The sequence below is a fragment of the Methylobacterium sp. GXF4 genome, from assembly GCF_000272495.1.
Taxonomy (GTDB): Bacteria; Pseudomonadota; Alphaproteobacteria; order Rhizobiales; family Beijerinckiaceae; genus Methylobacterium; species Methylobacterium brachiatum.
This window is the reverse complement of the sequence record NZ_AKFK01000079.1, coordinates 1-194,590: the sequence shown is the minus strand read 5'-3', so window position 1 is coordinate 194,590 and position 194,590 is coordinate 1. Positions and strand designations below refer to the sequence as shown.

The 194,590-nt window shown below is 69.9% G+C and carries 197 protein-coding genes and 2 tRNA genes; 102 read left to right on the top strand and 97 right to left on the bottom strand.

The window, feature by feature from the left end; translation table 11 throughout:
* Positions 1-444: 444 nt before the first annotated feature.
* The 4 genes from clpS (at position 445) to WYO_RS22770 (ending at position 5,132) form a co-directional block, all read left to right on the top strand.
* On the top strand, positions 445-846 hold the full coding sequence (clpS, locus tag WYO_RS22785) for an ATP-dependent Clp protease adapter ClpS (RefSeq protein ID WP_007566913.1): 402 nt from the start codon (positions 445-447) through the stop codon (positions 844-846).
* A 37-nt stretch (positions 847-883) separates the two neighbouring features.
* On the top strand, positions 884-3,379 hold the full coding sequence (gene clpA, locus WYO_RS22780; protein ID WP_007566911.1) for an ATP-dependent Clp protease ATP-binding subunit ClpA: 2,496 nt from the start codon (positions 884-886) through the stop codon (positions 3,377-3,379).
* A gap of 91 nt (positions 3,380-3,470) precedes the next feature.
* Positions 3,471-3,755, top strand: coding sequence for a hypothetical protein (locus WYO_RS22775; RefSeq protein ID WP_007566909.1), 285 nt, complete (start codon positions 3,471-3,473; stop codon positions 3,753-3,755).
* A gap of 78 nt (positions 3,756-3,833) precedes the next feature.
* Positions 3,834-5,132: an NAD(P)/FAD-dependent oxidoreductase gene (locus WYO_RS22770; RefSeq protein WP_007566907.1), complete on the top strand. Its 1,299-nt coding sequence runs from the start codon at positions 3,834-3,836 to the stop codon at positions 5,130-5,132.
* Here WYO_RS22770 and WYO_RS22765 read toward each other — a convergent pair.
* Genes WYO_RS22765 through egtB form a run of 3 tightly spaced genes read right to left on the bottom strand, consistent with a single transcriptional unit; the run spans position 5,129 to position 8,448 of the window.
* Positions 5,129-6,145: an adenylate/guanylate cyclase domain-containing protein gene (locus WYO_RS22765; protein ID WP_007566905.1), complete on the bottom strand. Its 1,017-nt coding sequence runs from the start codon at positions 6,143-6,145 to the stop codon at positions 5,129-5,131. The genes WYO_RS22770 and WYO_RS22765 overlap by 4 nt on opposite strands.
* Before the next feature lie 41 nt (positions 6,146-6,186).
* On the bottom strand, positions 6,187-7,161 hold the full coding sequence (gene egtD, locus WYO_RS22760) for an L-histidine N(alpha)-methyltransferase (protein WP_007566903.1): 975 nt from the start codon (positions 7,159-7,161) through the stop codon (positions 6,187-6,189).
* A gap of 18 nt (positions 7,162-7,179) precedes the next feature.
* A complete protein-coding gene (gene egtB / locus WYO_RS22755) occupies positions 7,180-8,448 on the bottom strand; it encodes an ergothioneine biosynthesis protein EgtB (RefSeq protein WP_007566902.1) in 1,269 nt (422 codons plus the stop codon).
* Positions 8,449-8,709: 261 nt separating this feature from the next.
* Between egtB and murI the strand changes: the two genes are divergently transcribed.
* From murI to WYO_RS22740, 3 genes are all read left to right on the top strand, one after another.
* A complete protein-coding gene (gene murI, locus WYO_RS22750; protein WP_039903747.1) occupies positions 8,710-9,585 on the top strand; it encodes a glutamate racemase in 876 nt (291 codons plus the stop codon).
* A gap of 136 nt (positions 9,586-9,721) precedes the next feature.
* On the top strand, positions 9,722-10,438 hold the full coding sequence (locus WYO_RS22745) for a cache domain-containing protein (RefSeq protein WP_007566897.1): 717 nt from the start codon (positions 9,722-9,724) through the stop codon (positions 10,436-10,438).
* Between the two features lie 24 nt (positions 10,439-10,462).
* Positions 10,463-10,684 carry a hypothetical protein gene (locus tag WYO_RS22740; protein ID WP_007566895.1) on the top strand — a complete coding sequence of 74 codons (222 nt, stop codon included), beginning with the start codon at positions 10,463-10,465 and terminating at the stop codon, positions 10,682-10,684.
* A gap of 28 nt (positions 10,685-10,712) precedes the next feature.
* Here the strand turns inward: WYO_RS22740 and WYO_RS31720 are convergent, their stop codons facing one another.
* A complete protein-coding gene (locus WYO_RS31720; protein ID WP_007566894.1) occupies positions 10,713-10,880 on the bottom strand; it encodes a hypothetical protein in 168 nt (55 codons plus the stop codon).
* 363 nt (positions 10,881-11,243) lie between these two features.
* Here WYO_RS31720 and WYO_RS22735 point away from each other — a divergent pair, with 363 nt between their 5' ends.
* Together WYO_RS22735 and WYO_RS22730 are read left to right on the top strand one after the other, a co-directional pair.
* Positions 11,244-11,456: a hypothetical protein gene (locus WYO_RS22735; RefSeq protein ID WP_007566892.1), complete on the top strand. Its 213-nt coding sequence runs from the start codon at positions 11,244-11,246 to the stop codon at positions 11,454-11,456.
* Positions 11,457-11,590: 134 nt separating this feature from the next.
* The gene (locus WYO_RS22730; protein WP_007566890.1) at positions 11,591-11,860 is read left to right on the top strand and encodes a hypothetical protein; all 270 of its coding nucleotides are present in this window, start codon (positions 11,591-11,593) and stop codon (positions 11,858-11,860) included.
* A gap of 52 nt (positions 11,861-11,912) precedes the next feature.
* On the opposite strand, the gene mqo is transcribed toward WYO_RS22730, so the two are convergent.
* The 4 genes from mqo to leuC all read right to left on the bottom strand — a co-directional run bounded on the left by mqo (position 11,913) and on the right by leuC (position 16,504).
* Positions 11,913-13,643, bottom strand: coding sequence for a malate dehydrogenase (quinone) (mqo, locus tag WYO_RS22725; RefSeq protein ID WP_007566889.1), 1,731 nt, complete (start codon positions 13,641-13,643; stop codon positions 11,913-11,915).
* A 499-nt stretch (positions 13,644-14,142) separates the two neighbouring features.
* The gene (locus tag WYO_RS22720; RefSeq protein ID WP_007566887.1) at positions 14,143-14,664 is read right to left on the bottom strand and encodes a lipocalin-like domain-containing protein; all 522 of its coding nucleotides are present in this window, start codon (positions 14,662-14,664) and stop codon (positions 14,143-14,145) included.
* A 261-nt stretch (positions 14,665-14,925) separates the two neighbouring features.
* A tRNA-Leu gene (locus WYO_RS22715) sits at positions 14,926-15,010 on the bottom strand.
* A gap of 81 nt (positions 15,011-15,091) precedes the next feature.
* Positions 15,092-16,504 (bottom strand): 3-isopropylmalate dehydratase large subunit, encoded by a 1,413-nt coding sequence (leuC, locus tag WYO_RS22710; RefSeq protein WP_007566885.1) that lies wholly within the window; start codon positions 16,502-16,504, stop codon positions 15,092-15,094.
* 243 nt (positions 16,505-16,747) lie between these two features.
* On the opposite strand from leuC, the gene WYO_RS22705 reads away from it, so the two are divergent.
* Together WYO_RS22705 and WYO_RS22700 are read left to right on the top strand one after the other, a co-directional pair.
* The gene (locus tag WYO_RS22705; protein WP_007566883.1) at positions 16,748-17,713 is read left to right on the top strand and encodes a 2-hydroxyacid dehydrogenase; all 966 of its coding nucleotides are present in this window, start codon (positions 16,748-16,750) and stop codon (positions 17,711-17,713) included.
* On the top strand, positions 17,710-18,609 hold the full coding sequence (locus tag WYO_RS22700) for an AprI/Inh family metalloprotease inhibitor (protein ID WP_007566881.1): 900 nt from the start codon (positions 17,710-17,712) through the stop codon (positions 18,607-18,609). The genes WYO_RS22705 and WYO_RS22700 overlap by 4 nt, the downstream gene beginning before the upstream one ends.
* A 1-nt stretch (position 18,610) precedes the next feature.
* Here the strand turns inward: WYO_RS22700 and WYO_RS22695 are convergent, their stop codons facing one another.
* The 4 genes from WYO_RS22695 to WYO_RS22680 form a co-directional block, all read right to left on the bottom strand.
* On the bottom strand, positions 18,611-19,219 hold the full coding sequence (locus WYO_RS22695) for a cytochrome b (protein WP_007566879.1): 609 nt from the start codon (positions 19,217-19,219) through the stop codon (positions 18,611-18,613).
* Between the two features lie 146 nt (positions 19,220-19,365).
* Entirely contained in the window at positions 19,366-19,920 is a 555-nt protein-coding gene (locus WYO_RS22690; protein ID WP_039903788.1) for an NAD(P)H-dependent oxidoreductase, read from the bottom strand.
* A gap of 293 nt (positions 19,921-20,213) precedes the next feature.
* The gene (locus WYO_RS22685; RefSeq protein ID WP_007566875.1) at positions 20,214-20,873 is read right to left on the bottom strand and encodes a 50S ribosomal protein L11 methyltransferase; all 660 of its coding nucleotides are present in this window, start codon (positions 20,871-20,873) and stop codon (positions 20,214-20,216) included.
* Between the two features lie 2 nt (positions 20,874-20,875).
* Positions 20,876-22,039 carry a glycosyltransferase family 4 protein gene (locus WYO_RS22680; protein WP_007566874.1) on the bottom strand — a complete coding sequence of 388 codons (1,164 nt, stop codon included), beginning with the start codon at positions 22,037-22,039 and terminating at the stop codon, positions 20,876-20,878.
* A gap of 134 nt (positions 22,040-22,173) precedes the next feature.
* On the opposite strand from WYO_RS22680, the gene WYO_RS22675 reads away from it, so the two are divergent.
* Positions 22,174-23,439, top strand: a complete 1,266-nt coding sequence (locus WYO_RS22675) for a DNA topoisomerase IB (RefSeq protein ID WP_007566872.1) — start codon at positions 22,174-22,176, stop codon at positions 23,437-23,439.
* A gap of 36 nt (positions 23,440-23,475) precedes the next feature.
* Here WYO_RS22675 and WYO_RS22670 read toward each other — a convergent pair whose 3' ends face one another.
* Positions 23,476-24,150 (bottom strand): response regulator transcription factor, encoded by a 675-nt coding sequence (locus WYO_RS22670; RefSeq protein WP_007566870.1) that lies wholly within the window; start codon positions 24,148-24,150, stop codon positions 23,476-23,478.
* Between the two features lie 214 nt (positions 24,151-24,364).
* The gene (locus WYO_RS22665) at positions 24,365-25,261 is read right to left on the bottom strand and encodes a diguanylate cyclase (RefSeq protein ID WP_007566868.1); all 897 of its coding nucleotides are present in this window, start codon (positions 25,259-25,261) and stop codon (positions 24,365-24,367) included.
* A gap of 77 nt (positions 25,262-25,338) precedes the next feature.
* Between WYO_RS22665 and WYO_RS22660 the strand changes: the two genes are divergently transcribed.
* Positions 25,339-25,692 (top strand): hypothetical protein, encoded by a 354-nt coding sequence (locus tag WYO_RS22660; protein ID WP_007566866.1) that lies wholly within the window; start codon positions 25,339-25,341, stop codon positions 25,690-25,692.
* Here WYO_RS22660 and WYO_RS22655 read toward each other — a convergent pair.
* On the bottom strand, positions 25,667-26,044 hold the full coding sequence (locus WYO_RS22655; protein WP_007566864.1) for a hypothetical protein: 378 nt from the start codon (positions 26,042-26,044) through the stop codon (positions 25,667-25,669). The genes WYO_RS22660 and WYO_RS22655 overlap by 26 nt on opposite strands.
* Before the next feature lie 118 nt (positions 26,045-26,162).
* Entirely contained in the window at positions 26,163-26,402 is a 240-nt protein-coding gene (locus WYO_RS22650) for a hypothetical protein (RefSeq protein ID WP_007566863.1), read from the bottom strand.
* A 259-nt stretch (positions 26,403-26,661) separates the two neighbouring features.
* Here WYO_RS22650 and ruvB point away from each other — a divergent pair, with 259 nt between their 5' ends.
* From ruvB to ybgC, 3 genes are all read left to right on the top strand, one after another.
* Positions 26,662-27,711: a Holliday junction branch migration DNA helicase RuvB gene (gene ruvB / locus WYO_RS22645; protein ID WP_007566861.1), complete on the top strand. Its 1,050-nt coding sequence runs from the start codon at positions 26,662-26,664 to the stop codon at positions 27,709-27,711.
* Between the two features lie 368 nt (positions 27,712-28,079).
* Positions 28,080-28,805 carry a DUF4142 domain-containing protein gene (locus tag WYO_RS22640; RefSeq protein WP_007566860.1) on the top strand — a complete coding sequence of 242 codons (726 nt, stop codon included), beginning with the start codon at positions 28,080-28,082 and terminating at the stop codon, positions 28,803-28,805.
* 141 nt (positions 28,806-28,946) lie between these two features.
* Entirely contained in the window at positions 28,947-29,375 is a 429-nt protein-coding gene (gene ybgC, locus WYO_RS22635; protein ID WP_007566858.1) for a tol-pal system-associated acyl-CoA thioesterase, read from the top strand.
* On the opposite strand, the gene WYO_RS22630 is transcribed toward ybgC, so the two are convergent.
* Positions 29,372-30,160, bottom strand: coding sequence for an aldolase/citrate lyase family protein (locus tag WYO_RS22630; protein ID WP_007566856.1), 789 nt, complete (start codon positions 30,158-30,160; stop codon positions 29,372-29,374). The genes ybgC and WYO_RS22630 overlap by 4 nt on opposite strands.
* 316 nt (positions 30,161-30,476) lie before the next feature.
* Between WYO_RS22630 and tolQ the strand changes: the two genes are divergently transcribed.
* The 4 genes from tolQ (at position 30,477) to tolB (ending at position 34,389) form a co-directional block, all read left to right on the top strand.
* Complete coding sequence (gene tolQ / locus WYO_RS22625; protein WP_007566854.1) at positions 30,477-31,193, top strand: protein TolQ; 717 nt, start codon at positions 30,477-30,479, stop codon at positions 31,191-31,193.
* Between the two features lie 25 nt (positions 31,194-31,218).
* Positions 31,219-31,665 (top strand): ExbD/TolR family protein, encoded by a 447-nt coding sequence (locus WYO_RS22620; RefSeq protein ID WP_007566852.1) that lies wholly within the window; start codon positions 31,219-31,221, stop codon positions 31,663-31,665.
* 10 nt (positions 31,666-31,675) lie between these two features.
* On the top strand, positions 31,676-32,977 hold the full coding sequence (tolA, locus tag WYO_RS22615) for a cell envelope integrity protein TolA (protein ID WP_007566850.1): 1,302 nt from the start codon (positions 31,676-31,678) through the stop codon (positions 32,975-32,977).
* A 65-nt stretch (positions 32,978-33,042) separates the two neighbouring features.
* Complete coding sequence (gene tolB / locus WYO_RS22610; protein WP_007566848.1) at positions 33,043-34,389, top strand: Tol-Pal system beta propeller repeat protein TolB; 1,347 nt, start codon at positions 33,043-33,045, stop codon at positions 34,387-34,389.
* A gap of 24 nt (positions 34,390-34,413) precedes the next feature.
* On the opposite strand, the gene WYO_RS22605 is transcribed toward tolB, so the two are convergent.
* From WYO_RS22605 to secA, 7 genes are all read right to left on the bottom strand, one after another.
* Positions 34,414-35,469 (bottom strand): nucleotidyltransferase domain-containing protein, encoded by a 1,056-nt coding sequence (locus tag WYO_RS22605; protein WP_007566847.1) that lies wholly within the window; start codon positions 35,467-35,469, stop codon positions 34,414-34,416.
* A 190-nt stretch (positions 35,470-35,659) separates the two neighbouring features.
* Positions 35,660-36,892, bottom strand: coding sequence for an MFS transporter (locus tag WYO_RS22600; RefSeq protein ID WP_007566845.1), 1,233 nt, complete (start codon positions 36,890-36,892; stop codon positions 35,660-35,662).
* 87 nt (positions 36,893-36,979) lie between these two features.
* Positions 36,980-39,532, bottom strand: a complete 2,553-nt coding sequence (locus tag WYO_RS22595) for a PAS domain-containing sensor histidine kinase (protein ID WP_007566843.1) — start codon at positions 39,530-39,532, stop codon at positions 36,980-36,982.
* A 391-nt stretch (positions 39,533-39,923) separates the two neighbouring features.
* Entirely contained in the window at positions 39,924-41,324 is a 1,401-nt protein-coding gene (gene ahcY / locus WYO_RS22590) for an adenosylhomocysteinase (protein ID WP_007566841.1), read from the bottom strand.
* Positions 41,325-41,461: 137 nt separating this feature from the next.
* Positions 41,462-43,408: a KUP/HAK/KT family potassium transporter gene (locus WYO_RS22585; protein WP_007566839.1), complete on the bottom strand. Its 1,947-nt coding sequence runs from the start codon at positions 43,406-43,408 to the stop codon at positions 41,462-41,464.
* Positions 43,409-43,657: 249 nt separating this feature from the next.
* Complete coding sequence (gene bioD / locus WYO_RS22580; protein ID WP_007566837.1) at positions 43,658-44,329, bottom strand: dethiobiotin synthase; 672 nt, start codon at positions 44,327-44,329, stop codon at positions 43,658-43,660.
* Between the two features lie 13 nt (positions 44,330-44,342).
* Positions 44,343-47,237 (bottom strand): preprotein translocase subunit SecA, encoded by a 2,895-nt coding sequence (gene secA, locus WYO_RS22575; RefSeq protein ID WP_007566835.1) that lies wholly within the window; start codon positions 47,235-47,237, stop codon positions 44,343-44,345.
* A 248-nt stretch (positions 47,238-47,485) separates the two neighbouring features.
* On the opposite strand from secA, the gene WYO_RS22570 reads away from it, so the two are divergent.
* Positions 47,486-48,397: a peptidylprolyl isomerase gene (locus WYO_RS22570; protein ID WP_007566832.1), complete on the top strand. Its 912-nt coding sequence runs from the start codon at positions 47,486-47,488 to the stop codon at positions 48,395-48,397.
* Positions 48,398-48,473: 76 nt separating this feature from the next.
* Here the strand turns inward: WYO_RS22570 and WYO_RS22565 are convergent, their stop codons facing one another.
* The 4 genes from WYO_RS22565 to hemH form a co-directional block, all read right to left on the bottom strand.
* Complete coding sequence (locus WYO_RS22565; protein WP_007566830.1) at positions 48,474-48,770, bottom strand: type II toxin-antitoxin system RelE/ParE family toxin; 297 nt, start codon at positions 48,768-48,770, stop codon at positions 48,474-48,476.
* The gene (locus tag WYO_RS22560) at positions 48,767-49,024 is read right to left on the bottom strand and encodes a type II toxin-antitoxin system ParD family antitoxin (protein ID WP_007566829.1); all 258 of its coding nucleotides are present in this window, start codon (positions 49,022-49,024) and stop codon (positions 48,767-48,769) included. The genes WYO_RS22565 and WYO_RS22560 overlap by 4 nt, the downstream gene beginning before the upstream one ends.
* A 108-nt stretch (positions 49,025-49,132) precedes the next feature.
* A complete protein-coding gene (locus WYO_RS31715; RefSeq protein ID WP_007566827.1) occupies positions 49,133-49,291 on the bottom strand; it encodes a hypothetical protein in 159 nt (52 codons plus the stop codon).
* A gap of 94 nt (positions 49,292-49,385) precedes the next feature.
* The gene (gene hemH, locus WYO_RS22555) at positions 49,386-50,468 is read right to left on the bottom strand and encodes a ferrochelatase (protein WP_007566825.1); all 1,083 of its coding nucleotides are present in this window, start codon (positions 50,466-50,468) and stop codon (positions 49,386-49,388) included.
* Positions 50,469-50,718: 250 nt separating this feature from the next.
* Here hemH and WYO_RS22550 point away from each other — a divergent pair, with 250 nt between their 5' ends.
* Positions 50,719-51,408: a uracil-DNA glycosylase gene (locus WYO_RS22550; protein ID WP_007566822.1), complete on the top strand. Its 690-nt coding sequence runs from the start codon at positions 50,719-50,721 to the stop codon at positions 51,406-51,408.
* Between the two features lie 4 nt (positions 51,409-51,412).
* Here the strand turns inward: WYO_RS22550 and WYO_RS22545 are convergent, their stop codons facing one another.
* On the bottom strand, positions 51,413-51,823 hold the full coding sequence (locus WYO_RS22545) for a hypothetical protein (protein WP_007566820.1): 411 nt from the start codon (positions 51,821-51,823) through the stop codon (positions 51,413-51,415).
* A 273-nt stretch (positions 51,824-52,096) separates the two neighbouring features.
* On the opposite strand from WYO_RS22545, the gene WYO_RS22540 reads away from it, so the two are divergent.
* The 6 genes from WYO_RS22540 to WYO_RS22515 all read left to right on the top strand — a co-directional run bounded on the left by WYO_RS22540 (position 52,097) and on the right by WYO_RS22515 (position 56,345).
* A complete protein-coding gene (locus WYO_RS22540; RefSeq protein WP_007566818.1) occupies positions 52,097-52,558 on the top strand; it encodes a hypothetical protein in 462 nt (153 codons plus the stop codon).
* A gap of 82 nt (positions 52,559-52,640) precedes the next feature.
* Positions 52,641-52,877 (top strand): hypothetical protein, encoded by a 237-nt coding sequence (locus tag WYO_RS22535; RefSeq protein ID WP_007566816.1) that lies wholly within the window; start codon positions 52,641-52,643, stop codon positions 52,875-52,877.
* Positions 52,874-53,539: an AAA family ATPase gene (locus tag WYO_RS22530; RefSeq protein ID WP_007566814.1), complete on the top strand. Its 666-nt coding sequence runs from the start codon at positions 52,874-52,876 to the stop codon at positions 53,537-53,539. The genes WYO_RS22535 and WYO_RS22530 overlap by 4 nt, the downstream gene beginning before the upstream one ends.
* Positions 53,540-53,600: 61 nt before the next feature.
* Entirely contained in the window at positions 53,601-54,407 is an 807-nt protein-coding gene (locus WYO_RS22525) for an enoyl-CoA hydratase (protein ID WP_007566812.1), read from the top strand.
* A gap of 120 nt (positions 54,408-54,527) precedes the next feature.
* A complete protein-coding gene (locus tag WYO_RS22520) occupies positions 54,528-54,842 on the top strand; it encodes a hypothetical protein (RefSeq protein WP_007566810.1) in 315 nt (104 codons plus the stop codon).
* A gap of 66 nt (positions 54,843-54,908) precedes the next feature.
* Positions 54,909-56,345 (top strand): phospholipase D-like domain-containing protein, encoded by a 1,437-nt coding sequence (locus tag WYO_RS22515; protein WP_007566808.1) that lies wholly within the window; start codon positions 54,909-54,911, stop codon positions 56,343-56,345.
* Here WYO_RS22515 and WYO_RS22510 read toward each other — a convergent pair.
* Positions 56,263-57,042, bottom strand: coding sequence for an endonuclease/exonuclease/phosphatase family protein (locus WYO_RS22510; protein WP_007566806.1), 780 nt, complete (start codon positions 57,040-57,042; stop codon positions 56,263-56,265). The two genes, WYO_RS22515 and WYO_RS22510, sit on opposite strands and share 83 nt — an antisense overlap.
* 354 nt (positions 57,043-57,396) lie before the next feature.
* Here WYO_RS22510 and WYO_RS22505 point away from each other — a divergent pair, with 354 nt between their 5' ends.
* The 3 genes from WYO_RS22505 (at position 57,397) to WYO_RS22495 (ending at position 64,396) form a co-directional block, all read left to right on the top strand.
* Positions 57,397-59,436 carry a YgiQ family radical SAM protein gene (locus WYO_RS22505; protein ID WP_007566804.1) on the top strand — a complete coding sequence of 680 codons (2,040 nt, stop codon included), beginning with the start codon at positions 57,397-57,399 and terminating at the stop codon, positions 59,434-59,436.
* Between the two features lie 234 nt (positions 59,437-59,670).
* A complete protein-coding gene (locus tag WYO_RS22500; RefSeq protein WP_007566802.1) occupies positions 59,671-60,909 on the top strand; it encodes a DNA repair exonuclease in 1,239 nt (412 codons plus the stop codon).
* A 10-nt stretch (positions 60,910-60,919) separates the two neighbouring features.
* Positions 60,920-64,396, top strand: coding sequence for a YhaN family protein (locus tag WYO_RS22495; RefSeq protein WP_007566801.1), 3,477 nt, complete (start codon positions 60,920-60,922; stop codon positions 64,394-64,396).
* A gap of 187 nt (positions 64,397-64,583) precedes the next feature.
* Here WYO_RS22495 and WYO_RS22490 read toward each other — a convergent pair whose 3' ends face one another.
* The 5 genes from WYO_RS22490 to WYO_RS22470 form a co-directional block, all read right to left on the bottom strand.
* The gene (locus tag WYO_RS22490; RefSeq protein ID WP_007566799.1) at positions 64,584-66,074 is read right to left on the bottom strand and encodes a carboxypeptidase M32; all 1,491 of its coding nucleotides are present in this window, start codon (positions 66,072-66,074) and stop codon (positions 64,584-64,586) included.
* Positions 66,075-66,177: 103 nt separating this feature from the next.
* A complete protein-coding gene (locus tag WYO_RS22485; protein ID WP_007566797.1) occupies positions 66,178-67,977 on the bottom strand; it encodes an ATP-binding cassette domain-containing protein in 1,800 nt (599 codons plus the stop codon).
* A 54-nt stretch (positions 67,978-68,031) separates the two neighbouring features.
* Positions 68,032-68,268, bottom strand: a complete 237-nt coding sequence (locus tag WYO_RS22480) for a hypothetical protein (RefSeq protein WP_007566795.1) — start codon at positions 68,266-68,268, stop codon at positions 68,032-68,034.
* A 79-nt stretch (positions 68,269-68,347) separates the two neighbouring features.
* A complete protein-coding gene (locus tag WYO_RS22475) occupies positions 68,348-68,662 on the bottom strand; it encodes a polyhydroxyalkanoic acid system family protein (protein WP_039903737.1) in 315 nt (104 codons plus the stop codon).
* Positions 68,663-68,829: 167 nt separating this feature from the next.
* Positions 68,830-69,141, bottom strand: coding sequence for a septal ring lytic transglycosylase RlpA family protein (locus WYO_RS22470; protein WP_230367526.1), 312 nt, complete (start codon positions 69,139-69,141; stop codon positions 68,830-68,832).
* Positions 69,142-69,751: 610 nt separating this feature from the next.
* On the opposite strand from WYO_RS22470, the gene WYO_RS22465 reads away from it, so the two are divergent.
* On the top strand, positions 69,752-70,942 hold the full coding sequence (locus WYO_RS22465) for a site-specific DNA-methyltransferase (RefSeq protein WP_280109750.1): 1,191 nt from the start codon (positions 69,752-69,754) through the stop codon (positions 70,940-70,942).
* A 79-nt stretch (positions 70,943-71,021) separates the two neighbouring features.
* Here WYO_RS22465 and mutY read toward each other — a convergent pair whose 3' ends face one another.
* Positions 71,022-72,362, bottom strand: a complete 1,341-nt coding sequence (gene mutY, locus WYO_RS29100; protein ID WP_007566786.1) for an A/G-specific adenine glycosylase — start codon at positions 72,360-72,362, stop codon at positions 71,022-71,024.
* Positions 72,363-72,493: 131 nt separating this feature from the next.
* Between mutY and WYO_RS22455 the strand changes: the two genes are divergently transcribed.
* From WYO_RS22455 to WYO_RS22425, 7 genes are all read left to right on the top strand, one after another.
* The gene (locus WYO_RS22455) at positions 72,494-72,976 is read left to right on the top strand and encodes a DciA family protein (RefSeq protein ID WP_007566784.1); all 483 of its coding nucleotides are present in this window, start codon (positions 72,494-72,496) and stop codon (positions 72,974-72,976) included.
* A 114-nt stretch (positions 72,977-73,090) separates the two neighbouring features.
* Positions 73,091-73,735, top strand: coding sequence for a DsbA family protein (locus WYO_RS22450; protein ID WP_007566782.1), 645 nt, complete (start codon positions 73,091-73,093; stop codon positions 73,733-73,735).
* A 188-nt stretch (positions 73,736-73,923) separates the two neighbouring features.
* Positions 73,924-74,298: an AtpZ/AtpI family protein gene (locus WYO_RS22445; RefSeq protein WP_039903734.1), complete on the top strand. Its 375-nt coding sequence runs from the start codon at positions 73,924-73,926 to the stop codon at positions 74,296-74,298.
* 73 nt (positions 74,299-74,371) lie between these two features.
* Positions 74,372-75,127 carry a F0F1 ATP synthase subunit A gene (locus tag WYO_RS22440; RefSeq protein ID WP_007566775.1) on the top strand — a complete coding sequence of 252 codons (756 nt, stop codon included), beginning with the start codon at positions 74,372-74,374 and terminating at the stop codon, positions 75,125-75,127.
* A gap of 107 nt (positions 75,128-75,234) precedes the next feature.
* Positions 75,235-75,462, top strand: a complete 228-nt coding sequence (locus WYO_RS22435; RefSeq protein WP_007566773.1) for a F0F1 ATP synthase subunit C — start codon at positions 75,235-75,237, stop codon at positions 75,460-75,462.
* Positions 75,463-75,612: 150 nt separating this feature from the next.
* Positions 75,613-76,191, top strand: coding sequence for a F0F1 ATP synthase subunit B' (locus WYO_RS22430; RefSeq protein WP_007566768.1), 579 nt, complete (start codon positions 75,613-75,615; stop codon positions 76,189-76,191).
* Between the two features lie 15 nt (positions 76,192-76,206).
* A complete protein-coding gene (locus tag WYO_RS22425; protein WP_193375362.1) occupies positions 76,207-76,692 on the top strand; it encodes an ATP F0F1 synthase subunit B in 486 nt (161 codons plus the stop codon).
* A gap of 91 nt (positions 76,693-76,783) precedes the next feature.
* Here WYO_RS22425 and WYO_RS22420 read toward each other — a convergent pair whose 3' ends face one another.
* Both WYO_RS22420 and WYO_RS22415 read right to left on the bottom strand, forming a co-directional pair.
* Positions 76,784-77,155, bottom strand: coding sequence for a hypothetical protein (locus WYO_RS22420; protein WP_007566764.1), 372 nt, complete (start codon positions 77,153-77,155; stop codon positions 76,784-76,786).
* A complete protein-coding gene (locus WYO_RS22415; RefSeq protein WP_007566763.1) occupies positions 77,131-79,080 on the bottom strand; it encodes a Hint domain-containing protein in 1,950 nt (649 codons plus the stop codon). The genes WYO_RS22420 and WYO_RS22415 overlap by 25 nt, the downstream gene beginning before the upstream one ends.
* Positions 79,081-79,447: 367 nt before the next feature.
* Here WYO_RS22415 and WYO_RS22410 point away from each other — a divergent pair, with 367 nt between their 5' ends.
* On the top strand, positions 79,448-80,728 hold the full coding sequence (locus tag WYO_RS22410) for an NAD(P)/FAD-dependent oxidoreductase (RefSeq protein WP_007566760.1): 1,281 nt from the start codon (positions 79,448-79,450) through the stop codon (positions 80,726-80,728).
* A 9-nt stretch (positions 80,729-80,737) separates the two neighbouring features.
* On the opposite strand, the gene WYO_RS22405 is transcribed toward WYO_RS22410, so the two are convergent.
* Entirely contained in the window at positions 80,738-81,607 is an 870-nt protein-coding gene (locus WYO_RS22405; protein ID WP_007566759.1) for a formate/nitrite transporter family protein, read from the bottom strand.
* Between the two features lie 41 nt (positions 81,608-81,648).
* Positions 81,649-82,389 (bottom strand): molybdopterin-binding protein, encoded by a 741-nt coding sequence (locus WYO_RS22400; RefSeq protein WP_007566757.1) that lies wholly within the window; start codon positions 82,387-82,389, stop codon positions 81,649-81,651.
* A gap of 160 nt (positions 82,390-82,549) precedes the next feature.
* Between WYO_RS22400 and sfsA the strand changes: the two genes are divergently transcribed.
* Together sfsA and WYO_RS22390 are read left to right on the top strand one after the other, a co-directional pair.
* Positions 82,550-83,263, top strand: coding sequence for a DNA/RNA nuclease SfsA (sfsA, locus tag WYO_RS22395; RefSeq protein WP_007566755.1), 714 nt, complete (start codon positions 82,550-82,552; stop codon positions 83,261-83,263).
* A 71-nt stretch (positions 83,264-83,334) separates the two neighbouring features.
* Entirely contained in the window at positions 83,335-83,934 is a 600-nt protein-coding gene (locus WYO_RS22390) for a Uma2 family endonuclease (RefSeq protein ID WP_007566753.1), read from the top strand.
* Between the two features lie 27 nt (positions 83,935-83,961).
* Here the strand turns inward: WYO_RS22390 and WYO_RS22385 are convergent, their stop codons facing one another.
* Positions 83,962-84,807 (bottom strand): FkbM family methyltransferase, encoded by an 846-nt coding sequence (locus tag WYO_RS22385; protein WP_007566751.1) that lies wholly within the window; start codon positions 84,805-84,807, stop codon positions 83,962-83,964.
* A gap of 125 nt (positions 84,808-84,932) precedes the next feature.
* On the opposite strand from WYO_RS22385, the gene WYO_RS22380 reads away from it, so the two are divergent.
* Entirely contained in the window at positions 84,933-85,697 is a 765-nt protein-coding gene (locus tag WYO_RS22380; protein ID WP_007566749.1) for an alpha/beta hydrolase, read from the top strand.
* Between the two features lie 2 nt (positions 85,698-85,699).
* Here the strand turns inward: WYO_RS22380 and WYO_RS22375 are convergent, their stop codons facing one another.
* From WYO_RS22375 to WYO_RS22325, 11 genes are all read right to left on the bottom strand, one after another.
* Positions 85,700-86,461 carry an ABC transporter permease gene (locus WYO_RS22375; RefSeq protein ID WP_039903772.1) on the bottom strand — a complete coding sequence of 254 codons (762 nt, stop codon included), beginning with the start codon at positions 86,459-86,461 and terminating at the stop codon, positions 85,700-85,702.
* A 26-nt stretch (positions 86,462-86,487) separates the two neighbouring features.
* Positions 86,488-87,423, bottom strand: coding sequence for an ABC transporter ATP-binding protein (locus tag WYO_RS22370; protein WP_039903769.1), 936 nt, complete (start codon positions 87,421-87,423; stop codon positions 86,488-86,490).
* 202 nt (positions 87,424-87,625) lie between these two features.
* On the bottom strand, positions 87,626-87,967 hold the full coding sequence (locus WYO_RS31110) for a hypothetical protein (protein ID WP_128755070.1): 342 nt from the start codon (positions 87,965-87,967) through the stop codon (positions 87,626-87,628).
* Positions 87,968-88,227: 260 nt separating this feature from the next.
* Complete coding sequence (locus WYO_RS22360) at positions 88,228-88,539, bottom strand: hypothetical protein (protein WP_007566741.1); 312 nt, start codon at positions 88,537-88,539, stop codon at positions 88,228-88,230.
* 313 nt (positions 88,540-88,852) lie between these two features.
* Positions 88,853-89,191 carry a hypothetical protein gene (locus WYO_RS22355; RefSeq protein ID WP_007566737.1) on the bottom strand — a complete coding sequence of 113 codons (339 nt, stop codon included), beginning with the start codon at positions 89,189-89,191 and terminating at the stop codon, positions 88,853-88,855.
* A gap of 417 nt (positions 89,192-89,608) precedes the next feature.
* Positions 89,609-89,992, bottom strand: a complete 384-nt coding sequence (locus WYO_RS22350) for an SUF system Fe-S cluster assembly protein (RefSeq protein ID WP_007566736.1) — start codon at positions 89,990-89,992, stop codon at positions 89,609-89,611.
* A 92-nt stretch (positions 89,993-90,084) separates the two neighbouring features.
* Complete coding sequence (locus WYO_RS22345) at positions 90,085-91,329, bottom strand: cysteine desulfurase (RefSeq protein WP_007566733.1); 1,245 nt, start codon at positions 91,327-91,329, stop codon at positions 90,085-90,087.
* A gap of 194 nt (positions 91,330-91,523) precedes the next feature.
* Positions 91,524-92,846: a SufD family Fe-S cluster assembly protein gene (locus WYO_RS22340; protein ID WP_007566731.1), complete on the bottom strand. Its 1,323-nt coding sequence runs from the start codon at positions 92,844-92,846 to the stop codon at positions 91,524-91,526.
* A 4-nt stretch (positions 92,847-92,850) separates the two neighbouring features.
* Complete coding sequence (gene sufC, locus WYO_RS22335; protein WP_007566729.1) at positions 92,851-93,603, bottom strand: Fe-S cluster assembly ATPase SufC; 753 nt, start codon at positions 93,601-93,603, stop codon at positions 92,851-92,853.
* Between the two features lie 194 nt (positions 93,604-93,797).
* Positions 93,798-95,267 carry a Fe-S cluster assembly protein SufB gene (sufB, locus tag WYO_RS22330; RefSeq protein WP_007566727.1) on the bottom strand — a complete coding sequence of 490 codons (1,470 nt, stop codon included), beginning with the start codon at positions 95,265-95,267 and terminating at the stop codon, positions 93,798-93,800.
* 69 nt (positions 95,268-95,336) lie between these two features.
* Positions 95,337-96,506, bottom strand: a complete 1,170-nt coding sequence (locus WYO_RS22325) for a cysteine desulfurase family protein (RefSeq protein WP_007566725.1) — start codon at positions 96,504-96,506, stop codon at positions 95,337-95,339.
* Positions 96,507-96,780: 274 nt separating this feature from the next.
* On the opposite strand from WYO_RS22325, the gene WYO_RS22320 reads away from it, so the two are divergent.
* From WYO_RS22320 to WYO_RS22310, 3 genes are all read left to right on the top strand, one after another.
* Positions 96,781-97,437 carry an alpha/beta hydrolase gene (locus tag WYO_RS22320; protein WP_007566723.1) on the top strand — a complete coding sequence of 219 codons (657 nt, stop codon included), beginning with the start codon at positions 96,781-96,783 and terminating at the stop codon, positions 97,435-97,437.
* Positions 97,438-97,535: 98 nt separating this feature from the next.
* Positions 97,536-97,922 (top strand): response regulator, encoded by a 387-nt coding sequence (locus WYO_RS22315; protein ID WP_007566721.1) that lies wholly within the window; start codon positions 97,536-97,538, stop codon positions 97,920-97,922.
* A gap of 58 nt (positions 97,923-97,980) precedes the next feature.
* A complete protein-coding gene (locus tag WYO_RS22310; protein WP_007566719.1) occupies positions 97,981-99,273 on the top strand; it encodes an aminotransferase class I/II-fold pyridoxal phosphate-dependent enzyme in 1,293 nt (430 codons plus the stop codon).
* Positions 99,274-99,318: 45 nt separating this feature from the next.
* On the opposite strand, the gene WYO_RS22305 is transcribed toward WYO_RS22310, so the two are convergent.
* The 6 genes from WYO_RS22305 to WYO_RS22280 all read right to left on the bottom strand — a co-directional run bounded on the left by WYO_RS22305 (position 99,319) and on the right by WYO_RS22280 (position 105,131).
* Positions 99,319-100,488, bottom strand: coding sequence for an acetyl-CoA acetyltransferase (locus WYO_RS22305; protein ID WP_007566717.1), 1,170 nt, complete (start codon positions 100,486-100,488; stop codon positions 99,319-99,321).
* A gap of 68 nt (positions 100,489-100,556) precedes the next feature.
* Complete coding sequence (locus WYO_RS22300; protein ID WP_007566715.1) at positions 100,557-102,275, bottom strand: IlvD/Edd family dehydratase; 1,719 nt, start codon at positions 102,273-102,275, stop codon at positions 100,557-100,559.
* Positions 102,276-102,389: 114 nt separating this feature from the next.
* Positions 102,390-102,959 carry an NUDIX hydrolase gene (locus tag WYO_RS22295; protein ID WP_007566713.1) on the bottom strand — a complete coding sequence of 190 codons (570 nt, stop codon included), beginning with the start codon at positions 102,957-102,959 and terminating at the stop codon, positions 102,390-102,392.
* Between the two features lie 190 nt (positions 102,960-103,149).
* Positions 103,150-103,224: transfer RNA gene (locus WYO_RS22290), tRNA-Thr, on the bottom strand.
* A 139-nt stretch (positions 103,225-103,363) separates the two neighbouring features.
* A complete protein-coding gene (aroB, locus tag WYO_RS22285) occupies positions 103,364-104,509 on the bottom strand; it encodes a 3-dehydroquinate synthase (RefSeq protein WP_007566711.1) in 1,146 nt (381 codons plus the stop codon).
* Between the two features lie 22 nt (positions 104,510-104,531).
* Positions 104,532-105,131 carry a shikimate kinase gene (locus WYO_RS22280; RefSeq protein ID WP_039903768.1) on the bottom strand — a complete coding sequence of 200 codons (600 nt, stop codon included), beginning with the start codon at positions 105,129-105,131 and terminating at the stop codon, positions 104,532-104,534.
* 255 nt (positions 105,132-105,386) lie between these two features.
* Between WYO_RS22280 and WYO_RS31940 the strand changes: the two genes are divergently transcribed.
* The 3 genes from WYO_RS31940 (at position 105,387) to WYO_RS22265 (ending at position 107,118) form a co-directional block, all read left to right on the top strand.
* Positions 105,387-105,539: a hypothetical protein gene (locus WYO_RS31940; RefSeq protein ID WP_007566707.1), complete on the top strand. Its 153-nt coding sequence runs from the start codon at positions 105,387-105,389 to the stop codon at positions 105,537-105,539.
* Positions 105,536-106,474, top strand: coding sequence for a site-specific tyrosine recombinase XerD (locus WYO_RS22270; RefSeq protein WP_007566706.1), 939 nt, complete (start codon positions 105,536-105,538; stop codon positions 106,472-106,474). The genes WYO_RS31940 and WYO_RS22270 overlap by 4 nt, the downstream gene beginning before the upstream one ends.
* A gap of 125 nt (positions 106,475-106,599) precedes the next feature.
* The gene (locus WYO_RS22265) at positions 106,600-107,118 is read left to right on the top strand and encodes a MarR family transcriptional regulator (protein WP_007566704.1); all 519 of its coding nucleotides are present in this window, start codon (positions 106,600-106,602) and stop codon (positions 107,116-107,118) included.
* A 90-nt stretch (positions 107,119-107,208) separates the two neighbouring features.
* Here WYO_RS22265 and WYO_RS22260 read toward each other — a convergent pair whose 3' ends face one another.
* Positions 107,209-107,574, bottom strand: a complete 366-nt coding sequence (locus tag WYO_RS22260; RefSeq protein WP_007566702.1) for a cytochrome c family protein — start codon at positions 107,572-107,574, stop codon at positions 107,209-107,211.
* A 313-nt stretch (positions 107,575-107,887) separates the two neighbouring features.
* On the opposite strand from WYO_RS22260, the gene WYO_RS22255 reads away from it, so the two are divergent.
* Positions 107,888-108,082, top strand: coding sequence for a hypothetical protein (locus WYO_RS22255; RefSeq protein ID WP_007566700.1), 195 nt, complete (start codon positions 107,888-107,890; stop codon positions 108,080-108,082).
* Here the strand turns inward: WYO_RS22255 and WYO_RS22250 are convergent.
* Entirely contained in the window at positions 108,070-109,086 is a 1,017-nt protein-coding gene (locus WYO_RS22250) for an NAD-dependent epimerase (RefSeq protein ID WP_007566698.1), read from the bottom strand. The genes WYO_RS22255 and WYO_RS22250 overlap by 13 nt on opposite strands.
* A 122-nt stretch (positions 109,087-109,208) precedes the next feature.
* Between WYO_RS22250 and WYO_RS22245 the strand changes: the two genes are divergently transcribed.
* From WYO_RS22245 to xseA, 9 genes are all read left to right on the top strand, one after another.
* Complete coding sequence (locus tag WYO_RS22245) at positions 109,209-109,442, top strand: hypothetical protein (protein WP_007566696.1); 234 nt, start codon at positions 109,209-109,211, stop codon at positions 109,440-109,442.
* Positions 109,443-109,601: 159 nt separating this feature from the next.
* Positions 109,602-109,865: a hypothetical protein gene (locus WYO_RS22240; RefSeq protein ID WP_007566695.1), complete on the top strand. Its 264-nt coding sequence runs from the start codon at positions 109,602-109,604 to the stop codon at positions 109,863-109,865.
* 71 nt (positions 109,866-109,936) lie between these two features.
* On the top strand, positions 109,937-110,194 hold the full coding sequence (locus WYO_RS22235; RefSeq protein WP_007566692.1) for a hypothetical protein: 258 nt from the start codon (positions 109,937-109,939) through the stop codon (positions 110,192-110,194).
* A gap of 65 nt (positions 110,195-110,259) precedes the next feature.
* Positions 110,260-110,469, top strand: coding sequence for an Rmf/CrpP family protein (locus tag WYO_RS22230; protein WP_007566691.1), 210 nt, complete (start codon positions 110,260-110,262; stop codon positions 110,467-110,469).
* Between the two features lie 14 nt (positions 110,470-110,483).
* Positions 110,484-111,818, top strand: coding sequence for an MFS transporter (locus tag WYO_RS22225; protein WP_047170906.1), 1,335 nt, complete (start codon positions 110,484-110,486; stop codon positions 111,816-111,818).
* 97 nt (positions 111,819-111,915) lie between these two features.
* Positions 111,916-113,388, top strand: coding sequence for an MDR family MFS transporter (locus tag WYO_RS22220; protein ID WP_007566687.1), 1,473 nt, complete (start codon positions 111,916-111,918; stop codon positions 113,386-113,388).
* A 139-nt stretch (positions 113,389-113,527) separates the two neighbouring features.
* The gene (locus tag WYO_RS22215; RefSeq protein WP_007566685.1) at positions 113,528-113,809 is read left to right on the top strand and encodes a type II toxin-antitoxin system ParD family antitoxin; all 282 of its coding nucleotides are present in this window, start codon (positions 113,528-113,530) and stop codon (positions 113,807-113,809) included.
* Positions 113,806-114,108 carry a type II toxin-antitoxin system RelE/ParE family toxin gene (locus WYO_RS22210; protein WP_007566683.1) on the top strand — a complete coding sequence of 101 codons (303 nt, stop codon included), beginning with the start codon at positions 113,806-113,808 and terminating at the stop codon, positions 114,106-114,108. Before WYO_RS22215 ends, WYO_RS22210 begins: the two co-directional genes overlap by 4 nt.
* Before the next feature lie 114 nt (positions 114,109-114,222).
* On the top strand, positions 114,223-115,917 hold the full coding sequence (gene xseA, locus WYO_RS22205) for an exodeoxyribonuclease VII large subunit (RefSeq protein WP_007566681.1): 1,695 nt from the start codon (positions 114,223-114,225) through the stop codon (positions 115,915-115,917).
* Here the strand turns inward: xseA and WYO_RS22200 are convergent.
* On the bottom strand, positions 115,900-116,673 hold the full coding sequence (locus tag WYO_RS22200; protein WP_007566679.1) for a GNAT family N-acetyltransferase: 774 nt from the start codon (positions 116,671-116,673) through the stop codon (positions 115,900-115,902). The two genes, xseA and WYO_RS22200, sit on opposite strands and share 18 nt — an antisense overlap.
* A gap of 118 nt (positions 116,674-116,791) precedes the next feature.
* On the opposite strand from WYO_RS22200, the gene WYO_RS22195 reads away from it, so the two are divergent.
* Complete coding sequence (locus WYO_RS22195) at positions 116,792-118,216, top strand: alpha/beta hydrolase (RefSeq protein ID WP_007566677.1); 1,425 nt, start codon at positions 116,792-116,794, stop codon at positions 118,214-118,216.
* Positions 118,213-119,760, top strand: coding sequence for a GMC family oxidoreductase (locus WYO_RS22190; RefSeq protein WP_007566676.1), 1,548 nt, complete (start codon positions 118,213-118,215; stop codon positions 119,758-119,760). Before WYO_RS22195 ends, WYO_RS22190 begins: the two co-directional genes overlap by 4 nt.
* A gap of 2 nt (positions 119,761-119,762) precedes the next feature.
* On the opposite strand, the gene WYO_RS22185 is transcribed toward WYO_RS22190, so the two are convergent.
* Complete coding sequence (locus tag WYO_RS22185; RefSeq protein ID WP_007566674.1) at positions 119,763-120,479, bottom strand: GNAT family protein; 717 nt, start codon at positions 120,477-120,479, stop codon at positions 119,763-119,765.
* On the bottom strand, positions 120,476-121,102 hold the full coding sequence (locus tag WYO_RS22180) for an FMN-binding negative transcriptional regulator (protein WP_007566672.1): 627 nt from the start codon (positions 121,100-121,102) through the stop codon (positions 120,476-120,478). The genes WYO_RS22185 and WYO_RS22180 overlap by 4 nt, the downstream gene beginning before the upstream one ends.
* Positions 121,103-121,195: 93 nt before the next feature.
* Here WYO_RS22180 and WYO_RS22175 point away from each other — a divergent pair, with 93 nt between their 5' ends.
* Entirely contained in the window at positions 121,196-122,677 is a 1,482-nt protein-coding gene (locus WYO_RS22175; protein WP_007566670.1) for a PLP-dependent aminotransferase family protein, read from the top strand.
* A 22-nt stretch (positions 122,678-122,699) separates the two neighbouring features.
* Here the strand turns inward: WYO_RS22175 and WYO_RS31935 are convergent, their stop codons facing one another.
* The 11 genes from WYO_RS31935 to WYO_RS22115 all read right to left on the bottom strand — a co-directional run bounded on the left by WYO_RS31935 (position 122,700) and on the right by WYO_RS22115 (position 133,211).
* Positions 122,700-123,320: a hypothetical protein gene (locus tag WYO_RS31935; protein WP_081497021.1), complete on the bottom strand. Its 621-nt coding sequence runs from the start codon at positions 123,318-123,320 to the stop codon at positions 122,700-122,702.
* A gap of 13 nt (positions 123,321-123,333) precedes the next feature.
* Positions 123,334-124,581: a hypothetical protein gene (locus WYO_RS22160; protein ID WP_007566666.1), complete on the bottom strand. Its 1,248-nt coding sequence runs from the start codon at positions 124,579-124,581 to the stop codon at positions 123,334-123,336.
* A 95-nt stretch (positions 124,582-124,676) separates the two neighbouring features.
* Positions 124,677-125,702 carry an ABC transporter ATP-binding protein gene (locus WYO_RS22155; RefSeq protein ID WP_007566664.1) on the bottom strand — a complete coding sequence of 342 codons (1,026 nt, stop codon included), beginning with the start codon at positions 125,700-125,702 and terminating at the stop codon, positions 124,677-124,679.
* 8 nt (positions 125,703-125,710) lie between these two features.
* Complete coding sequence (locus tag WYO_RS22150; RefSeq protein ID WP_007566662.1) at positions 125,711-126,766, bottom strand: ABC transporter ATP-binding protein; 1,056 nt, start codon at positions 126,764-126,766, stop codon at positions 125,711-125,713.
* The gene (locus WYO_RS22145) at positions 126,763-127,692 is read right to left on the bottom strand and encodes an ABC transporter permease (RefSeq protein ID WP_007566660.1); all 930 of its coding nucleotides are present in this window, start codon (positions 127,690-127,692) and stop codon (positions 126,763-126,765) included. Before WYO_RS22145 ends, WYO_RS22150 begins: the two co-directional genes overlap by 4 nt.
* A 14-nt stretch (positions 127,693-127,706) precedes the next feature.
* Positions 127,707-128,660, bottom strand: a complete 954-nt coding sequence (locus tag WYO_RS22140) for an ABC transporter permease (RefSeq protein WP_007566658.1) — start codon at positions 128,658-128,660, stop codon at positions 127,707-127,709.
* A gap of 200 nt (positions 128,661-128,860) precedes the next feature.
* Positions 128,861-130,483 carry an ABC transporter substrate-binding protein gene (locus WYO_RS22135; protein ID WP_039903723.1) on the bottom strand — a complete coding sequence of 541 codons (1,623 nt, stop codon included), beginning with the start codon at positions 130,481-130,483 and terminating at the stop codon, positions 128,861-128,863.
* A 108-nt stretch (positions 130,484-130,591) separates the two neighbouring features.
* The gene (gene hpxZ / locus WYO_RS22130) at positions 130,592-130,975 is read right to left on the bottom strand and encodes an oxalurate catabolism protein HpxZ (RefSeq protein WP_007566655.1); all 384 of its coding nucleotides are present in this window, start codon (positions 130,973-130,975) and stop codon (positions 130,592-130,594) included.
* Positions 130,975-132,372 (bottom strand): AtzE family amidohydrolase, encoded by a 1,398-nt coding sequence (locus WYO_RS22125; RefSeq protein WP_007566653.1) that lies wholly within the window; start codon positions 132,370-132,372, stop codon positions 130,975-130,977. Before WYO_RS22125 ends, hpxZ begins: the two co-directional genes overlap by 1 nt.
* Positions 132,369-132,563, bottom strand: a complete 195-nt coding sequence (locus tag WYO_RS22120; RefSeq protein WP_007566652.1) for an AtzG-like protein — start codon at positions 132,561-132,563, stop codon at positions 132,369-132,371. The genes WYO_RS22125 and WYO_RS22120 overlap by 4 nt, the downstream gene beginning before the upstream one ends.
* A gap of 177 nt (positions 132,564-132,740) precedes the next feature.
* Positions 132,741-133,211, bottom strand: coding sequence for an ureidoglycolate lyase (locus tag WYO_RS22115; RefSeq protein WP_007566650.1), 471 nt, complete (start codon positions 133,209-133,211; stop codon positions 132,741-132,743).
* 470 nt (positions 133,212-133,681) lie between these two features.
* Between WYO_RS22115 and WYO_RS22110 the strand changes: the two genes are divergently transcribed.
* A complete protein-coding gene (locus tag WYO_RS22110) occupies positions 133,682-134,056 on the top strand; it encodes a DUF6481 family protein (protein WP_007566648.1) in 375 nt (124 codons plus the stop codon).
* Between the two features lie 84 nt (positions 134,057-134,140).
* Here the strand turns inward: WYO_RS22110 and WYO_RS22105 are convergent, their stop codons facing one another.
* A complete protein-coding gene (locus WYO_RS22105) occupies positions 134,141-135,064 on the bottom strand; it encodes a DUF6328 family protein (RefSeq protein WP_007566646.1) in 924 nt (307 codons plus the stop codon).
* A 412-nt stretch (positions 135,065-135,476) separates the two neighbouring features.
* Between WYO_RS22105 and WYO_RS22100 the strand changes: the two genes are divergently transcribed.
* Together WYO_RS22100 and WYO_RS22095 are read left to right on the top strand one after the other, a co-directional pair.
* Entirely contained in the window at positions 135,477-135,806 is a 330-nt protein-coding gene (locus WYO_RS22100; protein ID WP_230365162.1) for a hypothetical protein, read from the top strand.
* Between the two features lie 161 nt (positions 135,807-135,967).
* Positions 135,968-136,228 (top strand): hypothetical protein, encoded by a 261-nt coding sequence (locus WYO_RS22095; protein ID WP_244424268.1) that lies wholly within the window; start codon positions 135,968-135,970, stop codon positions 136,226-136,228.
* A 21-nt stretch (positions 136,229-136,249) separates the two neighbouring features.
* Here WYO_RS22095 and WYO_RS22090 read toward each other — a convergent pair whose 3' ends face one another.
* The 4 genes from WYO_RS22090 to WYO_RS22075 form a co-directional block, all read right to left on the bottom strand.
* Positions 136,250-136,456, bottom strand: coding sequence for a hypothetical protein (locus WYO_RS22090; protein ID WP_007566640.1), 207 nt, complete (start codon positions 136,454-136,456; stop codon positions 136,250-136,252).
* A gap of 190 nt (positions 136,457-136,646) precedes the next feature.
* Positions 136,647-137,312 carry an HAD family hydrolase gene (locus WYO_RS22085; RefSeq protein ID WP_007566638.1) on the bottom strand — a complete coding sequence of 222 codons (666 nt, stop codon included), beginning with the start codon at positions 137,310-137,312 and terminating at the stop codon, positions 136,647-136,649.
* Between the two features lie 161 nt (positions 137,313-137,473).
* The gene (locus tag WYO_RS22080; RefSeq protein WP_007566636.1) at positions 137,474-137,872 is read right to left on the bottom strand and encodes a DUF2934 domain-containing protein; all 399 of its coding nucleotides are present in this window, start codon (positions 137,870-137,872) and stop codon (positions 137,474-137,476) included.
* Positions 137,873-137,971: 99 nt separating this feature from the next.
* Positions 137,972-138,433, bottom strand: coding sequence for an atp-dependent helicase (locus WYO_RS22075; RefSeq protein ID WP_244424265.1), 462 nt, complete (start codon positions 138,431-138,433; stop codon positions 137,972-137,974).
* A gap of 175 nt (positions 138,434-138,608) precedes the next feature.
* Here WYO_RS22075 and WYO_RS22070 point away from each other — a divergent pair, with 175 nt between their 5' ends.
* From WYO_RS22070 to WYO_RS31965, 13 genes are all read left to right on the top strand, one after another.
* Positions 138,609-139,175, top strand: coding sequence for a NifU family protein (locus WYO_RS22070; protein WP_007566632.1), 567 nt, complete (start codon positions 138,609-138,611; stop codon positions 139,173-139,175).
* A gap of 364 nt (positions 139,176-139,539) precedes the next feature.
* Positions 139,540-141,231: a methyl-accepting chemotaxis protein gene (locus tag WYO_RS22065; RefSeq protein WP_007566630.1), complete on the top strand. Its 1,692-nt coding sequence runs from the start codon at positions 139,540-139,542 to the stop codon at positions 141,229-141,231.
* A 173-nt stretch (positions 141,232-141,404) separates the two neighbouring features.
* Complete coding sequence (gene tsaB, locus WYO_RS22060; protein ID WP_007566628.1) at positions 141,405-142,079, top strand: tRNA (adenosine(37)-N6)-threonylcarbamoyltransferase complex dimerization subunit type 1 TsaB; 675 nt, start codon at positions 141,405-141,407, stop codon at positions 142,077-142,079.
* The gene (locus WYO_RS22055) at positions 142,076-142,591 is read left to right on the top strand and encodes a GNAT family N-acetyltransferase (protein ID WP_007566627.1); all 516 of its coding nucleotides are present in this window, start codon (positions 142,076-142,078) and stop codon (positions 142,589-142,591) included. Before tsaB ends, WYO_RS22055 begins: the two co-directional genes overlap by 4 nt.
* A gap of 4 nt (positions 142,592-142,595) precedes the next feature.
* The gene (locus WYO_RS22050) at positions 142,596-143,465 is read left to right on the top strand and encodes a lysophospholipid acyltransferase family protein (protein WP_007566625.1); all 870 of its coding nucleotides are present in this window, start codon (positions 142,596-142,598) and stop codon (positions 143,463-143,465) included.
* A gap of 263 nt (positions 143,466-143,728) precedes the next feature.
* Complete coding sequence (locus tag WYO_RS22045; RefSeq protein ID WP_007566623.1) at positions 143,729-145,465, top strand: L-lactate permease; 1,737 nt, start codon at positions 143,729-143,731, stop codon at positions 145,463-145,465.
* A gap of 208 nt (positions 145,466-145,673) precedes the next feature.
* Positions 145,674-147,011, top strand: a complete 1,338-nt coding sequence (miaB, locus tag WYO_RS22040) for a tRNA (N6-isopentenyl adenosine(37)-C2)-methylthiotransferase MiaB (RefSeq protein ID WP_007566621.1) — start codon at positions 145,674-145,676, stop codon at positions 147,009-147,011.
* 73 nt (positions 147,012-147,084) lie between these two features.
* A complete protein-coding gene (locus WYO_RS22035; protein ID WP_085985817.1) occupies positions 147,085-148,155 on the top strand; it encodes a PhoH family protein in 1,071 nt (356 codons plus the stop codon).
* Positions 148,155-148,637 carry an rRNA maturation RNase YbeY gene (gene ybeY, locus WYO_RS22030; RefSeq protein ID WP_039903760.1) on the top strand — a complete coding sequence of 161 codons (483 nt, stop codon included), beginning with the start codon at positions 148,155-148,157 and terminating at the stop codon, positions 148,635-148,637. The genes WYO_RS22035 and ybeY overlap by 1 nt, the downstream gene beginning before the upstream one ends.
* Before the next feature lie 36 nt (positions 148,638-148,673).
* Positions 148,674-149,807, top strand: a complete 1,134-nt coding sequence (locus tag WYO_RS22025; RefSeq protein WP_007566615.1) for a hemolysin family protein — start codon at positions 148,674-148,676, stop codon at positions 149,805-149,807.
* A 102-nt stretch (positions 149,808-149,909) separates the two neighbouring features.
* Positions 149,910-151,502, top strand: coding sequence for an apolipoprotein N-acyltransferase (gene lnt, locus WYO_RS22020; RefSeq protein WP_244424269.1), 1,593 nt, complete (start codon positions 149,910-149,912; stop codon positions 151,500-151,502).
* The gene (locus WYO_RS22015; RefSeq protein ID WP_007566611.1) at positions 151,499-152,725 is read left to right on the top strand and encodes an MFS transporter; all 1,227 of its coding nucleotides are present in this window, start codon (positions 151,499-151,501) and stop codon (positions 152,723-152,725) included. Before lnt ends, WYO_RS22015 begins: the two co-directional genes overlap by 4 nt.
* A gap of 189 nt (positions 152,726-152,914) precedes the next feature.
* Entirely contained in the window at positions 152,915-153,442 is a 528-nt protein-coding gene (locus WYO_RS31965; protein ID WP_007566609.1) for a BA14K family protein, read from the top strand.
* A gap of 102 nt (positions 153,443-153,544) precedes the next feature.
* Here WYO_RS31965 and WYO_RS22005 read toward each other — a convergent pair whose 3' ends face one another.
* Entirely contained in the window at positions 153,545-155,134 is a 1,590-nt protein-coding gene (locus WYO_RS22005) for a catalase (protein ID WP_007566607.1), read from the bottom strand.
* A gap of 137 nt (positions 155,135-155,271) precedes the next feature.
* Between WYO_RS22005 and WYO_RS22000 the strand changes: the two genes are divergently transcribed.
* The 4 genes from WYO_RS22000 (at position 155,272) to WYO_RS21985 (ending at position 159,680) form a co-directional block, all read left to right on the top strand.
* Positions 155,272-156,201, top strand: coding sequence for a LysR substrate-binding domain-containing protein (locus WYO_RS22000; RefSeq protein WP_007566605.1), 930 nt, complete (start codon positions 155,272-155,274; stop codon positions 156,199-156,201).
* A gap of 229 nt (positions 156,202-156,430) precedes the next feature.
* The gene (locus WYO_RS21995) at positions 156,431-157,921 is read left to right on the top strand and encodes an argininosuccinate lyase (RefSeq protein ID WP_007566603.1); all 1,491 of its coding nucleotides are present in this window, start codon (positions 156,431-156,433) and stop codon (positions 157,919-157,921) included.
* A 356-nt stretch (positions 157,922-158,277) separates the two neighbouring features.
* Positions 158,278-159,336 carry an AbrB family transcriptional regulator gene (locus WYO_RS21990; RefSeq protein ID WP_039903755.1) on the top strand — a complete coding sequence of 353 codons (1,059 nt, stop codon included), beginning with the start codon at positions 158,278-158,280 and terminating at the stop codon, positions 159,334-159,336.
* Positions 159,333-159,680: a diacylglycerol kinase gene (locus WYO_RS21985; RefSeq protein WP_007566598.1), complete on the top strand. Its 348-nt coding sequence runs from the start codon at positions 159,333-159,335 to the stop codon at positions 159,678-159,680. Before WYO_RS21990 ends, WYO_RS21985 begins: the two co-directional genes overlap by 4 nt.
* Positions 159,681-159,693: 13 nt before the next feature.
* Here the strand turns inward: WYO_RS21985 and WYO_RS30505 are convergent, their stop codons facing one another.
* Both WYO_RS30505 and WYO_RS21975 read right to left on the bottom strand, forming a co-directional pair.
* A complete protein-coding gene (locus WYO_RS30505; RefSeq protein ID WP_007566595.1) occupies positions 159,694-159,921 on the bottom strand; it encodes a hypothetical protein in 228 nt (75 codons plus the stop codon).
* 120 nt (positions 159,922-160,041) lie between these two features.
* A complete protein-coding gene (locus WYO_RS21975; protein ID WP_007566593.1) occupies positions 160,042-160,611 on the bottom strand; it encodes a DUF433 domain-containing protein in 570 nt (189 codons plus the stop codon).
* Positions 160,612-160,763: 152 nt separating this feature from the next.
* On the opposite strand from WYO_RS21975, the gene WYO_RS21970 reads away from it, so the two are divergent.
* Genes WYO_RS21970 through ilvA form a run of 3 tightly spaced genes read left to right on the top strand, consistent with a single transcriptional unit; the run spans position 160,764 to position 162,901 of the window.
* Positions 160,764-161,015, top strand: a complete 252-nt coding sequence (locus WYO_RS21970; RefSeq protein ID WP_007566591.1) for a type II toxin-antitoxin system ParD family antitoxin — start codon at positions 160,764-160,766, stop codon at positions 161,013-161,015.
* On the top strand, positions 161,012-161,302 hold the full coding sequence (locus tag WYO_RS21965; protein ID WP_007566589.1) for a type II toxin-antitoxin system RelE/ParE family toxin: 291 nt from the start codon (positions 161,012-161,014) through the stop codon (positions 161,300-161,302). The genes WYO_RS21970 and WYO_RS21965 overlap by 4 nt, the downstream gene beginning before the upstream one ends.
* A gap of 45 nt (positions 161,303-161,347) precedes the next feature.
* Entirely contained in the window at positions 161,348-162,901 is a 1,554-nt protein-coding gene (gene ilvA, locus WYO_RS21960) for a threonine ammonia-lyase, biosynthetic (RefSeq protein ID WP_280109751.1), read from the top strand.
* 3 nt (positions 162,902-162,904) lie between these two features.
* Here the strand turns inward: ilvA and WYO_RS21955 are convergent, their stop codons facing one another.
* From WYO_RS21955 to WYO_RS21945, 3 genes are all read right to left on the bottom strand, one after another.
* The gene (locus tag WYO_RS21955; RefSeq protein WP_007566585.1) at positions 162,905-163,564 is read right to left on the bottom strand and encodes an MgtC/SapB family protein; all 660 of its coding nucleotides are present in this window, start codon (positions 163,562-163,564) and stop codon (positions 162,905-162,907) included.
* 116 nt (positions 163,565-163,680) lie between these two features.
* The gene (locus WYO_RS21950) at positions 163,681-164,619 is read right to left on the bottom strand and encodes an EcsC family protein (RefSeq protein WP_007566584.1); all 939 of its coding nucleotides are present in this window, start codon (positions 164,617-164,619) and stop codon (positions 163,681-163,683) included.
* 25 nt (positions 164,620-164,644) lie between these two features.
* Positions 164,645-166,027, bottom strand: a complete 1,383-nt coding sequence (locus WYO_RS21945) for an AmpG family muropeptide MFS transporter (RefSeq protein WP_007566583.1) — start codon at positions 166,025-166,027, stop codon at positions 164,645-164,647.
* Between the two features lie 253 nt (positions 166,028-166,280).
* On the opposite strand from WYO_RS21945, the gene WYO_RS21940 reads away from it, so the two are divergent.
* Complete coding sequence (locus WYO_RS21940) at positions 166,281-167,321, top strand: PAS domain-containing protein (RefSeq protein WP_007566581.1); 1,041 nt, start codon at positions 166,281-166,283, stop codon at positions 167,319-167,321.
* 66 nt (positions 167,322-167,387) lie between these two features.
* Positions 167,388-167,831, top strand: coding sequence for a response regulator (locus tag WYO_RS21935; RefSeq protein ID WP_007566579.1), 444 nt, complete (start codon positions 167,388-167,390; stop codon positions 167,829-167,831).
* Between the two features lie 70 nt (positions 167,832-167,901).
* Here WYO_RS21935 and mutS read toward each other — a convergent pair whose 3' ends face one another.
* From mutS to WYO_RS21910, 5 genes are all read right to left on the bottom strand, one after another.
* Positions 167,902-170,619: a DNA mismatch repair protein MutS gene (gene mutS / locus WYO_RS21930; RefSeq protein WP_007566577.1), complete on the bottom strand. Its 2,718-nt coding sequence runs from the start codon at positions 170,617-170,619 to the stop codon at positions 167,902-167,904.
* 154 nt (positions 170,620-170,773) lie between these two features.
* Positions 170,774-171,079, bottom strand: a complete 306-nt coding sequence (locus tag WYO_RS21925; RefSeq protein WP_007566575.1) for a hypothetical protein — start codon at positions 171,077-171,079, stop codon at positions 170,774-170,776.
* A 319-nt stretch (positions 171,080-171,398) separates the two neighbouring features.
* A complete protein-coding gene (locus tag WYO_RS21920) occupies positions 171,399-172,259 on the bottom strand; it encodes an alpha/beta fold hydrolase (protein ID WP_007566573.1) in 861 nt (286 codons plus the stop codon).
* Positions 172,260-172,321: 62 nt separating this feature from the next.
* The gene (locus tag WYO_RS21915; RefSeq protein ID WP_007566572.1) at positions 172,322-172,537 is read right to left on the bottom strand and encodes a hypothetical protein; all 216 of its coding nucleotides are present in this window, start codon (positions 172,535-172,537) and stop codon (positions 172,322-172,324) included.
* Positions 172,538-172,659: 122 nt separating this feature from the next.
* Complete coding sequence (locus WYO_RS21910; RefSeq protein WP_007566570.1) at positions 172,660-174,393, bottom strand: patatin-like phospholipase family protein; 1,734 nt, start codon at positions 174,391-174,393, stop codon at positions 172,660-172,662.
* Positions 174,394-174,590: 197 nt separating this feature from the next.
* Here WYO_RS21910 and WYO_RS21905 point away from each other — a divergent pair, with 197 nt between their 5' ends.
* From WYO_RS21905 to mmsB, 4 genes are all read left to right on the top strand, one after another.
* Positions 174,591-175,343: an SDR family oxidoreductase gene (locus WYO_RS21905; RefSeq protein ID WP_007566568.1), complete on the top strand. Its 753-nt coding sequence runs from the start codon at positions 174,591-174,593 to the stop codon at positions 175,341-175,343.
* A 518-nt stretch (positions 175,344-175,861) separates the two neighbouring features.
* Positions 175,862-176,890, top strand: a complete 1,029-nt coding sequence (gene chvE, locus WYO_RS21900) for a multiple monosaccharide ABC transporter substrate-binding protein (RefSeq protein WP_047170905.1) — start codon at positions 175,862-175,864, stop codon at positions 176,888-176,890.
* Positions 176,891-176,990: 100 nt separating this feature from the next.
* Positions 176,991-178,526, top strand: coding sequence for a multiple monosaccharide ABC transporter ATP-binding protein (gene mmsA, locus WYO_RS21895; protein WP_007566566.1), 1,536 nt, complete (start codon positions 176,991-176,993; stop codon positions 178,524-178,526).
* A complete protein-coding gene (gene mmsB, locus WYO_RS21890) occupies positions 178,523-179,764 on the top strand; it encodes a multiple monosaccharide ABC transporter permease (protein WP_007566565.1) in 1,242 nt (413 codons plus the stop codon). Before mmsA ends, mmsB begins: the two co-directional genes overlap by 4 nt.
* A 32-nt stretch (positions 179,765-179,796) precedes the next feature.
* Here the strand turns inward: mmsB and WYO_RS21885 are convergent, their stop codons facing one another.
* Together WYO_RS21885 and WYO_RS21880 are read right to left on the bottom strand one after the other, a co-directional pair.
* Positions 179,797-180,150, bottom strand: coding sequence for a hypothetical protein (locus WYO_RS21885; protein ID WP_007566564.1), 354 nt, complete (start codon positions 180,148-180,150; stop codon positions 179,797-179,799).
* Positions 180,151-180,273: 123 nt separating this feature from the next.
* Positions 180,274-181,245 carry a polyprenyl synthetase family protein gene (locus WYO_RS21880; RefSeq protein WP_007566563.1) on the bottom strand — a complete coding sequence of 324 codons (972 nt, stop codon included), beginning with the start codon at positions 181,243-181,245 and terminating at the stop codon, positions 180,274-180,276.
* Between the two features lie 168 nt (positions 181,246-181,413).
* On the opposite strand from WYO_RS21880, the gene mtgA reads away from it, so the two are divergent.
* Positions 181,414-182,076, top strand: coding sequence for a monofunctional biosynthetic peptidoglycan transglycosylase (mtgA, locus tag WYO_RS21875; protein ID WP_007566562.1), 663 nt, complete (start codon positions 181,414-181,416; stop codon positions 182,074-182,076).
* Here mtgA and WYO_RS21870 read toward each other — a convergent pair.
* Complete coding sequence (locus WYO_RS21870) at positions 182,054-182,635, bottom strand: hypothetical protein (RefSeq protein WP_007566561.1); 582 nt, start codon at positions 182,633-182,635, stop codon at positions 182,054-182,056. The genes mtgA and WYO_RS21870 overlap by 23 nt on opposite strands.
* A gap of 212 nt (positions 182,636-182,847) precedes the next feature.
* Between WYO_RS21870 and WYO_RS21865 the strand changes: the two genes are divergently transcribed.
* The gene (locus WYO_RS21865; RefSeq protein WP_039903699.1) at positions 182,848-183,474 is read left to right on the top strand and encodes a hypothetical protein; all 627 of its coding nucleotides are present in this window, start codon (positions 182,848-182,850) and stop codon (positions 183,472-183,474) included.
* A 21-nt stretch (positions 183,475-183,495) separates the two neighbouring features.
* Here the strand turns inward: WYO_RS21865 and WYO_RS21860 are convergent, their stop codons facing one another.
* Positions 183,496-184,734, bottom strand: coding sequence for an argininosuccinate synthase (locus WYO_RS21860; RefSeq protein WP_007566559.1), 1,239 nt, complete (start codon positions 184,732-184,734; stop codon positions 183,496-183,498).
* Between the two features lie 204 nt (positions 184,735-184,938).
* Between WYO_RS21860 and WYO_RS21855 the strand changes: the two genes are divergently transcribed.
* The 9 genes from WYO_RS21855 (at position 184,939) to WYO_RS21815 (ending at position 192,554) form a co-directional block, all read left to right on the top strand.
* Positions 184,939-185,565: a 2-hydroxychromene-2-carboxylate isomerase gene (locus WYO_RS21855; protein WP_007566558.1), complete on the top strand. Its 627-nt coding sequence runs from the start codon at positions 184,939-184,941 to the stop codon at positions 185,563-185,565.
* Positions 185,566-185,658: 93 nt separating this feature from the next.
* Positions 185,659-186,351 carry a DsbA family protein gene (locus WYO_RS21850; protein ID WP_007566557.1) on the top strand — a complete coding sequence of 231 codons (693 nt, stop codon included), beginning with the start codon at positions 185,659-185,661 and terminating at the stop codon, positions 186,349-186,351.
* Positions 186,352-186,428: 77 nt separating this feature from the next.
* The gene (locus WYO_RS21845) at positions 186,429-186,689 is read left to right on the top strand and encodes a hypothetical protein (protein WP_007566556.1); all 261 of its coding nucleotides are present in this window, start codon (positions 186,429-186,431) and stop codon (positions 186,687-186,689) included.
* The gene (locus tag WYO_RS32475; protein WP_007566555.1) at positions 186,690-187,046 is read left to right on the top strand and encodes a DUF6883 domain-containing protein; all 357 of its coding nucleotides are present in this window, start codon (positions 186,690-186,692) and stop codon (positions 187,044-187,046) included.
* Positions 187,047-187,287: 241 nt separating this feature from the next.
* Positions 187,288-187,860 (top strand): F0F1 ATP synthase subunit delta, encoded by a 573-nt coding sequence (locus tag WYO_RS21835; protein ID WP_007566554.1) that lies wholly within the window; start codon positions 187,288-187,290, stop codon positions 187,858-187,860.
* Positions 187,861-187,915: 55 nt separating this feature from the next.
* Positions 187,916-189,451, top strand: coding sequence for a F0F1 ATP synthase subunit alpha (gene atpA, locus WYO_RS21830; protein ID WP_007566553.1), 1,536 nt, complete (start codon positions 187,916-187,918; stop codon positions 189,449-189,451).
* A gap of 162 nt (positions 189,452-189,613) precedes the next feature.
* Positions 189,614-190,504: a F0F1 ATP synthase subunit gamma gene (locus WYO_RS21825; protein WP_007566552.1), complete on the top strand. Its 891-nt coding sequence runs from the start codon at positions 189,614-189,616 to the stop codon at positions 190,502-190,504.
* Between the two features lie 42 nt (positions 190,505-190,546).
* A complete protein-coding gene (gene atpD / locus WYO_RS21820) occupies positions 190,547-192,004 on the top strand; it encodes a F0F1 ATP synthase subunit beta (RefSeq protein WP_007566551.1) in 1,458 nt (485 codons plus the stop codon).
* A 148-nt stretch (positions 192,005-192,152) separates the two neighbouring features.
* Positions 192,153-192,554, top strand: coding sequence for a F0F1 ATP synthase subunit epsilon (locus WYO_RS21815; RefSeq protein ID WP_007566550.1), 402 nt, complete (start codon positions 192,153-192,155; stop codon positions 192,552-192,554).
* Positions 192,555-192,558: 4 nt separating this feature from the next.
* Here WYO_RS21815 and WYO_RS21810 read toward each other — a convergent pair whose 3' ends face one another.
* The 3 genes from WYO_RS21810 to WYO_RS21800 all read right to left on the bottom strand — a co-directional run.
* On the bottom strand, positions 192,559-193,800 hold the full coding sequence (locus WYO_RS21810) for a CCA tRNA nucleotidyltransferase (protein ID WP_007566549.1): 1,242 nt from the start codon (positions 193,798-193,800) through the stop codon (positions 192,559-192,561).
* The gene (locus WYO_RS21805) at positions 193,797-194,054 is read right to left on the bottom strand and encodes a DUF6111 family protein (RefSeq protein WP_007566548.1); all 258 of its coding nucleotides are present in this window, start codon (positions 194,052-194,054) and stop codon (positions 193,797-193,799) included. Before WYO_RS21805 ends, WYO_RS21810 begins: the two co-directional genes overlap by 4 nt.
* A 14-nt stretch (positions 194,055-194,068) precedes the next feature.
* Positions 194,069-194,590, bottom strand: a 522-nt coding sequence (locus WYO_RS21800; RefSeq protein WP_007566547.1) for a CoA pyrophosphatase, incomplete at its 5' end; no start/stop codon positions are given.

Below are 194,590 nucleotides of genomic sequence, written 5' to 3'. Positions count from 1 at the left end.
GCGGGGGAGGGTGGCCCGCGAAGCGGGTCGGGAGAGGGGAGCGCCGTATCCGGAGAGGGCGCCACGGAGGTGAAATCCTGCTGCGTCGCGCTGCCCCTCTCCCGACCCCTGCTGACGCAGGGCCCACCCTCCCCCGCAGAGGGGGGAGGGAGAGATGCGCGGAGCCGGCCACCGCCGCCATGGCCGAGTCGGGACATGCCTGACGCCCGCGCCCGGTCCGATCAGGCGAGCCCGTCGCCCTCCCCTTCGCCCGGCGGTGCGAGGGCGATGCGCGTGGCGCAAGCTTTGCGGGGCGGACAAGTGCGCGCAGGCGTCTGGCGAAGTGGCCTCACGGTCTGTAGATTAATGTCCACTGGCCCAGACGCCGCTCCCGGCAGGGTCGTGACAGGATCGGTATTGGGGGCCGGCGACGCCCGCTCCAATCGAGGGATCGGTTCGACGCACATGACACAGGTCCCCCTGCAGGGCACCGCGATATCGACGACGCTTCAACGGCCGGCGCGCTTGGCGATTACGGCCTCCGGTTCGCGCGCCCCGGGCGGCGACGACCGGTCCAACACCGCGATCATCACCCGCACCAAGCCGAAGACCAAGAAGCCGAGCCTGTACCGGGTACTCCTTCTGAACGACGACTATACGCCGATGGAATTCGTCGTGCTGGTGGTCGAACGTTTCTTCAACAAGAGCCACGAGGACGCCTACCACATCATGATGCACGTGCATCAGAACGGGGTCGGTGAGTGTGGGGTCTTCACCTACGAGGTGGCGGAGACCAAGGTGACGCAGGTCATGGACTTCGCGCGCAAACACCAACATCCTCTCCAGTGCGTTATGGAAAAGAAATAGGCGCCGTTCGCGGTAGGCACCCACACAGAGGCCAGCTTTGCCAAGCTTCTCACGCAGCCTAGAACAAGCCCTCCACCGAGCCCTGGCGCTCGCTGGCGAGCGACGGCACGAATACGCGACGCTGGAGCATCTCCTGCTCGCCCTTGTGGATGACCAGGATGCGGCCGCTGTCATGCGCGCCTGCAACGTCGAGATCGACACGCTCAAGCGCAGCCTGGTCGATTACGTCGATACCGAGCTCTCGAACCTGACCGGCGACGGACGTCAGGACGCCAAGCCGACGGCCGGCTTCCAGCGCGTGATCCAGCGCGCGGTGATCCATGTCCAGTCCTCGGGCCGCGAGGAGGTGACCGGCGCCAACGTGCTGGTGGCGATCTTCGCCGAGCGCGAGAGCCACGCCGCCTACTTCCTGCAAGAGCAGGACATGACCCGCTACGACGCGGTGAACTACATCAGCCACGGCATCGCCAAGCGCCCCGGCGCGTCCGAGGCGAAGCCCGTGCGCGGTGCCGAGGAGGAAGGCGCCGCCGAGCGTCCGAGCGACGAAGGCGATCCCCGCGGCGGCGCGAAGAAGAAGGGCGACGCGCTCGACGCCTACTGCGTCAACCTCAACAAGAAGGCGCGCGACGGCAAGATCGACCCGCTGATCGGCCGCCATTCCGAGGTCGAGCGCACGATCCAGGTGCTCTGCCGCCGCCAGAAGAACAACCCGCTGCTGGTGGGCGACCCCGGCGTCGGCAAGACCGCGATCGCGGAAGGGCTCGCCCGCAAGATCATCCAGCACGAGGTGCCGGAGGTCCTGGCGGACGCCACCGTGTTCTCCCTCGACATGGGCACGCTGCTGGCCGGCACCCGCTACCGGGGCGACTTCGAGGAGCGCCTCAAACAGGTCATGAAGGAGATCGAGGCGCACCCGAACGCGATCATGTTCATCGACGAGATCCACACGGTGATCGGCGCCGGTGCGACCTCGGGCGGCGCCATGGATGCGTCGAACCTGCTCAAGCCGGCGCTGGCCTCGGGCACCCTGCGCTGCATCGGCTCGACCACCTACAAGGAGTACCGCCAGTACTTCGAGAAGGACCGAGCCCTGGTGCGCCGGTTCCAGAAGATCGACGTCAACGAGCCGTCGATCCCGGACACGATCGAGATCGTGAAGGGCCTGCGCCCGTATTTCGAGGAGTTCCACAAGCTCAAGTACACGACCGAGGCCGTGAAGGCCGCGGTGGAGCTGTCGGCCCGCTACATCAACGACCGCAAGCTGCCCGACAAGGCGATCGACGTGATCGACGAGACCGGCGCCTCGCAGATGCTGGTGCCGGAGGCGCGCCGCAAGCGCACCATCGGGATCAAGGAGATCGAGGCGACCATCGCCACGATGGCCCGCATCCCGCCCAAGACCGTCTCGAAAGACGACGCGGTGGTGCTCCAGCACCTCACCGAGAACCTGAAGCGGGTGGTCTACGGCCAGCCGAGCGCCATCGAGGCGCTGACCTCGGCGATCAAGCTGGCGCGCGCCGGCCTGCGCGACCCGGACAAGCCGATCGGCTCGTACCTGTTCGCGGGACCGACCGGCGTGGGCAAGACCGAGGCCGCCAAGCAGCTCGCCGCGTCGCTGGGCGTCGAGATGCTGCGGTTCGACATGTCGGAATACATGGAGCGCCACACGGTCAGCCGCCTGATCGGCGCGCCCCCCGGCTATGTCGGCTTCGACCAGGGCGGCCTGCTCACCGACGGGATCGACCAGCATCCGCATTGCGTGCTGCTGCTCGACGAGATCGAGAAGGCCCACCCGGACCTGTTCAACATCCTGTTGCAGGTGATGGACCACGGCAAGCTCACCGACCACAACGGCAAGCAGGTCGATTTCCGCAACGTCATCATCATTATGACGTCGAACGCGGGCGCCTCGGACCTGGCGAAGTCGGCCTACGGCTTCACCCAGGCCAAGCGGACGGGCGACGACGTCGAGGCGATCAACCGGCTGTTCGCGCCGGAATTCCGCAACCGCCTCGACGCGATCATCTCGTTCGGTCACCTGCCGAAGGAGGTTGTGGCCAAGGTCGTCGACAAGTTCGTCCTCCAGCTCGAGGCGCAGCTCGCCGACCGCAACGTCACGATCGAGCTCTCGGACGAGGCTCGGGCCTGGCTGGTGGAGCATGGCTACGACGACGCGATGGGCGCCCGCCCGATGGCGCGGCTGATCCAGTCGACCATCAAGACGCCGCTCGCCGACGAGGTCCTGTTCGGCAAGCTCAAGGATGGCGGTGCCGTCCGGGTGGTGGTGCGCAAGCCCGAGGACGAGGAGGCCAAGGCCGGCGCCAAGGACAGCCTCGGCTTCGACTTCCCGGCCGGCCCGGTCACGCCGAAGCCGGAGGCGGACGTCACCAACGCGGCCAAGCGGCACAAGCGGGCCAAGCCCCGCGCGGCCACGCGCAAGAAGACGCCGAAGGACGACAAGGGCGGCGGGGGTGGTGGCGGCTCGGGCGGCGGCGTCCGCACCGTGCCGAAGGTGCCACTCGTCCGCGCATAAGGGCGCGCACGCCGGCCGGCAGGCTTCCGGACAACGGCCTGCCGGTCTATGACCGCCGCGACGCGAACGCGCCGCGGTGAGGGGGCGCCTGATGACAGAAGACCTGCACGAGGGGCCTCTATCCCCCGTCACGCATCCTGCGCCTGCCCAGAAGCTGACCCGGCGCGAGGAGCGCCGTCGGCGCCGCCAGCGGCGTCGCCGCGGTGAGGAGGTTCTGGCCTGGGTGCTGGTGCCGCTGATCTGCGTCGGGATCTATCTCGGTGTGAATGCCGGCTTCGACTTCTTCGGGACCTCGCCGGGCCAGGTCTGGGACCAGCTGATGCAGGTCAAGACCATGATGGAGAAGCGCTCCGGTACGCAGGGCGCGCGCGGCTAGCGCATCCGGGATCGGCGCGGGCGGCCCGCCCGCCCTGGGACGTGTCCCGGTCAAAAACAGCATCCGAGCGGGTACGCCATGAGTCCGACCCGACGCACGATCCTGGCCTCGGCGGTTCTGGCGGCACCGGCCCTGCGGGCGGCGGCGCGGGGCGGAACCGTGGTCGTCATCGGGGCCGGCGCGGCCGGGTTGGCGGCGGCATCGGCGCTGCGGGCGGCCGGACAGGATTTCCTGCTGATCGAGGCGCGGGACCGGATCGGCGGCCGCGCCTTCACCGATCGGTCGCTCGGCCCGGATTGCCGCTTCGATGCCGGTGCCGAGTACATCCACTGGGCCGAGCGCAATCCCTGGGCGCCGGTGGCGCGGGCTGCCGGCGTGCGCTTCGCGCAGGAAGGCGGCTGGGCGCGCACGCTGACCATCGATGGAAGGCCGGCGACCGAGGCCGAGAATGCCAGCCGGCGCGCCGGCTTCTCCGGGCTCGACGCGCTGCTGGCGCCGAAGGGCGGCGACACCTCGCTGGCCGAGGCGGCCCGGGCCGGCGGCCCGAACGCCGAGCTGGCGGCGGCCGGGCTGAGCCGACTGTCTCTCGGCGAGGATCCCGAGCGGGTCTCGGCGGTGGATTACGATCGGCTCTGGTCCGGCACCGACCTCTGGGTCGACGGCTACGGCGACCTCGTGGCGCGGCACTTCGCCGATCTGCCGGTGCGGCTCGGCTGTCCGGTCCGGGCGATCGACTGGTCGGACAGGATCGTCCGGATCGAGACCGCGGACGGCACCCTCGCGGCGGCGGCCGTGATCGTCACGGTGCCGGTGGGGGTGCTGAAAGCCGGTGCGATCAGGTTCACGCCGCGCCTGCCCGATCCCGCCGAGGCGGCGCTGGATGGCCTCCATATGGGCGCCTACACCAAGATCGGTCTGCGCCTCGACCCGGCGAAGGTCGACCCGGCGGCCCTGGGTGACGCGGTGTCGGTGATCACCGGCGGCCCGACCCTGTATTTCGAGATGGGCCCATTCGGCCGCGCCATCGCGGTGGCCAATCTCGGCGGCGACCTCGCCCGGGACCTGTGCCGGGCGGGCGAGCCGGCGGCCGTGGCGCTGGCTACCGAGCGGCTCGGCGCGATCCTGGGGTCGGAGGCGCAGGGTGCGGTCCAGGCCGGACGGCTCGCCGGTTGGTGGACGGATCCCCATGCCCGCGGCTCGTATTCGATCGTCGCGCCCGGCCACGCGGAGGCCCGTGACCGCCTGCGAGATCCGGTCGGCGAGCGGGTGTTCTTCGCCGGCGAGGCCTTGGCCGGCGGCGGCGCGATGACGGTGGGCGGCGCCACCCTCGACGGCGCGCGTGCGGCGCGCGACGTGTTGAAGGCGCTGGGCGCCTAGTCCCGCTTACGGATCGCCGCCACCGCCAGGGGCGCGTCCCGGCCCCGCAGCGAATGGGCGCCGAGATCCTCGGCGATCAGGTCGGGCGGCAAAGGGCCGATCCGGCTGAGGAGATCGGCCGAGACGAGGACGTGCACGCCGAGGCTCTTCGACAGGCTCTCCAGCCGGGCGGTGGTGTTCACGACATCGCCGAAATACGCGATCTTGTGACGCTCGAGCCCGACCTCGGCCGTGACCACCGATCCGCAATGCAGGGCAGCGCGGAATTCCGGGACCTGCCCGAAGCGCTGCGTCCAGGCCTCGGATTCGGCGGCGAGCCGGGCGGCGAAATCGAAGACGCAGCGCAGACAGGCCGCATCCCGGATGCCCCGCTCGATCGTCCAGGTGACCAGGGCCATGTCGCCGATATAATCGTCGATCGAGCCCCGCGCGTGCGAGATCGGCAGCGCCAGGGCGTTGAACACCTGCCCGAGATAGGCCTGCGCCGCCCGGTCGCCGTGGCGGTCGGCGAAGCGGGTCGAGCCGGTCACGTCGAGGAACAGGAAGATCCGCTCCTCGCTGATCGGACGATGGTAGCGGCCGATCAGCAGGTTGGCGAAGACGCCCGGGCCGATCAGGTCGCGCACGCGGAACACGAAAACCACCAGGGCCGAGATCGCGAGCGCGTAGAGCAGGCCCGATTGCGACATCAGCATCGCGTTCCGCTCGCTGTACATGAAGCGGAACAGGCGGTTCAGCACCGTGCTCGCGAGCGCGTTGCCGACGACAATCATCGCGATGTAGAGCGCCACGGTGGCGAGCAGGAACAGCGGCGTCGCGAGGTGGCGCACCCGCTCGCGCATCCGCGGCCACAGGAGCCGGCGCTCGTAGAGCAGGATCGGCGTGCCGATGATCGCACCGCGGATCGCCGAGCCGAGAAGCGGACCGACCGGAAAGATCGATCCGTAGAGCAGGCCGGCCAGGGCGCCGAGCCCCGGGGCCACGAGATAGAACCAGCGTGGGCTGAAACGCATCCGGGCGTCCTCACCCCACGCGCCGGTTCGCGGCGCCGATGTCAGTCTTGCCGGAGCGCGTGGACCGAGAACAACCCCTCCGGGTCGGTCCAGACCTGGACCCAGGTCCAGCCGGCCCGCTCCACGAGAGCCCGGAAGGTCTCGACCGTGTACTTGTAGCTGCTCTCGGTGTGGATCGTCTCGCCGGCCGCGAACGCGAAGGTCTCGGACCCGATCGCCACCTCCTGCGCGCCGTCCGAGACGAGATGCATCTCGATCCGCGACGCCGCCGCGTTGAACACGGCGCGATGGGAGAAGGCGCCGAGATCGAAGCGTCCGGCGAGTTCCCGGTTGATCCGGGTCAACAGGTTGAGGTTGAAGGCCGCGGTGACGCCCGCGGAATCGTCGTAGGCCCGCTCCAGGATCGCGGCGTCCTTCACGAGGTCGACGCCCACGATCATGTGCGCCCCCTCCCCGAGGATCCGCCCGAACCGCCGCAGCAGCTCCTCGGCCTCGCTCGGCTCGAAATTCCCGATGGTCGAGCCCGGGAAGAAGCCGGCCCGGGGCATGCCGGCGAGGCTCTCGGGCAGATCGAAATCACGGGTGAAATCGGCCACCACCGGCTCGACCCGCAGATGCGGAAAATCGCCGCTCAGCACCTCCGCCTGGGACCGCAGGAACTCGCCGGAGACGTCCACCGGCACGTAGGCGGCGAGCTTGTCGAGGTGGCGCAGCAGGCGCCGCAGCTTGTTGGTCGAGCCGCTGCCGAATTCGACCAGCGCGGCCCGGGCCGGCAGCAGGGCGGCCATCTCCGGGCCGCTGCGATCGAGGATGCCGATTTCGGTGCGGGTTGGGTAATATTCCGGCAGCCGCGTGATCGCCTCGAACAGGTCGGACCCGGCGGAATCGTAGAAGTATTTCGGCGACAGCGCCTTCTGCGTCTTCGCGAGGCCGTCCTGCACGTCGGCGAGGAAGGCGAGTTCGGGTGTGTCCAGGGCGACCGGGGTCGCGTCGGAAAAGCTGGGCTTGACGGTCAAGGGAGGCTCCGGGGCGCGTCAGGCGGCGTCGGCGAGGCGCAGGCCGGTGAACTGCCAGCGCTGATGCGGATAGAAGAAGTTGCGGTAGGGCAGCCTCGCATGGCCCTCGGGCGTGGCGACGGACGAGCCGCGCAGCACGAACTGGCTGACCATGAACTTGCCGTTGTATTCGCCCAGGGCGCCCGGCAACGGCCGGTAGCCCGGATAGGCCGCGTAGGCGCTGCGGGTCCATTGCCAGACCAGGCCGAACGCGTCCGGCAGGGCACCGTCCCGGGCCGCGACCTCCCATTCGAACTCGGTCGGCAGGGTCCGGCCGGCCCAGCGGGCATAGGCGTCCGCTTCGTAGTAGCTGATGTGGGTGACCGGCGCGTCGAGCTCCACGGGCCTGATGCCGCCGAGCGTCATCGTCGCCCAGCCCTCCCCGTCCCGGCGCCAGTAGCCCGGCGCCTCCCAGCCCTCGGCCTGGCCGGCATACCAGCCGTCCGAGAGCCACAGCTCGGGCTTGGCGTAGCCCCCGGCCTCCATGAAGGCGAGCCATTCGCGGTTGGTCACCAGCGCCTTGTCGATCCGGCCCGGCAAAATCAGCGCCTCGTGGCGGGGTGACTCGTTGTCGAACGAGAAGCCGTCGCCCTCGTGCCCGATCCAGGCGATGCCGCGGGGGAGCTGGGCCTGGCCGCCCTGCCCCGAAGCCGCCGGAAAGCGCCACGCGGACTCGTAGACCGGGCCGAGCGGGTTCTGCGCGAAGGCGTGCAGGATGTCGGTGAGCAGGAGCTCCTGGTGCTGCTGCTCGTGATAGAGCCCGATCTCCAGGATCGGCAGGACCGCCTCCAGGGCGCTCTCCGCGGCCTGGCCGAGCAGCGATTCGACCGCCCGGTCGACATGCGCCCGGTAGGCGCTCACTTCGGCCATGGTGGGGCGGGTGATCATGCCCCGCTGGATGCGCGGCTGCCGCGGCCCGGCCGCCACGTAATACGAATTGAACAGGTAGTGCAGGCGCTCGTCGTAGATGGCGTAGCCCGGCAGGTGCTCGCGCAGCAGGAACTGCTCGAAGAACCACGTCACATGCGCCCGGTGCCACTTGGTCGGGCTGGCATCGGCCATCGACTGGACCTGCTGGTCCTCCGCGGAGAGCGGCGCGGCGCGACGCTCAGTCTCGCTGCGGACATGCCGGTAGGCGGCGATCCAGGCGGCCCGGTCGACCGGCCGGGCCGTCACGGGGGGCGGCGGGAACGCCGCTGCAGTTTGCGCGCGCGTGTCGCCGGAGCGGAGTGCCGCCGTCGCTGCCATGCGGATCTTCCCCTATTGATGCGTCTCCTGGAACCGTCTTGTCGGCGCCAGGCTTGGTCGCAGAAGATATGTCCCTGCCGAGGTCAGACAACCTCCGCTGGCGAATCCGCTTGCGCTCGGGCTCACCGGCCCCTTCGCAGGCGCGGGTCCGGGGGTTAACGGGGAGAACGAAAGGTCGCGGGTCTTTCTTGCGCCGCAGTGAGGAGGCCTTAACCCTCGGCACCGAGATTCGAGGCGCTGAGTGCGGAGTCCAGAATTTCCATGCGGATCGATCTGATGGCCGGGGCCAGCCTGTCCGCCGCGGCATTCCACGTCTCGCCCGAGCCGACTATCCTGGTCTTCGACTCGGGGCTCGGCGGCCTCACCGTCCTGGATGCCGTGCGCCGGGCCCGCCCCGATGGGCGCTACGTCTACGCCGCCGACGACGCCGCCTTCCCGTATGGCCGGCTCGCCGAGGCCGCCCTGGTCGCCCGGGTGCTGGCCGTGATGGAGCAGCTTCTCGAGACGCACCGGCCCGACCTCGTCGTGATCGCCTGCAACACCGCCTCGACCCTGGTCCTGCCGGCCCTGCGCCAGCGCTTCGCGACGCCGTTCGTCGGCGTGGTGCCGCCGATCAAGCCGGCCGCCGCGGCGACGCGCTCGGGCCTGATCTCCCTGCTGGCCACCCCCGGCACGGTGGCGCGCTCCTACACCCACGACCTCATCGCGACCTATGCCGGGTCCTGCGCGGTCACCCTGGTGGGCTCGCCGAACCTCGCGGGCTTTGCCGAGGCCGAGCTCGCCGGCACGCCGATCGACGACGCGGCCCTGGCGGCGGAGATCGCCCCCTGCTTCGTCACCGATCCCGACGGACGGCGCACCGATGTGGTCTGCCTCGCCTGCACCCATTATCCGCTGCTGCTGGCGCGCCTCGAAGCCCTCGCGCCCTGGCCGGTGACCTGGATCGACCCGGCTCCGGCCATCGCCCGCCGCGTCGTCCAGCTGATCGGCCCGGCCCGGCGGAATGCGGACCATGACGGATCCGTGCACGGCGCCTTCACGGCCGGCATCTCGCTGTCCGCATCGCTGCGCGCATCCCTGGCCGCCCGGGGGATCGGCGAGATCGCCGTCGAGGCGATGCCGCTCACGATGCAGTAGCCGGTCGCGGACGGTTTGCCGGCGGGCCGATCCTGCCTGTTCGGCGCGCGAAATCAATAATCCGCTCTTGCATAATCTGCCGACACGGTCTTTGATCGGTTCGGCCGAGCGGATGTATTGATTTCTGGGGAGTCGTATGGCTCTGCGAACGGCGCTGCTTGTTGCAACACTGATGGGCATCGCGCAGCCGCCCGGCTCAGCTCTGGCGTGCGGCGACGGCGAGGCCCCGACCGCCTGCGATGACCCGAGCCCGAACGGTTTCGCGTCCTGGATGCTCGGGCGCGTCGCCCAAGCGCTGCGGGCCGACCCGGCCGGGGCGTTGGCCGACTTCACCGCGGGGACGCGCGGCTTCCGCACCGCCGACACCTACGTGTTCTGTGTCGGGCCGGACGGGATCATGACCGCCCATCCCAACCCGATCCTGAAAGGTCACGACGTCCGCGACCTGCACGACAGGACCGGCAACCACTTCATCCAGACCATGCTCGGGACGGCCAAGCCCGGTCAGATCGCTGTGATCCATTACCTGTTCCCGAAGCCGGGCAGCACGGTCGAGGAGCCGAAGACCACCTATTACACAAGGGCCGGCGACCAGATGTGCGCGGTGGGCGTCTACGATACCGATCAGGCCGCTCCCGCGACGGCGACGCCGGAGGGCCGGGTCGCCCAACTGCGGCAGACGCTCGATGAAAAGATCCCGAGCCAGGCGCGGGCGGACTGGATCGCCTTCCTGGAAGCGCTCAACGCGCAGGGCGATGCGAAGGCGGCGGCCATCGCGCAGGCGCGGCGCGATATCCGGGCCGCCACGGCCGCCCTGGATTCCGCGGGCCTGCGAACGGCGGGAGCCGAGTAGGCGGCCGGATCCGGACGTCCGCGTGTGGCCCTGGCGCAGCTCCTGCCGCTGACGGAGGCGGCGACCTTCACCGCCGGCTGCATGGTGCTGCGCTCGGCGCGGATCGATCCCGAGCGCGTCGCGAACGTCCTGCTCCCCGCGGCCACCATCCTGGCGGCCATCCTGCTGATCGGGCTGACGCCGACGGAGTTCGCCGACGCCGTGTTCTCCCTGGACCCGGGCGCGTTATGGCCGCCGCTCCCCTGACGGGCGGCGCGGGCCGTGCCGGGGCCGGCTACCGGATGGTCGTGACGGTGCCGCCCGCCTGACCGGCGGCTTCGGCCTCGGCCGGCACGATCAGGTGGACGAACAGCATCCCGGCGGCGACGATCAGCGCGAGCGCCAGGATCCGCCACAGCTCCATGATCGGCTCTTGGGTCGTGGTCTCGGTCTCGCGCGGCATCGCTTGCGTATCCCTGTTTCGCGGTCGGTCCTGCGGACTGGGCCTCGGCCCGTCGGAGAAAGCACGGTTCGCCGGAAGTCTTGAGCGGCTTCCAACTGCTCCAGGGGACACCTGCAAGATGAACGCTTCGTAAATCATACAACCGGCATGGCCGATGCGCGTCGGGCGTCCGTCTCCGAGATGCGCCGGCTCCCGGTACCCGGTGGCTGCTCAATATGATCTGAACGCCCGGCCATGCACGATCCGTCAGGCGAGACCAGCGGATACTGATGAATGTGCAAAATAATCCGCGTTGCCCAGGTTTTGCCGCAATTTAGATCAGACATCATGCCTATAAGAGGATAGAGCGATCGGGAGAGCCAGATGTTCGAGAGTCTCTTCTGGGGTGCCGCGATCATCGCCCTGGTCGGATCGGCCGCGCTGGTCGCGATCGGAGCCGCCGTGCAACCCCGGATCATCCAGAAGGATGATTTGGCATCCGGCATCCTGGACCCGCGCAGGCGGTTCGGGCGCAAGCGGCGCTGGCGCCGCCCATCCCGCGTCGCGCAGCGCCTCGGCTCACTCCCGCTGCGGTAGGCGATGCGCTTTGCGGCATCGAACAGTGAACCTGCCTGCACGAAAGACGTACATCTCCCGTCGCCATCGCGGATGCTAGGTCGTCGTGACTGCAGGACGGCAGTCAAACGGCAGCGCGAGAGGGCTCAGGACTGATGAGCGTGCGTCAGATTTGCGATCAGGTGCGGGTCACCGAACAGGCCTTCACGGCGGCGCTCGGCGCCATGAAGGCTGCGGGGCTGCGCGAGGAGCTGACCCGGGAGCTTCAGGAGATGGAAGCCGCGGAGATCGAGGCCGGACAGAACGAGGCCTCGGCGCGCGCAGCCTCGTGGAAGCGGGTGAAGATGCTCCACGGCCTCGGCTATCCGGTGGATTTCGGGTGGCTCCACCTCGCCGGCGCCGCGGCCGCGGTTCGATCCGCCTGACAGGCCGATCCCGAGCCTCGCGGATGCGCGAGACCCGGGATCGCGACGGTTCTCAGGGGGCCAGGTCGTGGACCGGCGCCGGAACCGGCGTGTTGCTGCTGTTGAGCACGTTGCCATTGGTCGGGACGGCCTTGAGTACCGCCTTGTCGATCTGCGGCGGGGCCGGCAGCTGCAGCTGCTCGCTGGTATAGGCCCATTCCTCGGCAACCCGATCCGGATCGTCGTTGAGCTTGGTGCCGTAGCTCGGGACGATCTGCTTGATCTTGGCCTGCCATTCGGGCGTCGCGACGTTCTTGGCGAACACCTTCTCGAGCACCTGCAGCATGATCGGCGCCGCCGTCGAGGCGCCCGGCGAGGCGCCGAGCAGGGCGGCGATGCTGCCGTCCTTGGCGTTGACGATCTCGGTGCCGAGCTTCAGCACGCCGCCCTTGTCCTTGTCGCGCTTGATGATCTGCACGCGCTGACCCGCCTGCCAGAGGCGCCACTCCTCCTTCTTGGCCTTCGGGAAGTACTCGCGCAGGGCCGCGATCCGGTCGTCGTCCGACAGCATGAGCTGGCCGGCCAGGTACTCGACCAGCGGGAACTCGTCGACGCCGACCCGGACCATCGGCCAGATGTTGCTGGTCGTGGTCGAGCTGAGGAGGTCGAGATACGAGCCCTCCTTGAGGAACTTGGTCGAGAAGGTCGCGAACGGGCCGAACAGGATCACGCGCTTGCCGCCGAGCACGCGGGTGTCGAGGTGCGGCACCGACATCGGCGGCGAGCCCACCGACGCCTTGCCGTAGGCCTTGGCGAGGTGCAGCGTCGCCACGTCCGGGTTCTCGTTGATGAGGAACGAGCCGCCGACCGGGAAGCCGGCATAGTCGTCGCCCTCCGGGATGCCCGACTTCTGCAGCAGGTGCAGGGCGCCGCCGCCGGCGCCGATGAACACGAACTTGGCGTCGACGCTGCGCCGCGACCCGTCCTTGGTGTTGCGGGAGGTGACGCGCCAGGTGCCGTCCGCGTTCTTGGTGATGCCCTCGACCTCGGTGGAGAGGTTCAGCTTGAAGGTCGGCTGGCCCTGCAGATACGCGACGTATTGGCGGGTGACCTCACCCCACTCGACATCGGTGCCGAGCGGCGACCAGGTGGCGGCGACTTTCTGGTTCGGGTCGCGCCCCTCCATCATCAGGGGCACCCATTTCTTGAGCTGCTCCGGATCGGTGGAATATTCCATGCCGGCGAACAGCGGGCTGGCCTTGAGGGCCTCCCAGCGCTTCTTCAGGTAGGCGATGTTGTCGTCGCCCCAGACGAAGCTCATGTGCGGGGTGTAGTTGATGAAGGAATGGGGGTTCTTCAGCACCCCGGACTTGACCAGCGAGGCCAGGAACTGGCGCGTGACCTGGAAAGCCTCGTTGATCTCCACCGCCTTGGCGATCTCGACCTGGCCGTTCTTCTTCTCGGGGGTGTAGTTCAGCTCCGCGAGGGCGGAATGGCCGGTGCCGGCGTTGTTCCAGCCGTTCGAACTCTCCAGGGCAACCTGGTCCAGGCGCTCGACCATCTGGATCGACCAGGTCGGCTCCAGCTGATTGAGCCACACGCCGAGGGTGGCGCTCATGATGCCGCCGCCGATCAGCAGCACGTCGACCTTGCCGTCGGCGCCGTCGGCGAAAGCCAGGCTGCCGGGGAGCGCGGCCACGGCGAGCCCGGTCGCCGCCGTTCCGAGAAGCTGCCGCCGGCTGAAGGCGAGCGTGTCCTGCGGCGAGCGCTCGGACCGGGGCTTGTTCTTATCGTCGGCACGCATCGCCAAATCTCACGGTTGCGGACCGGGTAGGCGCGTCTGGCCCTCCCCGGTACAGAAGGCGTCGGAGCGACGCGCCGGGAGCCCCGCGCGTCCAGCCTTCCAGAACGTTCCCCCGCAGATGGTGCGGCACGCGACGCGTGATCGATCGATCTTGTGCGATCGTTTTTTGTCTAGCGGCCGATCAGGCGCCCCGAGCACTGACAAAATCAGAGGCCGGAAGCTCTAGGCCGAATGGAAACGTCTTTTCTCAACCCGCGGCCGAGTTCGGAGCGGCCGCACCGAATAGAGAGCCAGGACCGGATACGGAGATCGCACGATGATCGGCGACCGCCGATGGTGGAAAGACGCCGGCCGATCTGGCGTGGCGGCTTGTTGCCCGCCTCTTAGAGGATGAGGTCTGAAAGGACAATCTGCGGTGTCGGACAATCACCTGGCCTGTGCTCGGCCCGGACATGCGGGGCGTGCGCAGGCGGCATGCCGGTGCCCGCCCGCGTGGTCGCTAGCGGGCGCGCCGGAACCGGATGATGCTGCGGGACAGCCGGCCGGCATCCCAGTTGGGCATGATCCGCCAGGGCGTCATCACGTCCGCCTCGTCCCCGTGCAGCGTGATCGAACGGCGCTGTTCGGTGTTGACCCATTCCGGCGCCCAGGCGGTCTGGACATGGGTGATCCACTGGTCGCCCTCGATCCGGTACCGGCCGATATAGGCGACCAGGGTCTTCATCAGGGCTGCGCGGTCGGCATCGGTTTCCGCGGGCCGGCGATCCGTGCCTTCGAGGTTGAACGCGACCCACCCGTCCTGGGTGAAGATCAACCGGCCCCGCGGTGCGCTGCCCATCGCGTCGATGAGCGCCCCGGTCTCCTTGTCCTCGACCTTGTAGGAGACGAGTTCCCAGGTCCCGACGATCTTCTCGGCGAGATCGCCCTCGTCCGTATGGGCCGGGGGCTGATTCTCGGCCCCGATGCCGGGGGACGCCGCCATGAGCAGGGCGGCCGCGAGCGTCGCGGAGAATTTCGTCATCCGGGGATTCTCCTTCCGGTCCGCCGGGGATCGGGAGCATGCCGCCGCAGGGGCATGCCATCCGCCCGACGCGGGCACCGTGGGAATACAGCGCGCAATCCTGCCGTAACAGGGCTCGGTCGCGCGAAGCTTGTATCGGAGGGGGTGATTGCGCCGTATCGGTCAACGCGGACCGGAGGGCGACTTCGACCGGCTCTCGGATCCGGTCATTCGTAAAGTCGGGAAAAACGTATTGTGCGGATCAGCGCTTTAGGCGGCTGATGGTGCCCAGGAAAGGACTCGAACCTTCACCTCTTGCAAGACTGGTACCTGAAACCAGCGCGTCTACCAATTCCGCCACCTGGGCTCGCCGCCGGCCTCGGCCGGCGACGGCTTCGTTTATTCGGACCGACGGTGTCCGTCAATCGCGATTTCAGCCTTTATGGCCTCAACCGCGCGGCCAGTCCCGGATGTCGACGAACCGGCCGGCCACGGCCGCCGCCGCCGCCATGGCCGGCGAGACCAGGTGCGTGCGCCCGCGATGGCCCTGGCGGCCCTCGAAGTTCCGGTTGGAGGTCGAGGCGCAGCGCTCCAGCGGGTTGAGCCGGTCGGCGTTCATCCCCAGGCACATGGAGCAGCCCGGCTCGCGCCAGTCGAACCCCGCCGCCTTCAGCACCCGGTCGATGCCCTCGGCTTCCGCCTGCGCCTTCACCAGGCCGGAGCCCGGGACCACCATGGCCGAGACGCTCTCGTGCACCTTGCGACCCTCGACCATCTGGGCGACGACCCGCAGATCCTCGATCCGGCCGTTGGTGCAGGAGCCGATGAACACCCGATCCAGGGTGATGTCGGTGATCGGCGTGCCCGGGGTCAGGCCCATATAGGCCAGCGCCTTCTCCTTCGATTGCCGCTTGTTCTCGTCGGCGATCGCGGCCGGATCCGGCACGCGGCCGCGCACCGAGATCACGTCCTCCGGGCTCGTGCCCCAGCTGACGATCGGCGGCAGGCTCGCCGCATCCAGGCGCACCTCGCGGTCGAAGAACGCGCCCTCGTCGGTGAGCAGGCTCTCCCAGTAGGCGCGCGCCTTGTCGAAGGCCGCGCCCTTGGGGGCCTTCGGGCGGTCCTTCACGTAGGCGTAGGTGGTGGCGTCCGGCGCGACCAGGCCGGCGCGGGCGCCGCCCTCGATCGACATGTTGCAGATCGTCATCCGGCCCTCCATCGAGAGGGCGCGGATCGCCTCGCCGGCATATTCGATCACGTGGCCGGTGCCGCCGGCGGTGCCGATCTCGCCGATGATCGCCAGGATGATGTCCTTGGCGCCCACGCCGGGCGGCAGCGCGCCGTCCACCGTGACGCGCATGTTCTTGGCCTTCTTCTGCACCAGCGTCTGCGTGGCGAGCACGTGCTCGACCTCGGAGGTGCCGATGCCGTGGGCCAGCGCCCCGAAGGCGCCGTGCGTCGAGGTATGCGAGTCGCCGCACACGATGGTCTGACCGGGCAGCGTGAAGCCCTGCTCCGGACCGATGATGTGGACGATGCCCTGGCGCCGGTCGAGGGCGTCGTAGAACTCGATGCCGAAATCGCGCACGTTCTCGGCCAGAGCCTCGAGCTGGGTCCGGCTCTCGGGATCGTCGATGCCCTTCGAGCGGTCGGTGGTCTGGACGTTGTGGTCCACCACCGCCAGCGTCTTCTCGGGATGGCGCACCTTGCGGCCGGCCACGCGCAGACCCTCGAACGCCTGCGGGCTCGTCACTTCGTGAACGAGGTGCCGGTCGATGTAGAGGAGGCTGGTGCCATCCGGCTGGACATCGACGACGTGGTCGTCCCAAATCTTGTCGTAGAGGGTGCGCGGGCTGGTCATCGGTTTTCGTCTTCGGATGGGATCGCTGCAAAACTCTCGCGATAATGCGGGTTCCTTAGTAGGCATCGCGCGCGGTTTTCGGAAGGGGCGAGTCTCGTCCCTGTCAAATGGCCGCTCGGCGTTTCGCCCGCGGATGTCACCGCCGAAGGCCGGGGGCGGCTGGCGCCGCACCGGGCGCAGGCCCTATGCCGGATCAAACCCGTGCCGGCCGCAGCGGCGGCCGGGCGAATGAGGGAGTGTGAGATGCCCGAAGCGCCGCCCGAGATCCTGCTCCTGAAGCAGATGCATCCGCTGGTCGAGACCGCCTTCGAGGGGCGGTTCACCGTGCACCGGCTCGCGGGCGCCGCGGACCCGGAGGCGATGCTCGCCGAGATCGGACCGCGGATCCGGGGGCTCTGCGTCGGCGGCCAGGTCGACGCCGCTCTGATGGACAAGCTGCCGAAGCTCGAGCTGATCGCCAATTTCGGCGTGGGCTACGACGCCGTCGACGCCGTCGAGGCGCATCGGCGCGGCATCGTGGTCACCAACACGCCGGACGTGCTCACCGACGAGGTCGCCGACCTCGCCGTCGGGCTGGTTCTGGCGACGATCCGGCGCCTCCCGCAGGCCGACCGCTACCTGCGCGAAGGCCATTGGCCGAAGGCGCCGTTCCCGCTCACCGCCTCGTTGCGCGGGCGGCGGGTCGGCATCCTGGGGCTCGGCCGGATCGGGCGGGCGATCGCCCATCGGCTCGAGAGCTTCGGGGTCGCGATCGATTATCACGGCCGCAGCCGCAAGGCGGACGTGGCCTACACCTACCATGACAGCCTGATCGGGATGGCGCGGGCGGTCCATATCCTGATCGTGGTCGCGCCCGGCGGCGACGACACCCGCGGCCTGGTGGACGCGTCCATCCTAGAGGCTCTGGGCCCCGAGGGGATCCTGATCAACGTCGCCCGGGGCAGCCTGGTCGACGAGACCGCTCTGATCGCGGCGCTGAAGGCCGGCACGATCCTGGGGGCCGGGCTCGACGTGTTCGAGAACGAGCCGCACGTGCCGGCGGACCTCGCGGCCCTCGACAATACCGTGCTGCTGCCGCATGTCGGCTCTGCCTCCGAGCATACCCGCACGGCGATGGCCCAACTCGTCGTCGACAATGTCGTGTCGTGGTTCGAGGGGCGTGGCCCGCTGACCCCCGTTTCCGAGACACCCTGGAGCCCACCCGCGTGAGACCCGCACAGGCCGCGCTGCTCGCCGCTTTGGCCCTGATCCCGTGGCCGGCGGCGGCGCAGGAAGATCCCGCGGCCTCTTCGGCGGCGCCCGAGCCGAGCCTGCTGAATCCGGGGCCGCTGGCCGCGCCTCCGATCGCGACACCCGCGGCGCCCCCTGCCCCGCCGAGCCTCCCCGAACGGCTCAGCGAGGTGCCCGGGACCTGGGACCTGTCGCGCGACGGCACCAACCGCCGCTGCGTGATGAACCTGCGGAGCGAGAACGGCGATGCCGGCCAGAAGCTCAGCTTCCCGGCCGGGTGCCGGCGCGCCCTGCCGATCGTGAACGGGATCGCCGGCTGGCTGTTCAGCGACCGGGGCGTGCGCCTGGTGGACCGGAACGTCCGCCCGATCCTCGAATTCGTCCGGCGGCCCGACCAGCGCAGCCTGGTCGCCAAGCTCGAGGGCGGCGAGACCTACAGCCTGGTGCCGCTCGATATCGCGGCGATGCGTCCGGCCGCCTCGGCGGCGCCCGACATCGCCGGTGTCGAGACCGCACCCGCGCCGTCGCCGCTCCGGACGGCGCCGGCGGTGCCGGCCGAGCTGCAGCGGACCACGGCCGCGACCGCCCCGGCAGGACCGGGGCCCGCACCGGGCGTCTACGCCCTCGATCGCTTTCAGGAGCGGGACACCTGCCGGATCACCCTCGACGGGGCCGGCGGTGGCGTCCACGTCGTCCCGGGCTGCCACGATGGCGGCCTGGAGGTGTTCGATCCGGTACGCTGGCGCTACGCCAACGGCCGCATGACGCTGACCGCCAAGCGTGGCCACACCATCGACCTCGTGCCGAGCGGCGACGGTCGCTGGCGCCGCGAGCCCGAGGTCGGCACCACCTTCGTGCTGCGGCGGGTCGACTGAGCTATCGGGATCCGCGCCCGTCCTGGACCGGCAGCATCCGCTCCAGCAGGCCGTCGCGCCGGATGACGAGGTGCCAGACCGTGCCGGCGATGTGCAGGAGCACGAGCGCGTAGACGAACCATTGCCCGACGAGGTGGATCGACTCGGCGATCTTCTGCGGGCCCTCGTCCTTGGTCAGGCCCGGGATGGTGAACAGCCAGAAATACGGCGTGTCCCGCCCCGACAGCGCGCTCAGCAGGTAGCCGCTGACCGGCATGATCAGGAAGATCGCGTAGAGCAGCCAATGGTTGACGCGGCCGATCAGGGTCAACAGCCGCGGCGCCTGGGGATCCGGCGGCGCCGGCCGGACCATGCGCCAGACGATCCGCAGGACCACGATCGCCAGGATCGTCAGCCCGACCGATTTGTGCAGCACGAAGATGTTGCCCTTGAGGGGCGCCGGCGGCAGGCTCACCGCTACCCAGGCCAGCGGCAGCACCGCCAGCGCCAGGGCGGTCGTCACCCAGTGCAGCGCCTGCGAGACCGGATGATAGCGCGGCAGGCCCGAGGCCGTGACGTAGGTGGCGGGCAGCGGCGCCGGCCTGCCGGTCTTGACGGTTGAACCTGGCATGATCCCTCGCGGATGGGCGTCGTCCACCGCGCAGCTAAACAGATGGCCATCGGCGGACCAATGCCGGGCCCGATCAAGTTTTAGAATGATCCCAGATTATTGTGGCGAACCGGGCCGCGCAGCCGAGGGATCGGGTGCGTGCCGCGTCAGGCGGCCGCGCCGGCGTTGATCACCCGGGACACGTCGAGCAAAGCGGCCAGCTCCACCGCCGCCGTGGCGAGCCGCGCCGCCACGAGCACGTCGGTGATGCGGCCATCGGTCATGTCGTCGGGGCCGGCATAGACCGAGGTCGGCGCCATGTGGGCCGCGAAGAAGCCGAAGAGCGGCCGCAGGCTGTGCTCGACCACCAGGGCGTGGCGCAGGCCGCCGCCCGTGGCGGTGAGCACCACCGGCATGCCCGCCATCTTCGCCGGATCGACGAAGTCGAACACGTGCTTGAACAGCCCGGCATAGCCGCCCTGGTAGACCGGCGTCCCGACGATCAGGGCGTCCGCCCCCTCGATCGCCGCGACCAGATGCGCCGCCGGCAGCGGCAGATCCTCGCGCAGCGCCACGCCGAGGCCCGGTCCGGCATCGATCAGATCGTAGACCGTGAGGTCGATCCGGCGCAGGCGCCCGAGCTCGGCGCCGACCGCCGCGACGAGGTCGCGGGTTCGCGAAGGTCGCTTGGCGCTCCCGGAGAAGGCGACGACACGGGGCAGGCTCGGCTTGACGCTCACGACTCGACGCTCACCAAGAGCGCTCGCCGATAGGGATACCGGTTCGGCATCGGCGAGCGCGTTGAAACAAAGGCTTTGTGCCGGGCCAGATCGCGACGCGATCGGGCCCGGCGCGGGATTGGTCTGTCAGCCGCCGTAAGGCACGCCGGACAGCGCATCGTCGCGACGCGCGCCCGTCGATCGCGGTCCGGCCCCAAGGTAGCGCATTCCGGCCGCGGATGAAGCCTCGATGCCGTAGCCGGAGCGATTGGACGCGTCATGGCCGGACCACCGTCTCAACCGTGCAACCGCCAGACGTGGCTCTGCTTGATCTCGGCATCTTCCAGGGCGCGCGAGACCGGCACCGCGTAGGTCGCCAGGCATTCGAGTCGCGCCCGCGGCAGATAGGTCCGCCCCGGATCGCCGATCAGCACCGTGCGCCCGCGCGCCTGCAGATCGGTCAGCCAAGCCGTCACCGCCCCGGCGAGGTCGCGCTCGTAGAAGACGTCGGCGGCGAGCACGAGGTCGGCCTCCGGCACCGTGCCGAGAAGGTCGGTCGAGACCGGCCGGATCTGGGCGGCGACACCGTTGGCTGCGGCGTTGATGCCGATCGCCGCAACGGCGAACGGGTCGAGGTCGCTGGCGACGACGCTCTGGGCGCCCGCCCGGGCGGCCGCGATCGCCACGAGGCCCGAGCCCGAGGCGAAATCCACCACCCGGCGCCCGTTGGCCACCTCGACAGTGTCGAGGATGTAGCGGGCCAGCGCCTGCCCGCCCGCCCAGGCAAAGGCCCAGAACGGCGGCGGCAGCCCGATCTCCTGCAGCTCCTCCTCGGTCTTCTGCCAGAGCTCGGTCGCCTCGTCGGCGACGTGGAGCTGGATTTCCGGGGCGTAGGGAACCGGCAGCAGCCTCGTATGGGCCTGAATGAAGCCGAGCGGATCGTCCGGGGCGCGCATGATCAGGCGTCCAGCAGCGCGCGCCACACGGCGCAGACCTGGTCGGTCACGGCGGATTCGGTGAAGCCGCCCGCCGCGATCCGGGTCCGGGCCGCGGCGCCGAGACCCGCGACCAGGGCCGGCTCGCCGCTCAGGCGAACGAGCGCGTCGGCGAGGGCCGGGGCGTCGCCGGGGGGCACGAGCAGGCCCTCGATCCCGTCGCGCACGAGGCTGCGGCAGCCGGGCACATCGGTGGTGACGAGCGCCCGTCCGCAGGCGGCGGCTTCGAGCAGGCTGCGCGGAAGCCCCTCCCCGCCCCGTGACGGCAGGCAGGCGACGTGCTGGTTCGCCCAGACGGCCGCGACGTCCTCGGTCGGGCCGTGCCAGGCAACGCCGTCGCGGCTCCAGTCGCGCAGGGTCGCCGCGTCGATGGAGCGGCGGTTCGACGGGTCGGGCGCCCCGAACAGGGCGAGCTCCACGGCCGCGCCCCGGCCCCGGGCCAGGCGGGTCGCCTCGACCGCCACGTCGATGCCCTTCGACCAGAGCATGCGCGCCACCACGGCGACCTTGAGCGGCGGCATCGGCGGCAGCGGCTGCGGCGCGAAGGCGTCGCCATCGACCCCCGCCCCGCCGATCACCGTGACGGAATGCTCGGACGGATCGAGGCCCAGCGCCAGCGCATCGTCCGGGTTCTCGAACAGGAAGCGGGTGCGCCCGGAGGCCAGCGGCCCGCGGATCAGCGCCCGGAGCCCGAGCCGGGCCGCGCGTCCGATCCGATCGGTGCGGGCGCCGACCAACCCGAGGCCGGTCAGCGCGTAGACCCGCGCCGGGATGCCGGCCATGGCGGCGGCGGTCCCGCCCACCAGGATGCTCCGCAGGGCGATGCAATGGACGATGTCCGCGTTCAGCGCCTTCAGGATCCCGGCGAGCTGCCCGGCCGCGTAGCCGGCCGCCATCGGGTTGAGGCTCGCCCGCTCCGCCTCCAGCGGAACGACGCGCGCGCCGGTGGCCTCGATGACGGGGCGATGCGCCCGCACCCGGGTGACCACCGTGACCGCGAGCCCCATGGCGATCGCGGCCCGGGCCATGGGCAGGAAATGCGAGGCGAAGAACCAATCCTCGGTGACGACGAAGACGAGGTTCCGCATCGGGATCGGAGCGGTTTCGCGGGCGGGTTCGGCATCCATCCGCCCCCTCTAGCACGTCGCCGCGGATCGGCCTGCGGCGGATGCGCAGATCCGGAACGGTGGTCGGGCGCCGCCGGTTGATCTGCGCCTTCTCGCCGGGCGGTACCCCGGCGGCGTATTCGGGAGGGGCGGCGATGGCGGAAGTCGAGACGGACCAGAACGGTGGAAGCCTGCGCGCGGCGGCCGAGGAAGCGGGGCTCGTCTATGTGGACGACCGCCGGCCGGGCCTGACGCGCAAGCGCAGCGGCACGGGTTTCCGTTACCTCGACACGAAGGGGGCGCCGGTGCGCGACAAGCGGATCCTCGCTCGGATCCGCGCCCTCGCGATCCCGCCGGCCTATACCGATGTCTGGATCTGCGCGCGCAGCAGCGGCCATATCCAGGCGACCGGCCGGGACGCCAAGGGCCGCAAGCAGTACCGCTATCACCCGGATTTCCGGCAGGCCCGCGAGGCCAACAAGTTCTCGCGCATCATGGCTTTCGCCGATGCCCTGCCGGGGATCCGCCAGCGCGTCGATGCCGACATGCGGCGTCCGGGCCTGTGCCGCGAGAAGGTGCTGGCCACCGTGGTCCACCTGCTCGAGACCACGCTGATCCGGGTCGGCAACGACGATTACGCCCGCACCAACAAGAGCTACGGCCTGACAACCCTGCGCGATCCCCATGTCCGGATCGCGGGCGCCGAGCTGTCGTTCCGGTTCAAGGGCAAAAGCGGGAAGACCTGGGACGTGTCGCTCAAGGACCGGCGCGTCGCCCGGATCGTGAAGGCCTGCCAGGACCTGCCCGGCCAGGAGCTGTTCCAGTATATCGACGCCGACGGCGTCCAGCGCGACGTCACCTCGTCCGACGTGAACGCGTATCTGCGCGAGATCACCGGCGAGGATTTCACCGCCAAGGATTTCCGGACCTGGGCCGGGACAGTCCTGGCTGCGCTGGCGCTGCGCGAGTTCGAGAGCTTCGACAGCGAGGCGGGGGCCAAGCGCAACGTCCGCGCGGCGATCGAGAGCGTAGCGGGGCGCCTCGGCAACACGCCGACGATCTGCCGCAAATGCTACATCCACCCCCAGATCCTCGATTGCTACCTGGAGGGGGACCTCCTCCTGCAGGTCAAGGATGCGGTCGAGACCGAGCTGAGCCAGGATCTCGGCAAGCTCCGCTCCGAGGAGGCGGCGGTGCTCGGGTTGCTCCAGGCGCGGCTGGCCGCATCGCAGGATGAGGCGCTTGCCGGCAAGCGGGTCAAGCCCGCCTCGGCTTCGGCCCGCAAACGCAGCAAGCCGGGCGGGACGGCGTCCCGGGCCAAAGCGGCCGCCAAGACCGCGATCAAGTCCGCTTCGAGCGGGAAGACGCGATCGTCCGGGGCTGCGCGGACCCGCGCCGGGGCGCAGGCCGGCGTTGCGTGAGCGGGGCAGCCCCGCCGGGGCTGCCCGCTGGTCCGGTCAATGCCGGGACTGGTTGCTGCTGCCGGACCCGCCGCCCCGCCGGTTCTGCTCGCTGTCGACCACCGGAGCCAGGCCGAGCTGGCGCGCCAGCGAGACCAGATCCTTCAGTCGCCCGGTCTGCGTCTTGCGGCGCAGGTTGAGCCGGTGGGTCTCGACCGTCCGGACGCTGAGCGCCAGGCGCCGGGCCACCTCCTTGTTGCTGAAGCCCGAGCTGAGGAAGCGCAGCACCTCCGCCTCGCGCGGCGTGAGCCCGAGGCTGTCGCCCGGCTCCGCCGGCAGGGTGGCTTGCTGGTCCGGCGGCACGAGGCAATCGGATCCCTCGGCCAGGGCGAGCAGGGCCGCACACAGCTCCCGCGGCGACTTCGACCGCGCCACGAAGGCATCGGCGCCCGCCGCCAGCAGGGCCCGGAGGTCGTCGGCGGTCAGAGCCCCGAAAGCCACGAGCGTGCGCAGGTTCGGCTGCCGCTCCTTCAGGCCGACGAGGCGCGCGATCCCATCCGCCAGCCGGATCTCGTCGAGGAAGATCAACGCGACCGTGGAGCCGGCATCGGCCCGGCCCAAGTCTTCCTCGCCGATCGTATGGAACTCCGGCATATGCTCCAGAGTGGCGCGAACAGTCGCGCTCAGGTCCTGCGGTTCATCCAGGATCAGGACGCCAACGGCCGTACTCATGACCTCGCACCTTTCGTCTCCCGCCGATACAAAGGGGCCGGGATCGGATGCGTAGTTCCAAGATCCATTCCACGAGTTTGGGGCGAATATTAAGCTTTATATTCGCGTAATCGGTCGATTCCTGTCTTCGGCCCGCGAATTGGTGTGCCAATATGGGTCGCGGCCTGGCACCGTCCCGCTTCTGGCCGTGCCAGACCGGAGCGGCTTGGCTGTCTCAGCTTGCGACGGCCAAGCCTGCATCGCCCTGGTACGGCACGACGCGGTTGCGGCCGCCGCTCTTGGCGGCATAGAGCGCGATATCGGCCCGCTTGATCAGGGCGTGGACGTCGTCGCCCTGGATCCAGGTGCTGACGCCGAAGCTGCAGGTCAGGCCGATTGCATGCTTGCTGCCACGGATACGCAGGGCCTGGACGCGTTCCCGCAGGCGTTCGGCCCGGTCGGTCGCCTCGGCGAGGCTGCAGCCCGGCAGGACGATGCCGAATTCCTCGCCGCCGAGGCGTCCGCCGATGCCCTCCCCGGCGATCAGCTCGGCCACGGCCTTGATCGCGACATCGCCGACATCGTGGCCGTGCTCGTCGTTGATCCGCTTAAAATGGTCGATATCGGCCAGGATCGCCGAGATCCGGCCCGGGCGTGCGTCCTGCTCGGCGGCGATGCGCGCCCGGTCGAAGAACGCGCGGCGGTTATAGGACCCGGTCAGCGGATCGGTCTCGGCCAGCCGGATCAGCTCCTCCTGCAGGGTGATCAGGCGCTCGGCCGCGCGCAGCCGGGCGTTCAGCTCCTCGGCGCTGGGCGGCTTCTCGATGAAGTCGTCGGCGCCGCTGTCGAGGGCCTCGGCGAGGCTGCGGACGTTGCGCGCGGACGACATGGTGATGACGTGCAGCGGCCGGCGTTCCTCCGCCAGGAGCCGCGCGGACCAGCAGAGTTCGAGGCCGCAGAGGGGGCGGACCTCGACGCTGGTGATCAGGACGCGGACGGAGGGCGTCGCGGAGAGGTACTGCAGCGCCTGCGCCGAATCCGTGAACGCGTGCACCGCATGACCGCGCGGCTCGATCAGGGAGGCGATGATCTGCAGGACGACACGGCTCGAATCGACGACAACGATCTGCATGGCATGGTCCGGCCCGGGTCTCGGGTGTCTACCGGACAAGACTTAACTTCGACCCAACACCGGACCCGAATTCCAGCATGAGCGCGGTCATCACCACGCCCGACTTACGCTATATCGTCGTCCGCGGTCGCCTGTGGCGGCGCGCCAATCCCGACCTGCCGGCAGAGCGGCGCGAGGCCCTGGTCGGCCGGCTGATGGATGCGCGCCGGGCCGTGAAGGCGGCCAAGGCCGCCGAGCGTGCAGGCGAGCCCGACGCCGCCGCCGCGATGAAGGCCGCCCGGGCGGAGGTCGATGCGGCGAAGATCGGCTTGGGCGAGCGCGGCCCGGTCTGGTGGCGCGACGGCGCCCCCGATCTCAACCGGCACCTCGTCCGGAACACGCCCTACGCCGCCTGGTTCGCCGCGCTCAGCGACGGGGAACCTGAACCGTGATGATCTGGGCGCCGGCCGTGCGACCGCTCTCGATCGTCCGCTCGGCCCGGCGCTCGCGCGTGGACCGGTGTGCGGGATTCGTCGCGTTGATGACCGTGATCGTCGGCATTTGCGCGGGCGGGGCCGCGATGCCGGTCACGGTCGGGACCCCGTAGGTGCCGTAGCTCCAGGGCGACGGCACGAGCTCGGTCGGCCGCGGCACCCGGGTCAGCGGAGCGCCGATATAGGTGCCGCGCACGAACGGGCCGGCAAAGTCGCCCGCCCCGGCCGGGCCGTAGGGATAGACGCTCTGCGCGCAGGCCGGTCCCGCGAAGAGGAAGCCTGCGAGGGTGACGGCGTTCCGGTTTATCATGCGGCCGGCTCCGATACTCGGGGGAACACGTCAGGAACGAGCCTGGGGAACCCACACGATCACCGGCCGTTCCAACCGGCCAGCCGCGCACAATGCGTATGGTTGGCGACGCGCTATCTCAACGGCAGGTCGTGATCCGGCGGACCACCCAGCCCTCGCCCTCGATCCACAGGCGCCGACGCGCCCGGCTGCAGCTGGACTCGTCGTCGCGCTCGATTGCGGCGACCGGGTGAACCTGCGACGGGGCGGCCTCGGCCACCTTGGTCTCGTTCGTGGCCGGAGCGGCCTGGGCAGTCGCCAGGCCGGCCAGAAGCAGGAGGGCGCTGGCCGCGCCCAATGCGGTCGATCGGATCATCATGGTGAAACAGCGCCCTGCGGCCGAGTTTAGGGATTCCTCAACGGAATGCGCGGCGCAGCATTTCGGTTTCATCCGGTGCGACGGTTCTTGGCGCCTGGCGCCTGGCGCGCGGCGATGGGCGTGACGGTGTGCTGCGGCACGCACCGCACGACGCGCTTAGACTTCGCCGGCTGCGCGTATTAGGAGGAGCGGCCGGACGCGACGGCTCCCGTAGACCCTCGATCAGCGGTCAGGCGGGCCGGTCCACGAGCGAAGGTCCATGAGCAAGCCGAAGCCCCCGACCAACGTGCTGCTGACGCCGGAGAAGCGCGCCGAGGACGTGGACCAGACGATCCGGCCGCTGAGCCTGGCCGAGTTCATCGGGCAGAAGGCGGCGCGCGCCAACATGCAGATCTTCATCGAGGCGGCCAAGATGACCGGCCAGGCCCTCGATCACGTCCTGTTCGTCGGGCCGCCCGGCCTCGGCAAGACCACGCTGGCCCAGATCGTGGCGCGGGAACTCGGGGTCAACTTCCGCTCGACCTCGGGCCCGGTCATCGCCAAGGCCGGCGACCTCGCCGCGCAGCTGACCAATCTCGAGGAGCGCGACGTGCTCTTCATCGACGAGATCCACCGCCTCAACCCGGCGGTCGAGGAAATCCTCTACCCGGCCATGGAGGATTATCAGCTCGACCTCATCATCGGCGAAGGCCCGGCGGCCCGCTCGGTGAAGATCGAGCTGCCGAAATTCACGCTGGTCGGGGCCACCACCCGGGCGGGGCTGCTGACGACGCCGCTGCGCGACCGGTTCGGTATCCCGATCCGCCTCGAATTCTACGAGATCGACGAGCTCGAGAAGATCGTGGCCCGCGGCGCCCGGGTGCTCGGGCTCGGCATGTCGCCGGAAGGCGCCAACGAGATCGCCCGGCGCGCGCGCGGCACGCCGCGCATCGCCGGCCGGCTGCTGCGGCGGGTGCGCGACTTCGCCGTGGTGGCCGAGGCCGAGACGGTGACGCGCGCCATCGCCGACCGGGCGCTGAAGCTGCTCGACGTGGATTCGGTCGGCCTCGACGTGATGGATCGCAAGTACCTGACGCTGATCGCGACCTCGTTCGGCGGCGGACCGGTGGGCATCGAGACGATCGGCGCCGCCCTGTCCGAGCCGCGCGACGCGATCGAGGACATCATCGAGCCCTACCTGATCCAGCGCGGCTTCGTGCAGCGCACCCCGCGCGGCCGGGTGCTCACCCGGCACGCCTTCCGGCACATGGGCTTCGCCGAGCCCAAGCGGGAACAGAACCTGCTCTTCGATGACGGCGACGCCGTCTGACCTGCTTTTTGTCAATGTCCATGCGGTCGGAACGGGGCTGGTTCACGCCCTCCTCATAGGAAACCGCATCGATAACGGGTCGCCAGCCCGCGGCCGGGCACGGCTGCTCAGCCGGCAAAGGCTTGTCCGGTCACGGTTTTCGCACTGGATGCGCTGAGGCTATTGCCCAGCTTTTACGGAGTCGCGCCCCGGGATCCGATCACGCAAAAGCGATCTCGGCCGCGGAACAGTGGGGAAACGCGACAGTTGTGCTCGCGACCGCGCCCAGTCCGCGTGGCGCTGGCAAGATTGCGGGACTGTGGCTGCGGCCACGGAATCTCGAGAGATCTTTGAGCCATCAATAAGAACACCAAGGACCACCTTCCGATATGAAGACACTCACGCTCGCCGTCCTCGGCCTTTCCGCTGCTGCGCTCACGACGCCGGCTTTCGCGCAGGACGCGCTCCCGATCCGCATCCAGCCCTTCGCCAACCAGCAGGATGTCGGCGCCGCCGCGACCGAGACCCCGGCCTTCCGCGCCGAGGCGCTGCGTTCGGACGCCACCAGCATCGAGGCGAGCCGCATCGCCCTCCAGCGTTCGCGCAACCCGCGGGTCCGCAACTACGCCAACCGCGTCCTGGTCGAGCGTAAGGCCACCACCGACGCGCTGCTGCCGCCGAACACCTCCCTGTCGCGCAACGGCACGGTGGTCTCGGACAACCAGGGCATCAAGACGGATCTGAGCAACCCGGTCGGCTTTGTGCTGGCTCCGGTGACCATTGCGGCCAATCTCGGCACCAGCATCGTCGGCGGCGCGCTCGGCGCGGTCGGCATCGTCGACAACAGCCCGACCGAGCCGGGTCGTCGCGTGGCGCTGGGCGAGCGCGGTCAGGCCCGTCTGGCCCGGCTGCAGTCGGCCCCGAACGGCCGGTCCTTCGATCGCGCCTATATCGACCAGCAGGCCCGGTCCGACGCCCAGACCCTGGCGCTCTACGACGCCTATGCCAAGTCGGGCGACAGCGCCCAGGGCCGCCGCTTCGCCAGCGAGGCCCTGCCCTACATCGCCGATGAGCACGCCCATTCGGCGAGCCTGGCAGCCCGCATCGGTGGCTGATCCGACCGCACAGACCTGACCATGCGAGGGCCGCCCCAGGGCGGCCCTCGTCATGTCGGCCCCCCGGCCGGACGCCAAGCCGCCGCGACGGTTCCGGCGACGGGGTTTCCCCGCCTTCGCGCCATGCCGTAGACGACGCCGATGAGCGAAGCGAACCCTGCCGGTACGGAGCCTCACCGCCTGGCGGTGCGGGTCTATTACGAGGACACCGATTTCTCGGGCTTCGTCTATCACGCGAGCTATCTGCGCTTCCTCGAGCGGGGCCGGACCGAATTGCTGCGCGGCTTGGCGGGCGACCAGTCCGAGCTGCACCGGGAGGCAAGCGGCCTCGTCTTCGTGGTCCGCCGGATGACGCTGGATTTCATCCGGCCCGCCCGCATGGACGACCAGCTCACCATCGTGACCCGCACGCAGCAGCTGCGCGGTGCCTCGATGCAGCTCGCCCAGGAGGTCCGCCGGGGCGACGAGCTCCTGGTCGCCGCCGAGGTCACGGTCGCCTGCGTGCGGGACGGCCGTGCCATTCGCCTGCCTGAGGTCCTGCGTCGGCTCCTGACGCAGGGCGAAACCTAGGCGACCCGCGTCGGGTCGGTGTCGCGCAGGAGCTTGGCGAAGGCGTTCACAATGGTCATCGCGTCGTACTCGACCGAGACCAGCTGGAAGCCCATCGCGACCATCTCCCGGGCCCGCAGGGGCGACGGCGAGAAGGCGCAGGGCAGCTTGCCGGCCGCCCGGGTCTTGCGCACGATCTCGCCGAGCGCCGCCGTGACCGCCGCGCCGGCCGGGTCGATGGTTGTGCCCTTGGACAGGGCGATCGACAGGTCGGCGGGGCCGACCAGGATGCCGTCGATGCCCGGCAGGGCCAGGATCGCGCCCAGGGCGTCGATCGCCTCCGCGGTCTCGCACATGGCGATGGTCAGTGCCCGGGCGTTGGCGCCCGCGAGGAACTCGGTCGCATCGCTCAGACCCGACATCCACATGGCGCGGTCCGGCCCCCAGCTCCGCTGACCGACCGGCGGGTACTTGGTGGCGGCGGCCAGCGCCTGCGCGTCGGCCACGCTGTTGATCATCGGCGCGACGATGCCCGAGGCGCCGGCATCCAGCATCCGCGATGCCATGGCGAAGTCGCCCACCGGGATGCGGACCAGGCTCGGCTTGCCGGCGAGCGCCACCTCGGTGATCGCCGCGCAGCACGAATGGTAATCGTGCGCGCCGTGCTGCTGGTCGAGGAGCACGGCGTCGAAGCCCGACCGCGCGAGGGCGCCGGCGATGGCCGGGTCGGCGATACAGGACCAGCCGAGGAATCGGGCGGGCTCGGCGGGCAGCAGGCCGTGGAGGCTCGGGACGGGCAGGGTCATGGCGCTTCCTGTACTGAGACTCGCGGTGCGCGCGGCACTCTGACCCCGGGAGAATAAGGGCGTCGGTTTCGCGAGGTCCAGCCTTGCGTTGCGCCCCCCGGCCGATACTTCCGAATGCCTTGGGATCGCCCGGATCGAAACCGATCCTTAACCCTGTCGCGGCCTTAACGAAGACCGCGCGATGCCGTGAGTCCCGGCGCGAAGACGGCCCTTACTTTCGACAGATTCGCGGGCGATAGCATTGATATCGCTCACGGATCCGGCGGACGCGGGCCTCGCCCGGCGCATCGCGATCCGGAGCAGGAGATCTCGACGGATGAACCCAGCCGACGCGATGCAGGCCGCGCCTGTCGCCGACATGACGTTGCTCGGGCTGTTCCTGCAAGCCCATTTCGTCGTGAAGATCGTGATGATCGGGCTGCTCAGCGCCTCGATCTGGTGCTGGTCGATCATCGTCGACAAGACGCTGCTGTTCCGCCGTACCAAGGCCGAGATGGACGCGTTCGAGGATGCGTTCTGGTCCGGCCGCTCCCTCGAGGAGCTGTTCCGCTCGTTCAACGACCGCCCGGCCACCGGGCTCGCCGCGGTGTTCGTGGCCGCCATGCGCGAGTGGAAGCGCTCGTTCGAGGGCTCGGGCCGTCAGGTCCAGTCCCTGTCGCAGCGCATCGAGAAGCAGCTCGACGTCACCATCCAGCGGGAGGTCGAGCGGCTCGAATCGCGCCTGCTGTTCCTCGCCTCGATCGGTTCGGCCGGCCCGTATATCGGCCTGTTCGGTACGGTCTGGGGCATCATGACCGCGTTCACCTCGATCGCGGCCTCCAAGAACACCTCGCTCGCCGTCGTGGCGCCCGGCATCGCCGAGGCCCTGTTCGCCACCGCGATCGGCCTGTTCGCCGCGATTCCCGCGGTGCTCGCCTACAACAAGCTCCAGGCCGAGGTCTCGAAGTCGCAATCGCGGCTGGAGGGTTTCGCCGACGAGTTCTCCGCGATCCTCTCCCGTCAGATCGACGAGCGCCTCTCGCTCGCCGCCTGACCGGGCCGATCCAGGAGATTGATCCATGAGCATGGCGGCGGGAGCATCCCACGGCGGCAAGCGGCGGCGGCGCAGGGGCCGGCGCGGCGGGCCGATCAACGAGATCAACATGACGCCGTTCATCGACGTCGTGCTGGTGCTGCTGATCATCTTCATGGTCGCGGCGCCGATGATGACGGTGGGCGTGCCCCTCGACCTGCCGCAATCCAAGGCGTCGCCGCTCAATTCCGACGTGAAGCCGGTGACGCTCTCGATCCGGCAGACCGGCCAGGTCTTCCTCGGCGAGGACGAGCTGACCGACGACACAATCATCCCAAAGCTGCTCGAGACGGCCAAGACCGGCACCGAGGAGCGCGTGTTCGTACGCGGCGACAAGCGGGTCGATTACGGCCGCGTCGCCCAGGTGATGGCGATCGTGACCGGCGGCGGCTTCAAGAAGGTCGCCCTCGTGACCGAGCCTGAGCATCAGTAGGGTCTGAACCGTGGAGTTCCACTTCGACCGCAAGGAACCGGGTGTCTGGATCTCAGCGGGCACCCACGTGGCGCTGCTGGCCTTCGCGCTGTTCAGCGTGGCGGCTCCGGCCCTGCCCGAGGCGCAGGAGGGCGTGCCGGTCGAGGTGATCACCGAGAACCAGTTCTCCGAGATCACCAAGGGCGAGCGCCAGGCCGACAAGCCGATGCCCAACGCCCAGCCGCGGGCCGACCGCCAGGCCGAGAAGGTCGAGGATCGCGAGCCCGAGAACGCCAAGACCGATGCGCCGACCGCCCCGACCCGCACGGCCGAGATGAAGCTCGCCAACGCGGAGGAGATGCCCCTGCGCGCAGAGCCGGATCCGCAGGAGGTGGCCAAAGCCGCCAAGGCTGCCCAGGAGAAGCGCGAGGCCGAGAAGGCCGCCGCCAAGGCTGCGGAGAAAGCTGCCGAGAAAGCCGCAGCGGACAAGGCTGCCGCCGCCGAGAAGGCCGCGGCCGCCAAGGCCGAGGCGAAGGCGGCCGCGAAGGCCGAAGCCGAGAAGCGCGAGCAGCTCGACAAGCTGATCGAGCGGCAGGAGGCCGAAGCTGCGGCCGCCGCCGCGAAGGCCGCCGCCGCGAAAGCCGAGGCTAAGGCCAAGGCGGATGCCGCCAAGGCCGAGGCCGCCCGGGAAGCCGCCAGGAAGGCCGCCGAAGCCAAGGCCGAGGCGGAAGCCGAGCGGCAGAAGGAGATGGCCGAGGCCAAGGCCGCGCAGGAGAAGGCGGAAGCCGCCGCCAAGGCCGAGGCCGCCGCCAAGGCGAAGGCCAAGGCAATGGCGGACGCGAAGGCCAAGGCCGACGGCGAGGCCAAGGCACGCAAGCAGGCCGAGCTCGCCAACAAGTTCAACGCGGGCGACATCCGCTCGATGCTGGCGTCGAAGGTGCCGTCGCAATCCACCGGCGCGACCGGCCACACGGTGCAGAAGGTGGCGGCCCTCGGCGCCGCGACCGGTACCGCGCAGCGCCTGTCGCCGTCCCTGCGCGACGCCCTGGTCGGCCTTCTGCAGCAGCAGATCGAGCGCTGCTACTCCGCGCCCCCCGGCGCTGCCCAGGGGGTGGTCCTGCCGGTGCTCGACATCCGCCTGAACCCGAACGGCTCGCTCAGCACCGAGCCGCGGATCATGCGGGGCGGTTCGAGCGCCGTGGACCAGTCGATCGCGCAAGCCGCGCTCCGGGCGGTGCGCCGCTGCGCGCCGTATAACATTCCGGCCACCTACGCGCCGTATTACAACGACTGGAAGGCCATCAACGCGGAGTTCGAATTCACGGCGACCTGAGGTCGCCGTCCGCGCAGCCTGCCGTCATCCCCCCTCCCCGTCTGATCGTCACTCGGATCCGACCCATGCAGAACCTTCCCTCCGCCGGGCCTCTTCCTGCGCCCCTCGCCGCGCGCCTGGTCGCGCTGCTGGCGTTCCTCGCGGTCGCCCTCGGCTTCGCGGCTCCGGCCCAGGCGCAGCTGCAGCTGCGCATCGGCGGCGGCAGCTTCCAGCCGATGCCGATCGCGATCGCGGATTTCGGCGGTGATCCGAGCCTCGGCGGCCTCGTCTCCGGCGTGGTCACCAACAACCTGCGCCGGTCGGGCTACTTCACGCCCCTCGACCATGCGCGCTTCCCCGAGCAGCCGAACTTCGACGCCGCGCCGAATTTCGAGAAGTGGCGCGCCACCGGCGTCCAGGGCCTGGTGACGGGCCGCGTCTCGCGCGACCCGTCCGGTAAGCTGAAGGTCGAGTTCCGCCTCTGGGACGTGACCTCCGGCCAGCAGATGACCGGCCAGCAATACGGCACCGACACCGCCAACGCCCGGCGCACCGGCCACCTGATCTCGGACGCGGTCTACACCAAGATCACCGGCCTCGGCCCCTGGTTCGACAGCCGCATCGCCTTCGTGGACGAGAGCGGCCCCAAGGAGAACCGCCGCAAGCGCCTGATGGTGATGGACCAGGACGGCGCCAATGTCCGGGCGATCACCAGCGGCGAGACCTCGATCGTCGCCCCGCGCTACTCGCCGGCCACGCAGGACATCGCGTTCATGTCCCAGGCCACCGGGCACCAGCCGCGGGTGCAGGTGATCAACCTCGAGACCGGCGCCCGCCAGGCGCTGGGCAACGTCGATTCGATGAGCGCCAGCCCGCGCTTCTCGCCGGACGGCCGCCGCCTGGTGATGAGCGTGCAGCAGGGCGGCAACGCCGACATCGTGACGATGGACATCGCCACGAAGGCCCAGCACTCGGTCACCAACGGCATGGCGATCGACACCTCGCCGACCTACGCGCCGGACGGTTCGCAGATCGCGTTCGAATCGGATCGCGGCGGCTCGCAGCAGGTCTACGTGATGGGCGCGGACGGATCGAACCCGCACCGGATCACCTTCGGCGCCGGCTCGGCCTCGCAGCCGGCCTGGTCCCCGCGCGGCGACCTGATCGCCTATACCCGCCAGCGCAACGGCGGCTTCGCCATCTGCGTGTCGAAGCCCGACGGCACCGGCGAGCGCGTCCTCACCGAGGGCTACCACAACGAGGGCCCGACTTTCGCGCCGAACGGCCAGTACGTGCTGTTCTTCCGCGATCCGGGCGGCCAGGGCGGCGGCAAGCTGTTCATGGTCGACATCACCGGCAAGGTGGAGCAGCCGATCCCGACCCCCTCCTACGCCTCCGACCCGACTTGGTCGCCGCTGCTCGCGGGCCGCTGAGTCTTTTGGGATCTTGGAGCCCGGCTACCAGTCGGGCTCCAGGGCGTCGTTCGTTTCCCGGCCCGTGTCGGCAGATGTGAGCGTCGCGGCTTGATCCCGCAGCGCTTTCGGCAGAGCCCCGAGGGCGGGATCGTCGAAGGCGAGATGCGGCAGGTAGCGGGCGACAAGTTCCGCAATGAGCCGAGCCTGCGCGCCATCGCGGCGACGCTTCTCGGGATTGCGATCCGGTCTTCCCGAAAGCCATGCTTTGTGGAGCGCGAAGGCTCGCGGATCGGGCACGGTCATCTCGGCCGGGTAGCCGCGCAGATCGAGCACCGTGACTCGGACCTTGGGACTGTTCACGAGCCAGGCCAGACCGACGATCTCGACGGCGACGAGGTCGTCGGGGTCGCGCCCGATCTGCCTCGCTTCGCTCGGCCGAATGGGGTCTTTCGGAGCGGGTGTGATCAGATCGACGATGTAGCCGTCGCGGTTTGCCGCACGAAACCCGCGCTTGCCCATGACCTCGAAGGAATGATCGACCTTCCGGAGCAGGCCGACGACTCCCGATGCCGCCACTTCCGGGACGATGAGTTTCAGGCTGGCCCGCGCGTCGTACAACAGGTCGAAATCGGCTGTTTCGAGGACCGCTTGGTCGATCTGGACGCCGGCCATCCGCTCATAGGCGAACAGCGCATTGGTCCCAACTGTGGCGACCACCGGTTCCGTGAGACGGGCGTCGGACAGAGCCCGCAGGATCCGGGCGGCGATCACTGGCATCCGGCCGAGCCGCTGCGCGCGGCTGACGGCCGCGATCCTGTCCAGCCGTTGTGCGAGCGCGGTGCTGCGCATCTTCGCGTGCGAACGGCCATCGACGAAGCGTTGGTGGATGGCCTCCGTCGCCTCCGAACGAGGACCGAGGGATTTCCAGACGCCATCCTTGAAACGATAGAGGTAGCTGCGCCCATAGACGGTTTTCCAGGCCATCGAACCGGCGAAGCGGCTCTGCAAGGTCGAGCGCGCCGCGCGATAGGCATCGAAGACCTGCTCGGCGTTGATGAGTTGCCGGGCCTGTTCGTCGTCGAGTTCCCTGTAGGGCATCGTACCCGTCCCTGCGGACGTTCATGGCTTGGTACGTATCATCTAAGTCCATGATTGGAAACAAATTATCCATTTTCCGATCGATCGGAGGCGCGAAATGGATAATCGAGCGCAGCTTCGCCGGAGCTGTCCATAGGCCTGAAAAATCCGGTTGTATGCCGTGCCGTGCTCGAGACGGGGTGGACTGCCGCTATCCCTGCACCAGCAACCGGTCCCGCGCCCGCAGCGCTGGAAAGAACCGGCCCCAGAGCAGCGCGACGGCGATCGTCGCGGCACCACCCGCCACCACCGCGGGGACCGCCCCGATCGCGGCGGCGAGCAGGCCGGATTCGAACTCGCCGAGCTCGTTCGAGGCCCCGATGAACACGGTATTCACCGCGGAGACCCGGCCGCGCATGGCGTCCGGGGTCTCGCCCTGCACGAAGGTCTGGCGGACATAGACCGAGATCATGTCGGCAGCGCCCGTGACGAACAGGCAGGCCATCGACAGGGGCAGCGAGGTCGAGAGGCCGAACACGACCGTCGCGGCGCCGAACACGGCCGCCGCCCGGAGCATCCGCACCCCGGCATGGCGCCGGAGCGGGCGATAGGCGAGCAGCACCGCCATGGCGACGGCTCCGAAGGCCGGCATGCTCCGCAGCGCCCCGAGGCCCAGGGGCCCGACATGCAGCACCTCGCCGGCATAGATCGGCAGGAGCGCGGTGGCGCCGCCCAACAGGACCGTAAACAGGTCGAGGCTGATGGCGCCCAGCACCACCGGCTGCGAGCGGATGTAGCCGATGCCGGCCGAGAGCGCCGCCCAGGTGATCGGCGGCCGCTCGGTCACGGCGGCGGGCCGGAAGCGGATCAGGGCCGTCAGCAGGCTGGCCACGGCGAAGCTCGCCGTGGCGCCGCCGAACACGACCGACGGCCCGAGGGCGTAGAGCAGCCCGCCCAGCGCCGGGCCCATCACCGAGGCGCTCTGCCAGAGCGAGGCGTTCCAGGCGATCGCCGAGCCGAATTGCGGGCCCGGTACCAGGGTCGGCAGCAAAGCCTGCAGGGCCGGGTTGGCGAAGGCCCGGGCGGTGCCGACGACGATCACCAGGGCGTAGATCGGCCAGACCGCCTGGAGGCCGGCGAGCGCATAGGCGAGGAGGCCGAAGCTCGCCAGGCTCTGGAGGCCGAAGGCCGCGGCGCCGGCCAGGCGCCGGTCATAGGCATCCGCCACATGGCCGGTGATCAGGGCGCAGACCACCGCGGGCAGGAAGCCCGCCAGCCCGACGAGGCCCAAGGCCAGGGCGGAATGGGTCAGGTCGTAGACGAACCAGCCGATCGCCACCGCCTGCATCTGATAGGCCAGGCCCGTGAGGAAGCGGGCCGAACCGAACAGGCGGAAATCGCCGATGCCGAAGACGGCCCAGCCGGAACGATCATGCGCGGACATGCCCCCTGCTGATCCCGGCCGGGGGATTAATCAAGCCCGCCGCAGGGGCCGGATCGGAGAAACGGCCGGGCCTGTTCGCTGCACCCGCTAGTGGAGTGCCAAGCCGGGTTTGCGCGTTGCGGTGGCGGGCTGGAGGGTGAAGGGACGGCCCGCCTCACGGTGATCGAGACGCGGGCCCTCAAGAGGGAAAAGCGGGAAGGTACAGGTCACCTGGGTCCCGGCCCCGGGCGCGGTCTCGAGATGGACCCGCCCGCCATGGAGTTCGACGAAGGACCGCACGATCGAGAGGCCGAGCCCGACCCCGCGATGGCGGGTGCCCAGGGTGTGGCTCTCGAAGCGGTTGAAGACCGAATCGGCGATCTCGGGCGGCATGCCGCGGCCGTGGTCGCGCACGCTGAGGACCAGATCGTGGGCCTCCCGGCGGGCCCGGACCTCGACACGCTGCCCGGCATCCGAGAAGCCGACGGCGTTGGACAGCAGGTTGAACAGGATCTGGCGGACGCGCTTCCCGTCCGCGTGGACGCTGCCGATATCCTCCGGCACGTCCAGGGCGAGGGTGATGTGGGATTCGGCCAGCCGATCCTCGATCCCGCGCACGGCGGCCTCGATCGTGGACTGGACGTCGACCTCCTCGCGCTGAAGCTCCAGGGAGCCGGCATCGATCGAGGCGAGGTCGAGAATGTCGTTGATGATCACGAGCAGCGCCGCCGAGGAGCGCATGATGTGGTCGGAATATTCGCGCTGCCGGTCGTTGAGCGCGCCCACCGTCTCGTCGCCGAGCAGCTGGGTGAAGCCGATGATGTTGGTGAGCGGCGAGCGCAGCTCGTAGGAGACGTGGTGCACGAAGGTGTCGCGCAGCTGCGCGGCCTTCTCCAGCGCGTCGTTCTTCTCGGTGAGCGCCCGCTCGACATTCACGCTCGCGGTCACGTCGATCAGGGTGAGCAGAGTCGCGCCCTCGGGCAGCGGCTGCGCGGCGCAATCGAGGACGGTGCCGTCCACCACCTCCAGGCGGCAGGACCGGGCGGTCCGCGATTCGAGGCCGACCACCGCGTCGCGGATATCGAGCCAGGGCTCTTCGGCGGGTGCGAGCGACCGGCAGGATTCGATGACGGCATCGACGTGCGGCCGCTCCTCCACGGTCGCCGGATCGAGCCGCCACACGGTGCAGAACGCCCGGTTGGCGAGCGTCATGCGCCCGTCCGCCCCGAACACCGCCACCGGCTCGGCGAGGGTGTCGAGCGTCTCCGCCTGGAGACGGCGCAGGGCGTTGTAGCGGGATTCCGCGTTCAGGCTGTCGGAGACGTCGTCGAACAGATAGGTCAAGCCGCCCTGCGGGTTCGGGTCGGCGACAACCCGGAGCGTGCGCCCGTCGGGCAGGTACCACCAGCTCTGGTTGGCTTCGGCGGCCCGGTAGGCGGCCAGCACCCCCTGCTTCCAGCCGCGGAAATCGGCATGCTCCTCGAGCTTCCGCTCGGCCCGGAGGTGGTCGAGGATCTCGCCGTCGGAGGGGCGGCTGTCCAGGAACGCCTGATCGAGGTCCCAGAGCTGGCGATAGGCGGCGTTGTGGAAGATCAGCCGCTGCGACACGTCGAACATCGCCACCGCGGTGGGCAATTGATCGAGGGTGCGGACGTTGGCGTTCATCTGGCGCTGCAGGTCGGCGCGGACGCTCTCCAGCTCCGAGACGTCGATGGCGATGCCGACGCGGCCGCTGTCCAGTGTGGTCTCGAAGACGTCGAGCATGCGCCGGCTGCCGGCCATCACCGCCGAGAGCCGCGGGACGCTGCGGGACAGGCCGGCAGCCCGCGCCGCCTCGTCCCGGGCGATGGCCTCGCGGGCCGGACGGTCGAACAGCTCGATGCCGCGGTCCAACGTGGCCTCGCGGCTCTCCGCCTCCACGGCCGCCACGTAGGCGGCGTTGACCCAGCTCAGGCCGCCCTCGCGGTTGCGGCGCCATACCGGCTGCGGAATCGCGTCGAGCAGGCCGGCCAGCGCCGACAGGCCGCGGCGGGTCTCGTCCAGGGTCGCGCGCAGGTCGGCGATCTCGCAGCGCTCCTGGCTGGTCTCGCGCAGGCGCAGGAGCGCCCGGCCGGCCACGGCCTGCCCATGCGCGTCGATGCTGCGCCCGGTCTGGGTGCGCAGGCTCAGCGTGAAGCTCGTGCCCCGGGCCCGCAGGGTCTCGACCGCGGCCTCGACGGCGGCGGCATCCGAGGCGACCAGCCAGGTGCCGAAGGCCAGGACCCGGCGGGCATAGCCGGAGGTCGGCCGCTCGCCGTAGATCGCCAGGCTGATATCGCCCTCGACCACGGGCTCGCTGCGCCGGTCCCAGGTGACGATGATCTGGCGCTCGGCATTGAGCAGCATCTCGGCGCGGTCATGGGCGCCGCGCAGCACGTCGAGGGCGCCGGCGAGCTCGCGCTCCCGGCGGGTCCAGCGACTGCGCTCGTAGAGGTGGAGCAGCGACAGAATCACCGCGAAGGCGACGAGGCCACCGAAGATCGCCAGGGCGGCGACGCCGTGCATCTCACGCGGCGCGTGCGCGGTCGCGGTCTCGGGCAGTTCGGCGAGCGCAGCGCTCGCCGCCGTCAATGTGAGCGCACCCACGCAGATTCGAACGTGCGCGGCACGACCGACACCCATGATAGCCCTGCCCCCACCCCTGGCGATCCGAATGCGCGTGCAACCGCGCGGCGCAGAACGCACCGTCCCCGCAGGCGATTCTCCCGAACCGTTGCGGACCCACCGATCTAAGATTCGCCCGCACCTTAACGTGCTGCGGAATCCACCCGGAAGGGGAACGAAGCGTGGCTATACGCCGACGGCTCACAATCATCCGTTAACGACACTTAGAAGACACAGTGTGTCGGGCCCGGAATGGGTTGACAAACGAAAGGGCCCGACGCAGCGCGCCGGGCCCTTTTTGGTTCGTGATCGCGGCGGCCAAAGCCGCGCCGGCTACCGTCCCGTCGGTCGGGAATTCAACTTCCGGTTCGACGGGCGTCGAACCGGAAGTGTCCCGGCCGAGGCCGGCTCAGTAGCGGTAATGCTCGGGCTTGAACGGGCCGGACTCGGACACGCCGATATAGGCGGCCTGATCGGGGCGCAGCTTCGAGAGCTTCACGCCGATCTTCTCCAAGTGCAGCGCCGCGACCTTCTCGTCGAGGGTCTTGGGCAGGGTGTAGACCTGCTTCTGGTACTTGCCCGGGTTGGTCCAGAGCTCGATCTGGGCCAGCGTCTGGTTGGTGAAGGAGGCCGACATCACGAAGGACGGGTGACCGGTCGCGTTGCCGAGGTTCACCAAGCGCCCCTCCGAGAGGAGGATGATGCGGTGACCGTCCGCGAAGGTGATCTCGTCCACCTGCGGCTTGATGTTGGACCACTTCAGGTTCTTCAGGCCGGCGACCTGAATCTCGTTGTCGAAGTGGCCGATGTTGCAGACGATCGCCCGGTCCTTCATGGCCCGCATGTGATCGATCGTGATGATGTCCTTGTTGCCCGTGGCGGTGACGAAGATGTCGGCGCGCGGGGCGGCGTCCTCCATCGTCACGACCTCGTAGCCCTCCATGGCGGCCTGGAGCGCGCAGATCGGGTCGATCTCCGACACGAGCACGCGGCAGCCGGCGTTGCGCAGGGACGCAGCCGAACCCTTGCCGACATCGCCGAAGCCGGCGACCATGGCGACCTTGCCGGCCATCATCACGTCGGTGCCGCGGCGGATGCCGTCGACCAGCGACTCCTTGCAACCGTAGAGGTTGTCGAACTTCGACTTGGTGACCGAGTCGTTCACGTTGATCGCCGGGAAGAGCAGCTTGCCCTCCTTGGCCAGCACGTACAGGCGGTGGACGCCCGTGGTGGTCTCCTCGGAGACGCCCTTGATGCTGTCGGCGAGGCCGGCGAACCAGCCCTTCGGCTTCTCGGCGAGCTTCTTCTTCAGCAGCGCGAAGAAGATCTCCTCTTCCTCGCTCTCCGGCTTGTCGAGGAAGGCGGTGTCGCCGTTCTCGGCGCGCAGGCCGAGATGGACGAACATGGTGGCGTCGCCGCCGTCGTCGAGGATCATGTTCGGCATGCCGCCGTCATGCCAGTCGAACAGGCGCGAGGTGTAGTCCCAGTACTCCTCCAGGGTCTCGCCCTTCACGGCGAAGACCGGGATGCCGGCGGCCGCGATGGCGGCGGCGGCATGGTCCTGGGTCGAGTAGATGTTGCAGGAGACCCAGCGGATGTCGGCGCCGAGCGCCTTCAGGGTCTCGATCAGCACCGCGGTCTGGATCGTCATGTGGAGCGAGCCGGCGATCTTGGCGCCCTTCAGGGGCTGCGCAGCGCCGTACTCCTCGCGGACCGCCATCAGGCCCGGCATCTCCGTCTCGGCGATCGAGATCTCCTTGCGGCCGTAATCGGCCAGCCCGATGTCCTTGACGATATAATCCTTGGCCATGAGTCGGCGGCTCCGTGTGTTCGCGTTGCGGTTCGGGGCCAGCCTCTACCACTTCGCGGGATACGAAGCAATCAAGACATAAACATGTCTTTATGCGTTCCAGTCTGCGCGGCGGTTCCCGGCGGCTCTCCGAAGCCTCAGATCTCGATCTCGGTGCCGACCTCGACCACCTGCCGCGTCGGCACGCCGAAGAAGGCGCCGGTGCGCTCGGCGTTGCGCTGCATGAAGGCGAAGAGGTTCTCCCGCCAGGGCGCCATCCCGCGCTTGTCGCTCCGGGAGATGATGGTCTCGTGGCCGACGAACACGGTCATGTCCTCGATGACGTGCGCGGGCAGGTGGCGTGAGGCGACGGCGCAGGCCAGCCCCTCCGGGATCGAGGCCTCCTCCATGAAGCCGTAGCGGAGGATCACCCGGTAGAAGTCCGGCGCCAGGATCGTCACGTGGGCGCGCTGCTCCGCCGGGACCGTCGGGGTCTCCTCGTAGAGGGCGGTGATGATCAGGATCCGTTCCATCAGGGCGCGGTTGCGCTCGACGAAGCGCGACAGGTGGAGCGGGATCCCGTGCTCGGCCGCCGACAGGAAGGCCGCGGTGCCGGGCAGGCGCAGCAACTCACGGTGCTGGAGCCCGGCCAGGAAGGCATCCTCCGGCAGGCGCAGGGCGACCCTGGCCTCCTCGACCAGCTCGTTGCCCTTCTTCCAGGTGAGCATCATCAGGGCGACGAGGCCGGCGAGCACCAGGGGAAACCAGCCGCCTTCGAGGATCTTCACGCTGTTGGCCGCGAAGAACACCGCGTCGATGGCGAGGAACAGGCCGTTGACCGCGAAGACCAGGATCGGGTTGTAGCCCCAGCGGAGCGCGATCAGCGCGGCGAGCAGGGTGGTGATGCCCATCAGCATCGAGACCGCGATCCCGTAGGCCCCGGCGAGCGCGTCGGAGGAGCCGAACATCACCACGGCGATCAGGGTCGCGGCGGCGAGGAGCCAGTTCACCATCGGGACATAGATCTGGCCGCGCTCCTCCTTGGCCGTCTGGACGATGCGCATCGCCGGCAGGAAGCCGAGCTGCACCGATTGCTGGGTCAGGGAAAACACGCCCGAGATGATCGCCTGCGAGGCGATGATCGTGGCGAGCGTCGCCAGCGCGATCAGCGGGTAATGGCCCCAATCCGGGCAAAGCCGGAAGAACGGGTTCTCGATCGCGTCGGGCGAGGCCAGCAGCAGGGCGCCCTGGCCGAAATAGTTCAGCACCAGCGCCGGCAGGACCAGGACGAACCACGCCGCCCGGATCGGCATGGCGCCGAAATGGCCGAGATCGGCATACATCGCCTCGCCGCCGGTCACCGCCAGGAAGGCGGCGCCCAGCATGGCGAAGCTCACGTGCCAGCCGGCATGCAGCATGAAGTTGACGGCGCGCAGCGGGTTCACCGCGGCGAGGATCTCCGGCTTGTGCAGGATGCCGCCGATCCCCAGCGCCGCCAGCACCACGAACCACAGCAGCATCACCGGGCCGAACACCCGGCCGATCGCCGCCACGCCCTTGTGCTGCACCGAAAACAGCGCGACCAGGATCGCGATCGTGATCGGCACGACGAAATGGCCGAGGGCCGGCGCGTCGACCTTCAACCCCTCGATGGCCGAGAGCACCGAGATCGCCGGGGTGATCGCGCCATCGCCGTAGAGCAGGGCCGCGCCGATCAGCCCGACCACCAGCAGCGCCGCCTTCCAGGTCCCGTGGCGGGCCTGCCGGGCGCCGAGCAAGGCCAGCATGGCGACGATGCCGCCCTCGCCCTTGTTGTCGGCGCGCAGGATCAGCACCGCGTATTTCAGCGACACGATCAGGATCAGCGCCCACAGGATCAGCGATACCGCACCCGTGGCGGCCGCCGGCACCGCGGCGCCGCCCGCGGTCGCCGCCTTCACGGCCTCCTTGAAGGCGTAGAGCGGGCTCGTCCCGATATCGCCGTAGACGACGCCCAGCGCCCCAAAGATCAGCGCCGGCTTGAGCCGGCCCTTCTGGGACGCGGGCTCGTCGCCGGCACCGGCCTGGGAACCCGGCGCCGCCGCGGGGGCAAGGGACTGACTCAACGCAAGGCTCCCGCGGGATTACATCGTTCGCCCTAGCCGGACAGGTAGAGCGCCGGCCGTCGAAGTGGAAGCCGGCGCGGCCGGATCCGTTTGCGGAGGAAGGGCTTGTCCTCGACCCTCACGTCATTGCGAGCGCAGCGAAGCAACCCAGGGATACGCAACGAACTAAGAGCGCGCGCCACACTGGGTTGCTTCGCTGCGCTCGCAATGACGGTAGAGGTATTGGCCCGGTCGATGGACGAGGCCCGGTCAGACCAGATCGGCCAACGCCTCGGGGCAGGCTTCGCCGCGCCGCAGGCTGAAGACCGGCACGCCGGCATGGCGCGTGATCGACGCGGCCACGGTGGCGAGCGGTGCCGGAGCCCCCTCGCTCTCGCTCACCGCGATGGCGAGGAGCGGGATGCCGTGGAGGCGCAGGGTCTCGCGGGCGGTGAGCGCGTGGCTGATCGCGCCGAGATAGCTGCCGGAGACGAGGAGCGCCGGCACGTCGAGGGCCTTCAGCCAGTCGAGCCCGGTGGCCGCCTCGGTGACCGGGCTCATGACCCCGCCGACACCCTCGATGATCAGGGTTCCGTCACCGTGGGCGATCTGCGCCCGGCACCAGCCGACGAGGTCGGGCAGCGCCAGGGACCGGCCCTCCAGCACCGCCGCCTGATCGGGGGCGAGCGGGGCCGCGAACCGCCAGGGTGAGCAGGCCTCGACCGTCTCGTCGTCGATACCGAGGCCCTGCGCGTCGAGCAGCCGGGCCGTGTCGCTCTCCACGAAGGCCGGGTCGCTCAGCGGCGGCACGCCGCTCGCGAGCGGCTTGAGCGTCCGCACCGGCCGACCCTGCGCCCGCAGGCGCCGGGTCAGCGCCGCGGTGACGTAGGTCTTGCCGATCTCGGTGCCGGCACCGGCGACGAAGACGGCGCGGGCGGCCATGGGGCGGGCCGCCTCAGGCCTGGAACGTGCCGTGGCAGTGCTTGTACTTCTTGCCCGAGCCGCAGGGGCACGGCTCGTTGCGCCCGACCCGGCCCCAGGTGGTGGCATCGTTCGGGTCGCGCTCCAGCACGGCGCCGTCGGCCGCGAGCCCTTGCGCGGCGTAGCCGTAGGCCGGACCGCCGCCGCCATCGCTGCCCGAGCCGCGCCCGGCATAATCCATTTCGTTCTCGCCGGTGACCGGGTCGAGATGCTGGGCGAACATCGGGGGCAGTTCCGGGGTGCCGCCCGGGAAGGCCTGCTGGTCGGGCTGCTGGTGCACGATCTCGACGCGGGAGAGCTGCGTCGTCACCTGCTCGCGCAGGGCCGTGATCAGGTTGTTGAAGAGGTCGAACGCCTCGGACTTGTACTCGTTGAGCGGGTCGCGCTGGGCGAAGCCGCGCCAGCCGATCACCTGACGCAGGTGGTCGAGGGTCACGAGGTGCTCCCGCCACAGGTGATCCAGGGTCTGGAGCAGGACCTGCTTCTCGATATAGGCGGTGATCTCGGTGCCGTTCTTCTCGGCCCGCTCGGCATAGGCGGTCTCGGCGGCCTTGAGCAGGCGCTCGCGCATCTCCTCGTCGGCGATGCCCTCTTCCTTGGCCCAATCCTCCACCGGGACGTCGAGGTTGAGCACCTCGCGGACCTGCTCGTGCAGGGCGGCGACGTCCCACTGCTCGGCATAGGCGTTCTGCGGGATGTAGCGGGCGACGAGGTCGTCGATCACGCCCTCGCGCATCTCGTCCACGGTCTCGCGCACGCTCTCCTGGGCCATGAAGTCCCGGCGCTGCTCGAACACGACCTTGCGCTGGTCGTTCATGACGTTGTCGTATTTGAGCACGTTCTTGCGCATGTCGAAGTTGCGCGCTTCGACCTTCTGCTGCGCCTTCTCGATCGCCTTGTTGATCCAGGGGTGGATGATCGCCTCGCCCTGCTCAAGGCCGAGCTTTTGCAGCATCCCGTCCATGCGGTCGGAGCCGAAGATCCGCATCAGGTCGTCCTGAAGCGACAGGTAGAACTTCGAGCGGCCGGGATCGCCCTGGCGGCCGGAGCGGCCGCGGAGCTGGTTGTCGATGCGCCGCGACTCGTGGCGCTCGGTGCCGATGATGTAGAGGCCGCCCGGCAGGGCCTTCTTGCGGCCGGCGGCGGGGTCGGCCGGCTCGCCGGAGGCCAGCACCTTGGCGCGGTTGTCAGCGATCTCGGCCTTGATCGCCTCGATGGCGGCGTCGCGCTCCGGCCCGTCCGGCAGGTGGCCGAGCTCCTTCTCGATCCGCATCTCGAGGTTGCCGCCGAGTTTGATGTCGGTGCCGCGGCCGGCCATGTTGGTGGCGATGGTGATCGCGCCCGGCACGCCGGCCTCGGCGACGATGTAGGCCTCCTGCTCGTGGAAGCGGGCGTTCAGCACGGCGAAACGCTTGGTGACCCGGCCTTCGCGGGCGGCCTTGTAGACGTCGGTCAGCGCGTTCGGATCGGAATAGTCGAGCAGGGTGTAGCCGTGCTTCTTGAGCATCTCGGCCAGGTGCTCGGACTTCTCGATCGAGCCGGTGCCGACCAGGATCGGCTGGTGCCGGCTATGCGCCTTGTCGATCTCCGCGATGATGCCGTCGTACTTCTCGGCGACCGTGCGGTAGACCTCGTCGTCCTCGTCGACGCGCTCGACCTCCTTGTTGGTCGGGATGTCGACCACGTCGAGCTTGTAGATCTCGGCGAACTCGTCGGCTTCCGTGGAGGCCGTGCCGGTCATGCCCGCCAGTTTATTGTAAAGTCGAAAATAATTCTGGAAGGTGATCGAGGCGAGCGTCTGGTTCTCGGGCTGGATCGTCACCCGCTCCTTGGCCTCGAGCGCCTGGTGCAGGCCCTCCGAGTAGCGCCGGCCCTGCATCATGCGGCCGGTGAACTCGTCGATGATCACCACCTCGTCGTTCTTGACGATGTAATCTTTGTCCCGGGTGAACAGCGTGTGGGCGCGCAGGGCCTGGTTCACGTGGTGGACGAGGCTGACATTGTGGGCGTCGTAGAGGTCGCCGTCCTTGAGCAGGCCGACCTCGCGCAGGGTCACCTCGACAAACTCGTTGCCGGCTTCCGTCAGCGAGACCGTGCGCTGCTTCTCGTCGAGGTCGTAATGCTCGCGTACCAGCCGGGGCATGATCGCGTCGACCGAGACGTAGAGCTCGGAGCGGTCGTCCACCGGGCCCGAGATGATCAGCGGCGTGCGCGCCTCGTCGATCAGGATCGAGTCGACCTCGTCGACGATCGCGAAGTTGTGTCCGCGCTGGGCGAGCTGCGACAGCTCGTACTTCATGTTGTCGCGCAGGTAGTCGAACCCGTACTCGTTGTTGGTGCCGTAGGTGATGTCGCAGGCATAGGCCGCCTTGCGCTGCTCGTCGTCGAGCCCGTGCACGATGGTGCCGACGGTGAGCCCCAGGAACCGGTAGAGTTGGCCCATCCATTCCGCGTCGCGGGAGGCGAGGTAGTCGTTCACGGTGACGACGTGGACGCCCTTGCCCTCGAGGGCGTTCAGGTAGACCGGCAGGGTCGCCACCAGGGTCTTGCCCTCGCCGGTCTTCATCTCGGCGATGCCGCCCTCGTGCAGCACCATGCCGCCGATCAGCTGCACGTCGAAATGGCGCTGGCCGAAGACTCGCTTGGCCGCCTCGCGCACCGTCGCGAAGGCCGGGACCAGGATGTCGTCGAGGCTCTTGCCGGCGGCGAGTTCCGCCTTCAGCATGTCGGTGCGCGCCCGGAGCGCGTCGTCCGACAGGGCCTGGATCTCCGGTTCCAGCGCGTTGATCTGCGCCACGCGCGGGCGATAGCCCTTGACGCGCCGGTCGTTGGAGGAGCCGAAAATCTTCTTGGCGATGGAGCCGAGCATCGTTGACCTGCGGACGCGCGAGCCCGCCCACGGGTGAGCGTGGCGGGCCGGCCTTGGCGGAGTTGGCCGGGCTTATAGAGGTAAACATCGGCCGGCGCACCTGAAAGAGGCAGCCTCCGATCCATCGGGCTCCGGACGGGTGAAACGGCAGCGCTTGCCTTCTCGTGCGACGCGCGCCACCTGTGCCGCGGCGCGCCGCCCGGCCTCACCGGGGCGGCGCCGGGACGTCAGCCGAGGACCACGCCAGCATGCCGAACACCGCCCTCCTCCGGCGCGCGAGCGCGCTCGCCCTGATGCTCGCGATGCCCGGTGTCGCGCTGGCCCAGGCGCCCCAGGCGGCCCCGGCTCAGACCTCGACGCCTGCAGCCAACACGGCCGCCCCGAGCCCCGACACCGTGGTGGCCAGCGTCAACGGCAAGCCGATCACGCAGGGCGACCTGGCCATCGCGTCGGACGATCCGGCCCTGTCGCTGCCGGGTGTCGACGAGGCCCAGAAGAAGTCCCTGCTGGTGGATTACATGGTCGACCTGCGGGTCGGCGCGCAGGCCGCCGAGGCGGCCAAGATCGGCGACACGCCGGAGTTCAAGCGCAAGCTCGCCTATTTCCGGGACAAGCTCCTCCTCGACGACTACCTGGAGCAGGAGGCCAAGCGCGCGGTCACCCCCGAGGCCGAGCACGCGATCTACGACCAGACCGTCAAGCTGATGAAGCCCGAGGAGGAGGTGCACGCGCGCCATATCCTCGTGGACAACGAGGGCGACGCGAAGAAGATCGCCGCGCGGATCAAGGGCGGCGAGGATTTCGCCAAGGTCGCCGCCGAGACTTCGAAGGATCCGGGTTCCAAGGCCGAGGGCGGCGATCTCGGCTGGTTCACCAAGGAGCGGATGGTCCCGGACTTCGCCAACGCCGCCTTCGCGATGAAGCCGGGCCAGGTCTCCGACCCGGTCAAGAGCCAGTTCGGCTGGCACGTGATCAAGGTCGAGGAGAAGCGCACGAAGCCGCAGCCGACCTTCGACGAACTGAAGGAGCAGATCGACCAGCACCTGGTCCGCAAGGCCCAGCAGGACCTAATCCTGAAGCTGCGCGCCGACGCCAAGATCGACCGCACCGACGCGGCGCCCGCCGCAGCCCAGCCGGCGCCCGAGACGAAAAAGCCGTGATCGGATCGGCATAGCGGATCGATCCGGCAGATGGCTTGCGCACCTGCCGGATCCTCACGATCCAAACAAGGACTGCTCAAGGCGGAAAAAGGATGCCGTCGCAATCCACTGCGCCATTGACGACGTGCAAGATCACGATCTGATCGGTCTCGACACGATAGAAGATCAGATAATTGCCGTGAACCCGACGGCGAATCCCCTGCTTCTCGTAACGTGGGACCAGAGGAAACCCGTTCGGTAAGTCGGCGAGGCCCATGCACTTGGAACGAAGCGACTGCACGAAGCTAAGCGCCCGAAACGGGTTATCGCGGGCAATGTAGTCGCCGATCGACTCTAGGTCGCGTTCCGCTTCCTCGGTGAAACGGACGATCACGCTTTGGCGTTGCTCAGGTCACGGTACTTGCGTTCGAGGCGGTCGAAAACCTCCTCGGCGGCTTTCGTCTGTCCCGCATCCGCCTGCTCGATCCCGCGTGCGATCGAGGCATCCAGAGCCGCGATATGGACCTCCCGATCCTGGATGAGCCGGACCCCCTCACGCAGAACTTCGCTCTGTGATGTGTACCGGCCGGTCTCAACCAGCCGCGCCACGAAGGCTTCGAGTTGCTGCCCGAGATCGGCACGGATCATCGCGTCCTCCTGAAGACGGCTCCCAAGCAAAGGTTATCTGTTCATGCAAAGCGTCGCCAGCGCGGAGCGCGGGCCGATGAGGCCCGCTTAACGGCTGATCCTCAGATCTTAATAAGGCCGGTCGGGATGCAGATACGCCGAGCTCGCGGGCGGCGTCGGGGCGGTGACGCCGAGCGCGGCGAGCTCGGCCGTGCGGCGGCCTTCGGCGATCCGGTCGAGCACCGCGATCAGGAGCCAGGGACACGCGATCCCGATGAAGAACGCCATGTGATCCTCCGACGCCGGATCTGAAAACCGTCCAGCTTCGGAGGATGATAGGCCGGCCGGGCCCGACCGCAAGCGGCGTCGCGGCGCTTTCGCGTCAGAGCCAGCCCTGAAGCTCGCGGCGCACCACGTTCTCGATCACCTTCATGCCGAGATCGGAATCGTTCAGGCACGGGATGTAGGCGAAGCGCTCGCCCCCGTTCCCCTCGAAATAATGGCGATTCTCGCCGTCGAGCTCCTCCAGCGTCTCCAGGCAATCCGCCGTGAAGCCGGGGGCGACGATCGCCATGCGCTTGACGCCGGATTTCGCCAGCTCCGTCACGGTCTCGTCGGTGTAGGGCTTGAGCCATTCCTCGTTGCCGAACCGCGACTGGAAGGTCACCCGCATCCGTTCGGGCGACATGCCCAGGGCCTCCCGGATCAGACGTCCGGTCTTGTGGCACTGGCAATGATAGGGATCGCCCTTGAGCAGGTAGCTGCGCGGCACGCCGTGGAACGAGGTCAGGATCACCTCGGGCTCGAAATCGAGCTTGGCTAGGCCCTCGCGGATCGAATCGGCCATGGCGGCGATGTAGACCGGGTCGTCGTGATAGGGCGGCGACACCCGCACCGTCGGCTGCCAGCGCATGTCCATCAACGCCCGGAACGCCTGGTCGCAGGCGGTGGCCGAGGTCGCGGCCGCATATTGCGGGTAGAGCGGCACCAGCAGGATCCGGTCGCAGCCCTGGTCGAGCAGCGCCTGGAGGCGTTCAGCCACCTCCGGCTTGCCGTAGCGCATCGCCCAGTCGACCACGACGGAATCGCCCATCGCGGCTTGCAGGCGCTCGCTCTGGCCGCGGGTGATGGTCTTGAGCGGACCCTCGTTCCGCTCGTTGTTCCAGACGCTGGCGTAGTCGCGACCCTTCGGCCCCGGGCGCTTGGTCAGGATGATCAGGTTGAGGAGCGGCCACCAGATCAGCCGGGGCACCTCGATGACCCGGCGGTCCGACAGGAACTCCTTGAGATAGCGGCGCATCGGCCAGTAGCTGGTGCCCTCGGGGGTGCCGAGATTCATCAGCAGCACGCCAACGCGGCCCCAGGCCACCTTCGGGTGGTCGGCCGGAAGGCCGCCCGCGGCGGGGACGAGGGTCGAGAGGGGCCGGCCATCCGCCAGCGCGGCGGGTTCGACGCGTTCGTTCATGGCAGCGTTCCGGCGCCGCGCGCCGAGTCCTTCTTCTGGCTTCGGATACCCGGCAGCCGGCGCACGCGCTTGGGCCTGAACCGGGGTGTTCGGTATCGCGTCCGCCCCATGTAGGGTGTCCGCCCGCTCAGCGAAGGCCGGCTGCGACATGCTGGACCGTACGCGCTGGCGCGGGGCCGACCCATTCTCCCTAATCATGGCGCCGGTGCCCCGCAACCGCGGAGCGCATCGTCCGACCCGGCGAGACCCGATGACCGACACCCCCGTGGCCGCCGCGCTGGCGGCCTTCCGCGCCTCCGGATCGCCATGGCTGGCGCTGCCGTTCTTCGCCGGCGGTGCGGCCGACGCCGTAGCGGCCCGGGTCGATGCCCGGATCGCCGAGGGCGCGCGGGTGCTGCCGGCGCCGGCCGACATCTTCCGCGCGCTGACAGAGACGCCGCTGCCGGCGGTGCGCGCCGTCATCCTGGGGCAGGATCCCTATCCGACGCCCGGCGACGCCAACGGCCTGGCCTTCTCGTATGTCGGCTCCGGCCGGCTGCCCGCGTCCCTGCGCGTGATCCTCGCGGAGGCAGGCTCGGAACGGGCTGCCGGCGGCGACCTGACCCCCTGGGCCCGCCAGGGCGTCCTTCTCCTGAACAGCGCGCTGACCGTCGAGGCCGGAAAGGCCGGCGCGCATCTGCGCTACGGTTGGTCGGCTCTGACCGACGAGGCGGTCGCCGCGGTCTCGGCCCGTCCGGAGCCGGCGGTCTTCCTGCTCTGGGGCGCCCAGGCCCGCGCCCGGACGGCGCTGATCGATTCAGGCCGCCACGGCGTGTTCGAGAGCGGGCATCCCTCCCCGCTCAACCGCGCCCGGGATTTCCCGGGCTCCGACCCGTTCGGCCGCGCCAATGGCTGGCTGGCCGAGCGCGGGGTGTCGCCGATCGCGTGGCGCCTGGGCTGAACGATCACTGCGCGGGCTTGACCGGCTCCGTCGGGGCCGGGGCGCCGGTCGTCGGACCGGCCGGCAGCAGGACGTTCTTGGTGATCGCACCCTCCGGTCCGTACTCGCCGGCCACCGCGATGCAGGCCTGGTCGCGGTTCTGGGCCATCTGATTCGACATCAGGGTGAACATCGTCTGCACCCGGTTGCCGAACGGGCCCCGCGGCTGGACGTCGTCGACCCGCACGTTCTGCTTCGCCAGGAGACCCTCGAAGGCCTCGTTGCCGATCCGGTAGCCGCAGACATTCGAGGCCGCGAAGATGTAGGCGGCAAATTCCAGGGCTCGCGGGGACGGCGCGTTGCGGATCTGCGCCTGCGCCGGCAGGGCTGCAAGCGTGAGAGCGAAGGCGGCCGCGTAGGGGGCGATCTGGCGCATGGGTGGGTGTTTCCTCAGTCGGGGCAACCTCTTCCGGGTCGCCCGCTCCGAGCGGGAGATAGGCCGGCCGGCGCCCGAGGCCAATGCGACCGAATTTGCCTCCAAATCGCTCTGCCCCGTTCATCATCGATTCGGCATAGGCGCAGTCCCGGCCGTCCGGAGCCCTGAAAAACGGCCAGTGTTCCGGAGATCTGCGAACGTGAGACAGAGTGTTAACCTGCGCGCGTCACGCCAAGGTCCACCGTTTATCCAGATCCAGGCGGTTCGCAGCGTATGTTTGGCGTGAACTCCACTGTCGCAGACATTCCGGTCCCGGCGCCGGGCCCGCGTGATCCCGATCGGCGCTTCCGATCCGGGCTCGGCCTCGCCTCAGGCGACCGGCGCGCCGCCCCGGCGATCTGCCCCAACCGGGTCGCCCACTGGGCTTTCGCCGAGGGCCTGCGCGCCGGCGAGATCGTCGCCCTCCTGGTCCGCGACCTCGGTCAGGCGGAGGCGATGCGCCTCGGCCTGGCGCGGATCGGGGTCCGCGTCCTCGCCCTCGACGGCAGCCGCCGCGGCGAGGCGCTCGCCGACAGCCTGGCTCGCTCCGGCGCGACGCTGGTGATCATCGATACGGCTCTGGCAGACGCCTATGCCGGCGTGATGGGCCGGCTGCCCTCCTATCCGAGCGTGTGGTGGAACGGCCCGGGCGCCGATTTCGCCAGCCTGGATCTCGCTCTCGCCGAGCAGGATTGAGGGGCGTTCTCGGCGACCTCGCAAGGGCACGCTTCGCGGTTCCGTGGTAGGCTTGTCGCAGATCCGGTCGGAGGGTCCCTCCATGACAGCGATAAAAGCCACGAAGCCCGTTGATACGAGCGAAAGCCTCTGGCGAGACCTCCTGAACGCGCGGCACGACGATGGTGCGGCGGCGCGGGAGCATCTGCAAGCCGGCTTTCCGGTCTACTACGTCGAGGGCGATACGCCCGAAGGCCTGCTCGTGAAAGAATACCCCGGCGGACGGCGGGAGCTGGTCCGATTCGACGAGGCGGGCGACCAAGTCATCCGCGATCTATGACGCCGCAGCTTTGGGTTTTTGCCGGGCCGAACGGCGCCGGCAAATCGACCCTGGCGCTCCGTTATGCGTGCGGACGTATCGAAGTGGTAAGTCCGGACGACATGGCACGGGAGATCGCACGCGGCCGGGGTGGTAACCCAAGTATGGCGGCCCGGGCGGGCCGTCTCGCCATCGAACGCCGACAGGCCTTGCGAGATGCCCACCAGAGCTTCGGCATCGAGACGACGCTGGCCGGTTGCAGCGAGCGCGCCTTCATGGCCGAGACCCGCAATCACGGGTTCAAGGTCAATCTGGTCTTCGTAGGGATTGGCAGCATCATACAATCGCGCAGTCGCGTAGCTGAGCGCGTGAAACGCGGGGGGCATCCGGTTCCCGCCGCCGATCTCGAGCGCCGTTTTGCACGCAGCATGGCGCACCTGCCAGACGCCATGCGGATCGCTCAGCGGAGCTTGGTGTTTGACAATAGCGGCAAGCGATGCAGGCTGATCTTGAGCCGCGAGAATGACCACACAAAGCTGGTCAGCCGTAGCTTGCCGCACTGGGCCAGGGCCGCGATCCCGGTCGCCTTGAGGCAGGGTCCAGCCGAGGAAACGCTTGATGACGCATACGGCGACGCCGGATCGCAATCGGATCCCTTCGACGGCGGCCCACCGGAGCGGTGATCCGCGTCCTCCGCGGAATCGCCTTGATGCGCACCCGCGCAGCGCGCTTTAGGATATCGCCATGTCCGCAGCCCTCGCCGCCCCCACCTCCGCGGACGCGCCCGTCCTGCTGCGCCACGATGCCGACGGCGTCGCGACCCTGACGCTGAACCGTCCGCAGGCGCGCAACGCCCTGTCGATGGCGCTGATGAGCGCGCTGCAGGACGCGCTCGACGCGATCCGGGAGGATCCTGCGGTCCGGGTGGTGATCCTGCGCGGGGCCGGCCCGGCCTTCTGCGCCGGGCACGACCTCAAGGAGATGCGCGCCGATCCCTCCCGGGCGGCGACCGAGGCGGTGTTCCGCACCTGCGCCCGCCTGATGCTGAGCCTAACGCGCCTGCCGCAGCCGGTGATCGCCCAGGTGCACGGCATCGCCACCGCGGCGGGTTGCCAACTCGTCGCCACCTGCGATCTCGCCCTCTGCGCCGAGGAGGCCCGCTTCGCCACGCCGGGGGTGCAGATCGGCCTGTTCTGCTCGACCCCGATGGTCGCCCTGTCGCGGGCCGTGTCGCGCAAGGCCGCCCTGGAGATGCTGCTGGTCGGCGAGCCGGTCGGTGCGCAGGAGGCTTTGCGGATCGGCCTGGTCAACCGCGTGGTGGCGTCAGCCGAGTTGGACGGGGCGGTGAACGCCATGGCCCAAACCATCGCCGGAAAGGCGCGGCGGGTCCTGGCGATCGGCAAGGAGGCGTTCGGTCGGCAGATCGAGATGGGCCTGGAGGAGGCCTATGGCTACACGGCCGAAATCATGACCCGGAACATGATGATGGCCGACGCCCAGGAGGGCATCGACGCGTTCCTCACCAAGCGGTCGCCGCGCTGGGAGCCGTGAGCCCCGCGCGATACGACGCAGGTCCCCCGCGTCGGGATGCGTAGGCTCCGGGGGCGCCCTGCCCTAGGATGACGGCATATCCGGTCCTGCCGGGCTCGGCACCTCCATGCGGAACGGCTGATGAGCGCGATCGACCTGTTCGGACTGACCCTGGCCTTCGTCGGCACCATGCCGCCGCCCCGGCCGCCGCGTCCGCGTCCGGACCGCGCGACCTGGGCCGCCGCCCTACTGTTCGGCGGCGTCTGCCTCGGCACGGTCGGCCCGATGATCACGATCTGGAGCTTCCACAGGCCCTATGCCGAGGCCAAGGCGCGCTGCATCGCGGATGGCGGCCGGATCCTGTACGCGGCGCTCGACGGCAGCGGGCCGTATCGCTGCGCCCGGCCCCTCGGAACCGCCGATACCGGCGCACAGCCGCCCCTCCGGCCGTATTAAATCCGCGCCTCGGCGTTTCCTTCAGCTATATCCGGCGCCGTCTGACGCGAACCGGATGCCGAGACCTTGGAAGACGCGCTGTATCGATGGCTGCAATCCACCGCCCTGTTGCGGGCGGATGTTGCGGCGCTCATCGGCTTCGCCCTGGCGATCGGCGTCACCCTGCACGCCCTGCTGCGCAAGCGCCGGGTCAGCGTCGCGGTCGGGTGGATCGGGCTGGCTTGGCTCTCGCCGATCTTCGGGACCGCGCTCTACCTGACCTTCGGCATCAACCGCGTCTCGCGCCGGGCGCGCAAGCTGCGCACGAAGCCCTCCGACGCGACCCAGCTGCCCGATACCGACGATGCCGTGGTGCCCGAGACGCTCTGGCCCCTGGACCGGGCGATCCGGCGCATCACCGGGCTCCCGGCCTTCACGGGCAACGACGTGCAGATGTTCCGCAACGGCGACGCCGCCTATCCGGTGATGCTGGCGGCGATCCGTGACGCCAAGGCCAGCATCGGGCTGTCGAGCTATATCTTCCGCGACGATCCCACCGGCCGCGCGTTCTGCGATGCCCTGGCCGAGGCGAAGGCCCGGGGCGTCAAGGTCCGCGTGATCATCGACGGGATCGGCGGCGGCTATTTTCGCGCGCCGGTCTATCACCGGCTCACCAGCCTCGGCATCCCGGCGGCCCTGTTCATGCACTCGGCGCTGCCCTGGCGGATGCCGTTCCTGAATCTGCGCTCACACAAGAAGCTGCTGATCGTCGACGGGTGCGTCGCCTTCACCGGCGGTCTCAACATCTCGCAGCCGAACCGGGTCTCCCTGAAGCCCGAGCATCCGATCCGCGACACCCATTTCCGTCTCCGCGGGCCTGTCGTCGAGCAGCTCGCGGTGGCCTTCGCGGCCGACTGGGCCTTCGTGGACGGCGAGATCCTCGATTCCGAGCCGTGGCTCGCCGACCTGCAGCCGGTGGGCAAGAGCGTCGCCCGGGTGGTCACCTCGGGGCCGGACGCGGATGTCGAGAAGATCGAGCAGGTCATCCTCCAGGCGCTCGCCTGCGCCCGCCGGACGGTCCGGTTCGTCACCCCCTATTTCCTGCCCGACGAGTTGGTCACTGGCGCCCTCGCGCAGGCCGCGACCCGGGGCATCATCGTGGACGTGATCATCCCGCGGGTGAGCGACCATCCGTTCATCGATTGGGCGACCCGGGCGCATCTCGACCCGCTGCTCCGCGCCGGGGTGCGGGTCTGGCTCGACGAGCCGCCCTTCGACCATTCGAAGGCCATGGTGGTCGACGACGTCTGGTGCTTCGTCGGCAGCGCGAACTGGGATATGCGCAGCTTCCGGCTCAATTTCGAACTGAACGTCGAGATCATCGACGCCGACCTCGCGGCCCAGCTCGACGCCTTCATGCAAGGCAAGATGGAATCGCGGCTCAGCCGTGAGGATCTCGCCGCGCGCGCTTTGCCGATCCGTCTGCGCGACGCAGCCGTGCGACTGCTGCTGCCATACCTTTGAAGCGCGCGGGCGCGTGCGCTTCCGGCGCCGGCCCGAGATGCACGACGATCGGCCGGTGATCGGAGGGCCCGCGCGGCAGCACGGCATGCTCGTGGCAGATCATGCCGCGGGCGAGGCACCGGTCGAGCCGCAGCGGCAGCACGTCGACCATCGCGTGGGTCGGCCTCCGGGGGCCGACATCGCGGAAGCCCGGGATCAGCGCCGGGCCGACGATGTTGTAATCGCCCAGCACCGCGGCCCGCGGCGGCAGCTCGCCGACGATGCGGCGCAGCTGGCGCCGGTTCAGCATCTGCCCGTGCGACAGGTGGACGTTCGCGACGCCGAACTCGCCCAGATCGAGCACCTGGCAGACCCGGTGAACCAGGGCGCCCGAGGGGAGCGTGATCACCCGCGGCGCATTCGGAAACGGTTTCGGGCTCCACATCGCCAGGCCGTGGATCCGCCCGGGCAGCGGCGCCCAGGCGTAATGGCCACCGATCCGGTCCTGCAGGAAGCCGATCGCCCGGGTCGCCTCCTGCATGAGCAGAAGGTCCGGCTTCTCCTGCGCGACCAGGGCGACGACGTCGTCCACCGCCGCGCCGGTGCGTCGGAGCAGGTTCCAGCTCACGATCTTGAACGGCGCGTGCGCGCGCTCCACCGGCCGGATCGGAAGCGCCGTGGCGAGGCCGGAGCGGTCCGGATGGGCGAAGCTGTTCATCGGGCCGGACTCGTACCTCACCGGGTGGTTCTGGCGCCACCGCCGCGCTTCAACGCGCCGGAAGCTCGGGCGTTCGCTTGGGGGCGAGCCCGATCTGCTTTTGCGGAGGGTGGCCGCTTTGGTCAGAACCTGGCCGTTCAAGCGTCCGACCCGACGTCCAGGAACGGACGTTGAACAGATGCCGGGGTGAGACAAAAGCTCGCTGGTCGAGAACGACCTGCTTCCCGGCTCGCACCCGCATGCCATTTCGAGCGCAGATTGAACGCCGGTTTCCGGCGCTTTCAGGAGGTTGCAGCGCTCGATCCCCTCGCGCTTCGTTGAGCTCGCGGCCTCGGCGGTCTATGCACCCACCCCATGGACCTCCAAGCCTCCGCGAGCCGATCCCTGGTGACCCTCGCCTGCAAGGCGCCGCTTGCCAGGAAGGCGGCGCCATTCCTGCCCATGAGCCGCGCCGAGATGGACGCGCTCGGGTGGGACGCCTGCGACATCGTCCTGGTGACCGGCGACGCCTATGTCGATCATCCGAGCTTCGGCATGGCCATCATCGGCCGGTTGCTCGAAGCGCAGGGATTCCGGGTCGGCATCATCGCGCAGCCCGACTGGCAATCGGCGGAGCCGTTCAAGGCCCTGGGCAGGCCGACGCTGTTCTTCGGCGTCACCGGCGGCAATCTCGATTCGATGGTGAACCGCTACACGGCGGACCGTCGCCTCCGTCACGACGACGCCTACACGGCGGGCGGCGAAGGCGGCCGGCGTCCGGACCGCTCGACCATCGTCTACACGCAGCGCTGCCGCGAGGCCTACAAGGACGTGCCGATCATCCTCGGCGGCATCGAGGCCTCGCTGCGCCGCATCGCCCACTACGATTACTGGTCCGACAAGGTGCGCCGCTCGATCCTGGCGGACGCGAAGGCCGACCTGCTCATCTACGGCAATGCCGAGCGCGCCGTCGTCGAGGTGGCGAACCGCCTCGCGGCGGGCGAGGCCCCGCACGATCTCGACTCCGTCCGGGGCGTCGCCCTGTTCCGCCGCGTGCCCGCGCATTACACCGAGCTGCCCGCCGACGATCTCGATTCGACCGACGAGGCCGCTTCCCGTCGCCCCGGCGAGACCGTGATCCGGCTCCCCGCCTACGAGCAGGTCAAGGACGACAAGGAGGCCTATGCCCGCGCCTCGCGGGTGCTGCACCGGGAGGCCAATCCCGGCAACGCCCGCCCCCTCGTCCAGCGCCACGGCGACCGCGACCTGTGGCTGAATCCGCCGCCGATCCCGCTCTCCAGCGAGGAGATGGATGCGGTCTACGACCTGCCCTACGCCCGCGCCCCCCATCCGTCCTACGGCGACGCGAAGATCCCTGCCTGGGACATGATCAAGTTCTCGGTGACGATCATGCGCGGCTGCTTCGGCGGCTGCACCTTCTGCTCCATCACCGAGCACGAGGGCCGTGTCATCCAGAACCGCTCGGAGGGCTCGATCCTGCGCGAGATCGAGAAGATCCGCGACAAGACCCCGGGCTTCACGGGCGTGATCTCCGATGTCGGCGGGCCGACGGCGAACATGTACCGGATGGCCTGCAAGGACCCGAAGATCGAGGCGGCGTGCCGGCTGCCGTCCTGCGTCTTCCCGGATATCTGCCCGAACCTGAACACCTCGCACGATGACCTGATCCGGCTCTATCGCAAGGTCCGGGAGGTGAAGGGCGTCAAGAAGGTGATGGTCGCCTCCGGCGTGCGCTACGACCTCGCGGTCCGGAGCCCCGAATACGTCAAGGAGCTCGTCACCCATCACGTCGGCGGCCGTCTCAAGATCGCGCCCGAGCACACCGAGCGCGGCCCCCTCGACCTGATGATGAAGCCGGGAATCGGCACGTATGACCGCTTCAAGGAGATGTTCGACGCCGCCGCCAAGCAGGCCGGCAAGAAATACTACCTGATCCCGTATTTCATCGCGGCGCATCCGGGCACGACCGACGAGGACATGATGAACCTCGCCCTGTGGCTCAAGAAGAACGACTATCGCGCCGACCAGGTCCAGACGTTCCTGCCCTCGCCCATGGCGACCGCCACGACCATGTATCACACCGAGATCAACCCGTTGCAGGGCGTGCGGCGCGGCGGCAGCGAGCCGGTCGACGCGATCAAGGGGATGCGGCAGCGCCGGCTGCACAAGGCGTTCCTGCGATACCACGATCCCGAGAACTGGCCCCTGTTGCGCGAGGCGCTGCGGGCGATGGGCCGCGCGGATCTCATCGGGCCGAGGCCGGACCAGCTCGTTCCGCTCTCGCAGCCGCCGGGAACCGGTGCCGGTGCGGGCAAGGCCGGAGGCCAGTCGCGCCCCATGCGCCATCCGGGCGCGCCGCGTTTCACCACGAAGGGCGTGCCGCTGCGCAAGTGACGGTCGCGCCCCCTCGCAACCGGACGTGCGAAGGGCGGCCTTCGGGGCTCCATGCCCCGACGCGGACCAGCAGAAGGCCACCTTCTCGGCCGCCGCCAGGGCCATGCTGATCGAGTTCCGGTCCTGAGGCCGTCACACGCGCCCCGCGCCTGTGCAGCGATGCGCCGTCGCCGCTTGAGGCCGCACGCCCCGGCGGCCTAAGACCCCGGCTCACCGATTGCTCACTGGGGGCCGATGTCGGGCTTCAGCTTCATCCACGCGGCGGACCTGCATCTCGGCAGCCCGCTCTCGGGCCTCGCCACCCGCGACGCGGAGCTGGCCCGCCGGCTCGCCACCGCGGGGCGGCAGGCCTTCGAGGACCTCGTCACCCAGGCGATCGAGCGGCGGGTTGCCTTCGTGGTCGTGGCCGGGGACATCTATGACGGCGACTGGGCCGACAACACGATCGGGCTGTTCTTCGCCCGCCAGGTGGCGCGTCTCGACCGGGCCGGCATCCCGACGATCCTGGTGCGCGGCAACCACGACGCCGAGAGCGTGATCACCCGCTCGATCACCCTGGCGCCCTCGGTGCATGTCTTCTCCGCGAGCCGCGCCGAGACGCTGCGCCTCGAATCCCTGCGGGTCGCCGTGCACGGCCGGAGCTTCCAGGCCCGGGCCGTGGAGGAGAACCTGTCGCTGACCTACCCGGCCGCCCTGCCCGGCTGGTTCAACCTCGGCGTGCTGCACACCTCCTGCACAGGCCACGCCGCGCATGAGACCTACGCCCCCTGCTCGGTGGCCGACCTCACCGCGCGGGGCTACGATTACTGGGCGCTCGGCCACATCCACGAATATGCGGAACTGTCCCGGGATCCCTGGATCGTGTTCCCCGGCAACATCCAGGGCCGGAGCGTGCGCGAATGCGGCGCGAAGGGCGCGGTCCTGGTGGAGGTCGCAGACGGGCGGGTGACCGGATTGAGCCGCGTCCCCCTCGACCGAGCCCGCTTCGAGCAGGTCACCGTCGACCTGAGCGAGGCCGCCGACACAAGCGCCGTCCTCGAGAATGTGGAGGCCGCCCTGCGGCCCTTGGCGGAGGTGGCGGCCCAGCGCCTCGTGCTGGTGCGGGTGCATCTGGCCGGCACGACCCCGGCCCATGACGCGCTCTCGGCCGACAGAGACAACGTCACCGCCGAGATCCAGGCCGCCGCCCACCGGCTGCACGAGGATATCTGGCTGGAGCGCCTGAAGATCGAGACCCGAAGGCCCCGCGCTCCGGTCGAGGCCTCCGGGGCGGCGATCGACCCGGCGGCCCTTCTCGCCGATCTCGACCGCGACCCGGATTTCCGCAGTCGGGCCAAGGCGGCGCTCGCCGAGATTGGCGCCCGCATGCCGGCATCCGCCGCCGCGGAGGCCGATCTGGAGGCCGAGTTCGACGCGCTCTGTGCCGAGGCCGAGGCGCTGATCCTGGGCCGCCTCGGCGGCCGGCATTGCTGAGGCGCGCACAATGCGGCTGATCCGCCTCGCTTTGGAGCGCTACGGCGCCTTCACCGATCGGACCGTGACCTTCCGGCCCGATGCCCGCCTGCACGTGGTGCTGGGCGCCAACGAGGCCGGCAAGAGCACGGCGCTCGCGGCGGTCACCGACCTGCTGTTCGGCTTCGAGAAGACCACGCGCTACGCCTTCCTGCACGACATGCCGCTCTTGCGCCTCGGCGCCGAGGTCGAGGCCGCCGACGGGCGCCGCCTGGCCTTCCGCCGCCGCAAGGGCAACACCCGGACGCTGATCGACGCCGCCGAGGCGCCGCTCCCCGACGACGCCCTGGCGCCGTTCCTCGGCGGCATCTCCCGCACCGTGTTCTGCCGCGCCTTCGGCCTCGATGCCGGCAGCCTGCGGGCCGGCGGGCGCGAGATGGTCGATGTCGAGGGCGAGGTCGGCGCCAGCCTGTTCGCAGCTGGGTCTGGCTTGCGCGGCCTCACCGAGCTGCAAGCCGCCCTCGACGCGGAGGCCGAGGGCATCTTCGCCCCCCGCCAGGCCAAGCACCGGACCTTCTACCAGGCCCTGGAGCGGCACGAGACCGCCCGCAAGGCGATCCGCGAGAAGGGCCTGCGCGCCGGCGACTGGCGCGCGCTGAACGACGAGATCGCGGCCGCCGCCCAGCAGCTCGATGCGCTGCGGGCCGAGCGCGAGCGCGTGGCCACCGAGCGCGCCCGGCTGGAGCGCCTGAAGCGCGCCCGGCCGATCGTCGCCGAGATCGACGCGCTGGACCACCGGATCGCCGCGGATGCCGGCCTCGCCGAGGCGGATTCCGCCTGGATCGAGCGCCTGGGCGCCGCCCTCGAACGCTGCCGTGAGGCCGAGGCCGAGGCGGCGCGCGCCGACGCTGCCCGCGCCCGGGCGCGGGGCGAGGCCGAGTCGGTGCCGGTGGAGCCGGCGCTGATCCTGCGGGCCGAGGAGATCCTGGCGGCGTTCAGCGGCACCAAGGAGTTCGAGAAGGGCGGCACCGATCTGCCCCGGATCGAGGGCGACGCCCACAAGGTCGGGCTCGACCTAGAGCGCCTGCGCGCCCGGATCGGCGCCCCGGATCTCGCGTCCCTGGAAGCCAGCCAGCCCACCGACGCCGCCCGCGCCCGGGTCGAGCGGCTGATCCGCGACGGCAGGACGCTCGCCGCCGCGGAGGAGCAGCTGGCGCGCGACGCTGCGGCCGCCAGGGCCGAGCGCGACCGCCTGGCCCGGGAGGTCGAGGCGGCCGGCGCCACCCACGATCCGACGCCGTTGCGCGAGGCCCTGAAGCCGCTCGCCAAGCTGCACGAGCGCCTCGCCGCCCACGAGGCGCTGGACACCGCGATCCGGCGGGAGACGGCCCTGCTGCGCAACCAGGCGGCGCGTCTGTCGCCGCCGGTGGCCGACACCGCCGCGCTGGCCCGCATGCCCCTGCCCAGCGCCGACACGATCGCGCGCTACCGCACCCTGCTCGACGGCAAGCGGCGCGAGCAGGAACGCGCCGCCGACCGCCGGGACGCGGCGCGGGCCCAGGCCGACGCCACCCGCACCCGCCTGCGCGAGCGCGAGGCCGGCCGGCCGATCGCCACCCAGGAGCGGCTCGAATCCGTGCGGGCCGCCCGCGACGCCGCCTTCGCGCCCCTGCGCGACGCCCTCGCGGCCGGTCGCACCACCGAGCCCGGCACGCTGGCCGCCTACGAGCGCGCCCTGTTCGAGGCGGACCGCTTCGCCGACGAGCGTGCCGCCGACGCCGCGCGGGTCGCGGCCCACGCGGCCGATCTCGACCGCCTCGCCGCCGAGGATGCGGCGCTGGCGGCAGCCGAACGGGTGCTCGCCGGGATCGCGGACCAGATCGCCGAGGGCGAGGCCGCCTGGCGCGAGGCCTGGCAGCCCGCCGGCCTCGTCCCCGGCCCCCCGGCCGAGATGGCTGCCTGGCTCGCCGAGACCGAGAACCTGATCGAGGCCGAGCAGCGGCTGGCCGAGCAGCGGATCGAGCGGGACCATCTGCAGACCCGGATCGAATCCGCCCGGGCGCCGCTCGCCGACCTGTTCACCCGGGCCGGGCTCGATCCGGCCCCGGATGGCGATATCGGTCAGGCCCTCGAACGGCTCGAGGCCCGGGTCGCGACGCTCGCGAGCCGCTGGGAAGCCAATCTCGAGACCGGCGGCCGGCTCCGCGCCGCCGCCGCGACCGCGGAGAAGCTGGAAGCCGCTCTGGCCGAGACCGGGGCGCGCCGCGCCGCCTGGCAGTCGGACTGGGCGGAGGCGCTGAGGCCTCTCGGCCTGCCCGCCACCGCCCGTTCCGAGGAGGCCGAGGGCGCGCTGGAAGCCTGGCGCACGGTGCCGGACCGGCTCGCCGAGCGCGCCGCCCTGCAGCGCCGGGCGGCGGGGCTGCGGCGCGACATGGAAGCCTTTCAGACCAAAGCGGCTGCCCTGGTCGAAGCCCTCGCACCGGACCTCGCCGATACGCCGCCCACCGGCGCGATCCGCACCCTGCATGCCCGCCTGGTCACCGCCCAGGCCCGGGAGGCCCGCCGCGCCGAGCTGGACCGGCGCTTCGAGGAAGCGGACACGGCCCTGCGCCACGCCCTCGGCCTGCGCGACGCCGCCCGATCGGACCTGACCCGCCAGGTCGCCGAGACCATGCCAGATCTGGCCGATGCGCCGACCCCTGCCATCGCGGAGGTGTTCGGCCGGCTGAACGCCCGGGAGATGCTCCGGGCCGAGCGCCTGCGGCTGCGCGGCAGCCTGGCGGGCGCCGCCGACGGCCTGCCCGAATCCGAGATCCGCGCCGGCCTCGACGCCCTTCCCCCGGAGGCCGTGGAAGCGGAGCTGGCCCGGCTCGCCATGGAGGCCGAGGAGCAGGCCGAGCGCGGCCAGGTCATTTTCGCCGACCGCGACCGGGCCGAGAGGCGCCGGGCGGAACTCGAAGGCGGCAGCGGCGCCGAGCTGGCCGCCGCCGAGCGCAAGGCGGCGGAAGCCGACCTCCAGGCGGCGTCCCGCTCCTGGGCGGTGCTGCGGCTCGCCGGCCTGATGCTCGGCCAGGCGGTGGCCCGGCACCGGGCCGGCCAGCAGGACCCCCTGGTGGCCCGGGCCGGCGCCCTGTTCCGGGCCCTCACCGGCGGCGCCTTCACCGGCCTCGCCCAGACCTACGACGAGGCCGACACGCCTAAGCTCGCCGGCCAGCGCGCGGGCGGGGGGCTGGTCGGGATCGAGGCGCTCAGCGAGGGCACCCGCGACCAGCTCTACCTCGCCCTGCGCCTGGCCTATCTGGAGGATTACGCCGGCCGCGCCGAGCCGGCGCCGTTCATCGGCGACGATCTCTTCTCGACCTTCGACGAGGCCCGCACCGGCTACGGCCTCGACGCGCTCGCGGAGATCGGCGCCAGCGTCCAGCCGATCCTGTTCACCCACCACCGCCACGTCGCCGAGATCGCCCGGGATCGGCTGGGGTCGGCGGTGGATGTGCTGGAGATGTAGGGGGCGGTTTGCGCGGGCGCGGACGAACGCCCTTGGTCGTGCCGACTAACGCATTCCCTGATCGATAACCGCATGAGGCGCGGGGTCCCTCTCCCGCACGGGAGAGGGGGCACGTCGCGCCTTAGACAGGCCGAAGCAGGACGATCGTTCACGGCGGGGGAATAGGGACCGGAGCCTCGTCCGGTCTTCAGCGCCCCAGATACCGCCCCTCCAGATGCGCCCGGAACGCCGCCGTCCCGAGGGGCGCGCCCGTCGCCCGCGCCAGCAGGTCGTCCGTCCCGAGCAGGCTGCCGACTTCGTGGACGTTGGCGCGCAGCCATGTGCGCAGCGGGGCGAAATCGCCCGCGGCGAGGCAGCCCGGCAGGGCCGGCTCGGCGGCGCGGGCCGCCCGGAACAGCTGGGCCGCGGCGAGCGCGCCCAGCGTGTAGGTCGGGAAGTAGCCGAAGGCGCCGCTCGGCCAGTGGATGTCCTGCAGGCAGCCGAGGCGGTCCGCCGGCACGGTGAGGCCGAGGAGGTCGCGCAACCCGTCGTTGAACGCCCCGGGCAGGTCGGCGACCGCGAGGTCGCCCGCGATCATCGCGGTCTCCAGCCGGTAACGCAGCAGGATATGGGCCGGGTAGGTCGCCTCGTCGGCATCGACCCGGATGAAGCCCGGCCGGACCTGCGTGTTCAGGGCGTGCAGGTTCTCCGGCGACCATTCCGGCCCGGACCGGCCGAACGCCTCTCGCAGCAGCGGTGCCAGGTAGGTGAAGAACTCCCGGCTGCGGCAGGCCTGCATCTCGACGATGAGCGACTGGCTCTCGTGCAGGCTCATGCCCCGGGCGGCGCCGACCGGCTGGTGCCGCCAGGCGGCGGGGCGGCCCTGCTCGTAGAGGGCGTGGCCGGTCTCGTGCAGCACGCCCATCAGGGCGCGGCCGAAATCGGCCTCGTCGTAGCGGGTGGTGATGCGCACGTCGTCGGTGGCACCGCCGCAGAACGGGTGCAGGCTGATATCGAGCCGGCCGCGGGCGAAATCGAAGCCGAGCGCGGTCATCAGCTTGAGGCCGAGCACGCGCTGCGTGCCCGTGTCAAACGGCCCCTCCAGGGGCAGCGGCGCCGGGCGCGAGGCCTGGATCTCCTGGGCGCGGGCGATCAGGTCCGGCAGCCAGCTCGTGAGGTCGGTAAACAGCGGGTCGATCACCGCCCGGCGCATGCCCGGATCGTAGCTGTCGAGCAGGGCATCGTAGGGGTCGAGCCCGAGCGCCGCGCCCTTGGCCTGCCCGATCTCCCGCTGGAGCCGCAGCACCTCGGCGAGATACGGCGCCAGCCGGGCGAAATCGGAATCCCGCCGCGCCTCGCGCCAGACCATCTCGGACCGGGACACGGCCCGGGAGCTTGCCTCCACGAGGTCCCGGGGCACGGCGCCGGCATGGGCCTGGGCCCGGCGCATCTCCCGGAGGTTGGCCGCATTCCAGGCATCCAGGCCGCCCTGCTGCTCGGCGGCAGCGAGCTCGTCCCGCGTCTCGGGCGCGGTCAGGATCTCGTGGGCCAGCCCGCGCAGGATCGCCAGCTGGTCGCCCCGCGCCTCCGCGGCTCCGTCCGGCATCAGCGTCTGCGCGTCCCAGCCGAGGATCCCGGCCGCACCTTCCAGGGCCGCGAGGCGGGAGAAGCGCTGTTCGAGGGTCTGGTAGGCGGTCATGCGATCATCCGTTCCGGTCGGTTCGCGATCGTTGCGGCCCCGCGAGACTGTGCCCGCCGAGGCTCGATAAGACAGTATCCCTGGTTTGAGCCGTGGGTCGGTATCACCCCGCCTGCAGCATCTCCAGCTCCAGCCACCGGTCCTCCGCCTGCGACAGCTCGGTCTCGGCCTGGGCCAGCATGGCGGTGGCCTTGTCGAACCGGGCCGGGTCACGGGCATAGAGGTCGGCATCCGCCAGGATCGCCTTCAGCTGGGCGATCGCCGCCTCCAGCTTGGCGATGCGCGCCGGGAGCGTCTTCAGCTCGTGCTGGTCCTTGAAGCCGAGCTTCGGCTTGCCGGCCGGCTGGGCGGCCGGGGCCGTGCGCTCGCGCGGCTCCTTCTTCGTGGGCGCGACCGTGCGCGCCTCGACCCCCTGCCCGCGTTGGACCAGCATGTCGCTGTAGCCGCCGGCATACTCGACCCAGCGGCCCGACCCTTCCGAGACCAGCACGCTGCCGGCCACACGGTCGAGGAAGTCGCGGTCGTGGCTCACCAGGATCAGGGTACCCTGGTAGTCGCCGAGCATCTCCTGGAGCAGGTCGAGGGTCTCGAGATCGAGGTCGTTGGTCGGCTCGTCGAGCACCAGCAGGTTGGCCGGTTGCGCCAGCGCGCGGGCGATCAGCAGGCGGTTGCGCTCGCCGCCGGACAGCACCGAGACCGGGGTCCGGGCCTGCTCGGGGGTGAACAGGAAGTCCTTGAGATAGCCGATGACGTGGCGGCTCTGGCCGTTCACCGTGACGCTGTCGCCCCGGCCGCCGGTGAGCACCTCGGTGACTGTCATCCCGGGCTCCAGCGTCGCCCGGGCCTGGTCGAGCACCACCGGCATCAGGTTGGTCCCGAGCACCACCTGTCCGGAATCGGGGGCGAGCCGGCCCATCAGCAGGTTGATCAGGGTCGACTTGCCGGCGCCGTTGGCTCCGACGATGCCCAGCCGGTCGCCGCGCATCACCCGCAGGGACAGGCCGTCGACGATGGTCCGGTCGCCGTAGGCCTTGGAGATGTCCCGGGCCTCGACCACGAGGCTCCCGGAGGATTCGGCCTCGGAGGCGTTCATGCTGACGCTGCCCACCGGGCGACGGACGTCGCGGCGGTTCTGGCGCAGCTCGTGCAAGTTGCCGAGGCGGCGGACGTTTCGCTTGCGGCGTGCGGTGACGCCATAGCGCAGCCAGTGCTCCTCGGCGGCGATCTTGCGGTCGAGCTTGTGCTGGTCGCGCTCCTCCTCTTCGAAGAAGGCGTCGCGCCAGGCCTCGAAGTTCGCGAATCCCTGTTCAATCCGTCGCGTTTCGCCGCGGTCCAGCCAGATCGTGGCCCGCGACAACGCGGAGAGAAACCGCCGGTCGTGGCTGATCAGAACCATCGCGGCGCGAGTTCCGCGCAACTCCGCTTCGAGCCATTCGATCGCCGGAAGGTCGAGATGGTTGGTCGGCTCGTCGAGGAGCAGCACGTCGGGCTCGGGGGCGAGCGCCTGGGCGAGCGCCGCGCGCCGCCCCTCGCCGCCGGAGAGCTGTTTCGGATCCTCCGCCCCGGTCATGCCGAGGCTTTCGAGCAGGTATCGGGCGCGATGGGCGGATTCGCCCGGCGGCAGTCCGGCCTCGACGAAATCGAGGGTGGTGGAGAACCCCGAAAAGTCCGGCTCCTGCGCCAGGTAACGGATCGTGGTGCCGGGCTGGACGAACAGCCGCCCCTTGTCCGGTTCGACCAGGCCGGCGGCGATCTTCATCAGGGTCGACTTGCCCGAGCCGTTCCGCCCGACGAGGCAGGTCCGCTCGCCGGGGGAGATGGTCAGGTCGGCGCGGTTGATCAGCGGCGTGCCGCCGAAGGTGAGCGCGACGTCCTGGAGGGTCAGTAGAGGGGGAGCGGCCATGCCGGGCTTATGGCAGTGCCGGGCCTCCGGTTCAAACCGGGCCGCTCCCGGCGCTCAGGCGATCGGGTTGGCCGGCCCGGTGGGCGGGCTGATCTCCGGCGGGCCGGGATCGTTGACCGGGATTTCCGGCGGCTGGATGCCCGGCGTCTCGGCCGGGGTGTTGCCGGGGATCTCGGGACCGGGCGGCTGCGTCGGCGCCTGCGGCGGATCGTACGGGGTCTCGGGCGCCGGCGTGGGCTGGGGCGGAACTTCCGGCACTTGGCTCGGATCGGCGAGGGTGAAGTCCGGCATCTTGTCCTCCAGAGGGCCCGCGGTGCTGTCCCGCACCGTTCGGGCGGCAACGAAGGCCTGCGGCTGGGGTTCCGGCGCGCTACTTCTTAGTGAGCAGGAGATTGCCTTCCTTGCTCGCCACCTTCTGGATCTTCTCGGCGAACAGGGCGAGCAGGAACGGCAGCTTCACCTCGAGGCGCACGCTCTCGGGGCCGACATCGATCGTGCCGCCGATCTTCTGGGTCATGGCCGAGACGCCGAAATCGAGCCGGTCGCCGGTCCAGGCGAGCTGGTCGATGGTGACGCCGCTCTTGGCCAGGAAGGCCCGCGCTTGGTCGGTGCCGTGTTCGAGGCGCCGCTTGGCCTCGTCGCGGCCGAGGTCATGCGGGATATCGACGATCAGGGGCTTGGGCATGGGGCGGCTGGATCCGGGCTGCTCCCACAGCACATGGGGCCTCCCGACGCCGCAGGCAACGTCGGGAGGCCGCTCGGCTTCAGGATCGGTCCGATCCGGGCGCCGTCAGGGGGCGCGCAGCCGGATCGGATCCCGATCCGCGATCGGGCGCAGGTGGCGCCGGGTCCTCAGTTCAGGACTTGAAGCGAGACGTAGCTCGTGCCGCCCATGCCGAGCGCGCGGGCCGAGCCCCTCGAGAGATCGATGATGCGGCCACGCACGAAGGGGCCGCGGTCGTTGATCCGCACCACCACCGAGCGACCGGTCCGGCGGTTCTCGACGCGGACCCGGGTTCCGAACGGCAGGCTGCGATGGGCAGCGGTCAGTCCGTTGGGGTTGAAACGCTCGCCGTTCGCGGTGCGAGAGCCGCTCCCGTACCAGGAGGCCGCGCCGCTCTGGGCGGCAGCCGGGAGGGTCGTTCCGACGAAGGCTGAGAGCATTCCAACGGTGGCCACGAACTTACCGAAACCAGATGTCATTCTTCCCGCATTCCCTTGTTGTTTCCGGGGCGGCGCCAGTCGTTCGAGAAACGGGCCGGAATATGGCGGGGTTTTCGGATCGGTTGACGTCACATTTTAGCCGGGTTCTGCCTGGTCATGTGGATTACAGCGCGTTCTATTTCAGTTTATTTCTAACTTTGTTACGATTTGTAAGACCGACAGTCCCCTTAGGTAATCGCTGCGTCACACAACTGTCATGTGCAGCGATCCTCGGATCTGCCTAAATTCCTAAGCCCTGCGCTGAGTGTGACCCTGCGTCCCACTGAGCTGGATGCGGGCGCCGACGAAACCCGAAATCAGTCGTGCCGGCACGGACCACAGGAATGGCGGCTCTCGGACGGCGCGCGGTCTGATCAGCCGCGCCGTGGCAGAAGACGGGCGGGCTCAATGCGCCGCACAATAGGCGCTTGATCTGTGGAAGGACTGGGCGGGACGCGCTCGGCAAAAACTGCAGCCCCAGAACGGGACGGCGGCCGAGCAATTTCGACAACGCGACCTTTACCGTATCCGACGCATGGTCTGCCGGTCAGTCGCGTAACCGGTGTTTGCCATGGCTTCCCCGCGTACCGTGGCTGCCGACGCCGTCGCCCGGAAACAGGTCTCGCGTGCCGGGCGGCCCGCGTCGGCGCCACGGATGGGTCTCGTACCCACCCAGCGTCCCCTCCCCCTCGACCAAGTGCTGGTCGGGGATTGCATCTCGGCCATGAACGCGCTGCCGGCTTCCAGCGTCGACTGCGTCTTCGCCGATCCGCCCTACAACCTGCAGCTCGGCGAAGCCGGCCTGCTGCGCCCGGACCAGAGCCGTGTCGACGCGGTCGACGACGACTGGGACAAGTTCGCGACCTTCGAGGCCTACGACGCCTTCACGCGGGACTGGCTCGCCGCCTGCCGGCGCGTCATGAAGCCGAACGCGACCCTCTGGGTGATCGGGTCGTACCACAACATCTTCCGGGTCGGGAGCGCGTTGCAGGATCTCGGTTACTGGATCCTCAACGACATCGTGTGGCGCAAGGCCAACCCGATGCCGAACTTCCGCGGCAAGCGCTTCACCAACGCCCACGAGACCCTGATCTGGGCCTCGCGCTCGGCGGAGTCGAAGGGCTACACCTTCCATTACGACGCGCTGAAGGGAGGCAACGAAGACCTCCAGATGCGCTCGGACTGGTTCATCCCGCTCTGCACCGGCGAGGAGCGGCTGAAGGATGCGCAGGGCCACAAGGTCCACCCGACCCAGAAGCCCGAAGCCCTGCTCGCCCGCACCCTGATGGCGGCGACCAATCCCGGCGACGTGGTGCTCGATCCGTTCTTCGGCACCGGCACCACCGGGGCGGTCGCCAAGCGCCTCGGCCGGCGGTTCATCGGCATCGAGCGCGAGGCCACCTACGCGAAGGCCGCGATGGAGCGGATCGCCGCCGTCCAGCCGCTGTCGAAGGCCGCCCTCATGGTGGCGCCAACCAAGCGGGCCGAGCCGCGGGTGCCGTTCCTCTCGGTGATCGAGGCCGGGCATATCCACCCCGGCGAGATCGTCACCGACGAGCGCCGCCGGTTCCGCGCCACGGTGCGTCCGGACGGCCAGCTCGACAACGGCCTGGTCATCGGCTCGATCCACAAGATCGGCGCCCTGGTCCAGGGGCTCCCGGCCTGCAACGGCTGGACCTTCTGGCACGTCGAGCGCTCCGGCAAGCCGGTTGTCATCGACAGCTACCGGGCCGGACTGCGCCAGGCGATGGCGAACGGCTGAGCCCTGCAAAGGTCTCGGGGCTTTGCCCCGGCCCCCACCAAAGGGCTGAGCCCTTTGGGAACCCGTTCCCTAGGCGGAGCTAGCGACGTCGCGCGGCGCCCGGTCGGCGCGGCGTCGGCCGGGCGCGCGGCGGCGCGATAAGCGCCTCCGGCTCGGCGTCCGGAAAATCGTCCATCTCCGGCGGCGGCTCGGGTGCCGGCTTGGGTCGGGGCTTGGGCACCGCGCGCACGCTCGGGCGCGGCTCCGGATCTTCCATCGAGATCGGCGCCTCCATGGCCGCGAGCAGCGGCATCGCCGGCGGCTCCTTCTTCGGGCGACCGCGCGGCTTCTTCTCGGGCTCCGGCTTCGGGTCGAAGGCGTGGGCCAGCACCTTGCGCATCAGGCCGGGCAGCGGCTCCTCGTCCAAAGCGGTGCGCGGGGTGAAGCGCATGCCGGGCGGCGTCGGGGTCGAGAGCGCGACCCGCGCCGAGAACACGGTCAGCTCCAGCGGGAAATGCGTGAAGCCGTGGCGGACGAGCCCCGGCAGGCGCTTCCAGCGGGCGTCGATCGGCGCATCCAGGAGGGCCGCCGCGACGTCGTAATCCGGCTCCCAGGCACTGCCCGGCGGTTCCGCCATGTTCCCCAGCAGCCCCTCCGGCGGGCGGGTCCGCAGCAGGACCGCCTCGTCGCCGCTGCGGATCGCCACGAAGGCCGCCCCGCGGCGCAGCGCCCCCTTGGCGACCTTGATCTTGCGCGGGAACGTGTCCTGCGTGCCGCGCGCCCGCGCCTGGCAGGGCAGCATCCAGGGGCAGAGGGCGCAGGCGGGGCGTTTGGGCGTGCAGATCGTCGCGCCGAGATCCATGAGCGCCTGCGCGAAGTCGCCCGGCCGGTCATGCGGCACCAGGGCCTGGGTCAGCCGGCGGATCTCCGGGCGGCTGCCGGGCAGCGGCGCCTCCACGGCGAAGACCCGGCTGAGCACCCGCTCGACATTGCCGTCGACCGCGGCTTCCGCCCGCTCGAACGCGATCGCGGCGATCGCCCCGGCCGTGTAGGCGCCGATGCCCGGAAGCTTGCGCAGGCCCTCGGCCGTGTCGGGGAAGCGGCCCGCAGCCGCCACCGCCTTGGCGCAGGCATGGAGGTTGCGCGCCCGGGAATAGTAGCCGAGCCCGGCCCAGGCCGACATCACCGCCTCCTCGGGGGCCTCGGCCAGCGCGGTGACGTCCGGGAACCGGGTCAGGAAACGCTCGAAATACGGGCGCACCGCCGCGATCGTGGTCTGCTGCAGCATCACCTCCGAGAGCCAGACCCGATAGGGATCGGGCGTTTCGCCGGCGAGCGCGCGCCAGGGCAGGACCCGCCGGTGCCGGTCGTACCAGGCGAGCAGGTCGTCGGCGCGGGGTCCGGGGGCGGACCCGGGATCCGGGGCTGGGCAGGGCGGCATGGGCGAGGCTGCATACAAGGCGGGGCCGGACGATCATAGGGCCGCGAAACGCCGGGCTCGTGCTCCCTTCGTCAACGAAGCTGCGCTAACCTCGTGCGACTCACGTGAAGGATGGCGAGGCCCGAAACACCATGGCGCGCGTCAAACCGTTGGCCGAGCTGATCGAGAGCTGCATCGGGCCGGCCTTCGCGGCGCAGGGCTTCGCGTCGACCGACATCCTGGCCGCCTGGCCGGAGATCGTGGGCGAGCGGCTGGCCCGCTACTGCCGGCCCTCGAAACTCGAATGGCCCAAGCGCCGCCGCAAGGATTCCGACACACCGGAATCCGGGACGCTGGTGGTCCGGGTCGAGGGCGTCTTCGCCATCGAGCTCCAGCATCTGGCGCCGGTGGTGATCCAGCGCATCAACGCGCATTACGGTTGGGCCTGCGTCTCGCGCATCGTGCTGCAGCAGGACCGGGTCGGCCGCGGCGGCCGGCCGGCGCCGCGGATCGGCGTCGACCCGTCCCAGGCCGTCGAGGTGAAGCGCGCCGTGGCGGCGATCGAGGATGACGGCCTGCGTGCCGCCCTGGATCGGCTCGGGATCGCGGCCGTGGCGACTCGGCCGGAGCGCTAACCCACAGGTTTCGGTGGCGATTGCGTCGCCTTGCCAGGACAGCCGCGCCCGAGTACCCGAACCGGGACGCCAAGCCTAAGACGCCAAGACCGACGAATTCGGCGGAGCCTGCCCATGACCACGCGACGCGACGCTCTCAAGTTCACCGGCCTCGCGCTCGGCGCCGGCCTCGCCCTCCCCTACCTGGCGCGCTCGGCCTGGGCCCAGAACGCCGACCTGGCGGCCTTGATGCAGCCCGGTCCGCTCGGGGATGTCTGGCTCGGTCCGGCGGACGCCAAGTGCACGATCATCGAATACGCCTCGATGACCTGCTCGCACTGCGCCGCCTTCCACCGCACCACCTGGCCGGTGCTCAAGGAGCGCTACATCGATACCGGCAAGGTGCGCTTCACCCTGCGCGAATTCCCGCTCGACCCGCTGGCCACCGCCGCCTTCATGCTGGCGCGCTGCCAGGGCGATGCCAAATATTACCCGATCACAGACCTGCTGTTCGACCAGCAGCCGGCCTGGGCCTTCACGCCGAAGCCGGTCGACGCCCTGGAACAGATGCTCCGGCAGGCCGGCTACACCAAGGACACGTTCGAGGCCTGCCTGAAGGACCAGAAGGTCTACGGCGCGGTCAACGCCGTGAAGCAGCGCGGGCTCGACGTTCTCAAGGTGGATTCGACGCCGACCTTCTTCATCAACGGCGAGCGCTACACCGGCGAGATGACGATCGACGGCATGGAGAAGGTGATCAAGCCGATCCTGGGCGCCTGATGTGTCTGTGGCACGTTGCGCGAAGCACCGCTGCCACGCTGGCCCAAAAACCGGAAAAGCAGATCGAAATCAACGACTTGCTCTGTATCGGCGTCGCCTTGACACCCAAGATAGGCGAAACTATGGTGCGCCCGCTTGATGGGGGCGTCCAGCCGGTTTCAGATCCTCCCGCCCTGTGAGTTTCAGCCGTGAACGGCGACGATTCCAGGGACGGGAACGGGACCGAGGGAACGCCGACGGACAGCGAACTCTCCGCGAGGCTCAGACGTCTCGAGACGCAGATCGAACGGAAGCGTCCGCAAGCCGCTCCCGATCCTTCCTTGCGGCCTCGGGGTACCGGGCCCTCCTCGCTTGGCCAGGCCATGACGATCTCCACGGAGTTCGTCGCGGGCGTGATCGCGGGGGGCATACTCGGCTGGATCGTCGATCATGTCTTCGGGACGAAACCCTGGGGCCTGATCGTCCTCCTGATGCTGGGGTTCGTGGCGGGGATCTACAACGTGATGCGGGTGTCAGGTTTTGCCGGCACGCGTCCCGGACGAGGCGACGGGCAAGAGCCATAAGGCACGCCGGTCGATAGAGGTTTGAGGCGATCGACGCTGTCGATGCGCCGGATCAAGAGGGGCGGAAGCGGGAATGGCGGTCACGATCGACCCGATCCATCAGTTCGAGCTGAAGCCGCTCGTATCGCTGGGCCATATTGGCCATCAGCAACTCGCCTTCACACAATCCGCTCTGTACATGTTCGCCGCCGTCGGGGTGATCGCGCTGATCACCGTGGTGGCGACGGCCTCGCGCTCGGTTGTGCCGGGGCGGATGCAGTCTCTGGCCGAGATCTTCTACGAATTCATCGCGGATACGCTGCACCAGGCCACCGGCGACGGCGGCAAGCGGTTCATGCCGCTGGTCTTCTCGCTGTTCATGTTCGTGCTGATCCTGAACCTGTTCGGCATGATCCCCTACGCCTTCGCGGTGACCAGCCACCTGATCATCACCTTCGGCCTCGCCGCCCTGGTGATCTCGGTCGTGGTGATCTACGGCGTGATGAAGCACGGCACCCACTTCTTCGGCCTGTTCGTGCCGTCGGGCGTGCCGAAGCCGCTCCTGGCGATCCTGGTGCCGATCGAGATCATCTCGTTCATCTCCCGGCCGATCAGCCTGTCGGTGCGTCTGTTCGCCAACGTGCTCGCCGGCCACATCGCGATGAAGATCTTCGCGTTCTTCGTGGTCCAGCTTCTTCTCGCAGGTGCCTGGAGCGTGCTATCGCCGCTTCCGCTGTTCCTGACGATCGCGCTCACCGCTCTCGAGTTCCTCGTTGCGGCGCTTCAGGCCTACGTCTTCGCGACGCTGACGGCGATCTACCTCAACGACGCGCTCCACCCCGGCCACTAGGCTCACGCCCCGGCCGCTCAGCTTCACCCCGGCCTCCCCGTTTGGCCGGCTCCACCCGCCGCGAACGTCACCGCACGTTTCGATCTGAAGAGACCTCAGGAGTTATCATGGATCCCGTCGCTGCGAAGTACATCGGCGCCGGCCTCGCCTGCCTCGGCATGGCGGGTGCGGGCATCGGCCTCGGCAACCTGTTCGGTCAGTTCCTCGCCGGCGCCCTTCGCAACCCCTCCGCGGCCGACGGCCAGCGCGCCACCCTGCTCCTGGGCTTCGCCCTGACCGAGGCGCTGGGCATCTTCTCGCTGCTCATCGCGCTGCTGCTGCTCTTCGCCGTCTGATCGACGCGCTTCGGGGGCCGCGGGCGACGCGGCCTCCACCGGGCTCTCACCGCCCGACCACCAGGTGGGCGCTTCGCGAACGAGGCGTCCACCTTCTTCCGTCACCGCGTCGGCGGTGACCCAAGCGAACGGTGTCAGTGTAGCGGTCTCATGGCGCAGCCGAATCCCCTCACCACGCCGCCCCCGGGCGCCGACACGCAGCTCGTGCCCGGCCATGTCGAGCATGCCGAAGCGCATAGCGGCGCCTTCCCGCCCTTCGAGACCTCCGGATTCCTGTCGCAGCTGATCTGGCTCGCGCTGGCCTTCGGTCTCCTCTACTACCTGATGGACAAGGTCGCGCTGCCGCGGATCCAGGCGATCCTGCATGCCCGCGCCGAGCGCCTGCGCGCCGATCTCGACCAGGCCCAGGCGATGAAGGCCGAGGCCGACGCCGCCGGAATCGCCTACGAGACCGCCTTGCGCGATGCCCAGGGCAAGGCCCGCGACATCGCCCAGACCACCCGGAACGAGCTGGCCGCCGAGGCCGACGCCAAGCGCAAGGCGCTCGAGACGGAGCTGAACGCGAAGCTCGCCACCGCCGAGGCGACGATCCGCGCCCGGACCGAGGCCGCGATGGGCAACGTCCGCAGCATCGCCGGCGAGGCCGCGTCGGCCATCGTCGAGCGCCTGACGGGCCAGGCGCCCGATTCGGCGACGCTCGACCGCGCCCTTGACGCCACCGCACATTAACGGGAACCCACGATGCTGCTCGAAGCCGAATTCTGGGTCGCCGTCGCGTTCTTCATCTTCATGGGTATCGCCTGGAAGGCCGGTGCCTTCTCGGCGATGACCAAGGGCCTCGACGGCCGCGCCAACCGCGTCCGTCACGAACTCGACGAGGCCAAGCGCCTGCGCGAGGAGGCCGCCACCGTGCTGGCCGACTACAAGCGCCGTCGCGCCGAGGCCGAGAAGGAAGCGGAGGCGATCATCGCCAGCGCCCGCGAGGAGGCCAAGCGCGCCGCCGAGGAGGGCCACCGCAAGCTCGACGACTTCCTGGCCCGCCGTACCAAGGCCGCCGAGACCAAGATCGCCCAGGCCGAGGTCCAGGCCGAGGCCCAGGTTCGTGCGGCCGCTGCCGACGCGGCCGTGAAGGTGTCCGAGACGATCCTGCGCGAGCGGCTGCAGGGCGATGCCGCCCAGGGCCTGATCCGCGCCAGCCTCGGCGAGGTCCGGACCCGCCTCCGGTCCTGATCGTCCGGGAGCGGATCCACCGACCAGAAGCCGCCTCCGGGCGGCTTTTTTCATGGGTGGTCCCGGTCGACGATCGTGACGGCGACGCGGGCTACGGCGCGGGGACGATCCGGAACGTCGCGGCCAGCACGTAGGGCGATCCGGGCACATGCGCCCCGTCGCCCTCCCGCCGCACGCTGATCGCGTAATCCTGGCGGGGCGACAGCAGGCCGGGCGGAAGGTCCAACGCGAAGCCGCACCGTCCCGTCCCGATGCCCTCGATCGCGAGATCCTCGCGGAACAGGTCGGCCCGGCACCGTCCGAGGACGCGCCGCTCGATCGCGACCAGGACGGTCACCGGAACGTCCGGCGCGTCCATCTCCCAGGCCCAGCCGACGATGCGGCGGTGGCTGAGCACGTCGATACTGCCCCGCAGCGTCACGGCGGCCCCTTCTAGGATCAGGCGACCTGTGCCGGGCGCCATCCGCTCGCGGCATCGAACACCATCGCGCCGATCATCGCGCCGTCCATCGAACGACGCACCGACACCATGTGGAGCACTGCCGGCATCAGGCCGCTCTCCAGGCCGAGGTCGAATCCGTGCCGCCCCGCCCCAATCGCGGCCGCGCCGAGATCGGGCCGGTCGATCTCGGCGAGTGTCATCGCGACCACGATCCCGTCCACCACGATGTCGAGGCAGACCGGTCCGGCCGGATGCGCCGTATCCTGTGCCCAACCTGCGACGCGCAGGTCGCCGTCCCGGATTTCACACAGGTCCAGATTGCCGCGAAGCGCCCCGAATCCCGGCGCGTCCACCGACAGGCCGGCCCGCAGGTTCAGGCGGCGGTTGAGGGCCGTCAGCGCGGGGCCATGCGCGACACGCTCGGCATAGGGTTTCGGCGCCGAACCCATGTCCGGCCGCGCGTCCGCGCCGTCGAACTGCGCGCGCAGGCCGGCGGCGGCGAGAAAGCTCTCCGCGGGAATGGCCTCGGCCAGCAGCATGTCGTGGGTGTCGAGCTCGACATGCCAGTAGGTCAGGTCGATCACCGCTTCGCCGCGGGTGATGGTTCGGCCGTTGACCAGATGGCCTGCGGCAACGAGCAGGCCATCCAGCAGGAGCGCGTGGTCCGGGGACACCCGGAGATCGCGGGCGGGCGCGCCGTCGGCCAGGGCGCCGGCCCTGATCCGAACCGGCCGGTCCGCTGGAGGCGCGGTCAGCCCCGGATAGCGGCGCGTCCCGATCCACCGGATCGGGCGCCGCTGTCCCGAAGCGGTCACGACCCTCTGGCCGACCCGAAGATCCTCGACCGCGATCTCGCCGTGTTCCGTGAGGATCCGGGTGCCGGTGCAGTAGCACGGGGCCGGGTTGGCGGAGAGCGACGATCCGGGGGCGACCGCCGTTCCCGACGGTGCCGCGGCGGCACCCGTTGCGGGCGACGCTGTCGCCGGACCGGTCGCTGGCGATGACGCGGCGGCCCCGGTGGCCGGCGATGCGGCAGCAGGACCCGACACGGATGATGGCGCGGCCACCCCTCCCGGGACGGGCGATGAAACAGCCCCGACGGTCAAGGTCGACCGGGCGGCCACGGCCCCGTAGAGGCCCGGATCGTACCCATCCGGCGAGGAAACCCGGCCCCGCGGCACGGCGACCGCGTTCGCGCTGTTGGAATAGACCCGGATGTAGTCGATGTTCGACGTGATCGGGCTTCCGGTTGCGGTCCCCTCGCTGCGGACCGCGAGGTTGGCCAGCAGATACATCGGGCTGTGCAGGTCCGACGGTGTGGTCTGCGAGCCGGTGAGCTGGCCGTCGACGTAGAAGCTGATCTTGTCCGGCTGCCAGTTCATTCCGTAGGTGTGATACCCGGACGGATCGTTCAGCTCGGTGACGACCTGGCGATTGTCCTGCCAGCGGATGCCGTTCTGCGGATCGGTCGTGTGGATCGTGCTGTACACGCTCCGGTCGCCGTTGCCGTAATGCTCGACGACATCCAGCTCCTGGTGGCCGTTCGTGCTGCTCGATTGCGCGCTCTGCTGGTTCGGCAGCAGCCAGAAGGCGTCCCAGGCATTCGGATCGTTCGAGAAATCCGCGCGGATCTCGAAGTAGCCGTATGTCTGCGAAAAATTCCCCTGCGTGGTGATCAGGCCGGATTCCCAGCTGCCGGGAACCCCCGACGGGGTCCGGTCCGGCACGGCGGTGATCGACAATATGCCGTTCCGGACGCTGAACGGATCGTAGCCCGAGGCGGGATCCACGAAGGAGGACCGCCCGAAGCCGGTATCGGCCGTCCCGTCGGCGCTCCGCCACTCGGCACGGGTATCGGCATACGTGGTTCCGGCACCGGTCGACGAGATGCTTCGCGTATTGAATTCGTCGTCGAAGGTCAGGCGATAACCGGTGAGATCGACCATTCAAGCCGCCCCTTCTAGGCAGATATTCCGCTAATTATGGCTGAAAGCCGCGTTTAACATCAGTTTTCATCAACGATCAAATGGTTAATGGATCGTTACGAAGGGCGCCGGCTTGAAGCTCGCGACCCAGCCCGCCGGTTGCCGAGGACGCCATCGGCGGGCGCGAGGACGGTTTGGATCGGCCGTCGCACGGGCCCGCAGCGCGATGGCCCTGAGCGATCGGACGACGACCAGTCCATGCGCGTTCGAGCGGCTTGGAAGCTCCTTCACCCGGCCGGTCGCCACGGGCCACTTGAGGGACTGGTAGCCACGTCCGAACATCGACGCCTGCACCGCGTTCACCGGAAACGAAATTCCAGGAGACGGCATGGCGGACAAAGCACGGATCGTGATCATCGGCGGCGGCGTCGCGGGCATCGAGGTCGCCACCAGCCTCGGGCGAGGCGGCAAGGCCGAGGTGGTCCTGGCCGATCGCAGCCTGTCCCATGTCTGGAAGCCGATGCTGCACACCTTTGCGGCGGGAACCGCCCGGCCCGACCGGCAGAAGGTCGATTTCTTCGCGCAGGCGCGGCGCAACGGCTTCCGGTTTCAGCCGGGAACCCTGATCGGGATCGACCGCCCGGCCCGTCATGTCCGCCTCGCGGTCGAGGCGGCGCAGGGGCGGCCGGAGGCGGATCTCGCCTACGATCTCCTGGTCCTCGCCATCGGCAGCCGGGCCAACGATTTCGGGACCCCCGGGGTGGCCGAGCATTGCCTGACCATCGACGACCTCACCGAGGCCGAGTCGTTCCACCGCCAGCTGCGGCGCCATCTGCTGGCCCGGCTCGATAGCCCCGAGATGCTCGAGATCGCCATCGTGGGCGGGGGCGCCACCGGCGTCGAGCTGGCGGCGGAACTGAAGCACGCCATCAACCTGGCTTCGGATTACGGCTCACCGGACCTGCCGCGCAGGCTGCGCCTGACCCTGATCGAGAGCGGGCCGCGCCTCCTGCCGGCCTTCCCGGAGCGGGTATCCCGGGCGGCCGCCCGGACCTTGTCGGATCTCGCCGTTGAGGTCCGGACCGGCGCCATGGTCACCGGCGCGGATGCGTCCGGCTTCACGTTGCAGGACGGCAGCCGCATCGCCGCCGGGCTCAAGGTCTGGGCGGCCGGCGTGAAAGCGCCGGACGTGCTCGGCGCGGTCGAGGGCCTGGAGCGCTCGCGGACCGGGCAACTCGTGGTCGGTCCCGACCTGCGCACGACCCGGGATCCCGCGATCGTCGCCCTCGGGGATTGTGCCAGCCAGACCGATCCCAAGACGGGCAAGCCGGTCCCGGCCACAGCGCAGGCGGCACGGCAGCAGGCGCAGCACCTCGCGTCTCATCTCGGGCGGGCGCTGGCCCGGGGGGACACGGTGGCGTCGGAACTGCCGCCGTTCCACTACGTCGAGAAGGGCGCCATCGTCTCCCTGGCGGATTTCAACGGCTGGGGCACGCTGGGGCGCTACACGTTCGGGGGCGGCCGCCTCAACGGCCTCTCGGCGCGGCTCACGCACGATCTGCTGTACCGACAGCACCAGATCGGCCTGTACGGTCCTTTGCGCGGGACGATGACCTGGATCCTCGACGACCTCGATCACCTGATCAGTCCGCCGGTGAGCCTCGATTAGCGCGGCCCGTCAATCGGTGCGCTCACCCTCGACCTCTTTGGTCTCCTCGACCTGGGGCGCGACCTGGCCGTAATTCAGGACCGCCACCAGGGTGACGCCGCCGATCGTGTTGCCGAGCAGCGTCGGCAGGAAGAACCGCATCCCGTAATCCTCGAGCGATGCGGCGCCGGTGATCAGCAGGAAGAAAGCCTCCACCGATCCGGCGACGATATGGGCGAGGCCGCAGAGCGAGACCAGCCAGGTCATCAGCAGGATCACGAAGGGGGCGGCGCTGCCGGTCGCGGGCAGGAACCAGACCATTAGGGCAATCATCCAGCCGGCGAACACCCCTTTCACGAAGGTGGACCAGAATCCGTGCGCGATGGCGTCGTGGCTGATCTCCGCGAAGGCCTTGAGCACCGGCGGCTCGAACGCGCCGGCATGAGCCAGCACCGTGGCGATGGCGAGCGTTCCCAGGATGTTGCCGCACAGGACGATCAGCCAGAGCCGCACCACGCGGAACGCCGTCTTGATCGAGCGGTCGTGCAGGAGCGGCAGGATCGGCGTGATCGTGTTCTCGGTGAACAGCTGCTGGCGTCCCAGGACGACGACTAGGAAGCCGATCGAGTAGCCCATCGTGGTGACGACCTTCACCCAGTCGGCCTCGGGCAGGTGGCTCTTCAACACCCCGGGGACGATCAGCGACAGGGCGATGCTGAGGCCCGCCGCGAAGGCCGACAGGAACAGGGCGAGGCCGTGGCGCCGCAGCTCCTCGTCGCCTTCGAGTCGGATCACCTCGTGCAGGACGTAGGCGTCCGGCCGTCCGATCTCGGAGACTTCCTTGAGCAGCTCGTCGCGCCGGGCCTCCTTGTCGGCCCGTTCGTTCTGGTCCCGAATCATCCGCTCAGCTCCGCGACGCAACCCAACCGGATGCCGGGATCTCAGGCCGACAGCTGTGCCAACAACGCCTCGACGGCCTGGCGTGCCTCCGCGAGGGCCTGTGCATCCCGGCTGCGCACGACGATCCGGTTGCGAAACCCGTCCGGCGTCATCGCCGGATAGGAGCCGATCGACACGGCCGGCCGGGCCTTGGCGATCTCGCCGAGGTCGCTGGCGTAGTGCCCCTCGGGCAGCCCACCCGCCTCGATGGTCTCGGACATCATCGCGGCACCGCCCTTCAGGGTCGGCGCGATGGCGTCCAGCATGGCCTGCATCACGCTCGGCACCCCGGCCATGACATGGACGTTGCCGATGCGGAAGCCCGGCGCCTTCGAGACCGCGTTGGGGATCAGGTCGGCCCCGAACGGGATCCGCGCCATGCGCAGGCGGGCCGCGTTCAGGTCTTCGGGCTTGTGGCGCTCCAGCAGCATCGCCCGCGCCCGCTCGTCGATGTCGATGCCGACCCCGAAGGCCTCGGCCACGCAATCGGCGGTGATGTCGTCATGGGTCGGGCCGATCCCGCCGGTGGTGAACAGGTAGGTGTAGCGCGCCCGCAGAGCGTTCACCGCCTCGATGATCATGGCGGCCTCGTCCGGCACGACCCGCACCTCGCGCAGGTCGATCCCGGCGGCGGTGAGGAAGTCGGCGATGGTGCCGATATTCTTGTCCTTGGTGCGCCCCGACAGGATCTCGTCGCCGATGACGAGGATCGCGGCGGTGATCGGATCGGAAGGCTGGTCCATGGGACTCTATGGTCGGAGGGAAGGTCGGGGCCGGATCGCGATCCGGCCGATCGATCCTGCGCGCATCGGTCCCGCCGCTCCAGCGGTGACACCTGCGACGGCGGATGGTCAGCAGATAGCGCGGCCGCCGGCCCGGACCACACGAACCCGGAGATATCCGATGCTCTTCGCCGCGCCGCTCATCCCGGGACGGCTCGTGCAGCGCTACAAGCGCTTCCTGGCCGATATCGAGACCGATGACGGCCTCGTCACGGCCCATTGCCCCAATCCCGGCGCCATGCTCGGCCTCAACCTGCCGGGCCGGCCGGTGCTGCTGTCGCGCTCGACCAACCCGACCCGCAAGCTGCCTCTGACCTGGGAGCTGGTGGAAGCCGACCTGCCGGGCGGTCCGCAATGGGTCGGCATCAACACCCTGCGCCCGAATGCGCTCGTGGCCGAGGCGTTTCGCGCCGGCGTGATCGGTGCGCTCGCCGGCCACGACGTCTTCCGGCCGGAGGTCCGCTACGCGCAGGCCAGCCGGGTCGATTTCCTCGCGAGCGGCGCGGCAGCCGGGCCGTGCCACGTCGAGGTGAAGAACTGCCACATGATGCGTCGCCCCGGCCTCGCGGAATTCCCGGACTGCGTCGCCGCCCGCAGCGCCCGGCACATGCGCGACCTCGCCCAGGTGGTCGCAGACGGCGGCCGGGCCCTGGTGGTCATCGTGGTGCAGATGCACGCGGAGGCGTTCGATGTCGCCCGGGACATCGACCCGGCCTTCGACCGGGCGTTCCGGGAGGCATGCGCGGCGGGCGTGGAAGTGCGCGTCTATCGCTGCGCCGTCAGCCCGGCGGGCGTCGCCCTGACCGACGAGATCCCGGTGATCACCCCGCCGTGATCCGTCGCGTGGAGACCGTGCGGGGTTTGTGCTAGGATCTTAGCGTTACTGCCGCGGTACCGACGCATCCCATGGCCGACTCTGCGCAGCTCGACCACCATGTCTTCGACGCTGCCGCGTTCCGCGCATTCCTAGAGACGCGCCCGTCCGAAGAGCGGTGGGAGCTGATCGAGGGCATCCCCATGCAGTCGGCCGCTCCGAGGATCGCGCATCAGCGGATCGCGAGCAATTTCGAGCGGCATCTGAATGCCGTGCTGCGCCGCTCGCGGCCCGCTTGGCGGGCCGACCGGGAGATCGGGATCGAAGTTTCCAGCCGGTCCTCGTATCGACCAGAACCCGAGGTCACGGTGATCGACGCGCAAACCGATACGGAGCGCAGCTTCACCGATCGCTTTTACCTCGTGATGGAGGTGCCGTCGGCCAGTGACCGCGGCCGATTGCTCGAGAGTAAGCTGCGATTCTATCGCTCCCATCCCAACAATGGCTTCATCGTGGTGGCCGAGCAGGACATGCTGTCGGTGACGATCCACGAGCGGCGCGGCGCTGCGACCTGGGTCGTCACGACCTATGCGGCGCCGGATGATCAGCTACTGCTGGGTGATCTCGGCCCGATCTGCACTCTCGCCGACATTTATCTCGACACACATCTCGACCCGCGCCGCCAAGCATGACGGCGCCGTCGGATCGGCGCACGCCTGTCACCCCGCCCTGACCGGCGCCCGGCGCTCGAACATCAGGTTCAGGCGGGAGCGTGAGATCTCGCGGTAGCCGAACCCTTCCAGGTGCCGGGGCAGGTCGAGCTGCCACTGTCCGGTACCGTTCTCGATCAGCAGGATGCGCGGGAGCAGCGCTTCCGGCGCCTCGCGCAGGAACGGCTCAAGGATCAGGTCCTCGGCGCCTTCCACGTCGAGCTTGATCGCGTCGACGCGCGTCAGGCCCTCGGCCCGCAGCAATCCGATGAGTGTCACGGCCGGCACCGTGATCCGTGCGCCCTCGTTGGTGCCCACGATCCGCAGGCTCGATTCCCCGCGGTTGCGGGGGTCGATGAACAGGGTCAGCTCACCGGCTTTGTCGGCCACCGCGCAGGCCACCGCCTTGACGGTGTGGAACGGGTTCTGGGCGATGTTGTAGGTCAGGCGCGCGAATACGTCGGGCTGCGGCTCGACCGCGACGATCCGGGCGGCCGGTCCCGAGAACGCCGCCACGCACAGGGCATAGGCGCCGATATTGGCGCCGATATCGAGGAACACGCAATCCTGCGGCAGGCGCGCCTGCAGCATCGCCCGCTCCTGCGGGTCGAAGAATTGCGGCGTGAACAGCACCTTCTTCTCGCAATTGTTGTTGTAGGGGTGCAACCGCATCCGGGCCCCGTATCGGGTCACGTCGAGAGGCTTTCCGCCCAGCCGGGAGATCGCGATCCGGCGCAGGAACAGCGCGAGGCGCCGCCCGTACCAGGATTCGGCCGGGATCCGGTTCGTCCGCCGGGTGATCGCCGCGACGAGGCCGGCCGGTTCGTAGGTGCCGTAGGGCTTGGTATCGGTCATAACCGGGGCGGTGTGCCAGCCGGCGCCCTGCCCCGCAAGCGGATCGATCCGCGTTGCCCCCGCGCGGCCGGGTGGTCTAAGCGTCGGGTCTCGTCAAGGCACCGACACGGCACGGGTTGCGCGGCATGGATTCCTTCGATTCGGACAGCGTGCGGATCGCCTATATCGACGTCCCTCCGGCGGAAGGGGCCGGTACGCCGGTCCTGCTGATCCACGGCTTCGCCTCGAACCACGCGGTCAACTGGGTCAACACCCAGTGGGTGCGGGCGCTGACCCAGGCCGGCTACCGGGCGATCGCGCTGGACAATCGCGGCCACGGGGAGAGCGAGAAGCTCTACGACCCGGCGGCCTACAGCTCCGAGGCCATGGCCGGGGACGCGGTGCGGCTGCTCGACCATCTCGGGATCCAGCGCGCCCACGTGATGGGCTACTCGATGGGGGCCCGGATCACCGCGCATGTCGCCCTGGACTATGCCGACCGGGTCCGCTCCGCCCTGATCGGCGGCCTCGGCATGCATCTCGTGGAGGGCAAGGGCCTGCCGTCCGGGATCGCCGAGGCCCTCGAAGCGCCCGCCGGCACACCCGCCCCGAACCCGACCGCCGCGGCGTTCCGGACTTTTGCCGAGCAGACGCGCAGCGACCTGCGGGCGCTCGCCGCCTGCATGCGCGGCTCGCGCCAGACCCTGAGCCGGGCGGAACTCGCCCAGATCGAGGTGCCGGTGCTGGTCTCGGTGGGCACCCTCGACACGGTCGCGGGCTCCGGCCCGGCGCTGGCTGCCTTGATCCCGGACGCGCGCGCCCTGGAGATCGAGGGCAAGGACCATTCCACCGCGGTCGGCGCCAAGCCGCACCGGGACGGCGTCTTGGCGTTCCTCGCCGCGCAGCCCTGAAATCAGCTCTTCAGGCGGTAGCCGGTCCGGAAGATGTAGGTGACGAGGCCGAGGCAGATCACCAGGAACAGCGCGGTCATCCCGAGGCTGATCGCGATGCTGACATCGGCCTTGCCGAAGAACGCCCAGCGGAAGGCGCTGATCAGGTAGACGACCGGGTTGACCAGGCTCACCGCGTGCCAGAACGGCGGCAGCATGTTGATCGCGTAGAAGCTGCCGCCCAGGAAGGTCAGCGGCGTCACGACGAGGAGCGGCACCAGCTGGAGCTTCTCGAACCCGTCCGCCCAGAGCCCGATGACGAAGCCGAACAGGCTGAACGTGACCGCGGTCAGCAGCAGGATGCCGATCATCCAGATCGGGTGATCGATCCGCAACGGCACGAACAGCGCCGAGGTCGCCAGGATGATCAGGCCGATCAGGATCGACTTCGAGGCCGCCGCGCCGACGAATCCCAGCACCACCTCCAGCGGCGAGATCGGGGCCGACAGGATCTCGTAGATCGTGCCGGCGAAGCGCGGGAAGTAGATGCCGAACGAGGCGTTCGATATGCTCTGCGTCAGCAACGAGAGCATGATCAGCCCGGGCACGATGAACAGCCCGTAGGGCACGTCGTCCACCGCCGAGACCCGCGAGCCGATCGCGGCCCCGAACACCACGAAATAGAGTGTCGTCGAGATCACCGGGGCGAGGATGCTCTGCCCGGCGGTACGCCAGAAGCGGCCCATCTCGAACCGGTAGATCGCCCGGACGGCCGGCCAGTTCATGTTCATCGTTGCGCTCGTGCCGGTTGTCATGCCCTCGCCTCGCCCTCGCGCACGAGGCCGACGAAGATGTCCTCGAGGGAGGACTGTTCCGTATGGAGATCGTTGAACCGGATGCCGGCGGCCGCCAGGCCGGTGAGCAACCCGGTGATGCCGGTCCGCTCGGCGCGCGTGTCGTAGGTGTAGACCAGCTCGCGGCCGTCGCCGGCCAACAGCAGCCCGTAATCGGACAGCTCCGGCGGAACCTCGGTGATCGGCGCCTGGAGCTGAAGCGTCAGCTGCTTGCGCCCGAGCTTGCGCATCAGCGCCGCCTTCTCCTCGACCAGGATGATCTGGCCCCGCCGGATGACGCCGATGCGGTCGGCCATCTCCTCGGCTTCCTCGATGTAATGGGTCGTCAGGATCACCGTGACGCCCTGCTGGCGCAGGTCGCGCACCAGCCCCCACATGTCCTGCCGCAGCTCCACGTCGACGCCGGCCGTCGGCTCGTCGAGGAACAGCACCCGAGGCTCGTGCGACAGCGCCTTGGCGATCAGCACCCGGCGCTTCATCCCCCCGGACAGGGTCATGAGGCGGCTGTCGCGCTTGTCCCAGAGGGATAGGGCCCGCAGAATCGTCTCGATATGGCCCGGATCCGGCTGCAGCCCGAACAGGCCGCGCGAGAAGCTCACCGTGTTCAGCACCGTCTCGAAGGCGTCGGTGGTCAACTCCTGGGGCACCAGGCCGATGGCCCGGCGCGCGGCGCGGTAATCCGCGGCGATGTCGTGGCCATCGACCATCACCGTCCCTGAGCTCGGCGTGACGATGCCGCAGACGATGTTGATCAGCGTCGACTTGCCGGCCCCGTTCGGGCCCAGCAACGCGAAGATCTCGCCGCGCTCGATGGCGAGGTCGATGTTGCTCAGCGCGGTGAAGCCCGACTTGTAGGTCTTCGACAGCTTCGAGATGGAGATAATCGGCATCAGGGCCTGAATCGAACGCGGGGCATCGTGTGCCGGGGACGATCGTCCCGGCTTGAGGGATGCCGCTGCCGAGGACATCGCGACGGTCCACACAACCCGCCGATCGGCGGGCCGCTATCGGAAGCGGGCGCCCCTATAGCACGCGACGGGCGCGGCTCTCAGCGGGACGATGTGTGCCGGCGCACAGCGGGAGGGGCCCGCCCGGCTACGCGTCCGCGCGGCCCTCGACCATCGCCAGGCATTCCCGACGGGCATCCGGGTCGCGGATGCGCGTGAAGGCCGCCAGCATCGTCGCGCATTCGGACGCGGTCGGACCCTTGTCCGGCGAATAGGCGGCGTGGCCGCGCCGAAAGACCGCGACGGGCAAGTTGAGCATGCCGGCAATCCGGCCGAGAAGCCGCTCTTCCTCTTCGAAACGAGGTGCGGCATCGTCCGATCCGAAGCGTACTGCGTCGCTCATCCTGCCTTCCAGCCCCCATAGAAGCCGAGCGTGGGAGCATGCGCCCACGGGGCCGGCACGACTCGGGTCGAAATCCGGCGCGACCATTCATGACTTTTGGCCGCGCTGCAATCCACCGTTACGCTTCTCAGTAGTTTACTGAGGACGAAACGCATTCTGAATTTCAAATCTCATCCTATATCGCCGTGCGAGATCTAATGTCTTCGATCGAGAGACTGGTCTTCGACGCATGGTCGATCGACGCAGCTATAATCGCCCGTCGCGTCAATTGGTCCAACGCTCCCGGAGAAGCGGTCAAGCGGAACACGCTCGGGTTGCTGGACGGGTCAAGTCAGCCGAGAGCCGCGTCAGCCGCCGCCCCGCAGGGCGATCAGGGTTGCGAGACCGATCAGCGTGGCGAGACCGAGCAGCCGCCGCCACGGATTGACGCCGCGGACGAGCTCATCGATCGCCCACCAGCCGAGCGCGACGTCGGCGGCAAGGCTCAGCCACGTGGCGGCGGGCTCGGTGCCGCGGGCGAGCCAGGCGGCGAGCATGAGGCCGAAAAACAGCCAGAGCGGCAGGTTGGGCCACTGCGCCACGGTGATGGCGCCCGTCCGCCGATCCCGGAAAAGCCAGTCGCGCACCCGCAGGACGGGGCTGGCCGATGGCTGCGTCATAGGCCTGCGCCCTTCCTGTTGCTGCATGACCGTGCGGCCCCGCACCGCGACCCTGCCGAGCCGAAGTTAAGACGGATCCAGCACGACGCAGCGATCTTAACCGGTCATCAACGTTACCGAATGGAAAGCGCGGACCAATGCCTAACAGTTCCTGAAACGACTCGCGAAAAAGCCGTTCATCGGACGATAATTCAGCACCCGGACAGCAACCCGCACCCTTAGAGGTCAGGATCGATCATGAGCGCCCGTTTCGAAGACCTGAAATTCATGCTGCTGCTCAGCGCCGTCACGCTGCTCGGCAGCGGCCTCGACGTCATCCTGCGCTGATCGAGGCGGCCATGCCGCGAGCGGGCAGCGGGGCGGCCTGCACGAAGGCGCGGCCCAGGGCCGAGCGGGCGGCGGATTCCCTCGGCCGCGTGGCGCCGCGGGGCTGCACGACGACCGGTACGCTGACGATGCGCGGCGCGCCCATGCGCCAACGCCGTGGCACCGCAGGTTTCACGACAGCGGTCGACGACTGACCGGTTCGCAGCACCGTGCGCAACTCGGCCACGCGTGCCATCCGCTCCGTACGCATCACGAACGCGGCAACCACCAGACCGCTGAGCCCGGCCCCTTCGAGGAGTGCCGCGATCACGTAACCCGGACCCATCCGTCCCCACCATTCGCATCGAGCGACGCCGCGCATACCGGCCGCCGGACTGCTGCTGTGGGCAATCGTGGTTAGCGAACGCTTAAAAACCCGCCTGGATTGATACACGAAGGCGGCGCGGTGGCGCTGAATGTCCGATTTGAAGCAAGCTGAGATGCAATGGATTTGTCTATCGTTTCATCCGGAGCGCTGGATGCTGCGTGTTTGAAAAGCGCTCGACCGAAGGCTCAGCGGGTCCGATCGCGGGAATAGCAATCATGTCCGTCCGGATCGGTCGTGTTATGCCGGTATCGGCCCAAAATCCCCGACGGTTTAGCCGTCGCATGGGCCACCGTGCCTTGGCAGGCCCTTGCGACGGGTGTCTGCGGTCTGCGATCGACTGCTTCGAGCCAATGGCGTGAAGCAGCCTGACGGGCCCTACCACATGTCGAGGGCGACGCGGGCTTCGTCCGACATCCGGCTCTGATCCCACGGCGGATCGAACACCATGGTCACGGCGCAGGATTGCACGCCCGGCACGGCGCTGACCGCGTTCTCGACCCAGCCCGGCATCTCGCCGGCGACGGGACAGCCCGGGGCCGTCAGCGTCATGTCGATCGCGACCTTCCGGTCGTCGCCGATATCGACTTTGTAGATTAGGCCGAGCTCGTAGATGTCGGCCGGGATCTCCGGATCGTAGACCGATTTCAACGCGGCGACGATGTCGTCGGTCAGCCGGTCCAGCTCGGCCGGCGGGATCGCCGAGGCGGCTTCGACCGCGGGGGCGTTGGCGCCGCCGGTGATTGTGGCGTCGGTGCTCATGGTTTCCTTCTCCCCCGGGCCCGCGCAGACGGAACCGGTTTCATCGCAGCTCGCGCATCGCCCGCACGATCAGGGTCGGGACTTTGCGCCGATCAGGCGAACATCATCTCGGCTTTGCCGAGCGCCTCGGCAAGGGCATCGATCTCGGCGGTGGTCGTGTAGAGGCCGAACGAGGCCCGGCAGGTGGATGTCACGCCGAAGCGCGTGAGCAGCGGCATGGCGCAATGGGTCCCGGCACGCACCGCCACGCCCTGGCGGTCGATCACCGTGGCGATGTCGTGGGCGTGCGCCCCCTTCATCTCGAAGCTCACGACGCCGCCCTTGCCCTTGGCCGTACCGATGATCCGCAGGGCGTTCATCGCGCCGAGCCGCTCGTGGGCGTAGCGGGTCAGCATCGCCTCGTGCGCGGCGATGTTCTCCCGGCCCAACCCCAGCATGTATTCGAGCGCCGCTCCGAGCCCCACCGCCTCGACGATCGCCGGGGTCCCGGCCTCGAACCGATGCGGCGGGTCGTTGTAGGTCACCGTATCCTGGCTGACGGTCCGGATCATCTCGCCGCCGCCCTGATAGGGGGGCAGCCGCTCCAGCCATTCCTTCTTGCCGTAGAGGACGCCGATGCCGGTCGGGCCGTAGACCTTGTGGCCGGTGAAAATGAAGAAATCGCAGTCCAGCGCGCGCACGTCGACCGGCTGGTGGACGGCGCTCTGTGCGCCATCGAGCAGAACCGGCACGCCGTGGGCATGGGCGATGCGGACGATCTCCTCGGCCGGCGTTACCGTGCCCAGCACGTTCGACATATGCGTGATCGCCACCATCTTGGTGCGCGGCGTGAACAGCTTCTCGTATTCGTCGACCAGGAAGTTGCCGTCCTCGTCCACCGGCGCCCACTTGATCACGGCCCCGCGCCGCTCGCGCAGGAAGTGCCAGGGCACGATGTTGGAGTGATGCTCCATGATCGACAGGATGATCTCATCACCCTCGCCGATCAGCCCGGCCCAGCCCATGCTGGAGGCCACGAGGTTGTAGGCCTCGGTGGCGTTGCGGGTGAAGATGATCTCGTCCGTGGAGGCCGCGTTGAGGAACTGGCGCGTGGTCTCGCGGGCACCCTCGAACCCCTCCGTGGCGGCGTTCGCCATGAAGTGCAGGCCGCGATGGACGTTGGCGTAGCCGGTCTCCATGCAGGAGACCATGGCGTCGATCACCTGTCGGGGCTTCTGCGCCGAGGCGGCGTTGTCGAGATAGACCAGCGGCTTGCCGTAGACCGTCTGCGACAGGATCGGGAAGTCCTGGCGGACCGCCGCGACGTCGTAGCCTTTGGTGAGGACGGGTGCGTTCATTGTCGCGACCTTCTGAGACCTAAGTCCGTCCCATGGGCCACCTCGATCCGAGGGGCCGGAGAGAAGCGGAGGTCTCGGCAGAGGCCTCCGAAGTTCTTGGCGACCCACGAACCGCCCAACGCGACGGCCTTGCCGGGTTCCGGGGGTTCGGGTCCGCGTCCTCGGCCGACCTCGGGACGAGATCGGCCGATGGGTCAGGCGCGCGCGGCGAGCCAGGCCTCGATCTCGCCGATCAGCGCCGCACGGGCGCCCTCGTGCGAGACCGACTCGACCGCCTCGCCGATGAAGGCCTGGACCAGCAGGCTCTCGGCCACCGCACGGGGCAGGCCGCGGGCCATCAGGTAGAACAGCAGGTCCTCATCCGGCGCGCCGCAGGTGGCGCCGTGACCGCAGGCGACGTCGTCGGCGAAGATCTCCAGCTCCGGCTTGTTCATCATCTGCCCCTCGTCGCTGAGGAGCAGGCAATCCGACTTCATCTTGCCGTCGGTCTGCTGGGCCGCCTGGCGCACGATGATCTTGCCCTGGAACACCCCGGTGGCGTCCCCGTCGATCACCGTCTTGAACATCTCCCGGCCGACGCCGCCGACGGCGGCATGATCGGCCAGCAGGGTCGAGTCCGCCAGCTGGCCGTCGCCCAGCATCGCGGCGCCGTTGACGACGGCGTTCACGTTCTCGCCCGCGACATGCATGAAGATCTGGTGGCGCGAGAGGACGGCACCCGTGACCAGGTTGACGGTCTCCAGGCGCGCCTCGTCGTCGAGACGTACGCTGATCGTCGAGAGCGCGATGGCGGCCTTGCCCTCACGGTTGAGCCGGGCGTGGCGGAACACTGCCTGCTTGCCGACGCGCACATCGAGCGCATCGTTCGGCTGGTAGGTGATATCGTCCGGCCCCTCGTGGCTTTCCAGCAGGGTCAGCTCGGCACCCGCGCCGAGATCGACCAGCACGCGGGTGGCGGTCGAGAAGCCCTCCGACCCGGTGCCGACGAAGCGCAGATGCAGCGCCCGCTCGATCTTCGTGCCGGGGGCCACCGAGATCAGGGCGCCGTCGGCCAGGAAGGCGGTGTTGAGCTGGAAGACCGGGTTCTCTCGCGCCTGCTCGACCGGGGCCAGCAGACGCAGGCGCGCATCGCCCTTGCCCATCGCGTCGTTGAGCGGCGTGACGGTGAGGCCGGCCGGCAAGCCGTCGAGGTCCGACAGCGGACGGATCAGATGACCGTTCACGAAGGTCAGGCGCGCGGCATCGAGGCCGGCAAACCCCTTGGCCGACGCGACGGCGGCCTGAGCGACCTCGGGCGACGGCGCCTCGGCCGGCGGGACCGCCTCCTTCATGGCGGCGCGCAAGTCGGTGTACTTGAACGCCTCGACGCGCCGGCTCGGCAAGCCGGCGGCCTCGAAGAAGCGGAACGCCTCCTCGCGGGCGATCGCCTCTTCCGAAGCGAAGCCCTTACGCGCGGCTTCGAACAGGTTCGACAGCCCGGTCTCGGCGCTGGTGCGCAGGTTCTGGATGTCGGCCATGGGCTTACGCGGCCTCGTTGGTGCGGTACTCGGCATAGCCCGACGCTTCGAGCTCGAGCGCCAGGTCCTTGCCGCCGGTCTTCACGATCTGGCCCTTCGACATGACGTGCACGGTGTCGGGCACGATGTGGTTGAGCAGACGCTGGTAGTGGGTGATCACCAGGAACGAGCGGCCCTGCGCGCGCAGCGCGTTCACACCCTCGGAGACGATGCGCAGGGCATCGATATCGAGGCCGGAATCGGTCTCGTCGAGCACGCAGAACTTCGGCTCGAGCAGCGCCATCTGGAGGATCTCCATGCGCTTCTTCTCGCCGCCGGAGAAGCCGACATTGAGGGCGCGCTTGAGCATCTCCTTGTTGATCTCGAGCTTGTCCGCCGCGGCGTTGACCTTCCGGATGAAATCCGGGGTCGAGATCTCCGCCTCGCCGCGCGCCTTGCGCTGCGCGTTCAGGCACGCCTTCAGGAAGGTCATGGTGCCGACGCCGGGGATCTCCAGCGGATACTGGAAGGCCAGGAAGATGCCGGCCGCGGCGCGCTCGTCGGCGGCCATCTCCAGCACGTTCTGCCCGTCGAGCAGGATCTCGCCGTCGAGGACCTCGTAGTCCTCCTTGCCGGCGATGACGTAGGACAGGGTCGACTTGCCCGACCCATTCGGCCCCATGATCGCCGCGACCTCACCGTCGTTCACGGTCAGGTTCAGGCCATTCAGGATGCGGTTGTCCTCGATCTGCACGACGAGGTTCTTGATTTCCAACATGTTAGTTCAAGTCCTATCGAACGGCGAGCCGGGTTCATGCGCCGACCGCGTGCCGTCAGTTCCTTATCGCCGTCACCGAGACGGCCATTTCGAAGGCCTTCAGCTCCGGATGCCGCGCGTGAGAGCCGTCACGCGATCCGGAAGGCGACCGCGGGGGTGCCGCGATCGCCTGGGGTATCCGATCCGCTCTGGACTTAGCCGACCGAGCCTTCGAGGCTGATCGAGATCAGCTTCTGGGCCTCCACGGCGAACTCCATCGGCAGCTGCTGCAGCACGTCGCGGACGAAGCCGTTGACGATGAGGGCGGTCGCCTCCTCCTCGGAGAGGCCGCGCTGCAGGCAGTAGAACTTCTGGTCCTCGGAGATCTTCGAGGTGGTCGCCTCGTGCTCGAATACCGCCGAGGCGTTCTTCGACTCGATGTAGGGCACGGTGTGCGCCCCGCACTGGTCGCCGATCAGCAGCGAGTCGCAATTGGTGAAGTTGCGGGCGTTCTTGGCCTTCTTGTGGGCCGAGACGAGGCCCCGATAGGTGTTCTGCGAACGCCCGGCGGAGATGCCCTTCGAGATGATCCGGCTGGTGGTGTTCTTGCCGAGATGGATCATCTTGGTGCCGGAATCGACCTGCTGCATGCCGTTCGACACCGCGATCGAGTAGAACTCGCCGCGGGATTCGTCGCCGCGCAGGATGCAGGACGGGTACTTCCAAGTGATCGCCGAGCCGGTCTCGACCTGGGTCCAGGAGATCTTCGAGCGGGCACCGCGGCAATCGCCGCGCTTGGTCACGAAGTTGTAGATGCCGCCCTTGCCCTCGTTATCGCCCGGGTACCAGTTCTGGACCGTCGAGTACTTGATCTCGGCGTCGTCCAGGGCGACCAGCTCGACCACGGCGGCATGGAGCTGGTTGTCGTCGCGCTTCGGGGCGGTGCAGCCCTCCAGATACGAGACGTAGGAGCCCTTGTCGGCGATGATCAGCGTGCGCTCGAACTGGCCGGTGTCGCGCTCGTTGATGCGGAAATAGGTCGACAGCTCCATCGGGCAGCGCACGCCCGGCGGGATGTAGACGAACGAGCCGTCGGAGAAGACGGCCGAGTTCAATGTCGCGAAGAAGTTGTCGGTCGAGGGCACCACCGTGCCCAGGTACTTCTGGACCAGCTCGGGATATTCCTGGACCGCCTCGGAGATCGGCATGAAGATCACGCCGGCCTTCGAGAGCTCCTTCTTGAAGGTGGTCGCCACCGAGACCGAGTCGAACACGGCGTCGACCGCGACGCGGCGCTCCGGCGCGATGCCTTCCAGCACCTCGACCTCGCGCAGCGGGATGCCGAGCTTCTCGTAGGTCTTCAGGATCTCGGGATCGATCTCGTCGAGCGACATCGCCGCCGGGCGCTTGGGCGCGGCGTAGTAGTAGATGTCGTTATAATCGACCTTGTCGTACGAGACGCGCGCCCAGTCCGGCTCCTTCATGGTGAGCCAGCGGCGGTAGGCGTCGAGGCGCCATTCCAGCAGCCAAGCCGGCTCGTTCTTCTTGGCCGAGATGAAGCGCACGACATCCTCGGAGATGCCCTTGGCGGACTTCTCCATCTCGATGGTGGTCTCGAACCCGTACTTGTACTGGTCGAGGTCGATCGAGCGGACCCGGTCGATTGTTTCCTGCACGGCAGGCATCAGCGTCTCCTGGCAAGCCCGGTTTCAAGGACCGGGAAGCGTCTTTCGGAAAGCGTGGGACGCGGCCGCTCAGGCCGCGCACCCTCGCCGCTTATATAGGGGCTGCAAGACCCGTTCGAAGGCGTCGAGAAAGCATGACGCATCCTCGTCCACCGTGTTCCAGCCGAGGCTGACGCGCAGCGCCCCCCCGGCAAGCTTGGTATCGACGCCCATCGCCGCCAGCGTCGCCGAGCGTGCGACCTTGCCCGAGGAGCAGGCCGAGCCGGACGACACCGCCACGCCGGCGAGGTCGAGGGCGATCAGCGCCGCGGGGGCATCGAGACCCGGGACCGCGAAGCTGAGCGTGTTGGGGAGGCGAACGGCGCCAGCGGCGAACACCACCGCGTCGGGCGCCTGGGCAAGGAGGCCGGTCTCGATCCGGTCGCGCAGGGCCGAGAGGCGTGCGGCCTCCCGGTCGAGCGCCTCGCCGGCGAGGCGCGCCGCCTCGCCCATGCCGACGATGGCCGGCAGGCACTCGGTCCCGCAGCGCTGCCGGCGCTCCTGACCGCCGCCGCGCAGGAAGGCGTCGTCGAGGGCCACGTCGTCGGCGAGGATCATCGCGCCGCCGCCCTTCGGGGCCGCGAATTTATGGCCCGACAGGGTAAGCGCATCGAGCCCGAGGGCGCCCATGTCGAGGGCGATCTTGCCCACAGCCTGCACGGCATCGCTGTGCACCAGCGCTGAGCCATGCGCGCGCGCCAGGGCGACGATGTCGGCCAGGGGCTGGACCGCCCCGGTCTCGTTGTTGGCGGCATGGACCGAGATCAGCACGCTCTCGCCCGCCAGCGCGGCGAGCCGGCGTTCAAGGACAGCGAGGTCGATCACGCCGTCGGGGGTGACCGGAAGCTGCTCGACCGCGCCCTCGGGGAAACGGTGGCCGGCGGCCACGCAGGGGTGCTCCGTCGCGGAATGCAGCAGGCGCGTCGGCTTCGGCTGCCCACGGCGCCCGAGCGCCCCGGACAGGACCGCATTCGCGGCCTCCGTCCCGCCGCTGGTGAACACCACCTGTGCCGGGCGAGCACCCACCAGGGCGGCGACCTGCGCGCGGGCGGATTCCAGGGCCGCGCGGGCGGCACGGCCCTCCTGATGGATCGATGAGGGGTTCCCGGGGAGCATCAGCGCGCGCGCCACCGCCTCTGCCACGGCCGGGCGGACCGGGGCAGTCGCGTTGTGATCGAGATAGGCGCGGGCCCGGCTCATGCTGATTCCGTGTCGTCCCCTGGGTACGGCGCGTTACAATTCCTTGCCCGCGCACCGGTCCGCCGTGCTAAGGCGCGCCGACAAATGAGGTCTCGCCAACCGAACGGCTGGTGCAGGGAGCAAGCATTTCCCGCAAGCTCACATACTTTAGAATAGTTCTAATCGCCTAGAACTGTTCTAAGAGCGTTTGTATGGTGTGCGTGCGGCGAGTCAAGGCTGCCTTTTCACTGCCCACGATCGCGCGGCCGGCGACCGCTGAAACGAGAGTCGAACGATGCCTGAAGTCATCTTCACCGGCCCGGCCGGACGTCTGGAAGGCCGTTACCAGGCCCCCAAGAAGCGCGGCGCGCCGATCGCCATCGTGCTGCACCCGCACCCCCAGTTCGGGGGCACGATGAACAATCAAATTGTGTACAATCTTTTCTACACCTTCGCCAATCGCGGTTTTGCAGCCCTGCGCTTCAATTTCCGCGGGGTCGGGCGCAGCCAGGGCTCGTTCGACCACGGTTCGGGCGAGCTGTCCGACGCGGCTGCGGCGCTCGACTGGGTGCAGTCGGTCAACCCGGAGGCGAAGTCGTGCTGGATCGCCGGCGTGTCCTTCGGTGCGTGGATCGGGATGCAGCTGCTCATGCGCCGACCGGAGATCGAGGGCTTCATCTCGATCGCCGCCATGGCTAACCGCTTCGACTTCACCTTCCTGGCCCCCTGCCCGTCTTCCGGCCTGTTCGTGCACGGCTCCGAGGACCGGGTCGCGCCGGCCCGCGAGGTCATGCCGGTGATCGAGAAGGTGAAGGTCCAGAAGGGCGTGATCATCGAGCACCAGGTGGTCGAGGGCGCCAACCACTTCTTCGACGGCAAGGTGGACGAGCTGACCCAGACCGTCGACACCTATCTCGACAAGCGCCTGGGCAAGCGCGAGGAGGCGGCCTGAGACGGCTGTCCTACGCCCGGCCCCCGCGCCTTGACGGGGGCAGGCCCGGGGAATACGGCGCGGGCTTCGCGCGTCGCGACTGAACCTCCGCAGGTCTGATGACAGAGAGCCCGTCCGACCAACCCGTCGTGCTGCTGGTGGAGGATGACGGCCTCCTGCTCATGGAGGCGTCCGACACCCTGGCGGATGCCGGATTTACCGTGCTGGAAGCCAGCCACGCCGACAAGGCGCTCAAGGTCCTGGAAAACCGCGACGATGTCGGCGTCCTGATGACGGATGTCGACATGCCGCAGGGCTCGATGGACGGGTTCGCCCTCGCCCGCCTCGTGGCGCATCGTTGGCCGACGATTCCCGTGCTGGTCGTGTCCGGCATGGGCACGCCCGGCCCCAACGACATGCCGGAGGGCGCCCGGTTCATCCCGAAGCCCTACGAGCCGACCACCCTGGTCCGAACCCTGCAGGCCTTCATCCGTCGCGCGGCGTGAAGCCTCTTCCGGCTCGGGCGCAGCGACGATCCGGGCGCCGAACAGCCGACCGAGAGCCATGACGGAATTGAGCCGCAAGTACCGTTTCGCGACCCGGGCCATCCATGCCGGCGCGGCGCCGGACCCCGCCACAGGCGCCCGGGTCCAGCCGATCTACTTCACCAACGGCTTCGTGTTCGATTCCACCGAACAGGCGGCCGACATCTTCGCGGGCCGCCGGTCCGGCTTCTCCTATTCGCGGGGCTCGAACCCGACGGTGGCCGCCCTGGAGCGCCGGGTCGCCGACCTGGAAGGCGCCAAGGCGGGCGTCGCGGTGTCGTCCGGGCAATCGGCGATGCTGCTCGTGCTGATGACGCTGATGAAGAGCGGCGACGCCTACGTGGCCTCGCCGCGCCTGTTCGGCGGCTCCCTCGGCCTGATGCGCCGCCTCGACGGCCGCTACGATCTGAAGCCGCGCTTCGCCCGCGGCATGACCCCCGCGGATTTCGAGGCCGCGATCACGCCGGATTGCCGGGCGATCATCTGCGAATCGATCGTGAACCCCTGCGCGTCGGTGATGGATCTCGCCGGCATCGCCGCGGTGGCGCGCCGTCACGGCCTGCCCCTCGTCGTCGACAACACCCTGGCCTCGCCGGCCCTGATCCGGCCGATCGAGCACGGGGCCGACATCGTCGTGCACTCGACCTCGAAGTTCCTGGGCGGCTCCGGCCAGACCATCGGCGGCATGATCTGCGATGCCGGCGCCTTCGACTGGACCCGGACCAGCGGCTACAACCTGATCACCGAGCCCTGGCCGGACTATGACGGCCTGGTCCTGACCAAGAGCTTCCCGGAGACCCCCTTCGCGGCGGCCTGCCGGTTCTTCGGCCTGCGCGACCTCGGCCCCGGCCTGTCGCCGATGAACGCGTTCCTCACCCTGATGGGCATCGAGACGCTGCCGCTGCGCATGGAGCGCCACTGCGCCAATGCCCGGGCGGTGGCCGCCTTCCTCAAGGACCATCCGGCGGTGGCCTGGGTGAGCTATCCCGGCCTGCCCGGCCAGACCGGGGAGGAGCTGGCGCGGCGCTATACCCCGCAGGGGCCGGGCTCGATCTTCACCTTCGCGCTGAAGGGCGGCGAGCCGGCGGCGCTGGCCTTCATCGCCGGGCTGGAGCTGATCTCGCACCTCGTGAACATCGGCGAGATCAAGTCGCTGGCGATCCACCCGTCCTCGACCACGCACCGGCAATTGCCGGAGCACGAGAAGGAAGCCGCCCAGGTCGGCCCCGAGACCGTGCGGCTGTCGATCGGCCTGGAGAACGAGGCCGACCTGATCGCCGACCTCAAGCAGGCGCTCGACAAGCTCGGCTGAGGGGGGAGTCATCCCCCTCCTCCGCTGGCCCGATACGGAGTGGCGCTACCGCCGCCGCTCCAGGATCGACACGTAATTAGCCACCGCCGCGCCGCCCATGTTGAAGATCCCGGCCAGGTTCGCGCCGGGGACCTGCATCTCGCCGGCCTCACCCATGAGCTGGAGGCAGGCCATCACGTGCATCGAGACACCGGTGGCGCCGACCGGATGGCCCTTGGCCTTCAGGCCGCCGGAGGGATTGACCGGCAGGCGGCCGCCCTTCTCGGTCAGGCCCTCGCGCACGACCCGGTAGCCCTGGCCCGGCTCGGCCAGACCCATCGCCTCGTACTCGATGAGTTCGGCGATGGTGAAGCAATCGTGCGTCTCGACGAAGGACAGGTCGTCATTGCCGATCCCGGCCTGCGCCCGCGCCTTCTCCCAGGCGAGCCGCGCACCCTTGAATTCGGTCGGATCCCGGCGCGACAGAGGCAGGATGTCGTTGACATGCGCCCGGGCGCGGAAGCCGATCGCCCGCGCCAGCCCCTCGGCGGTCTCGGCATCCGCCACCACGAGGGCGGCGGCCCCGTCCGAGATCAGCGAGCAATCGGTCCGGCGGAGCGGCGCCGCCACGTAGGGGTTCTTGTCGGAGACCGTGTTGCAGAACGCGAAGCCCAGATCCTTGCGCAGCTGCGCGTAGGGGTTGGCGACGCCGTTGCGGTGGTTCTTGGCGGCGATCCGCGCCAGCTCCTCGCTGCGATCGCCGTAGCGCTGGAAATAGCCCGCCGCGATCCGCCCGAACACGCCGGCAAACCCGCCCTCGATGTCGGCCTCCTCCTTCCGGTAGGAAGCACCGAGCAGGATGTCGCCCGTCTCAGCCACGGACTTCGCCGTCATCTTCTCGGCGCCGACCACCAGGGCGACCCGGCCGCGGCCGCTGTCGACGAAGTCGAGGGCCGCGTAGAGCGCGGCCGAGCCGGTGGCACAGGCATTCTCCAGATGCGTCGCCGGCGCATGGGCGAGGCCCGGTCGATTCAGGGCGACCTGCGACCCCTCGAAACCCTGCTTCGAGAAGCCGGTATTCATGACGCCGACATAGATGCCGTCGACCTGGGAATCCTCGACGCCCGCATGCGCCAGCGCTTCGCCGGACACGCGCGCGATCAGCGCCTCGACATCCGGTTCATCGAGCTTGCCGAAGGGGCTGTGGGCCCAGCCCACGATGCAGGCGCGCGTCATATGGTCGACTCCTCCCGATTCTTCGCCGAACGATGGCCCCGGGGCGGCCGCGGATCAAGCCGCGCGCGTCAGCGCGGCTCGCCCTCCCCAATCAGGAAGTCGAAGTCGCAGCCGTCCGGCGCCTGGGTGACGGTGCGCCGGTAGAGCGCCTTGTAGCCGCGCTTGGGCGCCGGCGGCGGCTCATGGTCGGCGAGCCGGCGGGCGATCTCGGCCTCGTCCACCTGCAGGTCGATCCGCTTGTCCCGGATCGACAGGCGGATCCGGTCGCCGTCGCGCACGGCGCCGAGCGGGCCCCCGATGGCGGCTTCCGGGGCGATGTGAAGCACGATCGACCCGAAGGCCGTGCCGGACATCCGCGCGTCGGAGATCCGCACCATGTCCTTCACCCCCGCCCGGGCGAGTTTTTTGGGAATGGGCAGGTAGCCTGCTTCAGGCATCCCGGCGGCGTGCGGCCCGGCATTCTGAAGCACCAGCACGTCGCCCGGGGCTACGTCGAGGTCCGGGTCGTCGATCCGCCGGCTGAGGTCTTCGAGGCCGGTGAACACCACCGCCCGCCCCTCGGATTCGAACAGCTCCGGCGTCGCGGCGGCGCGCTTGAAGATCGCCCCGTCGGGGGCGAGGTTGCCGCTGAGCGCCACCAGGCCGCCTACCGGCGAGACCGGATTGCGGAAGGCGCGGATGACCGAGCGGTCGACCCAGCCGGGCGGCTCGTCCAGGCGCTCGGTGAGGGTGCGGCCCTCCACGTCCACGGTGCCGAGATGCAGGAGCGGGCGCAGTTCGCGCAGCAGCGCACCCATGCCGCCCGCGGCGTGGAAATCCTCCATGTAGCCCTCGCCCACGGGCTTCAGGTCGACCAGCACCGGCGTCTCGTCCGAGATTTCGTTGAAGCGCTCGGACGGGATGCGGATGCCGAGGCGCCCGGCGATGGCCGTCAGGTGCACGATGGCGTTGGTGGAGCCCGACACCGCCATCAGGACCCGGATCGCGTTCTCAACGGATTCGCGGGTGATGACCTCAGCCGGGGTGATCTTGGTCTGGATCAGCCGCACGGCGGCGCGGCCGGTCTCCTCGGCGGCGACCAGCCGGTCCGAATGCACTGCCGGGATCGCGGCAGTGCCCGGCAGCGACATGCCGAGCGCCTCGGCGATGCAGGCCATGGTCGAGGCGGTGCCCATCACCGCACAGGTGCCGGCCGTGACCGAGAGCCGGCCCTCGACCTCGGCGATCTCCTCCGCATCTACCGTCCCGGCCCGGTACTTGGCCCAGAAGCCCCGGCAATCCGTGCAGGCGCCGAGCCGCTGGCCGCGATGGCGCCCGGTAGACATCGGGCCGGTCACCACCTGGATCGCCGGAAGGCCCGCCGAGGCCGCACCCATGAGCTGGGCCGGCACGGTCTTGTCGCAGCCGCCGATCAGCACGACCGCATCCATCGGCTGGGCCTGGATCATCTCCTCCGTGTCCATGGCCATGAGGTTGCGGTACATCATGCTGGTCGGATTGAGGAAAACCTCTCCGAGCGACACGGTCGGGAACGGGCGCGGCAGGGCACCGGCGGCGAGCACACCGCGGGAGACCGCCTCCACCAGCTCGGGCATGCTCCGGTGGCAATTGTTGAACCCCGACGGAGTCATCGCGATGCCGACCACCGGCTTGTCCAGAAGGGTGCGCGAGATACCCATGGACCGGGCGAAGGACCGCCGCAGGTACCGGGCGAAATCGCGGTCGCCGTAATTGGTGAGACCCCGGTCGAGGCCGTGCGGTTCGGCGGTGCCGGCGTCTTCGCTCATCGCTTCGTTTCCTGAGACGGGGGTCTGCTCAGCGCAGGTGGAACGCGATCCAGGCGACCGCGAGAAACACCGCGCCGGTGATCAACCATTGCGCGAATACGCGATAGCGGATTCTCACGCCGCGAAAAGCTCTGGATGCCGGGCGCGCAGGGCCAGGACCAGCGTCAACGTCTTCAGGTCGGTGAGTTCGGCCCGGTCCGCCATGCCGGCGAGTTCGGCGAGCGGCATCTCCACGATCCGGATGTTCTCGTGCTCGCCCTCGGCGCCGCCGCCGGCCTCGGCGCGATCCGCCCGGCCGTAGGGCGCGAGGTAGAGGTGCAGTTTCTCCGTCGTCAGGCTGGCGCAGGAATAGGTCGCGCCGACGAATTCGAGGTCGTGCAGGCGCAGGCCCACCTCCTCGAGCGCCTCCCGGCGGCCATTCTCCTCCGGGCTGCCGTCGTCGATCAGGCCGGCCGGCGCTTCCAGCTGCACCTGCTCACCGGCGGCGAAGAGGGGCGGTACCCGCAGCTCGCGCACCAGCGTGGCGACCTTCCGCTCCGGGTCATAGGGCAGGACCCCGACCGAATTGCCGTGATCCTCGATCTCGCGCTCGACTACGGCGCCGTCGGCGAGACGCACCGTCGTGATCCCGAACCGGCTCCAGCCCTCGTGGACGAACCGGACGCCCAGGATCTCGGCTTTCATGGCGTATCCCGTCTGCTGCGCCGAGAAACGGCACCGATCGCCCTACACGGGGACGGGGTGTCGGGTTCCGCGGACGATGACAGACGGGGCGTAATTCCGCGGCGCGCCGCCCGACGATCCATCGGAGCAGCTGCAACAGGCTGGAATCTTTCCGAATTGCCTGCGCGCCTGAACCAGCCCACAGAGGAAATGGTGCCGGAGGAGGGATTTGAACCCCCGACCTTCGCTTTACGAAAGCGCTGCTCTACCACTGAGCTACACCGGCAACCGGCAAGATCGGCGAACCGACCTCGACCTCCTGTCTCGGGGATGATCCGAGCCAGAATCTCGCGACGGTCTGAACCGTCCCGGATGTGGCAGGCTCTTAGCGGTCCGACCGGCGCAAGGCAAGGCCGATGGCAGGGTCAGGGGCGCAGGTCGGCGGCGAGCTCGTCCTGCAGGAACGCCCGCACCTCGGACCGGTCGATCCCGGGAGCGATGAAGCTCTGGCCGATCCCGCGGGCGAGGATGAAGGTCAGGGCGCCGTCGCGGACCTTCTTGTCCTGGGCCATCGCCTCGACGAGGGCGTCGGCGTCGCCGCAGCCGCCCGGCACCGCCTGGAGGCGGGTCGGCAGGCCGGCGAGCGCCAGGTGGTTGGCGACGCGGCCGGCATCCTGCCCGGGGCAGAGCCCGAGCCTGGCCGAGAACCGGAAGGCCAGGGCCGTGCCGATGGCGACCCCCTCCCCGTGCACCAGCCGCGCCGAGTCGTAACCGGTGATCCGCTCGAGGGCGTGGCCGAAGGTGTGGCCGAGATTGAGCAGCGCGCGCTCGCCGTCCTCCCGCTCGTCACGGGTGACCACCGCGGCCTTGGCGCGGCAGCAGGCGGCAACCGCCTCCTCGCGCTCCGGGCCGCCGGAGAAGATCCCGCGCCAGTTGGCCTCGCACCAGTCGAAGAACCCGGCATCCGCGATCAGCCCGTATTTGGCGACCTCCGCGTAGCCGGCCCGCATCTCGCGCTCGGACAGGGTGTCGAGGGTCGCCGTATCGGCCAGAACCAGGCGGGGCTGGTGGAAGGCGCCGATCAGGTTCTTGCCGAGCGGGGCGTTGATCCCGGTCTTGCCGCCCACCGAGCTATCGACCTGGGCGAGCAGGCTGGTCGGAACCTGCACGAAGCGCACGCCCCGGCGCAGGGTCGCGGCCGCGAACCCGGCGAGGTCGCCGACCACGCCGCCGCCGAGCGCCACGACGAGATCGCCGCGCTCGACCTTCAGGGCCAGCAGCCCGTCGCAGACCTGCGCGTAGCCGGCATAGGATTTCGAGCCCTCGCCCGGCGCCACGGTGACGATGCCGGAACCGAGACCGGCGCGCTCCAGGCTGGTCCTTAGGCGATCACCGTAGAGTGCGGCGACGTTCGCGTCGGTGACGATCGCCGCCCGCCGGCCCCCGAGGGCGGCCACCCGAGCGCCGGCCGTCTCGATCAGGCCGCGCCCGATCAGGATGTCGTAGTCGCGCCCGGCATCGAGCGGCACGTGGACCGTCAGGGGAACCGGATGGGTCGAGGGCTCGGTCACGGATGGGCTCGCTCAGTCTTCGTTATTGAGCCGCGATCGGGCTCGGGGCCGCGGCGTTCAGGTGCGCGTCCAAAGCCTCCAGCACGTCCTGGACGACGCGGTCGTGGGAGACTTCCCGGGAGATCACCACCACGTCGGCCGCCGCGTAGACCGGGTGGCGGACCGCCATCAGGTCGCGCATCGTCGCCTCGGGATCCTCGGTGTGGAGCAGGGGCCGGTTGCCGCGCTTGCGCACCCGCCGCATCAGCACGTCGAGATCGGCCTTGAGCCAGACCGAGATGGCCGATTCCCGGATCCGCGCCCGGGTCGCCTCGCGCAGATAGGCGCCGCCGCCGGTGGCCAGCACCAGCGGCCCGGCCCGCAGGAGGCGCGAGATCACCCGCTCCTCGCCGTCGCGGAAGCTCGGCTCGCCGTAGATCGCGAAGATGTCGGGGATGGTCAGGCCGGCCGCCGCCTCGATCTCGCTGTCGGCATCCTTGAAGATCAGCCCGAGCCGGCTGGCCAGGCGCCGGCCGACCGTGCTCTTGCCCGCCCCCATCAAGCCGACGAGCACGATCGAGCGCAGGCCCAGCGCCCGGCGCAGGCGCGCCTCGATCGGTTCACCGACGTCCCCTTCGTTCATCGACGGCAGCATCGCATGGTCGTGGCGTCTCCGGCTCCCTGTCGCCGCCCCGCACGCGCCTCGCGGAGGGCTTTCAATCCTGCGCCAGGCTCTTAGCGCGATTCAAGCGGCCAGCGAAACGCATCCCTGTGTCGTTCCAGGCCTTGTCAGCGCCGCGATCGCGTGGTGGAAACCGATCTCTCGCGACATCTTGGGAGGGCTTTTCGTGCGCTCCCCTCCCGCTGCCTGCGCCCGTCTGCCCGAGGTTCGACCGACGTGCCGACCCTGTTTCGTTTCTTCGCCACCATCGCGATCCTGGCCGGTCTCGTCTTCGCGGCGATGTTCGCGCTGGCGAATTTCGTGGTCCCGACCCCCCGGGAGATGACCGTGACCATCCCGGCCTCGAAGCTCCAACCGGGCAGCCGTTGAGCGCGGTCCCGGACGGCGCCCCGGCTCCTCTCCCATCCCCGGAGGTCGCCGCCTATCTCGACATGCTCGCGGCCGAGCGCGGGGCCGGCGCCAACACCCTGGCCGCCTATCGGCGCGATCTCGACGATTACCTCGCCTATCTACGCCGCGCAGGCATCCCGCTCGAGGAGGCCGATACGCACAGCCTCCGAGCCTTCGTGGCGGATCTGGAGACGCGGGGCCTCATGGCCTCGTCGGCGGCGCGCCGCCTGTCCTGCGTGCGCGGCTTCCACAAGTTTCTCTATGCCGAGGGCTATGCCGAAGCCGATCCGAGCGTCGCGGTCTCCGGGCCGCGCCGGGGCCGGACCCTGCCGAAGGTGCTGTCGATCGCCGAGGTGGACGGGCTGCTGGCCACCGCGCATGCGGCCGCGGCCGCCACGGAGGCGGGGCCGGCGCGGCGCGCCCGCCGGATGGTCTGCCTGCTCGAGCTTCTCTACGCCACCGGCCTGCGCGTCTCCGAGCTCGTAGCCCTGCCGCGCGCCGCCGGCACCACCCGGGAGCGCTACCTGTTCATCAAGGGCAAGGGCGGCCGCGAGCGGCTCGTCCCGCTGACCGAGGCGTCCCGGGTCGCGATGACCGCGCACCTCGCCGCGGTGCCCGAGGAATCCCCGTGGCTGTTCCCGGCCGACAGCGACAGCGGCCATCTCACCCGGCAGGCCTTCGCCCGGGACCTGAAGGCCGTGGCGGTCGCCGCCGGGTTACGTCCCGACCGCGTCAGCCCGCACGTGCTGCGGCATGCCTTCGCCAGCCATCTGCTGCAGAACGGGGCCGATCTGCGCATCGTCCAGGAATTGCTGGGGCACGCCGACATCTCGACCACGCAGATCTACACGCATGTTCTCGATGAGCGCCTGAAGGCGATGGTACGAGACCTGCACCCCCTCATGGACGGCTGAACGCCGCAGAGGATGGATGGCACGTCGTCCGTCTACGAGAATTGTACAGGTTTCACGAACTGACTAAGAGTCGCCCTTCGGCATACCGGTACGATAGCCCGCCTTTACCAGAGAGAGTTCAACCGATGTCAGGCCCGACTGCCTCGCAGAGCGGCGCTGAGCCGAACCAGGCGGGTCGTGCGACCGTCGACCAGCTATCGCAGCGGGACCGGCAGCGCCTCGACAACCAACTGTGCTTCGCCGTCTACGCCGCGGCCCACGCCTTCGGCCGGGCCTACCGCACGCTTCTCGGGCAGCATGAGCTGACCTACCCGCAATACCTCGTCCTGCTGGTGCTCTGGGAGGAGGATGGCCTGTCGGTGAAGGAGATCGGCAACCGCCTGTTCCTCGATTCCGGGACCCTGACGCCGCTGCTCAAGCGCCTGGAGGCCTCGGGTCGCGTGCGGCGCGCCCGGGATCGGGCGGACGAGCGCCAAGTCAGCATCTTCCTCACGCCGGCCGGCGCGAAGCTGCGCGACGTGCTCGCCTGCCTGCCCGACGAGGCGGGCGACCGGACCGGCCTCGACATGCAGGGCCGGAAGGACCTGCTGAACGACCTCGTCACCCTGCGGCTCGGCCTTCAGAACGGCCTCATCCCGGACTAGTTTGCCGCCTGCGCCGGCCCAGAATGCACGAGGGCACCCGCGCGTCCGCGCGGATGCCCCGGAATTCAGTTCACGCGCGAGAGCGCCGGATCAGGACTGGGTCTTGAGGTAGGCGATCACGTCGTTGATCTTCTTGTCGTCGGGGTAGCCCTGGAAGATCATCTTGGTGCCGGGCACCTTCGCCTTCGGGTTCTTCAGCCACTCGTGCAGATTGGCCTCGTCCCAGGTGATGCCCGAGTTCTTGAGAGCGGCCGAGAAATTGTAGCCCTCGTAGACGCCGGCCTTACGACCCACGACGCCCTTGAGGTCCGGACCCACGCCGTTCTTCTGGAAATTGTGGCACGCCTTGCAGGGGGCGAAAGCCTTCTCGCCGGCGGCCGCATCACCGGCCTCCTGGGCCTGCGCCGAGAGAGGGATCAGGGCGGCAAGGACGGCGCCGAGAACGAAAGAACGCATGGATTTCCTCCTTATGGCCGCTGACGCGGCAGCGTTTAGAGCAGAGCTTGCCTGCCTGGAACAGCTCTAAATAATACACACCCGTGGTGCAACGGCCTAGCCGTGCGAAGCCGTCGTCCCGGTGGATGAGTCGGCCGGCCAGACCCTCAACACCCGGCCGCGCGCTTCACCGCCTGCGACGGATGGAAGCTGGAAAGCGGCGCGTTCCGGCGCTGGCTCGGAGCCGCATCGGATTGCACGGGCGATCCGTGGCGCCGTAAGCTGATCGAGCCGGATCGCGCGCAATCGGCGGCGCCGGCAACGGAGCGCCGCCATGAGTTTTCGAGCCCTGGCGATCCTGGTCACGCTCTGCACGCTCGGCGTCGTCGCGCTCACAGTCGCCGAGGAGCCGGGCCGTCTGTGGGTCGTCGTCGGCAAGCTCGGCGAAGGCGGGATGTGGACGGCTCTGGCGATCTTCGTCGGGATCGCGGCCCTGCTCGGCTATCGGCGGCGCGCTCAGAGGCCGTGATAGCTCCGGTACCACGCCACGAAGCGCTCGATGCCGAGCTTCAGCGGGGTCGCCGGACGAAAGCCGGTTGCGCGGGTCAGATCCTCGATATCCGCGTAGGTGGCCGGCACGTCGCCGGGCTGCATCGGCAGCAGGATCGTCTCCGCCTTGCGTCCGAGCGCCTCCTCGAGGAGCGCGATCATCCGCATCAGCTCCACCGGCTCGTTGTTGCCGATGTTGTAGACCCGGTAGGGCGCCGCACTCGTGCCGGGATCGGGGTCGGCGCCGCTCCAGGCCGGGTTCGGGGTGGCTGGCTTCTCGGAGAGCGCGACGATCCCTTCGACGATGTCGTCGATATAGGTGAAGTCCCGGCGCATCTGGCCTTCGTTGAAGACCTGGATCGGCTCGCCGGCCAGGATGGCGCGGGTGAACAGATACATCGCCATGTCGGGCCGGCCCCAGGGCCCGTACACGGTGAAGAAGCGCAGGCCCGTGGTCGGCAGCCCGTAGAGGTGGCTGTAGCTGTGGGCCATCAGCTCGTTGGCCTTCTTGGTCGCCGCGTAGAGGCTCACCGGATGGTCGACGTTCTGGTGGACCGAAAACGGCATGGCCGTGACCGCGCCGTAGACCGAGCTCGAGGAGGCGTAGAGCAGATGCGCCACGCCGCCGTGCCGGCACGCCTCGAGGATGTTCAGGAAGCCGACGAGATTGCTCGACGCGTAGGCATGCGGGTCGGTCAGCGAATGGCGGACCCCCGCCTGCGCCGCGAGATGGATGACGGTCCGGAAGCCGTGGCGGCGGAACAGCGTGGCGAGCCCGGCGCTGTCTGTGAGATCGAGGCGCTCGAAGCTGTAGCCCGCGAAGGGTTCGAGCCGCCGCAGCCGCGCCTCCTTCAGGCCGACGTCGTAATAGGCGTTGACGTTGTCGAGACCCACGACGGGCTGGCCGGCTTCGAGGAAGCGCAGCGCGAGCGCGTTGCCGATGAAGCCGGCGACGCCCGTGATCAGGACAGGGGGCAGGGACATGATCGGACGCCGAGGGCCGGCCGTGCCGCCGGGGTCGGCGACCTGTACCACGCGCCGGCAGCCGATTCACCCGCAGGGGATGCCTTGCCGCGCGCGGCCGGCGGCGCGTAACGTCCACAGCTGTGAACACCGACCACCGCAAGCTGCCCGAGAGCCTGACGCGCTACCTGGCTCTGCCGCCCGGCTCCGTCGCCGAGCCGGCGCCACCGCCCGTGCATCGCGGGAGCCGGCGGGCCGATCCGCGCTCGGCGCATCAGGCTCTGGAATCGGCGCTCCTGCGCGGCTTCGTCTACGTCATCTCAGGGCTGGTCTGGCTGCTGGTGCTCGGGCTGGTCCTGCGCCACCTCGCGCGCTGAGCTTCCTGCATCCCCCCTCCCAGGCCTGTGGATATCGGTCGATCCGCGATGGAACGGCCCGGTCAACCGGTACTTGCGCGGCCAAGTCCGGTATTGGAGGCGCCGAGAGCCGGGCGGCATCGGATCGATGGCCGGGCCGGCCTTCAGGGAGATGGGACGATGGCTCTGACGGGGCGCTTCTGGTTCCGCAAATCCTGGACGGGCCGGCTCGTGCTGCTGGTCGAGGAGGTGCGCCCGCGCTGGTTCGGCCGCGGGGCCGGCAAGCCGCGCTGGCGCAACGCCCGGCTGATGGATTTCGCCGAGCCCGAATTGCGGCCGCTCATGGCGATGGAGAAGCTGCACCGCGCCGGCACGGCGTCCGCGACGGTGCACAATCTCCGCCCTGTCCCCGGGGCTCCGGAGCTGCGTGCCGCCAACGGCTGACCTCGGCCGCTCCGATCCCCATCTGGTGAGGGTGCGCTCCGCGGGAGCGCTCGAGACCGGGGATGAGGGCCATGCCGCGCTACTTCTTCCACACGCAGATCGGTGACGACACGATCACCGATCCGACCGGCGTCGAGCTGCGCGATCCGGACCAGGCCTGGGAGAAGGCCCAGGACACGATCCGTGCAGCCCTGGCCGATCCCCGGAATCAGGCCCGGCTGATGACCGCCTGCCTGGTCGTCACCGATGCGGCCGGCGAGGTGGTGCTCGAATTTCCGTTCAGCGAGGCCGTCTCCCTGCCGCCGGACGCGGATCCCACGCTGCATTGAGCGCGCCGGCAGGCGCCACCTGCCCTACATCGCCGCGAACGCGACGAATGAGGAGCAGCGCCAGCATGGATTCGCCCCCGAACGATCTCGACACGCACGCCCTCGGCCGCGCCGCGCCCGGAAAGGGATTGGCGCGCGAGGCCTGCCCCTATGCCGAGGGCACGCAGGCGCGCACGCGCTGGCTTGCCGGCTACGACGAGGCCGTCGCCGACGGCGCCAAGCCAGTATCCGGGGGAATCGCCAAGCATCCGCCGTCCGGGGAGCCGGCCCGCTGATGGATGCCAAGACGATGGATGCCAAGATTTTGGACGCCAAGACGACGCTACCATCCGGAGCCGCGCCCCACCCCGCTCTCGACCGCAAGGCGGTCGGCGCCGTGGTGCTCGGCAACGCCCTCGAATTCTACGATTTCACCGTCTACGCCTTCTTCGCGAAGCCGATCGGCGAGGCCTTCTTCCCGGCGACCGATCCGACCCACAGCCTGCTCGCGTCGCTGGCCCTGTTCGGCGTCGGCTACGTGATGCGGCCGATCGGCGGCGCGCTGATCGGCGCCTTCGCGGATCGGGCCGGGCGCAAACCGGCCATGCTGATCACCATCGCGCTGATGGCGCTCGGCATGCTGATGCTGGCCGCATGCCCGTCCTACGCGGCGATCGGGGGCTGGGCGCAGGTCATCGTGATCGCGGGCCGCCTCATCCAGGGGCTCGCCCTCGGTGGCGAGGTCGGCCCGTCCACCGCCTATCTCCTCGAATCGGCGCCGCCGGCCAAGCGCGGCTTCGTGACCAGCTGGCAGATCGCCAGCCAGGGCTGCGCGGCGCTAATCGCCGGAATCGTCGCGACCATCCTGGCGCTCATCGTCGGCGACCAGGCGATGTCGGCCTGGGGCTGGCGGGTGATGTTCGCCCTCGGCCTGTGCGTCGTGCCGGTGGGCCTCGTGATCCGGAGCCACCTGCCCGAAACCGGCGGCGCCGAGGAGGATCCCCACGCGGCCTCCTCGACGGTCGCGGTGTTCGGGCGGCTCCTGCGCGAGCATGGCCGCCTGCTGGGTCTGACCTTCCTGGTCATCGCGGCCTCGACCGTCTCGAACGCGGTGGGCACCAACATGCCGGTCTTCGCCGGCGCCACCCTGGGGTTGAGCGAGACCGCAGCCACCGCGGTGCCGATCGCGCTCGGCCTCGCCTCGGTGATCTTCCCGTTGCTGGGCGGCTGGCTCGCCGACCGGTTCGGCCGGCGCCCCGTGATGATCTGGCCGCGGGCGCTGATCCTGGTCCTGGCCGTGCCGGCCTTCGCCTGGGTGGTCAGCGCCCCCAGCGCCGCCAGCGTCTACGCGGTGACGTTCCTGCTCTCGGCCCTATCCTCGATCAACGCCGCCGCGGTGATCGTCGGCATCCCGGAAGCGTTGCCGCGCGCGGTGCGCAGTGCCGGGCTGTCGATCGTCTACGCGCTCTCGGTGTCGATCTTCGGCGGCAGCACCAACTACGTGATCAACTGGCTGATCGCAGCGACCGGCGACCGGCTGGCGCCGGCCTATTACCTCGCGGCCTTCAGCCTGATCGGGACCATCGCGGCCTTCCTGCTGCCCGAGACCCGCGGTCGCGACCTCGACGCGGAGCTCGAAGCGTAAGGGTGGATGTGCGCTCTCGCACGGCCCGGAAGCGGGGCCGGGTGGGAGCGCGTTTTCCTCGCTAGGTCCGGGCCGGCCCCGGGCCTAGACCGCGCCCATGCCCAGTCCTTCCGAGACGCGCCGCCCGCTGGTCCTCGCCGCGGTGATGGCGGCGATGTTCATGATCGCCATCGAGGCGACCATCGTCTCGACCGCCATGCCGCAGATCGCCGCTCAGCTCGGCGACCTCCACCTCTATGCTTGGGTCTTCGGCTCGTTCCTGCTGACGCAGACCGCCACCACGGTCGTCTTCGGCAAGCTGTCCGACCTCTACGGACGCCGCCCGGTGCTGCTGTTCGGCATCGCGGTCTTTCTGGCCGGCTCGTTGCTGTGCGGGCTCGCCTGGTCGATGCCCTCGCTGATTCTGTTCCGCCTGGTGCAGGGCGTCGGCGCGGGGGCGATCCAGCCGGTGAGCCTGACGGTGATCGGCGACCTCTACCCGGCCCGGGAGCGCGGCAAGGTCCAGGGTTATCTCGCCAGCGTCTGGGGCATCTCCTCGGTGGCCGGGCCGCTGGTCGGCGGCCTGATCATCGGCCATCTGAGCTGGCCCTGGATCTTCTGGATCAACCTGCCGGTGGGCGTGGTCGCAGCCGGCCTGTTCCTGGTCTACCTGCAGGAGAGCGTCGAGCGCCGCAGCCGGCCGATCGATGCGCTGGGCGCCGCCCTGTTCACCGCGGCCATCGCCGCGCTGATGATGGCCCTGACCGAGGCCGGCACCTCGGCCGCGGCGGCGTTCTGGCCGGCCCTCGGCTTCGTCGTGGCCGCCATCCTGTTCGTGCTCCAGGAGCGCCGGGCCGCCGACCCGATGCTCGACATCCGCCTGTGGATGCAGCGCCCGATCGCCACCACCAACGCGGCGACGCTGCTCTCGGGCATGACGGTGATCGGGCTCACCGCCTTCCTGCCGATGTACGTCCAAGGCGTGCTGCGGCAATCGCCACTGATCGCCGGCCTGACCTTGACCCTGATGGTGCTCGGCTGGCCGATCGGCGCCACCACGGCGGCGCGCAACTTCGTGCGCTTCGGCCTGCGCCCGACGCTGCTGGTCGGCGCCACCCTGCTGCCGCTGGGCGCCACCGCCTTCGTCGCCCTGGGGTCGGAGACCTCGCCCATCGTCGCGGCCTGCGGCTCGATCGTGATGGGGCTGGGCATGGGCTTCCTCTCGACCGCCGCCATCGTGATCATCCAGGACAGCGTGACCTGGGCGCAGCGCGGCGCCGCGACCGCCTCGAACATCTTCGCACGCAACCTCGGCTCCACCCTGGGGGCCACCGCCTTGGGTGCCGTGCTGAATTACCGCTTGGTCAACCCGGTCGACGGACCGCCGGTGGATTCCAGCCAGCTCCGGCGCCTCCTCGACGATCCCGCAAGCCTCGGAGCCGGCGGCGAGGCGATCCGCGACGGGCTCCAGCACGCCCTGCACGGCACGTTCTGGACGGTTTTCGCGGTGGCCCTGCTGACCTTGGTGCTGTCGCTGTTCGTCCCCCGCGTCTCGATCTCGGACGCGCCGCGTGAATTGGCGGTGGAATAGGGTATCGCTGCCGGCGCAGGCGCCTAGTCGGGCCTTCCATCACGGACGGCTTTGACTCCGTCGGACAAGGGCCCGCCCAAGATTGCGGAGCGCCCCGACGACCGTATGATATAGTCATACCGCCATCGCAGGAGCCCGCATGGCTGCGACCGAGAAGCGAACCTTCAGCCTTCCCTCCGAGCAGGCCGCCTTCATCGATGCACAGGTGAAGACCGGTGCGTTCGCGAGCGCGAGCGAGGTGGTGCGCGCCGGTCTACGCGCGCTGCAGGAGCGCGACGCCGCCGTCGAGCGCTGGCTTCGCGACGAGGTGGTTGCGACCTACGACGAGATGAAAACGCATCCCGAGCGCGCGATCTCGTCGGAGGACATGGCCGAGCGGATGCGCCGGCGTCACGAAGCGCGGCTGCGGGACAGTGCGTGAGACGGCGGAGCATCAGCTACGCGCCCGCCGCCGGTGATGACCTGGAATGGATCTACGACACCGTCGCGAAGGCCAGCACACCCGTGATCGCGTCGGGCTTCGAAGAGAGCATCCGCAATTTTTGTCAGCGGCTCGAATACGGTGCGGAGCGCGGGAGCTTGCACAGCGATCTCCGACCGGGCCTGCGCACGATCGGCTTCGCGCGGCGTGTCACGGTTGCCTTTACGGTTGAGGAGCACCGCGTTGTGATCCTGCGCATCTTCTATGGCGGCCGCGATTGGGAGATGGATTTCCGATAAGCGGCGATCCGGCTGGCAGACGGTTTCGCCCGATCTGTCACATGCCCCAACGGCGGGTTTGATCGGGCGCAAATCCGGTTTCCACTTTTCCGCCTCTTGCTCTAGCGTCCGCCCATGCCCCTCGTGCCGCCTCCGCGCCCCGCAGCCTCGCCTGCGGCGGATATCCCGCCGACCAGCGTGCTCACCGCCAACCAGCCGGAATGGTCGGTCGGCGAACTGGCGGGCGCGCTCAAGCGCACCCTGGAGGACGCGTTCGGCCATGTCCGGCTGCGCGGCGAGATCTCCGGCTATCGCGGGCAGCACGGCTCCGGCCACGCGTATTTTTCCCTGAAGGACGGACAGGCGCGGATCGACGCCGTCGTCTGGAAGGGTGTGTTCGGGCGCCTGCGCCAGAAGCCCCAGGAGGGGCTGGAGGTGGTCGCCACCGGCCGCATCACCACCTTCGCGGGCAAGTCCTCCTACCAGATCGTGGTCGAGAGCTTGGAGCCGGCCGGCCTCGGTGCTTGGATGGCCCTGCTGGAGGAGCGCAAGAAGCAGCTTGCCGCCGAAGGGCTGTTCGCCCCCGAGCACAAGCGGGCGATCCCCTACCTGCCGCGCGTGGTCGGCGTCGTCACCTCGCCCACCGGGGCGGTGATCCGCGACATCCTCCACCGGCTGGAGGATCGGTTCCCGCGGCCCGTCCTGGTCTGGCCGGTGCGCGTCCAGGGTGACGGCGCGGCCGAGGAGGTCGCGGCGGCGATCCGCGGCTTCAACGCGCTGGGCCCGAACAGCGCCATCCCGCGCCCGGACGTGCTGATCGTCGCGCGCGGCGGCGGCTCCATCGAGGATCTCTGGGCCTTCAACGAGGAATGCGTGGTCCGCGCCGCCTTCGAGAGCGGGATCCCGCTGATCTCGGCGGTCGGGCACGAGACCGACACCACGCTGATCGATTACGTCTCCGACCGGCGTGCGCCGACCCCGACCGGCGCCGCCGAGATGGCCGTGCCGGTCCGCGCGGACTTGATCGCCACGGTGGCCGACCTCTCAGCCCGCGCGGTCGGGTCGATCGGCCGCCGGGTCGAGCGCGACCGGTCCGACCTGCGCGCGCTGGCCCGCGCCCTGCCGAGCGCCGATGCCCTGCTTGCGGCCAAGCGCCAGCGCCTCGACCTCGCCGAGGCGCGCCTCGCCCCGGCCCTCGCGGCGGGGGCCAGCCGGCACCGCGCCCGGCTGCAACTGCTCCTTGACCGGATGGCCCGGCGCTCGCCGGACGTGGCGCTCGCCAATGCCCGGGCGCGGCTGGCGCGGATCGATCACCGGCCGCTGACCGCCTTGCGCAACGACGTCCAGCGCAAGGGCGAGGCCCTGTCCCAGCTCGGCCGCCGCCTGGTCGTCGCCCGGGATGCCAGCCTGGAACGGGCGCGGGCGTTGCAGGCGCGCCGGGCCGACCGCCTCGTCGCCCTGTCGAACCGCCTCACCCAGGCCGGCCTGCGCGGCGTCGAGCGCCGCCGCGACCGGCTGGAGGGCTTGGCGCATCTCCTCGGCTCGCTGAGCTACCGGGCCGTGCTGGAGCGCGGCTACGTCCTCGTCCGCGACGCCGCCGGCCTGCCGGTCCGGCACGCCGCCGAGGCCGCGGCCGCCAGCCGCCTCAGCCTGCAATTCGCCGACGGGACGGTGAACGCGGTGCCGGACGGGACCTCAGACCCGTCCGTTTCGGCGAAACCCGCCCGACGCACCGCCCGGTCTCAGCCGACCTCCGACGGCGCGAGCGGGAAGCGCAATGCCCCGAACGCCACCGCGCCGACGCGGCAGGGGTCACTCTTCGACGCGTGAGCGGATGGGCTCCGGCCCGACCCGGTAGTGATACCGGTACAGCTCGCGCACGAATCCCAGCCCTCGGTACAACGCCCGCGCCGGCGTATTCGCGGCGATCACCTGGAGGCAGGCCGCCCGGGCGCCCTGCCCGCGGGCCCAGTGCAGCAGCGCGCCGACGGCGCGTTTGCCATGGCCGCGCCCGCGCAGATGCTCGACCGTCGCAACCGACTCGATCACCAGCAGGTCGCCGTCCAGCACCCCGAACGCGAAGGCGCCGATCCCACCCTCCGCCGGCACCGCCGAGAAGGCCCGCGGCAGGATCAGGGTTTCGACCGTGTCGCGGAACGCCCGGGCGGCGGCCGCGTCGGCCCGGTTCACGGCATCGCGCAGGGCGAGCCACTCGGCATCGGGCGCGGGCATGAGCTTGACCGCCGGATCCGGGCCGCCCGATAGGTCGTCGAGATCGCGAAATAGCGTGCAGGTTTCGTCGACGACGGCGTAATCGCCCCCTGCCAGGAGCGGCTCCATCTGCGGCGCGATCGCCGGCACCCGGAAGATCGCCCGGCGCCCGAGGGCGGCGTAGAGCGCCTGTCCGGCCGCGATCGCCGGCTCGGGCGCGCCGCTGCCGCGCAGGGGATTCAGGGAATTCTGCCGCTTCGAGCTGCCCCCGGTGGCACGCAGCAGATAGCCGTGGACCAGAAGCTGGCGCGGGCTCGGCCAGGCGTTGAGGCAGGCTTCCTCGACCCGCCAGGCCAGATCGATGTCGGACGTCATGATTCCTCGCTCCGGCGTCAGGATTCCATGCCGGCCGCGACAGCGCCACTCCGCACGAACGCGGCCGTGCGGCGTCGCGTACGCTTGAAGCATTCCAGGCTCGCGCGATGTCGGTGCGATGTCCGCGCCTGATCTCCTCCTGTGCCTCCATTTCCTCGGCGGCAGCGCCCGAAGCTGGGCGCCGTTCTCCCGCATTCTCGGGGGGATTCCGGCCTGCCTGCCGGTGGACCTTCCCGGTTTCGGCGACGCGTCCGGGGCGACGGGCTTTTCCATCGCGGCCATGGCCGACCACGTGGCGGGCGTGATCCGCGCCCGGGCGCCGGCGCGCTTCGCCATCGCCGGCCACAGCATGGGCGCGAAGGTCGCCCTGGCCCTCGCCCGCCGCTCCGAGGACGGCGAGGCGGGCCTGGAGGGGTTGACCGATTTGGTCCTGATCTCCGGCTCCCCGCCGAGCCCCGAGCCGATCCCGGACGATCGACGGGCCAAGATGATCGCCTGGATCGATGCCGATCCGGAGACGCGCCAGCGCGAGGCCCGGGCCTTCGTGCAGTCGAATGTCGGCACGGCTCTCGACCCGGAGACCGAAGCGCGCGCGGTCGCCGACGTGCTGCAGGCGGCCCCCGAGGCCTGGAAGGCCTGGCTCGAGGCGGGCTCCCGCGAGGATTGGTGCCGGCGGATCGGCGTCCTGCGGATTCCAGCCCTCATCCTCGCGGGATCCGAGGATGCGGATCTCGGCGCCGATGCGCAGACGGCCCTGATGGCGCCGCACCTCGCCCATCACCGGATCGTGACCGTGGAGGGCGTCGGCCATCTCCTGCCGATGGAGCGGCCCGAAGCCCTGGCCGAAATCGTGCGCGCCCATTGGCGCGATCACCCGCAGGCGGATGCTGCGCGGGGCGCCCAGGTGCCGTCCGCCTACGCGGCGCTGATCGGCTCCGAGCGGGTCAACAGCCGCCTGCGCGGCGCCCTCGCGGCCCGCGCGGAGCCGGACGATCCCGCCTATGCCCCGGAAGCGCTCGATCCGGTGGAGCTGGCAATCCTGCGCGCTGCCTGCGCCCGCGTCCTGCCGGCGACCGGCGTGGATCTCGCCGCCCGGATCGACAGGCGTCTCGCGTCCGGCGCCGGGGATGGCTGGCGCTTCGTGGCTTTGCCGCCCGACCCGGAGGCGTATCGGGCCGCCCTGCGCACCCTGGATGCGGCGGCACGGGCCGCCCAGGGCCGCCCCTTCACGGTGCTCGACGGGTCGAGCCAGGATGCGTTGCTGACCCTCGCCGAGCGCGGCGCGCTGTCGGTGCCCGAGGCGTTGGGCGGACAGCTCGACGGCGACCGGATGCGGTTCTGGTTCGAGGATCTGCGCGCCGACGCGGTCCGCCTCTGGCTCGGCCATCCGGCGGCCCTGGCCCGGGTCGGCTTCTCGGGCATCGGGGCCGGCGGCGACCGTCCGGGTCCGATCGCGGACGGGCTTCCGGGCTTTCATGAGGTCGGTCTCGACGCGCCGGAACCCTGGGAACCACGCGCGAACCAGGCGGAGGTGGTCCGATGAACCTCGACGGGATGCGGACCTACCGCACGGACGAGTCCGTCGATGCCGTCATCGTCGGCACCGGGGCCGGCGGCGCGCCGTTGCTGGCGCGGCTGGCCGCGGCCGGCCTCAAGGTCGTGGCCCTGGAGGCGGGACCGAACTTCACACCCGAGCGCTTCGCGTTCGACGAGACCCTGGCCGACGAGATCTACTGGACCGAGGAGCGCCTGAGCGGCGGCTCCACGCCGGAGGCGTTCGGGGCCAATAACAGCGGCACCGGGGTCGGCGGCTCGACCCTGCACTGGGGCGCCTTCGTGCCCCGCGCCGATGCCCGCGACCTGCGCCTCCATACCGAGACCGGGGAAGGCGTCGACTGGCCGTTGAGCTACGAGGAGCTGGCCCCGTACTACGAGCGGGTCGAGCGCTTCATCGGGGTCTCGGGGCCGCAATCCTATCCCTGGGATCCCGGCCGCCGCTATCCTCTCCCCCCGGTGCCGCGCAACGCCCCGGCGCAGCTCATGGCCGGCGCCTGCGACACCCTCGGCATCCGCTGGGCCGACGCCCCCGCGGCGGTGGTCTCGCAGGACTTCGAATCCGAGGGCGGTCCCCGCCGCAACGCCTGCATCAATTGCGGCTTCTGCCACCAGGGCTGCCGCAACGGCGCCAAGGCCAGCATGGATGTCACCTACCTGCCGCTCGCGCTCACCCACGGGGCCGAAATCCGGGCCGGCGCCTTCGTCCACGGGCTCGAGCGCGGCAGCGACGGCCGGGTCACCGCGGTGGTCTATATCCAGGACGGCCAGGAGCGGCGCCAGCGTTGCGGCGCGGTGTTCCTCTGCGCGGGCGCCGTCGAGACACCGCGGCTGCTCCTGCATCTCGGGCTGGCCAATTCGAGCGATCAGGTCGGCCGCAACTACATGGGCCATGTCGCCACGCAGGTCTGGGGCACCTTCGCCAACGAGGTGCGGATGAACCGCGGCTATCCCTCGTCGCTGATCACCGAGGACTTCATCCGCGCGGGGTCCGATTTCGCCGGCGGCTACCTCATCCAGAGCCTCGGCGTGGTGCCGCTGACCTTCGGCAACGCGGTGGCGCGCGGGCGCGGCCTGTGGGGCCAGAAGCTGCTCGACTATCTCGACGGCTACAACCACGTCGCCGGCATCGGCATCAACGGCGAGACGCTGCCCTGCGATGCCAACGTGCTGACCCTCTCCGACGAGACCGATACCCGCGGGATGCGCAAGGCGCAGATCAGCTTCGGCTACAGCACCAACGAGGAGCGCCTCAACGCCCATGCCACCAAGGTGATGCGCGACCTGTGGGAGGCCGCCGGCGCCGAGGACATCTGGGTTCTGGAGCGGGTCGCCCACACGATCGGCACCTGCCGGATGGGGCGCGACGGCTCGAGCGCCGTGGTCGATCCGGTCGGCCGCAGCTTCGACATCGACAACTTGTGGATCTGCGACGGCTCGACCTTCCCGAGCTCGCTCGCTGCGAACCCGGCTCTGACCATCATGGCACTGAGCCTGCGCACCGCGGAGGCCTTTTTGGCCGCCGGGGCGTAGCCTCACCCGGCTGCGGCGCGCAGCTCCGCCAGCCCGCGGAGCTGCCGGCCGTCGGCATCGAAGTTCGCCGGGTCGAGCCAGGCCGCGAAGCCTGCCCGCACCTGCGGCCACTCGGTGTCGGTGATCGAGAACCACGCCGTGTCGCGGGAGCGGCCCTTCACCACGACGGCGTTACGGAAGATGCCCTCGAAGGTGAAGCCCAGGCGCAGCGCTGCCGCCCGGGACGGCGCGTTGAGGCTGTCGCATTTCCACTCGTAACGGCGGTAGCTGAGCTCATCGAAGGCCCGGGCCATCATCAGCGCCATCGCCTCGGTCGATGCGGGAGAGCGCTGAAGCCCCGGGCCGAAATGGAGATGGCCGACCTCGATCACGCCGTTGCCCGGGTCGATCCGGAGGTAGGAGGCGATCCCCAGCGGGGCGCCGGTCGCCGGGTCGAGGATCGTGTGAAACAGCGGATCCTCGCTCGCCGCCCGGGCTTCGAGCCGGGCGCGAAATTCGACTTCGCTCTCCGGCATCTCGTCGGGCAGGTAGGACCAGTTCCGCCGGTCGGGCGCCGCGCTGTAGGTGGCGAACAGGCCGGCCGCATGAGCCTCGGCATCGAGCGGCACCACCCTGCAGAAGCGGCCCGCCATCGGCGTCCGCGGCGGCCGCGGACGCGGGGTCCAGTCCGGCAGGGCCGGGCCGATCGGCTGACCGAAGGCGTTGACGCGCGCGCTCATGATCCGCTCCGCTCGGCGACGATCTCGGCCAGCGCCGTCTCGCCCTCAGCCCGCATCTCGGCGACCACGCCGGCGCGGTCGGCCTCGGGTCGGTTCTGGCTCATCTTCCACTTCCCCTCGATACGGGTGATCGGGATCTCGATGCCGACGATGGCGCGGAGCTGGGCCGCCACGAACGGTGCCGGCGCATCGTCCACCGCCCAGGGCGCGGCGCGCGGCGTCTCGCGCAGGGTGGTGAGGTCGGCAACCTGGCGGCGCAGCCAATCCGCGTCCTCGATCACCCGGGGGCGGCCCCAGGCGTGGACCGTGGCGTAGTTCCAGGTCGGCACCACCCGGCCGTGCTCGCGCTTGCTCGCATACCAGCCGGGGGTGACGTAGCCCTGCGGCCCCTGGAACACGACCAGGCATTCCTCGGCTTCGGCGAGAGCCTGCCAGTGCGGGTTGGCGCGGGCGAGATGGGCGCGCAGGGTGCCGTTCGGGCCGGATTCATCCAGCAGGAACGGCACCGGGTCGGCGATCAGGCCGGCCGCGCCGCCGGTGATCAGCAGGCCGAGCGGATAGGCGCGGATGAGCCCGTGTTGCGCCGCGCGCGTCTCGTCCCGGAAGTGCGGCGGCTGATACATCGACTTTGTCCCTGTTGGCGCAGCTCTGCTTGACCGCAGGGCGGACCAGGCAAAAGGTCCGGTTTCCGAAATCCGACTGGACCGCTTGCCGCCATGGCCCGGGGCCCGCTGCCGCTGCCCGTCAGCCTCGATCCGGACGGACCGACGCCGTTGCATGTCCAGCTGCGCGAGGGCCTGCGCGCGGCGATCCTCGACCGCCAGCTGCCGCGCGGGGCCCGGCTGCCGGCCTCCCGGGTGATGGCGGCCGATCTCGGCTGCGCCCGCGGCACGGTGGTGCTCGCCCTCGAGCAACTGATCGCCGAGGGCTACCTGACGGCCCGATCCGGCTCGGCCACCCGGGTCGCCGCGACCTTGCCGGACGACACCCTGCCGCGATCGGACCCGGCGCAGCGGCCGGCGCCTGCGGTCGTGCCGAGCCTGTCACGGCGCGGCGCCCGTCGCGTCGCGACACCGGCCCCGCGGTTCATGGCCGGTCCGGGCGTTCCCGACGCCTTCGCGCTCGGCCGGCCGGCGCTCGATGCCTTCCCGTACGCGGTCTGGGCACGCCTGCTCCAGGCGGAGTGGCGCCATGGACCGGCTGAGCGGCCCGATCCCCGCGGCGCGCCGGCGCTGCGAGCGGCCATCGCCGCCTATCTCGCGCAGGTGCGGGGCGTCGTCTGCGAGGCCGACGACGTGATCGTCACGGCGGGCATTCGCCAGAGCCTGCGCCTGCTCGCCGAATTGCTGCTCGATCCCGGGGAGGCGGCGCTCGTCGAGGAGCCGGGCTTTCCCGGGATCGCCCTGGCGCTCGCGAGCGCCGGCCTGCGCACCGTCCCGATCCCGGTCGGTCCCGGCGGGCTCGCGGTGGCCGGAGCCGGCCCGCTCCTGCAGGGCGCACGCTTGGCCGTGGTGACGCCGGCCCACCATTATCCGCTGGGCTACGCCATGAGCCTGGAGAACCGCCTCGACCTCCTGGCCTGGGCCGAAACCGCCGCGGGCTGGATCGTGGAGGACGATTACGACGGCGCCTACCGCTATGCCGGGCGTCCCCTGGCGCCGCTGCGCGCGCTCGATCGCGGCGGCCGGGTGATCTATGCCGGCAGCTTCTCCAAGCTCCTGCTGCCCGCGCTCGGTCTCAGCTATCTGGTCCTGCCGCGCGGGCTCGTGGCGCCGGTGAACCGGGCGCTTGCCGAGATCGGGCCGGCACCCCCGGGCATCGGGCAATGGGCGCTGGCCCGCTTCATCGCGGACGGCCACCTCGCCGGCCACCTGCGCCGGACCCGGCGGCTCTACGCTTTGCGCCAGGAGGCCCTGGTCGAGGCGGCCCGCCGCCACGCCGCGGACGTGGTGGCCGTCGCCCCGATGGAGGGTGGGATGCACCTCATCGCGCGGCCGGGGCCCGCTTGGGCCCCCACACGCGACGATGGCGAAGCCGTCGCGCGCCTCGCCGATGCCGGGATCTCCGCGGTCGCACTCTCGGCCTACCATGCCGGCGCGCCGGAGCCCGGGCTGCTCCTCGGCTACGCGGCTGTGCCCGAGCGGGTGATCGAGCCGGCGGTGCGGCGCCTGGCCGAGACGCTGCGGCCGGCCCGCTGAGACCGCTCCGGATCCCGCCCGCTCACTCGCCCCGCGGGGTCAGCGTCACGGTGATCGGGCCGCGGCCGGATCGCAATTCCAGGCTCCGGAGGGTCTTGGGCCGCACGGTCGCACCGCTCGACGGACTGACCCGCTGCACGCGCTCGCCGTCGAGCCGCAGGCTGAACGCGCCGTCCGCGGTGAGGCGCAGCAGCGCGACGCTGCGGAACGACTTCAGCGCCACCGCGGTCCAGGCCGGCCCGACCTCGACCCGCGTCGGGGCCGGGACGACGTCGCGGCGCGCCAGCGCCAGGGCCGCGAGGCCGACGATGGCCGCGAGCGCCAGGACCGCCTGCCGGAGGCGGACGAGCCGTCCGCGCCGCCGCGGGGGCCGGCGCATCGTCCAGACCGGCTTCGGCGGGGCCGGTTCAGGCTCGGCCGGCGGCGGTGCGGGTGGATCCTCGGGTGGGGGTTCGGGCGGCGGCGGGGGCTCCGGGGGGATGCCCACCGGGGGCTGTGCGTGCACCTCGGGCGGTGGCGGTGGCGATTCGGCTCTCCGCCGTACCTGCTCGGCCCCGCAGAATGGGCAGAACCGCACCGGCACGTAGTGGCCGCGGTCGCAGGCCGTGCAGCGCAGGAGCGCGATCGAGGTTTCGAGGATCACGGCGGGGCGCGGGTCAGTGCACGAGGGTGCCCGTTTCCATGAACCGGGCGAGCCGCTCCACCAGGGGCGCGACCATCACCCGGTCGAGCTGCCGCAGCAGCCCGCGGCGCGCATGCGCGACATTCGCCTCGGCCTGCTCCCGCGCCCGGCGCTGCCAGGCGGCGCGGTCGCGCCGGCAATCGGCCCAGGCCGCCTCGATCGAGCGGAATACCTCCGGCAGGCGCTCGATCGGGTCGGTGACCCGGTCGTAATGGTGGTCGACCAGGCTGCCGAAGGTGTGGAAGCCCAGTTCCGACAGGAGCGCCACGGCGCGGGGCGCCCCCACCATCACGAAGGGCAGCCCCATGGCAGCGGCCTTCAGCGACTTCTCCGTGACGCGCTCGACGCCGAGCTCGAAGAAATCCGTCTCGGAGATGATGGTCAGGTCGCACGCCGCATAGGCCTGGGTATCGAGCGTCAGCACCATGTCGCCGCCCGGCGCCGGTGTATCGATCCGCCGCGCCTGCCTTGGGATCCAGGTGCCGACATCCGCGAGCAGCGGCCCGAAGGCGTCCGCGATCTCCGGCGGGGCGTGGAACACGTCGATGCCACCCGCCTTCGGGTTGTCCGCGCCGATCCCATGGAACGAGATCAGGCCGTCGCGGTCGAGGCGCTGGATCTGGAACCAGCGGTAGAGCAGCACCCGGTGCCAGCGCAGGGCCGCGTTCTGGCAGAGGAACCGGGCCGGTCCGGTCGCGTGAGCGAGCGGCGCGTAGCCGGTCCGGTCGAGGGGATGCTGGGAGAAGAGCCTCGGGCCGGCCTCGTCGTCGAGCCAGAGGGCGACCTGGAGCGGGAAGAAGTCGAAGGTCCAGAAACGCAGGCCCTCGCCGTAGAGCTGCTCGTAATCGAGCCGGAGCGCCCGGTTCTGGCTGACTAGGATGACCTGCGCCCGCGGGATGCCGAGACCCTTCAGGTTGCGGTGCAAGGCCTCGAAGGTCGGGGCGTGGAGGCCCGGCCCCTCGTTCGACAGGTCGAGCAGCAGGGCCGCCCGTCCGGAGCGCAGGTTCTCGACGTCGCCGGGCTCGAGGAGGTCGAGCCGCCCGTTCGCCTCCGGGAAGCCGAGCCGGACGAAGTCCAGAACCGGCAGGCACAGGATGTGGTTGGCCGCGCCCGGATGGGCCGTGACGGTGATCGGCTTGCCCAACCAGCCCAGCGCCGCCGGCAGGAAATGGCCGGCCTCCCCGCGGGGAACCAGGACGATCTCGGAGGCGGATGGGCTCATCGCGATGCTCGGGCGGCCGGTCGCACGGTGATCCGCCGCCTGAAAGCCGCGCGATGCCGGATAAAGGCTTCGCGCGGACGCGTCGACTCCGGGGTTCAGGCCGGGACCGGCTCCGCCGCACGCACCGGGGTCGGCCCGGCCCGGTAGGCCGCCGCGGCGTCCTCGGTCCGCCAGCAGGCCACCCTGTGACCGGGGGCGATCTCGGCCACCGGCGGCATTTCCCGGCGGCACTGGTCCTCGGCCAGGAAGCAGCGCGGCGCGAACGGGCATCCCGGGGGCCGGTTGGCGAGGTCGGGGGGGCTGCCCGGGATCGTCTGGAGGCGGGAGCCCTTGGCCAGCGCCCCCTCCGCCCGGCTGCGCAGCAGGCCGATCGTGTAGGGATGGTGCGGGTCGAGCACGACCTGATGGGCTGTCCCGGTCTCGACGATCTTGCCCGCGTACATCACGGCGATCCGGTCGGCGACCTCGACCGCCGCGCCGAGATCGTGGGTCACGATGATGATCGACAGGCCGAGGTCGCGCTGAAGCTCGCGCAGGAGCAGCAGCACCTGGATCTGCACCGTCGCGTCGAGCGCCGTGGTCGGCTCGTCCGCCAGCAGGACCTGCGGCCGGCAGGCGAGCGCGAGCGCGATCATGGCCCGCTGGCGCATCCCGCCCGACATCTCGTGCGGGTAATTGTCGAGCCGCCGCTCCGGGCTCGGGATCCGCACCCGCTCGAACAGGGCGAGCGCGCGCTTGCGGGCGTCCTCGCCGGAGATCTTCTCGTGGCGCTGGATCGCCTCGGTGATCTGGCGGCCGACCGTGTAGACCGGGTCGAAGGCCAGCAGCGGCTCCTGGAAGATCATCGAGACGTCGCCGCCGCGGAAATCGGCGAGCTGGCGCTTGCTCAGCGCCTGCACGTCCCGGCCGGCCGCCAGGATCCTGCCCTCGATCCGGCTGCGTCCCTCGTGGAACAATCGCAGGATCGCCCGCAGGGTGACGCTCTTGCCGGAGCCGGATTCGCCGATGAGCGCCATCGCCTGCCCGCGTTCCACGGTCAGGTCGACGCCGTCTACGACTTGCACCTTGCCGAAGGCGACGCGCAGGTTCTCGAGGGTGACGGCGGGTTCGGGGTTCGACATCCGGGCGCTCATGCCGCGAGCGCCCGGGTCGGGGCGGCAGAGTGGCCGGAGCCGGGCTGGCGGGCGAGGCAGGCGACCCGGTGCAGCGGCCCGACGGCGTCGAGCGGCGGCTCCTTGTCCCCGCAGATCGGCTCGGCGAGGCCGCAGCGCGGGTGGAACCGGCAGCCGCGGGGCGGGTCGATCGGGTTCGGCGGGTCGCCCTGAAGAAGCGCGGCCTGGGTGCGGTTGTCCGGATCCAGCGACGGCATCGAGGCGAGCAGCGCCTCGGTATAGGGATGGGCCGGCGCGTCGAGCACCGTATCGGAGGGCCCGATCTCCGAGACCCGGCCGAGATACATCACCATCACGCGGTCGGAGATGAAGCGCACGACGTTCAGGTCGTGGCTGATGAAGATGTAGGTCAGGCCGAACTCGGCCTTGAGGTCGAGGAGCAGGTTCAGCACCTGGGCCTCCACAGACTTGTCGAGCGCCGAGACCGCCTCGTCGAGCAGCACCAGCCGCGGCTCCAGGGCGAGCGAGCGGGCGATGTTGACCCGCTGGCGCTGGCCGCCGGAAATCTCGTGCGGGTAGCGGCCGGCGAAGCGCTTCGGCTCCAGGCCGACCCGGGCCAGCAGGGCGCGGGCGCGTTCCACGGCCTCGCGCCCGGGCACGCCGTTGACCTTGGGGCCGAAGGCGATCGACTGCTCGACGGTCATGCGCGGGTTGAGCGACGCGTAGCTGTCCTGGAACACCATCTGGACCTGCCGGCGGTAGGACCGCCACGGCATCGCCCGCTCGCCCACGGCCTGGCCGTCATACAGAAGGGTGCCGGAATCGCGCTCGATCAGGCCCATCAGCAGCTTGGCGGTGGTGGACTTGCCGCAGCCGGATTCGCCGACGATGCCCAGGGTCTCGCCCTTGAGGACGTTGAAATCGACGCCGTCGACGGCACGCACGACCTGCTTCTTGCCCCCGGCCTTGCGGACCGGGAAGTGCTTGTAGAGGCCCGAGACCGACAGGAGCGGCTGGGCCGGTCCGCCGCGGTCGCGGGCGAACGGGTCGGGGGCGCTCGGGATGACGCTCACTGGCGGATCTCCATCGCGGCGCGCAGGCCGTCCGAGAACAGGTTGAAGGCGATCGAGACGACGAAGATGCACACGCCCGGCAGGGCCGCGACGACCGGATTGGCGTAGATCGCGGTGCGCAGGGTGTTGAGCATCAGGCCCCATTCCGGCTCCGGCGGGCGCACGCCGAGGCCGAGGAACGACAGGCCCGAGGCCAGGATCATCGAGACCGAGATCAGGCTGGTGGCGTAGACGAAGATCGGCCCGACGACGTTGCCGAGCACCTGCACCCGCATGATCGTCAGCGGCGAGGCGCCCGACAGCTTGGCCGCGTCGATGTAGTCGCGCTTGCGGATGCCGGTCGTGACGCTCTCGGCGACCCGGGCGATCTGGGGCACGAACACGCAGGTCAGCGACACGATCGAGTTGAAGATGCCGGCACCCAGCGCCCCGGAGAGGGCGATCGCCAGCAGCACCGACGGGAAGGCGAAGAACACGTCGATGGTGCGCATCAGGATCGTGTTGAGCCAGCCGCCGACATAGCCGGCCAGGATGCCGATGGCGGAACCGATCACGAAGGCGATCAGAACCGGGGTGACCCCGATGAACAGCGACAGCCGGGCGCCCAGCATCAGACGGCTGATCATGTCGCGCCCGAGCTCGTCCGAGCCGAGCCAGTAGGTGGCATCGCCGACATGCTTCAGCCGGCGCAGCATCGACCCCTTGTACGGGTCCATCGGGGTGATCCAGGGCGCCAGGATCGCGATCACCACGATGAGCAGGATCAGAGCGCCGGCGCCCATGGCCACGGGATCGCGCACCAGGCGGTGGCCGACATGACCCCAGAAGCCGCGGGACGGGACGAAGGCCGCCTCGGGAGCGACGTCGCTCGGGGCGAGCACGCCGCCGTCGAGGGCCATGGCGGATGCGGTGATCGGTGCGTTCATCATCGGCCTCCGGGTCAGGCGCGTTCGATGCGCGGGTCGAGGGCGGTCTGCATCACGTCCACCAGCAGGTTGAGGACGACGAAGAACATCGCCAGCACCAGGATCGAGCCCTGGAGCAGGGGCAGGTCGCGCTGGAAGATCGCGGCGTTGAGCAGGAAGCCGGTGCCCGGCCAGGCGAACACGGTCTCGACCAGGATCGAGCCGCCGAGCAGGTAGCCGAGCTGCAGGCCCATGATCGCCAGCGCGGTCGGGGCGGCGTTGCGCACGACGTGCTTGAACACGCCGAACTCGTCCATGCCCTTGGCGCGCAGGGCCTCGACGAAGTCCTGGGCCAGGATGTCGGCCACCAGGGCGCGGACCGTCCGGGCGATGATGCCGGTGGGGATCACCGACATCGTCACCGCCGGCAGGATCAGGTAGCGCAGATGGTCGAAATCGGGCCGCCAGTTGCCGGAGCCGTCGGGCCCGGCGCCGGTGGGCGGCAGCCAGCCGAGCGTCGCCGAGAACACGATCACCAGGACCATGCCGAGCCAGTAATGCGGCACGCTCACGCCGAAGACCGAGAGCGCGGAGGCGGCCCGGTCGGCCACCGAGTTGCGGTGGTAGCCGGCCACGAAGCCGAACAGCGTTCCGAAGGTGAAGCCGATCACGGTCGCCACCGAGGCGAGGATCAGCGAGTTGACCACCGCGCGGCTGACCTCGCCGAGCACCGGCCGGCCGGTGGCGATGGAGGTGCCGAGATCGCCGTGGAGCACATGCCACAGCCAGATCAGGTACTGGACCGGCAACGGCTTATCGAAGCCGTAGGCGGTCTTCATCTCGTTGATGGTCTCCTGGGTCGCGTCCGCCGGCAGCACTGCGCTCAGGGCATCGCCCGGCGCGAGATGGACCAGCATGAAGCAGACCAGGCTTACGCCGAATGCCACGGGCGTCACGTAGACCAGGCGTTTGAGGATGTAGATCAGCATCGGGTGCCTTACCGTGGCCGGAAAATCCCCCTCCCCCTTCTGCGAGGGAGGGTGGCCCCTGCATCAGCAGGGGTCGGCAGAGGGAAGCGACGCCTCCGGACAGGACGCGCTGGGCGCTGAAACCCGTATCGTCGCGCTGCCCCTCTCCCCCCTGCTTCGCAGGTACCCTCCCCCGCAGTGGGGGGAGGGAGTCGGTGGTGCTACCGCCCCGCCGTCGCGATGGTGATCTTGGAAAAATCCTGGAACCAGTTCTGGGCCTGGACGAAGCCCTTCACCTTCGGGCTCATCGCCCGCGGGTTCACGTCGTGCGTGATCATGATGAACAGCGCATCGTCCACGTACTTCTCGTGGACCTTCTCCAGGACCTTCGTCTGCTCAGACTTGTCGAAGGTGTTGCGGACCTGGTCGAACAGCTTGTCCATCGCCGGGTCGCTGTAATAGCCCCAGTTCGTGCCGTTCGGCGGGGCGAAGTTGCTCTGCAGGTGGCGGATGAAGCCGGTGAACGGGTCCTGGATGAAGTACGAATAGTTGATCGCCGAGACGCCGCGGGAGATGTCGGCCTTGGCACCGGCCCGCCAGATGTTGATCAGCGTGTTCCACTCGACCACCTCGTAATCGACTTGGATGCCCACGTCGGCGAGGTTCTGCTGGACGAACTCGTTCATCGGCAGCGGCTGCATCTGGCCCGAGCCCGAGGCCGAGATCGCGACCTTGAGCTTCAGGGGCTTGGCCGGGCTGTAGCCGGCCTCGGCGAGCAGCTTCTTGGCTGCCTCCGGATCGTACGTCACGTCGAAGGTCGGGTGGCCGAACCACTGGTGGCCGGGCGGCATGAAGCCCTTGGCGGGGATCGCGAGGCCGCCGAGCAGCTCCTTCAGGCCGTCGCGGTCGATGGCGAGGTTGGCGGCCTTCCGGACCCGGATGTCGTTCCAGGGCGAGCCCTCGACCCGGGACAGGTGCCAGGTCCAGTTATGCGGGTAGGCGTTGGTGACGATGGTGAAGCCGGCGCCCTTGAGCGAGGCTACGGCGTCGGGCGCGGGCGCCTCGATCCAGTCGACCTGGCCGGAGCGGAGCGCGGCGACCCGGGCATTGGCCTCGGGCAACGGCACCAGCACGAGCTTGTCGAGCTTGGGCACCCGGTTCGTGTCCCAGTATTCCTTGAACGGCACCATCTCGGCGCGCTCGCGGGGCGCGAACAGGGTCAGCTTCCACGGGCCGGTGCCCGACGGCTGCTTGGCGAAGGCGTCCCAGGACTTGCCGACCTTCTCCCACTGCGCGGGCGAGGACATCATGATCCAGGCGATCTGGTAGGGCAGCGTCGCGTCGGGCGCCTTGGTGACGATCTCGACCGTCAGCGGATCGACCGCCTTGTAGGTGGCGACCGCCGGGATGCGGGTCTTGCCCTGCGCGGATTGGCGCGGATCGTATTGCGGCGCGTCGGACTTCAGCAGCTTGTCGAGGTTCCACACCACCGCGTCGGCGGTGAAGTCGGAGCCGTCGTGGAATTTCACCCCCGGCCGGAGCTTGAAGGTCCACTTGGTCTTGTCGGCGGCGTCGACCGTCCAGCTGGTGGCGAGGCCGGGCACGAGGTCGGAGGCCAGCTCGGCGCTCGACAGGTCCCAATTGATCAGGCCGTCATAGACCGTATAGCCGAGAAACCGCATGCCCTCGCCGCCATTGTCGGTCTGGCCGGTGGTCAGCGGGATGTCGGACGCGGTCATGCCGATCCGCAGCGTGCCCTGCGCGAGGGCCGCGGTGCTCGCGGAGAGCGCGAGGGCGCCGGCGAGCGCCGCACGGGCACTGAGAGTTTTCAGACGAGACAGCATGTCGGATCGGGGACTCGCGTTGGTCCGGGAGGGCGGGCCCGGAATACGCTGGACCGTATGCAAGCCCGCGGCCAACCGGTTCCGGCCCATGCACGGGGCCGGCGAAAGCTAGTCCGCCGCGATCACGCTCACATGGGCGGCGACCACCCGCCAGCCTTCGGGGAAGCGCACCCAGGTCTGGCTCTGGCGGCCGGTCTTGCCGGGGGCGTTGTCCCGGGTGAACAGGGTCATGGCGGTGGCGAAGTCGCGCCCGTAGGTGGTGATCACCGTCCGGGCGAGCACCCGCTCCAGGCCCACCGGCGAGCGCGCCCGCCGGAAGGCCCGGATCGCCTCCATGCCGTAGAGGTTCTCACCGATGCCGTACCGGATGGTCCGGGGATCGTCCCGGAACAGGGCTTCCAGGGTGGCGACGTCGTTGGTGGTGAGCGCGACCTCGTAGGCCCGGAACGCGGCCTCGACCTCGGCCTTCACGGCGGGATCGTCGATGACCATCAGCCGAGCTCCGCCACGGGGGCCGTGCAGATCCCGTCCCGCTCGAGCTGGCGGGCGACCCGCAGGGCAAGATCCTCGCGCCAGGGCGCGGCGATGACCTGGACGCCGAGCGGCAGCCCGGCATCGAGCCGGACGGGTACCGCCACCACGGGCAGGCCGATGAACGAGATCGGCTGGGTGAACAGCCCGATATTGGCCCGCACCGGCAGGGTCACGCCGTCGATGACGAAGTGCGTCTGGCCGCCCTTCGGCGCCCGGCAGGGCGTCGCCGGCGCCAGGATCACGTCGATTCCGTCGAACAGCGTCAGCACCGCGTCGCGGTACCAGCGGCGGAAGCGCTGGGCGCGCTCGACGAAGGGCGCCGGGATCATCGCCCCGGCGATCAGCCGGTCCCGCACCGCCGGGTCGAAATCCTGCGGCCGGGTGCGCAGGCGGTCGAGGTGCAGCGTCGCGCCCTCGGCCGCGGTGATCAGGTAGGCCGCGGCCCGGGCGCGGTGGGCCTCGGGGAGCTCGACCGTGCGGCTCGCGCCGAGCGCCTCGGCGACATGGGCGACCGCGGCGAACGCCTCCGGGTCGCCGCCGCGGGCGAAGTAGCCGCCCGCCACCGCGATGCGCAGGCCGCCGATCCCGGCTTCCAGGCCGGGGGAGGCCGGCTCGGACGCCCGAATGGTGGCGACCGGATCCTCGGGATCCGGGCCTTGCAGGGCGTCGTAGGCGAGGGCGAGGTCGGCGACGCTGCGGGCCATCGGGCCGAGATGGTCGAGGCTGCCGACGAAGGGGAAGCTGCCGGCCCGGCTGATCCGCCCGTAGGTCGGCTTCATCCCGAAACAGCCGCAGAAGGCCGCCGGCACCCGGATCGAGCCGTTGGTGTCGGAGCCGAGGGTCAGCGGCACCAGCCCGGCCGCCAGAGCCGCGCCGGAGCCTCCGGACGAGCCGCCGGTCATATGGTCGAGGGCGTGGGGATTGTGGGCGTCGCCGTCGTGGACGTTCTCGCCCGTGAAGTCGTAGGCATATTCGCCCATGTTGAGCGCGCCGACCACGATCGCCCCGGCGGCCTCCAGGCGCCGCACCACGGTCCCGTCGCGCGCGGCCGGGGGCCGGTCCCGGTTGATCTTCGATCCGGCGCGGGTCGGCAGGCCGGCGACGTCGATCAGGTTCTTCACCGCGAAGGGCACCCCGGCGAGCGGGCCCATCGCCTCGCCGCGACCGATCGCGGCATCGATCGCGTCGGCGCGGGCCAGCGCCCGCTCCGGCAGCACGTCGGTGAAGGAGCCCACCCGCCCGTCGAGCCGGGCGATCCGGTCGAGGGTGGCCACGACGATCTCCCGGGCGCTCGAACGGCGCTCCGCAATCGCGGCGGCGATGGTCGTGGCATCAGGGATGGCAGGCCCGCTCATGCCTCGAACCTCGGTGCCGCCTCGACCGCGTCGGGGAGCGGGAAGCCGGCCACGAGCTCGGCCGCCGCCGCCAGGACACGCAGGTTCGCGGTGATGGGTGGCATCCAGGCCGGATCGAGCGCCAGCCCGAGAAGCGGGGCGGCGAGCGCCGCGTAGGCATCCGGGTCGAATGGCGGGGGCGTCTCAGGCATCGCGATCCTCACACCGGCTATTCGGACAGCCGGCTTTCGCCGTTTGCAGGCATCGTGCCGAACGCGCCTGACCGCTCCGGCCGTGGCAAATCTCGTGGTGCCTAATTTTTGCGCAAATTCCCGACCGAACCGGAAGAGTTCGAGCCTGATGAAGTAAATGCCTATCTGTTGGGCAATTCACAGCAGGGCGAGCGTCAGAGGTGCGATCGGCGCAAAGCTGCAATCCGCCTCGGTGCCGTCCTCGTGGACCAGCATGGCGAACACCCCCGGTTCGCGCAGGGTCATCATATGCGCGTGCCAGGCGCCCGCCCGGTAGTTGATGCCGATATGGCCCGGGACGCGAAAGGCCCGGATCCGATCCTCGTCGGGACTGCCGTCGCGGTCCGGCGCCACGACCACGAGATAGGCCTCGACGGAGAGCGGCAGGAACGCCTGGTTCGAGTGACGGTGCTGTTCCAGACGGCGCAGCGGCATCAGCCGGTCGAACGGGTCGCTGCGCACCAGGGCGAGATTGGCGCGGGCCGTCGGGCGCGCGTTCTGGATTCGACCGGCGTGATCCTGCCTCGGCTCCGTCACCGGCGCGGCCAGGACTTCACCGTAGGGCGCGAAGGCTTCGGCCGTAATCTCGGAGGTCGTCACGATACGCATCGCCACTCCTGGCTCTCGTTTGCTCCCGCCGGCCGCTGCGGCAATCGTGCCGCGCCGCCGGTCTTGCCGTTCAAGCGCGTGCGACCTACCTGACTTGCATTGAAACGAGCCTGCGGCTCGACCCACCCGGCAACCGACGATTTCACCGTCGGGCTGAGGTTTTTCAGCATCGTCGGGTAAAACTTTTACAGAGTCGACGTGGATTGTCGCGTTACCCGCCATCTCAGCACGCAGACCCGATTGCGTCTTGGGGGAGGCTGGGTCTAAGGGCTGTCCCGTTTTTTCCAGACATGGTCCGACCCGAGCGCTCCAGCGTGAGCCGAGCGCTCGGGTCGGACCATCGGCAGCGCCGATGGATCGGTGCGGTTCCGGGGCCCGGGGACGGTCGCGGAACCCGCAGTCTCAGTACGTGACCGGCGTAGCCGGTCGTCCCCGCAAGACGCGTGACGTACCCAACCGAGAAAGGTCAGATGAGCGCATTCGACTACCGGAATTTCGACGACCGCCGCCAGCACTCGCAGAACGCCAAGGCCGCCCTGCTGGCCAAGTTCAAGTCCCGCCCGCCGGCCGATGACCCCGAGGTGATCGCCAAGGCGAAGGCCCGGGCCGCGATCGTCCAGGCCCGCGAAGAGCGCGCCCGCGAGCGCGAGGCCGCCCGGATCGCCGCCGAGCGGAAGGCCGCCGAGGAGAAGCGTCTGCGCGAGGAGGCCGAACTCGCTGCGCGCCTCGCCTGCGAAGCTGCCGAACTCGCCGCCGCCCAGGAGCGCAAGGCCGCCGAACTCGCCATGAAGAAGGCGCAGCGCGACGCCCGCTACGCCGCCCGCAAGGCCAAAGCCAAGCGCTGAAGCTGCCGCGCCGGTCCCGGCGCAGATCGATCACGCGCTCGAACGCCGTCCGCCCCCAGGCGGGCGGCGTTGTCGTTTGGCGCCTCAGGCCCGCAGCGTGCGCCGCCTGCGCAGCAGCGCCGGATACACGTGCCAGAGGCCGCTCAGCACGACGAGGGACATGCCGGCCGCGACCATGCCCGCCGCGCCGGATTTCAGGATCGTCGCCACGACGACGCCGAGATCGGCCGCGATGCCGAGCGCCAGGGTCACGCTCGCGGCGAGCAGGAAGCGGGTCCCCAGCCTGTGGAGGTCGGGCGTGTCCTCGCCTGCATAGACCACGCGGTGGAAGGCGGCAGGCGCCATCAGCCAGATCACCGTCAGGGCGAGGAAGCCGATGGCCACGAGGTGGATCAGCTTCGCGGTGAACGGCAGGGCCTCGAACGTCTCCGAAAAGATGATGACCAGCTGGAAGCCGAGCAACGCCTGGGCCCCGGGCAGCATCACGCGCGCCTCGGTGAGCATCTGCTCGATCTTCGTCTCCAGCGACGTGTGCTCGTGCTCCGGTTCGGCGCTCGTCATGGTGCGCTCCTGCTTGCCGGTGGTGCGGGCCGTCAGCGCTTGCAGCCCGTACCAGAACAGCAGCGCGGTGAGGCCGGCGACGATGCCGATGGACGCGGCCAACCCGGTCCCGAGGACCGGCTCCGCCGCGAGGAAGAGGTCGGCGCCGAGCGCCAGGGCGAACGGCGCCAGCGAGAGGCCGGCGCAGAGGCGGATCACGCCCAGAAGGCGCTTGGTGTCGTGGCCCTCCTCAACCAGCCGGTGTTGGATCGACGGCGTGATCAGAAGGGCGACCGCCAGGGTGATGAGCCCCAGCGTGGCGACCCAGACCACGCGGCTGTGAAACGGCAGCTGTTCGAAGGTCGGCCGGAAGGCCCCCTGGAGCTGGAAGCCCAGCAGGATCTGCGAGCCCAGGATCAGGATACGGGTCTCGTCGAGGCCGACCTTCAGCTTCTTCGACAGGGACATACGCGACGCGGTTCGATGGGATTTGGATGCGGCAATGGCCGATCGCCGCCTCCGGTTCCGGGCTCGACCGTCCGCGGCGCGACCGGTTCGCCGCGGCGCACGATGGTCTCCAGGCCGCCCGGCGTGCGCGCCAGGATGCCGTCGGCCGGTCGCCAGGCGCCGGGGTCGCCGAAGAGCCGGATCCGCCGCCATCGTCTCTCCCCGCTTCGCCCGGTGGACCGGCTGTCCCGTTCGACGGCGATGATCGCGCTTCGCAGACGGCGCTCCTCATGGCGGGGCTTCGCCGAGGGGGACGGTCCGTCACTGAGCGCGTCCGCTCCGGGCGGTCCGGCAGGCGCATGCGGAGCGGCAGCCCCCGCAACTATCTCATGCCGAACGGTGTTGAGAGCCGCACCGGCATGCCGGCTTCGCGGTGCGGCCGGTGATCCAGCCCACGATCGATCCCAACGGCGAGGAAGCGATGCGGTCTCGAATCATCCTGGCGGCGCTGCCGATCGCGGTATTGGGAGCGAGCCAAGGCGCGGCGCAGGATCGAAGCACCGTCACCGCCTGCGAGACGCTGCTCGCCACCCGCCGAATCGATGCCGCGACCGGTCCAGCGCGCGAGGCACCGGAAGCGGGATGCCGCACGATTCCGAAGGCCGATATCGGGACCGTGGAGCAGCGGGCGCTGATCGGCGGGGCGCCCTACGAATGCATGACGGTTGCGGGGTCCGGCCGGTGCCTCTGGGTCGTGCCCTGAAGTTGCGCGGCAAGACCGGCGGCGAACGGGCGGTCAGCCGGGGCGGCGTCCCGCCCAGGACCAGCAGTCTGACGAAGCTTCACGGCAGAGCGATCCGGCCCTATCTCGGCGGATCGGTCTCACGAGGAATACGCTCCGGTATGTTGAGTATCCAAGCCAGGATGCGGGTCCCCGCAATGGTCTCGGCCGTGCTGCTTGCAATGATCGTCGGCGCGCCGGCTCGGGCCGAGCCGCCGATCCGCAGCCCGGAAGACGCGGCCTGCCGGAACGAGGCCCGCGCCAAGGTCTTCTCAGCACCGAATCCTCAGGGACTGGAACTCGAAGAGATCGGCCGGCAGATCTACTTCGCCTGCATGGCCCGGACGAATCAGGCCGCAGCCCAAGCGCCGAAGCGCAAGCATCGCCGGCACCGGCGGCGCTGAGGCGCCGCCAGCAACGCGCGCTTAAGCGTCCAGCGGGGCGCCGATGCGGACGCGCAGCTTGTGGCGCAGGGCTTCGTTGCCGCCCTCGGCGTTCAGCGCCGACATCAGCCGCAGCAGGTGGCTGAGCGGCGTCGACCGGCACGCAATGGCTTCGGCGATTTGGTCGGCCAGGGGCTTGGCCGCAGGCACGAAACGCGGTGCTGGGCTGGCCTGGTGAGTCTGGGGCATGCGCGGCGCTCGTGCTTTGAGACGTTCCAGATGGCGGCCGGGTGGCTACGCCTTCCGGCCTCACCGCGCCAGCCCCATTCGCGCATTTGCGTAGCCGGCGTCGTGTACCGTCACCGCACTGCAACACAGAGCACGGGAAACCGTGGAGGGCGCGCGCGAAGCTCCAGATTCCCCTTGCTTTTGCCCTCGCTCAGCTTGTCGCCAGCAGCGAGCGATCGAATCCGTCGAGGAGATCCTGCGGGTCGCGGTAGATCGCGACGCAGCCCGCGCCGGACAGATCGGCCTCCGGAAAGCCGCCACAGAGCACGCCGATCGTGCGCAGCCCGGCCTTCGAGGCCGCTTGCGCGTCGTAGGGCGTGTCGCCGATCGCGATCATCTCGTCCTTGCCGAACCCTTCGAGCTTTTGCGCGGCCGCTTCGAAGATGTCGGGATGCGGCTTCGAACGATCCGCGTCGTCCGAGCTGGTCACGACGTCGACCAGGTCGGCGATCCCCAGGATCTCCTGGTAGCGCTCGACCTCCGGGCCCTTGCCCGAAGAGGCCAGGGCGATCTTCAGGCCGGCCGCGCGGATGCGCTCGAACAGCGGCCGGACGGCCGGGAAGGGCCGGACCTCCGGCAGATACTTTCGCTTGAACAGATCCGAGCGGTAGCTCTCGATCTCCTTGCCCTCGCGTTCGATCCGCTCGGGCGGCAGGAACACCGGCATCAGCTCGTCGCCGCCCTTGCCGATCTGGCTGCGGACCTTCGCGGCGTCGGTCTCGACGCCGAAATGCGCGAAGGCCTCCACCCAGGCCTGGGCGTGCAGGTCGACGCTGTCGAGCAGCGTTCCATCGATGTCGAAGATCACGGCGCGCATCATGGCCCTCCTGGCGGCGCACGGCGTACGCGTCACGGCGGACAACGGTGGCGGCGTCGGGCTGTTCCGGCCGTGGGCGCCTCGGAAACGGCAGGAGCCCGCCCCTCGGTGAAGGGGCGGGCTCCTGAAACAGCCGCGCTGACGCAGGAAGCGCCGTCGGCTCAGTGCATCGAGGCCGGGGCGCGGGCCGACTTGGCCTTGGCGGCGAGACCGGCGGTCACGGCGGCCTTCGAGGCCTTGGCGGCCTTCGCGGCGACCGGCTTGGCCAGCGCGTCCTTCGGCGTCACGGTCTTCGAGGCGGCAGCCTTGGCGGCGGCGGCCTTGGCCGGGGCCTTCGGAGCCGCGGACTTGGCGGCAGCCTTGGGGGCGGCAACCTTGGAAGCCGGCGCCTTCGCGGCGACCGGCTTGGCCGCGACGGCCTGGCCGTCCGCCAGCACGACGCCGGCGCGCAGCTCGGCTTCGGCGCGGATCCAGTGGGCGACGGCGTGACCGTGGATCCGGCCTTCCTTCTCCCAGATGTAATAGGCGCATTCGCGCACGTGCTGCTCGCTGATCTGCATGAGTCCGATCTCCACTCCGTCCTGGGATCGACGATGCGAGCGGGTGGTTAAAGGCGGGTTAACCCTCTGCCGTCGGGCGGGCCCGGCCGCCCGATCGCCTCAGCCGGGGATGCCCAGAACCCGCCGCGCCTCGGTCAGCAGCACCGCGTGCCGGGCCGCCCCGGGACCGTCGGTCGGCGCCTCGCGCCCGGCCCGGGCGATGATCTCCTGGAACCGCCGCCGGTCGAGGGCACGGCTGCCGATGCTGTCGAGCACCGCGCCGAGCACGGCCCGGACCGCCTCCGTGCGTTCCTCGGCCTCGGCCAGGGCCTCCGCGGCGGTGGCGTCGGCTCGGGCCTCGGCCAAAGCGGCCTCGAGGCCGGTCGCCCGCGACCGCGCGCCCTCCAGCTCGGCGGAGAGGCGCTGCGCATCCTGCCAGGCCAGATCGTGCTGGTGCGTGCGCAGGGCGAGCAGCACCTTCAGCGACGCCGCGTCCTCGCGCGCGGCCTCCAGCTTGGCCTGCGCGGCGCGCAGATCCTTCAGCAACTCCTGCGCGAGCGTTTCTTCCCCGGTTACATCCACCGCCGGCTCCGTCAGCATCCCGTTTGCGCCGTCCTGAAGGGGCGTGGCACGAATGTCCACTCTCCAGGCGCGCGGCCCCGGTTGAGAAAATCCCCTCGCCGGTCCACATGGAAGGTGGTGCCTCGCGGCACCTGTCCCGGCCGGCCTTGAACCGGCGCAGCGGAGTTCGCCGACCATGTTCATCCAGACCGAAGCCACGCCGAACCCGGCGACCCTCAAGTTTCTCCCGGGCCGCGTCGTCCTGCCCGAATCCACCTTCGAGGCGCGGGACGTCGAGGCGGCCAACCGCTCGCCTCTCGCGTCCGCGCTGTTCGCCGTCCCGGGCGTCGCCGGCGTCTATTTCGGGCACGACTTCGTCTCCGTGACCAAGGCGGAGGACGGGTCCGAATGGGCTCAGGTGAAGCCCGCCGTGCTCGGCGCGATCATGGAGCATTTCCAGTCCGGCGCCCCCGTGATGGCCGAAGGCGGCCTCGACGACCAGGATGGCGAGGACGAGTTCTATGACGAGGCCGACCACGATACGGTCGTGACCATCAAGGACCTGCTGGAGACCCGGGTGCGCCCGGCGGTGGCCGGCGATGGCGGCGACATCACCTTCCGCGGCTACAAGGAAGGCGTGGTCTATCTCGAAATGAAGGGCGCCTGCTCGGGCTGCCCCTCCTCCACCGCCACCCTGCGGCACGGCGTGCAGAACCTGTTCCGGCACTTCCTGCCGGAGATCCGCGAGGTCCAGGCCGTCTGAGGCCCAACGCGGTCCCCATCGATCCCGATCTGACCGACGCCGGCGGCCGCAAGCCCGCCGGCGTTTCGTTTGCCGAGGGTGAGGTCGAGCCAGGCTCGCGCCGCCGCCGCGGGAACTGATCGAGAGGCTCGGCACGACTTGTCACCGATCGGGTGAATCGCACGATGTCACTATCGACGTCACAATGATCGGTCGACAACGCAAGATAAGGGCAGGATCGCGCAGGCGTCGACCCCTTATAGAAATGCCTGGTCACTCAATTCACGGAACGCTTGCAGTCATGAGATCCGTGGGTTTCGACGTCCTGGGCTTGACGTAAGGTTTCGTCGGGTTGTTCGTGGCCGGACGATTCCCGGGGCTCCGCATGAACCTCCTCAGCCGCACGAACATCGTTACGAAGCTCCTGGCGATCAATCTCATCATCGCGGTGATCGTGGGCGGCTGCATCTGGTTCGCCCAGTCCCGCATGGTCGTGATCGACGCGATCTACACGAACCTGATCGCCCGGGAGGCGAAGGCCGTGTCGAACGTGCGGCGGACCAATCGCCTGAACAACACGCTGAACTACCTGATGTACCGGACGATCGCCGAGACCGATCCGGAGCAGGTCCGCCAGGCGGGCGCGCAGTTCGACGTCATCGTGGCGCAGGCCGACAAGACCCTGTCCGATCTCGCACAGCAGGTGCCGGCCTTCGCCGATGCGATCCAGGCGCAGCGCGAGCGCACCAACCGCTTCGTGGCGGCGGCGTCTGAGGCACGGCGCCTCGCCGTCGCCGGGCAGAAGGAAGCCGCCTTGAAGGTGGCGCGCGAGACGAGCGAGCCGATCTTCGCCACCCTCGGGATCGAGGGGACCAAGCTCGGCGATTCCATCGAAGCCTATATGCGCAAGCGCTCGAGCGACCTCACCGCCGAAACGAACGCGACCCGCTACAGCCTGATCGGCTTCGGCGCCTTCGGTCTGGTCATCGGCATCCTCTCCTCGCTCCTGGTCTCCACCCTCGGCATCACCGGGCCGCTCAACCGCCTGGTCGCGGTGCTCCAGCGCATGGCCAAGGGCGAGATCGAGGCCGAGATCGCGGAGGCGCGCCGGGGCGACGAGATCGGCGCGGTCGGACGGGCGGTGGAGGGCATCAAGGCGATGATGGCCCGAAAGGCCGCCGAGGAGGCCGATCTCAAGCGCAAGGCCGACGAGGCCGCGGCGCAGCAGCAGCGGCGCGCGATGGCCGAGCTGGCCGACCGTTTCGAGGAGGCGGTGGGCGGCATCGTCGGCCAGGTCGCGACCTCGGCCACCGAGCTCCAGACCACGGCGCAGACCCTCACCGGCACTGCGACCGAGACCGCCGGCCAGACCAGTGCGGTGGCCTCCGCGGCCGAAGAGGCGGCAGCCAACGTCAACACCGTTGCGGCGGCGGCCGAGGAGCTCGGGGTCTCGATCGGCGAGATCGGCCGCCAGGTCGAGGGCGCGTCCGACCTGGCCCAGAGGACGGTGGGCCAGGCCGACCAGACCGGCGTGCTGATGCAGGAGCTGAGCGCCGCCGTGGCTCGGATCGGCGACGTGGTCGGCCTGATCGCGTCGATTGCCAGCCAGACCAACCTGCTCGCGCTCAACGCGACCATCGAGGCGGCCCGCGCCGGCGAGGCCGGGCGCGGTTTCGCCGTGGTCGCGGCCGAGGTGAAGGAGCTGGCGGAGCAGACCGCCAAGGCCACCGACGAGATCGCCGCGCAGATCGGCCGGGTCCAGGGCGCCACCGGCCAGGCGGCTTCGGCGATCGGCTCGATCGTGGGGCTGATCCGCGAGATCAGCGGCGTGGCCACCAGCATCGCCGCCGCGGTCGAGGAGCAGAGCGCCGCGACCCAGGAGATCGTCCGCAACGTCGCGCAGGCGGCGAGTGGGACCGGCGAAGTGACGCATAACATCGTCGGTGTGGCGCAGGCGTCCGAGGCGACCGGTTCGGCGGCCACCCTGGTGCTGGATTCGGCCTCCGCGTTGTCCCGGCAATCCGAGCGGCTGAACGCCGAGGTCCGCGCATTCCTCTCGGTGGTCCGGGCGGCCTGAGGGTCCCCCGGCGCTGCAGACCGGCGCAAGCCGGCAACACTTCACCGCCAACGCGGTTCTCTCCGCCGCCTCGCGCTGACGGGGCGGCGGTTTTGTTCTAACGCTAGGGTCTTCGTGTCCTTCGGGGCAGAATGGGAGCGGTCGTCGGTCCGGTCCGGCATTCGGGAGTGGGCGTGCGTATCCTAGCCATCGACACAGCGCTGGACCTGTGCGCCGCCTGCGTCGCCGCGGACGATGCCGACGCGCCGCTTTCGGCCGAGTCGCTGCCGATGGTGCGCGGCCATGCCGAGGCGCTCCTGCCGCTGATCGAGCGGGTGATCGCCCGGGTCGAGGGCGGCTTCGAGTCGATCGACCGCATCGCCGTGACGGTGGGACCGGGCAGCTATACCGGGCTGCGGGTCGGTCTCTCGGCGGCCCGGGCCATCGGCCTCGCCACCGGCAAGCCGGTCGTCGGCGTCGGCACCCTCTCGGCCCTGCTCGCGCCGCTGCTGGCGGACTCCGTGGAGGGCGTGATCGCCGCCGCGATCGATGCCCGGCACGGTGCCGTCTACGTCCAGGCGCTCGGCTCGAGCGACGGGCTCGCGCCGGCCCACCTCCCGGTGGAGACGGCCGCGGAACGGCTGGGATCAGGCCCCGTGGTGCTTACCGGCTCGGGCGCCACCCTGGTGGCTTCCGCCCTGGCCGCCCGCGGGGTCGCGGCGCGCGTCGCCGGCCTCGGCGCACCCGAGATCACCGCCGTGGCCTCGCTCGGTCTCGTGGCCGACCCGGCCCAGGCCCTGCCGCGCCCGCTCTACCTCCGCGGGCCCGATGCGCGGCCCCAGGACCATGCCAGGATCGCGCGGCAATGACGCGTCCCCTCCCGTTCTGGCCCCTCGACTGGTGGGCCGCCTGGTGGGACGCCCTCACCCCCGAGCCCTACGTGGCGCCGCTCGCCGACGCCGCGCAGGCGCCGGCGCTGGCCCGGCTGCACGCCACCGCCTTCGCCCGGCCCTGGGAGGCCCACGAGTTCGAGCGCATGCTGTGCGAGCGCTCGACGCAGGCCCATGCCCTGTGGCGGGCCGGGACGCTCCAGGGCTTCGTCCTGTCGCGCCGCGCCGCCGACGAGGCCGAGATCCTGACCGTGGTGCTGTCCCCGGCGCTTCGCGGCGGCGGGCATAGCCGCCGGCTCCTGCGCGAGCACCTGTCCAGCCTGGCGCATGCCGGGATCAGCCGGGTCCATCTGGAGGTCGACGAGGGTAACGTTCCCGCGCTCAAGCTCTACGCCCGCCACGGCTTCCGCAAGGTCGGCGAGCGCACCGGCTACTATCTCAAGGCCGACGGCAGCCGGGCGACCGCGCTGACCATGAGCGCCGACCTGTAACGGCGTGAGCCGCCTCGGCCTCATCGGGCGCTGCGCTCTGCTCGCCCTCGCCTTCCTGGTGCTGGCGCCGCCGCACTGGATCGCGATGCGGCTGCTCGGCCGCCGCACGACCGTGGCGCCGATCCTGTTCCATCGCCTCTTCCTGTGGCTGTTCTCCGTCCGGGTGACGCAGTCCGGGACGCCGCCGGATCCCGGCGAGGCGGCCCTGGTGCTGTCGAACCACGTGTCGTGGCTGGACATCGTGGTGATCGGATCGCTGCGCCCGCTCTCCTTCGTGGCGAAATCGGAGATCGCCAGCTGGCCGGTGATCAACGCGCTCGCGGCGCTCCAGCGCACGATCTACATCGACCGGCAGCGCCGCGGTGCCACCGCCACCGTGAGCACCGCGATGGGCCATCGCCTGGCCGAGGGCGAGTTGGTGGTCCTGTTCGCGGAGGGGACCACCGGCGACGGCAACCGGCTTCTGCCGTTCCGCTCGGCGCTGGTCGGCGCGGCGCGGGCGGCCCTGCAGGCCGAGGCCGGACGGGGCCGTGTGCGCCTCCAGCCGCTGGCGATCGCCTATCCCCGGCGCAACGGCCTGCCGGTGGTGCGCTCCGAACGGTCCGAGATCGCCTGGTACGGCGACATGGACCTGGCGCCGCATCTCGCGACCTTCGTGCAGGGCGGCCCGATCGACGTCCAGGTGGTCTGGGGCAAGCCGATCACCTTCGAGGCGACCACCGACCGCAAGGTCGCGACCGCGGCCGCGGAGGCCGAGGTGCGCGCCGCCCTGACGGGCATCCGCACCGGTCGCGGCGAGGCCCAGCCGACGCTCGGTGCCCGGCCGGCCCCACCCGGGCTCGATCTCGGCGGATCCGAGATCGCGACGGTCTGAGGCGCCTCGGGGCGACCGCACACCACCGGTTCCCCCGTCCTTGCGCGCCGCCAAGCGACCCGGTGACGTGCTGCATCCGGCCGCCGGCCGCCGCGTAGGGGCGCTGCGCGGCCCGCGCAATCATGCCGCGGACATATCGAGTCCCGACCGCGACGACCCGGTAAAACCACCCCATGAATACATGATGCATGTGAGTTGAGCGGCTGGTGGGCCTCTGATAGCTAGGCCGAAACCCGTGAAGTCGGGGTATCGGAGGACGCCCGTTGCAACCCTGGAACCAGGTCTATGATCCGTTCGGGAGCCCATGGCTCTCGACGCTGGCCGCCTCTGTCCCGGTGATCGCCCTGCTCGCCATGATCGCGAGCGGGCGTGTGAAAGCCCATATCGCCGCCGTCATCGCGCTGGGCCTCGCCCTGCTGGTCGCCATCGTGGGCTTCGGCATGCCGGCCGGGCTGGCGTCCCGGGCCGCCATCCTCGGGATGGTCACGGGTTTCTTCCCGATCGGCTGGATTATCCTCAACGTCATCTTCCTCTACCGGCTGACGGTGGAGAAGGGCTGGTTCTCGGTGCTGCAGCAATCGGTGGCCGGCATCACCGCCGACCGGCGCCTGCAGCTCCTGCTGGTGGCCTTCGCGTTCGGCGCCTTCTTCGAGGGCGCGGGCGGGTTCGGCACGCCGGTGGCCGTCACCGGGGCGATCCTGATCGGGCTGGGCTTCTCGCCGCTCGCGGCCTCGGGCCTGTCGCTGATCGCCAACACCGCGCCGGTGGCCTTCGGGGCGCTCGGCGCGCCGATCCAGGGCCTGGCCTCGGTCACCGGTTACCCGCCCGAGATCCTGGGCGCGATGATCGGCCGGCAGCTGCCGCTGTTCTCGCTGATCGTGCCGTTCTGGCTGATCTGGGTGTTCGCGGGCTTCCGCGGCATGGTCCGGGTCTGGCCGCCGATCCTGGTCTGCGCCGGATCCTTCGCGGCCGCGCAGTTCCTGATCTCGAACTACGTCAATCCGTGGATCGTCGATATCGGCGCCTCGATCGCGTCGATGCTCGCCCTCGTGCTGTTCCTGAAGGTCTGGCAGCCGCGGGAGATCTGGACCTCGCCGGCCCTGCGCGGCCACGATCCGTCCCTGGCCCTGGCGACCCCGCGCCCGTCGCCGCTCGGCGCCGGCGTTCCCGGCACGCCCCCGGTGCATATCGGCACGCGCACGGCCTCGCAGCGCGAGATCCTGCTGGCCTGGCTGCCGTGGATCATCCTCTCGGTGGTCGTCGCGATCTGGGGCACCGGCTGGTTCAAGGGCATCGTGAACCCGCTCTTCACCTGGAAATACGAGGTGCCGGGCCTGCACAACGCGATCATGAAGGTGCCGCCGGTGGTGGCCAAGCCGGTGCCCGAGGGCGCGGTCTTCCTGTTCACCTACATGTCCTACACCGGGACCGGGGTGCTGATCGCGGCGATCATCTCCGGGCTGATCATGCGGTTCTCGCCGCTGCGCCTCGTCACCGCCTATATCGAGACGATCTGGGCGCTGCGCTTCTCGCTGATCACCATCGCGGCGATGCTCGCGCTCGGCGTGCTCACCCGCTACGCCGGCGTCGACGCCACGCTGGGCCTCGCCTTCGCGGGCACCGGCATCCTGTACCCGTTCTTCGGCACGCTGCTCGGCTGGCTCGGCGTCGCGCTGACCGGGTCGGACACGGCCTCGAACGTCCTGTTCGGCGGGCTGCAGCGGATCACCGCCGAGCAGCTCGGCCTGTCGGGCGTCTTGATGGCGGCGGCGAACTCGTCGGGCGGCGTGATGGGCAAGATGATCGACGCGCAGTCGATCGTCGTCGCCTCCACGGCCACCGGCTATTTCGGCCAGGAGGGCACGATCCTGCGCTTCGTGTTCTGGCACTCGATCGCGCTGGCCTGCCTGGTCGGCCTGTTCGTGATGCTCCAGGCCTACGTGCCGTTCTTCCAGGACATGGTGCTCGCCGTACCGGCCCCCGCAGCGGTCGCCCACTGAACGGGTGGCGGGCAACCCCCGCCGCCCCTGTCGAACCCCACGCCGGATCACCCCACCTGCCGGGCGGTCCGGCGTTTCTCGTGGGGCTTCCGCGGCCCGAAGGCGTCGCGACGATCCGCGCGATCCATGCTACAGGCCTGCGGCCGGCCGATCCGTGCAGGATCGGCGCCGGCACATCGGACGAGCGGACGGTTTAGGGCGGCACGCGTTGAAGAAGGCCTTCGTCAAATCCTACGGTTGCCAGATGAACGCCTACGACGCGGCCCGCATGGCCGACGTGCTGGGCGCTGAAGGGTTCACGCCGACCGATTCGGTGGAGGAGGCCGACGTCGTCGTCCTCAACACCTGCCACATCCGCGAGAAGGCCGCCGAGAAGGTCTATTCCGAGCTCGGCCGTCTGCGGGTGCTCAAGGGCGAGCGGGAGGCCCGCGGCCTCGACACCCGGATCGTGGTCGCCGGATGCGTCGCCCAGGCCGAGGGCGCCGAGATCCAGGCCCGCCAGCCCGCGGTCGACGTGGTGGTCGGCCCCCAGAGCTATCACCGCCTGCCCGACCTCCTGGCCCGCTCCCGCGAGCGCCGGGTGGTCGACACCGAATTCCCGGTCGAGGACAAGTTCACCCATCTGCCCCGGCGCCGCACCTCCGGGCCGACCGCGTTCCTCACCGTGCAGGAGGGCTGCGACAAGTTCTGCGCCTTCTGCGTGGTGCCCTATACCCGCGGGGCCGAGGTCTCGCGCCCCGTGTCGGCGGTGCTGGCGGAGGCCGAGAAGCTCGTGCAGGGCGGCGCCCGCGAGCTCACGCTGATCGGCCAGAACGTCAACGGCTATCACGGGCTGGGGCCCGACGGCGCTCCGGCCGGGCTCGCGGATCTCATCCGGGCGGTCGCGAAGATCCCCGGCCTCGCGCGGATCCGCTACACCACGAGCCACCCCAACGATTTCGACGACGCGCTGGTGCGCGCCCATGCCGAGGTGCCGGCCCTGATGCCGTACCTGCACCTGCCGGTGCAGTCGGGCTCGGACCGGATCCTCGCGGCGATGAACCGCAAGCACACGCGCGACGCGTATCGCAGCCTGATCGACCGGGTGCGCGCCGCCCGGCCGGACGTCGCGCTGTCCTCCGACTTCATCGTCGGCTTCCCCGGCGAGACCGACGCCGACTTCGCCGACACCCTGGACCTGGTGCGCGAGATCGGCTTCGAGAGCGCCTTCTCGTTCAAGTACAGCCCCCGCCCCGGCACCCCGGCGGCCGAGCGCGCCGACATGGTCCCCGATTCGGTGATGGCCGAGCGGCTCGCCGAGCTGCAGGCGCTGCTGGACGCGCAGCGCTACGCCTATCAGCGGGCCGCGGTCGGCCAGGTCTTCGACGTCCTGGTCGAGAAGGCGGGGCGGCATCCCGGCCAGGTCGCGGGCAAGACGCCGCACCTTCTGGCTGTGCAGTTCGACGCGCCGCCCCACCATATCGGGTCGGTCGTGCCGGTCCGGATCGTCCGGGCCGGAACCAACAGCCTGTTCGGGCAGCTTGCCTCCGAGGCCGTGGCGGCGTGAGGATTGTATCGATGGGGATGGCAGTGAGGATCACAGGTTGAGCGCGTCGGACGGGTCTGGCGTGCGCGGCGCCCTGCGGGGCCGCGGGCCGGCGGCGAGGCCGCCCGGATCGGACGAGACGGTCGAGGTGCCGCTGACCTTCGACGACAACCGCCTCGCGAGCCTCGTCTTCGGTCAATACGACCAGAACGTCGCCCATATCGAGCGCCGGCTCGACGTCACCGCCACCGCGCTCGGCAACCACCTCGTCATCAAGGGCTCGCCCGACGCCGCCGAGAAGGCCCGGCGGGTGTTCCAGAAGCTCTACGCCCGGGTGCGGACCGGCGGCAGCACCCTGACGCTCGGCGATGTCGACGGCGCGATCCGGGAGGCCACCGCCCAGGCGACCCTGTTCCCCGCCGAGGACATCGCCGCGGAGGCCGACAAGCCGCATTTCGAGCAGATCGCCACGCGCAAGCGTGGGGCCGTGCGGGCGCGCAACCAGGCGCAGGACCAGTACATCAAGCTGCTGCGGACCAACGAGCTGGTCTTCGCGGAAGGCCCGGCCGGCACCGGCAAGACCTGGCTCGCGGTCGGCCACGCGGTCTCGCTGCTCGAGCAGGGCCATGCCGAGCGGCTGATTCTGTCCCGGCCCGCGGTGGAGGCTGGCGAGCGCCTGGGCTTCCTGCCCGGCGACATGCGCGACAAGGTCGATCCGTATCTGCGCCCGATCTACGACGCCCTCTACGATTTCATGGAGGCGCGCCACGTCGACCGCGGGTTGCAGACCGGGATCATCGAGATCGCGCCGCTCGCCTTCATGCGCGGGCGCACCCTGACCAACGCGGTGGTGCTCCTCGACGAGGCGCAGAACACCACCTCCATGCAGATGAAGATGTTCCTGACCCGCCTCGGCGAGGGCTCGCGCATGATCATCACCGGCGACCCCAGCCAGGTCGACCTGCCGCCGGGCCAGAAATCCGGCCTCGTGGAGGCGGTGAACGTCCTCGACGGCGTCGAGGGAATCGGCCGGGTGACCTTCAAGGACGTGGACGTGGTCCGTCACGACCTCGTGCGCCGGATCGTCACCGCCTACGAGCGCGCCGCGCACGGCGACGGCGATGCCGACCGCAATCCCAACCCCCGGCGCCGGCCGCTGGCGTGATCACGCCCCACGACATCGACCTCACGGTCGAGGACGCGCGCTGGGAAACCGCGATCCCGGACCTCGAATCGCTGGTGATCCGCGCCGTCGAGGCCGGGCTGGCCGCCGCCCCCGAGCCGCCGGACGGGCCCGTGGAGGTCAGCGTCATGCTGACCGACGACGCCACCGTCCAGGAGCTCAACCGCACCTGGCGCAACAAGGATAAGCCCACCAACGTGCTGTCCTTCCCGGCCGCCCCGCAGCCCCGGCATGCGGGCGCCGCGCTGCCGCTCGGCGACGTGGTCCTTGCCTACGAGACCCTTGTGCGCGAGAGTGCCGAGCAGTCGAAGCCGCTCCAGAATCACCTCGCGCACCTCCTCGTCCATGGCACCCTGCATTGTCTCGGTCAGGACCACGAGAACGGCGAGGCCGAGGCCGAGGCCATGGAGGCGCTCGAAGTCGCGGCCCTCGCGACCCTGGGCATTCCAGATCCCTATGCCTGAGCGGCCGATTCCCCACCGCCCCCAGATCCGAGAGACATGAGCAACGATCGAAGTCGCGGCGCGGCCCTGGCCGCGCCCAGTTCCACCGAGGGCGAGTCCCAGACCCGGGACCCTTGGTACGACCGCCTGTTGCAGGCGCTCCATCTCAAGCCACGCGATTCGCTGCGCGAGGGGCTTGAGGAGGCGCTCGCCGAGCCCGATGCCGGCGAGAGCGGTCTCACCCCCCTCGAGCGGGTGATGCTCAAGAACGTGCTCGGCCTGCACAAGGTGCGGGTCGACGACGTGATGGTCCCCCGGGCCGACATCGTCGCGGTCTCGAACGATACCAATCTCGGCGATCTGCTCAAGCTGTTCCGCAGCGCCGGCCATTCCCGCCTGCCGGTCTATGGCGAGACGCTGGACGACCCCCGCGGCATGGTCCACATCCGCGATCTGGTCGACCACATCGCCGCCAAGGCCGAGCCGGCCCGGCGCAGCGCGGCATCCGCGGTCCGGCCCGCCACGCCCGCCGAGGGCGAGGCCGACGCCACCGTCGCGCCGCGCACCACCCGGCGCCCGCCCACCCGGATGCACAGGTCCCTCGACCTCGGCAAGGTCGACCTCACCACCACGCTGGCGGCCGCCCGCATCCAGCGGCCGGTCCTGTTCGTGCCCCCGTCCATGCCGGCCATCGACCTGCTGGTGCGGATGCAGGCGACGCGCACCCACATGGCCCTGGTCATTGACGAGTATGGCGGCACCGACGGGCTGATCTCCATCGAGGACCTGATCGAGGTCGTGGTCGGCGACATCGAGGACGAGCACGACGTCGCCGAGGCCAAGCAGGTCCAGCGGGTCGACGGCGAGGACGAGGTGTTCGTGGCCGATGCCCGCACGCCGCTCGCCGAGGTCTCCGAGGCCACCGGCGTCGACCTCGTGGCCGCGGTCGGCGACATGGCCGAGGAGATCGATACGCTGGGCGGCATGATCGTCACCCTGGCCGGCCGGGTCCCGTCCCGGGGCGAGCTCATCGCCGGGCCGGGCAACCTCGAATTCGAGGTGCTCGATGCCGATCCCCGCCGCCTGAAGCGGCTGCGCTTCCACAAGGGCGCGGCGCGGATCAGCACCGTGGTGCCGCTGGCCCTGCCCCCGCCCACCCCGGCGCCGGTGCCCGAGACGCCGCATCCATGAGGATCTTCGCGTGACGGGTGCTGCGTGGCGGTCCTGACCGTGGGGCACGCCCGGGACGTGGCCGCCCCGAGCAGCCCGCTCGGCCGTCCCGCCTCGGGCTTCGTGCGGGCGATCGCCCGGCTGAAGGGCTGGCGCCGGCTCGGCCTCGCCTGGCTCGCCGGTGCGCTGGGCGCGCTGGCGATGCCGCCCTACGGGTTCCTGCCGGCCCTGGCCGTCTCCCTGTCGGTGGCGGTCTGGCTGATGGACGGGGCGGCCGCGGACCGGACCGCCCCGCGGCGCCTCTGGCCCTGTTTCGTGGTCGGCTGGGCCTGGGGCTTCGGCTACCTCACCGCCGGCCTGTGGTGGCTCGGACAGGCCTTCCTGGTGGAGGCCGACGAGTTCCTCTGGGCGATGCCGCTCGGCGTCGTCGGCCTGCCCTTCGCGCTCGGCCTGTTCTACGGCGCCGGGTTCGGCGCCGCTGGCCTGCTCTGGCTGCGCGGTCCGGCCCGGATCGCCGCCCTCGCCTTCGGGATCGGCGCCGCCGAGTGGCTGCGCGGCCACTTGTTCACCGGCTTCCCCTGGAACACCCTCGGGATGGCGCTCGCCCAGAACCTCTGGCTGATGCAATGGGGCGCCGTGATCGGCCTCTACGGCCTGACCGTGCTGGCGGTGCTGATCTGCGCCGCCCCGGCGACCCTCGCCACCGGCTCGCATCCGCGCAGCCGGTTCGGGCCGAGCGCCGCCGCCGCGATCGTGCTGATCGGCATGGCGCTCTACGGGGCCGCGCGCCTCGGGCCGCCCGATCCGGTGGTGGCGGGCGTCCGCCTGCGCCTCGTCCAGCCGAACCTGCCGCAGGATGCCAAGTTCCGGCCCGAGAACCGCGCCGACATCGTCGACCGCTACATCGAGCTGAGCCAGCGCCCGACCGAGGCCGGCGCGCCCGAGCCGACCCATATCGTCTGGCCGGAATCGGCCTTCCCGTTCCTGATCCAGCGCGATCCCGACGCCCTGGCCAAGGTGGCGGCGGGCCTCAAGCCCGGGCAGCAACTCGTCACCGGTGCGGCCCGGGCCGAGGAGCCCCTGCCGGGCGAGCGCCTGCGCTACTTCAACGCCGTCATGGTGATCGGGCCGGACGGCGTGATCTCCGACACCTACGACAAGGTCCATCTCGTCCCGTTCGGCGAGTACCTGCCGGCCCCCCTCGACGCCGCGCTGCGGGCGCTCGGCCTGCGCCAGTTCGTGGCGATCCCCGGCGGCTTCTCGGCCGGCACCCTGGCGGCCCAGCGGATCCTGGCGGTGCCGGGCCTGCCGCCGGTGGCGGCGACGATCTGCTACGAGGCGATCTTTCCGCACGCGATCCTTCCGGCGACGGCTGCCTCGGTGCCGCGGCCGCCCGGGCTGATCCTGAACGTCACCAACGATGCCTGGTTCGGCGACACGCCGGGCCCGCGCCAGCACCTGGCGCAGGCGCGATTGCGGGCCGTCGAGGAGGGGCTGCCGCTGGTCCGCGACGCCAATACCGGGATCTCTGCCGTGATCGATCCGCATGGCCGCATCGTCGCCCGGACCGAGCTCGATCAGGAAACCTGGCTCGATGCCGACCTGCCCGCCCGGATCGTCGGCGGCACTCTGTACGGGCAGCTCGGCGACGCCGCCTTCGCGCTGATGCTGGCCGCCTGCCTGGGCGGCGCCCTCACGGCCCGGCGGCGGGCATGAGCCCCGAGCGTACGGCTCCGGGCCGGATCCTGCTGGGCCTCGCGCTGATGCTGGTGGCGTTCAATTTGCGCCCGGCGCTGAGCACGATCGGCCCGCTGCTGGCGACGATCCGGGAGAGCACCGGTCTCAGCGCCGGGGGCGCCGCGATCCTGACCACCCTGCCGGTCCTGTGCCTCGGCATCGCCTGCGCCCTGGCGGCGCCGCTGATCCGCCGGATCGGGCCCGATCTCGCCGTGCTCGTGGGCGCCACGATCCTCGCCGCCGGGCTGACCCTGCGCGGGCTCGGTGGCCTCGGGCCCCTCTTCGTCGGGACGGCGCTCGCCGCCATCGGGATCGGGCTCGACAACGTGCTCCTGCCGGCCCTGGTAAAGCGCGACTTCGCCGGCAGCGGCGGCCTGATGACCGGCCTCTACACCATGACCCTGTGCCTCGGCGCGGCCGCGGGCGCGGGCGCCGCCGTGCCGGTGGAGCACGCGCTCGGCGGCGGATGGCCCTCGGCGCTGGCTGTCTGGGCATTGCCGGCGCTGGTGGCCGCCTTCCTGTGGATCCCGTTCGCCCGCCGCACGGCCTCGACCCGGGCGCCGTCCGCCGGACGTCTCCTGCGCGATCCGCTCGCCTGGTGGGTTACGGGCTTCATGGGCCTGCAATCGTCGCTCGCCTACACCCTGTTCGGCTGGCTGCCGCTGCTGCTCCAGGCGCGCGGCCTCTCGGCGCTCGATGCCGGCCTCTACGCCTCGCTGATGACGCTGATCCAGGCGCCCGGCGCGCTGCTCACCGCCATGCTGGCCGCTCGGGCGCGGGACCAGCGGGCCTGGATCGTCGCCATTCCGGGGCTCACGGCGGCATCCTTCCTGGTGCTCGCCTACGGCCCCGAGGCTCTGCGCATCCCCGCCGCCTGCGCGCTCGGCTTCGGCATCGGCGGCTGCTTCGGCCTGGGGCTGACCCTGATCGTCCTGCGTGCCGCGGATGCCGCCAGCGCCGCCGGTCTCTCGGCCATGGCGCAGGGCATCGGCTATACCGGCGCCTGCCTCGGCCCCCTCGCCTTCGGGCTCGCCCACGAGGCGACCGGTGGCTGGGGGCTGCCGGGCGCCCTGTTCGTCACCATCGCCATCGCGGCGATCCTGGTCGGGCAAGCCGCCGGCCGCGACCGCAAGGTCAGCGCCGCCGCGCCGGATCCGGGCAGCGCGCCGCTTCCGCCGCCGCTGCCGGCCGGCGGCCGCTGATCGAGGCGGCGGACGCCGCAGAGCAGCCCGTCCCCCGTCAATTGCCTGTCCGCGCGACAGTCGCGTTCGCGTGGCCCGACAGGTGCGCCGAGAACTCTTGACGCGAGAAGCGACCGGGCCAGGATAACCCGAACTATTCCGCCGAGTCCGCCTCTGGGCGGGACTGGCGCGTTGCTTCGGGTGAGCCGTATGACACGTATCGACAAATCTTCGTTTCTACTGGTAGCAGCCGCGATCATTGCGCTTCCACTGACGATTGTGGGCGCCGAGGCGCGCGGGTTCGGGCCCGGCTTCAACGGCGGGATCGGGACCCGGGTCGGCGCCTGGGGACGGCCCCTCGGGCCGGTCCGGCCGGGCCCGGCCATCGTCGGCTGGCGGGGCCACCGGCCCGGCTTCGCGTTCCGACGTCCCTATATCTATCGCCCCTGGTACGACGATTATTACGGCTACGGGCTCGCGGGCTTCGGTCTCGGCTTCGGCCTGGGCACCCTGTGGGGCGATCTCGGCGATCCGTTCTACGACGACGCCTATGTCTACGCGCCGCGGGTCTACCGGCGCCCGGTCTACGTGGCGCCCGCCGACGTGCCGCCCGTAATCGAGACGGACCCGGCCGATCTCGCGGCCGCGGTGGCGGCCTGCGCCCGCCGCTTCAGGACCTACGATCCGGTCACCCAGACCTATCTCGGCCGGGGGCACGTCCGCCGCCGCTGCCCCTGAGCGGGGACGGCGCTTCGCGATGCGGCCAAAAGAAAGGCCCCGCGGGTTCGCACCCGCGGGGCCTTCATTCAGTCCAGGCCGGTTCGGCGCTGCGTAAAAACCTTACTCCGCGGCGACCCGGTGGGCCTGGGACCCGTCGGTGTAGGTCTCGGCCTGCAGGCGCTTGTGCGGGGCGGCGCGGCCCGGCAGCGGCGGCAGGGCCTTGGCCTTCTCCAGATCGATGCCCGCACCCTCGGCGACGCGGCGGCCGTAATCCTCGTCCGCGTGCCAGAAGTGCCAGACCATCCGCAGCTGGATCGGCTCGGGGCACTGCTTCATGTCGGCCACGAGGTTGGCGATCAGGTCCTCGCGCTCCCAATCCTGGAACGAGCGGTACCGGACGCCGGCCTGGGTGTAGTCGTCCTCGGTGCGCGAGGTCTGGTAGCGGCCGAGCTGGCCCTGCACCGGCTGGTGGTAGTCCTTGGCCGGCTTCGGGGCCTCGCGCAGGCCCTCGGCCAGGGTCGAGGGCTCGTAGTTGATGTGCTTGTTCGGGCCGGTCCCGTCGACCGTGTAGGTCATCTGGCCGTCCCGCTGGTTCGAGTAGACCTTCACGCCGGGCTGCGGCGCGTTGATCGGCAGCTGCAGGTAGTTGGCGCCGACGCGGTAACGCTGCGTGTCCGAGTAGGACAGGGTCCGGCCCTGCAGCATCTTGTCGTCCGAGAAGTCGATGCCGTCGACCAGCACGCCGGTGCCGAAGGCCGACTGCTCGACCTCGGCGAAGAAGTTGTCCGGCACCCGGTCGAGCACCATGCGGCCCACCGGCAGCAGCGGGAACTGGTCCACCGGCCACAGCTTCGTGTCGTCGAGCGGATCGAACGACAGGTGCTCGTTCGGGCCGTCCGGCATGATCTGCACGCAGAATTCCCACTCGGGGAAGTTGCCGGCCTTGATGTTGTCGTACAGGTCGCGGGTCGCGTGGCCGACATCCTTAGCCTGGATCTCGGAGGCCTGCTGGGAGGTCAGGTTGCGCACGCCCTGCTTCGGCTCCCAGTGGAACTTGCAGAGCACGGCCTCGCCCTGGTCGTTGACCAGCTTGTAGGTGTTGACCCCCGAGCCTTCCATCTCGCGATAGTTGGCGGGAATGCCCCAGGGCGACTTGAGGTGCGTCACCATGTGGATCGACTCGGGGTGCTGGGCCACGAAGTCGAAGAAGCGCCAAGCCTCCTGGCGGTTGGTCACCGGATCCGGCTTGAACGCGTGGATCATGTCGGGGAACTTAATGGCGTCCCGGATGAAGAACACCTTGAGGTTGTTGCCAACCAGGTCCCAGTTGCCGTCGACGGTCTTGAACTTCACCGCGAAGCCGCGCGGGTCGCGCTCGGTCTCCGGGCTCTCCTTGGCGCCGGCCACGGTGGAGAAGCGCACAAACATCGGCGTCTTCACGCCGGTCTCGTTCAGCACCCGGGCACGGGTGTACTTGGAAGCCGGCTCGTCGCCGATCTTGCCGTAGGCCTCGAACCAGCCGTGGGCGCCGGCGCCACGAGCGTGCACGACGCGCTCCGGGATCCGCTCACGGTCGAAATGGGTGATCTTCTCGATGAACTGGTAATTCTCGAGCGTCGCGGGACCCCGCTCACCGACCGTGCGGGTGCTCTGGTTGTCGCGGACCGGATGGCCCTGGCGGGTGGTCAGGATCGGGCGTTGATCGCTCATGCGTCTCGTCTCTCCGTGAAGTCCGTGAGCGGCATATGGGGCCGACTCGCCAGACTGAAACCGTTCCAACGAGGTTATGGACCGCTCCAGGCCCCTTGGCTAATGCATCGTCGCAAACGCCGTGATAGACGCAGCCTATGAACCTGGCCGGTCTGTCGCTGCGCGACCTGGAATATGTCGTCGCGGTCGCCGATGAGGGCCATTTCGGCCGGGCCGCCGAGCGGTGCAACGTCAGCCAGCCGACCCTGAGCGTGCAGGTCCGTAAGCTGGAAGCGACCCTCGGGCTCACCTTGTTCGAGCGCTCGAACCGCCGGGTGCTGCTCACCGAGGCCGGCCAGGGGATCGTCCGGCAGTCGCGCATCGTCCTGGCCGAGGCCCAGCGGCTCTTGGCGCTCGCCACCGAGGGCCGCGGCTCGCCGCTCACCGGCCGGCTGGTCCTGGCCGCGATCCAGACGCTCGGCCCCTACTTCTTTCCGCTGGTGCTGCGGCCGCTGCGTCAGCAATACCCGCTGCTGACGCTGTCCCTGTCGGAATCGCGCACCGCCGAGATCGTCGAAGGCCTGCGCGACGGGCGCATCGACGCCGCCCTAGTTTCCCTGCCCCTGCCCCCGGTCGGACTGGCGGTGGCGCCGCTCTTCGTCGAGCCGTTCTGGCTCGCCTGCCCGGCCGAGCACGCGCTCGCCCGCGGCGGCGCCCTCTCGGCCACCGAGATCGCCGGGCCGGACCTGCTGCTCCTCGACGAAGGCAATTGCCTGCGCGACCAGGCGATCGCGGCCTGCGGTGCGGGTTCCTCGGTCGGGCGCCACGCCACCAGCCTGGAGACCCTGCGCTCGATGGTGGCGGCCGGGAGCGGCTACACCCTGCTGCCGGCGCTCGCCGTGCCCCCCGGCCCCGACCCGACCGGCCTGACCGTCACCCGAGCCTTCGATGTCGACGGCCCCGGCCGCACCATCGCGCTGACCTGGCGGGCGAGCGACCCCCGCGCCCCGGGCCTCGCGAACCTCGCGGCGTTCTTCCGCGCGCACGCGCCCGCCGGCACCGCGGCCTGCCGGGACGGGGCGGCATAGATTTTCAGGTTTGGGTTCTGGGGCACGGCATTCGTCGGCCCGCCCCGTCATTCCGGGCTCGCCTGCGGCGCCCCGGAATGACGGGGTGATTCATGCAGCTGCCGGCATGCCGAAGACGCCCGAATAGTCACCTTCCCCGCACCCGAGCCGGATTGTGATGTGCGGTTACACGCCGGATCGAACAGAATGCCCTCGCCGGCGCGAAACCGCGGCGCATAGGAGCACGTGCATGCGGCGCAGACTGATCGCGACCCTGGTCGCCCTCCTCACCCCCACGATAACCCTCGCCGCCTCCCAAGACACCTTCGCCCGGATCGACGCCATCGACCGCGCTTCCCTGGTGATGACCGTGGAGGCCGGCATCGTCCCGCGGGACCTCGGGGCGCGGATCGCCCGGGCCCTCGACCAGGTCGCCGCGGAGGCCGCCAAGCCGGGGGCCGAGCGGCCGGACGATTACCTGCGGATCGAGCCGCTGATCACCGCGATCGCCGGCCCGGACGCGACCCGGATGCATTCCGGCCGCAGCCGGCAGGACATCATCCCGACCGTGCTGAAGCTCGACCAGCGGGACCGGCTGCTCGATCTCGCCGAGGCCCTGGACAAGACACGGGCCGCCCTGCTGGCCGTCGCCGAGCGGGAGGCCGACACGATCGTCCCCGCCTACACCAACGGCGTGCAGGCGCAGCCGACGACGCTCGGCCATTACCTGCTCGGCTATGCCGGGGCGCTGGCCCGCGACGCCGATCGCCTGCGGGAGAGCTGGGCGCGCGTGAACCTGTCGCCGCTTGGCGCCGCGGCGCTCGGCACCTCGAGCTTCCCGGTGGATCGCGTCCGCCTCGCCGGGCTGCTGGGCTTCGATGCGCCGGTGGAGAACAGCTACGATGCCGGCCAGCTCGCCCCGATGGATCTCGGCCTGGAGCTGACCGGCCTGTCCGCCAACCTCGCCACCACGGCCGGCAGCTTCGCGCAGGATCTCTACGCGCAGTATCACCAGACCCGGCCATGGATCCTGCTGCGGGAGGGCGCACTGACCGGCCCGAGCAGCATCATGCCGCAGAAGCGCAATCCGGTGGCGCTCTACAGCCTGCGCATGAAGGCCAGCGACGTCGTCGGCGCCGCGCAGGCCTTCGTCATCATGGCCCACAACGTCGAGTCCGGTATGCCGGACTACAAGCGCAACCAGGCCGAGCCGCCGGGCCGGACGGTCTCCGAGGCGGCCGAGACCTGCCGGCGCTGGACCCGCGTGCTCGACGGGCTGGTGATCGACCGCGACCGGGCCGCCGACGAGGTCGCGGCGGATTATTCCACCACCACGGAGCTCGCCGACACGCTCCAGCGCGAGGCCGACGTGCCGTTCCGGCTTGGGCACCATTTCGCCTCCGAGCTGGTCAGCTACGGCCGCAGCCATGACCTGCGCCCGGCGGACCTGCCCTTCGCCGAGGTGAAGCGGATTTACGCGGAGGCCGCCGCCGGCTCGGGGCTGACGCCGGACCTGCCCCTCGACGAGGCCCGGTTCCGGGCCGCCCTGTCGGCACGCGGCATGATCGAGGCCGCCAAGGGACTCGGCGGCCCGCAACCCGCGGAGGTCCGGCGCATACTCGCTTCCGCCCGGACGCGCCTCGACGCCGACCGGTCCTGGCTGGCCGATCGCCGCTCCGCGCTCGCGGCGGCAAGTGGCCGGCTGGATGCGGCTTTTGGAGACATCAGAAAGGGACCGTAAGGCCGTTCCTGATCGGCACCCTTCCAATCCAATTCCCTCATCCTGAGGCGCGAGCGCAGCGAGCCTCGAAGGAGCCCTCCAGGGACCGGGCGGCCGGCTGGAGGTCTCCTTCGAGGCCTCCGCTTCGCTTCGGCACCTCAGGATGAGGGGGTGGGATAAGCTATGGGGCGAGCCCGAAGCGGTCGAAATGCTTCAGCTTGAGAGAAACGGGCTCATGCAACCCCACGCGAACACCGGACCTCGCCGACCCTGACATCGGCATTCTCAAAAAGAATCTTTGCCGTGACAGGGCCCATATTGCGGTGTAGCGGCCCTCCGCCCGGCAATCAGTGCGGGTGCATCCCCCGCCGGTCGCCTTGCCCTCCTCCCGCACCCTCGGCCTATGGGCCGCCCTCGCCGTCGCGTCGGCAGCCATCTCGTATGGCCTGCTGCAGGCGGGATTCCCCGCAGCGCTGCTGCTCGGCCCGATGATCGCGGCGATCGCCTTCGGGGTCGCCGGCTCCCGGCTGCACGTGCCGCGCTTCGCCTTCAACGCCGCGCAGGCGATGATCGGCTGCCTGGTGGCCCACGCGGTGACCGGGCAGATCGCCCAGACCCTGTTGGATGACGGGCCGCTGATCGTGGCGGTGGTGCTGGTGACGGTGGCGGCAAGCGGTCTCGTCGGCTGGGTCCTGACCCGGCTGCGGGTGCTGCCCGGCACCACGGCGGCCTGGGGGTCGTCCCCCGGCGGCGCGTCCGCCATGGTGGCGATGGCCGAGGATTTCGGCGCGGATCCGCGCCTCGTCGCCTTCATGCAATATGTCCGCGTCGCCGCGGTGGTGTTCTCGGCCTCGCTCGCCGCCCGCTTCCTGATGGAGGCGCCGGTTCCGGGCGCAGCCGCCGGCGCGGTCGAGGTGACCGGGCCGCTCTCGCTCCTCGCCACGCTGGCGGTCGCGGTGGTCGGGGCCGGCGCGGCCCTGGCCCTGCGGGTCCCGGCGGGCGCGCAGGTCGGCCCGATGGTGCTCGGCAGCCTGCTCCATGCCAGCGGCCTGGTGCGGATGTCCCTGCCGGTGACGATCCTCGAACTCGCCTATGCCTGCATCGGCATCTATGTCGGCCTGCGCTTCACCCGCGAGACCCTGCGGCTCACCCTCTCGGCGCTGCCCGGCATCCTGGCGGCGACCTTCTCGGTGATCGCGCTCTGCGCCGCCTGGGGCTGGGGCCTGACCTTCCTGCTGCCGATCGACCTGCTCACCGCCGTGCTGGCCACGAGCCCGGGCGGCCTCGATTCGGTTGCGATCATCGCGGTCGGCTCGAAGGCGGACGTGTCCTTCGTCCTGGCCGTGCAGACCCTGCGCCTGTTCGTGGTGCTGCTCACCGGGCCGCTGCTCGCCAAATGGATCAGCCGGTCGGTGCCGGAGGGCGCGGCCCGATGAACGCCCTGGTCCTCGCCTTCCTCAATTCCTGGCGCGGCCTGCGCCACGGTGCCCGCACCGAGCGGGCCGTGCGGCAGGAGCTGATGCTGCTGGCGCTCGGCGTACCGGTGGCCCTCCTCCTCGGCGCGACCCTGTGGGTCCGGGTCGCCCTGATGGTGAGCCTGCTGCTGATGCTGGCCGCCGAGTTCCTCAACACCGCCGTGGAGAAGCTCTGCGACCACGTCCACCCGGACCACCACCCGATGATCGGCACCGTGAAGGACCTCGCCTCGGCCGGCACCTTCATGGCGCAGATGGCGGCTCTGCTGGTGTGGGTAGCGGCGTTGGTGGAGCGGGTCGGGTGAGGTGCCCCCGGATCTATGACGCTCCGGAGCGGTGAAGGCGCCCGGCGCGGTCGATCCGGATCACGCCACCCGGCTTCCGCAGCGCCTCGTCCGCGGCCCTGAGGACCTTTCGGAACAGCTGGCCGGTCTCGCCCGGCGGCAACGAGGGCAGCAGGATCAGCCCCGGATGATCCGGCACCCGCGCGGCCAGGGCCAGAAAATCGCCCGCGTTCACCGTGACCACGATCGCGCGGGCTCGCATGCGAAGGCGAAGATCGCTGCATCCGTCGCCTGGCGGCCGAGTTCGGCGATGGCGAGGGTCCGCTGCGCGGTGTGGCCCAACCCGTCCGCGATGCCGATCAGGGATTTCGGGCAGCACTCGTCAAGGAGCAGGTACAATGCGGCGCGCCTTCCGGGGCGGCCGGCCCTGGCGCGGGCTGACGCGGTCGAAGAGGATGGCAGCGGAGACCTGATCGGGCGTCAGGTCGAATTCTTCGGCCAGCATCTCCGGCGAGGTCCCTTGCCGGACCATGTCGGCGACATGCCGGGCCGGGATCCGCGTTCCGCGCAGAACCGGCTCGCCGCCCAGGACCTCGGTGTTCTGCTCGATCGCCTCGTCGCGCAGCTGATGGAGGATCCGCAGTCGATCGGCGAGTTCGGCCTCCACGGCGTCGAGGGCGACGCTGAGATGACCGATCCGGGCGGTGTTCCCCTGCGCTTCATGAGCCGCCACGATCGCATCGCGCAAGCGTTGCCGCAGGGCCGGGGCCAGATCGACGCGCAGATCGCGCACGGCGGCGAGGTAGAGCAGATCGGCGCTGCCGATCTCACGGACGGTTTGCCCGCGCCCCGCGACGATCCCGGCATCGATCTCGCTGTTCACCCCGCGCACGCTGGACTGGGTGACGAAGGCGGCTTCCGGGACCGTGAGAGCGTGGCGGGCCAGCGGCATCGAAACTTATCCGTGATCGCGGATTGATTTATGTTGCGCAGCACCCTGGTGCAAGGATGATCGGTTCCACGTCTCGCTGGCTGCCAAGCTGAGTCGGAATGGTATCCGGTCAAAATCTTTGTCATGCTGCGCGACGATGGAGGCCGTTCGGCATGGTGACTCTGAACGTGTCGTTGCCTGAGGCGATGAAGGACTGGGTCGAGGCTCAGGCCGGGACCGGGCGCTTTGGCAGCGCCAGCGACTATGTCCGCGATCTGATCCGCCGCGATCAGGAAAAGATTGACGGCTTGGCGCAGCTTCAGCTGCTGATTGCCGAAGGGTTCGACAGTGGCGTCAGTGAGCGGTCGCTGGATGATGTCCTGGCCGAGGCCCGGGAGCGCGTGCGGGTTACCCAGAATCGGTGACCATCCGGACGACGCGGCAGGCGGACCGGGATCTCATCGAGCTTTATGTGTCCGGTTCCGCCACCTTCGGCCGCGACCGGGCCGAGCGGTACTATGCAGGGTTGAAGGCCCTGTTCATCCTGCTGGCCGAGAACCCGCTGATGGCTCGCCTCCGGGATGACTTCGTGCGGCCGGTGCGGCTGTATCCCTACCGCGCCCATGTCGTCGCGTATGTCGAGCAGGCGGACGGCATCCTGATCGTCCGCGTCCTGCACGGCCGCCAGGATTGGACACGGCATCTGACCTGACCGGCCCCCGCTCGCATCTCGCCGCGCGAGGGTCTATCTCCGCCCATCCGCGCCGCGCGCCGAAGTCCCGAAACCATGACCGACTACATCCGAAAGATCCTGACCGCTCGCGTCTACGACGTGGCGATCGAGAGCCCGCTCGATCCGATGCCCCGGATGACGCAGCGGCTCGGCCGGCCCGTGCTGTTGAAGCGGGAGGATCTGCAGCCGGTCTTCTCGTTCAAGCTGCGGGGCGCCTACAACAAGATGTCGGGGCTGAGCCCGGACCAGATCGCGCGCGGCGTGGTCTGCGCCTCGGCGGGCAACCATGCGCAGGGCGTGGCGCTGGCCGCGGCCAAGCTCGGGGCCCGGGCGGTGATCGTGATGCCGCGCACCACTCCGTCGATCAAGGTCGATGCCTGCCGGGCCCGCGGCGCCGAGGTGGTGCTGCACGGCGACGCCTTCGACGAGGCGCTGGCCCAGGCGAAGGTGCTGGAGGCCGAGCAGGGCCTGACCTTCCTGCACCCGTTCGACGATCCCGAGGTGATCGCCGGCCAGGGGACCATCGGCAAGGAGATCCTGGAGCAGCATACCGGCCCGATCGAGGCGATCTTCGTGCCGGTGGGCGGCGGCGGGCTGGCCGCCGGGATCGCGACCTTCGTGAAGTACCTGCGGCCCGGCACCAAGGTGATCGGCGTCGAGCCGGAGGATGCCGCCTGCATGGCCGCGGCGCTGGCCGCCGACACGCGGGTCAGCCTGCCCTCGGTCGGGTTGTTCGCCGACGGCGTGGCCGTGCGCCAGGCCGGCGAGGAGACGTTCCGGTTGTGCCGCGAGCATCTCGACGAGGTCATCACGGTGGATACCGACGCCATGTGCGCGGCGGTCAAGGACATCTTCGACGACACCCGGGCGGTGTCCGAGCCGTCCGGGGCGCTGAGCCTCGCCGGGGCCAAGCTCTACGCCGAGCGCGAGGGCGGCGACGGCACCCTGATCGCGATCTCCTCGGGGGCCAATCTCAACTTCGATCGCCTGCGCCACATCGCGGAACGGGCGGAGATCGGCGAGCAGCGCGAGGTTCTGCTCGGCGTCTCCATCCCGGAGCAGCCCGGCGCCTACCGGGCGTTCATCCGGGCGCTCGGGCCGCGGGCGATCACCGAGTTCAACTACCGCCACGCGCCGGGCGCCGAGGCGCAGATCTTCGTGGGCATCAACATCGCGGGCGGCAAGCGCGAGAAGCAGGCCCTGATCGCCGACCTGCGCGAGGCCGGCTATCGGGTGCTCGACATGAGCGACAACGAAATGGCCAAGGTCCATGTCCGCTACATGGTCGGCGGCCGGGCGGTGGGCGTCGCGCATGAGCGGCTGTTCCGCTTCCAGTTCCCGGAGCGGCCCGGCGCGCTGATGAAGTTCCTGGACGCGCTCGGTCCGGGCTTCGACATCACCCTGTTCCACTACCGCAACCACGGTGCGGATTACGGCCGGGTGCTCGCCGGGATCGCGGTGCCGCCGGCCGAGCGCGCCCGGTTCGACGCGGCGATCGAGGCGCTGGGCTACCCGGCCACCGACGAGACCGAGAACCCGGCCTATCGCCTGTTCCTGGACGGCGAGGCGGCCGCCTGACCGTCAGCTGTTGACGGTATCGACCGAGACCACGTCCGGGGTCTCGCGCAGCTTGGCGGCGATCGCCTCGAAGCTGGTGCGGGACAGCCGGACGAAGGTGACGGTGATCTCGTCGAGATTCGGGTCGGAGGCCGGGCGGGTGGTGAACTGGCGCACCCGCGAGGCGCGCTCGCCCGTGACCGCGTGGAGCGTGTCGATCGACATCGTGCCCCGGCGCACGGTCATGCGCAGCGTCTGCGACCGCATCCGCTCGCGCCAGCGCTCCTCGAACGGCTTGATCCCGGCCAGGATGCCGACCACCAGGGCCGTGGTCGCGAGCGCCGGCACGTAGAGCCCGCTGCCCACCGCCAGGCCGATCGCCGCCACGCCCCACAGGCTCGCGGCGGTGGTCAGGCCCTTCACCACCTCGCCGCGCAGCAGGATCGTGCCCGCCCCGAGGAAGCCGATGCCCGACACGACCTGCGCGGCGATGCGCGAGGGATCGAGCACGACGTGCTGGGTGCCGAGCACGTCGCTGAAGCCGAAGGCCGAGACGATCATGATCAGGCAGGAGCCGACGCAGACGAGCATGTGCGTCCGCAGGCCCGCCGCCCAGAGGAGCCGCTCGCGCTCCAGCCCGATCACGCTCCCGGCGAGCGCGGCCAGGGCGAGCCGGGCCACCATCTCCGCGTTGCTGATCAGGATCGCCTCCGTCGCTTCGCGTCACCCGGATCGTTTCTGAAGGCACTGGGAGGGCGGATCAAGGCGCGCTCACGATGACGGTGAAGCGGAAAAACCGCTCAGGCCACCCCGAGCGCCGCCTTCTCGACCTCGTAGGCCGCCCGCACGGCGGCCGGCCCGTAGGTGCGCTCGAGCCGCCGGACCGTGAAATGCGCGCGGGCGGTGGATTGGAAATGGCTCATGAAGGCGGTGTTCACCGCCGCACCCCCGAAGGCGCCCAGCACCGGCACGGCTTGCGCGGCGACCTTCTGCGAGACCACAAGGCCGAACCGGGCCGCGATCTGCGCGGTGAACCGGATGAGCGCCGGTGCCGACTGGTCGAGCAGGGTCTTGCTGCCGGCGTAACGGGCCGCCTCCGCGAGCGTCTTGGCCAGGGCCGCACGCACGGCGAAGTAGCCGCTCTCGGTGAGTGCCGAGCCCGCCTCGGTCTGGGTACTGGTCCGGCCGCCCAGGGCGAAGACCTGGACGCAGGCCAGCGCGCCTTCCGGCGTCTCGAGGTTCTCGCCCTCCTCACGGGCGATCTCGGCGATCGAGCGCAGCATCAGCGTGGTCGAGACCGGAAGCTCGACCGCCAGGGTCGCCAGGCCGAACGCCCCGCCCAGCGCTCCCGAGAGCGCCGCGAACGCCTTGTGCTTGGTGTCGCCCGAGCCGAGCAGACGGGTCAGCCGGCTCTCCGCCTTGGCGGCGACCGCCTCGATCTCGGTGCCGTCGGCCGGAACGACATCCTTGCGCGGCAGGGTCGCCAGCGCGACCCGCAGGGCGCCGCGCATCGCCGCTTCGGTGGAGCGGCCGACCGCCTCGGTCACCGGGGCCGGCAGCGAGCGGCTGATGATGTCGAGGGGGGCCCCGGCCGCCGAGGACAGGCGGGCGGCCAGGCTCGGCCGTTCCAGCACCTGCACGGCCCGGCGCAGGGCGGCCAGATCCGCGTCGCTCAGGGCGGTTTCGGGGATCGGGGCCGGCAGCGTCGCGTCGGCGCGAGTGAGGTCGCTCGTGCTCATCCGTGAATTCCTGGATCTGGTCGCATCACGCGGTGCCGGAGGCCCGCGCCGTGGAAGGAAGCTCGGGCCCCGGGATGCGGTTCCCCGCCGCCTCGGCCGCCCGCGCCGCGGCCTCGTCCTGCCGCTGCCCGCGCCGCCCGACCGCCAGGCAGAGGATCAGCACCGGGATCCCGACCAGCGAGGTCATGACGAAGAAGGCCGGATAGCCGATCGCCGCGACCACGAAGCCCGAGGAGCCGGCGATCAGCTTGCCCGGTAGCGCGTAGAGCGAGGAGAACAACGCGTACTGCGTCGCCGCATAGGCCGTGCTGGTGAGGCTGGACATGTAGGCGATGAGGACGATGCCCGCGAAGGATCCGCAGAAGTTCTCGATCGAGATCGCTACCGTCAAGCGCCAGATCTCGGGGGCGCCGGCCGAGAGCCAGGCGAAGGCGAGGTGCGAGGACGCGGCCAGGAAGGCGCCGAGCAGCAGGGTCGGGAACAGGCCCAGCCGGGCCAGCGCCCAACCGCCCGCGAAGCCGCCCGCGATGCCGACCCAGATGCCGTAGAGCTTGGTGACGGTGGCGATCTCCTTCAGGTCGAAGCCGAGCGCCCGGTAGAGCGGGCTCGCCATCACCCCGGAGAGGAAGTCCGGCAGCCGGTAGAGCGCGACCAGCAGCAGGATGCCCCAGAGCGCCCCGCCGAACCGGCCGTGCAGCTCGGTCAGCGGCTCGAGCACGGCCCGGCGCATCGACCAGAACCGGGAATGGCCGGTGGAGTCCGCCTGCACCCGCGGCGGCGCGTCGAAGGCCGGCGCCAGCAGCGCGGCGATCATGCCGACCAGCATCAGGGCCGCCATGGTCAGGTAGGCGATCGTCCAGCCCCCGGCGGAGGCGATGAACAGGGCGCCTGCCCCGGCCGCGATCAGCCCGAGCCGGTAGCCGAGGTTCGAGGTCGCCGCCAGGATACCCTGGAAGTCGCTGCCGGCGGCGTCGATGCGCCAGCCATCCACCACCACGTCCTGGCTGGCCGCGCAGAACGCCACCAAGAAGGCGCCGAGGCCGAGGAGCGCCAGGTTGGTCTTCGGGTCCGAGAAGGCCATCAGGATCAGGCATAGGGCGACCGCGGCCTGGGTCGTGACCATCCAGGCCCGGCGCCGGCCGAGCCGTGCGGTCAGGACCGGCACGTTCAGCCGGTCGATCGCCGGCGCCCAGAGGAATTTCAGCGAGTACGGCAGCGCCACGTAGCTGAACAGGCCGATCGCCCGCACGTCGATATCGGAGAAGGCGAGCCGCAGCGTGAACGTCCCCAGCACCAGCAGGAGCGGCAATCCGGATGAGAATCCAAGGGCCAGCATCAGTAGGATTCGCCGGTCCTGGACAATATCGCGCAGATGAAAGCGGTGGGCAGCCTGTGGCGGGTTGGCCATGGCATGGAACTCCTGAGCCTTACTGGCCTTGATCTCGCGAAAACGTGGCAGCCTTGGGCCGTTCGGGCCGGGGCTGGATCGGGAGGCCGTGCGCCTTAATCATGGTCGATGACTGCTTAACGTGGTGTCCACGTCCCGCACGCGCGGAGCACGCCCGGCTCCGCCACGCCGTCACGGAGCGCGGACGAGTCGTGTCGACCAAGTGTGGAATGATGTGTTGAGTACCTCAACCGAGCCCAGCCCGCCGCACGCGATGCTGGTCGATGCGTTCGCGCGCAGCCCGTCGCCGATGGTCATCACCGACGCACGGGCGCCCGACAACCCGATCACCTGGGTCAACGACGCATTCCTGGGCCTGACCGGGTTCGCCACCGACGAATTGCTGGGGCGCAACTGCCGCATGCTGCAGGGGCCCGGGACCGACCCGGCCGAGGTCGCCCGGATCCACGCCGCCATCGAGGCCGGCGAGCCGGTGACCGCCGAGCTTCTGAACTACCGCAAGGACGGCACGCCCTACTGGAGCGCGATGACGGTCACGCCGGTCCATGACGAGGCCGGCCTCGCCTATTTCTACGCGGCCCAGGCCGACATGACCCATACCCGCGAGCGTGAGGTGACCATGCGAGTCACCAACGACGAGCTGGAGCGTCTGGTCGCGGCCCGGACCCACGACCTGAGCGCCGCCCTGGAGCAGAAGACCGCCCTGCTCCACGAGGTCGATCACCGGGTGAAGAACAATCTTCAGGTGATCTCCTCCTTGATGCTGCTCAAGGCCCGCCGCACCCCGGAGGGTGAGGCCCGGGACGCGCTGCAGGGCATGGCCGAGCGGATCGGCGCGCTCTCCACCGCCCACCGGATGCTCTATTCGGAGGGCGACTGCACCCATTTCAACCTCGGCGACTTCGCCTCCGAATTCCTGTCCGACGTGAATGCCGGGCTCGATCACGAGAAGCAGCGGGTCGAGGCCGAGGTCGAGCCGATCGCGGTGGCGGCCGCCATGGCGGCGCCGCTCGCTTTGCTGATCCACGAGCTGACCGCCAACGCCCTGCGCCACGCCTTCCCGAACGCCCGCGAGGGGCGCGTCTCGATCACCGCTCGCCGGACGCAATCGGGCATGCAGCTGACGATCCGGGACGATGGCGTGGGCCTGGCGGCCGCGCCGCCGAACCCGGCCGGATTCGGGCGCAATCTCGTGGAGATGGTGGTCCGTCAGCTGCGCGGCACGATCGCGTGGGCGGATGCCGGGCCCGGCACCTATGTCGCGATCGACATCCCGCTGCTCTCGCCGACTTGAGAATCCGGCCCGAACGCTTCAAGCTCGTGAAAAGCTCAGCGGTCCAGACGCCAAACAGGAGATCGCATGCGGGATGGGAACGCCGGCGCGGATGCTGCGCTCCGTATCCTCGTGGTCGAGGATGAGGTGCTGATCGCGCTCGAACTCGAGTGCCTGCTCGACGATCTCGGCCATGTCACGGTCGGCATCGCGGGAAGCTCGGCGGAGGCCATCGCGCTCGGCCGCTCGGCCGAGCCGGACGTGGCCTTCGTGGACATCCACCTAGTCGACGGCCCGACCGGCGTCGAGGTCGCCCGGGCGCTCGCATCCGACCCGCGGATCACCGTGGTGTTCATGACCGCCAACGCCAAGCGCATCCCGGACGACTTCGCCGGCGCCATCGGGGTGATCGCAAAACCCTATTCCGAGCGCGTGGTCGCCAGCATCCTCGACTGGGTCGCCGACCGCCGCGCCGGTCGCGTGCCGACCCACAGCGCCCCGGACGGGTTCTCCTTCGCGCCGGCGCTGTGAGATCTGCTTCTTAAGACGGTTCCTTTGCCAGGCCCCTCAGGATGAGGGAGGTTGGTGGGAGGCTCCGGACTCACCCCTTCTCCGCCCGCTCGCGCTTCAACCGATAGAGCGCATCCAGCGCCTCCCGCGGGGTCAGCGCATCAGGGTCGATCGCGTCGAGGAGCGCCCCCAGCGGATCCTCCGCCGGGGGCTCCGGCGGTGGCGGCGGGGCGAGCGCCGCAAACAGCGGCAGGTCGTCGATCTTGGCCCGGGCCGGGCGGCCGCGCTCGGCCTTCTCCAGGCTCTTGAGGATCGCGCCCGCCCGTGCCACGACGCTGGCGGGCAGGCCGGCGAGGCGGGCCACCTGCAGGCCGTAGCTGCGCTCGGCGATGCCCGGCACGACCTCGTGCAGGAACACCACGCCGTCCCGGTGCTCGGCCACCTTCAGGGTGGCGTTGTCGAGCCGGGCCAGCCGGTCGCCCAGGGCCGTCAGCTCGTGGAAATGGGTGGCGAACAGCGCCCGGCAGGCATTCGCCTCGTGGAGATGCTCCAGGCAGGCCCAGGCGATCGACAGCCCGTCGAAGGTCGCGGTGCCGCGGCCGATCTCGTCAAGGATCACCAGGGAGTGCCGCGTCGCCTGGTTCAGGATCGCCGCGGTCTCCACCATCTCGACCATGAAGGTCGATTGCCCCCGCGCTAGGTCGTCGGCCGCCCCCACCCGCGAGAACAGCCGGTCGACCCGGCCGATCCGCGCCGATTGGGCCGGCACGAAGGCGCCCATCTGGGCCAGAACGGCGATCAGCGCGTTCTGGCGCAGGAAGGTCGACTTGCCGCCCATGTTCGGGCCGGTGATCAGCCGGATCCGGCCCCGCGTCTCGCCCGACAGGTCGCAATCGTTGGCGATGAACGGCTCGCCGGCCCGGCGCAGGGCCGCCTCAACCACTGGGTGACGACCGCCGGTGATCGCGAAGGCCAGCGAATCGTCGACCTCCGGGCGGCGCCAATCCAGCTCCACCGCGAGTTCGGCGTTGCTGCCGGCGACGTCGAGGGCCGCCATCGCTTCGGCGACCTGTGCCGTCTGCGAAAATTGTTCCACGATCCGGCGGGCCAATGCGTCGAAGAGGTCCGATTCCAGGGCGAGCGCGCGCTCCGATGCGCCGCTGATCCGTCGCTCCAGGTCGCCCAATTCGACGCTGGTGAACCGCATCGCGTCCACCATGGTCTGCCGATGCACGAATTCGCGCTGCAATCCCTTAAGGCAGGCCTCGCCCACCGTTTGCGGGACCTCGATGAAAAACCCCAGCAGGTTGTTGTGCTTGATCCGCAGGGTCCGGCAGCCGGTCTCCTCGGCGTAGCGGGCCTGGAGCGCCGCCACGACCTTGCGCGAATCCTGGCCGAGCAGCCGCGCCTCGTCGATCTCGTCCGAATAGCCCGCCCGGATAAAGCCGCCATCCCGCCGGGACAGGGGCAGCTCGTCGGCCAGCGCCGCCTGCAGCTCCGCCGCCACAGCGGGATCGGCCGCGCCGAGCGCCTCCGCGATCTCGGCGAGCTCGACGGTCGCCCCGCCGGCCTCGTTCAGCACCGCCCCGAGCCCGGCGGCGGCGGTCAGCCCGTCGCGGATCGCAGCGAGATCCCGGGGGCCGCTGCGCCCCAGGCCCACCCGGGAAAGCGCCCGCGCCAGATCGGGCGCCCGGGCCAGTGTGTCGCGGATCGCCCGGCGCAGGGTGTGGTTCTCGACGAGATACGCCACGGTCTCGTGCCGTTGCGCGATCCGGGTCAGGTCGGTCAGCGGCCCGGCGAGGCGCTCGGCCAGCAGCCGGGCGCCGTTGGCGGTCACCGTCCGGTCGATCGTGTCGAGCAGGCTGCCGGTGCGTTCGCCCGCGAGCGTGCGGGTCAACTCCAGGTTGGCGCGGGTCGCGGCGTCGATCGCAAGCGTCGAGCCCGCCGCCTCGCGGGTCGGCACCGAGAGCGGCGCCCGGGCGGCGAGCTGCGTGCGGGCGATGTAGAGAAGGCCGGTCCCGGCCGCCTGGATCTCGGCCCGGGTGAAGCTGCCGAAGCCGTCGAGCGTCGAGACGCCGTATTGCTCGCGCACCCGCCGCTCGGCCGCGGCGGGCTCCAGCTCCGCCTGCGCCAGGGGGACGATGGCGGCCCGGCTCTCCTGCCAGATCCGCGCCAGCGCCGGATCGGCGTGGATCGCCTCGGACAGGACGATCTCGCGGGGATCGTGCCGGGCGATCGCGCCGGCGAGATCCCCGGCGGGGACCTCGCTCAGCGAGAAGCGGCCGGTGGAGATGTCGATGGCGGCGAGACCATAGGCGGTCGCGCCCTCCCCGGTCTTGCGCCGCCCGATCGCCAGCAGGAGGTTGGCGCTGGCGGGATCGAGCAGGCGGTCCTCGGTGATGGTGCCCGGCGTGACGAGGCGCACCACCTCCCGCCGCACCACCGATTTCGGGCCGCGCCTTTTGGCCTCGGCGGGATCCTCGGTCTGCTCGCAGACGGCCACCCGGTTGCCCATGGCGATGAGGCGGCTGAGGTAATCGTCCGCCCGGTCCACCGGGACGCCGCACATCGGGATCTCGGCGCCGCCGTGGCGGCCACGCTTGGTCAGCACGATGCCGAGCGCCCGCGACGCGATCTCCGCGTCGCCGAAGAACAGCTCGTAGAAATCTCCCATCCGGTAGAACAGGAGGCAATCGGGATTGGCCGCCTTGATCTCGATATACTGCGCCATCATGGGCGTGGCGCCGGCCGGATCCAGGGCGGCGGCGGGGGGCGTTTCGGGGGCGGAGCGGACGGCGGTTCGGGCCATGGCGCCTCTTAGCAGAGTGGGCCCGCCGAATCAGGCCGTGCGGAGCGACGCGCCTGGGGAGAAGCCGTCACTACCGGTGGATGAAGCCTCCCACGCAACAAAAAACCCGGCGCCATGGGCGCCGGGCTGTCGTTCGAAGATCGGTTGATCCAGCTCAGTAGCGTGGGCCGCCGGTGGTGTTGCCGAGGTTCTGCTGGTAGCCGCGCAGGGCCGGGTTCTTCGCGTTCGGGTTGCCGTGACGCATCGTGTTCATGCGGCGCATCCGACGCTCATGGCGCGTGGAATGGTGCCGGTGCATCCGATGGTGGCGATGGTGATGCATCGCCACGGTATCGACCATGCCGGCGCCGGCGCCGGCCAGGCCCGGCTGCGGCATCGCCGGCGCGGCCTGGACCGCCGCTGTCCCGGCGACGAGGCCGCCGAAAAACAGGCCCGCGGTCAGCAGTGAACGAAATGACATCTTTGAAATGCTCCGGTCTAGTCTGAGAGGTGCCATCATAATGGCTCGCGCACCGAGATGTTCCGGTGGGCTAGGCAAAAATGCTCCTGCGCAATCTGACAAAACGCCGGATTAATCGGTGATGCCGGCCGTAGCGAGCCGACGAAACTAACCTTGCGCATCATTTTGACTGTGGTGATGCAACTTCTGGGAAGATTATCCAGTGGCCGCGATCGAACCCGAGCACTGCAAGCGCTTGCGGATCGCTCGGCGCGGATGCGGTTTCCCGGTCGCGGAAGAATGAGGGAACGGGTTCGCGCCTCCGCGCTCGAACCGGCGCTCAGGTCAGGAAGTGCCGCAGCGCGGCGTTCACCGCAGCCGGCTCCTCATGGGGGAGCCAGTGGGTCGCCTGATCGAACCATTCGATCCGCCCGGCCTCGCAGAGGTCCAGGCTCGCCTCCGCGAGGCCGGGTTGGAGGGCGGTGTCCTGCTTGCCCCAGAGGATCAGGGTCGGCACCCGGACCCGGGGCGGCGTCGCCCGCGGCAATCGGGCAAGCGCCCGATACCAGTTCAGCATCCCGGTCATCGCGCCGGGCTGCAGCCAGGCTTCGACGTAGCGGTCGAGGTCGGACGGCGCGAAGGCGCCCGGCCGGCTCGTGCCGGTCAGCGCGTGCCGCAGAGCCCGGCATCGGTCGGCCGTGAGCAGCCGCTCCGGCAGGATTGGCAGCTGGAACAGCCCGACATAGGCGCTGCGCAGCCACTGCCCCGGATGGCTGCGGATGTAAGCCCCGACAACGCCCGGATGCGGCGCGTTGAGGATCGCGAGCCGCGCGATCCGGTCGGGATAGTGGCTGGCTGTCCACCACGCGACGAGCCCGCCCCAATCGTGGCCGACCAGACGGATCGTCGCGAAACCGTACGCGTCGGCAAGGGCGATCACGTCGCCGGCCAGCTTGTCGAGGTGATAGGCGGGCACCCCATCCGGCTTGTCGCTGAGGCCGTAGCCGCGCTGGTCGGGCAGGACGAGCCGCAGGCCTGCCTCGGAGAGCGGCCCGATCTGGTGCCGCCAGCCGTACCAGAATTCCGGGAAGCCATGCAGCAGGATGGTGGGCGGACCCGCCTCGGGACCGGCCTCTGCGACGTGCAGGCTCAGCCCCGGCAGGCCGACCCGACGAAACGCGACGCCCGCCACATCCGTCATCCCGTGCCTCGCTCCCTCATGCCCACGGGCTCACCCCGCGGGGCCGCCACGCATCCGTCCGGTCAGAAGCCGAGCGCCGAGCAGGAATCCGCCCCGGGATCGAGCTGGTCCCTGAGCCGGTCGGGGGAGGTCCGCGTCCAGAGACAGAGCAGGACGAAGGCCGCACCGTGCAGCAGGGCACCGGTCGCCGGGACATAGGGCGACCCCGCGGCGTCGCGTAGGCTTCGCGCGCCGGTCGTCTCGGTCGTCGCGCGCGGTCTGGCTGAATGGGGAATCATGATCTTCGGGCTCAACGTGTCGTCTCACAGGGAAGATCGTTGCCCCGGCCGTTCGGTTACCGCGTGCGGATCGCCGCCGTGCGCTGGCACACGCCCGGCCGCCGGGGCGGCGCCTCGATCCGTCAGCGCATCGGGTCGAGCCACGGCGCCAGATGGCCAGCCGCGATATTCGCTTGCGTGTCCCGGTAGCCGAGCTCGGCGGATTCTCGGAAGCTCGACCAGGCCCGCAGGTCGATGCCGGCGAGCGGTGGCCTGAGCAGGGCCGTGGCATGGGCAGCGGCCACCATCGTCTGCGCGTCGCTCGACACGGTGGCGGCCCGCAGCAGCAGCGGCGCCAGGCCCGGCATCGCCGCCGGCGATCCGATCAGCCTGCGCAGGAGCCGGCCGCGCCAGCCCCGTGTCGGCATGTCCTGGAACGCCCGGTCGCTGCCGACATCGACGGCCAGGACCGGACCGCGCTCCAGATCGGCCGCCACGTCCGCCGGCACGTTGTTCATCATGCCGCCATCGACCAGGACGCCCTCGTCGCACAGGACCGGCGGCAGCAGCCCCGGGATGGCGATACTGGCGCGCAGTGCCTTCGGGAGGTCGCCGGCGCGGTGGATCATCGCGCGGCCGGTCGTCAGGTTCGACGACACGCAGAAGAACGGCAGCCACAGATCCTCGATGCGCGCGCCGCCATAGCGCTCGGCGAGGCTCGCATCGACCTTGGCCCCGCGGGTCAGGGCGTGGATCGGCAGCGTGTAATCGTTGATCGGGTTGCGGCCCGCGAAGGCGGCCTCGGTCTGCTCCCGGATCTCGGTGAGGCTCCAGCCCATGGCGAGGCTGGCGGCGATCACCGCGCCCATGCTGGTGCCGCCGACGAAATCCGGCGCGCAACCGGCCTCGTCCAGGGCGCGCAGAACGCCGAGATGGGCGAGCGCCCGCGCGCCGCCTCCGCCCAGCACCAGGCCCCGCCCGAGGCCGCTGGCGAGCCGCGCCAGCCGTCCGATATCGTCCGCCCGCCCGGGACGGAGCTGGATCTGCATCGCCGCGGGCATGGCCGCGACGGCCGGATGCAGGGCCTTCGGGTACGGCGCCCGAGGATCCTGGCGCACCACCAGATCCATCCGGATCCAGTCGGAGCGCACCCGCTCCAAATAGGCGGTCACGTCCGGGCGCGGCGGCGCGCCGGGCTCGGCCAGGAGCAGAACGTGGTCGCCGAGGCGCTGGCTCAGGCGGCACCAGGGGCAATCGATGTCCCGGGCCACGAACACCGTCCGCGCATGACGGGCCTCGAAGGCCTGAACCCCATCCTCGTCGGCAGCCTCCGGCCAATGGCTCAGGCAACCGGTCTTTCCCGGCAGGATGGCGTCCAGGGCGGTGGCGAAGGCCTGCGCGAACGGTTCGGGATCGGGGCCGTCGGTCACGGCCATCACCAGGAAGGTCCGCGGCGCGTGGTGGACCGAATGCCCCTCGTAGAGCGTGCGCAGGCGCTCGGCGAGCATTCGCGCGAAGTACAGGAGCGTGTGCGGATGCTCCGCGATCACGGTCTCGAAGGCCGCGCGGGTGAGGCACAGGAACTGGGACTCGCGCAAAGCCGTCACGGTCGCCGCCCGCGGCGCGTCGGATAACAGCGCCATCTCGCCGAAGATCGCGGGCGGGCGGAGCCGGGCGATCCGGGTCTGGACCCCGTGATGGTCGCGGGTCGAAACGCCGACCGCGCCGGAGACCAGGGTGTAGAGCGCATCCCCGGTCTCGCCCTGCTCGAACAGCGTCCGGCCCCCGGGCACCGTCAGCGCGACCATGCGGGCCCGCACCGCCTCGACCGCCGCAGGGTCGAGACCGGCGAGGAACGGAATCTCGGGTTGGCTCACCCCTGCCCCGCCCCGGTCACGTCCGCCATCCCATACGCCCGCATCGCCCCGCTCCCGGCCCGCTTCCCCCGTAGCAGTATAGCGTGTTGGCGGTGGTGCGGTCCGCGACGGTTCGGGCCGATCTGAAACGGATCGCCCTTCGCGCCGCCACGGCCGTCCGGTACAGGCAGGACAACGCCATAAACAGGGAGGCAGCGATGTCGGGGGCTGATCGGATCGCGATCGTGACCGGAGCGGGGACGGGGGTCGGCAAGGCTTCGGCCCTGGCCCTCGCCCGGGCCGGATGGAGCGTCGTGCTGTCGGGGCGGCGGCAGGCCCCCCTCGACGCGGTCGCGGCGCAGATCGAGGAAGGGCGCGCGCTCGTGGTCCCCACGGACGTGACCGACCCGGATTCGATCGCCAACCTGTTCGCGCAGACCAAGGCGCGGTTCGGTCGCCTGGACCTGCTGTTCAACAATGCCGGGATCGGCGCGCCGCCTGTCCCCCTGGAAGACCTGCCGCTGGAGACGTGGCGGCAGGTGGTGGACACCAACCTCACCGCCCTGTTCCTGTGCACTCAGCACGCCTTCCGGATCATGCGCGACCAGGATCCTCGGGGCGGGCGGATCATCAACAACGGCTCGATCTCGGCGCATGCCCCGCGGCCGAACTCGATCGCGTATACGGCCACGAAACACGCGGTGACCGGGCTGACCAAGGCGACCTCGCTCGACGGGCGCGCCTACGACATCGCCTCCGGCCAGATCGATATCGGCAATGCCGACACCCCGATGGGCGGCAAGATGAAGGAGGGCGTCGCCCAGGCCGACGGCTCCATCCGGGCCGAGGCGGTGATGGACCCGGACCATGTCGGCGACGCGGTGCTGATGATGGCCAACCTGCCCCTGTCCGCCAACGTCCAGTTCATCACCGTCATGGCGACCAAGATGCCGTTCGTCGGCCGCGGCTGAGCTTCCCGGCGCGGCGCGCCCAGGCGATCGCCGCGCCCGCCGCTCAGGCCTGCGCCGCCCGGAGACCGCGTCGCGCCGAGCCGGCGGGGTCGCGCTTACCAACAGCCACGGTTTTTCCGTGCGCGCCGCGCGGCGCCGATTGACGCCCGGTTTTATAACTCATACAAATCTCTGAACAAAACGGCCGGGGTCCGAACTCGGTCGCGCACAGGTCGAGGGCCCTCGCGCCTGTGCATCGCCATCGCGCGTCCCGTCGCCGAGCGTCTGAAGAGCGCGTGAACGGGGTGCTGCGAGGCCGACGACTTTCGGTCGCCCCGGATGAGCCGGGATCCACGCGCCGGCGCAAGGTGATCGTTCCGGACCGGACGTATCGATCCGGCCACGCGATGACTTCTGCAAATCAAAAAAACATTCGCACAATGCGAAGTGCGCCGAAGAGGCGCGCAAGACTACGCTACGACCGGGGGGACTTGATGATCACCAGGCAGACCTTTCTCAAGCTCGCGCTCGCCGCCTCGATGCTGGCGGGTATCGCCGTTCCCGAGGCGCTTGCCGCCGGCGGCGACCTGATCGGCGTCGCCATGCCGACCAAGTCGTCCCAGCGCTGGATCGACGACGGCAACAACATCGTGAAGCTGCTGACGGCCAAGGGCTACAAGCCGGACCTGCAATACGCCGACGACGACATCCCGAACCAGCTCGCGCAGATCGAGAACATGCTCACCAAGGGCGCCAAGGTCCTGGTGATCGCCTCGATCGACGGGACCACGCTGAGCGACGTTCTGTCGAAGGCCAAGGATAGCGGCGTCAAGGTCATCGCCTATGACCGCCTGATCAAGGGCACCCCCAACGTCGATTATTACGCCACGTTCGACAATTTCCAGGTCGGCGTGCAGCAGGCCAGCTCGATCGTCGACGGGCTCGGGCTGAAGGACGGCAAGGGGCCGTTCAACATCGAGCTGTTCGGCGGCTCGCCGGACGACAACAACGCCTACTTCTTCTACGACGGCGCCCTGTCGGTGCTGCAGCCTTACATCGACGCGAAGAAGCTGGTCGTGCGGTCCGGCCAGACCGGCATGGACAAGGTCTCGACCCTGCGCTGGGATCCGGCCACGGCCCAGGCCCGCATGGATAACCTGCTCTCGGCCTATTACGGCAACGCCAAGCTCGACGCGGTCCTGTCGCCCTACGACGGCATCTCGATCGGCATCATCTCGTCGCTCAAGGGCGTCGGCTACGGGTCAGGCAGCCTGAAGATGCCGGTCGTCAGCGGCCAGGATGCCGAGCTGCAATCGATCAAGTCGATCATCGCCGGCGAGCAATACTCGACGATCTTCAAGGATACGCGCGAGCTGGCCAAGGTGACGGTCGCGATGATCGACGCCATCGTGTCCGGCAAGCAGCCGGAGGTCAACGACACCAAGACCTACAACAACGGCAAGAAGGTCGTTCCGGCCTACCTGCTGAAGCCCGTGATCGTCACAAAGGCCAACTGGAAGCCGGCCCTGGTGGATACGGGCTACTACACGCTCGACCAGCTCAAGTAAGCCTTCCGGGGCCGGGCGCCGGCTCCGACCGATCCTGGCCGATGCCGGTATCTCCGGCATCGGCTGCCGACCTCATGAACGACGAGCCGGAATTGGTCGCATGCAGCCCGTCCTCGAAATGCGCGGGATTACTAAGACATTCCCCGGCGTCAAGGCGCTCTCCGACGTCAACCTGACGGTCCAGCCCGCCGAGATCCACGCCCTGGTCGGCGAGAACGGCGCCGGGAAGTCGACGCTGATGAAGGTGCTGAGCGGGGTCTATCCCCACGGCACCTACGAGGGCGAGATCCACTACGAGGGCCGGCTCTGCCAGTTCCGGGACATCTCCGACAGCGAGCGCGTCGGAATCGTCATCATCCACCAGGAGCTCGCGCTGGTCCCGTTCCTGTCGATCGCCGAGAACATCTTCCTCGGCAACGAGCCGGCGCGGTTCGGCATCATCGACCGGGACCGCATGTTCGCCCGGGCGGTCGAACTCCTCAGGACCGTGGGCCTCGACGAGAATCCCGATACGCTGGTGACCCATCTCGGGGTCGGCAAGCAGCAGCTCGTCGAGATCGCGAAGGCGCTGTCGAAGAAGGTCAAGCTGCTCATCCTCGACGAGCCGACCGCGAGCCTCAGCGAAAAGGATAGCGACGCGCTCCTGCGCCTGCTGATCCGCTTCCGCGAGCAGGGCATCGCGTCGATCCTGATCTCGCACAAGCTCAACGAGATCGCGAAGGTCGCTGACCGGATCACCGTCCTGCGCGACGGCACCACGGTCGAGACGCTCGATTGCCGCGACGGGTCGATCGACGAGGATCGCATCATCCGGGGCATGGTCGGCCGCGAGATGGCCAACCGCTATCCGGTCCGCGAGCCGCGGATCGGCGACGTGATGCTCGAGGTGAGCGACTGGACGGTGCACCACGCCGTCCACGCCGACCGGGCGGTGGTGCGCAACGTCAACCTCACCGTCCGCAAGGGCGAGATCGTCGGCATCGCCGGCCTGATGGGCTCCGGCCGCACCGAACTCGCCATGAGCCTGTTCGGCCGCTCCTACGGCCAGGGCATTTCGGGCCGCGTCCGGATCGAGGGCCGGGATGTCGATGTCTCGACCATCGGCAAGGCGATCGCGGCGGGCATCGCCTACGTGACCGAGGACCGGAAGCAGCTCGGCCTCGTGCTCGAGGAGACCATCACCAAGAACACCACGCTGGCGAATCTGCCGGGCGTGTCCACGGCCGCGGTGATCGACGAGGACAAGGAGCGCCAGGTCGCCACCGATTACCGGACCAAGATGCGCATCCGCTCCTTCGGCGTGGCGCAGCAGACGGTCAACCTCTCGGGCGGCAACCAGCAGAAGGTCGTGCTCAGCAAGTGGCTGTTCACGCACCCCAAGGTGCTGATCCTGGACGAGCCGACACGGGGCATCGATGTCGGCGCTAAATACGAAATCTACTCGATCATCAATGAGTTGGCCGATGGCGGCCGGGCCGTGCTGATGATCTCGTCGGAGATGCCGGAGCTGCTCGGCATGTGCGACCGCATCTACGTGATGAACGAGGGGCGTTTCGTGGGCGAGTTCCAGCGCTCGGAAGCGAGCCAGGAGGCGATCATGCGCGCGATCATGCGCTCGAAGGAACGAAACGGATGAGCGATATCTCTGCGGGCAAGTCGATGATCCCCGGCACCGATTCCCTTCCCGAGTCCCTGCCCGAGGCCAAGCCCGCCGCCGATGCGGGCGCGAAACGCGGCTTCCTCGGGACCTCGCAGTTCCGGGATTACGGGCTGCTGATCGCCCTGCTGCTGATCACGCTGTTCTTCGAGTACACCACCAACGGCGTGCTGTTTCAGCCGCTCAACCTGACCAACCTGATCCTGCAGAACAGCTACGTCGTCGTGATGGCGCTGGGCATGCTGCTGGTCATCGTGGCCGGGCATATCGACCTGTCGATCGGGTCGATCGTGGGCTTCGTGGGCGCGCTCGCCGCCTTGCTGATGGTCCGCGTCGGGCTCGATCCCCTCTCGGCCACGGTGGTCTGCCTCGCGGTCGGGGCCGCCATCGGCGGTCTGCAGGGCGCGTTCGTCGCCTATCTCGGCATTCCGAGCTTCATCGTCACCCTGGCCGGCATGCTGGTCTTCCGGGGCCTGACCCTGGCTCTGCTGCAGGGCGCCTCGATCGGGCCGTTCCCGGAGGTGTTCCAGCTCCTCGCCAAGGGGTTCCTGACCAATTTCGCCGGCCCCTGGACCTCCCTGCTGATCGGGGCGCTGCTCGCGCTCATCCTGTTCGGGGTCAACTGGCAGCGCCGCACGGTGCAGGTGCGGCATGGCAGTCAGCCCGACAGCCTGGCGTCGTTCATCTTCCGCAACGGCATCACGACCATCGTGATCCTCGCCTTCGCGTACCAGATGAGCGCGTATCGCGGCCTGCCGAACGTGCTGATCGTCATGTTCGTGCTGGTGATGCTGTACCGCTTCATCACCACGCGGACGACGATCGGGCGGCGCATCTACGCGCTGGGCGGCAACATCAAGGCCGCGCGCCTGTCGGGGATCAAGACCGAGCGGCTGACCTTCCTGACCTTCGCCAATATGGGCGCCCTGGCCGGGCTCGCCGGCATGATCTTCGCCGCGCGCCTGAACACCGCGACCCCGAAGGCCGGCGTCGGCTTCGAGCTCGATGTCATCGCGGCCTGCTTCATCGGCGGCGCCTCCGCGGCCGGCGGCATCGGCAAGGTCTCGGGCGTCGTCATCGGGGCGTTCATCATCGGCGTGATGAACAACGGCATGTCGATCCTCGGGATCGGCATCGATTACCAGCAGGTCATTAAGGGCGTCGTGCTCCTGGCTGCGGTCTGCCTCGACGTCTACAACAAGAAGAACCGCGCCTGACCGGCGGCGAAGGCCGGTCCCTCGCCGCGGATCTACGGCGTCCGCTGAGGCTGCCGGTCGTCGCTGCGCGCCTGTTGGCTCGGCGCCGCGGGCGGCTCGGAGCCGGGCTGCATGACCTTGGCCATGAGCAGCCGATGGGGTTGCGGCCCGGGCAGGAGCTGGATCGCCTGCGGCTCCGGCTGCCGGGGTGGCTGGATCGGGGCCGCTTCGCGCCGGATCGGCTTCTTCGGAGCCGGCATCGCGGACAGGCCGGCGCACAGGATCACGCACGCCAGACCGATCAGGATGCTCTCCACGGAAGGGTCCGGGTGAGCCATCATGTAGCCGAGCCCGCCGAGGCCCGTGCCGGCGGCCAGGATACGCGAAAGCGACGGAGAGGAGGGCATGCCCGACGATCGCGGCGCCGTCCTTGCGGGCCGGTCAAACCGACCCGCTCAATTGTCGAGATCCGGCGTCGCCCTGTGCCGTGAGCATGCGTGACGGCGAACCGCCCTCACCGATGCATGGCCTTAGGTCTTGCGGGCAACCGTGAATCGGGCGGCATCGCGAAGGGTGCGCGCGCCCTCGCCCCAGGGTGCGACGGCATCCTCGCAGACGCCGACGAGGCGGTCGCATTCGGCGCGGGCGCCGTCGAGGCCGAGGCGGTCGACCAGCGTAGCCTTGCCGGCATCCTTGTCCTTGCCGGTCGCCTTGCCCATCGCCTCGGGCGAGGCCTCCCGGTCCAGGATGTCGTCGGCGATCTGGAACGCCTGGCCCAGCGCCAGGCCGTAGCGCAGCAGCGCCGCGCGCTGTCCCGCGTCGGCGCCGCCGACGATCGCGCCGGCTTCCACCGAGAAGGCCAGGATCGCGCCGGTCTTCATGGCCTGCATCCGCAGGGTGTCGTCAACGTCCATATTGGCCGCACCGAACCGCCCCTCGGCAGTGAGGTCGAGGAGCTGGCCGCCGACCATGCCGCCGAGGCCTGAGGCGCGGGCCAGCCCGAGCACCAGGTCGGCGCGGATCCGCGCATCCGGCTGCCAGGTCGGGTCGGCCACGATCTCGAAAGCCAGCGTCTGGAGGGCGTCGCCGACCAGGATCGCGGTCGCCTCGTCATAGGCCTTGTGCACCGTCGGCTTGCCCCGGCGCATGTCGTCGTCGTCCATCGCCGGCAGGTCGTCGTGGACGAGGCTGTAGCAATGCACGAGCTCGACCCCGGCGCCGGCCGCCAGTGCCGCGGCCTCGGAGCCGCCCAGCATCCGGGCGGTCTCGATGGCGAGGAACGGGCGCAGGCGCTTGCCGCCGCCCAGCACGGCGTGGCGCATCGCGTCCATCAGCCGGGGCGGCCGGGCGATCTCGCCGGGGCCGATGTCCGGGCCGAGCCGCTCGACCAGGAAGGTCTCGACCGTCTCGGCGACCTGCGCCAGCCTGTGGGAAAACTCGGCGGCGGGGGTGGCCGTCTTGACCGAACCGGTCTGAGCCTGCGTTGAGGGAGTCGAGGTCATCGGGCGCTGCGTCCGGTCTTGGCCTGGCGAAATCAATCGGGCGTCGCTTTGCGCGGAGATGAAATCAAGTACGACCGAACCGAACCCAGGCGGATCGCGGCGTCGCGCGCCGTCTCGAGAGACGGGCCACGCGACCTGCCGCGCGCTCGCCCGAGGCGCTCCCGCCGTGTGCGCCGGCTCGTAGGAGCGCTGCTGCTGCTCCCCGCCCTCGGTTTCATCTTCACGCTCACGCTGGCGCTCGTCTATAGCGCGGTGACGCCGCCGTCGACTCTGATGCTCGGACGGTGGCTGACGCTTCAGCCGGTGAGCCGGGATCCGGTGCCGCTGACGGCGATCGCGTCGGTCCTGCCGCAGGCCGTGATCGCCTCGGAGGATCAGCGCTTCTGCCTGGATTACGGCGTCGATTTCGGGGCGATCCGCGAGGTCGTGGAGGATGAGGATTCGCCGAGCCGGGGCGCCTCGACCATCGCCATGCAGACCGTGAAGAACGTCTTCCTGTGGCCGGGCCGGTCCTACATCCGCAAGGCCTTCGAGATCCCGCTCGCGCTGGCGCTCGATGCCCTCTGGGGCAAGCGGCGGATGATGGAGATCTATCTCAACATTGCCGAATGGGGCGACGGCATCTACGGCGCCCAGGCGGCGAGCCGGCACTGGTTCGGCAAGGATGCGAGCCGGCTGACCCGGGGCGAGGCCGCCCTCCTGGCCGCCGTCCTGCCGAACCCGATCACCCGCAGCGCCGGCCGCCCCTCCCCCGGGGTCCGCCGCCGGGCCGCGCAGATCCAGGCGATGATGGGTCAGATCGAGGGGCTCACGGGTTGCCTGCGGCGGTGACGTGTCCCGATCGCTCCCCCGGGGGCTGCTCGCTGGCGCGCCGGATCGATGCGAGCATGCGCCGGCGCACGAGCCCGCTCACGGGGCGGATCACGAGCCAGTAGAGCGTGAATTTCAGGCGCGCGGCGCGGCTGGGACAGTCGATCCGCGTCTCGGTGACCAATTCGGTTCGGCCGTCCGGGTGACGCCGGGTGGCAAAGGCCAGCGCGAGCCTGGCGACGTCTCCCACCGCGAATGCCTGGAACGCTGGGCCGTCCGCCACCGGCTCCAGCCCGTAATCCGGACGCCAGAATCGTCCGACCAGCCCGTAAACGATCTCGTCCGCGCTCCGGTCGAGCAGGGTGAAATCGTGGAAGCCGAACGGGGCGCGCGGCCCGTCCGGCCTGCCGAGGAGGCGCATCGGAATCTCGCGCAGGCCGATCACCGTCCGGAAGAACCGATCCGAATCCGGGCGATAGGCGACGACGCTGTCGAGGATCGCGGCAGGCTCGGCCGCGATCAGGCAGGCATGCGTCTCGCGGAATTGATAGGCCGGAAGGTATCGGTCGAGGAGCCGCATGGTGGGGGCATGCGCCGTCCCGCTGCCCCGTTCGGGGCGATTAGGCTGCGCCGTCATACGATCGGATCGATCATGAGCGTCCCCGAATCGCGACATCCGAACCCGATGCAGCGTGATCGGACGGCGCGCGGATGCAAGGGCTGACCACGGCGGTAGCAGGCACCGAATCACCTCTGTAAGAGGGGCGCCAGAGCCGCGATATCCGGGACCGAATGACAATGACCGACGCCGTCTACGACCTCACCCTCGAGCGCATCGCCCTGATCCGCCGGATGGTGGTCGCCTGGAACGGCGCCGAGCCCGGCGCGCCGATGATCCACCCGGAGGCGCCCTACGGCAGCCGGGACCGGGACGGCGACATCGCCAACGTGACGGGGGACGATGACGGCGCCGAGGAGGAGCACCGGGCGCTGGAGGATGGGCTCGCCGTGTTCTCGCAGAATGCCCGGCTGAAGCCCGGCCGCTACCAGTACCACAACCCGTTGGCGAAGCTGGATTGCGCGGCGATCACCGACGTGTTCCGGGATTTAGCCACGGGCGAGACCCCGGAGCACATCACCTTCGCGGTGACGGAGGAGCATCTCGCGTTGATCCCGCGGCTCAACCACATGTGGGACGACGATCACGGCGTGCCGCGGATCGACCCGGAGCGGCCCTACGGCGGAGCGGAGGCCTACACGCTCGACATGGGCCGGCATCTCGGCGGCGGCACCGAACCGGAGAACCTGGTCCGGCTTCACCGCGAGATGCAGCCGGCCTTCCAGATCTTCCTGCGCTACGCCGATCTCGGGCCCGGCACCTTCCGCCGGAACGCCGCCTCGGTGTGGGAGCCCGCCTGAGCGCGGGCCCCCGGGGGACGCTCAGGCGTCCCGCTTCTTGCGCTGCGCCAGGGTGCGCAGCCGGAGCGCGTTCAGCTTGATGAAGCCCGCGGCGTCGCGGTGATCGTACGCCACGGCGCCTTCCTCGAAGGTCACCAGGTCCTGGTCGTAGAGCGAGTGCGGGCTCTCGCGGCCAATCACGTGGACGCCGCCCTTGTAGAGCTTCAGCCGCACCGTGCCGGTGACCTTCTCCTGGCTCTTGTCGATCAGCGCCTGGATCATCTCGCGCTCGGGCGAGAACCAGAAGCCGTTATAGATCAGCTCCGCGTATTGCGGCATCAGCTGGTCCTTGAGGTGGGCCGCGCCGCGGTCCAGCGTGATCGACTCGATCGCCCGGTGGGCGGGCAGCAGGATCGTGCCGCCCGGGGTCTCGTACATGCCGCGGCTCTTCATGCCGACGAAGCGGTTCTCGACGAGGTCGAGCCGGCCGATGCCGTTGTCGTGGCCGAGCTGGTTGAGCTTGGCCAGCAGGCTGGCGGGCGAGAGCTTTTCGCCGTCGATCGAGACCGCGTCGCCCTTCTCGAAGCCGATGGTGATGATGGTCGGCGTGTCCGGCGCCTGCTCCGGCGAGATCGTCCGCGAGAACACGTAGTCGGGCACCTCGACGGCCGGATCCTCGAGCACCTTGCCCTCCGAGGAGGCGTGCAGCAGGTTGGCGTCCACCGAGAACGGGCTTTCGCCGCGCTTGTCCTTGGCGATCGGGATCTGGTGCTGCTCGGCGAAGGCGATCAGCTGCTCGCGGGAGCGCAGGTCCCATTCCCGCCAGGGGGCGATCACCGTGACGTCGGGCTTGAGCGCGTAGTAGCCGAGCTCGAACCGGACCTGGTCGTTGCCCTTGCCGGTGGCGCCGTGGCAGACCGCGTCGGCCCCGACGCGCTCGGCGATCTCGATCTGCTTCTTGGCGATCAGCGGCCGCGCGATCGAGGTGCCGAGCAGGTACACGCCCTCGTAAACGGCGTTGGCCCGGAACATCGGGAACACGTAGTCCCGCACGAATTCCTCGCGCAGGTCCTCGATGTAGATGTTCTCGGGCTTGATGCCGAGCAGCTCCGCCTTGCGGCGGGCCGGCTCCAGCTCCTCGCCCTGGCCGAGATCGGCCGTGAAGGTGACGACCTCGCAGCCGTAGGTGGTCTGCAGCCACTTCAGGATGATCGATGTGTCGAGGCCGCCGGAATAGGCCAGCACGACCTTCTTCACGGGGCTCTTCGCGGGATCGGACATGCTGGTTCCGGAACTGGTGCAGGGTGTCGGCGGCTTATCGCGGGTGTCATCGGCCTGCAACCGGCGTGCCGCCTCGCGCGTAGCCTGTTGCCGGACGATCGACAGCGTTTCGCCTCATGACGGCCTTGCGGCCGTGTGAGGCACGGCGCGGCGTGGGCATTGCCTGATCCCCGCAGCACGACAAGCATCGGAGAAGCGAAGTCCATGGCGCGCCAGCCCACCCTGGAGTTCTGGTACGAATTCGCCTCCTCGTATTCCTATCTGGCGGCGATGCGGATCGAGGCGGCCGCGGAGGCGGCAGGCGTCGCCGTGCGCTGGCGGCCGTTCCTGGTCGGCCCGCTCTTCGCCTCGCAGGGCTGGACGACCTCGCCGTTCAATCTCTACCCGGCCAAGGGCAAGAATATGTGGCGCGACGTGGAGCGCGAGGCCGCCCGCCTCGGCCTGCCGCCGCTCACCCGGCCGGCGCAATTCCCGCAGAACAGCCTGAGCGCGGTGCGGGCGGCGATCTACGGTCACGATCAGGACTGGCTGGTGCCGTTCTCGAAGGCGGTCTTCACCGCGAGTTTCGCCGAGGGGCGTTCGATCGCTGAGCCGGCCGCCGTTGTCGAGATCCTCGATTCGCTCGGGCTCGACGGCACCCAGACCGTGCGCGCCGCCGCCGGCGAGGCCAACAAGACCCGGCTTCGGGTCGCCGTCGAGGAAGCCCGTTCGCGCGGCATCTACGGCGCCCCGACCTTTCTCGCCGATGACGGCGAGCTGTTCTGGGGCAACGACCGCCTGGAACAGGCCCTGGCCTGGGCGGTGGGCGACCGTCCGGCCGGCATCCGGTAGGGCGGCGTTCACGGACCTGCGCCATCACGGCGGCGCGCATCCGCGTTGCGGCCCCGCCTCGGCCCGAAACCCCTCCCGTCCCGGACGATGTACATGGTGCTGACCCGTCGTAACCTCATTGCTGCCGCTGCCGGTGCCTCCATCGGCGTCGGACTCGGACGGGCCGCCGCCCAATCCTACGGCCAGCGCGTTGCGGTGACGGGCGATGACGGCAGGCCCGTCGCGAACTCGATCCTGCCGGGGGAGATCACCGGCCAGATCCCGGCGCTGCGCGGCGTCACCTATGCCGGCCCGCGCGAGGCCCAGACCACCCTGTACGAGTTCTTCGACTTCAACTGCCCGTACTGCCGCAAGGCCGCCGCCGACGTCGTGGCCCTGCACGAATCCGATCCGGACCTGCGCGTCGGCCTCGTCAACAATCCGATCCTGTCCCCGCAATCCGCCCAGGCCGCCAAGGTGATGCTGGCGGTCCAGCGCAAGCTCGGCTCGGCCGCCGCCTGGACCTTCTATCGCACGCTCCTGGGGAAACCCGGACGGATCGACGGGCCCGGCGCCCTCACGGCCGCAGCGGCGCTCGGCATCCCGCAGGCGGAGGTCGAGGAGATCGCCGACAGCGAGGAGGTCCGGCAGGCCCTCAAGAGCCAGATGCGTATGGCGGCCGATCTCGGCCTCTACGCCACACCCTCCTATGTCCTGGGCAACAGCGGCATCCTCGGCCATCCCGGCGCCAACGCCATGGCGAAGATGATCGCCAGCACCCGGCGGTGCGATCGGCTGGCCTGCTGAGATTTCCTGACCGCCGGGCGCCCGACTTGTGCAACCCCGCGCGGCGTTGCAGATTCGGGCGATTGGAAGAGACGGCCATGACTTACGAAGCGCCCAATCGCCCGGCCTTCACGACGGACGGGCCCCCTCGCCGTTTCGCGATCGACGCCCTCGACGCCGTGACGCTCGCGGTCGACGCGCAGACGGAGGATGGCGAGACCGTGCCGGCGGGGACGGTCGGGACCGTCGTTGCGGTCTGGGGCGAGGCCGAGGCCTTCGACATCGAGTTCGACGCTCCCTTCACCGGCCTCGTTACGATCGGTCGGGAGATGATCCGCGAGCACCGGCGGCCGGCTTAAGTGCGGCCCTACATTTCCTGGCCGTCCGGCTTCAATATCGCGCCGGCCAAGATTACCGGCTATCTGCTGAACCTGTCGGGCGGAAGCCCAGCGAAGGCCCGGTGGTGGCTCTCGCAAGGGTTTGATCCGGATCGCCCCGAAGTGCTGATCGAGGCCCTGTTCGAGCATACGTCGGCGACGAATTTCGTCGGCCTTCGTTTGCCGCCGAAAATGTGGGGACATCGCCTCGTCTTCGAGGGGCCGATCCGCACGCCCCTGGCCTCGAACCCAGAGGTCCGATCGGTCTGGCAAGTCAGCTCCGGAACACCGAGCGGCATCCGCGGCGTTGCGGAGCTCGTGACCGCGCATCGGATCTGAATGGGCCCGCGGGTCGTGTTCGAACGATCCACTGCGTCACACTTCCGCCGCCGTATCGCGCAGAGCCGCGCCGGTCCGTGTTGCGTGCGGCCATGCTGGCATGCTAGGCGGTCGCCGCGCCACAAGGGCTGGTTCTCGACCCTTCCCGCTGCTGGCGCGATCCCACGTCCCGAACGAGATCCGCACCGCGTTCCCGGCCGGAGCGCGCGGATCGGGCGGGCAACAGAGAAGAGAGCGACGGGTGGCGCAGAACGGTTCCGAGGCTGGTCCCCTGGTCGCAGGCGTGGCGGGCCGGTACGCTTCCGCCCTTTTCGAGCTCGCGCGTGACGAGCGCCAGGTCGACGCGGTCGCCGAGGCCCTCAATCAATTCGATGCCCTGCTGAAGGAGAGCGCGGACCTGCGCCGCCTCGTCCGCAGCCCGGCTTTCACCCCGGTGGAGCAGACCGCCGCCATCGGCGCCGTCCTCGACCGTGCCGGGATCGGTGGTCTCGCCGGAAACTTCATCCGCCTCGCGGCCTCGAATCGGCGCCTGTTCGCCCTGCCGGGCATGATCAGGGCCTTCCGGTCGCTGGTTCAGGACTCGAAGGGCGTGGTGCGCGCCGAGGTGCGGGTGGCCGAACGGCCGTCCGACGCGTTGATTGAGGAGATCAAGGCGTCGCTGCGCGACATCGCCAAGGCCGATGTCGATCTCGACCTGGTCGTCGATCCGAGCCTGATCGGCGGTCTCGTCGTCCGGATGGGCTCGCGGATGATCGACGCGTCCCTCAAGACCAAGCTCAACGGTATCCGCCTCGCGATGCGGACCGCGCAGTAAGCGCGCCCCATCCGATCCGAACATGCACTGACGATTTAGCGACAGAGGCCCGAGTATGGACATCCGCGCCGCCGAGATCTCCGCGATCCTGAAGGACCAGATCAAGAACTTCGGCGAAGAGGCCGAGGTCTCCGAGGTCGGGCAGGTCTTGTCCGTCGGTGACGGCATCGCCCGCGCCTACGGCCTCGACAACGTCCAGGCCGGTGAGATGGTCGAGTTCGAGTCGGGTGTGCGCGGCATGGCGCTCAACCTCGAGCAGGACAACGTCGGCATCGTGATCTTCGGCTCCGACCGCGAGATCAAGGAAGGCCAGACCGTCAAGCGCACCGGCGCCATCGTGGACGTGCCGGTCGGCAAGGGCCTGCTCGGCCGCGTGGTCGACGGCCTCGGCAACCCGATCGACGGCAAGGGCCCGATCCAGTCCACCGAGCGTCGCCGGGTCGACGTGAAGGCGCCGGGCATCATCCCGCGCAAGTCGGTGCACGAGCCGATGGCCACGGGCCTGAAGGCGATCGATGCCCTGATCCCGGTCGGCCGCGGCCAGCGCGAGCTGATCATCGGCGATCGCCAGACCGGCAAGACCGCCATCGCCCTCGACACCATCCTAAACCAGAAGCCCGGCCATGCCGCGGGCGGGGACGAGAAGTCCAAGCTCTACTGCATCTACGTCGCCATCGGCCAGAAGCGCTCCACGGTCGCCCAGTTCGTGAAGGTGCTCGAGGACCAGGGCGCCCTGGAATACTCGATCGTCATCGCGGCCACCGCGTCGGACGCCGCGCCGATGCAGTTCATCGCGCCCTTCGCCGGCTGCGCCATGGGCGAGTATTTCCGCGATAACGGCATGCACGCCGTGATCGTGTACGACGATCTGTCCAAGCAGGCCGTGGCCTACCGTCAGATGTCCCTGCTGCTGCGCCGCCCGCCGGGCCGCGAGGCCTATCCGGGCGACGTGTTCTACCTCCACAGCCGCCTGCTCGAGCGCGCCGCCAAGATGGGCGACGCCGCCGGCAACGGCTCGCTGACCGCCCTGCCGGTCATCGAGACCCAGGCCAACGACGTTTCGGCCTACATCCCGACCAACGTGATCTCGATCACCGACGGCCAGATCTTCCTCGAGACCGACCTGTTCTACCAGGGCATCCGCCCGGCGGTGAATGTCGGCCTCTCGGTGTCGCGGGTGGGCTCCTCCGCCCAGACCAAGGCGATGAAAAAGGTCGCCGGCAAGATCAAGGGCGAGCTGGCGCAGTACCGCGAGATGGCGGCCTTCGCGCAGTTCGGCTCGGATCTCGACGCCTCGACCCAGCAGCTCCTCAACCGCGGCTCGCGGCTCACCGAGCTCCTGAAGCAGCCGCAATTCTCGCCGCTGAAGATGGAAGAGCAGGTCGCCGTGATCTACGCCGGCGTGAACGGCTACCTGGACAAGCTCCCGGTCAGCAAGATCCGCGCCTTCGAGGACAGCCTGCTCAGCACGCTGCGCACGAAGCACCAGGACCTGCTCAGCGCCATCGCCACCTCGAAGGACCTGTCGGACGAGAGCGCCGGCAAGCTGAAGAGCGTGGTCGAGGGCGTGGCCAAATCGATCGGCGCCTGATCGCGCAAAGACCCGTGTGACCTCCCCGCCTCCGGTGGGGAGGGTTGGGGGCGGCACCGGTGCTGATGGCACCATCGGCCGCCGGACCCGGCACAATTCCCACCTTCGGCTCCTCCCCGCACGGGGGAGGAGAGGCCCTGGAACGGATCTGGACGCGGCCCGATGGCGAGTTTGAAGGACCTGCGCAACCGCATCACCTCGGTGAAGGCGACGCAGAAGATCACCAAGGCCATGCAGATGGTCGCCGCCGCCAAGCTGCGCCGTGCGCAGATGGCCGCCGAGGCCGGCCGTCCCTTCGCGGAGAAGATGGCTCAGGTGCTCGGCAACCTCGCCGGCAATCTGGTCGGCGGCGTCGGCGCCCCGAAGCTCCTCTCGGGCACCGGTTCCGAGCAGACCCATCTCCTAGTCGTCTGCACCGGCGATCGCGGCCTGTGCGGCGCGTTCAACTCCTCGATCGTCCGCCTGGCGGTCCGGGAATACATCCAGAAGCTCACCGCCGAGGGCAAGACCGTCAAGATCATGACGGTCGGCAAGAAGGGCAACGATCAGCTGCGTCGCCTCTACCGCGACCAGATCGTCGAGAGCATGGATATCCGCGGCAATCGCCCGGTCGATTACGAGTTCGCCGCCGAGATCGCCAACAAGATCCTGACGCGCTTCGAGGCCGGCGAGTTCGACGTCGCGACCCTGTTCTATTCCGAGTTCCGCTCGGTGATCTCGCAGATCCCCACCGCGCAGCGCCTGATCCCGGCGGAGCTGCCGGCGGCCGACACGGCGGTCAAGAGCGCCAACGGCAACGCCGCTCTGGAATTCGAGCCCTCCGAGGAGGCGATCCTGGAGACGCTGCTGCCGAAGAACCTCACCGTGCAGGTCTATCGGGCGCTCCTGGAGAACGCCGCGTCCGAGCAGGGTGCGCGGATGAGCGCCATGGACTCGGCCACCCGCAATGCGGGTGAGATGATCAAGAAGCAGACGCTGATCTACAACCGCACGCGTCAGGCCATGATCACCAAAGAACTCATCGAGATCATCTCGGGCGCGGAAGCTCTCTGAGGCTCCGCGACCTGAACGCACAGCTTGAAGGGTAGGTTTACGATGGCGAACACCGCAATCCCCGGCGCCGGCTCCAACAAGGTCGGCAAGATCACCCAGGTCATCGGCCCCGTGGTCGACGTGCAGTTCGACGGGCACCTGCCCGAGATCCTGAACGCCCTGGAGACCAAGAACAACGGCGCCCGCCTCGTCCTCGAGGTCGCCCAGCAGCTCGGCGAGAGCACCGTCCGCTGCATTGCCATGGACACGTCCGAGGGCCTGACCCGCGGCCAGGAGTGCACCGATACCGGCGAGCCGATCAAGGTCCCGGTGGGCATGAACACGCTGGGCCGCATCATGAACGTGATCGGCGAGCCGATCGACGAGGCCGGCCCGGTCGTGTGCGAGACCTACCGCGCCATCCACCAGCCGGCCCCCTCCTACGCCGACCAGTCCACCGAGGCGCAGATCCTGGTCACGGGCATCAAGGTCGTCGACCTGCTCGCCCCCTACGCCAAGGGCGGCAAGATCGGCCTGTTCGGCGGCGCCGGCGTCGGCAAGACCGTGCTGATCATGGAGCTGATCAACAACATCGCGAAGGTGCACTCCGGCTACTCCGTCTTCGCCGGCGTCGGCGAGCGGACCCGTGAGGGCAACGATCTCTACCACGAGATGATCGAGTCCAAGGTGAACCTGGACCCGAAGGAGAATAACGGCTCGGCCGAGGGCTCCAAGTGCGCCCTGGTCTACGGCCAGATGAACGAGTCGCCGGGCGCCCGCTCGCGCGTCGCGCTGACCGGCCTGACCATCGCGGAGCAGTTCCGCGACGAGGGCCAGGACGTGCTGTTCTTCGTGGACAACATCTTCCGCTTCACCCAGGCGGGGTCCGAGGTGTCGGCGCTACTCGGCCGCATCCCCTCGGCGGTGGGCTACCAGCCGACGCTGGCCACCGACATGGGCGCCCTGCAGGAGCGCATCACCACCACCACCAAGGGCTCGATTACCTCGGTGCAGGCCATCTACGTGCCGGCCGACGATCTGACCGACCCGGCGCCCGCCGCCTCCTTCGCCCACCTCGACGCCACGACCGTGCTGTCCCGCTCGATCGCCGAAAAGGGCATCTACCCGGCGGTGGATCCGCTGGACTCGACCTCGCGCATGCTGTCGCCGGCGATCCTCGGCGAGGAGCATTACGACGTCGCCCGCCGCGTCCAGCAGACGCTGCAGCGCTACAAGGCCCTCCAGGACATCATCGCGATCCTGGGCATGGACGAGCTGTCCGAGGAGGATAAGCTCACCGTCGCCCGCGCCCGCAAGATCGAGCGCTTCTTCTCGCAGCCCTTCTCGGTCGCCGAGGTGTTCACCGGCTCGCCGGGCGTGCAGGTGCCGCTGGAAGACACCATCAAGGGCTTCAAGGGCCTGGTGAACGGCGATTACGACGACCTGCCGGAGGCCGCCTTCTACATGGTCGGCACGATCGAGCAGGCCCAGGAGAAGGCCAAGAAGCTGAAGGCCGCCTAAGGCCGGCATCCCCTCCCCGGTCGCGGGGAGGGGTCGGGGTGGGGTGGCGGCATCGGCGAGCTTCGTCGGCGCCGTCCGTACCGCCCCACCTCCAGCTCCGCCCCGCGATGGGGCGGAGAGCGTATTGCGGTTCCGGGATCGTCCTGAGATGGCCACCTTCCACTTCGATTTCGTCGGCCCCGAGCGGACGCTGTATTCCGGCGAGGTGACGGCCGTTCAGCTGCCCGGCACCGAGGGCGAGATGACCGTTATGCCGGGCCACGCCCCGGTCCTGACCTCCCTGCGGGTCGGGGTCATCGTGATCACCGAGAGCCAAGGCAGCGGCAAGCGGATCTACGTCCGCGGCGGCTTCGCCGATATCGGTCCGACCGCCGTGACGGTGCTGGCCGAGCGCGCCGCGCCGATCGAAGAGCTGACGCACGAATCCCTCGACCGCGACATCGAGGCGGCCGAGCTGCAGCGCGACGCCACCGAAGACCTGCAGAAGCGCGAGGAGCTGAACGGCCAGATCGTCCAGCTTCAGGAGACCAAGGCGCTGCTCAAGCTCTGATCGGTCATGCGCGGGCGCTCGCGAGCGCCCGCTCCAGCAGCGACGCCCGCGTCTCGGCGTCCATCGGGCAACCGAGTTCCAACCACAACGACCTGGCTGCGGCCAATCCGCGGCCGATGGCGGGGCCGGCCGGCAGTCCGGCCGCCACGAGATCCGCCCCCGCCAGCGGGAAGCTCGGCGCACCGCCCTCCCCGCTCAGAGCCTGCAGCGCCCGCTCGGCGTCCTCCGTCAGGATCGGCCGGGGCTCGCCGGACAGGATGGCTAGCGTCTCTCTGAGTAACGGCAGCCCGTGTTCCGCGGCCAGCGCGCGCGCGGCCGGTGCGTCGATTCCGGCGCGGCCGTGAAGGTCCGCCAGCGCATCCGCATAGCCGGTGAGCAGCGCGTATTCCTGCTTCGACAGACGCAAGCGCTCCCGCAGCCGATCCGCGTCCTGCCGGCTTTCGACCGACAGGGCGGCGAGACGCATAACCGGCGAGAGTGCGGCGGCGCTGGCTCGTTCCAGGCGCCCGCGTTCGGCGACGCCGCCCGTGATCCGCTGGAGCAGCCCCGTGGCGCTCAGCGTTCCGACCATCGGCACCCCGCCGGGGGCGGTCAGGAGTTTCAGGAACTCGGCCCGGACCCGCTCGCGGGATAGCCGGTCCAGGGCGTCGCGCGCGGCGATACAGGCGGCGAGCGCCGCCGCATCCGGTGGGCCGGCGCCGAAGCGGGCATGGAAGCGAAAGAAGCGCAGGATCCGCAAGGCATCCTCGCGGATGCGGGTTGCGGGATCGCCGATGAAGCGGACCCGACCGGCCGCTAGGTCGGGCAGCCCGCCGACCGTGTCGTGCAGGCGCCCGTCGGCCCCGAGGGAGAGCGCGTTGACGGTGAAGTCGCGCCGCTCGGCATCCCGGGCGAAATCGCCGCCGAACCGCACCACGGCGTGACGGCCATCGGTCTCGACATCCTCGCGCAGGGTGGTGACCTCGATCGGTCCGTCCCCGGTGACCAGCGTCACGGTGCCGTGCTCGATCCCGGTCGGCACCGCCTTGAGGCCCGGTACCCTGCGGGCGGCATCCATCACCGCATCCGGCAGCAGCGTGGTCGCGAGGTCGATATCGGCGGATGGATTGCCGAGCAGCGCGTCGCGCACGCAGCCGCCGACCAGGCGGGTCTCGGCGCCCTTTGCGTCCAGGGCGGCCAGCGCCCGGCGCACGCCCGGCTGGTCCAGGAGGGCCGCCAGCCCGCCGTGATCGAGCGCGTGCGTCACTTGAAGCCGCCCGGTACGAGGCGGCCGTTCTCCATGTGGGGCGGCACGTACCCGCCGGCCCGGCGTTCGGAGAACACGCCCTCGTAGACCAGCGTGCCGATCACGATGGCGAGGCCGGTGAGCACGAGGCGGAGGAGGTGCGGATCCCAATGCACCCGGCGGAGCGGATTGCGGCCGACCAGCACCAGGTAGATCGTGAACACCGCGAAGGGGATGAGGAAGAGGCCGAACTCTTCGATGAGGCGGCGCAGCATGATTGTCGGTGACCTTATCCCGCGGGGTGCGTGCTGGTTTCCGGGTAGAGGCGCTCCCGGAGGTTGTTCAGGATCCCGGCCGTGACCCCCCAGATGAGGCGGTCTTCGAAGGTCAGGGCATAGTACCGGCGGGTGCGTCCCTGCCAGACCCGCGCCTCCAGGATGTAGCGCTCCCGATCCATCAGAACCGGCAGCGGCACCTCGAACACGTCCGCCACCTCGGACGGGTTTGGCGTGAAGGCGGCGTCGTCGGGCACGATGCCGATCACCGGTGTCACTAGGAACCCGGTGCCGGACAGGTAGGGGTCGAGATAGCCGAGCAGGCGCACGCTTTCGGGCGCGAGCCCGATCTCCTCGTGGGCTTCCCGCAGGGCCGCATCCGCCGGTCCGGGATCGGCGGGGTCGATCTTGCCGCCGGGCAGCGCGACCTGCCCGGAATGGTCGCGCAGATTGGCCGCACGCTGGGTCAGCACGAGTTGCGGACCGCCGGCCCGGAACACCACCGGCACCAGCACGGCGGCCCGCCGATGTGGCGG

What these genes read in the sequence shown, in the direction of transcription:
- WYO_RS22025 (WP_007566615.1), top strand. Translation starts at nt 148,674, where the DNA reads ATGAGCAACGATCGAAGTCGCGGCGCGGCCCTGGCCGCGCCCAGTTCC.
- WYO_RS22550 (WP_007566822.1), top strand. Translation starts at nt 50,719, where the DNA reads ATGACCGACACCCCCGTGGCCGCCGCGCTGGCGGCCTTCCGCGCCTCC.
- WYO_RS22340 (WP_007566731.1), bottom strand. Translation starts at nt 92,846, where the DNA reads ATGGCCGACATCCAGAACCTGCGCACCAGCGCCGAGACCGGGCTGTCG.
- WYO_RS22310 (WP_007566719.1), top strand. Translation starts at nt 97,981, where the DNA reads ATGACGGAATTGAGCCGCAAGTACCGTTTCGCGACCCGGGCCATCCAT.
- WYO_RS22250 (WP_007566698.1), bottom strand. Translation starts at nt 109,086, where the DNA reads ATGTCCCTGCCCCCTGTCCTGATCACGGGCGTCGCCGGCTTCATCGGC.
- WYO_RS22120 (WP_007566652.1), bottom strand. Translation starts at nt 132,563, where the DNA reads ATGCCTGAGACGCCCCCGCCATTCGACCCGGATGCCTACGCGGCGCTC.
- WYO_RS22015 (WP_007566611.1), top strand. Translation starts at nt 151,499, where the DNA reads ATGAGCCCCGAGCGTACGGCTCCGGGCCGGATCCTGCTGGGCCTCGCG.
- WYO_RS21925 (WP_007566575.1), bottom strand. Translation starts at nt 171,079, where the DNA reads ATGTCATTTCGTTCACTGCTGACCGCGGGCCTGTTTTTCGGCGGCCTC.
- WYO_RS21905 (WP_007566568.1), top strand. Translation starts at nt 174,591, where the DNA reads ATGTCGGGGGCTGATCGGATCGCGATCGTGACCGGAGCGGGGACGGGG.
- hpxZ (WP_007566655.1), bottom strand. Translation starts at nt 130,975, where the DNA reads ATGGTCATCGACGATCCCGCCGTGAAGGCCGAGGTCGAGGCCGCGTTC.
- WYO_RS22415 (WP_007566763.1), bottom strand. Translation starts at nt 79,080, where the DNA reads ATGGTCGATCTCACCGGTTATCGCCTGACCTTCGACGACGAATTCAAT.
- WYO_RS22115 (WP_007566650.1), bottom strand. Translation starts at nt 133,211, where the DNA reads ATGCGTATCGTGACGACCTCCGAGATTACGGCCGAAGCCTTCGCGCCC.
- WYO_RS22390 (WP_007566753.1), top strand. Translation starts at nt 83,335, where the DNA reads ATGGCCGACTCTGCGCAGCTCGACCACCATGTCTTCGACGCTGCCGCG.
- mutS (WP_007566577.1), bottom strand. Translation starts at nt 170,619, where the DNA reads ATGGCCCGAACCGCCGTCCGCTCCGCCCCCGAAACGCCCCCCGCCGCC.
- WYO_RS31110 (WP_128755070.1), bottom strand. Translation starts at nt 87,967, where the DNA reads ATGGTCGCGCCGGATTTCGACCCGAGTCGTGCCGGCCCCGTGGGCGCA.
- WYO_RS22280 (WP_039903768.1), bottom strand. Translation starts at nt 105,131, where the DNA reads ATGAACGAAGGGGACGTCGGTGAACCGATCGAGGCGCGCCTGCGCCGG.
- WYO_RS22305 (WP_007566717.1), bottom strand. Translation starts at nt 100,488, where the DNA reads ATGACGCGCGCCTGCATCGTGGGCTGGGCCCACAGCCCCTTCGGCAAG.
- ybgC (WP_007566858.1), top strand. Translation starts at nt 28,947, where the DNA reads ATGAGCGAAGCGAACCCTGCCGGTACGGAGCCTCACCGCCTGGCGGTG.
- mutY (WP_007566786.1), bottom strand. Translation starts at nt 72,362, where the DNA reads ATGCCGCCCTGCCCAGCCCCGGATCCCGGGTCCGCCCCCGGACCCCGC.
- WYO_RS22665 (WP_007566868.1), bottom strand. Translation starts at nt 25,261, where the DNA reads ATGCAGATCGTTGTCGTCGATTCGAGCCGTGTCGTCCTGCAGATCATC.
- WYO_RS22410 (WP_007566760.1), top strand. Translation starts at nt 79,448, where the DNA reads ATGGCGGACAAAGCACGGATCGTGATCATCGGCGGCGGCGTCGCGGGC.
- murI (WP_039903747.1), top strand. Translation starts at nt 8,710, where the DNA reads ATGCGGATCGATCTGATGGCCGGGGCCAGCCTGTCCGCCGCGGCATTC.
- WYO_RS22770 (WP_007566907.1), top strand. Translation starts at nt 3,834, where the DNA reads ATGAGTCCGACCCGACGCACGATCCTGGCCTCGGCGGTTCTGGCGGCA.
- WYO_RS22160 (WP_007566666.1), bottom strand. Translation starts at nt 124,581, where the DNA reads ATGAGCCCATCCGCCTCCGAGATCGTCCTGGTTCCCCGCGGGGAGGCC.
- WYO_RS22595 (WP_007566843.1), bottom strand. Translation starts at nt 39,532, where the DNA reads ATGGGTGTCGGTCGTGCCGCGCACGTTCGAATCTGCGTGGGTGCGCTC.
- WYO_RS22735 (WP_007566892.1), top strand. Translation starts at nt 11,244, where the DNA reads ATGTTCGAGAGTCTCTTCTGGGGTGCCGCGATCATCGCCCTGGTCGGA.
- WYO_RS21945 (WP_007566583.1), bottom strand. Translation starts at nt 166,027, where the DNA reads ATGGCCAACCCGCCACAGGCTGCCCACCGCTTTCATCTGCGCGATATT.
- WYO_RS21920 (WP_007566573.1), bottom strand. Translation starts at nt 172,259, where the DNA reads ATGACGGATGTGGCGGGCGTCGCGTTTCGTCGGGTCGGCCTGCCGGGG.
- WYO_RS21845 (WP_007566556.1), top strand. Translation starts at nt 186,429, where the DNA reads ATGACTTACGAAGCGCCCAATCGCCCGGCCTTCACGACGGACGGGCCC.
- WYO_RS22220 (WP_007566687.1), top strand. Translation starts at nt 111,916, where the DNA reads ATGCCCAGTCCTTCCGAGACGCGCCGCCCGCTGGTCCTCGCCGCGGTG.
- WYO_RS22000 (WP_007566605.1), top strand. Translation starts at nt 155,272, where the DNA reads ATGAACCTGGCCGGTCTGTCGCTGCGCGACCTGGAATATGTCGTCGCG.
- tolQ (WP_007566854.1), top strand. Translation starts at nt 30,477, where the DNA reads ATGAACCCAGCCGACGCGATGCAGGCCGCGCCTGTCGCCGACATGACG.
- bioD (WP_007566837.1), bottom strand. Translation starts at nt 44,329, where the DNA reads ATGGCCGCCCGCGCCGTCTTCGTCGCCGGTGCCGGCACCGAGATCGGC.
- WYO_RS21860 (WP_007566559.1), bottom strand. Translation starts at nt 184,734, where the DNA reads ATGTCCGATCCCGCGAAGAGCCCCGTGAAGAAGGTCGTGCTGGCCTAT.
- sufC (WP_007566729.1), bottom strand. Translation starts at nt 93,603, where the DNA reads ATGTTGGAAATCAAGAACCTCGTCGTGCAGATCGAGGACAACCGCATC.
- WYO_RS22215 (WP_007566685.1), top strand. Translation starts at nt 113,528, where the DNA reads ATGGCTGCGACCGAGAAGCGAACCTTCAGCCTTCCCTCCGAGCAGGCC.
- WYO_RS22180 (WP_007566672.1), bottom strand. Translation starts at nt 121,102, where the DNA reads ATGTATCAGCCGCCGCACTTCCGGGACGAGACGCGCGCGGCGCAACAC.
- WYO_RS22455 (WP_007566784.1), top strand. Translation starts at nt 72,494, where the DNA reads ATGGCGCGCGTCAAACCGTTGGCCGAGCTGATCGAGAGCTGCATCGGG.
- WYO_RS31965 (WP_007566609.1), top strand. Translation starts at nt 152,915, where the DNA reads ATGACACGTATCGACAAATCTTCGTTTCTACTGGTAGCAGCCGCGATC.
- WYO_RS22345 (WP_007566733.1), bottom strand. Translation starts at nt 91,329, where the DNA reads ATGAACGCACCCGTCCTCACCAAAGGCTACGACGTCGCGGCGGTCCGC.
- mmsB (WP_007566565.1), top strand. Translation starts at nt 178,523, where the DNA reads ATGAGCGATATCTCTGCGGGCAAGTCGATGATCCCCGGCACCGATTCC.
- WYO_RS31720 (WP_007566894.1), bottom strand. Translation starts at nt 10,880, where the DNA reads ATGCCGCGCGAGACCGAGACCACGACCCAAGAGCCGATCATGGAGCTG.
- WYO_RS21855 (WP_007566558.1), top strand. Translation starts at nt 184,939, where the DNA reads ATGGCGCGCCAGCCCACCCTGGAGTTCTGGTACGAATTCGCCTCCTCG.
- WYO_RS22605 (WP_007566847.1), bottom strand. Translation starts at nt 35,469, where the DNA reads ATGCCCTACAGGGAACTCGACGACGAACAGGCCCGGCAACTCATCAAC.
- mmsA (WP_007566566.1), top strand. Translation starts at nt 176,991, where the DNA reads ATGCAGCCCGTCCTCGAAATGCGCGGGATTACTAAGACATTCCCCGGC.
- WYO_RS22110 (WP_007566648.1), top strand. Translation starts at nt 133,682, where the DNA reads ATGAGCGCATTCGACTACCGGAATTTCGACGACCGCCGCCAGCACTCG.
- WYO_RS22005 (WP_007566607.1), bottom strand. Translation starts at nt 155,134, where the DNA reads ATGAGCGATCAACGCCCGATCCTGACCACCCGCCAGGGCCATCCGGTC.
- WYO_RS22315 (WP_007566721.1), top strand. Translation starts at nt 97,536, where the DNA reads ATGACAGAGAGCCCGTCCGACCAACCCGTCGTGCTGCTGGTGGAGGAT.
- WYO_RS22360 (WP_007566741.1), bottom strand. Translation starts at nt 88,539, where the DNA reads ATGACGCAGCCATCGGCCAGCCCCGTCCTGCGGGTGCGCGACTGGCTT.
- WYO_RS22125 (WP_007566653.1), bottom strand. Translation starts at nt 132,372, where the DNA reads ATGAGCGGGCCTGCCATCCCTGATGCCACGACCATCGCCGCCGCGATT.
- WYO_RS22080 (WP_007566636.1), bottom strand. Translation starts at nt 137,872, where the DNA reads ATGCAGATCAGCGAGCAGCACGTGCGCGAATGCGCCTATTACATCTGG.
- WYO_RS21870 (WP_007566561.1), bottom strand. Translation starts at nt 182,635, where the DNA reads ATGCGGCTCCTCGACCGATACCTTCCGGCCTATCAATTCCGCGAGACG.
- WYO_RS22470 (WP_230367526.1), bottom strand. Translation starts at nt 69,141, where the DNA reads ATGCTCTCAGCCTTCGTCGGAACGACCCTCCCGGCTGCCGCCCAGAGC.
- WYO_RS22070 (WP_007566632.1), top strand. Translation starts at nt 138,609, where the DNA reads ATGTTCATCCAGACCGAAGCCACGCCGAACCCGGCGACCCTCAAGTTT.
- WYO_RS22650 (WP_007566863.1), bottom strand. Translation starts at nt 26,402, where the DNA reads ATGATGATCCGATCGACCGCATTGGGCGCGGCCAGCGCCCTCCTGCTT.
- WYO_RS22320 (WP_007566723.1), top strand. Translation starts at nt 96,781, where the DNA reads ATGCCTGAAGTCATCTTCACCGGCCCGGCCGGACGTCTGGAAGGCCGT.
- WYO_RS22630 (WP_007566856.1), bottom strand. Translation starts at nt 30,160, where the DNA reads ATGACCCTGCCCGTCCCGAGCCTCCACGGCCTGCTGCCCGCCGAGCCC.
- WYO_RS22295 (WP_007566713.1), bottom strand. Translation starts at nt 102,959, where the DNA reads ATGAAAGCCGAGATCCTGGGCGTCCGGTTCGTCCACGAGGGCTGGAGC.
- WYO_RS22375 (WP_039903772.1), bottom strand. Translation starts at nt 86,461, where the DNA reads ATGAACTGGCCGGCCGTCCGGGCGATCTACCGGTTCGAGATGGGCCGC.
- xseA (WP_007566681.1), top strand. Translation starts at nt 114,223, where the DNA reads ATGCCCCTCGTGCCGCCTCCGCGCCCCGCAGCCTCGCCTGCGGCGGAT.
- WYO_RS22640 (WP_007566860.1), top strand. Translation starts at nt 28,080, where the DNA reads ATGAAGACACTCACGCTCGCCGTCCTCGGCCTTTCCGCTGCTGCGCTC.
- WYO_RS22200 (WP_007566679.1), bottom strand. Translation starts at nt 116,673, where the DNA reads ATGACGTCCGACATCGATCTGGCCTGGCGGGTCGAGGAAGCCTGCCTC.
- atpA (WP_007566553.1), top strand. Translation starts at nt 187,916, where the DNA reads ATGGACATCCGCGCCGCCGAGATCTCCGCGATCCTGAAGGACCAGATC.
- WYO_RS21885 (WP_007566564.1), bottom strand. Translation starts at nt 180,150, where the DNA reads ATGCCCTCCTCTCCGTCGCTTTCGCGTATCCTGGCCGCCGGCACGGGC.
- WYO_RS21970 (WP_007566591.1), top strand. Translation starts at nt 160,764, where the DNA reads ATGGTGACTCTGAACGTGTCGTTGCCTGAGGCGATGAAGGACTGGGTC.
- WYO_RS22440 (WP_007566775.1), top strand. Translation starts at nt 74,372, where the DNA reads ATGGCGGTCACGATCGACCCGATCCATCAGTTCGAGCTGAAGCCGCTC.
- WYO_RS31715 (WP_007566827.1), bottom strand. Translation starts at nt 49,291, where the DNA reads ATGGCGTTCTTCATCGGGATCGCGTGTCCCTGGCTCCTGATCGCGGTG.
- WYO_RS22720 (WP_007566887.1), bottom strand. Translation starts at nt 14,664, where the DNA reads ATGACGAAATTCTCCGCGACGCTCGCGGCCGCCCTGCTCATGGCGGCG.
- egtB (WP_007566902.1), bottom strand. Translation starts at nt 8,448, where the DNA reads ATGGCAGCGACGGCGGCACTCCGCTCCGGCGACACGCGCGCGCAAACT.
- WYO_RS22695 (WP_007566879.1), bottom strand. Translation starts at nt 19,219, where the DNA reads ATGCCAGGTTCAACCGTCAAGACCGGCAGGCCGGCGCCGCTGCCCGCC.
- WYO_RS22730 (WP_007566890.1), top strand. Translation starts at nt 11,591, where the DNA reads ATGAGCGTGCGTCAGATTTGCGATCAGGTGCGGGTCACCGAACAGGCC.
- WYO_RS22255 (WP_007566700.1), top strand. Translation starts at nt 107,888, where the DNA reads ATGAGTTTTCGAGCCCTGGCGATCCTGGTCACGCTCTGCACGCTCGGC.
- ahcY (WP_007566841.1), bottom strand. Translation starts at nt 41,324, where the DNA reads ATGGCCAAGGATTATATCGTCAAGGACATCGGGCTGGCCGATTACGGC.
- WYO_RS22185 (WP_007566674.1), bottom strand. Translation starts at nt 120,479, where the DNA reads ATGAGCGCGCGCGTCAACGCCTTCGGTCAGCCGATCGGCCCGGCCCTG.
- WYO_RS21950 (WP_007566584.1), bottom strand. Translation starts at nt 164,619, where the DNA reads ATGAGCACGAGCGACCTCACTCGCGCCGACGCGACGCTGCCGGCCCCG.
- WYO_RS21825 (WP_007566552.1), top strand. Translation starts at nt 189,614, where the DNA reads ATGGCGAGTTTGAAGGACCTGCGCAACCGCATCACCTCGGTGAAGGCG.
- WYO_RS22775 (WP_007566909.1), top strand. Translation starts at nt 3,471, where the DNA reads ATGACAGAAGACCTGCACGAGGGGCCTCTATCCCCCGTCACGCATCCT.
- WYO_RS22055 (WP_007566627.1), top strand. Translation starts at nt 142,076, where the DNA reads ATGACGCGTCCCCTCCCGTTCTGGCCCCTCGACTGGTGGGCCGCCTGG.
- WYO_RS22530 (WP_007566814.1), top strand. Translation starts at nt 52,874, where the DNA reads ATGACGCCGCAGCTTTGGGTTTTTGCCGGGCCGAACGGCGCCGGCAAA.
- WYO_RS22380 (WP_007566749.1), top strand. Translation starts at nt 84,933, where the DNA reads ATGGATTCCTTCGATTCGGACAGCGTGCGGATCGCCTATATCGACGTC.
- WYO_RS22350 (WP_007566736.1), bottom strand. Translation starts at nt 89,992, where the DNA reads ATGAGCACCGACGCCACAATCACCGGCGGCGCCAACGCCCCCGCGGTC.
- WYO_RS22190 (WP_007566676.1), top strand. Translation starts at nt 118,213, where the DNA reads ATGAACCTCGACGGGATGCGGACCTACCGCACGGACGAGTCCGTCGAT.
- WYO_RS30505 (WP_007566595.1), bottom strand. Translation starts at nt 159,921, where the DNA reads ATGCGAGCCCGCGCGATCGTGGTCACGGTGAACGCGGGCGATTTTCTG.
- WYO_RS22660 (WP_007566866.1), top strand. Translation starts at nt 25,339, where the DNA reads ATGAGCGCGGTCATCACCACGCCCGACTTACGCTATATCGTCGTCCGC.
- WYO_RS22655 (WP_007566864.1), bottom strand. Translation starts at nt 26,044, where the DNA reads ATGATAAACCGGAACGCCGTCACCCTCGCAGGCTTCCTCTTCGCGGGA.
- WYO_RS22240 (WP_007566695.1), top strand. Translation starts at nt 109,602, where the DNA reads ATGGCTCTGACGGGGCGCTTCTGGTTCCGCAAATCCTGGACGGGCCGG.
- WYO_RS21915 (WP_007566572.1), bottom strand. Translation starts at nt 172,537, where the DNA reads ATGATTCCCCATTCAGCCAGACCGCGCGCGACGACCGAGACGACCGGC.
- WYO_RS22195 (WP_007566677.1), top strand. Translation starts at nt 116,792, where the DNA reads ATGTCCGCGCCTGATCTCCTCCTGTGCCTCCATTTCCTCGGCGGCAGC.
- WYO_RS21880 (WP_007566563.1), bottom strand. Translation starts at nt 181,245, where the DNA reads ATGACCTCGACTCCCTCAACGCAGGCTCAGACCGGTTCGGTCAAGACG.
- WYO_RS22545 (WP_007566820.1), bottom strand. Translation starts at nt 51,823, where the DNA reads ATGCGCCAGATCGCCCCCTACGCGGCCGCCTTCGCTCTCACGCTTGCA.
- WYO_RS22520 (WP_007566810.1), top strand. Translation starts at nt 54,528, where the DNA reads ATGAGCGCGATCGACCTGTTCGGACTGACCCTGGCCTTCGTCGGCACC.
- WYO_RS22495 (WP_007566801.1), top strand. Translation starts at nt 60,920, where the DNA reads ATGCGGCTGATCCGCCTCGCTTTGGAGCGCTACGGCGCCTTCACCGAT.
- WYO_RS22705 (WP_007566883.1), top strand. Translation starts at nt 16,748, where the DNA reads ATGCCCGAAGCGCCGCCCGAGATCCTGCTCCTGAAGCAGATGCATCCG.
- WYO_RS22090 (WP_007566640.1), bottom strand. Translation starts at nt 136,456, where the DNA reads ATGCCCCAGACTCACCAGGCCAGCCCAGCACCGCGTTTCGTGCCTGCG.
- WYO_RS21850 (WP_007566557.1), top strand. Translation starts at nt 185,659, where the DNA reads ATGGTGCTGACCCGTCGTAACCTCATTGCTGCCGCTGCCGGTGCCTCC.
- WYO_RS22400 (WP_007566757.1), bottom strand. Translation starts at nt 82,389, where the DNA reads ATGGACCAGCCTTCCGATCCGATCACCGCCGCGATCCTCGTCATCGGC.
- WYO_RS21815 (WP_007566550.1), top strand. Translation starts at nt 192,153, where the DNA reads ATGGCCACCTTCCACTTCGATTTCGTCGGCCCCGAGCGGACGCTGTAT.
- WYO_RS21975 (WP_007566593.1), bottom strand. Translation starts at nt 160,611, where the DNA reads ATGCCGCTGGCCCGCCACGCTCTCACGGTCCCGGAAGCCGCCTTCGTC.
- WYO_RS21935 (WP_007566579.1), top strand. Translation starts at nt 167,388, where the DNA reads ATGCGGGATGGGAACGCCGGCGCGGATGCTGCGCTCCGTATCCTCGTG.
- WYO_RS22745 (WP_007566897.1), top strand. Translation starts at nt 9,722, where the DNA reads ATGGCTCTGCGAACGGCGCTGCTTGTTGCAACACTGATGGGCATCGCG.
- WYO_RS22505 (WP_007566804.1), top strand. Translation starts at nt 57,397, where the DNA reads ATGGACCTCCAAGCCTCCGCGAGCCGATCCCTGGTGACCCTCGCCTGC.
- WYO_RS22385 (WP_007566751.1), bottom strand. Translation starts at nt 84,807, where the DNA reads ATGACCGATACCAAGCCCTACGGCACCTACGAACCGGCCGGCCTCGTC.
- sufB (WP_007566727.1), bottom strand. Translation starts at nt 95,267, where the DNA reads ATGCCTGCCGTGCAGGAAACAATCGACCGGGTCCGCTCGATCGACCTC.
- tolB (WP_007566848.1), top strand. Translation starts at nt 33,043, where the DNA reads ATGCAGAACCTTCCCTCCGCCGGGCCTCTTCCTGCGCCCCTCGCCGCG.
- WYO_RS22510 (WP_007566806.1), bottom strand. Translation starts at nt 57,042, where the DNA reads ATGAACAGCTTCGCCCATCCGGACCGCTCCGGCCTCGCCACGGCGCTT.
- WYO_RS22600 (WP_007566845.1), bottom strand. Translation starts at nt 36,892, where the DNA reads ATGTCCGCGCATGATCGTTCCGGCTGGGCCGTCTTCGGCATCGGCGAT.
- WYO_RS22225 (WP_047170906.1), top strand. Translation starts at nt 110,484, where the DNA reads ATGGATGCCAAGATTTTGGACGCCAAGACGACGCTACCATCCGGAGCC.
- WYO_RS22570 (WP_007566832.1), top strand. Translation starts at nt 47,486, where the DNA reads ATGCCGAACACCGCCCTCCTCCGGCGCGCGAGCGCGCTCGCCCTGATG.
- WYO_RS22670 (WP_007566870.1), bottom strand. Translation starts at nt 24,150, where the DNA reads ATGAGTACGGCCGTTGGCGTCCTGATCCTGGATGAACCGCAGGACCTG.
- ruvB (WP_007566861.1), top strand. Translation starts at nt 26,662, where the DNA reads ATGAGCAAGCCGAAGCCCCCGACCAACGTGCTGCTGACGCCGGAGAAG.
- WYO_RS22620 (WP_007566852.1), top strand. Translation starts at nt 31,219, where the DNA reads ATGAGCATGGCGGCGGGAGCATCCCACGGCGGCAAGCGGCGGCGGCGC.
- WYO_RS22685 (WP_007566875.1), bottom strand. Translation starts at nt 20,873, where the DNA reads ATGCGCGCCCCGGACGATCCGCTCGGCTTCATTCAGGCCCATACGAGG.
- WYO_RS22535 (WP_007566816.1), top strand. Translation starts at nt 52,641, where the DNA reads ATGACAGCGATAAAAGCCACGAAGCCCGTTGATACGAGCGAAAGCCTC.
- WYO_RS22435 (WP_007566773.1), top strand. Translation starts at nt 75,235, where the DNA reads ATGGATCCCGTCGCTGCGAAGTACATCGGCGCCGGCCTCGCCTGCCTC.
- WYO_RS22680 (WP_007566874.1), bottom strand. Translation starts at nt 22,039, where the DNA reads ATGGATGCCGAACCCGCCCGCGAAACCGCTCCGATCCCGATGCGGAAC.
- WYO_RS22235 (WP_007566692.1), top strand. Translation starts at nt 109,937, where the DNA reads ATGCCGCGCTACTTCTTCCACACGCAGATCGGTGACGACACGATCACC.
- WYO_RS22500 (WP_007566802.1), top strand. Translation starts at nt 59,671, where the DNA reads ATGTCGGGCTTCAGCTTCATCCACGCGGCGGACCTGCATCTCGGCAGC.
- WYO_RS22405 (WP_007566759.1), bottom strand. Translation starts at nt 81,607, where the DNA reads ATGATTCGGGACCAGAACGAACGGGCCGACAAGGAGGCCCGGCGCGAC.
- WYO_RS22560 (WP_007566829.1), bottom strand. Translation starts at nt 49,024, where the DNA reads ATGATCCGTGCCGATCTCGGGCAGCAACTCGAAGCCTTCGTGGCGCGG.
- WYO_RS21865 (WP_039903699.1), top strand. Translation starts at nt 182,848, where the DNA reads ATGACAATGACCGACGCCGTCTACGACCTCACCCTCGAGCGCATCGCC.
- WYO_RS22485 (WP_007566797.1), bottom strand. Translation starts at nt 67,977, where the DNA reads ATGGCCGCTCCCCCTCTACTGACCCTCCAGGACGTCGCGCTCACCTTC.
- WYO_RS22145 (WP_007566660.1), bottom strand. Translation starts at nt 127,692, where the DNA reads ATGAACGCACCGATCACCGCATCCGCCATGGCCCTCGACGGCGGCGTG.
- WYO_RS22420 (WP_007566764.1), bottom strand. Translation starts at nt 77,155, where the DNA reads ATGGCGCCCGGCACAGGTCGCCTGATCCTAGAAGGGGCCGCCGTGACG.
- WYO_RS22065 (WP_007566630.1), top strand. Translation starts at nt 139,540, where the DNA reads ATGAACCTCCTCAGCCGCACGAACATCGTTACGAAGCTCCTGGCGATC.
- WYO_RS22085 (WP_007566638.1), bottom strand. Translation starts at nt 137,312, where the DNA reads ATGCGCGCCGTGATCTTCGACATCGATGGAACGCTGCTCGACAGCGTC.
- WYO_RS22140 (WP_007566658.1), bottom strand. Translation starts at nt 128,660, where the DNA reads ATGCTGATCTACATCCTCAAACGCCTGGTCTACGTGACGCCCGTGGCA.
- WYO_RS21995 (WP_007566603.1), top strand. Translation starts at nt 156,431, where the DNA reads ATGCGGCGCAGACTGATCGCGACCCTGGTCGCCCTCCTCACCCCCACG.
- WYO_RS22765 (WP_007566905.1), bottom strand. Translation starts at nt 6,145, where the DNA reads ATGCGTTTCAGCCCACGCTGGTTCTATCTCGTGGCCCCGGGGCTCGGC.
- WYO_RS22490 (WP_007566799.1), bottom strand. Translation starts at nt 66,074, where the DNA reads ATGACCGCCTACCAGACCCTCGAACAGCGCTTCTCCCGCCTCGCGGCC.
- clpS (WP_007566913.1), top strand. Translation starts at nt 445, where the DNA reads ATGACACAGGTCCCCCTGCAGGGCACCGCGATATCGACGACGCTTCAA.
- sfsA (WP_007566755.1), top strand. Translation starts at nt 82,550, where the DNA reads ATGCTCTTCGCCGCGCCGCTCATCCCGGGACGGCTCGTGCAGCGCTAC.
- WYO_RS22300 (WP_007566715.1), bottom strand. Translation starts at nt 102,275, where the DNA reads ATGAGCGAAGACGCCGGCACCGCCGAACCGCACGGCCTCGACCGGGGT.
- atpD (WP_007566551.1), top strand. Translation starts at nt 190,547, where the DNA reads ATGGCGAACACCGCAATCCCCGGCGCCGGCTCCAACAAGGTCGGCAAG.
- WYO_RS22475 (WP_039903737.1), bottom strand. Translation starts at nt 68,662, where the DNA reads ATGCCCAAGCCCCTGATCGTCGATATCCCGCATGACCTCGGCCGCGAC.
- leuC (WP_007566885.1), bottom strand. Translation starts at nt 16,504, where the DNA reads ATGACCAGCCCGCGCACCCTCTACGACAAGATTTGGGACGACCACGTC.
- WYO_RS22175 (WP_007566670.1), top strand. Translation starts at nt 121,196, where the DNA reads ATGGCCCGGGGCCCGCTGCCGCTGCCCGTCAGCCTCGATCCGGACGGA.
- WYO_RS22450 (WP_007566782.1), top strand. Translation starts at nt 73,091, where the DNA reads ATGACCACGCGACGCGACGCTCTCAAGTTCACCGGCCTCGCGCTCGGC.
- WYO_RS21940 (WP_007566581.1), top strand. Translation starts at nt 166,281, where the DNA reads ATGCTGGTCGATGCGTTCGCGCGCAGCCCGTCGCCGATGGTCATCACC.
- WYO_RS21955 (WP_007566585.1), bottom strand. Translation starts at nt 163,564, where the DNA reads ATGGTGGCCCGGCTCGCCCTGGCCGCGCTCGCCGGGAGCGTGATCGGG.
- WYO_RS21985 (WP_007566598.1), top strand. Translation starts at nt 159,333, where the DNA reads ATGAACGCCCTGGTCCTCGCCTTCCTCAATTCCTGGCGCGGCCTGCGC.
- WYO_RS22355 (WP_007566737.1), bottom strand. Translation starts at nt 89,191, where the DNA reads ATGGGTCCGGGTTACGTGATCGCGGCACTCCTCGAAGGGGCCGGGCTC.
- chvE (WP_047170905.1), top strand. Translation starts at nt 175,862, where the DNA reads ATGCTGGCGGGTATCGCCGTTCCCGAGGCGCTTGCCGCCGGCGGCGAC.
- WYO_RS22135 (WP_039903723.1), bottom strand. Translation starts at nt 130,483, where the DNA reads ATGCTGTCTCGTCTGAAAACTCTCAGTGCCCGTGCGGCGCTCGCCGGC.
- secA (WP_007566835.1), bottom strand. Translation starts at nt 47,237, where the DNA reads ATGCTCGGCTCCATCGCCAAGAAGATTTTCGGCTCCTCCAACGACCGG.
- WYO_RS22230 (WP_007566691.1), top strand. Translation starts at nt 110,260, where the DNA reads ATGGATTCGCCCCCGAACGATCTCGACACGCACGCCCTCGGCCGCGCC.
- WYO_RS22430 (WP_007566768.1), top strand. Translation starts at nt 75,613, where the DNA reads ATGGCGCAGCCGAATCCCCTCACCACGCCGCCCCCGGGCGCCGACACG.
- WYO_RS22260 (WP_007566702.1), bottom strand. Translation starts at nt 107,574, where the DNA reads ATGCGTTCTTTCGTTCTCGGCGCCGTCCTTGCCGCCCTGATCCCTCTC.
- WYO_RS22105 (WP_007566646.1), bottom strand. Translation starts at nt 135,064, where the DNA reads ATGTCCCTGTCGAAGAAGCTGAAGGTCGGCCTCGACGAGACCCGTATC.
- WYO_RS22525 (WP_007566812.1), top strand. Translation starts at nt 53,601, where the DNA reads ATGTCCGCAGCCCTCGCCGCCCCCACCTCCGCGGACGCGCCCGTCCTG.
- mqo (WP_007566889.1), bottom strand. Translation starts at nt 13,643, where the DNA reads ATGCGTGCCGACGATAAGAACAAGCCCCGGTCCGAGCGCTCGCCGCAG.
- WYO_RS22675 (WP_007566872.1), top strand. Translation starts at nt 22,174, where the DNA reads ATGGCGGAAGTCGAGACGGACCAGAACGGTGGAAGCCTGCGCGCGGCG.
- WYO_RS22325 (WP_007566725.1), bottom strand. Translation starts at nt 96,506, where the DNA reads ATGAGCCGGGCCCGCGCCTATCTCGATCACAACGCGACTGCCCCGGTC.
- WYO_RS21805 (WP_007566548.1), bottom strand. Translation starts at nt 194,054, where the DNA reads ATGCTGCGCCGCCTCATCGAAGAGTTCGGCCTCTTCCTCATCCCCTTC.
- WYO_RS22265 (WP_007566704.1), top strand. Translation starts at nt 106,600, where the DNA reads ATGTCAGGCCCGACTGCCTCGCAGAGCGGCGCTGAGCCGAACCAGGCG.
- WYO_RS22480 (WP_007566795.1), bottom strand. Translation starts at nt 68,268, where the DNA reads ATGCCGGACTTCACCCTCGCCGATCCGAGCCAAGTGCCGGAAGTTCCG.
- WYO_RS22095 (WP_244424268.1), top strand. Translation starts at nt 135,968, where the DNA reads ATGCGGGTCCCCGCAATGGTCTCGGCCGTGCTGCTTGCAATGATCGTC.
- hemH (WP_007566825.1), bottom strand. Translation starts at nt 50,468, where the DNA reads ATGAACGAACGCGTCGAACCCGCCGCGCTGGCGGATGGCCGGCCCCTC.
- WYO_RS22540 (WP_007566818.1), top strand. Translation starts at nt 52,097, where the DNA reads ATGTTTGGCGTGAACTCCACTGTCGCAGACATTCCGGTCCCGGCGCCG.
- WYO_RS22155 (WP_007566664.1), bottom strand. Translation starts at nt 125,702, where the DNA reads ATGTCGAACCCCGAACCCGCCGTCACCCTCGAGAACCTGCGCGTCGCC.
- WYO_RS22465 (WP_280109750.1), top strand. Translation starts at nt 69,752, where the DNA reads ATGGCTTCCCCGCGTACCGTGGCTGCCGACGCCGTCGCCCGGAAACAG.